The 226528-nt window shown below is 65.9% G+C and carries 213 protein-coding genes, 5 tRNA genes, 3 rRNA genes, 3 pseudogenes and 1 riboswitch (1 of these 225 running past the window's edge); of the genes and pseudogenes, 164 read left to right on the top strand and 60 right to left on the bottom strand.

The genetic code is table 11. The features are described from left to right. Positions 1-22: 22 nt before the first annotated feature. The 47 genes from WS92_RS27600 to dsbD all read left to right on the top strand — a co-directional run bounded on the left by WS92_RS27600 (position 23) and on the right by dsbD (position 37600). Positions 23-97, top strand: a tRNA-Thr gene (locus tag WS92_RS27600). Positions 98-159: 62 nt separating this feature from the next. Then, positions 160-1350 carry an elongation factor Tu gene (tuf, locus tag WS92_RS27595; protein ID WP_015601108.1) on the top strand — a complete coding sequence of 397 codons (1191 nt, stop codon included), beginning with the start codon at positions 160-162 and terminating at the stop codon, positions 1348-1350. A 59-nt stretch (positions 1351-1409) separates the two neighbouring features. Next, a tRNA-Trp gene (locus WS92_RS27590) sits at positions 1410-1485 on the top strand. Between the two features lie 42 nt (positions 1486-1527). Further along, positions 1528-1908, top strand: coding sequence for a preprotein translocase subunit SecE (gene secE / locus WS92_RS27585; RefSeq protein WP_043283414.1), 381 nt, complete (start codon positions 1528-1530; stop codon positions 1906-1908). Position 1909: 1 nt separating this feature from the next. Next, positions 1910-2467 carry a transcription termination/antitermination protein NusG gene (gene nusG, locus WS92_RS27580; RefSeq protein ID WP_004525645.1) on the top strand — a complete coding sequence of 186 codons (558 nt, stop codon included), beginning with the start codon at positions 1910-1912 and terminating at the stop codon, positions 2465-2467. Between the two features lie 145 nt (positions 2468-2612). Beyond that, positions 2613-3044, top strand: coding sequence for a 50S ribosomal protein L11 (rplK, locus tag WS92_RS27575; protein ID WP_004198368.1), 432 nt, complete (start codon positions 2613-2615; stop codon positions 3042-3044). Next, positions 3045-3743 carry a 50S ribosomal protein L1 gene (gene rplA / locus WS92_RS27570; protein ID WP_006029837.1) on the top strand — a complete coding sequence of 233 codons (699 nt, stop codon included), beginning with the start codon at positions 3045-3047 and terminating at the stop codon, positions 3741-3743. It begins immediately after the preceding gene. Positions 3744-4040: 297 nt separating this feature from the next. Further along, positions 4041-4538: a 50S ribosomal protein L10 gene (gene rplJ / locus WS92_RS27565; RefSeq protein WP_006400668.1), complete on the top strand. Its 498-nt coding sequence runs from the start codon at positions 4041-4043 to the stop codon at positions 4536-4538. Positions 4539-4601: 63 nt separating this feature from the next. Continuing rightward, positions 4602-4976 (top strand): 50S ribosomal protein L7/L12, encoded by a 375-nt coding sequence (gene rplL / locus WS92_RS27560; RefSeq protein ID WP_006029839.1) that lies wholly within the window; start codon positions 4602-4604, stop codon positions 4974-4976. 363 nt (positions 4977-5339) lie between these two features. Continuing rightward, entirely contained in the window at positions 5340-9446 is a 4107-nt protein-coding gene (gene rpoB / locus WS92_RS27555) for a DNA-directed RNA polymerase subunit beta (protein ID WP_006029840.1), read from the top strand. Between the two features lie 21 nt (positions 9447-9467). Continuing rightward, on the top strand, positions 9468-13706 hold the full coding sequence (gene rpoC, locus WS92_RS27550) for a DNA-directed RNA polymerase subunit beta' (RefSeq protein ID WP_009913853.1): 4239 nt from the start codon (positions 9468-9470) through the stop codon (positions 13704-13706). A 196-nt stretch (positions 13707-13902) separates the two neighbouring features. Then, positions 13903-15750: a DNA helicase RecQ gene (gene recQ / locus WS92_RS27545; RefSeq protein ID WP_006029842.1), complete on the top strand. Its 1848-nt coding sequence runs from the start codon at positions 13903-13905 to the stop codon at positions 15748-15750. Positions 15751-15965: 215 nt separating this feature from the next. Continuing rightward, positions 15966-16346: a 30S ribosomal protein S12 gene (rpsL, locus tag WS92_RS27540; protein WP_004521903.1), complete on the top strand. Its 381-nt coding sequence runs from the start codon at positions 15966-15968 to the stop codon at positions 16344-16346. A 170-nt stretch (positions 16347-16516) separates the two neighbouring features. Then, complete coding sequence (gene rpsG, locus WS92_RS27535) at positions 16517-16987, top strand: 30S ribosomal protein S7 (protein ID WP_004198359.1); 471 nt, start codon at positions 16517-16519, stop codon at positions 16985-16987. 121 nt (positions 16988-17108) lie between these two features. Then, positions 17109-19211, top strand: coding sequence for an elongation factor G (fusA, locus tag WS92_RS27530; RefSeq protein WP_006029844.1), 2103 nt, complete (start codon positions 17109-17111; stop codon positions 19209-19211). A gap of 41 nt (positions 19212-19252) precedes the next feature. After that, positions 19253-20443 carry an elongation factor Tu gene (gene tuf, locus WS92_RS27525; RefSeq protein WP_015601108.1) on the top strand — a complete coding sequence of 397 codons (1191 nt, stop codon included), beginning with the start codon at positions 19253-19255 and terminating at the stop codon, positions 20441-20443. A gap of 152 nt (positions 20444-20595) precedes the next feature. Next, positions 20596-20907, top strand: a complete 312-nt coding sequence (rpsJ, locus tag WS92_RS27520) for a 30S ribosomal protein S10 (protein WP_004199280.1) — start codon at positions 20596-20598, stop codon at positions 20905-20907. A 186-nt stretch (positions 20908-21093) separates the two neighbouring features. Then, positions 21094-21753: a 50S ribosomal protein L3 gene (gene rplC, locus WS92_RS27515; protein WP_009913851.1), complete on the top strand. Its 660-nt coding sequence runs from the start codon at positions 21094-21096 to the stop codon at positions 21751-21753. After that, positions 21753-22373 carry a 50S ribosomal protein L4 gene (gene rplD, locus WS92_RS27510; protein WP_006029285.1) on the top strand — a complete coding sequence of 207 codons (621 nt, stop codon included), beginning with the start codon at positions 21753-21755 and terminating at the stop codon, positions 22371-22373. The genes rplC and rplD overlap by 1 nt, the downstream gene beginning before the upstream one ends. Beyond that, the gene (gene rplW / locus WS92_RS27505; RefSeq protein ID WP_004199275.1) at positions 22370-22684 is read left to right on the top strand and encodes a 50S ribosomal protein L23; all 315 of its coding nucleotides are present in this window, start codon (positions 22370-22372) and stop codon (positions 22682-22684) included. The genes rplD and rplW overlap by 4 nt, the downstream gene beginning before the upstream one ends. A gap of 2 nt (positions 22685-22686) precedes the next feature. Further along, the gene (rplB, locus tag WS92_RS27500) at positions 22687-23514 is read left to right on the top strand and encodes a 50S ribosomal protein L2 (protein WP_009687195.1); all 828 of its coding nucleotides are present in this window, start codon (positions 22687-22689) and stop codon (positions 23512-23514) included. 10 nt (positions 23515-23524) lie between these two features. Next, entirely contained in the window at positions 23525-23800 is a 276-nt protein-coding gene (gene rpsS, locus WS92_RS27495) for a 30S ribosomal protein S19 (RefSeq protein ID WP_004199273.1), read from the top strand. A gap of 12 nt (positions 23801-23812) precedes the next feature. Continuing rightward, positions 23813-24142, top strand: coding sequence for a 50S ribosomal protein L22 (rplV, locus tag WS92_RS27490; protein WP_004199272.1), 330 nt, complete (start codon positions 23813-23815; stop codon positions 24140-24142). An 11-nt stretch (positions 24143-24153) separates the two neighbouring features. After that, positions 24154-24954 (top strand): 30S ribosomal protein S3, encoded by an 801-nt coding sequence (gene rpsC / locus WS92_RS27485; protein ID WP_009906433.1) that lies wholly within the window; start codon positions 24154-24156, stop codon positions 24952-24954. Between the two features lie 2 nt (positions 24955-24956). Further along, the gene (gene rplP, locus WS92_RS27480) at positions 24957-25373 is read left to right on the top strand and encodes a 50S ribosomal protein L16 (protein ID WP_006029288.1); all 417 of its coding nucleotides are present in this window, start codon (positions 24957-24959) and stop codon (positions 25371-25373) included. 9 nt (positions 25374-25382) lie between these two features. Continuing rightward, positions 25383-25577, top strand: a complete 195-nt coding sequence (gene rpmC, locus WS92_RS27475; RefSeq protein WP_004199856.1) for a 50S ribosomal protein L29 — start codon at positions 25383-25385, stop codon at positions 25575-25577. Beyond that, entirely contained in the window at positions 25574-25846 is a 273-nt protein-coding gene (gene rpsQ / locus WS92_RS27470) for a 30S ribosomal protein S17 (protein ID WP_004201274.1), read from the top strand. The genes rpmC and rpsQ overlap by 4 nt, the downstream gene beginning before the upstream one ends. 309 nt (positions 25847-26155) lie before the next feature. After that, a complete protein-coding gene (rplN, locus tag WS92_RS27465; RefSeq protein WP_004197951.1) occupies positions 26156-26524 on the top strand; it encodes a 50S ribosomal protein L14 in 369 nt (122 codons plus the stop codon). Between the two features lie 9 nt (positions 26525-26533). After that, positions 26534-26842, top strand: coding sequence for a 50S ribosomal protein L24 (gene rplX, locus WS92_RS27460; RefSeq protein ID WP_006029290.1), 309 nt, complete (start codon positions 26534-26536; stop codon positions 26840-26842). A 17-nt stretch (positions 26843-26859) separates the two neighbouring features. Then, entirely contained in the window at positions 26860-27399 is a 540-nt protein-coding gene (rplE, locus tag WS92_RS27455) for a 50S ribosomal protein L5 (RefSeq protein WP_006029291.1), read from the top strand. A gap of 7 nt (positions 27400-27406) precedes the next feature. Beyond that, positions 27407-27712 (top strand): 30S ribosomal protein S14, encoded by a 306-nt coding sequence (gene rpsN / locus WS92_RS27450; RefSeq protein WP_004197948.1) that lies wholly within the window; start codon positions 27407-27409, stop codon positions 27710-27712. A 14-nt stretch (positions 27713-27726) separates the two neighbouring features. Beyond that, a complete protein-coding gene (gene rpsH, locus WS92_RS27445) occupies positions 27727-28122 on the top strand; it encodes a 30S ribosomal protein S8 (RefSeq protein WP_004185153.1) in 396 nt (131 codons plus the stop codon). 18 nt (positions 28123-28140) lie between these two features. Further along, on the top strand, positions 28141-28671 hold the full coding sequence (gene rplF, locus WS92_RS27440; protein WP_006029292.1) for a 50S ribosomal protein L6: 531 nt from the start codon (positions 28141-28143) through the stop codon (positions 28669-28671). A gap of 12 nt (positions 28672-28683) precedes the next feature. Next, a complete protein-coding gene (gene rplR / locus WS92_RS27435) occupies positions 28684-29049 on the top strand; it encodes a 50S ribosomal protein L18 (RefSeq protein ID WP_004197946.1) in 366 nt (121 codons plus the stop codon). Positions 29050-29062: 13 nt separating this feature from the next. Next, on the top strand, positions 29063-29581 hold the full coding sequence (gene rpsE, locus WS92_RS27430) for a 30S ribosomal protein S5 (protein ID WP_004197945.1): 519 nt from the start codon (positions 29063-29065) through the stop codon (positions 29579-29581). A gap of 15 nt (positions 29582-29596) precedes the next feature. Further along, positions 29597-29779, top strand: coding sequence for a 50S ribosomal protein L30 (rpmD, locus tag WS92_RS27425; protein ID WP_004202755.1), 183 nt, complete (start codon positions 29597-29599; stop codon positions 29777-29779). 28 nt (positions 29780-29807) lie between these two features. Further along, on the top strand, positions 29808-30242 hold the full coding sequence (gene rplO, locus WS92_RS27420) for a 50S ribosomal protein L15 (protein WP_006029293.1): 435 nt from the start codon (positions 29808-29810) through the stop codon (positions 30240-30242). Between the two features lie 44 nt (positions 30243-30286). Next, a complete protein-coding gene (secY, locus tag WS92_RS27415; protein WP_006029294.1) occupies positions 30287-31633 on the top strand; it encodes a preprotein translocase subunit SecY in 1347 nt (448 codons plus the stop codon). Between the two features lie 9 nt (positions 31634-31642). Further along, the gene (infA, locus tag WS92_RS27410; protein ID WP_004521905.1) at positions 31643-31861 is read left to right on the top strand and encodes a translation initiation factor IF-1; all 219 of its coding nucleotides are present in this window, start codon (positions 31643-31645) and stop codon (positions 31859-31861) included. A 20-nt stretch (positions 31862-31881) separates the two neighbouring features. Continuing rightward, the gene (gene rpmJ, locus WS92_RS27405) at positions 31882-31998 is read left to right on the top strand and encodes a 50S ribosomal protein L36 (RefSeq protein ID WP_004199844.1); all 117 of its coding nucleotides are present in this window, start codon (positions 31882-31884) and stop codon (positions 31996-31998) included. Between the two features lie 38 nt (positions 31999-32036). Beyond that, on the top strand, positions 32037-32402 hold the full coding sequence (gene rpsM, locus WS92_RS27400; RefSeq protein ID WP_004197938.1) for a 30S ribosomal protein S13: 366 nt from the start codon (positions 32037-32039) through the stop codon (positions 32400-32402). 23 nt (positions 32403-32425) lie between these two features. Continuing rightward, the gene (gene rpsK, locus WS92_RS27395) at positions 32426-32827 is read left to right on the top strand and encodes a 30S ribosomal protein S11 (RefSeq protein WP_004197937.1); all 402 of its coding nucleotides are present in this window, start codon (positions 32426-32428) and stop codon (positions 32825-32827) included. A gap of 150 nt (positions 32828-32977) precedes the next feature. Next, complete coding sequence (gene rpsD / locus WS92_RS27390; protein WP_009913846.1) at positions 32978-33601, top strand: 30S ribosomal protein S4; 624 nt, start codon at positions 32978-32980, stop codon at positions 33599-33601. 127 nt (positions 33602-33728) lie between these two features. After that, a complete protein-coding gene (gene rpoA, locus WS92_RS27385) occupies positions 33729-34706 on the top strand; it encodes a DNA-directed RNA polymerase subunit alpha (protein WP_009888441.1) in 978 nt (325 codons plus the stop codon). A 140-nt stretch (positions 34707-34846) separates the two neighbouring features. After that, on the top strand, positions 34847-35242 hold the full coding sequence (gene rplQ / locus WS92_RS27380) for a 50S ribosomal protein L17 (protein WP_004197924.1): 396 nt from the start codon (positions 34847-34849) through the stop codon (positions 35240-35242). A 158-nt stretch (positions 35243-35400) separates the two neighbouring features. Further along, positions 35401-35727, top strand: a complete 327-nt coding sequence (gene cutA / locus WS92_RS27375) for a divalent-cation tolerance protein CutA (RefSeq protein ID WP_015600360.1) — start codon at positions 35401-35403, stop codon at positions 35725-35727. After that, positions 35720-37600 (top strand): protein-disulfide reductase DsbD, encoded by a 1881-nt coding sequence (gene dsbD, locus WS92_RS27370; RefSeq protein WP_059929088.1) that lies wholly within the window; start codon positions 35720-35722, stop codon positions 37598-37600. Before cutA ends, dsbD begins: the two co-directional genes overlap by 8 nt. A 166-nt stretch (positions 37601-37766) precedes the next feature. Here the strand turns inward: dsbD and hemB are convergent, their stop codons facing one another. Together hemB and yihA are read right to left on the bottom strand one after the other, a co-directional pair. Beyond that, a complete protein-coding gene (gene hemB, locus WS92_RS27365) occupies positions 37767-38765 on the bottom strand; it encodes a porphobilinogen synthase (RefSeq protein ID WP_009913842.1) in 999 nt (332 codons plus the stop codon). A gap of 275 nt (positions 38766-39040) precedes the next feature. Continuing rightward, positions 39041-39700: a ribosome biogenesis GTP-binding protein YihA/YsxC gene (gene yihA, locus WS92_RS27360; RefSeq protein WP_006029302.1), complete on the bottom strand. Its 660-nt coding sequence runs from the start codon at positions 39698-39700 to the stop codon at positions 39041-39043. Between the two features lie 220 nt (positions 39701-39920). Between yihA and WS92_RS27355 the strand changes: the two genes are divergently transcribed. The 5 genes from WS92_RS27355 to msrQ all read left to right on the top strand — a co-directional run bounded on the left by WS92_RS27355 (position 39921) and on the right by msrQ (position 45964). Next, positions 39921-40568, top strand: coding sequence for a c-type cytochrome (locus tag WS92_RS27355; protein WP_015602090.1), 648 nt, complete (start codon positions 39921-39923; stop codon positions 40566-40568). A gap of 128 nt (positions 40569-40696) precedes the next feature. Then, positions 40697-42877 (top strand): cytochrome c biogenesis protein ResB, encoded by a 2181-nt coding sequence (locus WS92_RS27350; protein WP_059929086.1) that lies wholly within the window; start codon positions 40697-40699, stop codon positions 42875-42877. A gap of 4 nt (positions 42878-42881) precedes the next feature. Beyond that, complete coding sequence (gene ccsB, locus WS92_RS27345) at positions 42882-44072, top strand: c-type cytochrome biogenesis protein CcsB (protein WP_059929085.1); 1191 nt, start codon at positions 42882-42884, stop codon at positions 44070-44072. Positions 44073-44236: 164 nt separating this feature from the next. Continuing rightward, positions 44237-45232, top strand: a complete 996-nt coding sequence (msrP, locus tag WS92_RS27340; RefSeq protein ID WP_009913838.1) for a protein-methionine-sulfoxide reductase catalytic subunit MsrP — start codon at positions 44237-44239, stop codon at positions 45230-45232. Between the two features lie 9 nt (positions 45233-45241). After that, positions 45242-45964 (top strand): protein-methionine-sulfoxide reductase heme-binding subunit MsrQ, encoded by a 723-nt coding sequence (gene msrQ, locus WS92_RS27335; protein WP_059929082.1) that lies wholly within the window; start codon positions 45242-45244, stop codon positions 45962-45964. 191 nt (positions 45965-46155) lie between these two features. Here msrQ and lysA read toward each other — a convergent pair whose 3' ends face one another. Both lysA and WS92_RS27325 read right to left on the bottom strand, forming a co-directional pair. Beyond that, positions 46156-47427 (bottom strand): diaminopimelate decarboxylase, encoded by a 1272-nt coding sequence (gene lysA, locus WS92_RS27330; protein WP_059929079.1) that lies wholly within the window; start codon positions 47425-47427, stop codon positions 46156-46158. A 10-nt stretch (positions 47428-47437) separates the two neighbouring features. After that, on the bottom strand, positions 47438-47722 hold the full coding sequence (locus WS92_RS27325; protein WP_009913837.1) for an LPS translocon maturation chaperone LptM: 285 nt from the start codon (positions 47720-47722) through the stop codon (positions 47438-47440). Between the two features lie 36 nt (positions 47723-47758). Between WS92_RS27325 and cyaY the strand changes: the two genes are divergently transcribed. Further along, on the top strand, positions 47759-48085 hold the full coding sequence (gene cyaY / locus WS92_RS27320; RefSeq protein ID WP_006029310.1) for an iron donor protein CyaY: 327 nt from the start codon (positions 47759-47761) through the stop codon (positions 48083-48085). A gap of 112 nt (positions 48086-48197) precedes the next feature. On the opposite strand, the gene WS92_RS27315 is transcribed toward cyaY, so the two are convergent. Continuing rightward, positions 48198-50582 (bottom strand): penicillin-binding protein 1A, encoded by a 2385-nt coding sequence (locus WS92_RS27315; protein WP_015600166.1) that lies wholly within the window; start codon positions 50580-50582, stop codon positions 48198-48200. A gap of 239 nt (positions 50583-50821) precedes the next feature. Between WS92_RS27315 and WS92_RS27310 the strand changes: the two genes are divergently transcribed. The 12 genes and pseudogenes from WS92_RS27310 to ugpQ all read left to right on the top strand — a co-directional run bounded on the left by WS92_RS27310 (position 50822) and on the right by ugpQ (position 63190). Beyond that, positions 50822-51769: a type IV pilus biogenesis protein PilM gene (locus WS92_RS27310; RefSeq protein WP_006029312.1), complete on the top strand. Its 948-nt coding sequence runs from the start codon at positions 50822-50824 to the stop codon at positions 51767-51769. Beyond that, positions 51766-52446: a hypothetical protein gene (locus WS92_RS27305; RefSeq protein ID WP_015601964.1), complete on the top strand. Its 681-nt coding sequence runs from the start codon at positions 51766-51768 to the stop codon at positions 52444-52446. The genes WS92_RS27310 and WS92_RS27305 overlap by 4 nt, the downstream gene beginning before the upstream one ends. Next, the gene (locus WS92_RS27300; protein WP_082252649.1) at positions 52443-53321 is read left to right on the top strand and encodes a hypothetical protein; all 879 of its coding nucleotides are present in this window, start codon (positions 52443-52445) and stop codon (positions 53319-53321) included. The genes WS92_RS27305 and WS92_RS27300 overlap by 4 nt, the downstream gene beginning before the upstream one ends. Continuing rightward, positions 53318-55039 (top strand): type IV pilus secretin PilQ, encoded by a 1722-nt coding sequence (gene pilQ / locus WS92_RS27295; protein ID WP_059929076.1) that lies wholly within the window; start codon positions 53318-53320, stop codon positions 55037-55039. Before WS92_RS27300 ends, pilQ begins: the two co-directional genes overlap by 4 nt. An 80-nt stretch (positions 55040-55119) precedes the next feature. Continuing rightward, the gene (locus tag WS92_RS27290) at positions 55120-55674 is read left to right on the top strand and encodes a shikimate kinase (protein ID WP_009913817.1); all 555 of its coding nucleotides are present in this window, start codon (positions 55120-55122) and stop codon (positions 55672-55674) included. Next, the gene (aroB, locus tag WS92_RS27285; RefSeq protein WP_059929073.1) at positions 55671-56750 is read left to right on the top strand and encodes a 3-dehydroquinate synthase; all 1080 of its coding nucleotides are present in this window, start codon (positions 55671-55673) and stop codon (positions 56748-56750) included. The genes WS92_RS27290 and aroB overlap by 4 nt, the downstream gene beginning before the upstream one ends. A gap of 141 nt (positions 56751-56891) precedes the next feature. After that, positions 56892-58031 (top strand): annotated as a pseudogene (locus WS92_RS27280) (deoxyguanosinetriphosphate triphosphohydrolase); the annotation flags it as partial. Between the two features lie 62 nt (positions 58032-58093). Further along, the gene (ugpB, locus tag WS92_RS27275; protein WP_006029319.1) at positions 58094-59419 is read left to right on the top strand and encodes a sn-glycerol-3-phosphate ABC transporter substrate-binding protein UgpB; all 1326 of its coding nucleotides are present in this window, start codon (positions 58094-58096) and stop codon (positions 59417-59419) included. Between the two features lie 129 nt (positions 59420-59548). Further along, positions 59549-60433 (top strand): sn-glycerol-3-phosphate ABC transporter permease UgpA, encoded by an 885-nt coding sequence (gene ugpA / locus WS92_RS27270; RefSeq protein WP_059929067.1) that lies wholly within the window; start codon positions 59549-59551, stop codon positions 60431-60433. After that, positions 60430-61275, top strand: a complete 846-nt coding sequence (ugpE, locus tag WS92_RS27265; protein WP_006029321.1) for a sn-glycerol-3-phosphate ABC transporter permease UgpE — start codon at positions 60430-60432, stop codon at positions 61273-61275. The genes ugpA and ugpE overlap by 4 nt, the downstream gene beginning before the upstream one ends. A gap of 25 nt (positions 61276-61300) precedes the next feature. Next, positions 61301-62383: a sn-glycerol-3-phosphate import ATP-binding protein UgpC gene (locus WS92_RS27260; RefSeq protein ID WP_015601095.1), complete on the top strand. Its 1083-nt coding sequence runs from the start codon at positions 61301-61303 to the stop codon at positions 62381-62383. Positions 62384-62428: 45 nt separating this feature from the next. Continuing rightward, complete coding sequence (gene ugpQ, locus WS92_RS27255) at positions 62429-63190, top strand: glycerophosphodiester phosphodiesterase (protein WP_015601435.1); 762 nt, start codon at positions 62429-62431, stop codon at positions 63188-63190. A 145-nt stretch (positions 63191-63335) separates the two neighbouring features. Here the strand turns inward: ugpQ and WS92_RS27250 are convergent, their stop codons facing one another. After that, on the bottom strand, positions 63336-64067 hold the full coding sequence (locus WS92_RS27250) for an OmpW/AlkL family protein (RefSeq protein ID WP_006029324.1): 732 nt from the start codon (positions 64065-64067) through the stop codon (positions 63336-63338). 191 nt (positions 64068-64258) lie between these two features. On the opposite strand from WS92_RS27250, the gene WS92_RS27245 reads away from it, so the two are divergent. From WS92_RS27245 to thpR, 5 genes are all read left to right on the top strand, one after another. Then, complete coding sequence (locus WS92_RS27245) at positions 64259-64972, top strand: transposase (protein WP_004196743.1); 714 nt, start codon at positions 64259-64261, stop codon at positions 64970-64972. A 291-nt stretch (positions 64973-65263) separates the two neighbouring features. Then, entirely contained in the window at positions 65264-69964 is a 4701-nt protein-coding gene (locus tag WS92_RS27240; protein WP_015601337.1) for a glutamate synthase-related protein, read from the top strand. A 94-nt stretch (positions 69965-70058) separates the two neighbouring features. Next, positions 70059-71525: a glutamate synthase subunit beta gene (locus WS92_RS27235; protein ID WP_059929064.1), complete on the top strand. Its 1467-nt coding sequence runs from the start codon at positions 70059-70061 to the stop codon at positions 71523-71525. 258 nt (positions 71526-71783) lie between these two features. After that, a complete protein-coding gene (locus WS92_RS27230; RefSeq protein WP_059929060.1) occupies positions 71784-73295 on the top strand; it encodes an alanine/glycine:cation symporter family protein in 1512 nt (503 codons plus the stop codon). Continuing rightward, positions 73292-73852, top strand: a complete 561-nt coding sequence (thpR, locus tag WS92_RS27225) for an RNA 2',3'-cyclic phosphodiesterase (protein ID WP_059929057.1) — start codon at positions 73292-73294, stop codon at positions 73850-73852. Before WS92_RS27230 ends, thpR begins: the two co-directional genes overlap by 4 nt. A gap of 128 nt (positions 73853-73980) precedes the next feature. Here the strand turns inward: thpR and WS92_RS27220 are convergent, their stop codons facing one another. The 4 genes from WS92_RS27220 to WS92_RS27205 form a co-directional block, all read right to left on the bottom strand. Then, the gene (locus WS92_RS27220; protein ID WP_059929054.1) at positions 73981-75306 is read right to left on the bottom strand and encodes a D-amino acid dehydrogenase; all 1326 of its coding nucleotides are present in this window, start codon (positions 75304-75306) and stop codon (positions 73981-73983) included. Positions 75307-75328: 22 nt separating this feature from the next. Then, positions 75329-76591: an MFS transporter gene (locus tag WS92_RS27215; protein WP_059929051.1), complete on the bottom strand. Its 1263-nt coding sequence runs from the start codon at positions 76589-76591 to the stop codon at positions 75329-75331. A gap of 238 nt (positions 76592-76829) precedes the next feature. Next, entirely contained in the window at positions 76830-77600 is a 771-nt protein-coding gene (locus WS92_RS27210; protein ID WP_059929049.1) for an SDR family NAD(P)-dependent oxidoreductase, read from the bottom strand. Beyond that, positions 77597-79363: an ABC transporter ATP-binding protein/permease gene (locus WS92_RS27205; RefSeq protein ID WP_015601742.1), complete on the bottom strand. Its 1767-nt coding sequence runs from the start codon at positions 79361-79363 to the stop codon at positions 77597-77599. The genes WS92_RS27210 and WS92_RS27205 overlap by 4 nt, the downstream gene beginning before the upstream one ends. A gap of 272 nt (positions 79364-79635) precedes the next feature. Further along, positions 79636-79769, top strand: a riboswitch (TPP riboswitch). Between the two features lie 225 nt (positions 79770-79994). On the opposite strand from WS92_RS27205, the gene WS92_RS27200 reads away from it, so the two are divergent. From WS92_RS27200 to tatC, 29 genes are all read left to right on the top strand, one after another. Further along, complete coding sequence (locus WS92_RS27200; protein ID WP_059929047.1) at positions 79995-81128, top strand: FAD-dependent oxidoreductase; 1134 nt, start codon at positions 79995-79997, stop codon at positions 81126-81128. A gap of 49 nt (positions 81129-81177) precedes the next feature. Beyond that, positions 81178-81375: a sulfur carrier protein ThiS gene (gene thiS / locus WS92_RS27195; protein WP_015601118.1), complete on the top strand. Its 198-nt coding sequence runs from the start codon at positions 81178-81180 to the stop codon at positions 81373-81375. Positions 81376-81426: 51 nt separating this feature from the next. After that, positions 81427-82242, top strand: coding sequence for a thiazole synthase (locus WS92_RS27190; protein WP_006029338.1), 816 nt, complete (start codon positions 81427-81429; stop codon positions 82240-82242). Next, a complete protein-coding gene (gene thiE / locus WS92_RS35295) occupies positions 82239-83339 on the top strand; it encodes a thiamine phosphate synthase (protein ID WP_141668091.1) in 1101 nt (366 codons plus the stop codon). Before WS92_RS27190 ends, thiE begins: the two co-directional genes overlap by 4 nt. Before the next feature lie 102 nt (positions 83340-83441). Next, positions 83442-84260: an ABC transporter ATP-binding protein gene (locus WS92_RS27180; protein WP_006029340.1), complete on the top strand. Its 819-nt coding sequence runs from the start codon at positions 83442-83444 to the stop codon at positions 84258-84260. Beyond that, entirely contained in the window at positions 84257-85024 is a 768-nt protein-coding gene (gene mlaE, locus WS92_RS27175; RefSeq protein ID WP_006029341.1) for a lipid asymmetry maintenance ABC transporter permease subunit MlaE, read from the top strand. Before WS92_RS27180 ends, mlaE begins: the two co-directional genes overlap by 4 nt. 12 nt (positions 85025-85036) lie before the next feature. Next, entirely contained in the window at positions 85037-85582 is a 546-nt protein-coding gene (mlaD, locus tag WS92_RS27170; protein ID WP_041861565.1) for an outer membrane lipid asymmetry maintenance protein MlaD, read from the top strand. A gap of 47 nt (positions 85583-85629) precedes the next feature. After that, complete coding sequence (locus WS92_RS27165; RefSeq protein WP_015601666.1) at positions 85630-86577, top strand: MlaA family lipoprotein; 948 nt, start codon at positions 85630-85632, stop codon at positions 86575-86577. A gap of 114 nt (positions 86578-86691) precedes the next feature. Beyond that, positions 86692-87324 carry an MlaC/ttg2D family ABC transporter substrate-binding protein gene (locus WS92_RS27160; RefSeq protein WP_015602206.1) on the top strand — a complete coding sequence of 211 codons (633 nt, stop codon included), beginning with the start codon at positions 86692-86694 and terminating at the stop codon, positions 87322-87324. Continuing rightward, a complete protein-coding gene (locus tag WS92_RS27155) occupies positions 87321-87590 on the top strand; it encodes an STAS domain-containing protein (protein ID WP_006029345.1) in 270 nt (89 codons plus the stop codon). The genes WS92_RS27160 and WS92_RS27155 overlap by 4 nt, the downstream gene beginning before the upstream one ends. A 301-nt stretch (positions 87591-87891) precedes the next feature. Next, on the top strand, positions 87892-88818 hold the full coding sequence (locus WS92_RS27150; RefSeq protein WP_015601785.1) for an ABC transporter ATP-binding protein: 927 nt from the start codon (positions 87892-87894) through the stop codon (positions 88816-88818). Further along, on the top strand, positions 88815-89570 hold the full coding sequence (locus tag WS92_RS27145; protein ID WP_006029347.1) for an ABC transporter permease: 756 nt from the start codon (positions 88815-88817) through the stop codon (positions 89568-89570). Before WS92_RS27150 ends, WS92_RS27145 begins: the two co-directional genes overlap by 4 nt. 72 nt (positions 89571-89642) lie before the next feature. After that, a complete protein-coding gene (locus tag WS92_RS27140; RefSeq protein WP_006029348.1) occupies positions 89643-89882 on the top strand; it encodes a BolA family protein in 240 nt (79 codons plus the stop codon). Positions 89883-89895: 13 nt separating this feature from the next. Next, positions 89896-91245 carry a UDP-N-acetylglucosamine 1-carboxyvinyltransferase gene (gene murA, locus WS92_RS27135; RefSeq protein ID WP_015602075.1) on the top strand — a complete coding sequence of 450 codons (1350 nt, stop codon included), beginning with the start codon at positions 89896-89898 and terminating at the stop codon, positions 91243-91245. Continuing rightward, on the top strand, positions 91242-91898 hold the full coding sequence (hisG, locus tag WS92_RS27130) for an ATP phosphoribosyltransferase (RefSeq protein ID WP_006029350.1): 657 nt from the start codon (positions 91242-91244) through the stop codon (positions 91896-91898). The genes murA and hisG overlap by 4 nt, the downstream gene beginning before the upstream one ends. A 40-nt stretch (positions 91899-91938) precedes the next feature. Next, positions 91939-93276 (top strand): histidinol dehydrogenase, encoded by a 1338-nt coding sequence (gene hisD, locus WS92_RS27125; protein WP_059929044.1) that lies wholly within the window; start codon positions 91939-91941, stop codon positions 93274-93276. Between the two features lie 152 nt (positions 93277-93428). After that, a complete protein-coding gene (hisC, locus tag WS92_RS27120) occupies positions 93429-94499 on the top strand; it encodes a histidinol-phosphate transaminase (protein ID WP_059929041.1) in 1071 nt (356 codons plus the stop codon). A gap of 64 nt (positions 94500-94563) precedes the next feature. Continuing rightward, positions 94564-95151, top strand: coding sequence for an imidazoleglycerol-phosphate dehydratase HisB (hisB, locus tag WS92_RS27115; protein WP_009913773.1), 588 nt, complete (start codon positions 94564-94566; stop codon positions 95149-95151). A gap of 66 nt (positions 95152-95217) precedes the next feature. Beyond that, positions 95218-95838: a YchE family NAAT transporter gene (locus WS92_RS27110; protein WP_006029354.1), complete on the top strand. Its 621-nt coding sequence runs from the start codon at positions 95218-95220 to the stop codon at positions 95836-95838. Continuing rightward, entirely contained in the window at positions 95835-96476 is a 642-nt protein-coding gene (gene hisH / locus WS92_RS27105; RefSeq protein ID WP_059929038.1) for an imidazole glycerol phosphate synthase subunit HisH, read from the top strand. The genes WS92_RS27110 and hisH overlap by 4 nt, the downstream gene beginning before the upstream one ends. Positions 96477-96642: 166 nt before the next feature. After that, positions 96643-97398: a 1-(5-phosphoribosyl)-5-[(5-phosphoribosylamino)methylideneamino]imidazole-4-carboxamide isomerase gene (gene hisA, locus WS92_RS27100; RefSeq protein ID WP_009888536.1), complete on the top strand. Its 756-nt coding sequence runs from the start codon at positions 96643-96645 to the stop codon at positions 97396-97398. Between the two features lie 82 nt (positions 97399-97480). Next, on the top strand, positions 97481-98254 hold the full coding sequence (gene hisF, locus WS92_RS27095; protein WP_059929094.1) for an imidazole glycerol phosphate synthase subunit HisF: 774 nt from the start codon (positions 97481-97483) through the stop codon (positions 98252-98254). Next, positions 98254-98667, top strand: a complete 414-nt coding sequence (gene hisI, locus WS92_RS27090) for a phosphoribosyl-AMP cyclohydrolase (protein WP_009913768.1) — start codon at positions 98254-98256, stop codon at positions 98665-98667. Before hisF ends, hisI begins: the two co-directional genes overlap by 1 nt. Beyond that, complete coding sequence (locus tag WS92_RS27085) at positions 98664-99032, top strand: phosphoribosyl-ATP diphosphatase (RefSeq protein WP_006029359.1); 369 nt, start codon at positions 98664-98666, stop codon at positions 99030-99032. Before hisI ends, WS92_RS27085 begins: the two co-directional genes overlap by 4 nt. A 52-nt stretch (positions 99033-99084) precedes the next feature. Beyond that, positions 99085-99474 (top strand): DUF4870 family protein, encoded by a 390-nt coding sequence (locus tag WS92_RS27080; protein ID WP_006029360.1) that lies wholly within the window; start codon positions 99085-99087, stop codon positions 99472-99474. A 28-nt stretch (positions 99475-99502) separates the two neighbouring features. After that, entirely contained in the window at positions 99503-99868 is a 366-nt protein-coding gene (locus WS92_RS27075) for a histidine triad nucleotide-binding protein (protein ID WP_015601620.1), read from the top strand. 87 nt (positions 99869-99955) lie between these two features. Beyond that, on the top strand, positions 99956-100189 hold the full coding sequence (tatA, locus tag WS92_RS27070; protein ID WP_009913767.1) for a Sec-independent protein translocase subunit TatA: 234 nt from the start codon (positions 99956-99958) through the stop codon (positions 100187-100189). Positions 100190-100215: 26 nt separating this feature from the next. Next, the gene (tatB, locus tag WS92_RS27065; RefSeq protein WP_059929035.1) at positions 100216-100743 is read left to right on the top strand and encodes a Sec-independent protein translocase protein TatB; all 528 of its coding nucleotides are present in this window, start codon (positions 100216-100218) and stop codon (positions 100741-100743) included. Positions 100744-100781: 38 nt separating this feature from the next. Continuing rightward, the gene (gene tatC / locus WS92_RS27060; protein ID WP_059929032.1) at positions 100782-101564 is read left to right on the top strand and encodes a twin-arginine translocase subunit TatC; all 783 of its coding nucleotides are present in this window, start codon (positions 100782-100784) and stop codon (positions 101562-101564) included. A gap of 62 nt (positions 101565-101626) precedes the next feature. Here the strand turns inward: tatC and WS92_RS27055 are convergent, their stop codons facing one another. Then, entirely contained in the window at positions 101627-102835 is a 1209-nt protein-coding gene (locus tag WS92_RS27055; RefSeq protein ID WP_009913766.1) for a Do family serine endopeptidase, read from the bottom strand. A 21-nt stretch (positions 102836-102856) separates the two neighbouring features. Here WS92_RS27055 and WS92_RS27050 point away from each other — a divergent pair, with 21 nt between their 5' ends. The 8 genes from WS92_RS27050 (at position 102857) to WS92_RS27015 (ending at position 108907) form a co-directional block, all read left to right on the top strand. Continuing rightward, positions 102857-103603 carry a Nif3-like dinuclear metal center hexameric protein gene (locus WS92_RS27050; RefSeq protein WP_009913764.1) on the top strand — a complete coding sequence of 249 codons (747 nt, stop codon included), beginning with the start codon at positions 102857-102859 and terminating at the stop codon, positions 103601-103603. 220 nt (positions 103604-103823) lie between these two features. Then, the gene (gene petA / locus WS92_RS27045) at positions 103824-104444 is read left to right on the top strand and encodes a ubiquinol-cytochrome c reductase iron-sulfur subunit (RefSeq protein ID WP_015601329.1); all 621 of its coding nucleotides are present in this window, start codon (positions 103824-103826) and stop codon (positions 104442-104444) included. Next, a complete protein-coding gene (locus WS92_RS27040; RefSeq protein WP_009913761.1) occupies positions 104445-105827 on the top strand; it encodes a cytochrome b in 1383 nt (460 codons plus the stop codon). It abuts the gene before it with no gap. 21 nt (positions 105828-105848) lie between these two features. Beyond that, on the top strand, positions 105849-106607 hold the full coding sequence (locus WS92_RS27035) for a cytochrome c1 (protein ID WP_015601600.1): 759 nt from the start codon (positions 105849-105851) through the stop codon (positions 106605-106607). Positions 106608-106699: 92 nt separating this feature from the next. Continuing rightward, positions 106700-107311 carry a glutathione S-transferase N-terminal domain-containing protein gene (locus tag WS92_RS27030; RefSeq protein WP_004185176.1) on the top strand — a complete coding sequence of 204 codons (612 nt, stop codon included), beginning with the start codon at positions 106700-106702 and terminating at the stop codon, positions 107309-107311. Between the two features lie 69 nt (positions 107312-107380). Further along, positions 107381-107884 carry a ClpXP protease specificity-enhancing factor gene (locus tag WS92_RS27025; RefSeq protein ID WP_015600083.1) on the top strand — a complete coding sequence of 168 codons (504 nt, stop codon included), beginning with the start codon at positions 107381-107383 and terminating at the stop codon, positions 107882-107884. A 20-nt stretch (positions 107885-107904) separates the two neighbouring features. After that, a tRNA-Thr gene (locus tag WS92_RS27020) sits at positions 107905-107980 on the top strand. Between the two features lie 141 nt (positions 107981-108121). Further along, positions 108122-108907 carry a type I restriction enzyme HsdR N-terminal domain-containing protein gene (locus WS92_RS27015; RefSeq protein WP_059929029.1) on the top strand — a complete coding sequence of 262 codons (786 nt, stop codon included), beginning with the start codon at positions 108122-108124 and terminating at the stop codon, positions 108905-108907. Here the strand turns inward: WS92_RS27015 and WS92_RS27010 are convergent. Further along, complete coding sequence (locus tag WS92_RS27010) at positions 108876-109991, bottom strand: ISAs1 family transposase (protein ID WP_059930687.1); 1116 nt, start codon at positions 109989-109991, stop codon at positions 108876-108878. The two genes, WS92_RS27015 and WS92_RS27010, sit on opposite strands and share 32 nt — an antisense overlap. A gap of 121 nt (positions 109992-110112) precedes the next feature. On the opposite strand from WS92_RS27010, the gene WS92_RS27005 reads away from it, so the two are divergent. Further along, positions 110113-111978, top strand: a complete 1866-nt coding sequence (locus WS92_RS27005; RefSeq protein ID WP_231755947.1) for an N-6 DNA methylase — start codon at positions 110113-110115, stop codon at positions 111976-111978. Between the two features lie 61 nt (positions 111979-112039). Continuing rightward, a pseudogene (locus WS92_RS33540) lies at positions 112040-112213 on the top strand (transposase); the annotation flags it as partial. 1125 nt (positions 112214-113338) lie between these two features. Here WS92_RS33540 and icmH read toward each other — a convergent pair. From icmH to tssJ, 3 genes are all read right to left on the bottom strand, one after another. Then, on the bottom strand, positions 113339-114124 hold the full coding sequence (gene icmH, locus WS92_RS27000) for a type IVB secretion system protein IcmH/DotU (RefSeq protein ID WP_006029380.1): 786 nt from the start codon (positions 114122-114124) through the stop codon (positions 113339-113341). Then, a complete protein-coding gene (gene tssK / locus WS92_RS26995; protein ID WP_006029381.1) occupies positions 114121-115467 on the bottom strand; it encodes a type VI secretion system baseplate subunit TssK in 1347 nt (448 codons plus the stop codon). Before tssK ends, icmH begins: the two co-directional genes overlap by 4 nt. Before the next feature lie 108 nt (positions 115468-115575). Beyond that, a complete protein-coding gene (tssJ, locus tag WS92_RS26990) occupies positions 115576-116190 on the bottom strand; it encodes a type VI secretion system lipoprotein TssJ (RefSeq protein ID WP_015600452.1) in 615 nt (204 codons plus the stop codon). Between tssJ and WS92_RS36000 the strand changes: the two genes are divergently transcribed. The 10 genes from WS92_RS36000 (at position 116179) to tssA (ending at position 127302) form a co-directional block, all read left to right on the top strand. After that, entirely contained in the window at positions 116179-116472 is a 294-nt protein-coding gene (locus WS92_RS36000) for a hypothetical protein (protein WP_156443002.1), read from the top strand. The two genes, tssJ and WS92_RS36000, sit on opposite strands and share 12 nt — an antisense overlap. 91 nt (positions 116473-116563) lie before the next feature. Beyond that, positions 116564-117229: a tetratricopeptide repeat protein gene (locus tag WS92_RS26985; RefSeq protein ID WP_059932536.1), complete on the top strand. Its 666-nt coding sequence runs from the start codon at positions 116564-116566 to the stop codon at positions 117227-117229. Positions 117230-117265: 36 nt separating this feature from the next. Continuing rightward, positions 117266-117784, top strand: coding sequence for a type VI secretion system contractile sheath small subunit (tssB, locus tag WS92_RS26980; RefSeq protein WP_006029385.1), 519 nt, complete (start codon positions 117266-117268; stop codon positions 117782-117784). 16 nt (positions 117785-117800) lie between these two features. Next, positions 117801-119291: a type VI secretion system contractile sheath large subunit gene (gene tssC / locus WS92_RS26975; RefSeq protein WP_006029386.1), complete on the top strand. Its 1491-nt coding sequence runs from the start codon at positions 117801-117803 to the stop codon at positions 119289-119291. A 72-nt stretch (positions 119292-119363) separates the two neighbouring features. Continuing rightward, a complete protein-coding gene (locus WS92_RS26970; protein WP_059932457.1) occupies positions 119364-119867 on the top strand; it encodes an Hcp family type VI secretion system effector in 504 nt (167 codons plus the stop codon). 51 nt (positions 119868-119918) lie between these two features. Further along, complete coding sequence (tssE, locus tag WS92_RS26965) at positions 119919-120401, top strand: type VI secretion system baseplate subunit TssE (RefSeq protein ID WP_006029388.1); 483 nt, start codon at positions 119919-119921, stop codon at positions 120399-120401. Between the two features lie 79 nt (positions 120402-120480). Next, on the top strand, positions 120481-122319 hold the full coding sequence (tssF, locus tag WS92_RS26960) for a type VI secretion system baseplate subunit TssF (RefSeq protein WP_059932459.1): 1839 nt from the start codon (positions 120481-120483) through the stop codon (positions 122317-122319). Beyond that, positions 122283-123383: a type VI secretion system baseplate subunit TssG gene (tssG, locus tag WS92_RS26955; protein ID WP_059932461.1), complete on the top strand. Its 1101-nt coding sequence runs from the start codon at positions 122283-122285 to the stop codon at positions 123381-123383. The genes tssF and tssG overlap by 37 nt, the downstream gene beginning before the upstream one ends. 33 nt (positions 123384-123416) lie before the next feature. Further along, positions 123417-126086, top strand: coding sequence for a type VI secretion system ATPase TssH (tssH, locus tag WS92_RS26950; RefSeq protein WP_059932463.1), 2670 nt, complete (start codon positions 123417-123419; stop codon positions 126084-126086). A gap of 85 nt (positions 126087-126171) precedes the next feature. Then, complete coding sequence (gene tssA / locus WS92_RS26945; RefSeq protein WP_006029392.1) at positions 126172-127302, top strand: type VI secretion system protein TssA; 1131 nt, start codon at positions 126172-126174, stop codon at positions 127300-127302. 178 nt (positions 127303-127480) lie between these two features. On the opposite strand, the gene WS92_RS26940 is transcribed toward tssA, so the two are convergent. From WS92_RS26940 to WS92_RS26925, 4 genes are all read right to left on the bottom strand, one after another. Continuing rightward, positions 127481-128422, bottom strand: a complete 942-nt coding sequence (locus WS92_RS26940) for an OmpA family protein (protein WP_059932465.1) — start codon at positions 128420-128422, stop codon at positions 127481-127483. Positions 128423-128426: 4 nt separating this feature from the next. Then, the gene (tagF, locus tag WS92_RS26935) at positions 128427-129416 is read right to left on the bottom strand and encodes a type VI secretion system-associated protein TagF (protein WP_006029394.1); all 990 of its coding nucleotides are present in this window, start codon (positions 129414-129416) and stop codon (positions 128427-128429) included. Then, the gene (tssM, locus tag WS92_RS26930) at positions 129413-133315 is read right to left on the bottom strand and encodes a type VI secretion system membrane subunit TssM (protein WP_059932467.1); all 3903 of its coding nucleotides are present in this window, start codon (positions 133313-133315) and stop codon (positions 129413-129415) included. Before tssM ends, tagF begins: the two co-directional genes overlap by 4 nt. A gap of 292 nt (positions 133316-133607) precedes the next feature. Continuing rightward, positions 133608-134459 (bottom strand): M15 family metallopeptidase, encoded by an 852-nt coding sequence (locus WS92_RS26925; protein WP_059932469.1) that lies wholly within the window; start codon positions 134457-134459, stop codon positions 133608-133610. Between the two features lie 125 nt (positions 134460-134584). Here WS92_RS26925 and WS92_RS26920 point away from each other — a divergent pair, with 125 nt between their 5' ends. Beyond that, positions 134585-135565 carry a hypothetical protein gene (locus tag WS92_RS26920; RefSeq protein WP_059932471.1) on the top strand — a complete coding sequence of 327 codons (981 nt, stop codon included), beginning with the start codon at positions 134585-134587 and terminating at the stop codon, positions 135563-135565. A 170-nt stretch (positions 135566-135735) separates the two neighbouring features. Here WS92_RS26920 and WS92_RS26915 read toward each other — a convergent pair whose 3' ends face one another. From WS92_RS26915 to WS92_RS26885, 8 genes are all read right to left on the bottom strand, one after another. Continuing rightward, entirely contained in the window at positions 135736-137184 is a 1449-nt protein-coding gene (locus tag WS92_RS26915) for a TolC family protein (protein ID WP_059932473.1), read from the bottom strand. Further along, entirely contained in the window at positions 137181-139388 is a 2208-nt protein-coding gene (locus WS92_RS26910; protein WP_059932475.1) for a peptidase domain-containing ABC transporter, read from the bottom strand. The genes WS92_RS26915 and WS92_RS26910 overlap by 4 nt, the downstream gene beginning before the upstream one ends. 14 nt (positions 139389-139402) lie before the next feature. After that, positions 139403-140671, bottom strand: a complete 1269-nt coding sequence (locus WS92_RS26905; RefSeq protein ID WP_006029400.1) for an HlyD family secretion protein — start codon at positions 140669-140671, stop codon at positions 139403-139405. A gap of 54 nt (positions 140672-140725) precedes the next feature. After that, positions 140726-141145 carry a hypothetical protein gene (locus WS92_RS35995; RefSeq protein WP_171845245.1) on the bottom strand — a complete coding sequence of 140 codons (420 nt, stop codon included), beginning with the start codon at positions 141143-141145 and terminating at the stop codon, positions 140726-140728. 159 nt (positions 141146-141304) lie between these two features. Continuing rightward, positions 141305-141535 carry a hypothetical protein gene (locus tag WS92_RS26900; RefSeq protein ID WP_006029401.1) on the bottom strand — a complete coding sequence of 77 codons (231 nt, stop codon included), beginning with the start codon at positions 141533-141535 and terminating at the stop codon, positions 141305-141307. A gap of 104 nt (positions 141536-141639) precedes the next feature. Beyond that, positions 141640-141876, bottom strand: coding sequence for a hypothetical protein (locus WS92_RS26895; RefSeq protein WP_009913733.1), 237 nt, complete (start codon positions 141874-141876; stop codon positions 141640-141642). Between the two features lie 244 nt (positions 141877-142120). Continuing rightward, positions 142121-142351, bottom strand: a complete 231-nt coding sequence (locus WS92_RS35990) for a hypothetical protein (RefSeq protein ID WP_059932478.1) — start codon at positions 142349-142351, stop codon at positions 142121-142123. 507 nt (positions 142352-142858) lie between these two features. Then, entirely contained in the window at positions 142859-145009 is a 2151-nt protein-coding gene (locus WS92_RS26885; protein WP_059932480.1) for a M1 family metallopeptidase, read from the bottom strand. A 603-nt stretch (positions 145010-145612) separates the two neighbouring features. Between WS92_RS26885 and WS92_RS26880 the strand changes: the two genes are divergently transcribed. From WS92_RS26880 to WS92_RS26865, 4 genes are all read left to right on the top strand, one after another. Continuing rightward, positions 145613-146119: an LEA/WHy family protein gene (locus WS92_RS26880; protein WP_043283301.1), complete on the top strand. Its 507-nt coding sequence runs from the start codon at positions 145613-145615 to the stop codon at positions 146117-146119. A 367-nt stretch (positions 146120-146486) separates the two neighbouring features. Then, the gene (locus tag WS92_RS26875) at positions 146487-147605 is read left to right on the top strand and encodes an acyltransferase family protein (RefSeq protein WP_059932483.1); all 1119 of its coding nucleotides are present in this window, start codon (positions 146487-146489) and stop codon (positions 147603-147605) included. A 196-nt stretch (positions 147606-147801) separates the two neighbouring features. Continuing rightward, on the top strand, positions 147802-148941 hold the full coding sequence (locus tag WS92_RS26870) for a methyltransferase (protein ID WP_059932485.1): 1140 nt from the start codon (positions 147802-147804) through the stop codon (positions 148939-148941). A 133-nt stretch (positions 148942-149074) separates the two neighbouring features. Next, positions 149075-149971, top strand: a complete 897-nt coding sequence (locus tag WS92_RS26865; RefSeq protein ID WP_059932487.1) for a class I SAM-dependent methyltransferase — start codon at positions 149075-149077, stop codon at positions 149969-149971. Between the two features lie 72 nt (positions 149972-150043). Here WS92_RS26865 and WS92_RS26860 read toward each other — a convergent pair whose 3' ends face one another. Then, entirely contained in the window at positions 150044-150649 is a 606-nt protein-coding gene (locus WS92_RS26860; RefSeq protein WP_059932489.1) for a DUF1415 domain-containing protein, read from the bottom strand. A gap of 53 nt (positions 150650-150702) precedes the next feature. Further along, positions 150703-151347 carry a TetR/AcrR family transcriptional regulator gene (locus WS92_RS26855; RefSeq protein ID WP_059932491.1) on the bottom strand — a complete coding sequence of 215 codons (645 nt, stop codon included), beginning with the start codon at positions 151345-151347 and terminating at the stop codon, positions 150703-150705. Positions 151348-151507: 160 nt separating this feature from the next. On the opposite strand from WS92_RS26855, the gene WS92_RS26850 reads away from it, so the two are divergent. The 3 genes from WS92_RS26850 (at position 151508) to WS92_RS26840 (ending at position 155146) form a co-directional block, all read left to right on the top strand. Continuing rightward, entirely contained in the window at positions 151508-152791 is a 1284-nt protein-coding gene (locus WS92_RS26850; RefSeq protein ID WP_059932493.1) for an MFS transporter, read from the top strand. A 176-nt stretch (positions 152792-152967) separates the two neighbouring features. Then, positions 152968-153573 carry a nitroreductase family protein gene (locus WS92_RS26845; protein ID WP_015601509.1) on the top strand — a complete coding sequence of 202 codons (606 nt, stop codon included), beginning with the start codon at positions 152968-152970 and terminating at the stop codon, positions 153571-153573. A gap of 313 nt (positions 153574-153886) precedes the next feature. Beyond that, a complete protein-coding gene (locus WS92_RS26840; protein WP_059932495.1) occupies positions 153887-155146 on the top strand; it encodes an Hsp70 family protein in 1260 nt (419 codons plus the stop codon). Positions 155147-155221: 75 nt separating this feature from the next. Here the strand turns inward: WS92_RS26840 and WS92_RS26835 are convergent, their stop codons facing one another. Continuing rightward, the gene (locus WS92_RS26835; RefSeq protein ID WP_006029415.1) at positions 155222-155425 is read right to left on the bottom strand and encodes a cold-shock protein; all 204 of its coding nucleotides are present in this window, start codon (positions 155423-155425) and stop codon (positions 155222-155224) included. A gap of 434 nt (positions 155426-155859) precedes the next feature. Here WS92_RS26835 and WS92_RS26830 point away from each other — a divergent pair, with 434 nt between their 5' ends. Continuing rightward, positions 155860-157461, top strand: a complete 1602-nt coding sequence (locus WS92_RS26830) for an APC family permease (protein WP_009913727.1) — start codon at positions 155860-155862, stop codon at positions 157459-157461. 112 nt (positions 157462-157573) lie between these two features. Here the strand turns inward: WS92_RS26830 and WS92_RS26825 are convergent, their stop codons facing one another. From WS92_RS26825 to hemA, 6 genes are all read right to left on the bottom strand, one after another. Next, the gene (locus WS92_RS26825) at positions 157574-158362 is read right to left on the bottom strand and encodes a DODA-type extradiol aromatic ring-opening family dioxygenase (protein ID WP_059932497.1); all 789 of its coding nucleotides are present in this window, start codon (positions 158360-158362) and stop codon (positions 157574-157576) included. 263 nt (positions 158363-158625) lie between these two features. After that, entirely contained in the window at positions 158626-159222 is a 597-nt protein-coding gene (locus tag WS92_RS26820; RefSeq protein WP_015601632.1) for a UbiX family flavin prenyltransferase, read from the bottom strand. A 13-nt stretch (positions 159223-159235) separates the two neighbouring features. Continuing rightward, a complete protein-coding gene (grxD, locus tag WS92_RS26815) occupies positions 159236-159544 on the bottom strand; it encodes a Grx4 family monothiol glutaredoxin (RefSeq protein ID WP_004186955.1) in 309 nt (102 codons plus the stop codon). Between the two features lie 78 nt (positions 159545-159622). Further along, on the bottom strand, positions 159623-160468 hold the full coding sequence (gene prmC, locus WS92_RS26810) for a peptide chain release factor N(5)-glutamine methyltransferase (protein ID WP_006029420.1): 846 nt from the start codon (positions 160466-160468) through the stop codon (positions 159623-159625). Next, positions 160465-161547, bottom strand: a complete 1083-nt coding sequence (gene prfA / locus WS92_RS26805) for a peptide chain release factor 1 (RefSeq protein ID WP_006029421.1) — start codon at positions 161545-161547, stop codon at positions 160465-160467. The genes prmC and prfA overlap by 4 nt, the downstream gene beginning before the upstream one ends. 68 nt (positions 161548-161615) lie before the next feature. Further along, entirely contained in the window at positions 161616-162905 is a 1290-nt protein-coding gene (gene hemA / locus WS92_RS26800) for a glutamyl-tRNA reductase (RefSeq protein WP_015602238.1), read from the bottom strand. A gap of 582 nt (positions 162906-163487) precedes the next feature. Between hemA and WS92_RS26790 the strand changes: the two genes are divergently transcribed. The 4 genes from WS92_RS26790 (at position 163488) to WS92_RS26775 (ending at position 166854) form a co-directional block, all read left to right on the top strand. Continuing rightward, positions 163488-163742 (top strand): hypothetical protein, encoded by a 255-nt coding sequence (locus WS92_RS26790; protein ID WP_059932500.1) that lies wholly within the window; start codon positions 163488-163490, stop codon positions 163740-163742. An 18-nt stretch (positions 163743-163760) separates the two neighbouring features. Further along, complete coding sequence (locus WS92_RS26785) at positions 163761-165575, top strand: aminopeptidase P family protein (protein WP_015600288.1); 1815 nt, start codon at positions 163761-163763, stop codon at positions 165573-165575. Between the two features lie 107 nt (positions 165576-165682). Continuing rightward, complete coding sequence (locus tag WS92_RS26780) at positions 165683-166234, top strand: isochorismatase family protein (RefSeq protein WP_059932502.1); 552 nt, start codon at positions 165683-165685, stop codon at positions 166232-166234. Further along, positions 166231-166854: an HAD family hydrolase gene (locus WS92_RS26775; RefSeq protein ID WP_059932504.1), complete on the top strand. Its 624-nt coding sequence runs from the start codon at positions 166231-166233 to the stop codon at positions 166852-166854. The genes WS92_RS26780 and WS92_RS26775 overlap by 4 nt, the downstream gene beginning before the upstream one ends. A 76-nt stretch (positions 166855-166930) precedes the next feature. Here the strand turns inward: WS92_RS26775 and ettA are convergent, their stop codons facing one another. Further along, on the bottom strand, positions 166931-168598 hold the full coding sequence (gene ettA, locus WS92_RS26770) for an energy-dependent translational throttle protein EttA (RefSeq protein WP_006029428.1): 1668 nt from the start codon (positions 168596-168598) through the stop codon (positions 166931-166933). Between the two features lie 334 nt (positions 168599-168932). Then, on the bottom strand, positions 168933-169235 hold the full coding sequence (locus tag WS92_RS26760; RefSeq protein ID WP_059932506.1) for a DUF3761 domain-containing protein: 303 nt from the start codon (positions 169233-169235) through the stop codon (positions 168933-168935). Positions 169236-169369: 134 nt separating this feature from the next. On the opposite strand from WS92_RS26760, the gene WS92_RS26755 reads away from it, so the two are divergent. Beyond that, a complete protein-coding gene (locus tag WS92_RS26755; RefSeq protein ID WP_059932508.1) occupies positions 169370-170353 on the top strand; it encodes a glycerophosphodiester phosphodiesterase family protein in 984 nt (327 codons plus the stop codon). Between the two features lie 124 nt (positions 170354-170477). After that, a complete protein-coding gene (locus tag WS92_RS26750; protein WP_059932510.1) occupies positions 170478-171755 on the top strand; it encodes an MFS transporter in 1278 nt (425 codons plus the stop codon). 82 nt (positions 171756-171837) lie between these two features. Here WS92_RS26750 and WS92_RS37310 read toward each other — a convergent pair. Next, a pseudogene (locus WS92_RS37310) lies at positions 171838-172161 on the bottom strand (hypothetical protein); the annotation flags it as partial. On the opposite strand from WS92_RS37310, the gene gabP reads away from it, so the two are divergent. Continuing rightward, complete coding sequence (gabP, locus tag WS92_RS26745; protein ID WP_009913713.1) at positions 172114-173517, top strand: GABA permease; 1404 nt, start codon at positions 172114-172116, stop codon at positions 173515-173517. The pseudogene WS92_RS37310 and the gene gabP sit on opposite strands and share 48 nt — an antisense overlap. Positions 173518-173603: 86 nt before the next feature. Here the strand turns inward: gabP and WS92_RS26740 are convergent, their stop codons facing one another. The 5 genes from WS92_RS26740 to WS92_RS35985 all read right to left on the bottom strand — a co-directional run bounded on the left by WS92_RS26740 (position 173604) and on the right by WS92_RS35985 (position 177464). Continuing rightward, entirely contained in the window at positions 173604-174437 is an 834-nt protein-coding gene (locus WS92_RS26740; RefSeq protein WP_059932512.1) for a helix-turn-helix domain-containing protein, read from the bottom strand. 13 nt (positions 174438-174450) lie between these two features. Next, the gene (locus tag WS92_RS26735) at positions 174451-174954 is read right to left on the bottom strand and encodes a NuoB/complex I 20 kDa subunit family protein (RefSeq protein ID WP_059932514.1); all 504 of its coding nucleotides are present in this window, start codon (positions 174952-174954) and stop codon (positions 174451-174453) included. 223 nt (positions 174955-175177) lie between these two features. Continuing rightward, the gene (gene ychF / locus WS92_RS26730) at positions 175178-176272 is read right to left on the bottom strand and encodes a redox-regulated ATPase YchF (protein ID WP_059932516.1); all 1095 of its coding nucleotides are present in this window, start codon (positions 176270-176272) and stop codon (positions 175178-175180) included. A gap of 224 nt (positions 176273-176496) precedes the next feature. Beyond that, complete coding sequence (locus WS92_RS26725; protein ID WP_004186799.1) at positions 176497-176862, bottom strand: hypothetical protein; 366 nt, start codon at positions 176860-176862, stop codon at positions 176497-176499. Positions 176863-177095: 233 nt separating this feature from the next. Continuing rightward, positions 177096-177464, bottom strand: a complete 369-nt coding sequence (locus tag WS92_RS35985; protein ID WP_171845217.1) for a hypothetical protein — start codon at positions 177462-177464, stop codon at positions 177096-177098. 52 nt (positions 177465-177516) lie between these two features. Here WS92_RS35985 and WS92_RS26715 point away from each other — a divergent pair, with 52 nt between their 5' ends. The 4 genes from WS92_RS26715 to WS92_RS26700 all read left to right on the top strand — a co-directional run bounded on the left by WS92_RS26715 (position 177517) and on the right by WS92_RS26700 (position 182199). Continuing rightward, positions 177517-178698: a UbiH/UbiF family hydroxylase gene (locus WS92_RS26715; RefSeq protein WP_059932538.1), complete on the top strand. Its 1182-nt coding sequence runs from the start codon at positions 177517-177519 to the stop codon at positions 178696-178698. Between the two features lie 100 nt (positions 178699-178798). Beyond that, complete coding sequence (locus WS92_RS26710) at positions 178799-179527, top strand: DsbC family protein (protein ID WP_009913704.1); 729 nt, start codon at positions 178799-178801, stop codon at positions 179525-179527. A gap of 109 nt (positions 179528-179636) precedes the next feature. Then, positions 179637-181466, top strand: coding sequence for a M61 family metallopeptidase (locus tag WS92_RS26705; protein WP_059932519.1), 1830 nt, complete (start codon positions 179637-179639; stop codon positions 181464-181466). A 136-nt stretch (positions 181467-181602) separates the two neighbouring features. Next, entirely contained in the window at positions 181603-182199 is a 597-nt protein-coding gene (locus WS92_RS26700; protein WP_059932521.1) for an FMN-dependent NADH-azoreductase, read from the top strand. Positions 182200-182383: 184 nt separating this feature from the next. On the opposite strand, the gene WS92_RS26695 is transcribed toward WS92_RS26700, so the two are convergent. The 9 genes from WS92_RS26695 to WS92_RS36835 form a co-directional block, all read right to left on the bottom strand. After that, positions 182384-183172 carry a uracil-DNA glycosylase gene (locus WS92_RS26695; protein WP_006029809.1) on the bottom strand — a complete coding sequence of 263 codons (789 nt, stop codon included), beginning with the start codon at positions 183170-183172 and terminating at the stop codon, positions 182384-182386. Positions 183173-183214: 42 nt separating this feature from the next. Then, positions 183215-183856, bottom strand: coding sequence for a CYTH domain-containing protein (locus WS92_RS26690; protein WP_059932522.1), 642 nt, complete (start codon positions 183854-183856; stop codon positions 183215-183217). Between the two features lie 10 nt (positions 183857-183866). Then, positions 183867-184652, bottom strand: coding sequence for an indole-3-glycerol phosphate synthase TrpC (gene trpC / locus WS92_RS26685; RefSeq protein ID WP_059932524.1), 786 nt, complete (start codon positions 184650-184652; stop codon positions 183867-183869). A gap of 56 nt (positions 184653-184708) precedes the next feature. Beyond that, positions 184709-185740 (bottom strand): anthranilate phosphoribosyltransferase, encoded by a 1032-nt coding sequence (gene trpD / locus WS92_RS26680; protein WP_015601532.1) that lies wholly within the window; start codon positions 185738-185740, stop codon positions 184709-184711. A gap of 17 nt (positions 185741-185757) precedes the next feature. Next, the gene (locus WS92_RS26675; protein WP_006029805.1) at positions 185758-186348 is read right to left on the bottom strand and encodes an aminodeoxychorismate/anthranilate synthase component II; all 591 of its coding nucleotides are present in this window, start codon (positions 186346-186348) and stop codon (positions 185758-185760) included. 13 nt (positions 186349-186361) lie between these two features. Further along, positions 186362-187855, bottom strand: coding sequence for an anthranilate synthase component I (trpE, locus tag WS92_RS26670; RefSeq protein WP_059932526.1), 1494 nt, complete (start codon positions 187853-187855; stop codon positions 186362-186364). Positions 187856-188220: 365 nt separating this feature from the next. Next, a complete protein-coding gene (locus WS92_RS26665) occupies positions 188221-188958 on the bottom strand; it encodes a phosphoglycolate phosphatase (RefSeq protein WP_059932528.1) in 738 nt (245 codons plus the stop codon). Then, positions 188955-189641, bottom strand: a complete 687-nt coding sequence (rpe, locus tag WS92_RS26660; RefSeq protein ID WP_015600957.1) for a ribulose-phosphate 3-epimerase — start codon at positions 189639-189641, stop codon at positions 188955-188957. The genes WS92_RS26665 and rpe overlap by 4 nt, the downstream gene beginning before the upstream one ends. A gap of 46 nt (positions 189642-189687) precedes the next feature. Next, entirely contained in the window at positions 189688-189897 is a 210-nt protein-coding gene (locus tag WS92_RS36835; protein ID WP_009913700.1) for a hypothetical protein, read from the bottom strand. On the opposite strand from WS92_RS36835, the gene apaG reads away from it, so the two are divergent. Continuing rightward, positions 189823-190197 (top strand): Co2+/Mg2+ efflux protein ApaG, encoded by a 375-nt coding sequence (gene apaG / locus WS92_RS26655; protein WP_006029800.1) that lies wholly within the window; start codon positions 189823-189825, stop codon positions 190195-190197. The genes WS92_RS36835 and apaG overlap by 75 nt on opposite strands. A 42-nt stretch (positions 190198-190239) precedes the next feature. Here the strand turns inward: apaG and WS92_RS36830 are convergent, their stop codons facing one another. Beyond that, positions 190240-190383, bottom strand: a complete 144-nt coding sequence (locus WS92_RS36830; RefSeq protein WP_009913697.1) for a hypothetical protein — start codon at positions 190381-190383, stop codon at positions 190240-190242. Positions 190384-190411: 28 nt separating this feature from the next. Here WS92_RS36830 and WS92_RS26650 point away from each other — a divergent pair, with 28 nt between their 5' ends. Further along, positions 190412-191530 carry a murein transglycosylase A gene (locus WS92_RS26650; RefSeq protein WP_009913696.1) on the top strand — a complete coding sequence of 373 codons (1119 nt, stop codon included), beginning with the start codon at positions 190412-190414 and terminating at the stop codon, positions 191528-191530. Between the two features lie 192 nt (positions 191531-191722). Here WS92_RS26650 and paaK read toward each other — a convergent pair whose 3' ends face one another. From paaK to paaN, 5 genes are all read right to left on the bottom strand, one after another. Beyond that, the gene (paaK, locus tag WS92_RS26645) at positions 191723-193021 is read right to left on the bottom strand and encodes a phenylacetate--CoA ligase PaaK (RefSeq protein ID WP_059932530.1); all 1299 of its coding nucleotides are present in this window, start codon (positions 193019-193021) and stop codon (positions 191723-191725) included. A gap of 37 nt (positions 193022-193058) precedes the next feature. Beyond that, positions 193059-193451, bottom strand: a complete 393-nt coding sequence (gene paaI, locus WS92_RS26640) for a hydroxyphenylacetyl-CoA thioesterase PaaI (RefSeq protein WP_015601919.1) — start codon at positions 193449-193451, stop codon at positions 193059-193061. 73 nt (positions 193452-193524) lie between these two features. After that, complete coding sequence (gene paaG, locus WS92_RS26635) at positions 193525-194316, bottom strand: 2-(1,2-epoxy-1,2-dihydrophenyl)acetyl-CoA isomerase PaaG (RefSeq protein WP_059932532.1); 792 nt, start codon at positions 194314-194316, stop codon at positions 193525-193527. A gap of 59 nt (positions 194317-194375) precedes the next feature. Further along, positions 194376-195578, bottom strand: a complete 1203-nt coding sequence (gene pcaF / locus WS92_RS26630) for a 3-oxoadipyl-CoA thiolase (protein ID WP_061083886.1) — start codon at positions 195576-195578, stop codon at positions 194376-194378. A gap of 88 nt (positions 195579-195666) precedes the next feature. Continuing rightward, complete coding sequence (gene paaN / locus WS92_RS26625) at positions 195667-197373, bottom strand: phenylacetic acid degradation protein PaaN (RefSeq protein WP_059934814.1); 1707 nt, start codon at positions 197371-197373, stop codon at positions 195667-195669. A gap of 130 nt (positions 197374-197503) precedes the next feature. Here paaN and WS92_RS26620 point away from each other — a divergent pair, with 130 nt between their 5' ends. From WS92_RS26620 to WS92_RS26575, 8 genes are all read left to right on the top strand, one after another. After that, complete coding sequence (locus tag WS92_RS26620; RefSeq protein WP_009913691.1) at positions 197504-198280, top strand: enoyl-CoA hydratase; 777 nt, start codon at positions 197504-197506, stop codon at positions 198278-198280. 596 nt (positions 198281-198876) lie between these two features. Then, a 16S ribosomal RNA gene (locus WS92_RS26610) occupies positions 198877-200407 on the top strand. A gap of 64 nt (positions 200408-200471) precedes the next feature. After that, positions 200472-200548, top strand: a tRNA-Ile gene (locus WS92_RS26605). A gap of 38 nt (positions 200549-200586) precedes the next feature. Next, a tRNA-Ala gene (locus WS92_RS26600) sits at positions 200587-200662 on the top strand. A 395-nt stretch (positions 200663-201057) separates the two neighbouring features. Continuing rightward, positions 201058-203937: ribosomal RNA gene (locus tag WS92_RS26595) — 23S ribosomal RNA — on the top strand. A gap of 180 nt (positions 203938-204117) precedes the next feature. Then, positions 204118-204230 (top strand): 5S ribosomal RNA (rrf, locus tag WS92_RS26585). The 16S, 23S and 5S rRNA genes sit together here with 2 tRNA genes alongside, the layout of an rRNA operon. A 201-nt stretch (positions 204231-204431) precedes the next feature. Further along, positions 204432-206507 (top strand): molybdopterin-containing oxidoreductase family protein, encoded by a 2076-nt coding sequence (locus WS92_RS26580; protein ID WP_059931123.1) that lies wholly within the window; start codon positions 204432-204434, stop codon positions 206505-206507. A gap of 139 nt (positions 206508-206646) precedes the next feature. Next, a complete protein-coding gene (locus WS92_RS26575) occupies positions 206647-208320 on the top strand; it encodes a long-chain fatty acid--CoA ligase (RefSeq protein ID WP_059931121.1) in 1674 nt (557 codons plus the stop codon). A 217-nt stretch (positions 208321-208537) separates the two neighbouring features. On the opposite strand, the gene WS92_RS26570 is transcribed toward WS92_RS26575, so the two are convergent. Continuing rightward, entirely contained in the window at positions 208538-209698 is a 1161-nt protein-coding gene (locus WS92_RS26570) for a porin (protein WP_006025139.1), read from the bottom strand. 280 nt (positions 209699-209978) lie between these two features. Here WS92_RS26570 and coq7 point away from each other — a divergent pair, with 280 nt between their 5' ends. The 15 genes from coq7 to ftsA all read left to right on the top strand — a co-directional run. Then, positions 209979-210605 (top strand): 2-polyprenyl-3-methyl-6-methoxy-1,4-benzoquinone monooxygenase, encoded by a 627-nt coding sequence (gene coq7, locus WS92_RS26565; protein WP_059931119.1) that lies wholly within the window; start codon positions 209979-209981, stop codon positions 210603-210605. 387 nt (positions 210606-210992) lie between these two features. Further along, positions 210993-211421, top strand: a complete 429-nt coding sequence (mraZ, locus tag WS92_RS26560; protein WP_006025141.1) for a division/cell wall cluster transcriptional repressor MraZ — start codon at positions 210993-210995, stop codon at positions 211419-211421. A gap of 23 nt (positions 211422-211444) precedes the next feature. Beyond that, on the top strand, positions 211445-212386 hold the full coding sequence (rsmH, locus tag WS92_RS26555; RefSeq protein ID WP_009913686.1) for a 16S rRNA (cytosine(1402)-N(4))-methyltransferase RsmH: 942 nt from the start codon (positions 211445-211447) through the stop codon (positions 212384-212386). Beyond that, entirely contained in the window at positions 212383-212712 is a 330-nt protein-coding gene (ftsL, locus tag WS92_RS26550; protein ID WP_006025143.1) for a cell division protein FtsL, read from the top strand. Before rsmH ends, ftsL begins: the two co-directional genes overlap by 4 nt. Continuing rightward, a complete protein-coding gene (locus WS92_RS26545) occupies positions 212709-214553 on the top strand; it encodes a peptidoglycan D,D-transpeptidase FtsI family protein (protein WP_006025144.1) in 1845 nt (614 codons plus the stop codon). The genes ftsL and WS92_RS26545 overlap by 4 nt, the downstream gene beginning before the upstream one ends. Further along, the gene (locus tag WS92_RS26540; RefSeq protein ID WP_059931117.1) at positions 214550-216094 is read left to right on the top strand and encodes a UDP-N-acetylmuramoyl-L-alanyl-D-glutamate--2,6-diaminopimelate ligase; all 1545 of its coding nucleotides are present in this window, start codon (positions 214550-214552) and stop codon (positions 216092-216094) included. Before WS92_RS26545 ends, WS92_RS26540 begins: the two co-directional genes overlap by 4 nt. After that, a complete protein-coding gene (gene murF / locus WS92_RS26535; RefSeq protein ID WP_059931115.1) occupies positions 216091-217497 on the top strand; it encodes a UDP-N-acetylmuramoyl-tripeptide--D-alanyl-D-alanine ligase in 1407 nt (468 codons plus the stop codon). The genes WS92_RS26540 and murF overlap by 4 nt, the downstream gene beginning before the upstream one ends. A gap of 14 nt (positions 217498-217511) precedes the next feature. Next, positions 217512-218681, top strand: a complete 1170-nt coding sequence (gene mraY, locus WS92_RS26530; protein WP_006025147.1) for a phospho-N-acetylmuramoyl-pentapeptide-transferase — start codon at positions 217512-217514, stop codon at positions 218679-218681. A gap of 25 nt (positions 218682-218706) precedes the next feature. Continuing rightward, complete coding sequence (gene murD, locus WS92_RS26525; protein WP_059931153.1) at positions 218707-220221, top strand: UDP-N-acetylmuramoyl-L-alanine--D-glutamate ligase; 1515 nt, start codon at positions 218707-218709, stop codon at positions 220219-220221. Then, the gene (gene ftsW, locus WS92_RS26520) at positions 220218-221510 is read left to right on the top strand and encodes a putative lipid II flippase FtsW (protein WP_006025149.1); all 1293 of its coding nucleotides are present in this window, start codon (positions 220218-220220) and stop codon (positions 221508-221510) included. The genes murD and ftsW overlap by 4 nt, the downstream gene beginning before the upstream one ends. Then, entirely contained in the window at positions 221507-222610 is a 1104-nt protein-coding gene (gene murG, locus WS92_RS26515) for an undecaprenyldiphospho-muramoylpentapeptide beta-N-acetylglucosaminyltransferase (RefSeq protein ID WP_015601247.1), read from the top strand. Before ftsW ends, murG begins: the two co-directional genes overlap by 4 nt. Further along, a complete protein-coding gene (gene murC / locus WS92_RS26510) occupies positions 222607-224004 on the top strand; it encodes a UDP-N-acetylmuramate--L-alanine ligase (RefSeq protein ID WP_059931113.1) in 1398 nt (465 codons plus the stop codon). Before murG ends, murC begins: the two co-directional genes overlap by 4 nt. Before the next feature lies 1 nt (position 224005). Beyond that, a complete protein-coding gene (locus WS92_RS26505) occupies positions 224006-224944 on the top strand; it encodes a D-alanine--D-alanine ligase (RefSeq protein ID WP_006025152.1) in 939 nt (312 codons plus the stop codon). Between the two features lie 20 nt (positions 224945-224964). Next, complete coding sequence (locus WS92_RS26500) at positions 224965-225717, top strand: cell division protein FtsQ/DivIB (protein WP_059931111.1); 753 nt, start codon at positions 224965-224967, stop codon at positions 225715-225717. A 26-nt stretch (positions 225718-225743) separates the two neighbouring features. Beyond that, a protein-coding gene (gene ftsA, locus WS92_RS26495) for a cell division protein FtsA (protein WP_006025154.1) crosses the window boundary here: on the top strand, positions 225744-226528 show its 5' portion. It continues 448 nt past the right edge of the window; only the first 785 of its 1233 coding nucleotides appear in the window; it begins with the start codon at positions 225744-225746; the stop codon falls past the right edge of the window.

Below are 226528 nucleotides of genomic sequence, written 5' to 3'. Positions count from 1 at the left end.
CCAGGCAGTTGAGGCATAAAGCGCCCATGTGGCTCAGTGGTAGAGCACTCCCTTGGTAAGGGAGAGGTCGGCAGTTCGATCCTGCCCATGGGCACCAGCAGGTAGTCAGTGTCTGTTTGCGCGCGGCGCAACATGTGAAATTCCTTTCGGGAGTTGAAAATGGCCAAGGAAAAGTTTGAGCGGACCAAGCCGCACGTGAACGTTGGTACGATTGGTCACGTTGACCACGGCAAGACGACGCTGACGGCAGCGATCGCGACGGTGCTGTCGGCGAAGTTCGGCGGCGAGGCGAAGAAGTACGACGAAATCGACGCGGCGCCGGAAGAAAAGGCGCGCGGCATCACGATCAACACGGCGCACATCGAGTACGAAACGGCGAACCGCCACTACGCGCACGTCGACTGCCCGGGCCACGCCGACTACGTGAAGAACATGATCACGGGCGCCGCGCAGATGGACGGCGCGATCCTGGTGTGCTCGGCCGCGGACGGCCCGATGCCGCAAACGCGTGAGCACATCCTGCTGGCGCGTCAGGTCGGCGTGCCGTACATCATCGTGTTCCTGAACAAGTGCGACATGGTGGACGACGCCGAGCTGCTCGAGCTGGTCGAAATGGAAGTGCGCGAACTGCTGTCGAAGTATGACTTCCCGGGCGACGACACGCCGATCATCAAGGGTTCGGCGAAGCTGGCGCTGGAAGGCGACAAGGGCGAGCTGGGCGAAGTGGCGATCATGAACCTGGCGGACGCGCTGGACACGTACATCCCGACGCCGGAGCGCGCGGTCGACGGTGCGTTCCTGATGCCGGTGGAAGACGTGTTCTCGATCTCGGGTCGCGGCACGGTGGTGACGGGGCGCGTCGAGCGTGGCGTGATCAAGGTCGGTGAGGAAATCGAAATCGTCGGCATCAAGCCGACGGCGAAGACGACCTGCACGGGCGTGGAAATGTTCCGCAAGCTGCTGGACCAGGGTCAGGCGGGCGACAACGTCGGTATCCTGCTGCGCGGCACGAAGCGCGAAGACGTGGAGCGCGGCCAGGTGCTGGCGAAGCCGGGTTCGATCACGCCGCACACGCACTTCACGGCTGAAGTGTACGTGCTGAGCAAGGACGAAGGCGGCCGTCACACGCCGTTCTTCAACAACTACCGTCCGCAGTTCTACTTCCGCACGACGGACGTGACGGGCTCGATCGAGCTGCCGAAGGACAAGGAAATGGTGATGCCGGGCGACAACGTGTCGATCACGGTGAAGCTGATTGCGCCGATCGCGATGGAAGAAGGTCTGCGCTTCGCCATCCGTGAAGGCGGCCGTACCGTCGGCGCCGGCGTCGTCGCCAAGATCATCGAGTAAGCCAGTTACTCGCTGATCGACAGTTTGGGGATCGGCGTTAGCCGATCCCAACATGGTCTAGGGGTATAGCTCAACTGGCAGAGCGTCGGTCTCCAAAACCGAAGGTTGGGGGTTCGATTCCCTCTGCCCCTGCCACATAAGCCACGTTCTTCTGCGTGGCGTTTGTTTTAGAGTGTTATGGCGAATCCTTCCGTCGAAACTGTTAATACCTCCGGCGATAAGCTGATGCTGGCCCTGGGTGTATTGTTGGTCTTGGCCGGATTTGCGGGCTTCTTCTTGCTCGGTGGCAAGGAGTGGTATATCCGCGGCGCTGCTTTGGCAGTGGGGGTGATCGCCGGTGTGGGCGTTGCGCTGGTGTCGCTTCCTGGCAAGGGCTTCATTGCTTTTGCGAAGGATTCGTATCGCGAGGTGCGCAAAGTCGTTTGGCCCACGCGCAAGGAAGCCACGCAAACCACGCTCGTCGTCTTCGGTTTTGTGCTGGTCATGGCGCTCTTTCTCTGGATAAGCGATAAATCCATCGAATGGGCGATTTTCTCGGTGATTCTGGGTTGGAAATGATATGAGCGATACTCCGGCATCCCCGAGCGGAAAGCGTTGGTACGTCGTGCACGCCTACTCCGGTATGGAGAAGAGCGTGCAACGTGCGCTTCAGGAGCGCATCGAGCGTGCCGGCATGCAGGACAAGTTCGGCCAGATCCTGGTTCCGACCGAGGAAGTGGTTGAAGTCAAGGGCGGTCACAAGGCAGTGACCGAGCGTCGTTTCTTTCCCGGCTATGTGCTGGTCGAAATGGAAATGACGGACGAAACGTGGCACCTCGTGAAAAACACCGCGAAGGTCACCGGTTTCGTCGGCGGGGCGCGCAATCGCCCGAGCCCGATTTCCCCGCGGGAAGTCGAAAAGATCATGTCGCAGATGCAGGAAGGCGTGGAGAAGCCGCGCCCGAAGACCCTGTTCGAAGTCGGCGAGATGGTGCGCGTGAAGGAAGGCCCGTTCACGGACTTCAACGGCACGGTCGAGGAAGTGAACTACGAAAAATCGAGAGTTCGCGTGTCGGTCACCATCTTTGGTCGCGCGACGCCGGTCGAATTGGAATTCGGCCAGGTCGAAAAGGTTTGAGCAAGTTCAGGTGGGCAGCTCCGGGAGCTGCCCACCTTCGCGCTTACGGCCCGCGTTAATTGGCCGTTGAGGAGCGCCAGTAGTCTCAGGACGAACCCGCGTTATCACTCACCGAACGCTTTCATGCGTTCCAACGAGGTTTCAAATGGCAAAGAAGATTGTCGGCTTTATCAAGCTGCAGATTCCTGCAGGTAAAGCCAACCCGTCGCCCCCCGTCGGTCCGGCGCTGGGCCAGCGCGGCCTGAACATCATGGAGTTCTGCAAGGCGTTCAACGCACAGACTCAAGGCATGGAGCCGGGCCTTCCGGTGCCGGTCGTCATCACGGCATACGCGGACAAGAGCTTCACGTTCGTGATGAAGACGCCGCCCGCGACGGTTCTGATCAAGAAGGCCGCGAAGGTCGACAAGGGCTCGAGCAAGCCCCACACCGACAAGGTCGGCAAGATCACCCGCGCACAAGCGGAAGAAATCGCGAAGACCAAGATGCCGGATCTTACGGCGGCTGATCTCGACGCGGCCGTTCGCACCATCGCTGGTAGCGCACGCTCGATGGGCATCACTGTGGAGGGCGTGTAAATGGCCAAGATCTCGAAGCGCCGTCAGGCATTTGCCGCTAAGGTCGATCGTCAGAAGCTGTATCCGATCGACGACGCACTCGCTCTCGTGAAGGAATGCGCGAGCGCGAAGTTCGACGAGTCGATCGACGTCGCAGTTCAACTCGGCATCGATGCGAAGAAGTCGGACCAGGTCGTTCGCGGTTCGGTCGTGCTGCCGGCCGGTACCGGCAAGTCGGTTCGTGTCGCCGTGTTCGCGCAAGGCGAGAAGGCCGAGCAAGCGCGCGCCGCAGGCGCCGAAGTGGTCGGCATGGAAGATCTCGCCGAGCAGATCAAGGCCGGTCAAATGGACTTCGACATCGTGATCGCTTCGCCGGACACGATGCGTATCGTCGGTACGCTCGGTCAGATCCTCGGCCCGCGCGGCCTGATGCCGAACCCGAAGGTCGGCACGGTCACGCCGGATGTCGCGACCGCGGTGAAGAACGCGAAGGCGGGTCAAGTGCAGTTCCGCGTCGACAAGGCCGGTATCATCCACGCGACGATCGGCCGTGCATCGTTCGAGCCGACCGCGCTGCGCACGAACCTGTCCGCGCTGATCGAAGCGCTGCAGAAGGCGAAGCCGGCAACGAGCAAGGGTGTGTACCTGCGCAAGATCGCGCTGTCGAGCACGATGGGCGTCGGCGTTCGCGTCGACCACGGCTCGCTGGCTGCGCAGTAAGCGAAGTATCCGGGCCGCTTCGGTGGGAAGCGGCCCAAAAGGGCTTTGGGCGGTCGTTCGAAGAAGCATCGTCGAATGGCCGGTTATCAAAGACCGTTGGTGGGAAAGCAGCAGTCGGGCGATCCCTTAATGCAAGCCAACGCAGATGGCGAACCCGAAAAAGTTTTGCAGTGGTGAAGCGGGAGATCGGCGAGCAATCGACGGTTTTCAGCGGAAATACTCCTAACGAGTCGGACGCCGTTGTTGAACGAGGTGCGTGACGCGTCATGCGAAGCGCATCGTTTCTGGAGGCTAACCGTGCCGCTTAATAGAGAAGACAAGCAAGCCGTCGTTGCTGAGGTCGCCGCGCAAGTCGCGAAGGCCCAGACCGTTGTGCTCGCTGAGTATCGTGGAATTGCGGTTGGCGATCTGACCACGCTGCGCGCGAAAGCGCGTGAGCAGAAGGTTTACCTGCGCGTTCTGAAGAACACGCTGGCGCGCCGCGCCGTCGAAGGTACGCCGTTTGCTCCGCTGGCAGAGCAGATGACTGGCCCCCTGATCTACGGCATCTCGGAAGATGCCATTGCTGCTGCAAAGGTCGTCAACGACTTCAGCAAGAGCAATGACAAGTTGGTCATCAAGGCTGGTTCGTTCGATGGCAAGGTGATGGACAAGGCTGGCGTGCAAGCGCTCGCCAGCATCCCGAGCCGCGAAGAACTGCTCTCGAAGCTGCTGTTCGTCATGCAGGCGCCTGTTTCGGGCTTCGCGCGCGCACTGGCTGCGCTCGCCGAGAAGAAGCAAGCGGAAGCTGCTTAAGCGAACGCACATCAGCGTCACTGATCGCTGGCTGTATCCGAATTCAATTTAGGAGTATTTCAAATGGCAATCGCAAAAGAAGACATCCTGGCAGCAGTCGAAGGGATGACCGTTCTGGAACTGAACGAGCTGGTCAAGGCGTTCGAAGAGAAGTTTGGCGTGTCGGCTGCTGCTGTTGCAGTCGCGGGCCCTGCAGCCGGCGGCGCCGCTGCTGCTGCTGAAGAGAAGACCGAGTTCACGGTCGTTCTGGCTGAAGCGGGCAGCAACAAGGTTTCGGTCATCAAGGCCGTTCGCGAAATCACGGGCCTGGGCCTGAAGGAAGCGAAGGACCTCGTCGACGGCGCACCGAAGCCCGTCAAGGAAGGCGTCGACAAGGCTTCTGCAGAAGAAGCCAAGAAGAAGCTGGAAGACGCGGGCGCGAAGGTCGAACTCAAGTAAGTTCACGCGCGCTGTGCGAAGGCTGGCGGTTTTTCACCGCCGGCCTTTTTGTGCTTTGTGGAGGCAGTGTTTTGACACTCTTTGAAGAGGTCGGACGAGCGCCCACAGAAGCCAAAGAAAACCGCCCATCCACCGACGATCGGCGATTCTCTTTGTCTTCTGAAGCGACTGCAGAAGGCAAGTTTGGTCGGGCAGCGGGCAACACAGGCATCCGCTGCCGTCAGCCAGCGGTTGGTAGCGGCCAACCACCAAGCTTCTCGGCTCGTGCCGTCGGACGGCCATCGGGTCTCAGTCGGTGAACACTCGGGTTTGACACGTCCAGGTATCCCGCCTCGATAGCGCCCGTCGTGATTCGGAGATCGTATGCAATATTCCTTCACCGAGAAGAAGCGTATTCGCAAGAGTTTCGCGAAGCGCTCCATCGTTCACCAAGTGCCTTTCCTGCTGGCCACCCAGCTTGAATCATTCAGCACATTTCTGCAAGCCGATGTGCTGCCCGCGCAACGCAAGTCCGAGGGGTTGCAGGCCGCCTTCACATCGGTGTTTCCCATCGTCTCGCATAACGGCTTCGCTCGTCTCGAGTTCGTGAGCTATGCGTTGTCGTCGCCGGCATTCAACATCAAGGAATGCCAGCAGCGCGGCCTGACCTATTGCTCGGCATTGCGCGCGAAGGTGCGCCTCGTGCTCCTCGACAAGGAGTCGCCGAACAAGCCCGTCGTCAAGGAAGTGAAGGAACAGGAAGTGTACATGGGCGAAATTCCGCTCATGACGCCGACCGGTTCGTTCGTCATCAACGGCACCGAGCGCGTGATCGTGTCGCAGTTGCACCGTTCGCCCGGCGTGTTCTTCGAGCACGACAAGGGCAAGACGCACAGCTCGGGCAAGCTGCTGTTCTCCGCGCGGATCATTCCGTACCGCGGTTCGTGGCTCGACTTCGAATTCGATCCGAAGGACGTGCTGTACTTCCGCGTCGACCGTCGTCGCAAGATGCCGGTCACGATCCTGCTGAAGGCGATCGGCCTCACGCCGGAGCTGATCCTCGCGAACTTCTTCGTCTTCGACAACTTCACGCTGATGGACGAAGGCGCGCAGATGGAGTTCGTGCCCGAGCGCCTGCGCGGTGAAGTGGCCCGCTTCGACATCACCGATCGCGAAGGCAAGGTCATCGTCCAGAAGGACAAGCGGATCAACGCGAAGCACATTCGCGATCTCGAAACCGCGAAGACCAAGTACATCTCGGTGCCCGAAGACTATCTGCTCGGCCGCGTGCTGGCGAAGAACGTCGTCGACGGCGACACGGGCGAAGTGATCGCGAACGCGAACGACGAGATCACGGAGGGCGTGCTCGAGAAGCTGCGCGAGGCGAAGATCAAGGAAATCCAGACGCTCTATACGAACGATCTGGACCAGGGGCCGTACATCTCGTCGACGCTGCGTGTCGACGAAACCGTCGACAGGACGGCCGCGCGCATCGCGATCTACCGGATGATGCGCCCGGGCGAGCCGCCGACGGAAGAAGCCGTCGAGGCGCTCTTCAACCGCCTGTTCTACAGTGAAGACGCGTACGATCTGTCGAAGGTCGGCCGCATGAAGTTCAACCGCCGCGTCGGCCGTGACGAAATCACCGGCCCGATGACGCTGCAGGACGACGACATCCTCGCGACGATCAAGATCCTCGTCGAGCTGCGCAACGGCAAGGGCGAAGTGGACGACATCGACCACCTCGGCAACCGGCGCGTGCGCTGCGTCGGCGAACTGGCGGAAAACCAGTTCCGCGCGGGCCTCGTGCGCGTCGAGCGCGCGGTGAAGGAGCGCCTCGGCCAGGCCGAAAGCGAAAACCTGATGCCGCACGACCTGATCAACTCGAAGCCGATTTCGTCGGCGATTCGCGAGTTCTTCGGTTCGTCGCAGTTGTCGCAGTTCATGGACCAGACCAACCCGCTGTCGGAAATCACGCACAAGCGCCGTGTTTCCGCACTGGGCCCGGGCGGTCTCACGCGCGAGCGCGCGGGCTTCGAAGTCCGCGACGTGCACCCGACCCACTACGGCCGCGTGTGCCCGATCGAAACGCCGGAAGGCCCGAACATCGGTCTCATCAACTCGCTCGCACTGTATGCGCACCTGAACGAATACGGCTTCCTCGAGACGCCGTACCGCAAGGTCGCCGACAGCAAGGTGACCGACCAGATCGATTATCTGTCGGCGATCGAGGAAGGCCGCTACATGATCGCGCAGGCGAACGCCGCGATCGGTGAAGACGGCACGCTCGTCGACGAACTGGTGTCGTCGCGTGAAGCCGGCGAAACGATGATGGTCACGCCGGACCGCATCCAGTACATGGACGTCGCGCCGTCGCAGATCGTGTCGGTTGCGGCCTCGCTGATCCCGTTCCTCGAGCACGACGATGCGAACCGTGCGCTGATGGGCTCGAACATGCAGCGTCAGGCCGTGCCGTGTCTGCGCCCGGAGAAGCCCGTCGTCGGCACCGGCATCGAGCGCACCGTGGCGGTCGACTCGGGCACGACGGTGCAGGCGCTGCGCGGCGGCGTCGTCGACTATGTCGACGCGGGCCGTATCGTCATTCGCGTGAACGATGACGAAGCGGCCGCGGGCGAAGTCGGCGTCGACATCTACAACCTGATCAAGTACACGCGTTCGAACCAGAACACGAACATCAACCAGCGTCCGATCGTGAAGATGGGCGACAAGGTCTCGCGCGGCGACGTGCTGGCCGACGGCGCGTCGACGGACCTGGGCGAGCTCGCGCTCGGCCAGAACATGCTGATCGCGTTCATGCCGTGGAACGGCTACAACTTCGAGGATTCGATCCTGATCTCGGAGCGTGTCGTCGCGGACGATCGCTACACGTCGATCCACATCGAAGAGCTGAACGTGGTTGCTCGCGATACGAAGCTCGGGCCGGAAGAAATCACGCGCGACATCTCGAACCTCGCGGAAGTCCAGCTCGGCCGTCTCGACGAATCGGGCATCGTGTACATCGGCGCGGAAGTCGAAGCGGGCGACGTGCTGGTCGGCAAGGTCACGCCGAAGGGCGAAACCCAGCTCACGCCGGAAGAGAAGCTGCTGCGCGCGATCTTCGGCGAGAAGGCGTCGGACGTGAAGGACACGTCGCTGCGCGTGCCGTCGGGTATGAGCGGCACGGTGATCGACGTCCAGGTCTTCACGCGTGAAGGCATCCAGCGCGACAAGCGCGCGCAACAGATCATCGACGACGAACTGAAGCGCTACCGTCTCGACCTGAACGACCAGCTCCGCATCGTCGAAGGCGACGCGTTCCAGCGTCTCGCGCGCATGCTCGTGGGCAAGGTCGCGAACGGCGGTCCGAAGAAGCTCGCGAAGGGCACGAAGATCGACCAGGCCTACCTGGAAGACCTCGACCACTATCACTGGTTCGACATCCGCCTGGCGGACGACGAAGCGGCTGCCCAGCTCGAAGCGATCAAGAACTCGATCGAAGAGAAGCGCCACCAGTTCGACCTCGCGTTCGAAGAGAAGCGCAAGAAGCTCACGCAAGGCGACGAACTGCCGCCGGGCGTGCTGAAGATGGTCAAGGTGTACCTCGCGGTGAAGCGCCGCCTGCAGCCCGGCGACAAGATGGCCGGCCGTCACGGTAACAAGGGCGTCGTGTCGAAGATCGTTCCGGTCGAAGACATGCCGTACATGGCCGACGGCCGTCCGGCCGACGTCGTGCTGAACCCGCTCGGCGTGCCGTCGCGGATGAACGTGGGTCAGGTTCTGGAAGTGCATCTCGGCTGGGCCGCGAAGGGCCTCGGCTGGCGTATCGGCGAAATGCTGCAACGTCAGGCGAAGATCGAGGAACTGCGCGTGTTCCTGACGAAGATCTACAACGAGTCGGGCCGCGCGGAAGATCTGGAAAGCTTCACCGACGACGAGATCCTCGAGCTCGCGAAGAACCTGCGCGAAGGCGTGCCGTTCGCGACGCCGGTGTTCGACGGTGCGACCGAGGAAGAAATGTCGAAGATGCTCGACCTCGCGTTCCCGGACGACATCGCCGAACAGCTCGACATGAACCCGTCGAAGAATCAGGTGCGCCTGTACGACGGCCGCACGGGCGAGCCGTTCGAGCGCCGCGTGACGCTCGGCTACATGCACTACCTGAAGCTGCACCACCTCGTCGACGACAAGATGCACGCGCGCTCGACGGGCCCGTACTCGCTCGTCACGCAGCAGCCGCTCGGCGGTAAGGCGCAGTTCGGCGGCCAGCGTTTCGGTGAAATGGAAGTGTGGGCGCTCGAAGCGTATGGCGCTTCGTACGTGCTGCAGGAAATGCTGACGGTGAAGTCGGACGACGTGACCGGCCGGACCAAGGTTTATGAAAACCTGGTCAAGGGCGACCATGTCATCGATGCCGGCATGCCCGAGTCGTTCAACGTGTTGGTGAAGGAAATCCGGTCGCTCGGTATCGACATCGACCTGGACCGGAACTAAAAGGACTACTGGAGAGAAGCGATGAAAGCTTTGCTCGATCTATTCAAGCAAGTCCAACAAGAAGAAATTTTTGACGCGATCAAGATCGGTCTGGCCTCGCCGGACAAGATCCGTTCGTGGTCGTTCGGCGAAGTGAAGAAGCCGGAGACGATCAACTACCGCACGTTCAAGCCCGAGCGCGACGGTCTGTTCTGCGCGAAGATCTTCGGCCCGACCAAGGACTACGAGTGCCTGTGCGGCAAGTACAAGCGCCTGAAGCATCGCGGCGTGATCTGCGAGAAGTGCGGCGTCGAAGTGACGCTCGCGAAGGTGCGTCGTGAGCGGATGGGCCACATCGAGCTCGCGTCGCCGGTCGCGCACATCTGGTTCCTGAAGTCGCTGCCGTCGCGTCTGGGCATGGTGCTCGACATGACGCTGCGCGACATCGAGCGCGTGCTGTACTTCGAAGCGTACGTGGTGATCGATCCGGGCATGACGCCGCTGAAGGCGCGTCAGATCATGACCGAAGAGGATTACTACAACAAGGTCGAGGAATACGGCGACGAATTCCGTGCCGAGATGGGCGCGGAAGGCGTGCGCGAGCTGCTGCGTTCGATCAACATCGACGAGCAGGTCGAGACGCTGCGCACCGAGCTGAAGAACACCGGCTCGGAAGCGAAAATCAAGAAGTACGCGAAGCGCCTGAAGGTGCTCGAGGCGTTCCAGCGCTCGGGCATCAAGCCCGACTGGATGATCCTCGAAGTGCTGCCGGTGCTGCCGCCGGAGCTGCGTCCGCTCGTGCCGCTCGACGGCGGCCGTTTCGCGACGTCGGATCTGAACGACCTGTACCGCCGCGTGATCAACCGGAACAATCGGCTGAAGCGTCTGCTCGAGCTGAAGGCGCCGGAAATCATCGTCCGCAACGAAAAGCGGATGCTGCAGGAAGCCGTCGACTCGCTGCTCGACAACGGCCGCCGCGGCAAGGCAATGACGGGCGCGAACAAGCGTCCGCTGAAGTCGCTCGCCGACATGATCAAGGGCAAGGGCGGCCGCTTCCGTCAGAACCTGCTCGGCAAGCGCGTCGACTATTCGGGCCGTTCGGTGATCGTGGTCGGCCCGACGCTGAAGCTGCACCAGTGCGGTCTGCCGAAGCTGATGGCGCTCGAACTGTTCAAGCCGTTCATCTTCAACAAGCTCGAAGTGATGGGCGTCGCGACGACCATCAAGGCGGCGAAGAAGGAGGTCGAGAACCAGACGCCGGTGGTGTGGGACATCCTCGAAGAGGTGATCCGCGAGCACCCGGTGATGCTGAACCGCGCGCCGACGCTGCACCGTCTCGGCATCCAGGCGTTCGAGCCCGTGCTGATCGAAGGCAAGGCGATCCAGTTGCACCCGCTCGTCTGCGCGGCGTTCAACGCCGACTTCGACGGTGACCAGATGGCCGTTCACGTGCCGCTGTCGCTCGAAGCGCAGATGGAAGCGCGCACGCTGATGCTCGCGTCGAACAACGTGCTGTTCCCGGCGAACGGCGATCCGTCGATCGTGCCGTCGCAGGATATCGTGCTGGGCCTGTACTACGCGACCCGCGAAGCGATCAACGGCAAGGGCGAAGGCCTCACGTTCACCGGCGTGTCGGAAGTGATCCGCGCGTACGAGAACAAGGAAGTCGAGCTCGCATCGCGCGTGAACGTGCGGATCACCGAAATGGTCCGCAACGAGGACACGTCCGAAGGCGCGCCGGAATTCGTGCCGAAGATCTCGCTGTACGCGACGACCGTCGGCCGCTCGATCCTGTCGGAAATCCTGCCGCCGGGCCTGCCGTTCTCGGTGCTGAACAAGCCGCTGAAGAAGAAGGAAATCTCGCGCCTGATCAACACCGCGTTCCGCAAGTGCGGCCTGCGCGCGACCGTCGTGTTCGCCGACCAGTTGATGCAGTCGGGCTTCCGTCTCGCGACGCGCGCCGGCATCTCGATCTGCGTCGACGACATGCTCGTGCCGACGCAGAAGGAACAGATCGTCGGCGACGCCGCGAAGAAGGTGAAGGAGTACGACCGCCAGTACATGTCGGGTCTCGTCACCGCGCAGGAACGCTACAACAACGTGGTCGACATCTGGTCGGCGACGTCGGAAGCGGTCGGCAAGGCGATGATGGAGCAACTGTCGACGGAGCCGGTGATCGATCGCGACGGCAACGAGACGCGCCAGGAATCGTTCAACTCGATCTACATGATGGCCGACTCGGGCGCCCGGGGCTCGGCGGTGCAGATTCGCCAGTTGGCCGGTATGCGCGGCCTGATGGCGAAGCCGGACGGCTCGATTATCGAGACGCCGATTACCGCGAACTTCCGCGAAGGCCTGAACGTGTTGCAGTACTTCATCTCGACCCACGGCGCGCGTAAGGGTCTGGCTGATACGGCACTGAAGACCGCGAACTCGGGTTATCTGACGCGTCGTCTCGTCGACGTCACGCAGGATCTGGTGGTGGTCGAGGACGATTGCGGCACGAGCAACGGCGTCGCGATGAAGGCGCTGGTCGAAGGCGGTGAAGTCGTCGAAGCGCTGCGCGACCGTATCCTCGGCCGCGTCGCGGTTGCGGACGTCGTGAATCCGGAAACGCAGGAAACGCTGTACGAATCGGGCACGCTGCTCGACGAAACGGCGGTCGAGGAAATCGAACGCCTCGGCATCGACGAAGTGCGCGTGCGCACGCCGCTGACCTGCGAAACGCGTTATGGCCTGTGCGCATCGTGCTACGGCCGCGACCTCGGCCGCGGCTCGCTCGTGAACGTCGGCGAAGCAGTCGGCGTGATCGCGGCGCAGTCGATCGGCGAACCGGGCACGCAGTTGACGATGCGTACGTTCCACATCGGTGGTGCGGCGTCGCGTGCGGCGGTGGCTTCGTCGGTCGAAGCGAAGAGCAACGGTATCGTGCGCTTCACGTCCACGATGCGCTACGTCACCAACGCGAAGGGCGAGCAGATCGTCATTTCCCGTTCGGGTGAAGCGATGATCACCGACGACATCGGCCGCGAGCGCGAGCGTCACAAGGTGCCGTACGGCGCGACGCTGCTCCAGCTCGACGGCGCAAGCATCAAGGCAGGCACGCAACTCGCCACGTGGGACCCGCTGACGCGCCCGATCATCACCGAGTACGGCGGTACGGTGAAGTTCGAGAACGTCGAGGAAGGCGTGACGGTCGCCAAGCAGATCGACGACGTGACCGGCCTGTCGACGCTCGTCGTGATCGACGTGAAGCGGCGCGGCTCGCAGGCGTCGAAGAGCGTTCGTCCGCAGGTGAAGCTGCTCGATGCGAACGGCGAGGAAGTGAAGATCCCCGGCACGGAGCACGCGGTGCAGATCGGCTTCCAGGTCGGCGCGCTGATCACCGTGAAGGACGGCCAGCAGGTGCAGGTGGGTGAAGTGCTCGCACGTATCCCGACCGAAGCGCAGAAGACGCGTGACATTACCGGCGGTCTGCCGCGGGTGGCGGAACTGTTCGAGGCGCGTTCGCCGAAGGATGCGGGCATTCTCGCGGAAGTCACCGGCACGACATCGTTCGGCAAGGACACGAAGGGCAAGCAGCGTCTCGTCATCACGGATCTCGAGGGCAACCAGCACGAGTTCCTGATCGCGAAGGAAAAGCAGGTGCTGGTCCACGATGCCCAGGTTGTCAACAAGGGCGAAATGATCGTGGACGGCCCGGCCGATCCGCACGACATCCTGCGTCTGCAGGGGATCGAGGCGCTGTCGCGCTATATCGTCGACGAAGTGCAGGACGTGTACCGTCTGCAGGGCGTGAAGATCAACGACAAGCACATCGAAGTGATCGTGCGTCAGATGCTGCGCCGCGTGCAGATCGTCGACAACGGCGACACGCGCTTCATTCCGGGCGAGCAGGTCGAGCGTTCGGATATGCTGGACGAGAACGACCGCATGATCGCGGAAGACAAGCGCCCGGCGACGTACGAGAACATCCTGCTGGGTATCACGAAGGCGTCGCTGTCGACCGATTCGTTCATCTCCGCGGCATCGTTCCAGGAAACGACCCGCGTGCTGACCGAGGCGGCGATCATGGGCAAGCGCGACGACCTGCGCGGCCTGAAGGAAAACGTGATCGTCGGCCGTCTGATCCCGGCCGGTACGGGTCTCGCGTTCCACAAGGCGCGCAAGGCGAAGGAGCAATCCGATCGCGAGCGCTTCGACCAGATCGCAGCGGAAGAAGCGTTCGAGTTCGGCACGCCGGGCACGCCCGCCGAAGAGCCGCAGCACCCGGCGGAGTAAGCGAAGCGGCGCGAGCCGCTTTGCCTGCCAGTCGATGACGCCGCCCGGTTTCGACCGGGCGGCTTTTTTTGTGCGCACCGCGCGGCCGCGAGCCGGCCGAACGGACAACGTGCGACCTTCGTCCACCTTTCGCGGCGGCGACGTTGGTAAAATTCCGCTCACCGGCTCTTTTCGCAGTCCATCCATCTCCAGATCCATGTCCCGCGCGCTCGAAATTCTCAACGAAGTCTTCGGCTATCCCGCCTTCCGAGGTCAACAGGGCGAGATCGTCGAGCACGTTGCGGCGGGCGGCGATTGTCTCGTGCTGATGCCCACGGGCGGCGGCAAGTCGCTCTGCTACCAGATCCCGGCGCTCGTGCGCAGCGAGGCGGGCCGCGGCGCGGGCATCGTCGTGTCGCCGCTCATCGCGCTGATGCAGGATCAGGTCGCCGCGCTGTCCGAAGTCGGCGTGCGCGCCGCGTATTTGAACTCGACGCTGTCGGGCGCCGAGGCGGCCGCGACCGAACGCGCGTTGCGCGACGGCGACATCGATCTGCTCTACGTCGCGCCCGAACGGCTGATGACGCCGCGCTTCCTCGATCTGCTCGAGCGCGCGCGCATCGGCCTCTTCGCGATCGACGAGGCGCACTGCGTGTCGCAGTGGGGGCACGATTTCCGGCCCGAGTACATCCAGTTGTCGGTGCTGCACGAGCGCTTCCCGGACGTGCCGCGAATCGCGCTGACCGCGACCGCCGACGCGATCACGCGCGACGAGATCGTCCATCGTCTCGCGCTCGACGACGCGCGAATTTTCGTGTCGAGCTTCGATCGGCCGAACATCCGCTACCGGATCGTCGAAAAGGACAACGCGCGCTCGCAATTGCTCGACTTCATTCGCGCGGAGCATACGAATGCGGACGGCACGACCGACGCGGGCGTCGTCTACTGCCTGTCGCGCCGCAAGGTCGAGGAGACGGCCGAATGGCTGAAGGCGCAAGGGGTTCGCGCGCTGCCGTATCACGCGGGAATGGAGTTCGAGATCCGGCAGAAGCACCAGGAGATGTTCCAGCGCGAAGAAGGGGTCGTGATGTGCGCGACGATCGCGTTCGGCATGGGCATCGACAAGCCGGACGTGCGCTTCGTCGCGCACCTGGATCTGCCGAAGAGCGTCGAAGGCTACTACCAGGAGACCGGGCGCGCGGGCCGCGACGGCCTGCCGGCGAACGCATGGATGGCGTACGGGCTCGGCGACGTCGTGCAGCAGCGCAAGATGATCGACGAATCGGAGGCCGACGACACGCACAAGCGAGTTCAGACGTCGAAGCTCGACGCGCTGCTCGGGCTGTGCGAGACGGCGTCGTGCCGCCGGGTGCGCCTCCTCGCGTATTTCGGCGAGACGAGCGGCCCGTGCGGCAATTGCGACACCTGCCTCGAGCCGCCGGCGACATGGGACGCGACGCGCGAGGCGCAGATGGCGCTGTCGTGCGTATTCCGCGCGCAGCGCGCGAGCGGCTTCAATTTCGGCGCGAGCCATCTGATCGAAGTGCTGCGCGGCGCGCGTACCGAGAAGGTCCAGCAGCGCGGCCACGATAGTCTCAGCACGTTCGGCATCGGTGCCGAATTGTCCGAAGCCGAATGGCGCGCGATCTTCCGGCAACTCGTCGCGTTCGGCTATCTGGCCGTCGACCACGGCGGCTTCGGCGCGCTCGTGCTGACGGAAGCGAGCAAGCCGGTGCTCAAGGGCGAGGAGAAGGTCACGCTGCGCCGCTACGTGAAGCCGGCGCGCACTCGACAGTCGTCCGGCCGTAGTGGCGCGCGCGTCGATCCGACGACCGGCATGAGCGCGCGTGAGCGCGCGTGCTGGGAGCGCCTGCGCGCGTGGCGCGCGGAAACGGCGAAGAGCGACGGCGTGCCCGCATACGTGATCTTCCACGACGCGACGCTCGCGGAGATCGCGCGCAACGCGCCGGAATCGATCGACGATCTGCGCCATATCCCCGGAATCGGCGCGCGCAAGCTCGATCGCTTCGGCGACGAGATTCTCGAGGTCGTCGAAGCGGCCTGACAGGGCCGCTCGCCTTCAGATTCTGGCACCAAAAATCACGCAAGCTGTTGACTCGCTTGGGATTTTTGGAATATCATGCCGGGTTCCGGTTCTTGGTGGGTTGGTTCCTGGGCGCAAGCCCGGGCGTCGCGCACGCGTTCCGGAGCGTCACGCACGTCGGATTTCGCTTTGCCCGAGTTCGGCGTGTCGATTTTGGTCAATTTCAGGAATAAACAATGCCAACCATCAATCAACTGGTTCGCAAAGGCCGTGCGTCGGAAACGACGAAGAGCAAGAGCCCGGCCTTGCAGGACTGCCCCCAGCGTCGCGGCGTGTGCACCCGTGTGTACACGACGACGCCGAAGAAGCCGAACTCGGCACTCCGTAAGGTTGCCAAGGTTCGTCTGACGAACGGCTTCGAAGTGATTTCGTACATCGGCGGTGAAGGCCACAACCTGCAGGAGCACTCGGTTGTGCTGATCCGCGGCGGCCGTGTGAAGGACTTGCCGGGTGTGCGTTACCACATGGTTCGCGGCTCGCTGGATACGCAGGGCGTCAAGGACCGTAAGCAGGCTCGCTCGAAGTACGGCGCGAAGCGTGCGAAGGCTGCGAAGTAAGCTGCCTCTGAATGGAGATCGCCTTCGGGCGGTTAAGGCGGTGGTGCCGGATTGCCGGTGCTGTCGAGTAAGTGGTCACCCGGCCAAGCTGGTTAGTCGAGCAGATGTGATCGGGTTAGTTGGTGGCCGCGGGGCTTTCGAGCTCCAACTGAACAGGTAAAGGAAGAATCATGCCGCGTCGTCGCGAAGTCCCCAAGCGGGAAGTGTTGCCGGATCCGAAGTACGGCAACGTGGATGTAGCCAAGTTCATGAACATGCTGATGCTGTCCGGCAAGAAGTCGGTGGCTGAGCGCATCGTTTATGGCGCATTCGAACAAATCCAGACCAAGGGTGGCAAGGACCCGCTGGAAGTGTTCACGGTCGCGCTCAACAACGTGAAGCCGGTGGTCGAAGTGAAGAGCCGTCGCGTTGGTGGTGCGAACTATCAGGTTCCGGTCGAAGTGCGCCCGTCGCGTCGTATGGCATTGGCGATGCGCTGGTTGCGCGAGGCTGCGAAGAAGCGTAGCGAGAAGTCGATGGCGCTTCGCCTTGCTGGTGAACTCTCCGAAGCGGCTGAAGGCCGCGGCGGCGCGATGAAGAAGCGCGACGAAGTTCACCGGATGGCGGAAGCCAACCGTGCGTTCTCGCACTTCCGTTTCTAAGCGCCAGGCTGGGCTTTAGCGGAAAAATTCCGGGCGGGTGCGCTTTTTCGAGCGCCTCGCCCGTTTGTGTTGAGGCGCGCTGCGACAAGGGTCGCATCGTGCCAACCAATAGAGGATCAAAGTGGCTCGTAAGACTCCTATCGAGCGCTACCGCAACATCGGTATTAGCGCTCACATCGACGCCGGCAAGACGACGACGACCGAGCGCATTCTGTTTTACACCGGCGTGAACCACAAGATCGGTGAAGTTCACGACGGCGCAGCGACGATGGACTGGATGGAGCAGGAACAGGAGCGTGGCATCACGATCACGTCCGCTGCTACCACGGCGTTCTGGAAGGGCATGGGCAACAACTACCCGGAACACCGCATCAACATCATCGACACCCCGGGCCACGTCGACTTCACGATCGAAGTCGAGCGCTCGATGCGCGTGCTCGACGGCGCGTGCATGGTGTACTGCGCGGTGGGCGGCGTGCAGCCGCAGTCGGAAACGGTGTGGCGTCAGGCGAACAAGTACAAGGTGCCGCGTCTCGCGTTCGTCAACAAGATGGACCGTACTGGCGCGAACTTCTTCAAGGTCTACGACCAGCTCAAGCTGCGTCTGAAGGCGAATCCTGTTCCGGTCGTGGTGCCGATCGGCGCGGAAGAGAACTTCAAGGGCGTCGTCGACCTGCTGAAGATGAAGGCGATCATTTGGGACGAAGCGTCGCAAGGCACGAAGTTCGACTACGTCGACATCCCGGCCGAGCTCGCCGACACCTGCCAGGAATGGCGTGAAAAGATGGTCGAAGCGGCGGCGGAAGCCAGCGAAGACCTGATGAACAAGTACCTGGAAGAAGGCGATCTGCCGGAAGCCGACATCGTCAAGGCGCTGCGCGACCGTACGATCGCGTGCGAAATCCAGCCGATGCTGTGCGGTACCGCGTTCAAGAACAAGGGCGTGCAGCGCATGCTCGACGCCGTGATCGACTTCCTGCCGTCGCCGGTCGATATCCCGCCCGTCAAGGGCGAGCTCGAAAGCGGCGAAGCGGCCGAGCGCCGTGCTTCCGACGAAGAAAAGTTCTCGTCGCTCGCGTTCAAGATCATGACCGACCCGTTCGTCGGCCAGTTGATCTTCTTCCGTGTGTATTCGGGCGTCGTGAATTCGGGCGACACGCTGCTGAACTCGACCAAGGGCAAGAAAGAGCGCCTCGGCCGTATTCTGCAGATGCATGCGAACCAGCGTGAAGAAATCAAGGAAGTTCGTGCGGGCGACATCGCCGCCGCGGTCGGCCTGAAGGAGGCGACCACGGGCGACACGCTGTGCGATCCGGCGCATCCGATCGTGCTTGAGCGCATGGTGTTCCCGGAGCCGGTGATCTCGCAGGCCGTCGAGCCGAAGACGAAGGCCGACCAGGAAAAGATGGGCCTCGCGCTGAACCGTCTCGCGCAGGAAGATCCGTCGTTCCGCGTGCAGACCGACGAAGAGTCGGGCCAGACGATCATTTCGGGCATGGGCGAGCTCCATCTCGAAATTCTGGTCGACCGGATGAAGCGTGAATTCGGCGTGGAAGCGACCGTCGGCAAGCCGCAGGTCGCGTACCGCGAAACGATCCGCTCGACGGCGAAGGACGTCGACGGCAAGTTCGTCAAGCAGTCGGGTGGTCGCGGCCAGTACGGCCATGCGGTCATCACGCTCGAGCCGAACGAGCAGGGCAAGGGCTACGAGTTCTTCGACGAGATCAAGGGCGGCGTGATTCCGCGCGAGTACATCCCGGCCGTCGACAAGGGCATCCAGGACACGCTGAAGGCGGGCGTGCTGGCGGGCTTCCCGGTCGTCGACGTGAAGGTTCACCTGACGTTCGGTTCGTACCACGACGTCGACTCGAACGAAAACGCGTTCCGCATGGCCGGTTCGATGGCGTTCAAGGAAGCGATGCGCCGTGCGAATCCGGTGGTGCTCGAGCCGATGATGGCGGTCGAAGTCGAAACGCCGGAAGACTACATGGGCAACGTGATGGGCGACCTGTCGGGCCGTCGCGGCATCGTTCAGGGCATGGAAGACATGGTCGGCGGTGGCAAGATCGTTCGCGCGGAAGTGCCGCTGTCGGAAATGTTCGGCTATTCGACGTCGCTGCGTTCGCTGACGCAAGGCCGTGCAACGTACACGATGGAGTTCAAGCACTACGCCGAAGCTCCGAAGAACGTTGCCGACGCGATCATCAGCGCGAAGTCGAAGTAAGCTGCATCTACCAACTGATTATTTTTTGAAAGAAGAGAATCATGGCAAAAGAGAAGTTTGAGCGGACCAAGCCGCACGTGAACGTTGGTACGATTGGTCACGTTGACCACGGCAAGACGACGCTGACGGCAGCGATCGCGACGGTGCTGTCGGCGAAGTTCGGCGGCGAGGCGAAGAAGTACGACGAAATCGACGCGGCGCCGGAAGAAAAGGCGCGCGGCATCACGATCAACACGGCGCACATCGAGTACGAAACGGCGAACCGCCACTACGCGCACGTCGACTGCCCGGGCCACGCCGACTACGTGAAGAACATGATCACGGGCGCCGCGCAGATGGACGGCGCGATCCTGGTGTGCTCGGCCGCGGACGGCCCGATGCCGCAAACGCGTGAGCACATCCTGCTGGCGCGTCAGGTCGGCGTGCCGTACATCATCGTGTTCCTGAACAAGTGCGACATGGTGGACGACGCCGAGCTGCTCGAGCTGGTCGAAATGGAAGTGCGCGAACTGCTGTCGAAGTATGACTTCCCGGGCGACGACACGCCGATCATCAAGGGTTCGGCGAAGCTGGCGCTGGAAGGCGACAAGGGCGAGCTGGGCGAAGTGGCGATCATGAACCTGGCGGACGCGCTGGACACGTACATCCCGACGCCGGAGCGCGCGGTCGACGGTGCGTTCCTGATGCCGGTGGAAGACGTGTTCTCGATCTCGGGTCGCGGCACGGTGGTGACGGGGCGCGTCGAGCGTGGCGTGATCAAGGTCGGTGAGGAAATCGAAATCGTCGGCATCAAGCCGACGGCGAAGACGACCTGCACGGGCGTGGAAATGTTCCGCAAGCTGCTGGACCAGGGTCAGGCGGGCGACAACGTCGGTATCCTGCTGCGCGGCACGAAGCGCGAAGACGTGGAGCGCGGCCAGGTGCTGGCGAAGCCGGGTTCGATCACGCCGCACACGCACTTCACGGCTGAAGTGTACGTGCTGAGCAAGGACGAAGGCGGCCGTCACACGCCGTTCTTCAACAACTACCGTCCGCAGTTCTACTTCCGCACGACGGACGTGACGGGCTCGATCGAGCTGCCGAAGGACAAGGAAATGGTGATGCCGGGCGACAACGTGTCGATCACGGTGAAGCTGATTGCGCCGATCGCGATGGAAGAAGGTCTGCGCTTCGCCATCCGTGAAGGCGGCCGTACCGTCGGCGCCGGCGTCGTCGCCAAGATCATCGAGTAATATCGACGGTCTCCGGATTCGTGTAGAATTTGTCATTTGGCAGTAGAAGTATCGATCGGGACCGGGTGCCTTGCTCTCCGCAGGCGCCCGGTCCCACGTTCTTTATCTGATCTGGCGGCGCAACACCGCCTCGCTCTTTTCAAGGAATTGTCATGCAGCAACAGAAAATCCGCATTCGCCTGAAGGCTTTCGACTATCGTCTGATCGATCAATCGGCTGCCGAAATCGTCGATACCGCGAAGCGGACTGGCGCAATCGTCCGTGGCCCGGTGCCGCTGCCGACGCGCATCCAGCGTTTTGACATCCTGCGTTCGCCGCACGTCAACAAGACGTCGCGCGACCAGCTCGAAATCCGCACCCACCAGCGCCTGATGGACATCGTCGATCCGACCGACAAGACGGTCGACGCGCTGATGAAGCTCGACCTGCCGGCCGGCGTCGACGTGGAAATCAAGCTGCAGTAAGGCTTCCAGCGCCGTCCGGCTTGCCGGGTGGCGCTAAGTCTTTGATTGCTTGCAGAAAACGAGGGGCCTCGCTATAATGTTAGGCTTTTCGCGTATTTGCGTAAAAAGCCGTCGGCCTGAGTCTCTTCAGGTTGCGGCGTTTTGTAAATTAGCCCCGACCAATCGCAGTCGGGAATGGAGAAAACGATGAGCCTTGGACTCGTAGGTCGCAAGGTTGGCATGACCCGTATCTTCACGGCGGAAGGGGATTCGATCCCCGTCACCGTGCTCGACGTGTCGGACAACCGCGTGACGCAGATCAAGACTGTTGAAACCGACGGCTACACGGCCGTGCAGGTTGCATTCGGCTCCCGCCGCGCATCGCGCGTGACGAAGCCGCTGGCAGGTCATCTCGCCAAAGCCGGTGTCCAGGCCGGTGAAATCCTCAAGGAATTCCGCATCGCAGCCGACAAGGCCGCCGAGTTGTCGAACGGCGCCGTGATCGGTCCGGATCTGTTCGAAGTGGGCCAGAAGGTCGACGTGCAAGGCGTGTCGATCGGTAAGGGCTACGCGGGCACGATCAAGCGCTACAACTTCGGTTCCGGCCGTGCGTCGCACGGTAACTCGCGCTCGCACAACGTGCCGGGCTCGATCGGTATGGCGCAGGATCCGGGTCGCGTGTTTCCGGGCAAGCGCATGACGGGTCACATGGGTGACGAGACGGTGACGGTTCAGAACCTCGAAATCGCTCGCATCGACGCCGACCGCAAGCTGCTGCTCGTCAAGGGCGCAGTTCCGGGTGCGAAGGGCGGCAAGGTTTTCGTGACGCCGGCCGTGAAGACGCGTGCCGTGAAGGGGGCGAAATAATGGAACTCAAGCTCCTGAATTCGAATGGTCAGGAAGGTGCGGTGGTCAATGCGTCGGACGTCGTGTTCGGCCGTGACTACAATGAAGCGCTGATCCACCAGGTCGTCGTTGCTTACCAGGCGAACGCTCGCCAGGGCAACCGCGCTCAGAAGGATCGCGAGCAAGTCAAGCACACGACGAAGAAGCCGTGGCGCCAGAAGGGTACGGGCCGCGCTCGTGCCGGTATGTCGTCGAGCCCGCTGTGGCGTGGCGGTGGTCGGATTTTCCCGAACTCGCCGGACGAAAACTTCTCGCACAAGGTCAACAAGAAGATGCATCGCGCAGGTCTCTGCTCGATCTTCTCGCAGTTGGCCCGCGAAGGCCGTCTGTCGGTCGTCGAGGACATCGTTCTCGAAGCGCCGAAGACCAAGCTGCTGGCCGACAAGTTCAAGGCCATGGGTCTCGAATCCGTGCTCGTCATCACCGACACGGTCGACGAAAACCTGTACCTCGCGTCGCGCAACCTGCCCCACGTGGCGGTTGTCGAGCCGCGCTACGCTGACCCGCTGTCGCTGATCTACTTCAAGAAAGTGCTGGTCACGAAGGCTGCGGTCGCCCAGATCGAGGAGTTGCTGTCATGAGCGAGATTCGCAAGAACGATCATCGTTTGATGCAGGTCCTGCTCGCACCGGTGATCTCCGAAAAGGCGACGCTGGTTGCCGACAAGAACGAGCAAGTCGTGTTCGAAGTCGCGCCGGATGCCACGAAGCAGGAAGTGAAGGCGGCTGTCGAGCTGCTGTTCAAGGTTGAAGTTGATTCCGTCAACGTGCTGGTCCAGAAGGGCAAGCAGAAGCGTTTCGGCCGTTCGATGGGCCGTCGCAAGGACGTGAAGAAGGCATATGTCTGCCTGAAGCCCGGCCAGGAAATCAACTTTGAAGCGGAGGCCAAGTAATCATGGCAATCGTCAAAGTCAAGCCGACGTCGCCGGGTCGCCGCGCGATGGTCAAGATCGTCAACAAGGACCTGCACAAGGGCAAGCCGCACGCCGCGCTGCTCGACACGCAGAGCTCCAAGGCCGGTCGCAACAACAACGGTCGCATCACGACGCGTCACCAGGGTGGCGGTCACAAGCAGCACTACCGCGTGATCGATTTCCGTCGCACGAAGGACGGCATTCCGGCGAAGGTCGAGCGTCTCGAGTACGACCCGAACCGCAGCGCGAACATCGCGCTGGTGCTGTACGCAGATGGCGAGCGCCGCTACATCATCGCGCCGAAGGGCGTGACGGTGGGCCAGCAGCTCATGTCGGGCTCGGAAGCGCCGATCCGCGCAGGCAACACGCTGCCGATCCGCAACATTCCGGTCGGCACGACGATCCACTGCATCGAAATGCTGCCGGGCAAGGGCGCGCAAATGGCGCGTTCGGCCGGTACGTCGGCAATGCTGCTGGCGCGCGAAGGCGTCTACGCGCAGGTTCGTCTGCGTTCGGGCGAAATCCGCCGCGTGCATATCGAGTGCCGCGCGACGATCGGCGAAGTCGGTAACGAAGAGCACAGCCTGCGCCAGATCGGCAAGGCCGGTGCGAACCGCTGGCGCGGTATCCGCCCGACGGTGCGTGGCGTCGCAATGAACCCGATCGACCACCCGCATGGTGGTGGTGAGGGCCGTACTGCTGCGGGCCGCGACCCGGTGAGCCCGTGGGGCACGCCGACGAAGGGCTTCCGTACGCGTCGCAACAAGCGCACGACGACGATGATCGTCCAGCGCCGTCACAAGCGTTAAGGAGTAGGCAATGGCACGTTCTGTTAAAAAAGGTCCGTTCTGCGACGCCCATTTGCTGAAGAAAGTTGAGGCGGCTGCAGCTTCGCGCGACAAGAAGCCGATCAAGACCTGGTCGCGTCGCTCGACGATCCTCCCGGATTTCATCGGTCTGACGATCGCTGTGCACAACGGCCGTCAACACGTTCCGGTGTACATCTCGGAAAACATGGTCGGCCACAAGCTTGGCGAGTTCGCACTGACCCGTACGTTCAAGGGTCACGCGGCCGACAAGAAGGCCAAGAAATAAGGGGCTATCAAGATGGAAGTGAAAGCAATTCATCGCGGTGCCCGCATCTCGGCGCAGAAGACGCGCCTTGTGGCTGACCAGATCCGCGGTTTGCCGGTCGACAAGGCGCTGAACGTTCTGACGTTCTCGCCGAAGAAGGCGGCTGGCATCGTGAAGAAGGTCGTGCTGTCGGCGATCGCGAATGCGGAGCACAACGAAGGCGCCGATATCGACGAGCTCAAGATCAAGAGCATCTACGTCGACAAGGCCGCGTCGCTCAAGCGTTTCACCGCGCGCGCGAAAGGCCGCGGCAACCGCATCGAGAAGCAATCCTGTCACATCACTGTGACGGTCGGGAATTAAGGAGCCATACGATGGGACAGAAAATTCATCCGACTGGCTTCCGCCTGGCTGTCAGCCGTAATTGGGCTTCGCGCTGGTACGCGAACAACAACAATTTCGCGGCGATGCTGCAGGAAGACATCGGTGTTCGTGAGTATCTGAAGAAGAAGCTGAAGAACGCTTCGGTCGGCCGCGTCGTCATCGAGCGTCCGGCGAAGAACGCACGCATCACGATTTTCAGCTCGCGTCCGGGCGTCGTCATCGGCAAGAAGGGCGAGGATATCGAGCTGCTGAAGACGGAACTGCAACGCCGCATGGGCGTGCCGGTTCACGTCAACATCGAAGAGATCCGCAAGCCGGAAACCGATGCGCAACTGATCGCCGATTCGATCACGCAGCAGCTCGAGCGCCGGATCATGTTCCGCCGCGCGATGAAGCGCGCGATGCAGAACGCGATGCGTCTGGGTGCCCAGGGCATCAAGATCATGAGCGCAGGCCGTCTGAACGGCATCGAAATCGCGCGTACCGAGTGGTACCGCGAAGGCCGCGTGCCGCTGCACACGCTGCGCGCCGACATCGATTACGCGACTTCGGAAGCGAAGACGACGTACGGTGTCATCGGCGTCAAGGTGTGGGTGTACAAGGGCGACACGCTCGGCCGCAACGATGCGCCGGTGGTCGAGGAAGTGACCGAAGACAAGCGTCCGCGTCGCAATGCGCGTCCGGGCGACCGTCGTCCGCGCCGTGACGGCGAAGGCGGCGCTCCGGGCGCTCGCCGTGGCGGTCCGCGCCGTGGCGCCGGCAAGCCGGAAGACGGCAAGACTGGAGAATAACGATGCTGCAACCGAAACGCAGGAAGTATCGCAAAGAGCAGAAGGGGCGTAACACCGGTATCGCCACGCGCGGCAACGCCGTGTCGTTCGGTGAGTTCGGCCTGAAGGCTGTCGGTCGCGGCCGTCTGACCGCGCGTCAGATCGAGGCGGCGCGTCGTGCGATGACGCGTCACATCAAGCGCGGCGGCCGCATCTGGATTCGCATCTTCCCGGACAAGCCGATTTCGCAGAAGCCGGCCGAAGTGCGGATGGGTAACGGTAAGGGTAACCCTGAGTACTACGTCGCCGAGATTCAGCCGGGCAAGATGCTGTATGAAATGGATGGCGTAACCGAAGAACTGGCGCGTGAGGCGTTCCGTCTGGCCGCAGCGAAGCTGCCGCTGAAGACGACGTTCATCGTGCGTCAGCTCGGCGCCTAAGGAGAAAACATGAAGGCTTCCGAACTTCTCCAGAAAGATCAGGCCGCGCTCAACAAGGAGCTGTCGGACCTGTTGAAGGCGCAATTCGGCCTGCGCATGCAACTCGCGACCCAGCAGCTCACGAACACGAGCCAGTTGAAGAAGGTTCGTCGCGATATCGCGCGTGTGCGGACCGTCCTGACTCAGAAGGCGAACCAGAAATGAACGATAGCGTGAAAACCTCGCTGAAGCGGACGCTCGTCGGTAAGGTCGTCAGCAACAAGATGGACAAGACCGTCACCGTGCTGGTCGAGCACCGCGTCAAGCACCCGATCTACGGCAAGTATGTCGTGCGTTCGAAGAAGTACCACGCGCACGATGAAGCGAACACCTACAACGAAGGCGATCTCGTCGAAATTCAGGAAACCCGTCCTGTTTCGAAGACGAAGGCCTGGGCGGTGTCGCGTCTCGTCGAGGCAGCCCGCGTGATCTAAGCGGGACCGGCAGTAAAAAGTGCTTCAGCAGGTGAAGTACTTGAAATCGCAAAGTTTTTGCTTGCGTGACCGGGATTGTTTGTTATAATCCCGGTCTTCCCTCTTTATGGGAGCCCCGTCGCGGGCGAAGTAACTGGTGGGGGAAGCGGACGGGCGTCAGGCCTGCTCCGAAGGATTCACCGATTTGCGATGGCGGGTTTCGTTAGCCGTCGCTGCTGTTCCAACCCAAGCAGCCGATTGGCTGACGGGACCAAGACTGACCGTATGCGCCATGGTGGCGTATCCGGATTAAGTTGGGAAAGACAAACCATGATCCAGACCGAATCTCGGCTTGAAGTGGCCGACAACACGGGTGCGCGTGAAGTCATGTGCATCAAGGTGCTCGGCGGCTCGAAGCGTCGTTATGCCAGCATTGGCGACATCATCAAGGTGAGCGTCAAAGAGGCAACGCCGCGCGGGCGCGTGAAGAAAGGCGAAATCTACAACGCCGTGGTGGTCCGCACCGCCAAGGGCGTTCGTCGTCAAGACGGCTCGCTGATCAAGTTCGACGGCAACGCCGCTGTGCTTTTGAATAACAAGCTCGAGCCGATCGGCACCCGTATCTTCGGGCCGGTCACGCGTGAGCTGCGTAGCGAACGATTCATGAAGATCGTGTCGCTGGCGCCGGAAGTGCTGTAAGGAGTCGCGATGAACAAGATTCGCAAGGGTGACGAAGTGATCGTCATCACCGGCAAGGACAAGGGCAAGCGCGGTGTCGTGCTGGCCGTGGGCGCCGAGCATGTGACGGTCGAGGGCATCAACCTCGTCAAGAAGCATGTGAAGCCGAACCCGATGAAGGGTACGACGGGCGGCGTGGAAGCGAAGACGATGCCGCTGCATATTTCGAACGTCGCACTGGTCGACGCGAACGGCAAGGCTTCGCGTGTTGGCATCAAGGTCGAGGATGGCAAGAAGGTTCGCTTCCTGAAGACGACCGGTGCCGTGCTGGGCGCCTGACGCTGCGGAGTAGAAAAATGGCACGTTTTCAAGAGTTTTACAAAGAGAAGGTTGTTCCCGGCCTGATCGAGAAGTTCGGCTACAAGTCGGTCATGGAAGTGCCGCGCATCACCAAGATCACCCTGAACATGGGTCTTGGCGAAGCGGTCGCCGACAAGAAGGTCATCGAGAACGCCGTCGGCGATCTGACGAAGATCGCGGGCCAGAAGCCCGTCGTGACGAAGGCTCGCAAGGCAATCGCGGGCTTCAAGATTCGCCAGGGCTATCCGATCGGCGCGATGGTCACGCTGCGCGGCCGTGCGATGTACGAATTCCTCGATCGTTTCGTGACGGTTGCCCTGCCCCGCGTGCGCGACTTCCGCGGCGTGTCGGGCCGTGCTTTCGACGGTCGCGGCAACTACAACATCGGTGTGAAAGAGCAGATCATTTTCCCCGAAATCGATTACGACAAGATCGACGCGCTGCGTGGGCTGAACATCAGCATCACGACGACTGCGAAGACCGACGACGAAGCGAAGGCTCTGCTCGCCAGCTTCAAGTTCCCGTTCAGAAACTGAGGTTACCGTGGCTAAACTGGCACTGATCGAACGTGAAAAGAAGCGCGCTCGCCTTGCGCAAAAGTACGCTCCGAAGCGTGCTGAACTGAAGGCGATCATCGACGACGCGAGCAAGTCCGACGAAGAGCGTTACGCCGCTCGCCTGGAACTGCAACAACTGCCCCGCAACGCGAACCCGACCCGCAAGCGTAACCGCTGCGCGATCACGGGCCGTCCGCGCGGCACGTTCCGCAAGTTCGGCCTCGCGCGCAACAAGATTCGTGAAATCGCATTCCGTGGCGAGATTCCTGGCCTGACCAAGGCGAGCTGGTAATAGGAGAAACATAAATGAGCATGAGTGATCCTATCGCCGATATGCTGACTCGCATCCGCAACGCGCAGATGGTCGAGAAGGTTTCGGTGTCGATGCCCTCGTCGAAGGTCAAGGTTGCGATCGCGCAGGTCCTGAAGGACGAAGGCTATATCGACGATTTCGCCGTGAAGGCGGATGGCGCGAAGGCCGAACTGAACATTGCGCTGAAGTACTACGCAGGCCGTCCGGTCATCGAGCGCCTCGAGCGCGTGTCGAAGCCGGGCCTGCGCGTGTACCGCGGCCGCAACGAGATTCCGCAGGTCATGAATGGCCTCGGTGTGGCTATCGTGTCGACGCCGAAGGGCGTGATGACCGACCGCAAGGCGCGCGCTACGGGCGTCGGCGGCGAAGTCATCTGCTACGTCGCTTAACCGAAAGGAGAGAGGAACATGTCTCGAGTAGGTAAGAGCCCGATCGCGCTGCAAGGCGCGGAAGTCAAGCTGGCCGACGGTGCGATCATCGTCAAGGGCCCGCTGGGCACCATCACGCAAGCGGTCAATCCGCTCGTGAACGTGGCGAACAACGACGGCACGCTGAATCTGTCGCCGGTCGACGACAGCCGCGAAGCAAATGCACTGTCGGGCACGATGCGCGCGATCATCGCGAATGCCGTGCACGGCGTGACCAAGGGTTTCGAGCGCAAGCTGACGCTGGTGGGCGTCGGTTATCGTGCGCAGGCGCAAGGCGACAAGCTGAACCTGTCGCTGGGTTTCTCGCACCCGGTGGTGCACCAGATGCCGGAAGGCATCAAGGCTGAAACCCCGACGCAAACCGAAATCGTGATCAAGGGGATCGACAAGCAGAAAGTCGGCCAAGTGGCTGCGGAAGTCCGCGGCTACCGTCCGCCCGAGCCTTACAAGGGCAAGGGCGTGCGCTATGCCGACGAGGTTGTGATCCTCAAAGAAACGAAGAAGAAGTAAGGGTGCGCAATCATGGATAAGACTCAATCTCGCCTGCGCCGCGCTCGCCAGACGCGTATCAAGATCGCCGAGTTGCAGGTCGCGCGTCTCGCCGTGCATCGCACGAACACGCACATCTACGCACAGGTGTTCTCGCCCTGCGGCACCAAGGTGCTGGCCAGCGCGTCGACGCTCGAAGCCGAAGTTCGTGCGCAGCTCGCCGACAAGTCGGGCAAGGGCGGCAACGTCGCCGCCGCCACGCTGATCGGCAAGCGTATCGCCGAGAAGGCCAAGGCCGCCGGCATCGAATCCGTCGCCTTCGACCGCTCGGGCTTCCGCTACCACGGCCGCGTGAAGGCGCTGGCCGAGGCAGCTCGCGAAGCTGGGCTCAAGTTCTAAGGAAGGAATCGTCATGGCAAAGATGCAAGCGAAAGTTCAGGCTGACGAGCGCGACGACGGCCTTCGCGAAAAAATGATTTCGGTCAATCGCGTGACCAAGGTCGTGAAGGGGGGCCGGATTCTCGGCTTCGCCGCGCTGACCGTGGTCGGCGATGGCGATGGCCGCGTCGGCATGGGCAAGGGCAAGGCGAAGGAAGTGCCCGTCGCTGTTCAGAAGGCGATGGAGCAGGCCCGCCGCAACATGTTCAAGGTGCCGCTGAAGAACGGTACGCTGCAGCACGAAGTGCACGGCAAGCACGGCGCATCGACGGTCCTCCTCGCTCCGGCGAAGGACGGTACCGGCGTGATCGCCGGCGGCCCGATGCGCGCGGTGTTTGACGTGATGGGCGTGCAGAACGTCGTCGCGAAGAGCCACGGCTCGACGAACCCGTACAACCTCGTTCGTGCGACGCTGGACGGCCTGCGCAAGCAGTCGACCCCGGCTGACATCGCGGCGAAGCGCGGCAAGTCCGTCGAAGAAATTTTGGGCTAAGCCCAGGTGGTCACCATGTCTGAAAAAACTGTCAAGGTTCAGCTCGTGAAGAGCCTGATTGGGACCCGCGAATCGCACCGCGCCACCGTGCGCGGTCTGGGTCTGCGCCGTCTCAACTCGGTCAGCGAGCTGCAGGATACGCCGGCGGTGCGCGGGATGATCAACAAGGTCTCGTACCTTGTCAAGGTCATCGGTTAAGCGGCCGACTACGGATCAAGGAGTTGATATGGAATTGAATAACCTGAAGCCGGCGGAAGGCGCGAAGCATGCGAAGCGTCGCGTTGGCCGCGGCATCGGTTCCGGCCTCGGTAAGACGGCCGGCCGTGGTCACAAGGGTCAGAAATCGCGTTCGGGCGGCTTCCACAAGGTCGGCTTCGAAGGCGGTCAGATGCCGCTGCAGCGTCGTCTGCCGAAGCGCGGCTTCACGTCGCTGACGAAGGAATTCGTCGGTGAAGTGCGCCTTGGCGACATCGAGAAGCTGCCGGTCGACGAAGTCGATCTGCTCGCTCTGAAGCAAGCCGGCCTCGTCGGCGAACTGACGAAGAGCGCGAAGATCATCGCGACGGGCGAGATCAAGCGCAAGATCGTCGTCAAGGGTCTCGGTGCGACGAAGGGTGCGCGCGCCGCGATCGAAGCGGCCGGCGGTTCGTTTGCCGAGTGACACGCAACGCGTGCCGTCACTAGCATTTGCATCGGAGAAGATACTTGGCTAACAGCCCGAGTCTCGCAAAACCCGGTCGAAGCACGGCGAAGTTCGGCGATCTGCGCCGGCGTGCAATGTTCTTGCTGCTGGCGCTGATCGTCTATCGCATCGGCGCGCACATCCCGGTGCCGGGCATCGACCCGGATCAACTGGCGAAGCTGTTCCAGAGCCAGGCGGGCGGCATCCTGGGCATGTTCAACATGTTCTCGGGTGGCGCGCTGTCGCGCTTCACGATCTTCGCGCTGGGGATCATGCCGTACATCTCGGCGTCGATCATCATGCAATTGATGGCGATCGTGTCGCCGCAGCTCGAGGCGCTGAAGAAGGAAGGGCAGGCCGGACAGCGGAAGATCACGCAGTACACGCGGTATTTCACCGTGGTGCTCGCGACGTTCCAGGCTTTCGGCATCGCGGCCGCGCTGGAGAACCAGCCGGGGCTCGTGACCGATCCGGGCGCGGTGTTCCGTCTGACGACGGTCGTCACGCTGGTGACGGGCACGATGTTCCTGATGTGGCTCGGCGAGCAGATCACCGAGCGCGGTCTCGGCAACGGCATTTCGATCATCATCTTCGGCGGGATCGCAGCAGGGTTCCCGAATGCCGTCGGTGGGCTGTTCGAACTGGTGCGCACGGGTTCGATGAGCATCATTTCGGCGATCATCATCGTCGTTCTGATTGCCGCGGTGACTTACCTGGTCGTGTTCATCGAACGCGGTCAGCGCAAGATCCTCGTGAACTACGCGAAGCGCCAGGTCGGCAACAAGATCTACGGCGGGCAGTCGTCCCACCTGCCGCTGAAGCTGAACATGTCGGGCGTGATTCCGCCGATCTTCGCATCGTCGATCATCCTGTTCCCGGCGACGATCCTGAGCTGGTTCAGCTCGGGCGAGCGCAAGGGATGGCTGTCCGACACGCTGCACAACGTCGCGGAAGCGCTGAAGCCGGGCCAGCCGGTCTATGTGCTGCTGTACACGCTGGCAATCGTGTTTTTCTGCTTCTTCTACACCGCGCTGGTGTTCAACAGCAGGGAAACCGCAGACAACCTGAAGAAGAGCGGCGCGTTCGTGCCGGGCATCCGTCCGGGCGACCAGACCGCGCGGTACATCGACCGGATCCTCACGCGTCTCACGCTGGCCGGTGCGGTCTACATCGTCTTCGTGTGTCTGCTGCCGGAGTTCCTGGTGCTGCGCTGGAACGTGCCGTTTTATTTTGGTGGAACGTCGCTGCTGATCATTGTCGTCGTCACGATGGACTTCATGGCGCAGGTGCAGTCGTACGTTATGTCGCAACAGTATGAGTCGCTGCTCAAGAAAGCCAATTTCAAGGGCGGCAACATCCCAATGCGTTAAAAAGGACTTATGGCCAAAGACGATGTAATCCAGATGCAGGGTGAGGTGATCGAAAACCTTCCGAATGCGACCTTCCGGGTGAAGCTGGAAAACGGCCATGTCGTATTGGGACATATCTCCGGAAAGATGCGGATGCACTACATCCGTATCCTTCCCGGCGACAAGGTGACGGTTGAATTGACGCCTTACGATCTGTCTCGTGCGCGGATCGTGTTCCGGGCGAAGTGATTTGGAAAAAGGGTAATATCATGAAAGTGATGGCATCGGTTAAGCGCATTTGCCGCAATTGCAAGATCATCAAGCGCAAAGGCGTGGTTCGCGTGATCTGCAGCTCGGATCCGCGTCACAAGCAGCGCCAAGGCTGACTGCGCGTTTGTTTGCGCTTTTTGTTTGAGGAAAAACAATGGCTCGTATCGCAGGGGTTAACATCCCGAATCACCAGCATACCGAAATCGGCCTGACGGCGATTTTCGGTATCGGCCGCACGCGCGCGCGCAGCATCTGCGTGGCATCCGGTGTGGCGTTTTCGAAGAAGGTCAAGGACCTGACCGACGCAGACCTCGAAAAGCTGCGTGAAGAAGTGGGCAAGTTTGTCGTCGAAGGCGATCTGCGCCGTGAAGTGACGATGAACATCAAGCGCCTGATGGATCTCGGCTGCTACCGCGGCGTCCGCCATCGCAAGGGTCTGCCCCTGCGCGGCCAGCGTACGCGTACGAACGCCCGTACCCGCAAGGGTCCGCGTCGTGCAGCGCAAGCGCTGAAGAAATAAGCTGACAGTTACAGGAAAACGTAATGGCTAAGGCTTCCAATACCGCGGCGCAACGCGTTCGCAAAAAGGTCAAGAAGAACGTCGCTGAAGGCGTGGTTCACGTTCATGCGTCGTTCAACAACACGATCATCACGATCACCGATCGCCAAGGCAATGCGCTGGCGTGGGCGACGTCGGGCGGCCAGGGCTTCAAGGGCTCGCGCAAGTCGACGCCGTTCGCCGCACAGGTGGCTGCCGAGTCGGCCGGCCGCGTCGCGATGGAATATGGCGTGAAGAATCTGGAAGTGCGGATCAAGGGTCCCGGCCCGGGCCGCGAGTCGGCAGTGCGCGCGCTGCACGGCCTCGGCATCAAGATCACGGCGATCTCCGACGTGACGCCGATCCCGCACAACGGCTGCCGTCCGCCGAAGCGTCGCCGCATCTAACGATGCGTTGGTGCCTTGCCTGTCGCCGCTTTGCGTCGACGGGCCGCGCTTTTTGTTGCGCATTTGATTGACTAAGCCCACCGTTCGCCCCAAAGGGTGCGGACTAGCGCGGATCTCGATCCGCGTGATCGATAGATAGAGGAATGCAACGTGGCACGTTATATCGGCCCTAAGGCCAAGCTGTCCCGCCGTGAAGGCACCGATCTGTTCCTGAAGAGCGCGCGCCGCTCGCTCGCCGACAAGTGCAAGCTCGACAGCAAGCCCGGTCAGCATGGCCGCATCTCGGGTGCGCGCACGTCGGACTACGGCACGCAATTGCGCGAAAAGCAGAAGGTCAAGCGCATTTACGGCGTGCTCGAACGTCAGTTCCGCCGCTACTTCGCCGAAGCCGACCGCCGCAAGGGCAACACGGGTGAAAACCTGCTGCAACTGCTCGAGTCGCGTCTCGACAACGTCGTATACCGCATGGGCTTCGGCTCGACCCGCGCTGAAGCGCGCCAGCTCGTGAGCCACAAGGCGATCACCGTCAACGGCATCGTCGCGAACATTCCGTCGCAGCAAGTGAAGGCCGGCGACGTGGTCTCGATCCGTGAAAAGGCGAAGAAGCAAGCGCGTATCGTCGAAGCGCTGTCGCTGGCTGAGCAAGGCGGCATGCCGAGCTGGGTTGCGGTCGATGCGAAGAAGTTCGAAGGCACGTTCAAGCAAATGCCGGAGCGCGCCGACATCGCGGGCGACATCAACGAAAGCCTGATCGTCGAATTGTATTCGCGTTAATCCGATTGATGGCCGAGGTAACCTGCTTATTGCGTCCCGCAAGGCAGGACCTCGGCTGTTCATTTTCAGGTTGTTACCGGTCAGCCTTATCGGTGTAACGAGCCGAGGGTATTGAAAAGGAAAACCTATGCAAACCAGTTTGTTGAAACCCAAGATCATCGCCGTGGAATCGCTGGGCGAGAACCACGCGAAGGTGGTCATGGAGCCGTTCGAACGCGGTTACGGCCACACCTTGGGCAATGCGCTTCGCCGTGTGCTGCTGTCGTCGATGGTCGGCTACGCGCCGACCGAAGTGACGATCGCCGGCGTCGTGCACGAATATTCGACGCTTGATGGTGTGCAAGAGGACGTCGTCAACCTGCTGCTGAACCTGAAGGGCGTGGTGTTCAAACTGCATAACCGCGACGAAGTCACGGTGACGCTGCGCAAGGAAGGCGAAGGCGTCGTGACGGCCGGCGATATCGAGCTGGCCCACGATTGCGAAGTCATCAACCCGAATCACGTGATCGCGCATCTGTCGAAGGGCGGCAAGCTCGACGTGCAGATCAAGGTCGAGAAGGGCCGCGGCTATGTGCCGGGCAACGTGCGCCGCTATGGCGACGAAACGGCGAAGATCATCGGCCGCATCGTCCTCGACGCATCGTTTTCGCCGGTTCGCCGCGTGAGCTATGCGGTCGAGAGCGCGCGTGTCGAACAGCGCACCGACCTCGACAAGCTCGTGATGAACATCGAAACGAGCGGCGTCATCACGCCGGAAGAAGCGATCCGCCAGTCGGCACGCATCCTCGTCGACCAGTTGTCCGTGTTCGCGGCGCTGGAAGGCACGGAAACGGCCGCGGAAGCGCCGTCGCGCGCGCCGCAGATCGATCCGATCCTGTTGCGCCCGGTCGACGACCTCGAGCTGACCGTCCGTTCGGCGAACTGCCTGAAGGCCGAGAACATCTACTACATCGGCGACCTGATCCAGCGCACGGAAAACGAGTTGCTGAAGACGCCGAACCTCGGCCGCAAGTCGCTCAACGAGATCAAGGAAGTGCTCGCTTCGCGCGGTCTCACGCTGGGCATGAAGCTCGAGAACTGGCCGCCGGCTGGCCTCGACAAGTAATCCCGGTTATTGCAGTAACTGGTCAAGATGCGGATTTTCCTTTAAAATCCGCATCTTGCTTTTTTCCGTACCGGCCCGTGCGCCTGCTCGTCTCGCGCGATAGAAGAGCTGGATCAAAACTTTGAATCAAGGAAACTGAAATGCGTCACCGTCATGGTCTGCGGAAACTGAACCGCACGAGCAGCCACCGTCTGGCTATGCTCCGCAACATGTCCAACTCGCTGATCGAGCACGAAGTCATCAAGACGACGCTGCCGAAGGCGAAGGAACTCCGTAAGGTCGTCGAGCCCCTCATCACGCTCGGCAAGAAGCCGTCGCTCGCGAACCGCCGCCTGGCGTTCAACCGCCTGCGCGATCGCGATTCCGTCGCGAAGCTGTTCGACGTCCTCGGCCCGCGCTTCGCGAACCGTCCGGGCGGCTACCTGCGCATCCTGAAGTTCGGTTTCCGCGTCGGCGACAACGCACCGATGGCGCTCGTCGAACTGCTCGACCGTCCGGAAGTCGAAGAGACCGAAAACGTCCAGGAAGCCGAATAAGCGTCTTCCCGCGCGTAGCACGAAGGGCCAAGCGATGCTTGGCCCTTTTTGTTTTTCGTTGATCGATTTCGTGCGTCGGATTGACGCGGATGCGCGAACCGCGCGCTTGCCCGACGTGCGATACGATATGACGTTTGAACGACGAGGCGGAGGCGCGAATGGTGATCGTGATGATGTTGACGACCGTGCCCGACGCCGCCGTCGCCCGCGCGCTCGCGGACGGCGCGCTGTCGGCCCGGCTCGCCGCGTGCGTATCCGAGCTCGGCGCGATCCGTTCGAGCTACCATTGGCAGGGCAAGGTCGAGACGGCCGACGAGATCCAGTTGTTGTTCAAGACGAGCGCGGTGCGCGCGCTGGAGCTCGAGCGGTACATCCAGTCGCACCATCCGTACGACGTCCCGGAGATCGTCTCGTGGCAGGCGACGGCGACCGCCGCATACGGCCATTGGGTCGCCACCGAAACTCAGCGTCTATTTCATGTTTAACCGTATTCCGCCTCACACGCAGTTCCTTCGCTTCCTGATCGCCGTCGCCGCGATGCTCGGCGCGCTGTTCGGCACGTCGTTCGCGGCGCGCGCGGCGGACGATTTCCTCGATCCCGCGGTCGCGTTCAAATTCAGCGCGAGCGAGGTGCCGGGCCAAGTCGACATCCATTTCAAGATCGCCGACGGCTATTACATGTATCGCGAGCGCTTCGCGTTTGCGGTGAAAAGCGGCTCGGCCACGCTCGGCGAGCCGCAGTTGCCGGCCGGGCACGTGAAGTTCGATCCGACGTTCCAGAAGAACGTCGAAACCTACCGCGGCGATCTGACGATCCACCTGCCGATCAAGCAGGCGTCGGGGCCGTTCGAGCTCGCGGTGACGTCGCAGGGCTGCGCGGACGAAGGGATCTGCTATCCGCCCGCCGAGCATGTCGCGCGAATCGACGGCGCGGCGCTCGGCGCAGCGGACGCGGCGCCCGTCGCGGCGGCCGCAGGCGCCGATTCGCCCGCGGCCGACGGCGGCAGTTGGTACGAACGCGTGACGAGCGCCGACTACGCGCGCTCGCTGCTCGAAGGCCACGGATTCCTGACGATCATCGCGCTCTATTTCGTGGCCGGCGTGGTGCTGAGCCTGTTGCCGTGCTCGTATCCGATGATCCCGATCCTGTCGGCGATCATCGTCGGCGAAGGCGCGCATGCGACGCGCGCGCGCGCGTTCGCGCTGTCGCTCACCTATGTGATCGGCATGGCGCTCGTTTATACGGCGCTCGGCGTCGCGGCCGCGCTCGTCGGGCAGAGCCTCGGCGCGTGGCTGCAGAATCCGTGGGTGCTCGGCGCGTTCGCGCTGCTGCTCACCGTGTTCGCGCTGCTGCTGATCGGCGGCATCGACATCGCGCTGCCGCAGCGCTGGCAGAGCGGCGCCGCACAGACGACCGGGCCCCGCAAGGGCGGACGCTTCGTGGCCGTCGCGACGATGGGCGCGCTGTCCGCGCTCGTCGTCGGCGCCTGCATGACCGCGCCGCTCTTTGCCGTCCTCGCGTTCATCGCACATACGGGCAACGCATTCCTCGGCGGCGCCGCGCTCTTCTCGATGGGAATCGGCCTCGGCGTGCCGCTTCTCGTCATCGGTATCGGTGCAGGCACGCTGCTGCCCCGCGCCGGCGCATGGATGGACGGCGTGAAGGTATTTTTCGGCGTCGTGTTGCTTGCCGCCGCGCTGTGGATCGTCTGGCCGGCGCTGAACGCCGCGTCGCAGCTCGGTCTGGGCGCGTTGTGGCTGCTGATCGCCGCCGCTGCGCTCGGGCTCTTCACGCCGCATTCGGGCTCGTCGTCGATCTGGCGCCGGCTCGGGCGCGGGCTCGGCGCCGCGCTCGCGATCTGGGCGGCGACGCTTCTCGTCGGTCTCGCGGCGGGCTCGACCGATCCGCTGCGCCCGCTTGCCGTGCTCGCGGCGCGCGCGGCGCCGAGCAACGGCGTCGCCAACGCCGGCGCGGCTGCGTATGAAGGGCCGGCGTTCGCGCCGGTGCGCTCGATAGCCGAGCTCGACGAGATCGTGAAGACGTCGACCCGGCCGGTGCTGCTCGACTTCTATGCGGACTGGTGCGTGAGCTGCAAGGAGATGGAGCATCTGACGTTCACCGACGCGCGCGTCGGCGCGCGGTTTTCGCAGATGCGCCTCGTGCGCGCGGACGTGACCGCGAACACGCCCGACGAGCAGGCGCTCCTGAAGCGTTTCGGCCTGTTTGGGCCGCCGGGCATCATCATGTTCGACTCGAACGGGCAGGAGCGCGGGCGCGTCGTCGGCTATCAGTCGGCCGATCGCTTCCTGCGCAGTCTCGATCGGATGTCGTTGCCGACCGCGTTGTCGGCGCCGTGACGGCGCGACGCGGACGCCGCCGATGCCGCGCGCGAACGTGCGGCGCGCGTTTGCGCGGCGGCGAATCGATTGAGCGCAAATAAAGACGGCGAGGCTTCGGGCCTCGCCGTTTTCGCTTTCACGTGCGGCGCGCCCCGCGATGCTCGCGGAACGTATGCCGGCGTGATTACTTCTGCGCGCGCAGCAATCGCGCCGCATCGAGCGCGAAGTACGTGAGAATGCCATCCGCGCCCGCGCGCTTGAACGCGAGCAGCGATTCGAGCACGACCTTGTCGTGATCGAGCCAGCCGTTCTGCGCGGCGGCCTTCAGCATCGCGTATTCGCCGCTGACCTGATAGACGTAGGTCGGGAAGCGGAATTCGTCCTTCACGCGGCGCACGATGTCGAGATACGGCATGCCGGGCTTCACCATCACCATGTCCGCGCCCTCGTCGATGTCGAGGCGCACTTCGCGCAACGCCTCATCGCTGTTCGAGGGATCCATCTGGTAGGTCATCTTGTTGCCCTTGCCGAGATTCGACGCGGAGCCGACCGCGTCGCGGAACGGGCCGTAGAACGCGGACGCATACTTCGCCGAGTACGCCATGATCCGCGTGTAGATGTGGCCTTCGCTCTCGAGCATCTCGCGCACCGCGCCGATGCGCCCGTCCATCATGTCTGACGGCGCGACGATGTCGACGCCCGCTTCCGCCTGCGCGCGCGCCTGCTCGACGAGGATCTCGACCGTCTCGTCGTTGAGCACGTAGCCGGCTTCGTCGAGCACGCCGTCCTGGCCGTGGCTCGTGTACGGATCGAGCGCGACGTCGGTCAGCACGCCGAGCTCGGGGAAGCGCTGCTTCAGCTCGCGCACCGCGCGCGGAATCAGCCCTTCGGGATTCGTCGCCTCGCGGCCGTCGGGCGTCTTCAGCGACGGCTCGATCGCCGGAAAGAGCGACAGGACCGGCACGCCGAGCTCGACACACTGCTCGGCGACGCCCATCAGCAGATCAACCGACACGCGCTCGACGCCCGGCATCGACGGCACCGGCTGGCGCACGTTCGTGCCTTCGACGACGAACACGGGATAGATCAGGTCGTTCGTGGTGAGGATATTTTCGCGCATCAGGCGGCGCGAGAAATCGTCGCGACGCATGCGGCGCGGGCGGTGCAGGGGATGGATGCTCATGGCGGAATGGCTGGGATTGGTGTCCGACGAAACCTTACAGTTCCCTTCGGTAAACTTTTGAGACAATGGTATATGATAGCGATCGAGCAAAGCGCACTGCGTAATGCTCCCCGCTTCTCCTCCCTGAGCGGGTGCCTGTCGTTTTTCGATTAGGCTGTTTAACCCGCCGTTGAACGGCGGGTTTTTTTATGGGCAGCCCGAATCGCGACGTCCGCATCCGTCAGGTGGGACGTGCAGCGCGCAGTTACGTCGTCACGCAGCACGCCGCGCGATCGTCATTCTGCTACAGCCTCGCGATCTTCGTCGGCGGCCGCGGGCCGCACCCAGCTCTCGATCAGCGCGTGCGCGTCGTCGAGGCCCGTGCGCTTGAGCGCCGAGAAAAGCTGCACGGTCAGCTTGCCGGCATAGCCGGCGTCCCGAAACGCGTCGAGGCTCTTTTGCGTCGCGCGCAGCGCGTTGATGCTCTCTTGGCGCGTCAATTTGTCGCACTTCGTCAGCAGCGAGTGAATCGGCTTGCCGGTCGGCGCGAACCATTCGATCATCCGCCGATCGAGCTCGGTGAGCGGCCGGCGGGCGTCCATCATCAGGATCATCCCGCAGAGCTGCGGGCGGGTCTGCAGGTACGTCGACAGCAGTTGCTCCCAGTGCGCCTTCGCGGCGCCGGGCACTTCCGCATAGCCGTAGCCCGGCAGGTCGACGAGGTGCGCGACGGGCTCCGCCGCCGGGCCGACCGAGAAATAATTGATGTGCTGCGTGCGCCCCGGCGTCTTCGACGCGAAAGCGAGCCGTTTCTGATTGCAAAGCACGTTGATCGCCGTCGATTTGCCGGCATTCGAGCGGCCTGCGAACGCGATTTCGGGCTGCACGGTCGGCGGCAGGTCGCGCAGATGGTTGACGGTCGTGAAGAAGCGGGCTTGATGGAGCAGGAAGGCCATGGGAGGGACAGGACGGCGACGGGCGGCGCAAGCCGCGCGGTGGAAGGCGGGGAGCCCCGAGGTAGCCCTGATGGGCATCAAGGCTTTCATCGGCGTATTGTACAATACGACGCATTTGCCGCAGGCGGTGGAGGCTTCGGAGCGCGCTTCTACGGTAGACTGGGCGCCGTCGTTTTTTGCAGAACCTCACTACTCCCACAAGACGAAACAAGGTGTGCGAATGAATCGACTGAGCAAGTCTTTGGTGGTGCTTCAGTTCGCGGTGGCAGGGCTCGTTGGTTTCATGGCGGAGGCAAAGGCGGCGGATGCGGCGAAGCCGGATCTCGACCGGGGCAAGGCAATCGCGGCGCAGGTATGCGCGGCATGCCACGGCGTCGACGGCAACAGCGTGACGGGTTCGTTCCCGAAGCTCGCCGGCCAGCACCCCGATTATCTCGTCAAGCAGTTGCACGATTTCAAGGCGCAGCCGGGCGCGAAGGGGCCGGTGCGCGTCAATTCCGTGATGGTCGGATTCGCGAGCGCACTGAACGATCAGGACGCGCGCAACGTCGCCGCCTATTACGGGTCGCAGTCGGCGAAGCCGGGCGCCGCGCGCAACGCGGCCACCGTGCCGGTTGGGCAGAAGATCTATCGCGGCGGCGTCGCCGAGAAGGGCGTGCCCGCCTGCGCGAGCTGCCACGGGCCGACGGGGCAGGGGATTCCGGTTCAGTATCCGCGGCTGTCGGGGCAATGGGCCGACTACACGGTCGCGCAGTTGACCGCATTCCAGCAGGGCACGCGCAGCAACGACGCGATGCATCAGATCGCGTTGCGGCTGACGGACAGCGAGGTCAAGGCCGTTGCCGATTACATCGCCGGCCTGCACTGAGCCGCGTCCGGTTCACGAGCCGGATGAACGAGCCGGCCGCCCGTGCGGCGGCCGCTAGAACAAGAAAAGGGTGGGGCGCCGTCGAAGAACGGCCGCCTTGCCCTTTTTTGCTGTGAGTTGGAGTTTGAATGAGCGTTACCACGTCGGGGTTGCAGTCGAGAGCGGGACAGTCCGCGGTCAGGCGCGCGGTCGAGCTGTTGAGCTCGATGCGTTTTGCGATCGCGCTGCTCGTCGTCCTGTCGATTGCGAGCATCATTGGCACGGTCCTCACGCAGGACGATCCGTACCCTAACTACGTCAATCAGTTCGGCCCGTTCTGGGCCGACATCTTCCGCTCGCTGAGCCTCTATACGGTCTACAGCGCGTGGTGGTTCATGCTGATCCTGATCTTCCTCGTCGTGTCGATCTCGCTGTGCGTGATCCGCAACGCGCCGAAGATGCTCGCCGATGCGAAGAGCTGGAAGGACAAGGTCCGCGAAGGCAGCCTGCGCGCGTTCCACCACAAGGCCGAGTTCGCGGTCGCGGGCGACCGCGCGCGCGCGACGCGGACCGTCGCGGCGTTCGTCGCGAAGGCGGGGTACCGGCACGTCGTGCGCGAAGCGGACGGCGCGACGCTCGTCGCCGCGAAGCGCGGCGCGATGACGAAGTTCGGCTACATCGCCGCGCACGTCGCGATCGTCGTGATCTGCGTGGGCGGCCTGCTCGACAGCAACCTGCCGATCAAATTCCAGATGTGGGCGCTCGGCAAGAGCCCCGTCAACACGAGCGCGACGATCAGCGAGATCGGGCCCGAGCATCGGCTGTCCGCGTCGAACCCGACGTTCCGCGGCTACGCATGGGTGCCGGAGGGCCAGTACGTGTCGACCGCGATCCTCAATCAGCCGACGGGCTCGCTGATCCAGGATCTGCCGTTCTCGATCCAGCTCGAGAAATTCATCGTCGACTATTACTCGACCGGCATGCCGAAGCTCTTCGCGAGCGACATCGTCGTCGTCGATCGCGAGACCGGCAAGCGGATTCCCGCGCGCGTCGAGGTCAACAGGCCGTTTACGTACAAGGGCGTGTCGATCTATCAGTCGAGCTTCCAGGATGGCGGCTCGCTGATGGAAATGACCGCGTATCCGATGACGGGCGCGAGCGCGGCGACCTTCCCGTTCAAGGGCACGATCGGCAATTCGGTGCCGCTCGCGGCGGCGGGCGCCGACGGCGAGACTGTCGAGTTCGCCGATTTCCGCGCGATCAACGTCGAGAACATCACCGACGCGAACGGCAAGACCGACGCGCGCGGCGTCGCGGCGAACCGTTCGATCAAGGAGATCTTCGACGAGCGGCTCGGCTCCGGCGCGAAGACGTCGAAGCCCGTCGAGCTGCACAACATCGGGCCGTCGGTCCAGTACAAGGTGCGCGGCAAGGACGGCCAGGCGCGCGAATTCAACAACTACATGCTGCCCGTCGACATGGGCGGCGAGCGCGTGTTCCTCGCCGGCGTGCGCGCGAGCCCGAACGATCCGTTCCGCTATCTGCGGATTCCGGCCGACAGCCGCGACACCGTCGGCGAATGGATGCGGCTGCGCGCGGCGCTCGAAGATCCGGCCGTGCGCGACGAGGCGGCGCGCCGCTTCGCGCAGCATTCGCTCGGCACGGGCGACGCCGCGCTGCGCGACCGGCTCGAGGACAGCGCGCGGCGCGTCCTGACCCTGTTCGCCGGCGCGGACGGCAGCATCGGCCGCGGCCCGGACGGCATTCCGATCGGCGGCTTCCAGGCGGTCGCGACGTTCATCGACCGCTCGGTGCCGAAGGACGAGAAGGAAAAGGCCGCCGCGCTGCTGCTGCGGATGCTCGAGGGTTCGATGTGGGAGGTCTGGCAGGTTGCGCGCGAGCGCGCGGGCGAGCCGCCCGTCGAGCAGGCGCAGGACACGGTGCGCTTCGTGCAGAACGCGATCAACGCGCTGTCGGACAGTTTCCTGTACGGCGCGCCCGTTTATCTGCAGCTTGATTCGTTCAGGCAGGTGCAGGCGTCGGTGTTCCAGTTGACGCGCGCGCCGGGCAAGAATCTGGTGTATCTTGGCAGCCTGCTGCTCGTCGCCGGCATCTTCGCGATGTTCTACGTGCGCGAGCGACGCCTCTGGTTCTGGCTCAAGGATACGGGCGTGGGCGTCAGCGTGCTGATGGCGATGTCCACCGCGCGCAAGACGTTCGACTTCGAAAAGGAATTCGTGCAGACGCGCGATGCGGCCGGGACCGCCCTCGGCGCGCCGCCTGTCTCCCGCGCGTCCGATGGCGCCGGCACCAAGGACTCGACTCGGTAACATCATGGATCTGACCCAAGTTTCGTTATCCCGCGCGCCGCGCGCCTCCGACGCGGCCGAGCCGCCGCGTTTCGACGACCGGCCGTTCCTGCGCCGCCTGTCGCTCGTCGACTGGCTGTTCGCGCTGGCGCTCGTGGCGGGCGCGGGCTTCGCGCTCGCGCAGTACCACGCGCACATGGACTACTACGACAAGGCCGTGCTGATCGGCACCGTGCCCGCGCTCGTCGTGCTCGGCTGGCGCTGGAAGCCCGCGCGGCTCTTGATGGCGGCGATCGCCGCGCTGTCGCTCTTGTCGCTGCAGCTCTATCACGGCGACCTCGCGCGCGCCGATTCGGCGTTCCTGCTCAAGTATTTCCTGTCGAGCCAGTCGGCGATCCTGTGGATGAGCGCGCTCTTCGTGCTCGCGACCCTTTTCTACTGGATCGGCATGCTGTCGCGCTCCGAGACGGGCGGCGCGATCGGCCAGCGGCTCACGTGGATCGCCGTGCTGATGGGCTTCACCGGGCTGATGGTGCGCTGGTACGAGTCGTATCTGATCGGCTCGGACGTCGGCCACATCCCGGTGTCGAACCTGTACGAAGTCTTCGTGCTGTTCAGCCTCATCACCGCGCTCCTCTATCTGTACTACGAAGGGCATTACGGCACGCGCGCGCTCGGCGCGTTCGTGCTGCTCGTGATCAGCGCGGCGGTCGGCTTCCTGATGTGGTATTCGATCGCGCGCGACGCGCAGCAGATCCAGCCGCTCGTGCCCGCGCTGCAGAGCTGGTGGATGAAGATCCACGTGCCCGCGAACTTCATCGGCTACGGGAGCTTCGCGCTGTCCGCGATGGTCGCGGTTGCGTATCTGGCGAAGGAGCGCGGCGTGCTCGCCGATCGCCTGCCGGCGCTTGAGGTGCTCGACGATTTGATGTACAAGTCGATCGCGGTCGGCTTCGCGTTCTTCACGATCGCGACGATCCTCGGCGCGCTGTGGGCGGCCGAGGCGTGGGGCGGCTACTGGAGCTGGGACCCGAAGGAAACCTGGGCGCTCATCGTGTGGCTGAACTACGCGGCGTGGCTGCACATGCGTCTGATGAAAGGGCTGCGCGGCACGGTTGCGGCGTGGTGGGCGCTGACGGGCCTTCTCGTCACGACGTTCGCGTTCCTCGGCGTCAACATGTTCCTGTCCGGCTTGCACAGTTACGGCAAGCTGTAAGATCCGCGTCGTTCGAACGACTAATAACCGCCGACGCACTGCGTGCCCGGCGGTTTTTTCTTGCGCGGGCCATTCGGCGCTACGCGGCCGAAACGGCCGGCGCGGAACGGAGTCCAAGGTTTGTCGGGACGTGAGCGTCCAGACTGGCAGAACGGAGCATCGACATGTTGATCAGGAAAACGCTGCGCGCGTCGCTTGCCGGCGACGACATCCCGCGCAGCGAAATCACGCCGCAAGCGGTGTTCGAGAACCGCCGCCGCATCCTGCAGGCGGCGGGCGCCGCCGCGGCGGGCGGGCTCGTCGGCGCGCACCGGCTCGCGCTTGCCGCCTACGCGTCGCCGGACGCGAAGGCGCGCAAGCTCGCCGCGCCGACCAATCCGAAGTTCGTCGTCCCCGAAAAGGTGACGTCGTTCAAGGACATCACGACCTACAACAACTTCTACGAATTCGGCACCGGCAAGGGCGATCCGTCGCGCAACGCCGGCACGCTGCGGCCGCATCCGTGGCGTGTGTCGGTCGAGGGCGAGATCAGGAATCCGAAGGTCTACGACATCGACGAGCTGTTGAGGCTCGCGCCGCTCGAAGAGCGCGTGTACCGGCTGCGCTGCGTCGAGGGCTGGTCGATGGTGATTCCGTGGATCGGCTTTCCGCTTGCGGAGCTCATCCGGCGCGTCGAGCCGACCGGCAACGCGAAATACGTGCAGTTCGTCACGCTCGCGGACCCGTCGCAAATGCCGGGGCTGTCCGCGCCGATCCTCGACTGGCCGTATTCTGAGGGCCTGCGGATGGACGAGGCGATGAATCCGCTGACGCTGCTCACGATGGGCGTCTACGGGCAGGTGCTGCCGAACCAGAATGGCGCGCCCGTGCGGGTGATCGTGCCGTGGAAGTACGGCTTCAAGAGCGCGAAGTCGATCGTGAAGATCCGCTTCGTCGACCGGCAGCCGCCGACGAGCTGGAACACGTACGCACCGAACGAATACGGCTTCTATTCGAACGTCAATCCGAACGTCGATCACCCTCGCTGGAGCCAGGCGACCGAGCGGCGCATCGGCGAGGACGGCTTCTTCACGCCGAAGCGCAAGACGCTGATGTTCAACGGCTACGGCGATTGGGTCGCGTCGATGTATCGCGGCATGGATCTGAAGAAATACTTTTGAGTGCGGCGAATGGAGAACGACATGCAACCCTCGACATTTGCCGGGACGACCGCGGGCGCCGGCGCGCGCGGCCGCGCGCCGCAACGGAACGCTGGCCGCGCGGGCGGCGCGCCGCGCTGGCTCGCGCCCGTGAAGATCGCCGTGTTCGTCGCGGCGCTGTATCCGCTCGCGCGCATCGTGTTCTTCGGCATGACGGACCAGCTCGGCGCGAATCCGATCGAATTCGTCACGCGCTCGACGGGACTCTGGACGCTCGTGTTCCTGTGCATCACGCTCGCCGTCACGCCGCTGCGCAGGCTGACGGGCATCAACGCGCTGCTGCGGCTGCGGCGCATGCTCGGGCTCTACGCGTTCTTCTACGCGGTGCTGCACTTCACGACCTACATCTGGTTCGACAAATGGTTCGACGTGATGGAGATCGCGAAGGACGTCGTGAAGCGTCCGTTCATCACGGTCGGCTTCGCCGCGTTCGTGCTGCTGATTCCGCTCGCCGCGACGTCGCCGCGCGCGATCGCGAGGCGGCTCGGCCGGCACTGGCAGACGCTGCACAAGGCGATCTATGCGATTGCGACGTTCGCCATCCTGCATTTCTGGTGGATGAAGGCGGGCAAGCACGATCTCGTGCTGCCGAAGCTGTATGGCGCGATCGTGCTCGTGCTGCTCGGCTGGCGCGCGCTCGTGTGGGCGCGGCAGCGCTGGGGCGGTGCGGGGGCGGGCGGGCACGCGTCGTAGCGCGAGTGTGTGGGGCGATCGCGCGGCGCGCGCGATCCGAACGACATGCCCGAGACTCGGGCCGTACCGGCCGCACGGGTCGTACTGCGCGACGGGCAAACAAAAAGGCGATGTCCGTTCGGACATCGCCTTTCTCGATCGGGGCTTGCCGACTTGCTGGTTCGCCGCGCAAGCGCGCCGTTTGCCTGCGATTACCGGCCGTCGGGCAGGACCGCTTCGCGTTCGAACAGGCTTTCGACCGTCTCGCGCGGCCGCACCAGATGCGCGTTCGCGCCGTCGACGATCACTTCCGCCGCGCGCGGCCGCGTATTGTAGTTCGAGCTCATCGTGAAGCCGTACGCGCCCGCCGAGCGGATCGCGAGCAGATCGCCCGGCGCGATCGCGAGCGAGCGCCCGCGCCCGAGCCAGTCGCCGCTCTCGCAGACGGGGCCGACGACGTCGTACACGGCGGCCGCGACGTCCGTGCGCGGCGTCACCGGCTCGATCGCGTGAAACGCCTGGTACATCGCGGGGCGCGCAAGGTCGTTCATCGCCGCGTCGACGATCGCGAAGTTCTTCTCTTCGCCCTGCTTCAGGAATTCGACGCGCGTGAGCAGAATGCCGGCGTTGCCCGTCAGCGAGCGGCCCGGCTCGAACCAGATTTCGCGATGGCCGTGGCCGCGCGCGTCGATGCGCTCGAGCACCGCGCGCACGTAAGCGCCGATGTCGGGCGGCGTTTCGTCGTCGTACGTGATGCCGAGCCCGCCGCCGACGTCGACGTGACCAATCTTCACGCCGTCCGCCTCGATCTGCTCGACGAGGTCGAGCAGCTTGTCGATCGCGTCGAGGTACGGGCTCAGCTCGGTGATCTGCGAGCCAATGTGGCAATCGATGCCGACGACTTCGAGGTTCGGCAGCGCGGCCGCCGCGCGGTACGTCGCGCGCGCGTCATCGAACGCGATGCCGAACTTGTTCGCCTTCAGCCCCGTCGAGATGTAAGGGTGCGTTTTCGGATCGACGTCCGGATTCACCCGCAGCGACACGGGCGCGCGCTTGCCGAGCGACGCCGCGACGGCGTTCAGCCGGTCGAGCTCCGGAATCGATTCGACGTTGAAGCACTTGACGCCTGCTTCGAGCGCGATGCGCATTTCGTCGGCGTTCTTGCCGACGCCCGAGAACACGACGTTCTGCGCACGGCCGCCTGCCGCGAGCACGCGTGCGAGCTCGCCGCCCGACACGATGTCGAAGCCCGCGCCGAGGCGCGCGAACACGTTCAGCACGCCGAGGTTGCTGTTCGCCTTCACGGCGACGTGAATCGACGCGCGGCGGCCGGCGCAGGCCTTCGCGTAGGCCTCGTAGGCCGCGGTGAGCGCGGCGCGCGAATAGACGAAAAGCGGGGTGCCGAAACGCTCGGCGAGGTCGGCGGCGGACACGCGCTCGGCGTGGAGCGTGCCGTCGACGTAGTCGAATGCAGCTTGAGTCATGCAGGATCGATCATTGGGCGGAGGAAGCGCCGGACGCAGCCGCCGCCTTCGGCGTGCGTTGCGTCGACAGGTCGGGCGACAGCGTGAGCGGCGCGCCGGCGGCGCCCGAGGCGCCGTCGTCGCGCGCCGAAGCCGTTTCCGCGTCGGGCGTCACGTCCGACGGCGGTGGCTGCGTCTGTTCAGTCGGCTTGGGCGGCAGCGGCGGCACGACCGGCATGTACAGCGGCCCGCGCTGGCCGCAGCCCGCGAGCGCCAAAGCCGCTACAATCGCGCTCATCTGCAAAACGATACGCATGACCGTCCCTAAACAATTGAATCGATAGAGTTTAGCATGTCCGATACCGATTACCTGACCCAGGCCGAAGCTGTGCTGGCGGCCGTCGAGCGCTCGGTCGACGCCGCCAACGACGGCGACGCCGACATCGATCTCGAGCGCAACGGCAGCGTGCTCACGCTCACGTTCGAGAACGGCTCGAAGATCATCGTGAACCTGCAGCCGCCGATGAAGGAAGTGTGGATCGCCGCGAAGGCGGGGGGGTTCCATTATCGGTTCGTCGACGGCGCATGGCGCGATACGCGCAGCGGCGAAGAGTTCTTCGCGGCGCTGACGGGCTACGCGACGCAGCAGGCGGGCATGCCGATCGCGTTCGGCGCGTGATGCGCGCTTCGGCGGCCGGCGAAGGCGCGCATCGCGCGCGAGCGCGGCCGAGTCGAGCAACCTATGACAAAAGCGGCCGGAAGGCCGCTTTTGTCTTTTACACGAACGACGCTCAGTTGCCGCCGCGGAACAGATTCATGATGTCCTGCTTTTCCTGCTCGTCGACGTGCCCGGGCACGGCGCTTGCGGAGGCGGGCGGCGCGGCCGGCAGGTTCACGCCGACTGCCGAGACGAAGCCGCGGCCCGGCGTGAACTGGTCGAAGTACAACTCGCCGCCGAGCGTGGTGACGCCGTCGGGCGCCGGCATCTTGTATTCCTGCACGTTCTTGAGCGCGGGCCCCATGTAGTCGATCCACACGGGCAGCGCGAGGCCGCCGCCGGTTTCTCGATCGCCGAGGCTGCGCGGGCTGTCGTAGCCGATCCACGCGATCGCCGCGAGCGTGTGCTGATAGCCGCCGAACCACGCGTCGCGCGAGTCGTTCGTCGTGCCGGTCTTGCCGGCGAGATCGGTGCGTTTCAGCACGTTCGAGCGCGCGCCCGTGCCGCGCTGCGCGACGCTCTGCAACAGGCTGTTCATCACATACGCGTTGCGCGCGTCGATCGCGCGCGGCGCGTTCTGCTCGGCGACGAGCGGCTGCGCGCGCGCGACGATGTTGCCGCTTGGATCGGTCACTTCGGCGATCAGATACGGATTGATCCGGTAGCCGCCGTTCGCGAACACCGAGAACGCGCCCGCCATCTGCAGCGGCGTGACGAGGCCCGCGCCGAGCGCCATCGGCAGATAGGCCGGATGGCGGTCCGCGTCGAAGCCGAAGCGCGTGATGTATTGCTGCGCGTATTTCGGGCCGATGTGGTTCAGGATGCGGATCGACACCAGGTTGCGCGAGCGCTGCAGCGCGACGCGCATCGACATCGGGCCCTCGAAGCCGCCGCCGTAGTTTTTCGGCTCCCATGGCTGGCCGCCCGTTTCGGCGGCGCTGAAGTAGAGCGGGCCGTCGTTGATGATCGTCGCGGGGCCGAGCCCCTTGTCGAGCGACGCCGAATAGATGAACGGCTTGAACGACGAGCCCGGCTGCCGCCACGCCTGTGTCACGTGGTTGAACTTGTTCTTGTTGAAATCGAAGCCGCCGATCAGCGAGCGGATCGCGCCGTCCTGCGGGACGATCGAAATGAACGCGCCTTCGATTTGCGGCAGTTGCCCGATCGCCCATGAGCCGTCATCGTTCCTGAACACGCGCACGATCGCGCCGGGGCGGATCCGCTTGTTCGGCTGCGCGTTCGCGGACAGCGAGCTCGCGGCGAACCGCAGATCGTCGCCGCTCACCGTCGCGTCGCTGCCGTTCGGGAACACGACGCGGATCTGGCGCGCGCTCGCTTCGGTGACGACGGCCGCGATCAGCTCGCCGTTGTCCGGATGGTCGACGAGCGCGTCGTCGATCGCCTGCTCGCGGTCGTCTTCGTTCGCGGGCAGTTCGATGAAACCTTCGGGGCCGCGATAGCCGTGGCGCCGGTCGTACGTCATCAGGCCCTTGCGCAGCGCGCGGTACGCGAGCGTCTGGTCCGCGGAATCGATTGTCGTGACGACGTTCAGCCCGCGCGTGTAAGCCTCGTCCTTGTACTGCGCATACATCATTTGCCGCACCATTTCGGCGACGTATTCCGCGTGCACGCTGTATTCGCGGCTCGGGCTCTTGACGACGAGCGGCTCGGCGAGCGCCTCGTCGTACTGCTCGCGCGTGATGAAGTTCAGCTCGAGCATACGCTGCAGGATATATTGCTGCCGGACCTTCGCGCGCTTCGGATTCGCGACCGGGTTGTACGCGGACGGCGCTTTCGGCAGCCCCGCGAGCATCGCGGCCTCGGCGAGCGTGATGTCCTTCAGATCCTTGTTGAAGTACGCATGCGCGGCGGCGGCGAAGCCGTAAGCGCGCTGACCCAGGTAGATCTGATTCATGTAGACCTCGAGAATCTGATCTTTCGTGAGCGCGCGCTCGATCCGGTACGCGAGCAGCATCTCGTAGATCTTGCGCGTGTACGTCTTCTCGCTCGACAGGAAGAAATTGCGCGCGACCTGCATCGTGATCGTGCTCGCGCCCTGAGTTGCGTGGCCGTTCGTCAGCGCGACGATGCCGGCGCGGATGATGCCCGTCAGGTCGACGCCGCCGTGTTCGTAGAAGCGCGCGTCCTCGATCGCGAGCACCGCTTTCTTCAGCGAATCGGGCACGTCCTGCAAGCGGACGATGTCCCGGCGTTCCTCGCCGAATTCGCCGATCAGCACGTGATCGGCCGTGTAGATGCGCAGCGGCACCTTCGGGCGGTAGTCGGTCAGCGCGTCGAGCGACGGCATGTTCGGCGACGCGACGACGAGCGCGTAGCCGAGCACGAGCCCGGCGCAGACTGCGAGCGCCACGCACACGCCCGCTACGCCGAGCACGAGCTTCTGCCACAGCGGGCGGCGGCGCGGCTCGGGCGGGGACGTAGGATTCGTAGATTGCATAGACACACCAGAAAAACAGTCCCGCGATTATAGCCGCCCGGTTTTGCCGGACTCCGGAAGGGTTCCGGGCGGGAACCGGCGCGTCCCGGCCGGGCGGCGCGCCGATGACTTACTGTAGCGCGCCGGCGGCCCGGCGGCGCACGCGTTGGCCGTTCGGCAGACTCCCGGCGCGCCGGCCGGCTTCGCAAAATGGGCTCCATATCGTGCCTCGACGGGAGGCGCGCTGATGGAGGACTGAGATGCAAGGACGTTCGTGGTGGTCGGTCGGCCGGCGCTTCGCGGCGGGGATCGACGTGAACCGGCGCGCGGTGCGGATCGCGGTGCTGAGCCGGCGCATCCGGGGCGGCACGGTCCGGCTCGAGGCGCTCGACGCGGAGCCTTTGCCGGCCGGCGCGTTCGACGAGCCGGCCGACGCCGACTGGGCAGCCGTGGCGGCCGCGATGACGGCGGCGCTTGGCCGCGCGCCGCAGGTGCGGCCGGCGGGGTTTGCGCGGTGGACGATGGCGGGCGTGATGGCGCTGCCGGAAGGCGCGTTCTCGACCGCGACGCTCGCGTGGCAGCGGGCGGACGCCGCGGCAGCCGTCGAGCCCGCGGTGCGAGCGGCGGCCGAGCGGCTGACCGGGCTCGCGCGGGATGCGCTCGCAGTCGACTGGTGCGTGAACGACGCGGGCGCTTCGCCGGAGGTTGCGTTTGCGACTGCGGCGCACGTGCATCTCGACGTGCGGATCGAGGCGGCTGCGGCGGCGGGCGTCGAACTCGTCGCAATCGACGGCGAGCCGCCCGCCGCCTTGCGGGCGATACGCCATGTCGCCGCGCGCGAGGTCGACGGCGGCGAGCCGTATCTCGGCGTCTGGATCGGCGAGAGCGGCGTGCACGGCTGGCTCGTGTCGGCCGATGCGGTTGCCGCGCAGATTCGCTATCCGGCGCCCGAGCACGCAGATCTTGCCGACGCGCTGCGCGAGCTTGCGCGGGCTGGCGCGCCGCGCTGCGCGTTCGTCGCGGGCGACCCGGAATGGTTGGGCGGCGCGCAGATTTCGCTTGCCGACGTCGGCGATCTTCTCGGCTGCATCGTATTGCCGTTCGAATGCGCGGCGTGCGGTCCGCTCGGCGCGGTCGACGACGGGTTCGCCCATTCGCCGGGTTTCGCGGTCGCGTTCGGGCTTGCGCTGCGCGGGGTGTTCGAATGACGCCCGGCGTCGCGAGCGGCGCGTCGCCGCGCGACGCGCGGCTCCTGCGCGCCTGGCTTGGCGGCTTCAATCTGTTGCCGTACCGCGCGCGCGACGCGCGCCGGGCGCGGCGGCGCGTCCTCGGCGAACTGGCGGCCGCCGCTTGCGCGGGGTTCGCGGGCGTCGCGCTTTGGCGTATCGGGCGCACGTTCGAGCGTGCGCGCTTCGATGCCCAGCGTGCGCTGATGGAGCGCCGGCTCGCCGCGTGGGCGCCGCAACTGAAAGCCGCGGAGCAGGCCGCGCGGCTGCGAGACGCCGAGCGCGAACGCGCGGCGCTGGCCGCCGAGCGCGCCGGGCCGCGCCAGCGGACAGTCGATCTGTTCGACGCACTGCGGCAACTGCGCTACGACGGCGTGCGGCTGCGGTCGATCCGCTGCGACGGGCGCGATGCGTTGCTCGAAGCGAGCGCGCTCGATCCGGCATCGGCCGAGCGATGGCTGCGCGATCTCGATGCCGCGCAGCGCGGCTGGACGATGGAGGTCGCGGGTTTGCAGGCCGCGCGGACTTCGTGGGGGCGAGAGGCGGGTGGCGGCCGGTCGCTCTCGTTCACGGTGCGGATTCGTTGGCCCGCCGGCGACCGGGGCCGCGTCGCGAGCGTGGCGGCGCGCGCGACGGCGGCTGTGCGGGAGGGCGCGTGAACATGTCGGTCGAACGAGTGGCAGGTTGGCGCGTGTGGGCACGATGGGCCGATTCGTGCCGCGCATCGGGCGCCGGCTGGCGAGCCGCGGCATGCGCGGCGCTCGCGTGCGGCGTGTTCGTCTGCGGCGTGTATGCGGGCCGCGACGCCGACTGGGGCGGCGTCGAGCGAAGCCGGACGGCGCTCGAAGCGGTCGCATCGCGCGAGGCGCGCGCGCGGCTGCTCCTTGCCGCGCCGTCCAGTCGGCCGGCGTCGCGGGCGGGCGCTGGACGCTCGCTGGCCGAGCGGCAGACGCCCTCCGATTTCGCGATGCGGCTTGCCGGCCACGCGGGCGCGAGCGGGCTGCGGGTGCGCAAGCTCGAACGGCTAGAAGGCGAACGCGCGGGCGAGCGGCGCGACGATGGCGCCGTCTACGCGTTCGCCTTCAGCGCGGAAGGCGACTTCGATGCGCTATGCCGCTTCCTGTCCGGGCTCGCTGCGTTGCCTGCGCTCGTGGTGCCGGCAACATCGAGCGTCAAGCGCGACGACGGCACGACCATGCTGGACGCCCGGCTCGACGTCTGGCCGGCGTTACCCGGAGGTGAGCCCGATGGGCGGCGGCGCGCCGACGGGCGCGAAGTGCCTGTCGCCGATCCCTTCTCCGCGATGCCGATGCTGGCAATCGACGATGCGGCCGACGCCGCGCGGCTCGTTGGCGTGATGCGCGACCGGCGCAGCGGGCTCGCGCTGTTCGAGCGCGGCAGCGATGCGTGGTCGGTTGCGCCGGGGCAGATGGTCGACGGCGCGCGCATCGCCCGAATCCGGGCGGGCGGCGTGACGCTCGCGACACATGGCGGCGGGCGTCGCCTGATGACCGTGGGCGGGGCGACAGGATGATGCGCGGATTCGTTCGATTCATGCTGGGCTGCGCGATCGCAGCGGCGGGCGAGGCGGTCGCGTCGCTGCCGCCGTTGCCCGCGGGCGCGCCCGCCGGTTGGTCGACGTCCGCTTCGGTCGGTGCGGCGGGGCGCGCGCCGTTGCCCGAGGCGGTTGCGTCGCGGTGGCGAATCGATTTCGAGCGTGGCTCGGTTGCCGGAGCGTCGCCGCCGGATGCGGGCGGCGACGGTGCACTGGCGGATGGATTCGCCGGCGACGCCGCGCACGAACGCCTGCCGGCAGCCGGGGCGGCGGAGCCGTCCGATTCGGCGTCGGCCGACGCCGGAACGTCGAGCGGAGCGGCATCGGCGCCGCTGCAAGCGGAGGATGCGGCACTGGAGGGGCCGCCCGTCCCGCTCTCGCCGGGGCAACGCATGAGCGACGAGCATCGTGCGCCGCGGCCGGATACTGAAGTCACGGCGGCCAACGCCAACGCCGGTGCCAAAACCGAGGCCGCAGCCGAATCCGGCGACGACCGCGCGATCTCCCTCAATCTGCAACAGGCGAGCCTCGCAGCGGTCTTCGATGCATTCGCTCGCTTCACCGGCCTCAATATAGTGGTCAGCGAGCGGGTGCGCGGCATGGTGTCGTTGCGTCTGAACAATGTGCCCTGGCGCAGTGCGTTCGATGCGCTGCTGGACGCCCACGGCCTCGCGATGGCGCGGCGCGGCAGCGTGATATGGGTCGCGCCCGTCGCGGAACTCGCCGAACGCGAGCGCCAGCGTTTCGATGCGCACGCGCGCGCCGCTCAGCTCGAGCCGCTCGCGAGCCGCAGCTTCGTGCTCCGCTACGCGCGCGCAGCCGACGTGCAGCGCCTGCTCGCAGGCTCGGCCGGCCAGCGGATCCTGTCGAAGCGCGGCTCGGTGCTCGCCGATCCTCGGACGAATCTGCTGTTCGTCACCGATCTGTCCGGGCGTCTCGAGCAGATCGCCGATCTGATCGGCAAGCTCGACACGCCGTCGCGGCAGGTGTTGATCGAAGCGCGGATCGTCGAGGGCGATCGCGGATTCTCGCGCAATCTCGGCGCGCGTCTCGCGCTGCGCGCGCCCGACGCGGGCGACCGCGCGACGGGCATCGTCGCGGGCCGCAACGGCACGCTGGCCGACCTCACCGCAAGGCCGATCGGCGGCTTCGACGCGGCGACGGCCGGTCTCACGCTGTTTGCCGCGCGTGCGAGCCGCTTGCTCGATGTCGAACTGAGCGCGCTCGAGGCTCAGGGCCGGGGCCAGATCGTATCGAGCCCGCGCGTCGTGACGGCCGACCGGACCAAGGCGATCGTCGAGCAGGGCGCCGAGCTGCCGTATCAGGCGAAGGTCGGCAACGGCGTATCGGGTGTCCAGTTCCGGCGCGCGACCTTGAAGCTCGAAGTCGAGCCGCAGATCACGCCCGACGGGCGCGTGATCCTCGATCTCGACATCGCGAAGGACAGCGTCGGCGAGGAAACCGCATCCGGCCCCGCGATCCATACGAAGCATGTGCAGACGCGCGTCGAGGTCGAAAACGGTGGAACGGTGTCGATCGGCGGGATTTTCGAGAGCGACGACCGCGACGATGTGACTCGGGTGCCGCTCTTGGGCAAAATACCGGTGTTGGGCGCGCTTTTCAGGCATCGTGCGCAGCGCGCGCAGCGCAGCGAGCTCGTCGTGTACATCACGCCGACCGTCGTGATCGGGCCCTGAACCCCGTGGGAGCCAGGCTCGACAAGGCGGGCGCTTTGCCAGTAAGCTGCGCGACACACTCATTGAAGCAGAGGAAGCCGTTGCAAGCGCGGGACCCACACGTGAACGTAATTTTCGTCGGGCTCATGGGGGCGGGTAAGACCACCGTGGGCCGGGCGGTCGCGCGCCGGCTCGACAGACCCTTCTTCGATTCGGATCACGAGATCGAGGCGCGCACCGGCGCGCGCATTCCGGTCATCTTCGAACTCGAGGGCGAGTCCGGCTTCCGCGACCGCGAGGCGCAGATGATCGCCGAGCTCACGCAACGCGAGAACGTCGTGCTCGCGACGGGCGGCGGCGCGATCCTGCGCCCCGAGAATCGCAAGCTGCTTCACGAACGCGGCCTTGTCGTCTATCTGCGCGCGAATCCGCACGATCTCTGGCTGCGCACCCGCAAGGACAAGAACCGCCCGTTGTTGCAAACCGACGATCCGAAAGCCAAGCTCGAGGCGCTGTACGACGCGCGCGATCCGCTCTACCGCGAATGCGCGCACTTCGTCATCGAAACCGGGCGGCCGTCCGTCAACGGGCTCGTCAACATGGTGCTGATGCAGCTCGAAATGGCGGGCATCGTCGCCAAGCCACTACAAGCATGATTACCGTCAATGTCGACCTGGGCGAGCGCGCCTATCCGATCCACATCGGCGCCGGTCTGATCGGCCGCACCGAGCTTTTCGCGCCGCACATTGCCGGCGCGTCCGTCACGATCGTCACGAACGCCACCGTCGATCCGCTCTACGGCGACACGCTGCGCGCGGCGCTCGCGCCGCTCGGCAAGCGCGTGTCGACCGTCGTCCTGCCCGACGGAGAAGCGTACAAGAATTGGGAAACCCTCAATCTGATCTTCGACGGCCTGCTCGAGCAGCACGCCGATCGCAAGACGACGCTCGTCGCGCTGGGCGGCGGCGTGATCGGCGACATGACGGGCTTCGCGGCCGCATGCTACATGCGCGGCGTGCCGTTCATCCAGGTGCCGACGACGCTCTTGTCGCAGGTCGATTCGTCGGTCGGTGGCAAGACGGGCATCAACCACCCGCTCGGCAAGAACATGATCGGCGCGTTCTATCAGCCGCAGGCGGTGATCGCCGACATCGCCGCGCTGTCGACGCTGCCCGATCGCGAGCTTGCCGCGGGCGTCGCCGAGATCATCAAGACGGGCGCGATCGCCGACGCCGCATTCTTCGACTGGATCGAAGCGAACGTCGGCGCGCTGAACCGCCGCGATCCCGATGCGCTCGCGCATGCAGTCAAGCGCTCGTGCGAGATCAAGGCGGGCGTCGTCGCGGCGGACGAGCGCGAGGGCGGCCTGCGCGCGATCCTCAATTTCGGCCATACGTTCGGGCACGCGATCGAGGCGGGGCTCGGCTACGGCGAGTGGCTGCACGGCGAGGCGGTCGGCTGCGGAATGGTGATGGCGGCCGATCTGTCGGTGCGCGTCGGCCATCTCGACGAAGCGTCGCGCGCGCGGCTGCGCCGCGTCGTCGAGGCCGCGCGCCTGCCGACGCGCGCGCCGGATCTCGGCGATGCGCGCTACGTCGAGCTGATGCGCGTCGACAAGAAGGCCGAGGCGGGCGCGATCAAGTTCATACTGCTCAAGCGCTTCGGCGAGACGATCATGACCCCGGCGCCGGACGACGCCGTCTTCGCGACACTGGCGGCAACTATCCGGTAAGCGCGATACGGGCCGATCCGGCGCAATTGACGTGGAGGACACGACACGGTGAGCGAAATACCCGGCGGCAGCATCCCGCATGAAACCCGCGACGCGCGACCCGCGCGCGCGGGCGGCGAGCAGGCGATCCCCGCCCCCGCGCCGACCACCGCCGCGCTCGAAGCGCATCTCGCGCCGTACGCGGCGCACGCGTCGCAATCGCGCGGCCGGCGCCATCCCGAGCCGCCGCCCGCGGCGCGCACCGAATTCCAGCGCGATCGCGACCGCATCGTGCATTCCACCGCATTCAGGCGCCTCGAATACAAGACGCAGGTCTTCGTGAACCACGAGGGCGACCTGTTCCGCACGCGTCTCACGCACAGCCTCGAAGTCGCGCAGATCGCCCGGTCCGTCGCGCGCAACCTGCGCCTGAACGAAGACCTCGTCGAAGCGATCTCGCTCGCGCACGATCTCGGCCATACGCCGTTCGGCCATGCGGGGCAGGATGCGCTCAACGCGTGCATGCGCGACTACGGCGGTTTCGAGCACAACCTGCAGAGCCTTGCCGTCGTCGACGAGCTCGAGGAGCATTACGGCGCGTTCAACGGGCTGAACCTCTGCTTCGAGACGCGCGAAGGCATCCTCAAGCACTGCTCGCGCGAGAACGCGCGCAAGCTCGGCGAGCTCGGCGAGCGATTCCTGCAGGGCCGCCAGCCGTCGCTCGAGGCGCAACTCGCGAACATCGCGGACGAAATCGCATACAACAATCACGACGTCGACGACGGCCTGCGCTCGGGCCTCATCACGATCGAGCAGCTCGCCGAGGTCGAGCTGTGGCAGCGCCATTACGAGGCCGCGCTCGCCGAGTATCCGCATCTCGAAGGTCGCCGTCTCGTGCACGAGACGGTGCGCCGGATCATCAACACGCTGATCGTCGATCTGATCGACGCGACGACGCGCAATCTCGCGCGCCACGCGCCGGCGTCGCTCGACGACGTGCGCGCGGCGCCGCCCCTCGTTGCGCATGGCGAGCCGATCGCCGCGCAGGCGGCGGCGCTCAAGCGCTTCCTGTTCAAGAACCTGTACCGCCACTACCGCGTGATGCGGATGGCGAGCAAGGCGCAGCGGGTCGTCGCCGGCCTCTTCAACGCGTTCACGAGCGACCCGCGCCTGCTGCCGCCCGACTATCAGGCGGCGGACGTCGCGCACCAGCCGCGCCTCGTCGCGCACTACATCGCCGGCATGACCGATCGCTTCGCACTGAAAGAGTATCAACGCTTGTTTGTCATGGACGAAAACTAGACTGTCCGGCTTGCCGCGTTCGGCGCGTGTTGCCCGGACCGAGGAGAAAAGGAGAGAGGTCGATGAAATACAAGACGCTGGTTCGCTCGCTCGCGTTCGGGGGCGCGCTTTGGTTCGGCGCGCAGCAGGCGGCGTGCGCCGCCACCGAGATCCAGTTCTGGCATGCGATGGAGGCGGCGCTCGGCGAGCGCGTGAACGAGATCGCCGCGCAGTTCAACGCGTCGCAAAGCGACTACAAGATCGTGCCGGTCTTCAAGGGCACCTACGACCAGGCGCTCGCGGCGGGCATCGCCGCGTACCGCAGCGGCGACGCGCCGGCGATCCTGCAGGTGTACGAAGTGGGCACGGCCACGATGATGCAGGCGAAGAAGGCGGTGCTGCCCGTGTCCGACGTGTTCCGCCAGGCGGGCGTGCCGCTCGACGAGAAGGCGTTCGTGCCGACGATCGCGAGCTACTACAGCGACGCGAAGACGGGCCGCCTCGTGTCGATGCCGTTCAATAGCTCGACGCCCGTGCTGTATTACAACAAGGACGCGTTCAGGAAGGCGGGCCTCGATCCGGACCAGCCGCCGAAGACGTGGGCCGACGTGAAGGCCGACGCGGAAAAGCTGAAGAAGGCGGGTTACGCGTGCGGCTACACGACGGGCTGGCAGGGCTGGATCCAGCTCGAGAACTACAGTGCGTGGCATGGCCTGCCGTTCGCGACGCGCAACAACGGCTTCGACGGCGCCGACGCGACGCTCGACTTCAACAAGCCGCAGCAGATCGCGCACATCCGGTTCCTGCAGGACATGGCGAAGGACGGCACGTTCACATATGTCGGCCGCAAGGACGAGGCGACCGCGAAGTTCTACAGCGGCGACTGCGCGATCATGACGACGTCGTCGGGCGCGCTCGCGACGATCCACAAGTATGCGAAGTTCGACTTCGGCACCGGGATGATGCCCTACGACGCGAGCGTGAAGGGCGCGCCGCAGAACGCGATCATCGGCGGCGCGAGCCTGTGGGTGCTCGCGGGCAAGGACCCGGGCACGTACAAGGGCGTCGCGAAGTTCCTCGCGTATCTGAGCTCGCCCGCGGTCGCCGCGAAGTGGCACGAGGACACGGGCTATCTGCCGGTGACGACGGCCGCGTACGATCTCGCGCGCGAGCAGGGCTTCTACGCGAAGCATCCGGGCACGGACACGGCGATCAGGCAAATGATGAACAAACCGCCGCTGCCGTACACGAAGGGGCTGCGGCTCGGCAACATGCCGCAGATCCGCACGATCGTCGACGAGGAGCTCGAGCAGGTGTGGGCGCAGAAGAAGACGCCGAAGGCGGCGCTCGATTCCGCCGCCGCGCGCGGCGACGAGTTGCTGCGCCGCTTCGAGAAGTCGGGCGGCTGAGCTTGCGCCACCGGCGCGCGTTCTCGCCGGCGCCGCCCGTTCGCTCGCGAAACCGCGCACGAGAACGGGTCGCGCCGGCAGCCGCGCCCGGTACATTCGTCTGACGTCCGTCCGTTCGGAATCCTGCCGATGACACCCCATCCCCGTTTCGGCGCGAGCGCGTTGCCGTACCTGCTCGTCGCGCCGCAGCTCGCGATCACCGCGATCTTCTTTCTCTGGCCGGCGGGCGTCGCGCTCTGGCAGTCGACGCAAATGCAGGACGCGTTCGGCACGTCGAGCGAGTTCGTCGGCTTCGCGAATTTCACGCGTCTGTTTGCCGATCCGCTCTACATCGATTCGTTCAGGACGACGCTCGTGTTCAGCGCGAGCGTGACCGCCTGCGGGCTCGCCGTGTCGCTGCTGCTCGCCGCGTGCGCCGACCGCGTGATCCGCGGCGCTCGCGCGTACCGCACGCTCCTCATCTGGCCTTACGCGGTCGCGCCGACGATCGCCGCGGTGCTGTGGGCGTTCCTGTTCAATCCGAGCATCGGCGTGATCACGTATGCGCTCGCGCGCTTCGGCATCGTCTGGAATCACGCGCTCAACGGCGGCGAGGCGCTGCTGCTCGTCGTGATCGCGTCGGTGTGGAAGCAGGTCAGCTACAACTTCCTGTTCTTTTACGCAGGACTGCAGGCGATTCCGCGTTCGCTGATCGAGGCGGCCGCGATCGACGGCGCGGGCCCCGTGCGACGCTTCTTTCACATCGCGCTGCCGCTTTTGTCACCGACGAGCTTCTTCCTGCTCGTCGTCAATCTCGTCTACGCGTTCTTCGACACGTTCCCGGTGATCGACGCCGCAACCGCGGGCGGCCCCGGCCAAAGCACGAAGACGCTGATCTACAAGATCTATGCGGAAGGCTTCCAGGGGCTCGACATCGGCAGTTCGGGCGCGCAATCGGTCGTGCTGATGGTGATCGTCGTCGCGCTGACGGTCGTCCAGTTCCGCTTCGTCGAGCGCAGGGTGCAATACGCATGATCGAGAATCGCAAGGGTTTCGACCTGTTCTGCCACGCGGTGCTGATCGCGGGCATCGCGGTCATCGTGTTTCCTGTGTACGTCGGCTTCTGCGCGGCGACGATGAACGCGCGCGAAGTGTTCACGGTGCCGCTGTCGCTCGTGCCGAGCACGCATCTCGTCGAGAACGTCGCCGCGATCTGGCGGCGCGGCAGCGGCGGGATGACGACGCCGTTCGGCACGCTGCTCGTCAACAGCATCGTGATGGCGCTCGTGATCGCGGCGGGCAAGATCGCGGTGTCGATCCTGTCCGCGTACGCGATCGTCTATTTCCGCTTTCCGTTGCGCAATACGGCGTTCTGGCTGATCTTCGTCACGCTGATGCTGCCCGTCGAGGTGCGGATCTTCCCGACCGTGCAGGTGGTGTCGACGCTGCATCTGACGAACAGCTACGCGGGCCTCACGCTGCCCCTCATCGCGTCGGCGACGGCGACCTTCCTGTTCCGGCAGTTCTTCATGACGCTGCCCGACGAGCTCGTCGACGCCGCGCGCATCGACGGCGCGGGGCCGCTGCGCTTCTTCTGGGACGTCGTGCTGCCGCTGTCGAAGACGAGCATCGCCGCGCTTTTCGTGATCACGTTCATCTACGGCTGGAACCAGTATCTTTGGCCGATCCTGATCACGACCGACGCGTCGCTGACGACGGCCGTGGTCGGCATCAAGTCGATGATCGCGAGCGGCGACGCCGCGACCGAGTGGCATCTCGTGATGGCGGCGACGCTCGTCGCGATGCTGCCGCCGCTCGTCGTCGTGCTCGCGATGCAGCGCTGGTTCGTGCGCGGTCTCGTCGATTCGGAAAAATGAAACGCAACCTGGAGGAAGTCCAAGCATGGCCGCGCTGAGCTTGAAGGGCGTCAGGAAAAGTTACGACGGCGCGCAGTACGTGCTGCACGGGATCGACGTCGACATCGCCGACGGCGAGTTCGTCGTGCTCGTCGGGCCGTCGGGCTGCGGGAAATCGACGCTGCTGCGGATGATCGCCGGCCTCGAGACGGTGACGGAAGGCGAGATCGCGATCGGCGGGCGGGTCGTCAACGCGCTCGAGCCGAAGGATCGCGACATTGCGATGGTGTTCCAGAACTACGCGCTGTATCCGCACATGACGGTCGCGCAGAACATGGGCTACGGGCTCAAGATCCGCGGCGTCGAACGCGCGCTGATCGACGCGCGCGTGCAGGCGGCCGCGCAGATCCTCGAGCTCGGGCCGCTCCTCGCGCGGCGCCCGCGCGAGCTGTCGGGCGGCCAGCGGCAGCGCGTCGCGATGGGGCGCGCGATCGTCCGCGAGCCGTCGGTGTTCCTGTTCGACGAGCCGCTGTCGAATCTCGACGCGAAGCTGCGCGTGCAGATGCGTCTCGAAATCCAGCGGCTGCACGCGCGCCTCGCGACGACGAGCGTCTACGTGACGCACGACCAGATCGAGGCGATGACGCTCGCGCAGCGCGTGATCGTGATGAATCGCGGCTATGCGGAGCAGATCGGCGCGCCCGTCGACGTGTATGAGAAACCGGCGACGACGTTCGTCGCGAGTTTCATCGGCTCGCCGGCGATGAACCTGCTGCACGGGCGGCTGTCGGAAGACGGCGCGACGTTTGACGTTGCCGACGGCCCCCGGCTGCCGGTCGCGGGCGCGGCGGGAGCGGGCCGCGAGATCGCGCCCGGGCGCGAATGGGTCCTCGGCGTGCGGCCCGAGCACATGACGCCGCAGCCCGGCGCGGCGCTCGCGACGCTCGCCGTCGATTCGTGCGAGCTGCTCGGTGCGGACAATCTCGCGCACGGCCGCTGGGGCGCGCGCGACGTCGCGGTGCGGTTGCCGCACGCGATGCGCCCGTCGCGCGGCGAGACGCTGCCCGTCGCGCTGCCCGCGCAGCATCTGCATTTCTTCGATCCGGCGACGGGCAAGCGCGCCGGCTGATTCGAATCCCCGAGCCCTCGGCTCACCGTTTCCGACGAGATTGCGATGACGATCCTGCGAACCTGGCCTTATCCGCGCGTGGTCGCGCACCGCGGCGGCGGCGCGCTGGCCCCCGAGAACACGCTCGCCGCGCTCGATGCGGGCGCGCGCTACGGGCACAAGATGGTCGAATTCGACGCGAAGCTGTCGGCGGACGGCGTCGCGTTCCTGCTGCACGACGACACGGTCGAGCGCACGTCGAACGGCGCGGGTGCCGCGTGCGACATGCGCTACGCGGCGCTCGCCGCGCTCGACGCCGGCGCGTGGTACGACGCGCGCTTCTCGGGCGAGCGGATGCCGACGCTCGCGCAGGCGGCGGCGCGCTGCCTCGCGCTCGGCCTCGCGGCGAACGTCGAGATCAAGCCGTGCCCGGAGCGCGACGAGGAAACGGGCCGCGTCGTCGCGGCTCAGGCGGCCGAGCTTTGGCGCGACGCCGCCGTGCCGCCGCTGTTGTCGTCGTTTTCGGCGGTGGCGCTCGGCGCGGCGCGCGAGGCAGCGCCGGCGCTGCCGCGCGGGGTGCTGTACGAGGAAATTCCGGCGGACTGGCTGGAGGAGACGCAGCGGCTCGGCTGTGTGTCGCTGCACGCGCATCACGCGCAATTCAACGAGGCGCTCGTGCGCGACGTGAAAGCGTCGGGGCTGCGCATTCTTGCGTACACGGTAAACGAACCCGCACGGGCGCGCGAGCTCGCGGATTGGGGCGTGGACCTCATTTGCACGGACCGGATCGACCTGATCGGCGCGGACTTCGCCGATCGGGAAGGATGAAACCGGCGTTTTGCGCGCCGCGCGCGAACGAAATCGCTCCGGCGAGAGCCCGCCGGAGCAGGAGGCGACAGCCACCTCGTAACCTCAAGAAAATTCCGCTACAAATTGCAGCGGAATTAACCATTCCCCAAATATTCGACTACGCTTAGAAACGGTAGCCGATGTTCAGGTAGGTCACGATCGGATTCAGCGTGATCTTCGCTTGCGAAGTCTGCGTGAGCGTGCCGATCAGCGTTGGGCGCTGCGTCGTCAGCGTGGCCGTCAGGCTGACGGGGATGTACGACACCGACAGCCCGCCGAACCAGTGATCGGTGAAGTTGTAAGTGAAGCCCGCGTTGATGACGGGCGCCCACTGATTGCTGGTCGTCACGCTTGTCGGGCCGCCGAGCGCGCCGCGCTCGAATGCGGTGTTCGTGATCTTCGCGCCGGTGAACCAGATGTACGAGGCGCCGATGCCGACGTAGGGCCGGAATTTCGCCTTCGCGTCATTGAAGTAGTACTTGAGGAGGAGCGCCGGGCTCCATTGGTAAGCATGACCGAGCACGCCGAACTGTTCGAGCGAGCCTTTGCCGTTCAGATTGAACCTTGGCGGGATCCCGGCGACCAATTCAGTGGCGATGTGATCCGTCAGGAAGTAGCCGGCGGCGAAGCCGATGGTGTCCGCATTGTCGATGCCCGCGCCCGTGTTGGGCACCTCATGATTGACCGGCGTGCCGCCCACGTTCATGACCTTGAGCGGATCGCTGCTGTCCTGTGGGGCGAGATGGAACCAGCCGTTCGTCACGTAGAAGCTGCCTGCGGATTGCGCGTGCGCTGCCGTTGCGGCTGCCGCGAAAGCGAGCGCAGCGGCCCCCGTAATGGCCATTTTTTGTTTCATCCTTAGTCTCCTCCGATTAAAGGCGTGCTCATTATGACTACGGCGTTTCAAACAGGACAGAGTTGTAAGCTAGAACGTTTTCCCTAGAATTCGCACGACCGTGCGTATTCCCGCGCCGCGGCGGGCTTTGGCGCGGATGCACTTGTACGGGCCTTCGGGTATTTCCTAACGCGATCAAACGGACATTCAGCATGGCACGGCTAGCACGACTTTACGTTCCCGATCAGCCGCAGCACGTGATTTTACGCGGCCTCGATCAGCAACCGGCGTTCGTCGACGACCAGGATTACGAACTATTCATCGACTGCCTGAAGGCGGCGGCGCGCGATCATCATCTGGCGGTGCATGCATACGTGCTGCTGCCGCGCCAGGTCCAGCTCCTCGTGACGCCGAGCGACGAGGCGAGCCTGCCGAAGGCGATGCAGGCCGTCGGCCGGCGCTACGTCGCGCATTTCAACCGGCGCTACTCGCGGCGCGGCACGCTGTGGGAAGGGCGTTATCGCGCGACCGTCATCGAGGGCGAGCGCTATTTCCTGCTCGCGAGCCGCGTCGTCGAGATGAGCCCCGTGCGCGCGCAGCTCGTGACGAGCGCGGACGCGTACCGCTGGTCGAGCTATCGGCACCACGTCGGCCTCACCGTCGACAGCCTGATCACCGACCACCCGCTCTACTGGGCGCTCGGCAACACGCCGTTCGAGCGGCAGCGCGCGTACAAGGAGCTGTGCGAGCAGCCGCTCGACGAGCGCCAGGCCGACCAGCTCCAGCAGGCGACGCTGAAGGGCTGGGTGCTGGGCGGCGAGACCTACCGCGAATGGGCGGCGCGCACGGCGAACCGGCGCGTGTCGCCGCTGCCGCGCGGGCGGCCCCGCAAGGTGCGCGAGAACACGCCGCCCATCCAGCAGTGAGCGCGCCGGCGGCGGACGCGAGGCGGCATCCGGGGATGCCGCTTGTTTTTGCTCCATTTTGATGCGGCCCCAATAAAAAGAAGTGATCGTGCACCAAGTTTGTAATTGGGGTTCGACCATTGGGATTTATTTGCTATTCCCTTGATTCGTCGCGTATATTCCGAATTCCGGCAGTCGCAGGCCCACCCGCTCCTGCCCGGCCGGCCACGTCGCGATCCACACGAAGGGGGACGACGGGCAACAAGCAAATGGTTTCAACGGCCGCGAGGCCCCCTTTCCGACGGTGTCCCCATGATCGACCACCAGCAGCCGAAGAGCGCGCTTCCCGCCGCGCAAGGTCTGTACGACCCGCAAAACGAGCACGACGCCTGCGGCGTCGGCTTCGTCGCTCACATCAAGGGCAAGAAGAGCCACGAAATCATCGAGCAGGGTCTGAAGATTCTCGAGAACCTCGATCACCGCGGCGCGGTCGGCGCCGATCCGCTGATGGGCGACGGCGCGGGCATCCTGATCCAGATTCCGGACGCGTTCTACCGCGAGGAGATGGCGAAGCAGGACGTGACGCTGCCGCCCGCCGGCGAATATGGGGTCGGGATGATCTTCCTGCCGAAGGAAAGCGCATCGCGGATCGCGTGCGAGCAGGAGCTCGAGCGCACGGTGAAGGCGGAAGGCCAGGTCGTGCTCGGCTGGCGCGACGTGCCGGTCGACCACGCGATGCCGATCTCCCCCACGGTGAAGGGGAGCGAGCCCGTGATCCGCCAGATCTTCATCGGCCGCGGCAAGGACGTGATGGTGACGGACGCGCTCGAGCGCAAGCTCTACGTGATCCGCAAGACGGCGAGCCACCGGATCCAGGCGCTCAAGCTCAAGCACGGCAAGGAATACTTCGTGCCGTCGATGTCGGCGCGCACGGTCGTCTACAAGGGCCTGCTGCTCGCGGGCCAGGTCGGCGTGTACTACCGCGATCTGCAGGACGAGCGCGTCGTGTCGGCGCTCGCGCTCGTGCACCAGCGCTTCTCGACGAACACGTTCCCCGCGTGGGAGCTCGCGCACCCGTACCGGATGATCGCGCACAACGGCGAAATCAACACGGTCAAGGGCAACGTCAACTGGCTGAACGCGCGCACCGGCGCGATCGCGTCGCACGTGCTCGGCGACGACCTGCCGAAGCTGTGGCCGCTGATCTATCCGGGCCAGTCCGATACCGCATCGTTCGACAACTGCCTCGAACTGCTCGTGATGGCGGGCTACCCGCTCGTGCACGCGGTGATGATGATGATTCCCGAAGCGTGGGAACAGCACACGCTGATGGACGACAACCGCCGCGCGTTCTACGAATACCACGCCGCGATGATGGAGCCGTGGGACGGCCCTGCCGCGATCGCGTTCACCGACGGCCGCCAGATCGGCGCGACGCTCGACCGCAACGGTCTGCGTCCGGCGCGCTACGTCATCACCGACGACGATCTCGTGATCATGGCGTCGGAAGCCGGCGTGCTGCCGATTCCCGAATCGAAGATCGTCAAGAAGTGGCGTCTGCAGCCGGGCAAGATGTTCCTGATCGACATGGAGCACGGCCGGATCATCGACGACAAGGAGCTGAAGGACAACCTCGCGAACGCGAAGCCGTACAAGAGCTGGATTGACGCGGTGCGCATCAAGCTCGACGAGATCGAGCCGGAGGACGAGGACGTCGCCGCCGAGCGCCGCTCGTCGGCCGTGCTGCTCGACCGCCAGCAGGCGTTCGGCTATACGCAGGAAGACCTGAAGTTCCTGATGGCGCCGATGGCGCAGCAGGGCGAGGAGGCGGTCGGCTCGATGGGCAACGATTCGCCGCTCGCCGTCATGTCGAACAAGAACAAGACGCTCTATCACTACTTCAAGCAACTGTTCGCGCAGGTCACGAACCCGCCGATCGACCCGATCCGCGAGAACATGGTGATGTCGCTCGTGTCGTTCATCGGCCCGAAGCCGAACCTGCTCGACACGAACAACATCAACCCGCCGATGCGCCTCGAAGTGTCGCAGCCCGTGCTCGACTTCAAGGACATCGCGAAGATCCGCTCGATCGATCGCTACACGGGCGGCAAGTTCAGCGCCTACGAGCTGAACATCTGCTATCCGGTCGCCTGGAACAAGGAAGGCATCGAGGCGCGCCTCGCTTCGCTGTGCGCGGAAGCCGTCGACGCGGTGAAGTCGGGCTACAACATCCTGATCGTGTCCGACCGCAAGACGGACGCCGAGAACGTCGCGATCCCGGCGCTCCTCGCGACGTCGGCGATCCACACGCACCTCGTGCAGCAGGGCCTGCGCACGAGCACGGGCCTCGTCGTCGAGACGGGCTCCGCGCGCGAGACGCACCACTTCGCGCTGCTCGCCGGCTACGGCGCGGAGGCCGTGCATCCGTACCTGGCGATGGAAACGCTCGCGAAGATGGCGCAGGGGCTGCCGGGCGACCTGTCGCCGGAGAAGGCGATCTACAACTTCACGAAGGCGGTCGGCAAGGGGCTGCAGAAGGTGATGTCGAAGATGGGCATCTCCACGTACATGTCGTACACCGGCGCGCAGATCTTCGAGGCGCTCGGCCTCGCGACCGATCTCGTCGAGAAGTACTTCAAGGGCACGGCGTCGAAGGTGGGCGGCATCGGCCTGTTCGAAGTGGCCGAGGAAGCGATCCGCCTGCACCGCGACGCGTTCGGCGACAACCCTGTCCTCGCCGACATGCTCGACGCGGGCGGCGAGTATGCGTTCCGCGTGCGTGGCGAAGACCATATGTGGACGCCCGATTCGATCGCGAAGCTGCAGCACGCGACGCGCGGCAACTCGTACCAGACGTACAAGGAATATGCGCACCTGATCAACGATCAGACGAAGCGCCACATGACGCTGCGCGGCCTGTTCGAATTCAAGGTCGATCCGATGAAGGCGATTCCGATCGACGAAGTCGAGCCGGCGAAGGAGATCGTCAAGCGCTTCGCGACGGGCGCGATGTCGCTCGGCTCGATCAGCACCGAGGCGCACACGACGCTCGCGATCGCGATGAACCGGATCGGCGGCAAGTCGAACACGGGCGAAGGCGGCGAGGACGAGAACCGCTATCGCAACGAGCTGCGCGGCATTCCGATCAAGGTCGGCGACACGCTGAAGTCGGTGATCGGCGACGAGATCGTGCGCGACATCCCGCTGAAGGAGGGCGATTCGCTGCGCTCGAAGATCAAGCAGGTCGCGTCGGGCCGCTTCGGCGTGACGGCCGAGTATCTCGCGTCGGCCGACCAGATCCAGATCAAGATGGCGCAGGGCGCGAAGCCGGGCGAAGGCGGCCAGTTGCCGGGCCACAAGGTGTCCGAATACATCGGCAAGCTGCGCTACTCGGTGCCGGGCGTTGGCCTCATCTCGCCGCCGCCGCACCACGATATCTACTCGATCGAGGATCTCGCGCAACTGATCCACGACCTGAAGAACGTCAATCCGGCCGCGAGCATCTCGGTGAAGCTCGTGTCGGAAGTGGGCGTCGGCACGGTCGCGGCGGGCGTCGCGAAGGCGAAGGCCGATCACGTCGTGATCGCGGGCCACGACGGCGGCACGGGCGCATCGCCGCTGTCGTCGGTCAAGCACGCGGGCACGCCGTGGGAGCTCGGCCTCGCCGAGACGCAGCAGACGCTCGTGCTGAACCGCCTGCGCGGGCGCATCCGCGTGCAGGCCGACGGCCAGATGAAGACGGGCCGCGACATCGTGATCGGCGCGCTGCTCGGCGCGGACGAATTCGGCTTCGCGACGGCGCCGCTCGTCGTCGAAGGCTGCATCATGATGCGCAAGTGCCATCTGAACACGTGCCCGGTCGGCGTCGCGACGCAGGACCCGGTGCTGCGCGCGAAGTTCTCGGGCCAGCCCGAGCACGTCGTCAACTACTTCTTCTTCGTCGCCGAGGAAGCGCGCGAGATCATGGCGCAGCTCGGCATCGCGAAGTTCGACGATCTCGTCGGCCGCGCCGATCTGCTCGACATGCGCCGCGGCGTCGCGCACTGGAAGGCGAAGGGCCTCGACTTCTCGCGCGTGTTCTACCAGCCGGAAGGCTGCGAGGGCATCGCGCACCGTCACGTCGAATCGCAGGAGCACGGCCTCGAGCGCGCGCTCGACCACGTGCTGATCGAGAAGGCGAAGGCCGCGATCGAGAGCGGCGAGCACGTGTCGTTCATCCAGCCGGTGCGCAACGTGAACCGCACGGTCGGCGCGATGCTCTCCGGCGCGATCGCGAAGAAGCACGGCCACGACGGCCTGGCCGACGACGCGGTCCACATCCAGTTGAAGGGCACGGCGGGCCAGAGCTTCGGCGCGTTCCTCGCGAAGGGCGTGACGCTCGACCTCGTCGGCGACGGCAACGACTACGTCGGCAAGGGCCTGTCGGGCGGCCGGATCATCATCCGCCCGACCAACGATTTCCGCGGCAAGTCCGAGGAGAACATCATCTGCGGCAACACGGTGATGTACGGCGCGCTCGAAGGCGAGGCGTTCTTCCGCGGCGTCGCGGGCGAGCGCTTCTGCGTGCGCAACTCGGGGGCGACGGCGGTCGTCGAGGGCACGGGCGATCACGGCTGCGAATACATGACGGGCGGCACGGTCGTCGTGCTCGGCGAGACGGGCCGCAACTTCGCGGCCGGCATGTCGGGCGGGCTCGCGTATGTGTACGACCCGGAAGGCACGTTCTCCGCGAAGTGCAACAAGTCGATGGTCGCGCTCGATCCTGTGCTGCAGCAGGCCGAGCAGGAGCGCACGGTCGATCCCGCGCTCTGGCATGGCGGCGCGACGGACGAAGCGCTGCTCAAGGGGCTCGTCGAGCGCCACTTCCAGTTCACCGGCTCGCCGCGCGCGAAGTCGCTGCTCGAGAACTGGGATGCGGCGCGCCGCCAGTTCGTGAAGGTGTTCCCGCACGAATACAAGCGCGCGCTCGGCGAAATCGGCGCGAAGAAAGCGGGCGAGGTGCTCGCCGCCTGACGCAACGCGGCTCGACGACATAGCGAACGCGCCCGTCCGACGCGGCGGGCGCGGGTCCCCCTTACCCGATTCAACAGATTCAGAAGAGAACCTCATGGGCAAGATCACCGGTTTTCTGGAGTACGAGCGCCGTCACGAGGCGTACGAAGCGCCGCTCACGCGCGTGAAGCACTACAAGGAATTCGTCGCGGCGTTGGCCGACGAGGACGCGAAGATCCAGGGCGCGCGCTGCATGGATTGCGGCATTCCGTTCTGCAACAACGGCTGTCCCGTCAACAACATCATTCCGGACTTCAACGATCTCGTGTATCGCCAGGACTGGCGGCAGGCGATCGACGTGCTGCACTCGACGAACAACTTCCCCGAGTTCACGGGCCGCATCTGCCCGGCGCCGTGCGAGGCGGCGTGCACGCTCGGGATCAACGACGATCCGGTCGGCATCAAGTCGATCGAGCACGCGATCATCGACAAGGCGTGGGCGCAAGGCTGGGTCGCGCCGCAGCCCGCCGCGCACAAGACGGGCAAGAAGGTCGCGGTGGTAGGCTCCGGCCCCGCGGGCCTCGCCGCCGCGCAGCAGCTCGCGCGCGCGGGCCACGACGTGACGGTGTTCGAGAAGAACGACCGGATCGGCGGCCTGCTGCGCTACGGGATTCCCGACTTCAAGCTCGAGAAGTGGCTGATCGACCGCCGGATGCGCCAGATGGAAGCGGAAGGCGTGACGTTCCGCACGAGCGTGTTCATCGGCCGCGATCCGCTGCCCGAGACGATCGGCAACATGGCGAAGGAGACGATTTCGCCCGAGACGCTGAAGGACGAATTCGACGCGGTCGTGATCGCGGGCGGCTCGGAGACGCCGCGCGATTTGCCGGTGCCGGGCCGCGAGCTCGCCGGCATCCATTTCGCGATGGAGTTCCTGCCGCAGCAGAACCGCGTGAACGCGGGCGACAAGGTGGCCGATCAACTGCTCGCGAAGGGCAAGCACGTCGTCGTGATCGGCGGCGGCGACACGGGCTCGGACTGCGTCGGCACGTCGAACCGTCACTGCGCGAAGCACGTCACGCAGTTCGAGCTGCTGCCGCAGCCGCCCGAGGCGGAGAACAAGCCGCTCGTGTGGCCGTACTGGCCGATCAGGCTGCGCACGTCGTCGTCGCATGAGGAAGGCTGCGAGCGCGACTGGGCGGTTGCGACGAAGCGTTTCGAAGGCAGGAACGGCAAGGTCGAGAAGCTGATCGCGGTGCGCGTCGCGTGGGTCGACGGCAAGATGCAGGAAGTGCCGGATTCGGAGTTCGAGATCAAGGCCGATCTCGTGCTGCTCGCGATGGGCTTCACGCAGCCGGCCGCGCCCGTGCTCGACGCGTTCGGCGTCGCGAAGGACGCGCGCGGCAACGCGCGTGCGGGCACCGAGGGCGATCGCGCGTACTACACGTCGGCCGACAAGGTGTTCGCGGCGGGCGACATGCGCCGCGGCCAGTCGCTTGTCGTCTGGGCGATCCGCGAAGGCCGCCAGTGCGCGCGCTCGGTCGACGCGTACCTGATGGGCAGCTCGGAGTTGCCGCGCTGAGCGGGCGGCATTCGCCAGAACGTCGTTTCGACGAACCGGGCGTCCTGCGGGCGCCCGGTTTTTTTGTGCGCGGACGCTTTGCCGCGACGCGCATCGCGAGCATCGTGCGGCACGCGTCGCCCTCGGCGGCATCCTTTCATTTTTCTCCCAAAAAATTTCATTTTGTAAGAATCGGTGCAACCTGTCATATCATGTCGGCCCTTGGCCGGCCGTGACCGGAATCAATACATAATTCGACCCTAAATCAGGAGATGATGGATGGAAGGCTTTGCGCACGCGATGATCGACGGGATCAACGCCATTCTCTGGAATTACGTGCTGATCGCGCTGCTGCTCGGCGCCGGCGCGTGGTTCACGCTGCGCTTCAGGATGATCCAGTTGCGCGCGCTGTTTCTCAGCATGCGCCTCGTCGGCAGCAAGGGCGAACCTGGCAGCATCTCGTCGTTCCAGGCGTTCGCGACCGGGCTCGCGAGTCGCGTCGGCACGGGCAACATCGCGGGCGTCGCGGTCGCGATGACGGTGGGCGGCCCAGGCGCGATCTTCTGGATGTGGGCGACGGCGCTCGTCGGGATGTCGTCCGCGTTCGTCGAGGCGACGCTCGCGCAAATCTTCAAGGTGTCGCATCATGACGGCACGTATCGCGGCGGTCCCGCGTACTACATCCAGATCGGGTTGCGCTCGCGCGGCTTCGGCGTGCTGTTCTCGCTGTCGCTGATCCTCGTGTTCGGCTTCGTGTTCAACGCGGTGCAGGCGAACGCGATCGCCGAGGCATTCAACACGTCGTTCGGCGTGAGCCGCGCCGCGGTCGGGTTCGCGCTCGTCGCGCTGACGGCGCCGATCATTTTCGGCGGGATTCGCCGGATCGCGCACGTCGCGCAGGTGATCGTGCCCGTGATGGCGATCGGCTATCTCGCGCTCGCGGGCTACGCGGTCGCGACGCACATCGCGCTCGTGCCGGACATGATCGCGCTGATCGTGAAGAGCGCGTTCGGCCTCGAGCAGGCGGCGGGCGGCCTGACCGGCTACGCGGTGAGCCAGGCGGTGTCGATCGGCGTGAAGCGGGGCCTGTTCTCGAACGAGGCCGGGATGGGCAGCGCGCCGAACGCGGCCGCGACCGCGAGCACGCGGCATCCGGTCACGCAGGGGCTGATCCAGATGCTCGGCGTGTTCGTCGACACGATCGTGATCTGCAGCGCGACCGCGTTCGTGATCCTGTTGTCGGGGCAGTACGAGCCGGGCACGTCGATGGAAGGCGCGGCGCTCACGCAGCGCGCGATTTCGAGCCACGTCGGCGACTGGGGAGGCATCTACATGGCGGTGGCGATCTTTTTCCTCGCGTTTTCTTCGGTGATCGGCAACTACGCGTATGCGGAAGGCAACGTCGGATTCGTCACGAGCCGGCGCGGCGCGCTCTTCGTGTTCCGGCTCGCGGTGCTCGGGATGGTGATGTTCGGCAGCGTCGGGCAACTGCCGCTCGTGTGGGCGATGGCCGATACCAGCATGGGGCTGATGGCGCTCATCAACCTGATCGCGATTCTGATGCTCGGCAAGTACGCGCTCGCCGCGTGGTGCGATTACCAGCGTCAGCGCGCGGCGGGCGTGGCCGATCCGGTGTTCACCCGCAGGACGATTCCCGCGCTCGCGAAGGTGCTCCCGGACGACGTGTGGGGCGAGCACGGGCCGCTGCCGCAAGGCGACAGGCTCGCGGCGGGGCGCGCTTCGGGCGTCGACGCGGCTCGGGCCGCGGGGACGGCCGGCTCCGCGCGATGACGATGGCGAGCGACCGGTTGCGCTGCTTCGTCGCGCTGACGCTCGATCGGGCGTCGCGCGACGCGCTTGCCGCGCTGCCCGTCGCCGCCGGCGCGCGGCGCACGCCGCGCGACCAACTGCACGTGACGATCGCGTTCCTCGGCGCGATCGAGCGGACGAAGAGCGCGCAGCTCGGCGCGCGCATCGCCGAGCTTGCGGCGGCCGGCGCGGTGCCGCCCGCCGATGTCGAGCGCGTCGTCTGCTGGCCGAGCACCGCGCATGCGCGGCTCGTCGTCGCGGAGCTCGCGCCGCAGCCGCCATTGCTTGCGCTCGGCGAGCGGGTGGGCGGCGCGCTGCGCGCGCTCGGCCTGCCGCCCGACAGCCGCGCGTTCAGGCCGCATGTGACGATCGCGCGGTTTCCTCGCGACGCGCATCGCGTGACGATCGACGGCGCGAACGGCGCCGAGCGCCGCACGCCGCTCGCGTTGCGGTTCGAAACGCTCACGCTCTACGAGAGCGTCCTCACGCGTATGGGCGCCGAGCATCGGGTGCTCGCGGCAGCGGCGCTGCCGAAGTAAGCGCCGCCCGAGCCACGCGGGCGGATTGCTTACTGCGTACGACGCGGCTGCGGCATCGTCGAGCCCGCGCATCGCGGCTTCATCGGCGGCCCATTCGGCGACACGCGCCCATCGCGCACGCCGTGCGCCTACCGCCCGCTGCCGTACCGCGCGAGCGTCAGTCCGTCGAGATCGATCTCCGGCTCGCGCCCGGCGACGAGATCCGCCACCACCTTCCCCGATCCCATCGACATCGCCCAACCGGTCGAGCCGTGGCCGACGTTCAGCCACAAGCCGTCGATGCCGGACGGGCCGAGCAGCGGCGCGCCGTCCGGCGTCATCGGCCGGCGGCCGACCCAGAACTGCGCGTCGGCGGCGCGCGCCGCATGCGGGAACCAGTCGTCGAGCACCTTCATCAGCGTGCGCAGCGCCTGCGCACGCAGCGTCGCGCGGCGGTCGCCGAGCTCGGCCGTGCCCGCGACGCGCAGCGTCGGCCCGAAGCGCGTGATCGCGGTCTTCAGCGATTCGTCCATCAAGGCGGCGCGCGGCGCTTTTTCGGCGTCGGCGATCGGCAGCGTCGCCGAATAGCCTTTGACCGGATAGAGCGGCACGCGTATGCCCATACGCGCGAGCAGCGCCGCGCTGTCGACGCCGAGCGCGACGACGATCGCGTCCGCCGCGAGCCGCTCTTCGTGCGGCTCTTTGTGCAGCTCTTCGTGCGCGCGCCGCCCCGGCTGCGGGGACGACGCGTCCGCGCGGGCGATCGTCACGCCGCACGCGCGAGCGCGCTCGATCTGCAGCGCGCGTACATCGGTGCCGAAGCGGAACCGCACGCCGTTCGCCTCGCAGATCGCGCGCAACTGGCGCGTGAAGCGCGCGCAGTCGCCCGCTTCGTCGTCGGGCAGATGGAGCCCGCCGACGGGCCGCACGTTCGCCCAGCGCAGGCCGGGCTCGATGCGCGCGCATTCGTCGGCGCTCACCTCGCGATGCGCGATTCCCGCGTCGCGCAGCACCGCGAGCGCGGGCTGCGCGAGCTCGACGTCGAACGCGCTGCGAAAGAGCTGCAGATAGCCCTGGCTCGCGCCATAGTCGAACGGGTGGCGGCTGCGGAACGCGTGCAGGCAACTGCGGCTGTAGTACGCGACGCGCTGCATCCGCTGCTTGTTCACGCGGAACCGCGCGAGCTCGCATTCGCGCAGCCAGCGCGCGATCCAGCGCCATTGCGCGGGGTCGAGCGTCGGCCGGAACACGAGCGGCGACGCCGGCTCGAACAGGTACTTGAGGATCTTCGCGGGCATGCCGGGCGCGGCCCACGGCGTCACGTAGCCGGGCGCGATGATGCCGGCGTTGCCGCGGCTCGTCGCGAGCGCGACGTCGGCCTCGCGTTCGATCACGGTGACGTCGAAGCCCGCCTCGCGCAGGTGGAACGCGGTGGCGACGCCGATCACGCCGGCGCCGAGAACGATCGTATGCATGTCGGTTCGAAGCGATGCGCGCTCAATGCGCGGCGCCGGCGTGCTCGACGAGCGACTTGCCCCTCGTCTCGGGCAGCGCGAGCGCCGCGACGATCACGAGCAGGTAGCCGCCGCCCGCGACGAGGCCGATCGCCTTCACGAGCGACATCGATTGCGACAGCGAGCCGACGAGAATCGGAAAGAACGAGCCGATCCCGCGGCCGAGGTTGTAGCAGAAGCCCTGGCCCGAGCCTCGGATCGCGCCCGGATACAGCTCCGACAAGTATGCGCCGATGCCCGCGAAGATGCCCTGCACGACGATGCCGAGCGGAAAGCCGAGCAGCAGCATCGCGGCATCGGTGATCGGCAGCATCGTGTACGCCATGCCGAGCGTGAACGAGCCGACCGCGAACAGCGCGAACGATGCGCGCCGCCCGATCCGGTCGGACAGGAGCGCGCCGACCAGATAGCCGCAGAACGAACCGGCGATCAGCACGATCAGATAGCCGCTCGTGTTGAATACGGATAGATGCCGGACCGTCTTCAGATAGGTCGGCAGCCAGGTCGTGATCGCGTAGTAGCCGCCGAGCATGCCGGTGCAGAGCGCGCTGCCGAAGAGCGTCGTCTTCAGGTGCGCGCGATCGAAGATCTGCAGGAAGTGCGCGCGGTCGACGCCGCGCTCGCGCGCGCGGCGGGCGGCGACGTAGATGTCGGGGTCGCTCACGTTGCGGCGGATGTAGAGAATCCACAGCGCGGGGACGATGCCGATCCAGAAGCACGCGCGCCACGCGTGCGGCTCGGGCAGCAGCGCGAAGAACGCCCAGTACAGCACGGCGGCCGCCGCCCAGCCGAACGACCAACTGCTCTGCACGGTGCCGACCGCCTTCGCGCGATGCTCGGGCGAGCGGATCGTCTCGGCCATCATGATCGTGACGACCGACCATTCGCCGCCGAAGCCGAAGCCTTGCAGCGTGCGCGTGGCGAGCAGTTGCCAGAACGAATGCGTGAAGCCGGACAGAAACGTGAACAGCGCGAACGTCGCGATCGTCCATTGCAGCACGCGCACGCGGCCGTAGCGGTCGGCGAGGATGCCGGCGAGCCAGCCGCCCACCGCGGACGAGATCAGCGAGCTCGTCGCGATCATGCCCGCTTCGCTTTTCGACATCCCCCACGCGGCGATCAGCGACGGAATCAGGAACGAGTAGATCATGAAGTCGAACGCGTCGACGGCATAGCCGCCGAAGCCCGCGTAGAGCGTGCGCCGCTCGCGCGCCGACAGCTCGTGAAACCACTGGAATGCCTGCATGCGCGCCGCTCCTCTCGCTTTCGTCGTCGTCGCGCGTTCGTCGCGCGCGATGCGGGCTATTGTACGAGCGCGGCGACGGCGGAAAAAAATGTGATCGGAGCGGCCGCGGCATCGGACGCGCGCCGCGCATCGCGATGCGGTTGCGGCGCGCGGTTGGGGACGCGTCGCGTGTGGAATGCCGAAGCCGAAGCGGCCGTACGAACCATTTCGTCAATCGGCCGGCGCGTTCGGCCGGGCGTCAACCGAGCGTCAGCCCGCCGTCGACGTGAATCACCTGCCCGGTGACGTGGCGCGCTTCGTCGGAGAGCAGAAACGCGATCAGCGCGGCAACGTCGTCCGGCTCCGCGATGCGGCCGAGCGGCGTCGCCTCGTTCGCGCGCCGCCACGCGGCCGCGTTTGCCTCGCTCGGCCCGCGGTCCTTGCGCGTGTAGCCGGGGGCGACCGCGTTGACCGTCACGTGCCGCGGCGCGAGCTCGGCGGCCGCCGTCTTCACGAGCGATTCGAGCGCGGCCTTCGCGGCGGCTGTCGCCGCGAACGGCATGTCGGCGCGATAGCGGTGCGCGACGAACGAGCTGACCGCGACGATCCGCGCGCGAGACGATCGAACGAGCGCCGGCCGCGCGGCGTCCACGAGCGCCGCGAACGCGCCCGGCATCGCCGCGAACGACGCGGCGAGCGCATCGGGCGCAAGGCCCGCGAGCGGCTGACGCACCGCGTAGCCCGCATTCGCGGCAACGTGATCGAGCGCGCCGAACGCGTCGAGCGTCGCGCCGACGAGCCGCGTAGCCGCGCCGGCACAGGCGAGATCCGCGGCGAACGTCGCGCATGCGGCGCCCGCCGCGCGGCATCGGTCGGCGACGGCGGCGAGCCGCTCGCGCGCGGCTTCGTCAGCGCCGCGCGCGTGCAGCATCAGCGCGACGCCGGGTGCGGCGAGCCTCGCTGCGAGCGCCGCGCCGATCCCCGAGCCCGCGCCCGTGATCAGCGCGACCCGCGCGTGCGCGGCGCTCATGCGGCCACGCGCGCTTCGTCGCGGCGCACGTCGAGCGTCTGCTGATGGAACGACGCGACCGATTCGCGATGCGCGATGCTGACGATCGCCGCCTTCGGCAGCCGTTCGTCGAAGAGCCGGTAGAGGCGCGCCTCGTTGTCCGCGTCGAGCGCGCTCGTCGCCTCGTCGAGGAACAGGTAGTCGGGCTTGTGCAGCAGCACGCGCGCGCCCGCGAGGCGCTGCTGCTCGCCGGGCGACAGGGTGCGCGTCCAGTGGCCCGTCTCGCCGAGCCGCTCGGCGTAGTCGGCGAGACCGCACGCGCGCAACGCGTCGCGGCATGCGTCGTCGCTGAACGCGTCGACGGCCGACGGATACGCGAGCGCCGCCTTCAGCGTGCCGATCGGCAAATAGCTCTGCTGCGGAACGAACATCATCCGCGCGGCGACGGGCGCGTCGATCGCGCCGTCGCCGAACGGCCAGAGGCCCGCGAGCGCGCGCATCAGCGTGCTCTTGCCGGAGCCGGACGGCCCGCGCACGAGCCAGCGCGAGCCGGGCTCGATCGCGACGTCGCCGATCGACGCGAGCGCCGCGCCGTTCGGCAGCGCGAGCTTCAGGCCCGACGTCGTGATCTGCTGCGCGTCGACGTAGTGCAGGTTGATGCCGCCGCGCTCGGTCGCGGGCGACATCGATTCCTTCAGATGCGACGCGCCCATCACGCGCTTGAACTCGCGCAGACGGTTGACGGTCGCGCGCCACTCGGCGAGCGTGCCGTAACTGTTGATGAACCACGAGAACGAATCGCTGACGGTGCCGAACGCGCGGCTGATCTGGATCAGCACGCCGAACGTGAACGCGCCCGCGAAGTAGCGCGGCGCGGCGACCGCGATCGGAAAGAGGCTCGCGAGCTGCGCATAGAAGTTCAGCACGAACGTGAGCCGCTTCGTGTAGCGCATCACGCGCCACCAGTTTTCGCGGATACGCTGGAACAGGTTCTGCTCGTGCGAGGTCTCGACGGGCTCGCCGTTGTAGAACGCGATCTGCTCGGCGTTCTCGCGGATGCGGATCAGGCTGAAGCGGAAGTCCGCCTCGACGCGCTGCTGCTGGTAGTTGATCGACACGAGCGGATGGCCGAAGCGGTGCATCACGTACGAGCCCGCGATCGCGTAGATCATCGCGACCCACACCATGTAGCCGGGGATCGTGATCGCGTGGCCGCCGAGCGAGATCGTCGCCGCGCCGGCGATCGACCAGAGGATCGTCGCGAACGAGATCAGCGTGACGACCGTCGACAGCAGGTCGAGCGACAGCGACAGCGTCGTCGACGCGAGCGACTGCAAGTCATCCGCGATCCGCTGGTCGGGGTTGTCGGCGAGCCGGTCGCGCTCGATCCGGTAGAAGTTGCGATCGCCGAGCCATTCGTTCAGGAAGCGCGTCGTGAGCCACTGCCGCCAGCGGAAGCCGAGCATCTGCCGCAGATACAGGCTGTACACCGCGAGGATGATGAACGCGAACGCGAGCACGGCGAACGTCATCAGCAGGCTCGGGAAGTCGCGCACGTCCTTCGATTGCAGCGCGTTGTAGAACGACGCGCTCCACGAGTTGATCCGCACGTTGATCCACACGAGCGTGAGGTTGATCGCGACGATCGTGACGAGCAGTCCCCACGCGACCTTCCATTCCTCGGAGACCCAGTAGGGCTTGATGAGGCTCCACGTGGAGACCGGGGATCGGGATTGCGTCGGGTCGTCCGGGACGAGGGCGAGGGCTTGCATCGATTGAGTCATGAGCTTCCTGATATGAGGCCGGCAACGCCGGGCCAACGCGCGCGCCGCGCCCGGCGCGTGCGTTCGGCGCCGCGCGCGGCATGCGTGCCGCGGATTCTGGCGAGCATGCCTTAAACGGCGCTTAACGCCGGAAACGGCACTGGCTCGGCGCGCGGCGACGATGTCGCCCATGCGCCGGTTCCAGCGGCATTGTGCCAGCGCCGCCGCGCGGCGGGCGAATTTGCCGCAGCGCGAGGTTTGCGGCCGTTTCCGCTTTTATGGTCTAATGACCGCCGACGAAACAGGGGTGCTTTGCTGCGCGCCCCGGCCTGCCGGATCGGCAGGGCCGGATGCGCGGCGAGGCTGAGAGAGACCCTTCGCACCCGATCCGGGTAATACCGGCGCGGGAAGTTTCCGATCCCGCCGGGCCATGCCCGCCGCCGCCGTTTCGGCGAGCCGCGCGCATCACGGTCCCGGCCGGCCTCAGTCGCCGGTTTCGTCCTTTTGAGTGCGCAACTTCGCGCGTGGCGGAAGGTATCGATGACCGTGCAATCTTCAGTTCTTTTGCGTCGCTGCGAGCCGTCGGCCGCGGCGGCTTCCCCGGCTCCCGCTGCGAGCCGCTCCCCGGTGACGAACACGGCGGACGGATGCGATGAACATGCGTGCGTCTGAACCCGATTTCGCGGTGCTGGGCGGCGGCCTCGTCGGCCGTCTGATCGCGTGGCGCCTCGCGGGCGCGGGGCACCGCGTGTCGCTCTACGAGCGCGGCGACGCGGCGGGCTCGGGCTCGGCCGCGTGGATCGCGGCCGCGATGCTCGCGCCGCTCGCCGAAGCCGCAAGCGCCGAGCGCTTCATCACCGATCTCGGCGTCGCGTCGCTCGATCGGTGGCCGGGCTGGCTCGCCGAGCTGCCGGAGCCCGTGTTCTTCCAGCGCAACGGCACGCTCGTCGTCTGGCACCACGCGGACCGGGCGGAAGCGCCGCTCTTCGAGCGCCGCGTGCGCGCGAATGCGAGCGCCGAGCTGCTCGACGGCGGCCTCGTCACGCTCGCGGGCGCGCAGGTCGACGCGGCCGAGCCGGCGCTCGCCGGACGCTTCGCGCACGGCCTGCTGCTGCCGCGCGAAGGCCAGCTCGACAACCGCCAGGTGCTGCACGCGCTCGCCGCGGGCCTCGCCGAGCGCGGCGTCGACGCGCACTGGAACGTCGCCGTCGCGCCCGACGCCGCGCCTGCCGCGCGCATCACGATCGACTGCCGCGGGCTCGGCGCGAAAGCGCAGATGCCGGCGCTGCGCGGGATCCGCGGCGAAGTCGCGCGCGTGCATGCGCCCGGCATCGGCTTGACGCGCCCGGTGCGGCTGCTGCATCCGCGCTATCCGCTCTACGTCGCGCCGAAGGAGAACGATCTTTACGTGATCGGCGCGACCGAGATCGAAGGCGAGGACATGTCGCCCGTCAGCGTGCGCTCCGCGCTCGAGCTGCTGAGCGCCGCGTTCTCGGTGCATCCGGCGTTCGGCGAAGCGCGTATTCTCGAACTCAATGCGCAGTGCCGGCCGACGCTGCCCGACCATCGTCCGGCGCTCGTCTGGGACGGCGGCGCGACGCTCGCGGTCAACGGCCTGTACCGGCACGGTTTCATGATCGCGCCGGAAATCGCCGATGCCGCGGCCCGCTTCGCGCAGGCGCTCGTCGAGCGCACCGTGAAGGACGCCGACACGTTCGCCGCGTGGCGGTGCGACGCGCGCTGGCCGGCGCTGCTGCAGCACCGGGCGGCGCACGCGAGCGCGTGAGCCGCCCGGCGATCCGGTCAAATCCGATCCATCGACATCGACAGCCATCATGGACATCCAGGTCAACCAACAGACGCTCTCGCTGCCCGACGGCGCGACGCTCGCCGACGCGCTCGCCGCATACGGCGCGCGTCCGCCGTTCGCGGTCGCGGTCAACGGCGCGTTCGTCGCGCGCACGCAGCATGCGGCGCGCGCACTCGCCGCGGGCGACAAGCTCGACATCGTGCATCCGGTCGCGGGCGGCTGACGCGCCGACGCGCGAGCATCGCCCCCGCCCCCGTTTCCACAGGATCTTCCGATGAAGCCTCTTTCTTCCGCCGATACGCTCACGCTGCACGGCCAAACCTTCGCGAGCCGCGTGCTGCTCGGCACGTCGCGCTATCCGTCGCTGCAATCGCTGTCCGATTCGATCGCGGCCGCGCGGCCGGGCATGGTGACGGTCGCGCTGCGGCGCCAGATGAACGCCGGCGGGGCCGAGGCCGGCTTCTTCGACCTGCTCAAGCGCCACGACGTGCCGCTGTTGCCGAACACGGCCGGCTGCCAGACGGTGGCCGAGGCGGTGACGACGGCGCAGATGGCGCGCGAGGTGTTCGGGACCGACTGGATCAAGCTCGAGCTGATCGGCGACGACTACACGTTGCAGCCGGACCCGATCGGCTTGATCGAGGCGGCGACGCTGCTCGTGAAGGACGGCTTCAAGGTGCTGCCGTACTGCACCGAGGATCTCGTGATGGGCCGGCGCCTGCTCGACGCCGGCTGCGAGGCGCTGATGCCGTGGGGCGCGCCGATCGGCACCGGCAAGGGCGTCGTGAACCCGTACGGGCTGCGCGTGCTGCGCGAGCGGCTGCCGGACGTGCCGCTCATCGTCGACGCGGGGCTCGGCGTGCCGTCGCATGCGTGCCAGGTGATGGAGTGGGGCTTCGACGGCGTGCTGCTGAACACGGCCGTGTCGCAGGCGACGCATCCGGAAATCATGGCGCGCGCGTTCGCGCGGGGCGTCGAGGCGGGGCGCGCGGCCTATCTCGCGGGGCCGATGGATGCGCGCGAGAGCGCGCATGCGAGCACGCCCGTCGTCGGCATGCCGTTCTGGCACCAGGACGGGAGCCACGCATGAGCGCCGCGCTGCCCGACGCGTTCTGGCCTCCCGCCGACGAGCTCACCGAAGCCGCCGAGCGGATTCGCGCGACGCTCGGCGTGTGGCCGCGGCCCGATGCGCGCACGCGAATCTGTCTCGCGCCGCCCGAGCATCCGCGTGCGGGCGACCTGTGGGTCGCGACCGCGGGCGAGGCCGGCGCGCACGCCGCGCACCTCGCGCGGCTGACCGCGGCGGGTGCGCAGGCGATCGTCATCGACGACGTGTCGGCGACGCTCCACACGGGCGCGGCGCGCCATGCGCTCGCCTCGCGCGCGCCGCTCGCCGACGACTGGATCGCGGCGCTCGCCGCCTTTCTCGATTGCGGCTTCGCCGCGCCCGACGCGCTCGTGCTCGCGCTCGCGTGGCGCGACGGCGACGAGGCGCGCGGCGACGATCCGTGGCCCGTCGAGCCGGCGCGCTTTCCGCGCGTGCTCGGCGTGCCCGCCGCGCCCGAGCCTGCGTTTGCGCCGTGCCCGCAGCGGCTCGGCCTGTATCCGGTGCTGCCGAGCGCCGAATGGGTCGAGCGCGTGCTCGACTGCGGCGTGCGGACCGTGCAGTTGCGCGTGAAGGACGCGTCGCCCGACGCGCTGCGCGCGGAGGTCGCGCGGGCCGTCGCCGCGGGCCGCCGCCATCCGGACGCGCGCGTGTTCATCAACGATCACTGGCGGCTCGCGCTCGACGCGGGCGCGTACGGCATCCACCTCGGCCAGGAGGATCTGGAGACCGCCGACCTTTGCGCGATCGCGCAGGCGGGCGTGCGGCTCGGCCTGTCGAGCCACGGCTACTACGAAATGCTCGTCGCGCTGCAATTGAAGCCGAGCTACCTCGCGCTCGGCCCGGTGTTCGCGACCGCGACGAAAGCGGTTGCCGCACCGCCGCAGGGCCTCGCGCGGCTCGCGCGCTACGCGCGCTTCGCGGGTCCGCAGGCGCCGCTCGTCGCGATCGGCGGAATCGCCGTGGACACGCTCGGCGCGGTGCTGGCGGCGGGCGTCGGCAGCGCCGCCGTCGTCAGTGCGATCACGGGCGCGGACGATTATCGGGCGGCGATTATTGCAATGCAGCAAAATTTCGCATGATAATTTGACAATCTCTGACTGGAGCGCGTGAGCGGCCTTGACGACATCATTCCGATGCAGGCCCTATAATTCGGCGTTCTGCGTATAAGGATTGTCAGCTCCGTGAGCTCCTCCTCCGAGTCCCTGCTAGAGCTTCGCGACGTCGATTTCGGCTACGGCGAGCGTCTCGTCCTGTCGAACCTGAACATGCGCTTCGCGCGCGGCCGGGTGGTCGCGGTGATGGGCGGTTCCGGCTGCGGCAAGACCACCGTGCTGCGCCTGATCGGCGGGCTCGTGCGCGCGCGCCGCGGCCAGGTGCTGTTCGACGGCGCCGACATCGGCGCGCAGACGCGCGACGGGCTGTACGCGCTGCGCCGCAAGATGGGCATGCTGTTCCAGTTCGGCGCGCTCTTCACCGACATGTCGGTGTTCGACAACGTCGCGTTCGCGCTGCGCGAGCATACCGACCTGCCCGAAGAGCTGATCCGCGATCTCGTGCTGATGAAGCTCAACGCGGTCGGCCTGCGCGGCGCGCGCGACCTGATGCCGTCCGAGGTGTCGGGCGGGATGGCGCGGCGCATCGCGCTCGCGCGCGCGATCGCGCTCGACCCGCAGCTCATCATGTACGACGAGCCGTTCGCGGGCCTCGACCCGATTTCGCTCGGCATCACCGCAAACCTGATCCGCACGCTGAACCACGCGCTCGGCGCGACGTCGATTCTCGTCACGCACGACGTGCCGGAATCGTTCGCGATCGCGGATTACGTGTACTTCCTGGCGAACGGCGGCGTGCTGGCCGAGGGCACGCCCGACGCGCTGCGCGCGTCGACCGATCCGAGCGTGCGCCAGTTCATCGACGGCGCGCCGGACGGCCCGTTCAAATTTCACTACATGAGCCAGCCGCTCGCGGCGGACTTCGGACTTGGCGGAGGGCGCAGATGATCAGCGCGATCGGGCGTTTCGTGATCGGCGGACTCGGGCGCACGGGCTATGCGACCCGGATGTTCTTGCGCGTCGTGCTCGAATTCTTTTCGCTGTTGCGGCGGCCGCGGCTCGTCACGAAGCAGATCCACTTCCTCGGCAATTATTCGTTCGTGATCATCGCCGTGTCGGGCCTGTTCGTCGGCTTCGTGCTCGGCCTGCAGGGCTACTACACGCTGAACCGCTACGGCTCCGAGCAGGCGTTGGGCCTGCTCGTCGCGCTGTCGCTCGTGCGCGAGCTCGGCCCCGTCGTGTCGGCGCTGCTGTTCGCGGGCCGCGCGGGCACGTCGCTCACAGCCGAGATCGGCCTGATGAAGGCGGGCGAGCAACTGACCGCGCTCGAGATGATGGCCGTCGATCCGCTGAAGAACGTGATCGCGCCGCGGATGTGGGCGGGCGTCATCGCGATGCCGCTGCTCGCGGCGATCTTCAGCGCGGTGGGCGTGCTCGGCGGCTACATCGTCGGCGTGCTGCTGATCGGCGTCGATCCCGGCGCGTTCTGGTCGCAGATGCAAGGCGGCGTCGAAGTGTGGGCCGACGTCGGCAACGGCGTGCTCAAGAGCGTCGTGTTCGGCTTCGCCGTCACGTTTATCGCACTGTTTCAGGGTTACGAAGCGAAGCCGACGCCCGAGGGCGTGTCGCACGCGACGACCAAGACTGTCGTGTACGCGTCGCTTGCCGTACTCGGCCTCGATTTCCTGCTGACCGCGTTGATGTTCAGCTAAGCCTTTTCTGGGATGACGATGAAAAAGATTGCTCTCGACTTCTGGGTCGGCCTCTTCGTGGTGCTGGGCTTTCTCGCGTTGCTGTTTCTCGCGCTGAAGGTCGGCAACATGAGCTCGCTGTCGTTTCAGCCGACTTACGCGGTGAAGATGAAGTTCGACAACATCGGCGGCCTGAAGCCGCGCGCGGCCGTCAAGAGCGCGGGCGTCGTGGTCGGGCGGGTGAAGACGATCGGCTTCGACACGAACACCTACCAGGCGCTCGTCACGATCGATCTCGACAAGCAATACCCGTTTCCGAAGGATTCGTCTGCGAAGATCCTGACGTCGGGCCTGCTCGGTGAGCAGTACATCGGCCTCGATCCGGGCGGCGACACGGAAATGCTGAAGGCGGGCGATACGATCACGATGACGCAGTCGGCGATCGTGCTCGAGAACCTGATCGGCCAGTTCCTGTACAGCAAGGCCGCGGACGCGGGCGGCGCGAAGCCGGCCGCCGCCGCATCGGGCGCGCCGGCGCCTGCGCCCGCGCCGGCGGCGTCGGGCGCGGCGGCACAGTGAACGCCGCGCAAGCGGCATACGAGAGCAGAAGCGAGGGGAAGAACATCATGCAGACGATCCGCATCAGCCGCGCGGTGCTGGCGATCTCGGCCGCCGCGGCATTGAGCGGTTGCGCGACGGTCCAGACGCCGACGAAGGGCGATCCGTTCGAAGGCTTCAACCGGACGATGTACACGTTCAACGACAAGGTCGACCAGTACGCGCTCAAGCCGGTCGCGCGCGGCTACCAGTGGGCGGTGCCGCAGCCGATGCGCGACAGCGTGACGAACTTCTTCTCGAACATCGGCGACGTCTACATCGCCGCGAACAACCTCGTGCAGTTGAAGATCGCCGACGGCGTCGGCGACATCATGCGCGTCGTGATCAACACGGTGTTCGGCGTGGGCGGCCTGTTCGACGTCGCGACGCTCGCGAAGCTGCCGAAGCACGCGAACGACTTCGGCGTGACGCTCGGCCACTACGGCGTGCCGAGTGGCCCGTACCTCGTGCTGCCGCTGCTCGGCCCGAGCACGGTGCGCGATACGGCGGGCCTCGCCGTCGACTACGCGGGCAACCCGCTCACCTACGTGCGGCCCGACAGCGTGAGCTGGGGCCTGTTCGGCCTGAACCTCGTGAACACACGCGCGAACCTGCTGGGCGCGGGCGACGTGCTCGAGGCGGCCGCGATCGACAAGTATTCGTTCGTGCGCAATGCGTACCTGCAGCGCCGCCAGGCGCTGATCGGCGGCAGCACGGGCGCGCAGTCGAACCTGCCGGATTACGGCAACGAAGCGCCGCCGCCGAATTACGAGATGCCGGAAGAGGGCGCCGCGGCGCCCGCGAGCGGCGCGGCCGCGGCATCGGCGGCCTCCGGCGCGGCGCCTGCCGCGGCGGGGTCGGGCACGCCGGCAACGGCCTCGGCGCCGAATCCGGGCAGCGCGACCAACGTGCCCGCGCAGCAGGTCGTGCCGCCGTCGCCGGGCGGCATTCGTCTGCCGAGCATCCGGCTGCACTGATCCGGCACTTACATCGGTTACAGCCGGAAACGATTCTGACGGCGGCCGGCGCGAACTTGCGCGGCGGCCGAGGGTTCCAAGTCTGGCATCGACTCACACAAGCAGGTCATACCTATGAAGAAACTGTTCCTGATCCCCGTTTTTGCCGCGCTGTTCTCGTTCGGCGCGGCCGTCGCGCATGCGGAAGTCGACCAGTCGAACCCGCAGGCGCTCATCAAGTCCGCGACGCAGCAGGTGCTCGATGAGGTGCGCGCGCAGACGATCAAGCAGGGCGACACCGCCCGCATCATGACGATCGTCAACAGGGACATCCTGCCGTACACCGATTTCCGCCGCACGACGCAGCTCGCGATGGGCCGCAACTGGCGCACCGCGACGCCCGCCCAGCAGCAGCAGGTGATCGAGCAGTTCAAGCAACTGCTGATCCGCACCTATTCGGGCGCGCTCGCGCAACTGAAGCCGGACCAGCAGATTCAGTACCCGCCGTTCCGCGCCGATGCGGACGCCACCGACGTCGTCGTGCGCACGGTCGCGATGAACAACGGCCAGCCGGTGCAGATCGACTACCGTCTGTACAAGACGACGCAGGGCTGGCGCGTCTATGACCTGAACGTGCTGGGCGCCTGGCTGATCCAGACCTACCAGCAGCAGTTCAGCGAGAAGATCCAGCAAAGCGGCGTCGACGGCCTGATCCAGTTCCTGACCGAGCGCAACCAGCAGCTTGCCTCGGGCAAGCAGGCATCGTGAGCCGCTTCGACTCCGGCGCGACGCTGACCCACGCGAGCGCGAAGGCCGCGCTCGCGCAAGGGCTCGCGCGCATCGACGCGGGCGCGACCGCCGTCGACTGCGGCGCGCTCGCGCAGTTCGATTCGTCGGCGCTCGCGGTGCTGCTCGCGTGGCAGCGCGCCGCGCGGGCGCGCGGGGTGACGCTCGACATCGTCAACCTGCCGCCGAAGCTCGCGAGCCTCGCGCAGGCGTACGGCGTCGATACGCTTCTCTCCGGGCGACATTGACGCCCGCGTCCGGGCTCGCCTGCGGCCGCCGCGCCGTTTGCGAGCCCGCTCCGTTCCGTTGATCGACAGGGCGCGCGCCCGCCGCCAGCCGGGCCGGGCGTGACCGATGCGCGCAAAGCGCGGCTCGACGCATTCGCGGCGCGCGTCGCGCGTCCGGGCGTCGACTCCGGGTTCCCCACGCCGGCCGGCCGGGCCGGTTTGCCCTATAATCAACCGTTTTGCGGGACTGCCGAACGGTCCCCATTTCCCCTTTCGCATCGAGCATAAAGAAGGCGCTGCGGCCGTCGTGCCGCGCTCAGTCATGTCAGCCATAGAAATCCGTCACGTCAAGAAGCGCTACAAGTCGCTTCAGGCGCTCAAGGGCGTCAGCCTGTCGGTCGAGGAAGGCGAGTTTTTCGGTCTGCTCGGCCCGAACGGCGCAGGCAAGACCACACTCATCAGCATTCTCGCCGGCCTCGCGCGCGCCGACGAAGGCACCATCGCGGTGCGCGGCCACGATGTCGTCAAGGATTTCCGGGCGGCGCGGCGCGCGCTCGGCGTCGTCCCGCAGGAACTCGTGTTCGATCCGTTCTTCACGGTGCGCGAGACGCTGCGCATCCAGTCCGGCTACTTCGGGCTGCACCGCAACGACGACTGGATCGACGAAGTGATGGCGAACCTCGATCTTACCGACAAGGCCGACGCGAACATGCGCGCGCTGTCGGGCGGGATGAAGCGGCGCGTGCTCGTCGCGCAGGCGCTCGTGCACCGGCCGCCCGTGATCGTGCTCGACGAGCCGACGGCGGGCGTCGACGTCGAACTGCGCCAGACGCTGTGGAAGTTCATCTCGCGACTCAACCGCGAAGGCCACACGATCGTGCTGACCACCCACTATCTCGAGGAAGCCGAATCGCTCTGCGACCGCATCGCGATGCTCCGGCGCGGCGAAGTCGTCGCGCTCGACCGCACGCGCACGCTGCTGCAGCGTTTCTCGGGGCTGCAACTGTTCGTGCGGCTGTCGCGCGGCGCGCTGCCCGCCGAGCTGCGCGCGCTCGAGGCCGAGCCCGCGCCCGCCGCGGCGCCCGAGCATCTGCTGCGGATCACCGATTACGACGAGGTCGAGCGGATTCTGTCGCTATGCCGCGCGGCCGGCTGCGGCTTCGACGAGATCGAGATCCGCAAGGCCGATCTGGAGGATGTGTTCGTGCAGGTGATGAACGGCGCCGATGTGATCGAGGGGTTGGCATGAGCGGGTTTCGCACGCTGTTCTACAAGGAAATCCTGCGGTTCTGGAAGGTGTCGTTCCAGACGGTGCTCGCGCCCGTCGTCACCGCGCTCCTCTATCTGACGATCTTCGGGCACGCGCTGACGGGCCGCGTCGACGTGTATCCGGGCGTCGAGTACGTGAGCTTCCTCGTGCCCGGCCTCGTGATGATGAGCGTGCTGCAGAACGCGTTCGCGAACAGCTCGTCGTCGCTGATCCAGTCGAAGATCACGGGCAATCTCGTGTTCATGCTGCTGCCGCCGCTGTCGCACGCGGACATCTTCGGCGCTTACGTGCTCGCGTCCGTCGTGCGCGGGCTCGCGGTCGGCGCGGGCGTGTTCGTCGTCACGATCTGGTTCATTCCGATGAGCTTCGCCGCGCCCGTCTACATCGTCGCGTTCGCGCTGTTCGGCTCGGCGATCCTCGGCACGCTCGGCCTGATCGCCGGGATCTGGGCCGAGAAGTTCGATCAGCTCGCCGCGTTCCAGAACTTCCTCATCATGCCGCTCACGTTCCTGTCGGGCGTGTTCTATTCGACGCATTCGCTGCCGCCCGTGTGGCGCGAGGTGTCGCGGCTCAACCCGTTCTTCTACATGATCGACGGCTTCCGCTACGGGTTCTTCGGCATTGCCGACGTGAATCCGCTCGCGAGCCTTTCGGTCGTCGCCGGCTTCTTCGTGCTGCTCGCGCTGATCGCGATGCGGCTCCTCGCCACCGGCTACAAACTGCGTCATTGATATGAAACGACGGCCGCGCGCCGCGTCGCCGCGCGCGCCGGGCGGCCCCGCGCGTACTGACAGGAGCATTTCATGTTGCCGACTCCCGAACTGGTCAAGCAATACATCGAGGCGGGCCTTGCCTGCACGCATCTGGAAGTCGAAGGCGACGGCCAGCATTTCTTCGCGACGATCGTGTCGCCCGCGTTCGAGGGCAAGCGGCCGATCCAGCGGCATCAGCTCGTCTACGCGGCGCTCGGCGATCGCATGAAGCAGGAAATCCACGCGCTCAGCATGAAGACGCTGACGCCCGCCGAATGGCAGAACGCATAAACGGAAACAGTCAGTGCAAGTCACCGTCAACGAACGCGACGCCGTCGAGCGCGTCGCCACGGCAACCCCGGCCGGCAATCGGGAAGCGCACGCGCATGGCACGGACAAGCTCGCGATCGACGGCGGCCGGCGCCTCGCCGGCGAGATCGCCGTGTCGGGCGCGAAGAACGCCGCGCTGCCGATCCTCTGCGCGGGCCTGCTGAGCGCCGAGCCCGTGCGCCTCGATAACGTGCCGAACCTGAAGGACGTGCGCACGACGCTCGCGCTGCTCGGCCAGATGGGCATGCGCGAGGAGACGGACGGCGCGCGCGTCGTGCTCGACGCATCGCGCGTCGACAATCCGGTTGCGCCGTACGAGCTCGTGAAGACGATGCGCGCGTCGATCCTCGTGCTCGGCCCGCTGCTCGCGCGCTTCGGCTACGCGAGGGTGTCGCTGCCGGGCGGCTGCGCGATCGGCGCGCGGCCCGTCGACCAGCACATCAAGGGCCTGCAGGCGATGGGCGCCGAGATCCACATCGAGCACGGCTACATCGAGGCGCGCGCGAAGCGCCTTGCGGGCGCGCGCATCGTCACCGACATGATCACCGTGACGGGCACCGAGAACCTGCTGATGGCGGCGACGCTCGCCGACGGCGAGACGGTGATCGAGAACGCCGCGCGCGAGCCGGAAGTGACGGACCTCGCGCATCTGCTCGTCGCGATGGGCGCGAAGATCGACGGCATCGGCACCGACCGGCTCGTGATCCAGGGCGTCGAGCGCCTGCACGGCGCGACGCACGCGGTGATTCCCGACCGGATCGAGGCGGGCACGTTCCTGTGCGCGGTCGCGGCGGCGGGCGGCGACGTGACGCTGACGGGCATGCGCGCGCACATCCTCGACGCGGTGATCGACAAGCTGCGCGAAGCAGGCGCGACGATCGACGAAGGCATCGACACGCTGCGCGTGCGGATGGACCGCCGGCCGAGCGCGGTCGCGATCCGCACGTCCGAATACCCGGCGTTTCCGACCGACATGCAGGCGCAGTTCATGGCGCTGAACGCGGTCGCGCAGGGCGCCGCGCACGTGACCGAGACGATCTTCGAGAACCGCTTCATGCACGTGCAGGAGCTGAACCGCCTCGGCGCGAACATCGCGGTCGACGGCAACACGGCGCTCGTCACAGGCGTGCCGACGCTCTCGGGCGCGAGCGTGATGGCGACCGACCTGCGCGCGTCGGCGAGCCTCGTGATCGCCGGCCTTTGCGCGGAAGGCGAGACGCTCGTCGACCGCATCTATCATTTGGACCGCGGCTACGACCGGATGGAGACGAAGCTGACGGCCGTCGGCGCGAACGTGCGCCGCATTTCAGGGAGCGAAGCATGACCGCACCGCTGACGCTGGCGTTGTCGAAAGGGCGTATCTTCGAGGAAACCGTGCCGCTCCTCGCGGCGGCGGGCGTGACGGTCGCCGAGGACCCGGAGACCTCGCGCAAGCTGATCCTGCCGACCACCGATCCGAACCTGCGCGTGATCGTCGTGCGCGCGACCGACGTGCCGACCTATGTCGAGTACGGCGCGGCCGATTTCGGCGTCGCCGGCAAGGACGTGCTGCTCGAGCACGGCGGCGGCGGGCTGTATCAGCCGATCGATCTGAACATTGCGCGCTGCCGGATGTCGGTCGCGGTGCCCGCGGGCTTCGATTACGCGAACGCGGTGCGCCAGGGCGCGCGGCTGCGCGTCGCGACGAAGTACGTCGAAACGGCGCGCGAGCACTTCGCCGCGAAGGGCGTGCACGTCGACCTGATCAAGCTGTACGGCTCGATGGAGCTTGCGCCGCTCGTCGGCCTGGCCGACGCGATCGTCGACCTCGTCAGCTCGGGCGGCACGCTGAAGGCGAACAATCTGGTCGAGGTCGAGGAGATCATGCCGATCTCGTCACGCCTCGTCGTGAACCAGGCCGCGCTGAAGCTGAAGCGCGCCGCGCTGAAGCCGTTCCTCGACGCGTTCGAACGCGCGTCGCAGCGTAGCGGCGCTTGACCCAGACGGTTTTCGGCGCATTACCGGAACGGATGACAGCATGGCTATCAAGATACGCAAACTCGATTCGGCAAGCGAAGGCTTCGCGGCCGAACTGCGCGCGGTGCTCGCGTTCGAGGCGAGCGAAGACGACGCGATCGAGCGCTCGGTCGCGCAGATTCTTGCGGACGTGAAGGCGCGCGGCGACGCCGCGGTGCTCGACTACACGAATCGCTTCGACCGGCTGAACGCGGCAAGCGTCGCGGCGCTCGAGCTGCCGCAGGGCGAGCTGGAAGCGGCGCTCGAGGGCCTCGAGCCGAAGCGTCGCGCGGCGCTCGAGGCGGCGGCCGCGCGCGTGCGCGGCTACCACGAGAAGCAGAAGATCGAGTGCGGCAGCCATAGCTGGCAGTACACCGAGGCCGACGGCACCGTGCTCGGCCAGAAGGTGACGCCGCTTGATCGCGTCGGCCTGTACGTGCCGGGCGGCAAGGCGGCGTATCCGTCGTCGGTGCTGATGAACGCGATTCCGGCGCGCGTCGCGGGCGTCGGCGAGATCGTGATGGTCGTGCCGACGCCGGACGGCGTGAAGAACGATCTCGTGCTCGCCGCGGCGCTGTTGGGCGGCGTCGATCGCGTGTTCACGATCGGCGGCGCGCAGGCGGTGGCCGCGCTCGCGTATGGCACGCAAACGGTGCCCGCCATCGACAAGATCTGCGGGCCGGGCAACGCGTATGTCGCATCGGCGAAGCGCCGCGTGTTCGGCACGGTCGGCATCGACATGATCGCCGGGCCGTCCGAGATCCTCGTGCTGTGCGACGGCACGACCGATCCGTCGTGGGTCGCGATGGACCTGTTCTCGCAGGCCGAGCACGACGAGCTCGCGCAATCGATCCTGCTGTGCCCGGACGACGCGTTCATCGAGCGCGTCGAGAGGGCGATCGACGAGCTGCTGCCGACGATGCCGCGCGAGGACGTGATCCGCGCATCGCTCGAAGGGCGCGGCGCGCTCGTCAAGGTGCGCGACATGGCCGAGGCGTGCAAGATCGCGAACGACATCGCGCCCGAGCACCTCGAGATCTCCGCGCTCGAGCCGCACCAATGGGGCAAGCAGATCCGCCACGCGGGCGCGATCTTCCTCGGCCGCTACACGAGCGAGAGCCTGGGCGACTACTGCGCGGGCCCGAATCACGTGCTGCCGACGTCGCGCACCGCGCGCTTCTCGTCGCCGCTCGGTGTGTACGATTTCTTCAAGCGCTCGAGCGTGATCGAGGTGAGCGCCGAAGGCGCGCACACGCTCGGCGAGATCGCGTCCGAGCTCGCGTACGGCGAGGGATTGCAGGCGCACGCGAAGAGCGCCGAGTATCGGATGAAAGGGGCGGGCGACCGCCAGAAAGGCTAACGGTAAGCCAGCGCGCAGGTTGCGCGAGACGAGACCAGCCCAAAAAGACGACAACCCGAGACTGCCTGGCGAGGCGGCTCGCGCGGCGCGACCGATGCGCCGCGCGAGCGCCTCGGCCAGGGCCATGCCGGCGCCCGCGCGCCGTTGCCGCCATGACTACGCCAGAAGACATCATCCGCCGCGACGTGCTCGCGATGACGAGCTACCCGGTGCCGGACGCGACGGGCTTCGTGAAGCTCGACGCGATGGAGAACCCGTATTCGCTGCCGGCGCCGCTCGCGGCCGAGCTCGGCGAGCGGCTCGCGCACGTCGCGCTGAACCGCTATCCGGCGCCGCGTCCCGCCGCGCTGATCGACCGGCTGCGCGCCGTGATGGGCGTGCCCACCGCATGCGACGTGCTGCTCGGCAACGGCTCGGACGAGATCATCAGCATGCTCGCGATGGCGTGCGCGAAGCCGGGCGCGAAGGTGCTCGCGCCGGTGCCGGGCTTCGTGATGTACGAGCTGTCGGCGAAGTTCGCGCAGCTCGAGTTCGTCGGCGTGCCGCTTCGCGCGGACCTGACGCTCGACGTCGACGCGATGCTCGCGGCGATCGCCGAGCACCGGCCTGCGCTCATCTATCTCGCATACCCGAACAACCCGACGGGCACGCTGTACCCGGACGAGGACATCGAGCGGATCGTCGCGGCGGCCAACACGAGCCTCGTCGTGATCGACGAGGCGTACCAGCCGTTCGCGCAGCGTAGCTGGCTGCCGCGCGCGGCGGAGTTCGACAACGTCGTCGTGATGCGCACGATGTCGAAGCTCGGCCTTGCGGGCATCCGCCTGGGCTATCTGGCCGGGCTGCCCGCGTGGCTCGCGCAGTTCGACAAGGTGCGCCCGCCGTACAACGTGAACGTGCTGACGCAGGCGGCGGCCGGGTTTCTGCTCGAGCGGCTCGACGTGCTCGACGCGCAGGCCGCGCAGCTACGCGACGCGCGCACCACGCTCGCGCACGCGATCGGCGCGCTGCCGGGCGCGACCGTGTTCCCGAGCGCGGGCAATTTCCTGCTCGTGCGGGTGCCGGACGCGGCCGCCGTGTTCGACATCCTTTTGACCGAGCGGGTATTGATCAAAAACGTGAGTAAAATGCACCCATTGCTCGCCAATTGCGTGCGCGTAACGGTTGGGTCTCCCGAAGAAAACGCGCGCCTGCTGGCCGCACTGAAGCTGGCGCTGCCCTGACGGGCCACGCCGGGGCGCTGTCTTTCCCGTCCCCCATTTACCTCAGTCAATGCAAGGAATCACCATGCGCGTGGCGGAAGTCGTTCGCAACACCAGCGAAACGCAGATCCGTGTGAAGCTCGACCTCGACGGCACCGGCAAGCAGAAGCTTGCGACGGGCGTCCCGTTCCTCGACCATATGCTCGATCAGATCGCGCGCCATGGTCTCGTCGATCTCGACATCGAAGCGCATGGCGATACGCACATCGACGACCACCATACGGTCGAGGACGTCGGCATCACGCTCGGCCAGGCCGTTGCAAAGGCAGTCGGGGACAAGAAGGGCATCCGCCGCTACGGCCATTCGTACGTGCCGCTGGACGAGGCGCTGTCGCGCGTCGTGATCGACTTCTCCGGGCGTCCGGGCCTCGAATTCCACGTGCCGTTCACGCGCGCGCGGATCGGCACGTTCGACGTCGACCTGTCGATCGAGTTCTTCCGCGGTTTCGTCAATCATGCGGGCGTGACGCTGCATATCGACAACCTGCGCGGCGTCAATGCGCACCATCAGCTCGAGACCGTGTTCAAGGCGTTCGGCCGCGCGCTCAGGATGGCGGTGGAGCTTGACGAGCGCGCGGCGGGGCAGATTCCGTCGACGAAGGGCAGCCTCTGATTTCCGGCCGGAGCCGAAACGACCTTATTGCGACCCCACTGGCCGCGGCGGCTGCGCCGGCTTGCGATGGATCTGCTCAAATCGTTCATTTCCCTGCTCGCGCTGATCAATCCGCTCGGCGCTGTGCCGTTTTTTCTGAGCCTCACCGCCCAGCAGGCGGAAGCCGAGCGGCGGCGCACGATCCGCATCGCGGCGGTCTCGGTGTTCTGCGTGATCGCGGTGACGACGCTGCTCGGCCAGCAGATCATCGATTTCTTTGGAATCTCGGTGGGCTCGCTCGAAGTCGGCGGCGGGATCATCATGCTGCTGATGGCGATCTCGATGCTGAACGCGCAGATCGGCAATACCCGGTCGACGCCCGAGGAGCGCGACGAGGCGGAGTCGAAGAACAGCGTGGCCGTCGTGCCGCTCGCGATTCCGCTCCTGACGGGGCCGGGCTCGATCAGCACGGCGATCGTCTACGCGGCGAACGCCCGGCACTGGTACGACCGGCTCGGGCTCGTCGCGATCGGCGCGGCGCTCGCGCTCATCTGTTTCTTTGCGATGCGGCTCGCCGAGCCGATCGCGCACTGGATCGGCCGCACCGGCATCAACATCGTCACGCGTCTGATGGGATTGATGCTGTCGGCGCTGGCGGTGGAATTCATCGTCGACGGACTGAAGGCATTGTTGCCTGCACTGACATGAAAACTTCGATTGCGATTGTGGATTATGGAATGGGCAACCTGCGCTCGGTCGCGCAGGCGCTCATGAAGGCGGAGCCCTCGGCCGACGTGAAGATCGTCGACAGGCCCGAAGCGATCCGCGCGGCGGACCGCGTGGTGCTGCCGGGCCAGGGCGCGATGCCCGACTGCATGCGGTGCCTCGGCGAGTCCGGGCTGCGGGAGGCGGTGGTCGAGGCGTCGCGCACGAAGCCGCTCCTCGGCGTGTGCGTCGGCGAGCAGATGCTGTTCGACTGGAGCGCCGAAGGCGACACGAAGGGCCTCGGCCTGCTGCCCGGCAAGGTGCTGCGGTTCGACCTCGAAGGCCGGCTGCAGGACGACGGCTCGCGCTTCAAGGTGCCGCAGATGGGCTGGAACCGGGTGCGTCAGACGCAGCCGCACCCGTTATGGGAAGGCGTGCCGGACGATGCGTATTTCTATTTCGTGCACAGCTATTACGTGGTGCCGGACAACCCGGCGCACACTGCGGGCGAAACCCGGTACGGCGACGTCTTCACGTCCGCAGTTGCGCGCGACAACCTCTTCGCGACCCAATTTCACCCGGAAAAGAGCGCCGAAGTGGGGCTGCGGCTGTACCGGAATTTTGTTCACTGGAACCCCTGAACGTGGCGCGAGAGCCACACCCGGCGCGCGCAAAACGCCCGCCGCACGGGCTTCGCGAGCGGATACGCAGAAAGAGTTGTACTAAACTAGCGAGACGGCATCGCGCCGGATGGGCCGGCGCACGCCTTTTGATCTCTTCATTTTTCCCTGACAACACCCGATTGCTATGCTGCTGATTCCGGCCATCGATCTTAAAGACGGTCAGTGTGTGCGCCTCAAACAAGGCGATATGGACCAGGCAACGATTTTTTCCGAGGATCCCGCGGCGATGGCCCGTAAATGGGTCGATCTCGGGGCGCGGCGCCTGCATCTCGTCGACCTGAACGGCGCGTTCGCCGGCAAGCCGAAGAATCTCGAGGCGATCGAGGCGATCCTCGGCGAAGTCGGCGACGAAATCCCCGTGCAGCTCGGCGGCGGCATCCGCAGCCTCGAGACGATCGAGAAGTATCTCGACGCGGGCCTGTCGTACGTGATCATCGGCACGGCGGCGGTGAAGGACCCGGGCTTCCTGCGCGACGCGTGCAGCGCGTTCGCGGGCAACATCATCGTCGGCCTCGACGCGAAGGACGGCAAGGTCGCCACCGACGGCTGGAGCAAGCTCACGGGCCACGAAGTGATCGATCTCGCGCAGAAGTTCGAGGACTACGGCGTCGAGTCGATCGTCTACACGGACATCGGCCGCGACGGGATGCTGCAGGGCATCAACATCGAGGCGACAGTGAAGCTCGCGCAGGCGGTCGGCATTCCGGTGATCGCGAGCGGCGGCCTGTCGAACATCGTCGACATCGAGAAGCTCTGCGAAGTGGAAGACGAGGGCATCGAAGGCGTGATCTGCGGCCGGGCGATCTACTCGGGCGACCTCGATTTCGCCGCCGCGCAAAAGCGCGCGGACGAACTGAACGGCGAGCTCGACGACGCCTGACGCGCCGTCTCGGCACGACGCCTTTTCGCCAAGCCGTCCGCTCCGCGCGGGCGGCATTACCCGCGGCATGCCGCGCAACATCATGGCTCTAGCTAAACGCATCATCCCCTGTCTCGACGTGACCGCCGGGCGCGTCGTCAAGGGCGTCAATTTCGTCGAACTGCGCGACGCGGGAGACCCTGTCGAGATCGCTCGGCGCTACGACGAACAAGGCGCCGACGAACTCACGTTCCTCGACATCACCGCGACGTCGGACGGCCGCGACCTGATCCTGCCGATCATCGAGGCGGTCGCGTCGCAGGTGTTCATTCCGCTCACGGTGGGCGGCGGCGTGCGCGCGGTCGAAGACGTGCGGCGCCTGCTGAACGCCGGCGCGGACAAGGTCAGCATGAACTCGTCGGCGGTCGCCAATCCGCAGCTCGTGCGCGACGCCGCGGACAAGTACGGCTCGCAGTGCATCGTCGTCGCGATCGACGCGAAGCGCGTGTCGGCCGACGGCGAGCCGCCGCGCTGGGAAGTCTTCACGCACGGCGGCCGCAAGGGCACGGGCCTCGACGCGGTCGAATGGGCGCGCAAGATGGCCGAGCTCGGCGCGGGCGAGGTCCTGCTGACGAGCATGGACCGCGACGGCACGAAGGCGGGCTTCGATCTCGCGCTCACGCGCGCGGTGTCGGACGCGGTGCCCGTGCCCGTGATCGCGTCGGGCGGCGTCGGCTCGCTCGAGCACCTCGCGGCCGGCATCACCGAAGGCCACGCGGACGCCGTGCTCGCCGCGAGCATCTTCCACTACGGCGAGCACACGGTCGGCGAGGCGAAGCGTTTCATGGCCGCGCGCGGCATTGCAGTGAGGTTGTGATGAACGAACGAGCGAAGCCGGGCGACTGGCTGGGCAAGGTCCGCTGGGACGCGAACGGCCTCGTGCCGGTGATCGCGCAGGACGCGGCGACGAACGACGTGCTGATGTTCGCGTGGATGAACCGCGATGCGCTGGCGAAGACGATCGAGCTGAAGCGCGCGGTGTACTACTCGCGCTCGCGGCAGCGCCTGTGGTTCAAGGGCGAGGAATCGGGCCACGTGCAGCACGTGCGCGAGGTGCGCCTCGACTGCGACGAGGACGTCGTACTGCTGAAGGTCGAGCAGGTCGAAGGCATCGCGTGCCACACGGGCCGGCGCTCGTGCTTTTTCCAGAAATTCGAGGGCACCGTCGACGACGGCGAATGGGTCGCGGTCGATCCGGTGCTCAAAGATCCCGAACATATCTACAAATGACGCAATCGACGATCGAAGACACGCTGCTGCGCCTGGCCGCCGTGATCGACAGCCGCAAGGGCGGCGATCCCGAGCAATCGTACGTGTCGCGCCTCTTTGACAAGGGCGACGACGCGGTCCTGAAGAAGATCGGCGAGGAAGCGACGGAAGTCGTGCTCGCCGCGAAGGACGTGCGCCAGGGCGGCGCGCCGTCCGCGCTCGTCGGCGAGGTTGCGGACCTGTGGTTCCACTGCCTCGTCGCGCTGTCGCATTTCGACCTGAGCCCCGCCGACGTGATCGCCGAGCTCGAACGCCGTGAAGGGATGTCGGGCATCGAGGAAAAGGCGCTGCGCAAGCGCCGCGAGCGCGAGGAAAACGGCGGGTGAGCCGATGCGGCCGCACGCCGCGCCAGATTTGTCATCAAAGGGGAATAGCATCATGCCGGAGTCGCCGAACCAATTTCCGCCGTCGTACCAGGGCGCGACCGAGAGCGAACGCCAGCAATCGTTGCGCACGCTGACGCACATCCTCTATCTGCTGTACGCGATTCACTGGCTGACGGGCGGCATCACGGGCATCGTCGCGATCATCATCAACTACGTGAAGCGCGACGATGCGGTCGGCACCGCGTATCAGGCGCATTTCGAATGGCAGATCCGCACGTTCTGGCGCGCGCTGATCGCGTATCTGATCGGCTTTGCGCTGCTGTTCGTCGGGATCGGCTTCATCGTGCTGGGCGCGGTGTGGATCTGGACGCTGTACCGTATCATCAAAGGCTGGCTGTACCTGAACGACAACAAGACGCTCGATCCGCAGGCGTGGTTCTGACGCCGCGGGGAACGCGTCGGGGAGCGCGATGAGTCACGACCCGAACTGCCTGTTCTGCAAGATCGCGGCAGGCGAGATTCCGAGCACGAAAGTGCACGAGGACGACGAGTTCGTCGCCTTCCGTGACATCCGGCCCGCGGCCGACACGCACGTGCTCGTGATACCGCGCAAGCATATGGCGACGCTGTCCGCCGTCACCGCGGACGACGCGCCGCTGCTTGGTAGAATGATGGTTCTCGTCGCGCGGCTCGCCGAGCAGTTGGGCTGCGCGTATACGGGCGGCGAAACCGGGTTCCGGACGGTGATCAATACCGGGCCGGGCGGCGGGCAGGAGGTCTATCACCTGCACGCGCATATTCTGGCCGGGCCGCGTCCGTGGCGCCGGATGGGATGAGATGGCGGGTGGCCCGTCATCCGAACGAAGCCGGCACGGGCCGGCGATTTGCGCCGCGAGACCGGCGAGGTTTAGGAGAGTTTCATCATGGGCGGATTGAGTATTTGGCACTGGCTGATCGTGTTGCTGATCGTCGCGCTGGTGTTCGGCACGAAGAAGCTGCGCAACATCGGCAACGATCTCGGCAGTGCGGTCAAGGGTTTCAAGGACGGCATGAAGGAGAGCGAAACGCCCGCCGACCCGCAGCAACTGCCGCGCTCGGGCTCGGTGAACGTCGACGCGAAGGATGCGGCGCGTTCGTCGGATTCGAACAAGGCGTGACGCGCGGAAACTGACGGAGCGTCGCGATGCTCGATCTCGGTCTTTCGAAGATGGCGCTGATCGGCGTCGTCGCGCTCGTCGTGCTCGGCCCCGAGCGGCTGCCGCGCGTCGCGCGCACGGCGGGCGCGCTGTTCGGGCGCGCGCAGCGCTACATCAACGACGTGAAGGCGGAAGTCTCGCGCGAGATCGAACTCGATGCGCTGCGCACGATGAAGAGCGATTTCGAGCAGGCCGCGCACAACGTCGAGAACACGATCCACGACAACCTGCGCGAGCACGAGCGCGATCTGAACGCCGCGTGGAATTCGGCGGTGTCGTCGGGCGATCCGGCTGCCGCCGACGCGTCCGGCGGCCTGGCCGCGGTGTCCGACGGAGCGTCGTGGCGCACTGTCGCCGCCGCGCCGGCGAAGCGCCGCAACTGGCGCGTGAAGAAGACGGCGACGCCCGTCTGGTACAAGCGCGCAACGTTGCGTCGCACGCAGGTGCAGTCGGGCGCCGCGCGTGTTGCGCGGCATCAGCAGTCGAGCCTGCGCCGTCCCGCGCGTTTCTTCTGATCGATGATTCGCGCTAGTCATTTCAACCGAGGGCCGGTGTGAGCGACCCCCAGCACAATCCGGACGAAGGTCCGGAAGAAACCTTCATCTCCCATCTCGTCGAACTGCGCGACCGCATCATCCGGGCGGGCGTGGCCGTGATCGTCGTGTTCCTCGGGCTCGTCTACTGGGCGCCCGACATCTTCCGGCTGCTCGCGCGGCCGCTGATGGAGAACCTGCCGAAGGGCGGCAAGATGATCGTGACCGACGTCACCGGCTCGTTCTTCGTGCCGATGAAGGTGACGATGCTCGTCGCGCTCGTGATCGCGCTGCCGGTCGTGCTGTACCAGATCTGGGCGTTCGTGGCTCCTGGGCTCTATCAGCACGAGAAGAAGCTCGTCCTGCCGCTCGTCGGCAGCAGCTATGTGCTGTTCCTCTGCGGGATGGCGTTCGCGTACTTCCTCGTGTTTCCGACGATCTTCCGCGTGATGGCGCACTACAACGCGCCGCTCGGCGCCGAGATGTCGACCGACATCGACAATTACCTGAGCTTCGTGCTCGGGATGTTCGTCGCGTTCGGCGTGACGTTCGAGGTGCCGATCGTCGTCGTGCTGCTTGTGCGGATGGGCGTGCTGACCGTGCGCAAGCTCAAGGAAATCCGGCCGTACGTGATCGTCGGCGCGTTCGTCGTCGCGGCCGTCGTGACGCCGCCCGACGTGTTCTCGCAACTGATGCTCGCGCTGCCGCTCGTGCTGCTGTACGAGGCCGGGATCATCGCGGCACGGCTTTTCGTGAAGCCGCCCGCGAAGGATGAGGACGAGAGCAAGGCCGCGGCGAACTGACGGGCGTCATTGGCGGGCGTCGGCGGGCGACCGGGATTGGTGCCTGCCGGTCTCGCCGGCGCTCACTCCTCCTCGTCGCTGTTCTGCTCGTCGAGCGCCTGCTTCGGTGGCGGCGGCCGCTTGCCGATCACGACCGTCACGTCGAGCTCCTTGCCCTTGCGCACGACGTGCACCTTCGCCGGCGTGCCGGGCTTGATCTGCGCGACGACGTTCAGCAGCTTCGTCGTGTCGGTGATTTCCTCGCCGTCGATCGACACGAGAATGTCGCCCGGCTTGATTCCCGCCTTGTCGGCCGGGCCGCCCTGCAGCACGCCCGCAACGATCGCGCCCGATTTTTGCGCGAGGCTGAATGATTCGGCGATCTCGGGCGTCACGTCCTGCGGCTCGACGCCGATCCAGCCGCGCGTGACGGTGCCCGTCGTGATGATGCTCTCGAGCACGTTGCGCGCGGTCGACACGGGAATCGCGAAGCCGATGCCGAGCGAGCCGCCCGAGCGCGAGTAGATCGCCGTGTTGATGCCGAGCAGGTTGCCGTTCACGTCGACGAGCGCGCCGCCCGAGTTGCCCGGGTTGATCGGCGCGTCGGTCTGGATGAAGTTCTCGAACGTGTTGATGCCGAGGTGGTTGCGCCCGAGCGCGCTGATGATCCCCATCGTGACCGTCTGGCCGACGCCGAACGGGTTGCCGATCGCGAGCACGACGTCGCCGATCCGCGCCTGGTCCGAGCGGCCGAGCGTGATCGTCGGCAGGTTCGTCATGTTGATCTTGAGCACCGCGAGATCGGTTTCCGGATCGCTGCCGATCACCTTCGCGGTGGCCGTGCGGCCGTCGGCGAGTGCGACTTCGATCTGGTCCGCGCCGTCGACGACGTGCTGGTTCGTTAGAATGTAACCCTCCGAGCTTACGATGACGCCCGACCCCAGGTTGGCCGCGGGCTCCTCCTGCTGCCGGCGCGCGTTGCGATCGCCGAAGAAATAGCGAAAGAGCGGATCCTTCGCGCGCGGATCGGGCGGCAACGAACCGTCCTTGCTGGAGAACACATTGACGACGGCGGGCATCGCCTTTTGCGCGGCGTCCGCATACGAGGATTGAGCAGGCGCGCCGCCGACGCCGGGCGCGACTTCCCGCAGCGCGACGATCGGCGCCGCGAGCTGTTTGCCGAGTTGGCCCTGCCGTTGGAGCCATTGCGGCTTGAGCGTCGCCACGATGAACATCAGTGCGAGCAGCACCGTCACCGCTTGGGCGAAGAACAGCCAGAAGCGTCTAAGCATTTGAAGATACTAGAGGTTTATATGGATCGGATCGAACTTGAATTGTACTTGAACAATACCCTCGAAATCGGGCGGTTCAAGGACTACAGCCCGAACGGCCTCCAGGTGGAGGGCCGTCGAAAGATTGAAAAAATCGCCACCGGCGTGACGGCTTCGCTCGCATTTCTCGATCGCGCCCTCGAATGGGGCGCGGACGCGGTGCTCGTCCATCACGGCTACTTCTGGCGCAACGAGGCGCCGCAAATCACGGGACGCAAGTACCAGCGCCTGAAGCGCCTGCTCGCGAACGACCTGAACCTGTTCGCGTTCCACTTGCCGCTCGACGCGCATCCCGAGCTCGGCAACAACGCGCAGCTCGGCGAGCGCCTCGGCCTCATCGGCGACGCGCATTTCGGCGACCAGGACCTCGGCTGGCTCGCGACGCTGTCGATGCCCGTCACGCTCGAGCACTTCGCCGCGAAGGTCGAGAATACGCTCGGCCGCACGCCGCTCGTGCTCGGCGATTCGGACCAGCAACTGCGCCGCGTCGCGTGGTGCACGGGCGGCGCGCAGAGCTACTTCGACGCGGCGATCGACGCGGGCGCCGACGTGTTCCTGACGGGCGAGGTGTCCGAGCACGTGACGCATGCGGCGGCCGAGAGCGGCGTTGCATTCGTTGCGGCGGGGCACCATGCAACCGAGCGTTTCGGCATCCAGGCGCTCGGTCAGCATTTATCGGAGCGTTTTGACCTCGAGCATATCTTTATCGATATTCATAACCCGGTTTAATCGAACAAATTGTCGCACTGCATCCTAAACAAAATGCGATGCGGCGTACATTTCGCAAATTATCGGAACGGGAATCTCGATAGCTCGGGGAAACCCTTGATTAATAATAGCTTCAGGAGGTATTTAACGTCCGGGTCTTGTAAATGCCGACTCCATTCGAGCAAACTAGCGGCGGTGTGAAATGTCGTGACGGATATCCAACTCGGAATTGGGGCGTGGGATGCGAGACAAAGAAGAGGAACACGTCGACAGCAGCCGCCGGACATGGCTGATTGCGACATCGGTTGCGGGCGGCGTCGGTGGCGTCGCAACCGTGATACCTTTCGCGGCGTCGTTGGCGCCGTCCACCAGGGCCAAGGCGGCCGGCGCGCCGGTCGAAGTCGACATCGGCGCGCTCAAGCCGGGCGAGATGCTCACGGTTCCCTGGCGCGGCAAGCCCGTGTGGGTGCTGAATCGCACCGATGCGATGCTCGCCGACGTCGTCAAGGCGGACAAGGAAGTCGCCGATCCGCTGTCGAAATCGACGTACTCGATGCCGTTGCCCGAGTATTGCGCGAACGAATACCGGTCGAGAGCCGACCACAAGAACATTCTCGTCGTGATGGCGGTGTGCACGCACCTCGGCTGCACGCCGAGCCAGCGCTTCACGCCGGGGCCGCAGCCGAACCTTCCCGACGATTGGCCGGGCGGCTTCCTGTGCCCGTGCCACGGCTCGACCTACGACCTCGCCGGACGGGTCTTCAAGAACAAGCCGGCCCCGCAGAATCTGGACGTTCCGCCTTACATGTTCACGTCGGCCACGACGATCGTGATCGGCAAGGACGAGAAAGGAGAAGCGTAAATGGCGACCGATAACAAAGAGATCTCCACAACAGGCTTGCTCGGCTGGGTCGACCGGCGCTTTCCCCTCACTTCCACCTGGAAGCAGCATCTTTCCGAGTACTACGCGCCGAAGAACTTCAACGCCTGGTATTTCTTCGGGTCGCTCGCGCTGCTCGTGCTCGTCAACCAGATCGTCACCGGCATCTTCCTGACGATGAACTACAAGCCCGATTCGGCGCTCGCGTTCGCGTCGGTCGAGTACATCATGCGCGAGGTGCCGTGGGGCTGGCTCATCCGCTACATGCACTCGACGGGCGCGTCGATGTTCTTCGTCGTCGTCTACCTTCACATGTTCCGCGGCCTGCTGTACGGCTCGTACCGCAAGCCGCGCGAGCTCGTGTGGATCTTCGGCTGCGCGATCTTCCTGTGCCTGATGGCCGAGGCGTTCTTCGGCTACCTGCTGCCGTGGGGCCAGATGTCGTTCTGGGGCGCGCAGGTGATCGTGAACCTTTTTTCGGCGATCCCGTTCATCGGCCCGGATCTGTCACTGTGGATTCGCGGCGACTACGTCGTGTCTGACGTCACGCTGAACCGCTTCTTCGCGTTCCACGTGATCGCGATTCCGCTCGTGCTGCTGCTGCTCGTCGTCGCGCACCTGATCGCGCTGCACGAAGTGGGGTCGAACAACCCGGACGGCATCGAGATCAAGGAGAAGAAGGACGAGAAGGGCGTGCCGCTCGACGGCATTCCGTTCCACCCGTACTACTCGGTGCACGACTTCTTCGGCGTCTGCGTGTTCCTGATGGTGTTCGCGCTGATCGTGTTCTTCATGCCGGAGATGGGCGGCTACTTCCTCGAAGCGAACAACTTCATCCCGGCGAACCCGCTGCAGACGCCGCCCGAGATCGCGCCCGTCTGGTACTTCACCGCGTTCTACGCGATGCTGCGCGCGACGACCGACCCGTTCAAGATCGTGCTGATGATCGTGATCGCGGCGCTCGGCCTCCTCGCGCTCGCGCGCGCGCGCGGCAAGTGGAAGATCGCGTTGCCCGTGCTCGCCGCGGCGCTCGTCGTTTTCATGTACTTCACCGAATCGAAGTTCTGGGGCGTCGTCGTGATGGGCGGGGCCGTCGTCACGCTGTTCTTCCTGCCGTGGCTCGACCGCAGCCCGGTGAAATCGATCCGCTACCGGCCGTTCTTCCACAAGGTGTTCTTCGGAATCTTCGTCATCGTGTTTTTGACGCTCGCGTTCCTCGGCACGCGACCGCCTTCGCCCGCCGCGACGCTGATCGCGCAGGTGTGCGCGCTCGTGTACTTCGCGTTCTTCCTCGGCATGCCGTTCTGGACGACGCTCGGCACCTTCAAGCAGCCGCCCGAACGCGTGCGGTTCAAATCCCATTGACGTGAGCGAGAGGGAATTCGTATGAAGAAATTGCTTTCGACGCTCGCAATGTTTATTGTGTCGGCATGTCTGCTGACGAGCGTATCCGTGCGGGCCGAAGAGGGGGAATTTCCGCTCGACCGGGCACCCGATAACACGGAGAATCTCGTCTCCTTGCAGCATGGCGCGCAATTGTTTGTAAACTATTGCCTGAATTGCCATAGTGCGAACCTGATGCGCTACAACCGGCTGACGGATCTCGGCATCCCGCAGAAGGAGATCGAGAAGAATCTCCTGTTCGCGACCGACAAGGTCGGCAACACGATGACCGTTGCGATGCGGCCGGAAGACGCGAAGACCTGGCTCGGCGTAGCGCCGCCGGATCTTTCCGTCGAAGCGCGCGCCCGCAGCCGTGATTGGCTCTACACGTATCTGCGCACTTTTTACCGCGACGATACGCGCCCGACGGGCTGGAACAACGCCGTGTTCCCGAACGTCGGCATGCCTCATGTGCTGTGGCAGCTTCAGGGGGAGCGCAATGCAAAATTCGAGGAAAAGACGGACGAGGAAACGGGCGAGAAAGTGCGCAAGCTCGTCGGGTTCCAGCAGGTGACGCCCGGGACGCTCGCGCCGGCGGATTACGATGCCGCCGTCGGCGATCTGGTCGCGTACCTGAACTGGATGTCCGAGCCGGCGCAGCAGACCCGCAAGCGCCTCGGCGTGTGGGTGCTGCTGTTCCTTGGTGTCCTGACGTTCCTCGCATGGCGGCTCAATGCCGCCTACTGGAAAGATATCAAGTAATCACGCCGAGACTGGCGTGGGGCCAGCGCAAGGAAGAGCCTGCAAGGGGTTTTTCCGCGCGCTGGCCCTCGGCTTTTTGAGGAAACGCAAACATGATGGTTCTGTATTCCGGCACGACTTGTCCGTTCTCCCAGCGTTGCCGGCTGGTGCTGTTCGAAAAGGGCATGGATTTCGAGATTCGCGACGTCGACCTGTTCAACAAACCGGAAGACATCGCGGTGATGAATCCGTACGGACAGGTGCCGATTCTCGTCGAACGCGATCTGATCCTGTACGAATCGAACATCATCAACGAGTATATCGACGAGCGCTTCCCGCACCCGCAACTGATGCCGGCCGACCCGGTGCAGCGCGCGCGCGCGCGCCTGTTCCTGCTCAACTTCGAGAAGGAACTGTTCGTGCACGTGAGCACGCTCGAGAACGAGAAAGGCAAGGCCGCCGAGAAGAGCCACGAGAAGGCGCGCCTCGCGATCCGCGATCGCCTGACGCAGCTCGCGCCGATCTTCCTGAAGAACAAATACATGCTTGGCGAGGAGTTCTCGATGCTCGACGTCGCGATCGCGCCGCTCCTGTGGCGTCTCGACCACTACGGGATCGAGCTGTCGAAGAACGCCGCGCCGCTGATGAAGTACGCAGAGCGGATTTTCAGCCGTCCTGCCTATATCGAAGCGCTGACGCCGTCCGAAAAGGTCATGCGTCGTTAAGCTGTATGTGACTGGGGAGCGGATGCGGCGGCATTGCGCTGCCGCGTCCGTTTTCGTTCGAGGATGGCGATGCAAGAGATTTCCACGAAGCCGTATTTGCTGCGCGCGCTGTACGAGTGGTGCACGGATAACGGGTATACGCCCCACATCGCGGTGCGGGTCGACAAGTCGACGCGCGTGCCGCGCCAGTTCGTGCGCGACGGCGAGATCGTGTTGAACATCAGCTTCGAGGCGACGAGCCAACTGCAGATGGGCAACGAATGGATCGAGTTCACCGCGCGGTTCTCGGGCAAGGCGCACAAGATCGAGGTGCCCGTCGCGAACGTGCTCGCGATCTACGCGCGCGAGAACGGGCAGGGGATGGCGTTTCAGGTCGATGTCGTCGCGGATTCCGGCGATGCCGAGGGCGGCGACGCGCTTGCTGCGGAGGAAGCGGGTGACGATGCCGGTGCTCACGTCGTTCCGGCCGAGGCGGTGCCCGAGGCCGGCGAACCGGCGGACGAACTGCCGAAGTCCGATGGTGACGGCGATGGAGCGAAAGGCAGCCGGCCTCGCCTCAAGATCGTGAAATGAGGTAGAATTTCCGGCTTAACGCCGGCTTAGCTCATCTGGTAGAGCAGTTGATTTGTAATCATCAGGTGGCGGGTTCGAGTCCTGCAGCCGGCACCAAACACTAAGCGGGTTCCACCGAGGAACCCGCTTTTTTTGTTCTACAAACTCGGCCGTATTCTACAATCAGCCGAGGTTGCTGGCGTGGGATGGCGGTCGATTTCCGGCCGCTGACCGGGCCGTGAGAGGGTTGATAGAAGAATGTCAAAGTCTGCCAACGAGACCGAAACAGTCATCAAGCGCATCCTACCCTATTTACAGCGTCGGGGCTATGAGATTGAGACAGATCTCCATTTCGAAACCGCTGCTTCCACACCGGAAAAATATGAAGCGGGCTTCGTTGACATCTTGGTCTGGCCGAACGACAAGACCTATCCGAAGGGCAAACCCGCTTTCCTGATCGAAGCGAAACGCATTGCTAAGAAGCTCTCGGAGCAAGACAAAAAGCAAGCGCTTTCTTACGCTCGAGCCGACGGCTACGACGTTCCGTTTGTGGTCGTCTGCAATGGCGCAGAGATTCGATCCTATAACGCGAAGACCGGCGAGCCGATTCAGTGGAACGGCAAACTTTCCTCGAAGATTCCGGCCAAGAGTCAGTTGAAGTCTGTGCTCAAGGACTTCAAGACGGATCCGGAGGCGGTTCGAATCGAACTTCCCGGGGAGGATGGTCCCCTTGACGGGTCATCCGCGCTACCTTTCCGCCCGAGCCTTCCGTTGCGGCAACTCAACGCCCTGTTCTCCAGGTGCCATGATGCTATTCGGAAGAATGAGAAAGACGAGAACCACATCTTCGACGATTTTTCCAAACTGTTGTTTCTCAAGCTGCTAGAGGAAAAGGCCGATACCGAGGAAGGGTTCAATTTGCCTTACAGCTACACCTTCCACGAACTCGCGGCGTTGCCCGACGTCAAGGCAGATCAGGTCCAGAACCAGGGCTTCCGCATGAAGAGGCATGTCAGGCAAGGCCGAGGATGGAGTCACGCATAGCGGTATCCCATGCGGCGAGGTTACGGATGTTCTTCAGGCTCACCTTCTTGGGCTGCCGACTCTGAGCCAGCCGGGCGAGATTGAGTGTGATCTTGCGCAGACTGGCCATGTTGCGGGCGGCCAGGGTGTCGCGGATCAGGCTGGCATCCTCGCCCCACGAGACATCGAGGACCCAGTGCAGTTGGTTTTCGATGCCCCAATGAGCACGGATGATCGGAGCCATCTCAGTTGCTTTCACCGCTTTCGAGCTGATGTAGTAACAGCGCTCGGTCGTCACTTTCTCGCCAATCTGGCGTGTGCGCTCAAGCATCACCAGCCGCTGGAGACCCGCCCAGTGCTGTCCTGTCCCGCTCAGCCACGCCACATCATCGCTGACCCGGCAAACCCGGGTCTCCAGCCGCCCGTGGCCTTTGTCATGTTCGGTGTGCTCCCAGTACGAGCTTTCGAGCTTGCCGTCCTGGGCAGCCGCAAACCACTGGCGCACGCCTTCGGCCAGTCGCGGCTGATTGTCCTTGACCGCCAGAACGTAGTCGGCCCCGGCCTCCACGATCGTGCGTGCGATCTCGTGCTGCGTGCCGATCGCGTCGATCGTTATCGTCGCGCCCTGCAAATCGAGCGCGGCCAGCAATTCCGGGATCGCCGTGATCTCATTGCTCTTATCGGCCGTGCTCACTTGCCCGAGGCTCAAGCCGTTGTTCGAGCACCATGCCGACACCAAATGCAGCGCCGCATGCGTGCCGCTACGGTTGCCGCGCACCGCCTTGCCGTCAATCGCCACATGCTGGCCAGCCAGCGCCGGACACAGTTGCCCGACCCAGTCGATGAAGCAGCGCTCAAACGCTTTCGCACTGAGCGCGCCGAATACCCGCCGGAACGTATCGGGCGACGGCACGCCGTTCTCATACGCCAGATGGCTACGCAGCCAAGCAAGCTGCGTGCGGCCCCACAGTGTCATCGTTTCCCAGTCCTCCACGCCGCACAGCACCGCGCACAGCGCCGCAAACAGGACTTCCTCCAGCGGATAACGGCAGGCGCGGCAGCGCGGGTCTCGCAGTTCGGCAAACGCGTCCATGATCGTTGGCATCTCTCGTCCGGCAAAAATCGAGAGTAAACCTGAGACGCCAAATGTTTACAACAACCTTTTCCGCTCTCAGCCTTGATTCATGGGGGCCTTCATGCGGAAGCCCTGGGTCCAGAACGCAATCATGGACATGATCAAAAAAATTCGGACCGACAAGTCGTACGGGGACGTACTGGCGAATCCGATCCACCTGAAAGTGGCGAAGACGTTTCTGTATCTGGTTCGCCAGCTCGCAGCGGTTTCGTTCACTGACAGCACGACGGACTCCAAGGGGGCTGCATTCGAGTACTTCGTTCGGGCGACCCTGAAGGGGAAGAAGCTTGGGCAATACTTTACGCCTAGGCCCCTGGTTCGCCTCATGTCGGCAATTGTGGGGCAAGAGAAAATCGTCAATGCACTGCTTTCGGGTGCGGCGGCCCCTAAGGTGCTGGACCCCGCGTGCGGCACCGGCGGCTTCTTGGTGTACCTCATGGGAGATAGCCTCAGGGTCGCGAACCAGAAGCTTGCTGACCGAGCGATTAATGCCGCTACCCATCGCGAACTCGTTCGGAAGATTCGTCAGCAGGTCTTTTTTGGTTCCGACGCGAACGAGGGCGTTGCATGTGCGGCGAAGATGAACATGATCGTCGCCGGCGACGGGCATTCAAATATTCAACCCGAGAACAGCTTGGCACGGACAGCCAAGAACTGGAACATTCAAGATTCCGATTGCGACTTCATCTTGACTAACCCGCCGTTCGGGACGTCTGAGAGCGGGGCCTTGTCTGATAAAGACATGGGGCAGTTCGAAGTCCAGACGACGAAGGGGCAACTCCTTTTCCTGCAGAAGATGGTGTTGTCTGCTCGTCGTGGCGGGGAGATCTGCACCGTCATTGATGAGGGGGTGCTCAATACGGATACGGCGGCACCGATACGCAAATGGCTCCTGAGCAAAGCGAAGCTTTTGGCAGTCGTGCGTTTGCCTGACGAGACATTCCGTCCGAACAAAATCAATGTTCGATCGAGCGTGCTTTACCTCCAGCGAATGACCGAAGAGGAAGAGGAAATCGCAGACGATATCAAGTATCCGGTTGCATTCTGCGATATAGAGACCTTCGGCATGGACGGGGCGGGGGATATTGCCCGCAACTTTGACTTGGATACTTTGATTGATTCGGTCGGAAAGAACATCTTGCGAATCGGGCGCACACGGAGCGGAAAGCATTGGTCAGTCTTCGATGTCGCCGTTTCGAGGATTCGGGACGATAAGGCATCCCGATTCGATGTGAAGTATTGGCGGCCGGGCGTAACCAATGCGATGAAAGAGATCGTTTCCGTCGGCGGGAAGACAATCAAAGAATTGAACACGATCCCGACCGCACGCGGGACGAGTCCCAGCGCCGATTCATACGTTGATGCGGCCGATGGCTACGCGTTGGTGATCAAGTCAGGTAGCAACATCTCGCGCTATGGCGAACTCATAGTCGATGGCGATTACATCGAGAAGAGCTTGTTTGACGAGTACGTTGAAAAGGCACATACGCAAGGCCGCAATTTCAACTTGGTCAGGCCGGGAGACGTACTCGTATCATCGACCGGTGACGGAACTCTCGGTAAGTGCTGTGTGTACCGACCTTCGACTGATCCAATCACTGGCGAAACCGTGCCCTACGCAGCAATAGCGGAAGGCCATGTGGCAATCATTCGTGTTGATCCTGACGTGATCTGGCCAGAGTACCTCTGTGACTATCTGAGAGTGGGTTTCGGGGCACAACAGATCGAGCGACTCTATACCGGCTCAACGGGGATGATCGAACTTACCCCCGCCGCGCTGGATGAAGTGGTAGTGAACTTGCTGTCGGGAATCGACGAGCAGAAGAAATACTCCGAGGCACTCCGGAAGGGCGAGGCACAAGCGCGCTCTACGTCGGAGCAAGCAGCGAGTGAAATGAGTGCTGCCCTCGACGCCTTCCGGAGCAGCACCAGCACTTTGTTGGAGCTGACCGCCTAACCCGGTCGTTCATCTGGTCGGACTAACACGACGACCTCGTTTGCGTACGTAATGCTCGGTCATACCCGGCATACACGAGGACGTGTGATACACAGCGATCGACATGACCACGGCCTACGAGCTGGAGATCAAGGCGCAGTGTCCGCAGGCCGAGGTGGCCTACGACCTGTTCCACGTCGTCGCCAAGTACGGGCGCGAGGTGATCGATCGGGTACGGGCGGATCAGGCCAATCAGTTCGCCATTCTGTTCGGCGAGCGATTCACCGCCGCCATCTGCTGAGATTTTTTTAACCGACCTCAGCACACAAGATTTCTGACACCTCCGGGATTGCCGCGCTGCAACTGTTCGCGCAGCGTCTGTGAGATTACTGGCACGGAATCCTCGCCTAGGTAGTGCGTCCTATAATCCAAAATCAGATCGAGCCAGAACGCGCGCTCGTCATCGGCGCTCAGCAAGGCGTCCGACGATTTCCTTCATTTGGGGCAAAAATGGACTTGTATTGCTTTGCATCGGCAACAGAGACGAATATTTGGGCTGGCATCGGCGCGGGACTTTGGGCGGTCGCTTCGTCTCCGAATGACGCTTTCATGCAGGGACGGCGAACTAAGGCAGCGAAAATGCAAATCGGCGCCCTCGGTCTTCTGTACTGCGCCCGCACCTCTTCGTTTACCACCCCCTTCGTCGTGTTATCGCAACCCGACCCGATCAACATTGTTACGGACGTCTGGCCCGAGGAATGGTGTCTCCCGTTTAAGATTCGCCCCTTGGGCAGCCCGGCCAAACAGATGGCGGGAGCTGCTGCAGCCAATCATTGGCCGGTATTGAAGACATCTACATCAAACACCACGGCAACGATGAACCTAACGGGGACGACGGTTTTCGTGCCGAAGCAGGTATCTGTAGATGATTGGGCTTTCATAATGCGAGATCTTGCTCTCTAAAGTGCCCCCCGCGCGCTGACGAACTCCGGATACGCTGAAAAACTCTCGAAACGCTGTCAAACGACGTTCTACAAACGCGCGAGTGCGCCCGCATTGGCAAGGCTTCGCGAGAGGATTTTTCATCGAGTTTGTAGACGAGATTTTCGTCCAAGTGCCTGTTTTTACTAGAAGGCGACGAAGCTTTGTAATCATCAGGTGGCGGGTTCGAGTCCTGCAGCCGGCACCAGTAGAATCAAGGGGTTACGTGAGTTTCGCGTAACCCCTTGTGAACATCCGACCTGAGTGGCATGCGCCGTTCGCGATGTCATGTCGATGGCACAACGGCGCGACGAAACGCGTACGTCGATCGCCGATTCCGTCGTTCGCCGGTGATTCTCGATGAACCACAAAAACCCGGCATCCACCGGGCTTCGCACACTCAAGGCAACGAAATCGTCAAATTGGCCGACTCCGGCCCAACCTTGATGACTTGCGAATAAGGCGCAAGGGCCCGCACGGTACTGTTTTTCAGATACGTATTGAGCCCGACGAACGCAAGCAATCCTACGAGCGCGAACACCGCCCCGATCGCCCACAGCGGCACTTCGCGCTTGAGCCGGTGCGCGATCTGATCCGGCAGCGGCCAATGCGGTGCGAATGGCGCGCGCTTGCCCTTCATGTTCGCGATCTCGTCGCCGAGCCGAGCGGTCAGATACGCAAGCTTCTCCGGCCCTTCGAGCAGATACTTGCCCTGGAAGCCGAGCAGCAGGCACATGTGGAACACCTCGAGCGACTGCAGTCGCGCCGCGCCCTGCGCACGGCATTCTTCGAGGTACTGATAGAACTTCTCGCCCGCGAGCTGTTCGCCGAACAGCACGAGCTGCAGCGGCCGGCGTTCCCAGTCCGCGCGAATCTTGAATTGCGATGACAGCACCGATTCGTCGATCGCCGCGCAAAACGCGAACTTCGCCGCATAGACATCCTCGGCGGCGATGTTGAGTTTCTTCGCGCCGCGCTCGAATTCGCTCAGGAATTCCTGAATGCGCGTGCCGAATTCCGACGCGTCGTTCGGCTCGCGGCCGTTCTTCAGCAGGAACAGCATGAAGAAGCCGTCGTACAGCAGATCGACGAGCGAGCGCGCCTGGAAGCCGGCGTCGGTCGACGACACCGTTTGCGGCGCTGGAGGCGGCGTGTTGCCGCCGAAGAGGGAGGGCGCGTAACTCATGACGTGACGGCGATCAGTTCGAATTTCAGATCATTGATTCCGGACGGCGCATAGATCATCGCCGACTGGGCCTGCAGCATCCGCTCATAGAGCGGGCTGCGCGCATCGAGTGCGAAATAGCATGCGCCGGGGCGCACGGGAATCGCGGGCGGCACCTGCGGCGTATACGCAAGGCGCACGCCCGGCATCGCGGACAGCACGAGCTTGTCGACGTCGTCCGGCGCGCCCACCTTGAAGCGCGCGGGCACGGCATCGACGAGCTCGACCGACGGCATGTCGGCCGATACCGCGAGATAGAACGCGGTCTTGTCGTCGATCTTGCCGGAATCGAGCCGCCCGACATGGAACGACGGCCGCACTTCCTCGAGCGTGATCGCGAAGTAGCGCGTCGAGATCACGGTTTCGAGCAGATCGCGCAGGATCGAGTCGAGACGCGCGAAGCCGGGGCCCGGATCGTCGTGCCGATACGCGGGCAGATCGGCGAGCACATAGCCCTTCGAGAACGTCATCAGTTGGCCGGCGAGGCGCAGCAGTTCCTGGAACAGCCGCTCCGGATGCAGCGCCGAATGCTGGTGCAGGTGCGCGAGCGCGGCGAACGCGGCGCTCGCCGTGTGCAGCAGCCAGAACGATGCGATGTCGCCCGAGCGGAATTCGATGATGTTCTTCGTCGGCTCGCGATGGAAGCCGTATAGCGCGTTCACCTTCGCTTGCAGCGCGTCGATCAGTTGCCGCAGGCGCTGATGCAGGATCGGCGACGCCTCGATCGCGAGGCACGGCGGCACGAAGTTGTCGTCGATCTCGAAGCCGGACGTCGCGGTGCGGCGCACGCGCACGAGCGGGATCGACAGCAGTTGGTCGCGCGGCTCGCCGTGCGCAATCAGCTTCACGTTCGTCTTCAGGAACGTGATGTCGGCTTCGGCGGCGTCGGTGAAGTGATCGGCGACGCGCGCCTGCTCGCTGACGAAGCGCGACACGAAGCCGGCGTCGCGGTTATCCGCGTAGTTCGAGCCGGCCTCGCGCAGCGGGTGCAATGCGAGGTAGAACGTGAATTCGTTGCTGCCTTCGGGCAGCGTGTCGAGCGCGATGGGCGGCGGCAATTCGTCGGCCTGCGGCGCGGAGTAGAGCGCGCCGTCCGGGAACACGAGCGACAGTTCGCTCGCGCGCAGCACGTTGCTGCCGAGCGCGTCGCGGTCGAACCGCACCGAGCGCACGCCCCAGTTGTACGGCTGGATCGCCTGAATCGATTCGAAGAGGCGCGCTTCGTGGTACGCGTCCTGCCGCTGAAAGTGCTGTGGCCTCAGAAAGAGGCCTTCCCCCCAGAGCACCTTGGCCGAATAACTCATGTCAAATCCGCTTAAATGTGATTGGGCCGTTGGTCGGTCAATTCGCGTCGCGATCTGCAAGCGAATCGTTAATCCTTGTTAAATGACTTTTTAGCGTCATCTCGAATTTCACCCGCAATTCACAGATGACAGCAAATCGAGCCGCTGCGCCGGCATGCCTTGCTGCGAAGGCAGGACGGTGCCGCCCGTCACGGTCATCGCGCAGTTGTGCAGGCCGATAATTATGCCGGATTTCTCGGACTTCGCAGGATCGAAAGTCAGCTTCCAGCGCTGTAGCGCCGGGTCGCGAAAAAGCGCGACGATGCCGAATGCCTGCGCTTCGCGCGACACCTTTTCGGTTGCGTTGTAGCGCTGTCCCGGAATCAGCGTGATTTCGCGCACGCTCAGCAGATCGGCGCCGAGCGCGGTCTTCTCTTTCGCCGGATCGGTGAAGCTGTCGAACGGCGCCTGCTGGAACGACGTCGGGTCTTTCAGTGCGTAGAGGCGCACGACGAGCGCGAGCGGACGGTTGTCGTTCGCGGCGTTGAGGTTCTGCGCCGCATAGAGCGTGAGGCCGAGATTGCGCGGCGGCTTCTGCGAATCGGGCACGTCGGGCTTGCCGACGCCCACCATCTGCAGCGCGGCGCTGCCCGCCGAACCGAGGAGCGGCACGGCGGCGGCGCAGCCGCCGAGCAGGATGCAGGCGGCGAGCGGCAGCGCGTAACGAGTCACATGCGGATTCATCGATTTTTCCGGGCGTGGCGCCCATTGCTCCCTGTCAAAACTATCAGTTACTTTGCCGATTTGGCAGCGCAAAAATGTCGTGGCTTCAAATACCGGATGGCTGCCGTCAATGCTGTCTTATTCGGAAAAATTTTCCGCCGATTGGGCGAAATCGAATTCTTTTGCGGCAATAATTGCAATGGGAACGGTACACGTGTGATCCCCGGAGTTTGCGCGACGCGTCAGGCGGCGCGCTGCACTGCTTTTAAAACGGCCGCTCTTCACGCGAAGATTGAATTATGAAAAATTGATCGGTACTATACCCGCGCGCTTGTGGCAAAGCAAAATCACGAATTCTCAACGATTTAAAACTCCCGCGCCGGGGATATAAATGATGAAAGACCGTCTCTTCGCAAAACTTTCTGGGGTAGTGCTGGCCTGCGGCATCATCGCCGGTTGCGCATCGCAGCCGACGCCGCCGACGGCCGAAGCGTTCAACAAGTCGTTGGCCGACGCCGACGCGGTGGCGAAGGCGGGCGATCAGGAGCGCGCAATCGGCCTTTACCAGCAACTCGCGAAGTCCGATCCGACGCGTGAGGAGCCCTGGGCCCGGATCGCGCAGATCCAGTTCCAGCAAGGTCACTACGGCCAGGCAATCGTCGCCGCGCAGGAAGCGTTGCAGCGCGACAAGACTGACCGTCAGGCGAAGAGCGTGCTCGCCGTCGCGGGCCTGCGCATCGCGACCGAATCGCTCGGCGAGCTGCGCCAGGATGCGTCGCTCGCCGGCGACGCGAAGTCCGACGCGCAAGCGCTCGCGAAGCAACTGCGCGACACGCTCGGCGAGGCCGCGCTGTTCCCGCCGGAGCAGCAGGCGACGAAGCCCGTCGTGAAGAAGCGCCGCATCGTCCGCCGCGCGAAGCCGGTGCACGAGGCCGCGCCCGCCGAGAACGCGACGGCGGCGGCCACGCCTGCCGCGCCGCCCGCCACCCCCGCGACGCCCGCCACCACGTCGGCGCCCGCGAAGGCGGCAGGCGGCGATCCGTTCAGCGCACTGCGTTAAGCCGCGCTCGATCCACACACTAACCGGGAGCCGTCGATGGCGAAGAAAGAAAGCATTCAAAAGCGCTTGCAGAAAGTGCGGCCGCCCCGCGTCCAACTGACGTACGAGGTCGAACGGGGCGATGCGATCGAGATCAAGGAACTGCCGTTCGTCGTCGGAGTCGTCGGCGATCTGGCGGGGCAATCGGAAGTCGAGCAGCCGAAGCTGCGCGATCGCAAGTTCGTCAACATCGACCGCGACAACTTCGACGACGTGATGAAGGCGATCGAGCCGCGCGCCACGTTCCAGGTGGAGAACCGCCTGAGCGAGGCGGGCGGCAAGTTCGCGGTCGATCTGAAGTTCCGCTCGATCAACGATTTCAATCCGGACGAGGTCGTCGGGCAGGTCGAGCCGTTGCGGCGCCTGCTCGAGGCGCGCTCGAAGCTCGCCGACCTGCGCAACAAGCTGGCCGGCAACGACAAGCTCGAAGACCTGCTGAGCGAAGTGCTGTCGAACACGCAGCAGCTCGAAGCGCTGAAGAAGAGCGCGGACGGCGGCGACAAGCAGGGCGAATGAGTAACGGGGTGGTGAAATGAACCAGCAAACGGCTGCGGCCCAATCGACCGGCGCTCAAGTCGGCGCGCAATCCTCGCTGCTCGACGAGATCGTCGAGAAGAGCAAGGTCGCTAAATCCGAATCCGAGCATGCGCGCGCGAAGGACCTGATCGGCGAACTCGTCCATCAGGTGCTCGACGGCACGGTGGTCGTGTCGGACAACCTGTCGGCGACGATCGACGCGCGCGTCGCGGAGCTCGACCGCCTGATTTCGTCGCAGCTCTCGGCCGTGATGCACGCGGCGGAGTTCCAGCGTCTCGAAAGCACGTGGCGCGGGCTCGACTATCTGGTGAAGGAAAGCAACACCGGTTCGACGATCAAGATCAAGGCGCTGCACGCGCCGAAGCGCGATCTCGTGCGCGACTTCAAGAACGCGACCGAGTTCGACCAGAGCGCGCTCTTCAAGAAGGTCTACGAAGAAGAGTTCGGCACGTTCGGCGGCTCGCCGTTCGGCGTGCTGGTGGGCGATTACGAGATCTCGCGCCAGCCGGAAGACCTGTACTTCGTCGAGCAGATGTCGCATGTCGCGGCGGCCGCGCACGCGCCGTTCGTCGCGTCGGCGGCGCCCGAGCTGCTCGGCCTCGAATCGTTCGCCGATCTGGGCAAGCCGCGCGATCTCGGCAAGGTGTTCGACACCGTCGAATATGCGAAGTGGAAGTCGTTCCGCGATTCCGAGGATTCGCGCTACGTCGGCCTCACGCTGCCGCGCTTCCTCGGCCGCCTGCCGTTCAATCCGAAGGACGGCGCGATCGCGGAGGGCTTCAACTTCGTCGAGGACGTCGACGGCACCGATCACGACAAGTACCTGTGGTGCAATGCGTCGTGGGCGTTCGCCGCGCGCCTGACGGCCGCGTTCGACGACTTCGGCTGGTGCGCGGCGATTCGCGGCGTCGAAGGCGGCGGCCTCGTCGAGGATCTGCCGACGCACACGTTCAAGACCGATGACGGCGAAATCGCGCTCAAGTGCCCGACCGAGATCGCGATCACCGACCGCCGCGAGAAGGAGCTGAGCGACCTCGGCTTCATCCCGCTCGTGCATTGCAAGAATTCCGATTACGCCGCGTTCTTCGCCGCGCAGTCGGTGCAGAAACCCAAGAAATACAGCACCGACAGCGCCAATGCGAACGCCGTCCTGTCCGCTCAACTGCAGTACATCTTCTCGGTATCGCGCATCGCGCATTACCTGAAGGCGATGATGCGCGACAAGATCGGCAGCTTCGCGTCCGCGCAGAACGTCGAAACGTTCCTCAATCGCTGGATCTCGCAGTACGTGCTGCTCGACGACGACGCGACCCAGGAACAGAAAGCGCAGTTCCCGCTGCGCGAGGCCTCCGTACAAGTGTCAGAGATTCCGGGCAAGCCGGGTGCGTATCGTTCGGTCGCGTTCTTGCGTCCGCACTTCCAGCTCGACGAGTTGTCGATTTCTCTGCGCCTTGTCGCTGATCTGCCCAAACCGGCAAATTCATGAGCGAGCTGAGATCGCCCGGGCGGGCCGCCCGGGTAGGACGTTAAAACCACCTCTTTGGGGAGTCGAAAGACCATGTTACACATGCATCTGAAGTTCGGTAATCCGGCCATCAAAGGCGAGTCCGCGGACAAGGACCACGCCGGCTGGATCGAACTGAAATCCTGGGATCACTCGATCGTTCAGCCGCGTTCGGCAACCGCGTCGACCGCAGGCGGCCATACGGCAACGCGTTGCGAACACGGCGACATGGTGTTCACGAAGGAAATCGATTCGTCGAGCCCGTTGCTGTATCAGCATGCGTCGGGCGGCACCACGTTCGACGAGGTGACGATCGATTTCCTGCGCGCCGACGGCGACGGCCAGCGCGTCAAGTATCTCGAGATCAAGCTGAAGTACGTGATCATCTCGAGCATCGCGCCGAGCGTGCAGAACGAAGGCCTGCCGATCGAGACCTTCTCGCTGAAGTACGCGGCGGTCCAGTGGAAGCAGACTCAGCAGAAGATCGGCGGCAACCAGGGCGGCAACACGCAGGGCGCCTGGAGCCTCACGAAGAACGACAAGACCTACGCGGTCTAAGTTCGACGCGGGAACGGGGCACGGTGCGTGCCCCGTTTTGCTTGGAGCCCGATGAAACGCTTCGAACCGAGCTTCCTCGACAAGCTGTTCGACGACGAACCGCATGTGCCGGCGCCAGCCGCGATGCGGCAATTGTCGCTGGAAGAGTTGAAGACCACTGTCGCGCGCGACGTCGAGGCGATCCTCAACACGCGCATCGCGCTGACCGAAGAAGATCTCGCCGCGCTGCCGGAATGCCGGCGCTCGGTGCTGACCTACGGGCTGAACGATTTCGCCGGCCTGAGCCTCGCGAGCCACTACGACCGCACGTTCATCTGCAAGTCGATTCAGCAGGCGATCGCGCGGCACGAGCCGAGGCTGCAGCAGGTGTCGGTGACGTTCGAGCTGAACGAGCAGTCGACGAGCGCGCTCTATTTCGCGATCCAGGCGCTGCTCGTCGTGCATCCCGCCGAGGAGCCGGTGACCTTCGATGCGATGCTGCAGCCGTCGACGTTGCAATATTCGGTGACGCGTTCGCGCGCCGCCAAGGTGTGAGCCGTAGCGCGTGAGCCGCCGGGCGCCGCGCGGCAACGAGAAGCCCGGCACGAGAGCATCAAGGTTTCGGGGATCGTCGATGGAAGAGTTGTTGCCGTATTACGAACGCGAACTGTCGTTTCTGCGGCGCTATTCGCCCGAATTCGCAAACCGATACCCGAAGATCGCCGCGCGTCTGTCGCAGGCGGGCGAGCATTGCGAGGATCCGCATGTCGAGCGAATGATCGAATCGTTCGCGCTGCTCGGCGCGCGGATCAACAAGAAGCTCGACGACGAGTATCCCGAATTCACCGAAGCGCTCGTCGAAGTCCTCTATCCGCATTATCTGCGGCCGTTCCCCTCATGCTCGATCGCGCAGTTCGGCGCGTCGCATGCGTTCGCCGAACTGACCGGGCCGCAGGTCGTCGAGCGCGGCACCGAGTTGAAGAGCCGCGCGATCCGCGGCGTGCAGTGCCGGTTCCGCACGGCGTACGACGTGACGCTCGCGCCGATCCGGCTTGCCGAGGCGCGCCACGGATCGATCGCCGCGGCGCCCGCCGCCGCCATGCTGCCCGGCAACGCGACGGGCGTGATCTCGATCGCGTTCGAATCGACGTCGCCGCAGCTCGACCTCGCGGCGCTGAAGCTCGGCAAGCTGCGCGCGCATCTGCACGGCGAGCAGTCGTTCGTCGCCGCGCTGACCGATTGCCTGTTCGCGCACACGCTTGCTTGCTATGTCGAACCCGATCGCAGCGGCCGCTGGATCGCGCTCGGCAAGACGCCGTTCGAACACGCGGGATTCGACGAGGCCGACGCGCTGATCGACTATCCGGCCCGCTCGCACCCGGCCTATCGGCTGCTGACCGAATACTTCGCATTCCCGGACAAATTCAACTTCGTCGACTTCGACCTGAGCGCGCTCACGCAGCGCGCCGGGCGTTGCCGGCAACTGACGCTGCATATCGCGCTGCGCGACGTGCGCAGCGATTCGCACGTCGCGCGGCTGCTCGACTTGCTGAGTGCGAGCCACTTCCGGCTTTTCTGCACGCCGGTCGTCAACCTGTTCCGCCAGCACGGCGAGCCGATCCGGATCGACCATCGGGCGGTATCGTATCCGGTGATCGGCGACGCGCGCCGCGCGTTCGCGTACGAGGTGTATTCGATCGATTCGGTGCACCTCGTGCGGCAGCGCGCGGATCGCGAAACGGTCGTGGAATTCCGGCCGTTCTATTCGTTGCATCACGGCGAGACGGGGCAGGCCGGCCACTACTGGTTCGCGCGCCGCAACGACGACGTCGCGCGCAAGAGCCCCGGTTACGAAACCGAGATTTCGGTCGTCGACGTCGATTTCGAGCCGGGCGCGCCGCAAACCGACACGCTGAGCCTCGACCTCACCTGCACGAACCGCGACTTGCCGGCCGCGCTCGCGACGGGGCTCGACGGCGGCGATCTGTTCATCGAAGGCGATGCTCAGCGCGGCCCGATCGCACTGCTGCGCCGGCCCACGCCGAGCGCGCGCTTCGAGCGCGGCCACGCCGCGCACTGGCGACTCGTGTCGCATCTCGCGCTCAATCACGTGTCGCTTGCCGAAGAAGGGCTCGCCGCGCTGAAGGAGGTGCTCGTGCTGTACGATCTGAGACGCTCCGCGGTGTCGACGCGCCACATCGACGGAATCGTCGGCATCGAGCAGAGGAGCGCCGTGCAGTGGCTGCCGGGCAAGCCGTTTGCGACGTTCGTGCGCGGCGTCGAGATCCGGCTCGCGATCGACGACGAGCATTTCGTCGGCTCGAGCCTCGCGACCTTCGTGCGGATGATCGACGCCTTCTTCGGGCTGTACGTGCACCTCAACAGCTTTGTTCAACTGATCGTCGTGTCCAGGCGCACCGGCGAGGAGATCATGCGATGCAAACCGCGCAGCGGCGAATCGATCCTGGCGTAGTCGAGCGGCTGCTCGACGAGCCGCATCGCTTCGAATTCTTCCAGGCGGTGCGGCTGCTCGAGACCTGGTTCGCGAAGCGCCATCCGCAGCGCCATGCGGCAAGACGGCCGGGCGAGATCGTCGCGCGGCGGATCGGCTTTCGCAATACGCTGTCGCTCGGCTTTCCGCCGAGCGAGATCGAGCGCGCGCAGTCGTACGACGAAGCGGGCGACGCGCTGAAGGACGATTCGCAGCGCAACGCGGCGGTGGAGGCGGGCGCGCTGTCGCGCGTGGAGCTCACGCCGGCGTTCTTCGGGCTGCTGGGCGGCCAGGGCGCGCTGCCGCTGCACTACACCGAGCAGATCATCGCGCGCGAGCAGTTGAAGCGCGATCACGCCGCGCGCGCGTTCTTCGACGTCTTCTCGAACCGCGCGACCGCGCTGTTCTACTCGGCGTGGAAGAAGTACCGGCTGCCGCTGCATTACGAGCTCGACCGCGACGAGCGCTATCTGCCGCTCTTGCTCGCGCTCGCGGGCGTGTCGAACGACGATGCGCGCTCGACCGTGCAGCAGGGCCGCGGCGTGCTGCTCGACGAAGCGATCGCCGGCTACGCGCTCGCCGCGCGGCATCGGCCGGTATCGGCCGCGTATCTGCAGCGCACGCTGTCCGAGTATTTTTGCGTGCCGATCCGCATCGAGCAGTTCGTCGGCAAGTGGTACGACGTGCCGTCCGATCAACTGAGCGTGCTCGGCGACGTGAACGTGACGCTCGGCGCGACGGCGCTCGTCGGCGAACGCGTGTGGCAGCGCGACATGCGCGCGCGGCTCGTCGTCGGCCCGCTGTCGAAGCGCGACTACGAAGCGTTCCTGCCCGGCGAGGAGCGCGCGATCGCGCTCGAGCGGATGCTGACGCTGCTCGCCGGCGTGACGCTCGAATACGAGGTGTCGCTCGTGCTGCGCCGCACGGAAGTCGGCGCGAGCGTCCTCGGCGCGGGCGCGCGGCTCGGCTGGGATGCGTTCCTCTGCACGCGCGAAGCCGAGCGCGATCGCGCCGACGCGCGCTACGAGCTGCACGTCATTCATTGATAACAACGATCGAACCTGAGTGGACCGTAACCGATGAGCACGCCCCTGAAGACCCTGATCGCGAAACTGAATCCGGTGTGCCGGAAGGCCGCCGAGCGCGCCGCCAGCCACTGCTTCGCACGCGGTCACTACGAAGTGGATCTCGAACACCTGTTTCTCGCGCTGCTCGACGAATCGACCGGCGACGTGCCCCTCGTGCTGCGCGCGAGCGGCGTCGATCCGCACGCGCTGCGCGCGGATCTCGAACGCGAGCTCGAAGGACTGAAGACGGGCAACACGCGCACGCCAGTGTTCTCGGTGCATCTGACCGAGCTGTTCGAGCAGGCGTGGCTCATCGCGTCGCTCGATTCGCAGATCGGCCGGATTCGCTCGGGCCATCTGCTGCTTGCGCTGCTGACGGGGCCGGATCTCGCGCAGTTCGCGCAGCGGATGTCGTCGCAGTTCGCGCGCGTGCGCGTCGACGATCTGAAGCACAAGTTCGACGAGATCGCCGCGGGCTCGGCCGAAGCCGAGCCGCGGCAGGCCGATGCCGACGGGGCGGCGCCGGACGGTGCGGCCGCGTCGGGCGGCGCGCCGCGCGGCCCGTCGAAGACGCCGGCGCTCGACACGTACACGACGAACCTCACGCAGCGCGCGCGCGAAGGCAGGATCGACCCGGTGATCGGCCGCGACGCGGAGATTCGCCAGGCAATCGACATCCTGATGCGCCGCCGGCAGAACAATCCGATCATGACGGGCGAGGCGGGCGTCGGCAAGACGGCCGTCGTCGAAGGGCTCGCGCTGCGGATCGCGGCCGACGACGTGCCGCCGCCGCTTCGCGGCGTCGCGCTGCACGTGCTCGACATGGGCCTCCTGCAGGCGGGCGCGAGCGTGAAGGGCGAGTTCGAGAATCGCCTGAAGAGCGTGATCGACGAAGTGAAGAAGAGCGCGCATCCGATCATTCTCTTCATCGACGAAGCGCACACGATCATCGGCGCGGGCGGGCAGGCGGGCCAGAACGACGCGGCGAACCTGCTGAAGCCGGCGCTCGCGCGCGGCGAGCTGCGCACGATCGCGGCGACGACGTGGAGCGAATACAAGAAGTACTTCGAGAAGGACGCGGCGCTCGCGCGGCGCTTCCAGGTTGTGAAGATCGAGGAGCCGAGCGAGCCGCTCGCCGCCGCGATGCTGCGCGGGATGGCGGGGCTGATGGAGCAGCACTTCAGCGTGCGGATTCTCGACGACGCGATCACCGAGGCGGTGCGGCTGTCGCATCGCTACATCAGCGGCCGCCAACTGCCGGACAAGGCGATCAGCGTGCTCGACACCGCGTGCGCGAAGGTCGCGCTCGCGCACAGCGCGACGCCTGCCGCGATCGACGATGCGAAAAAGCGCATTGAGCGGATCGACGCGGAGATCGCGGCGCTCGAGCGTGAGGCCGCGAGCGGCGCCGTGCACGATGAGCGCCTCGCCGAGTTGCGCGACGCGCGCGAAGCCGATCTGAAGGCGCTTGCCGACGACGAGGCGCGCTACGAAGAGGAGCGCGCGCTCGTGACCGAAATCGGCGCGCTGCGCGCCGAGCTCGACGCCGCGCGCGAGCCGTCTGCCGACGGACGGCCGGCCGACGTCGACGCGACGCGCGCGAAGCTCGCCGAGCGTGTCGGCGCATTGCGCGCGCTGCAGGGCAACCGGCCGATGGTGCCGCTGCAGGTCGACGGCCATGTCGTCGCGGAAATCGTCGCGTCGTGGACGGGCATTCCGCTCGGCCGGATGGTGAAGGACGAGATCGAGACCGTGCTCAATCTGCGCGAGCTGCTCGGCGCGCGCGTGATCGGCCAGGACCACGCGCTCGATGCGATCGCGCAGCGCGTGCGCACCGCGACCGCGAACCTCGAGGACCCGAACAAGCCGCGCGGCGTGTTCATGTTCGTCGGGCCGTCGGGCGTCGGCAAGACCGAGACCGCGCTCGCGCTCGCCGACGTGCTGTACGGCGGCGAACGCAAGATGATCACGATCAACATGAGCGAGTATCAGGAGGCGCACAGCGTGTCGGGCCTGAAGGGCTCGCCGCCCGGCTACGTCGGCTACGGCGAGGGCGGCGTGCTGACGGAAGCGGTGCGCCGCAATCCGTATTCGGTCGTGCTACTCGACGAAGTCGAGAAGGCGCATCCGGACGTGCTCGAGATGTTCTTCCAGGTGTTCGACAAGGGCGCGATGGACGACGCCGAAGGCCGCGAGATCGACTTCCGCAATACGCTGATCATCCTGACGTCGAACGTCGGCTCGTCGGCGGTGATGCAGGTGTGCCTGAACAAGGCGCCGGAAGAGCTGCCCGACGCCGAGACGCTCGCCGAGACGCTGCGCCCGCAGCTCTACAAGACCTTCAAGCCCGCGTTCCTCGGCCGGATGAAGGTGATTCCGTACTATCCGATCTCCGACGACGTGCTCGCCGAGATCATCGAGCTGAAGCTCGAACGGATTCGCCGCCGGATCGAAGCGAACCACAAGGCCGCGTTCGAATGGGACGAGTCGCTCGTCGACGCCGTGCTCGCGCGCTGCACCGAAGTCGATTCGGGCGCGCGCAACGTCGATCACATCCTGAACGGCACGCTGCTGCCGGAGATCGCCGAGCACGTGCTGTCGCGCATCGCCGACGGCGCGGCGATCGCGCGGATCGCCGCGCGCGCGGCCGAGACGGGCGAGTTCGAGTACACGGTCGAGTAAGGCCGGCGCGCGGCGCGCGCGTCACGCGCCGCGCGTGTCTTCACGCAACGATGGACGCCGCAACGCACTGACATAGCATTCGACCATGCCGATCAACCTCTCCGAGCTGCTGACGCCGATCAGCGAAGCGTCGCCGTGCGGCGACGATCTCCTCTTCTCCGCCGAATTCGACGCGATCCAGCACGCGCGCAAGTTCGACGATCCGTCGCTCGACCAGGGCGAATGGATCACCGACATCAAGGAAGCGGACTGGAGCTTCGTCGTCGAGCAATCGAGCGCGCTGTTGCGCGAGCGCACCAAGGATCTGCGGCTCGCGGTGTGGCTGACCGAGGCGCTCGCGCTCGAGGATGGCATCGGCGGGCTCACGCAGGGCTACGCACTGCTCACGAGCCTTTGCCGGCAATTCTGGGATCACGTGCACCCGCTGCCCGACGGCGACGACGCCGAGTACCGGCTCGGCAACATCGCGTGGCTCGCCGGGCGCACGGTCGAGCTGCTGCGCGCGGTGCCGCTCACCGACGGCGCGTCGAACGCGTTCAGCGAGCTCGACTGGGACGTCGCGCAACACGTCGCGCAGGCGATCCGGCGCGATCCCGAGCAGGCGAGCGAGATCGCGCGCGGCAAGCCGTCGGTCGAGCAGATCGAGGCGTCGAAGCGGATGACGTCCGTCGCGTTCTATGCGCGGCTGCTCGGCGAGCTGAAAACGTTCCAGGCGGCGCTCGACGCGCTCGAGCAGGAACTCGGCCAGCGCGCGGGCGACGCGGCGCCGAGCTTTCGGCAGGCGCGCGACGCGTACGACACCGTCTACCGGCTCGCCGAGCGCTTCGCGAAGGAGCAGGGCTACTCGGCCGACGCGCAGCCGCAGGCCGTCGCGCCGAATGCGCCGGGCGCGTCGCAAGAGCGCGCGGAGCCGAGCTTCAAGACGCCGCTTCATTCGGAGGACCCCGTGCAGAGACACGCACACGCGCCGTCCGCGCCCGCGCCGCTCGTGATCGCCGGCATCCAGAATCGTGCGCAGGCGGTCGAGCAGTTGCGCGCGGTCGCGAAGTATTTCCGCGGGACCGAGCCGCACAGCCCCGTCGCGTACCTCGCCGACAAGGCGGCCGAGTGGGCGGACATGCCGCTGCATCAATGGCTCGCGTCGGTCGTCAAGGACGACGGCTCGCTCGCGCATATCCGCGAGCTGCTCGGCCTGAAGCCGGACGACAACGCGTGAGCGCAGGCCGGTCCGCGTCGGCCGGCCGCGAAAAAAAAGCGACGGAGAGGTCCCGAGGGATCATCCGTCGCTTTCTTGTATTTTCTTTTTGTATTTCCGTATCGACGATGCGCCGATGACGGCGATGGCATCGATATCGCGGATGTCGTCGATGTGGGGCGTGCGGGCGGCGCGCCGCTTACTGCCCCGCGCGGAATTCGATCCGGCGGTTGCGCGCGCGCCCGTCGGCCGAGTCGTTCGACGCGATCGGCTGGTCGGGGCCGACGCCCGTCGTCGTCAGTTGCTGCGACGCGATGCCCTTCGCCACCAGATAGCCCTTCACCGCATCCGCGCGCGCCTGGCTGAGCGCGATGTTCGACGTGCGATTGCCCGAATTGTCGGTGTGGCCGATGATCTCGACCGTCCGGTTCGACATCTTCGCGAGCGCGGCCGCCATCTGGTCGAGAATCGCGCGGCCTTGCGGCGTGAGCGTCGCGCTGCCGGTCTCGAACTCGATCGTGCGGTTCGCGAGCGTCTGGTCGAGGAGACCCTGCTCGGACGCGCTCACGCGCAACCCGTTCTTGATCGTGTAGGTCGGGTTCAGCGCGTTCGCCATGTCGCTCGCGAGCTGCTGCCGCTGCGCTTCGTTGCGCACTTCGCCCTTCACGTCGATCTGCGTGCCGTCGATCTTCAACTGTCCCTTGCTGATCTGCTTCAGTTGCGGGCCGATCAGCTTCTGGACGTTCGCTGACCAGTTCGGCGGCGTCGCGACGTCGCCGACTTCGATCTGGTCGACGACGTTCGCGGCGCCGTACGTGTCGCGCAGGCGCTGCAGCACGGCGGCCTTCGTCGCTTCGTCGGCGACCTTGCCGCCGGCGACGACCTGGCCCGGCGTCGCATTCGCCGGCGGCGGCGACGCCACGGCCGCGCCCGCGTGCGCGGCCGCGCCGTTTGCCACCGCGGCGGGCGCGGCGAGCGGCGTCGCTTTCACGGGCACGCCGCCCGCGTCGATCGGCGTGACGGTTGCGGGGCCGACGTTGTCGGCGCGCGCGGCGCCGCCCGGCGTGCCGCCGAGCGCGAGCGCGGCGAGCACGAGCGCGAAACGGGAAGCGGGGCGGGAGGAGAGGCGCGGCTTCGTCATCGCATCACGCTCCGGCGAATGCTTCGCGGAACGTGTCGATGCACACGCGCAGCGACAGTTGCGGTTGATCGAGATAACTGACGAGCTTGCTGATCCCATGGTCGTTTTGCGCATGTGCGTCGATCCATTCCGGATCGTCGATGTCGATGTTGTGTTCGGCGTAAGTCTGGGGATCGACCACGCTGTGCAGGGTCTTCGCGGACGCGCCGTTGAAGCCGATGATGAGCCGCTCGCGCTCGGCGATCGTGCCGATGAAGATCGCGAGCTCGAAGTCGGCGCGCGACACGAACGGCGCGACGAGCTCGAGCCAGAACGCGGCGACGAGGCTCCGGTAGAACGGATCGGTCGGCAGCGGCAGCGTGAGCCCGCGCTCGATGTGCGACGTGCCGCTTTGCATCACCGGGCGCAGCAGCGAGCCGAGCGCGAGCATCGCGCCGCGCAGCTTCACCGGATGGCCGCTCGCGAGCAGCATCTGCTCGAGGCCGAAGAGGGTCTGGTGCTCGATGAAATCGTTGAACGTGCCGTCGTGCGCGCTGCCCGGGCCGCCCGTGTCGATCGGCACCTGCGTGTCGCCGAGCGCCTGCAGCGCGCCGGGCGGCTCCTGCGGGCCGAGGAGCGACTGCATCTGCGCGGCGGCGCGCGACCAGAGCCGCGCGAACGCGAGCGGGCTGCGCGCAAGGAACGTGAGCGGCCGCTCGACTTCGAGCGCCGTCGCGGCGAGGAACGGGAAGCGCCGGTTCGATGCGTCGTGGCTCGCGATCATGTGGCCCGCGATCGCGAGCCGGCTCTTCGAGCCGAGAAACGCGAAGTGCATCGGCTTCGCGCTTTCGTAGACGATCTTCCAGCGCGGGTCGTCGGCGAGGAGCTCCATCGCGCGCGCGATCCAGTGGTCGAGCGTCTGCAGCAACTGCGGGTTGTGCGCGCTCTTCACGAAGTCGCCGCGCGACGGGATCTTGCCGAAGTAGGCGATCTGGGCCTGGACCGTTTGCGTCATTGCGCCCCCTGTGCGTTCGATGCGGAAGCCGTCGCGACGGCGGCCTGCGGGGCCGCGGCCGCGGTGCCCGAGCCGGGCTGCGCCGTTGCATTGGCCGCGCCGCCCGCGCTCGCGTCGGCGACCGACGACGGCAGGCGCAGGCCGCGCAGGCTCTGCTGCTGCGGCTGATCGCCGCCGCCGCCCGTCGGTTGCGACGTGCTGATGATGCGCATCGTCACCGACACGCTGACGTTGCCTTGCGTCCACGTCAGATCGAACGTGCCGTCCGGACGGCGCTTGCGCTGCGCCGAGTTGATCAGTTTCTCGAGGCCGTAGCGGCCCGGCTCGTTGACGAGCTGCACCGTGCGGCCGTCGAATGTCGTCGCGGACAGCGTCGCGCCGGGCGAGCCCTGCGGGTTCGGCCACACGAAGTTCATCCATTGCGGCGGCGTGTTGCGGTAGCGCAGTTGCTGGCCGTCGATCGCGATCGTGTACTCGGTCGTGCCGCTGCTAGGCTGCGGCAACACCTGGAACACGGTCTGCGGCTCGGACGACGCGCCGGCGCCCGTCGCCGCGCCGCCCGCGAGCGGCGCGATCCAGCGCGCGAAGCCGCTCGTGAAGTCCGGCGTGAGCACGAGGCCCATGTCTCCCCAGGTGCGCGCGGACAGCGTGTCGCCGCGGCGCACCGCGAGCGGCCCGAGCGTCGTGCCGACGAACTTCGCGATCGAGCCGTCGGGGCCGAACACCTGCGCGATCTCGCCCGCGCCCGCTTCCACCTTCGCGCCCGCCGCAAACGGATACTTGTTCGCAAGCGAGTTCTGGAACGGCTGGTACACCTGCGCGTTCCACACCTTGTTCACCTCGACGCTCGCCGGCTGGATCACGACCGCGAACGCCTGCATCAGCGGCCGCACGAGGAGCGGACGCAGCGCCTTGCGTTGCGAATCGGTCAGGCCCGTCAGCATCTGCTCGTCGACGAACTTCAGCGAATCGGCGAGCTCCGAGCCGTTGCCGTCGAGCGTCTGCTGCATCAACTGACGCGCGCCGGGGCCGGGGTCGCCCTGGTTCTTGATCACGTTGAAGCGCGTGCGGGCCTTCGACAGCGTGTCCATGTAGCCCTTGAGCATCGACGTGCCGTCGCGCGTCGCGACGATCCGGCCGAGCCCGATGAACTCCTGGCCGATCGGGCCCATCGGCACGTCGGCGGGATTGCCGTTGATGTCGACGTTCGCCGCGATCTGGCCGCCCGGCTGGCGCGTGAACCACCGCTTGACCCAGTTCACGACGCCCGTCTGCGCCTTCTTGATCGTCGCGTTCGCGAGCGACGGGTTGTCCCACGACGTCTGGTCGTACGCGGTCTCGAGCACCTTGCGGATCGGCGAATCCTGCGGGTCGCCGAGCTTGTTCATCGCGTCGACCGCCTGCGTGAAGTTGCCGAAGCCCTGCACCGCGATGCCCTGCATGAACTTCTGCCAGTGCTGCGCGTATTCGGTCTTGTACATCGCGACGAGCGTCTTCTGGATCTGCTCGGGGCTGCCCTCGAGCGTCAGGTCGTCGGCCGATGCGGTGTTCAGCACCCAGTCCTTCGCCTGCAGCTCCTTCGTCGCGGCGTCGCGGATCGCCGGCTGCACGTACTGGAACCACGCCTCGCGCGTGAACGTGCCGGGGATCGCGTAGCTGCCCGCGACGAGGCCCGTATTGCCTTCGCCGACGATGCGCGCGATCGTCATCGGCGCGAAGCGGGTCGACGCGCGCGCCTTGATCTCTTCATACACGCGCTGGCGGGCCGGCATTCCGCGCACGACGTGGCGCAGGTTCTCGCGGGTCTGGTCGACGAGCGCGAGATTCGCCTCGATCATCGGCCAGTCGTTGTCGGACACGCGCGACAGGTAGAACGTGATCATCCGCTCCGCGCTCTTGATCATCTCGTCGCGCGGCATGTTGCCGCGATTCGTCTCGAGCCAGCCGCGCCAGAAGCGCGCGACCTGGTCGGTCAGGTGCGCCTGTTCGACGTGCCGCTTGTCGGACAGCATCAGGTAGGTCTTCAGCGCGTTGTACGCGTCCTCGACGTTGGTCGGCGACGCGTCGTTATAGAGGCCGCCCTGCTGCTGGCCCTGTGCGGCGGCGGGGGAAGGGGCCGCGCCCGGCGCCGCGGGATTCGTCGACACCGGCATCGGGCCCGCCGGCGTCGCGCCCGATTCGGGCGCGCGCGTCATCGGCGCGAGCTGGTCCGGATGCGCGTTCACGTCCTTCAGGAACGACGCGAGATTGTCCGACACGGGGGCGAGCAGGATCTGCCGCACGCCGTTGTAGTATTCGGTCAACAGATGCTGCTCGAGCCGATTGCCCTGATACAGGCCGAGCGACACGGACAGCGGCTTGTCGCGGCGGAACTGCTCGAGCTGCTCGATCCGGTCCTCGAGGATGTCCATCGCCTGCAGGCGCGACTGCAGGTCGTTGCGGTTCTGCTGCAGACGGGTCACGTTGTCGAGGTCGGCCTGCACGTTCGAGACGAGCTGCTGGTTGCCGATCGTCGACCAGGTCCAGCCGCCGAGCGCGAGCGCGAGTGCCGCGACGAAGCCGAAGAACGTCGCGTAGCGCATGCGCGTCTTCGTCGGGCTCGCGAACTGGCGCACCGTCTGGCGGTCCGCGAAGATCACCTTCGAGAACAGGTCGCGCAGGAAGAAGCCGTTCTTCGAGAACGCGCTGTGCGGTTTCGGCAGGCTTTGCGAATCGAGGCCGAAGCGATTCGCGATCCGCTGCGCGGCCGCGCTGTTCGTTTCGCCTTCCTGCAGCGCGCTCGTGAAGTAGAAACCGCGGAAGATTGGCTTGTACTGGAACGGGTTGTCCTCGAACAGCGTCGCGAGGAACGAGCGCAGCGCGGGCTTGATCGTCGAGAATTCGAGCGGGAAGCTCAGTTGGCCGGGCGAAAGCTTGTTGCCGCGGCTGATCGACAGTTGCGCGACGCTGATTTCCTTCAGCCCGTCGTACAGTTCTTCGAAGCGCTGATCGAACAGCGCGACGACGTCGCGCTTCTCGTCTGGCTCGTACGGCAGCGTCGCGCCCCACACGCGGTCGTATTCCTGGCGATCGTTGCTGCTGAAGAATTCGGTGAAGCCCGTGATCAGATCGGCTTTCGTGAACATCACGTAGACGGGCGCGAACACTTCGAGCTTCTCGGTGAGCTCCTGCACGCGCTGGCGCAGGTTCTTCGCGAGATTGATCGCGAATTCGGGGCGGTTGCCCGTCAGCTCGGCGATGCTCGCCGTCACGATGATCCCGTTGATCGGCGCCTTCGGGCGATGGCGCTTGAGCAGATCGAGGAAGCCGAGCCATTCGCTGCGATCTTCCTCGTGCACCGAATAGCGGCCCGCGGTGTCGAGCAGGATGCCTTCCGTCGTGAAGAACCAGTCGCAGTTGCGCGTGCCGCCGATGCCGTGGATCACCGCGCTGTTCTTGTCCGCGAACGGAAACTGCAGCCCCGAGTTGATGACGGCGCTGCTCTTGCCCGCGGCCGGGTTGCCGATCACGATGTACCACGGCAGTTCGTACAGCGCGGAGCCGCCCGACACCTGGCCGATCTTCGAAGTCTTGATCGTCTTCACCGTGTCGGCGAGGCGGGTGCGCAGCACGTCGAGGTCCGCCCGCTTCGCGGGTTCGGCCACGGCGGCGGATACCTTGCCGGTTTCGGCCTGCTGCTCGAGGATGTCGCCGAGCTGGCGGTTCGCGCGGCGCACGCGCCAGCGGCGCCAGAGCTTCGTCGCGAGCCAGAGCGCGAGCGCGGCGGCGAGCGCGACGGCCGCCCATACGAGGCCGATCTGTAGCGCATCGGCCGCGATGAACAAAACCGCCGCGAGCGCGGCGAAGCCGACGATCGTGAGCGTGCGAGGGTGAGTCAACACGTTGAGGAAGCGTTGCATAGGACGTTCAGGTTCCGGTGCGATTCAGATTCGATTCAGCGATGGGGTGACGGCGCGAAACGTGTGCGCCGCGCGATGGGCGCGCATCGACAAGCGTGACGGCGTCGGGTGACGTCATGTTGTCGCGACTGCGTCTGGAGAGAAGAAGGGCCGCCGTAGCGGGACGTGCGACGGCATGCTCGCGCGCGGTGCGCCCATCGAGCGTCGCGCGTCGATCGAATGAATGCCGGATTGTGATCCCGTCGCGATGTCTGGTAGCCCCATGCCGCCCTCATTATTTACTGCTCGTCCTTCATCGAGCGGACGAGCGCCCGAGCTTGAAGCCGGGCTTATGGTATTCGACGTGTCCGAGGTCCATCATTTTCCATCGGCCACCCCAGGTCAAGCCGACCTCTTCGGCGACTTGTCCGTACAACTGATAGCCTCGCATGGCCCACGGATCTTTTTCCGAGATGACGAGCTTGCCGTCGCGCAGGAACGCGTTGTCAGCCGCCAGTCCGTATTGGTGATAACTCTGAAACGCCGCCGCATTGGTGACGTTGCCGCCCATTTGCGCCAATCGGTTTTGCCGCTCGGGGCTGCGGTAGCCTTCGAGCAGCGCCATTTCATAGCCGTGCTGCTCGCGCATGATCTTGTAGACGAGCAGCAGGCGCGTTCTGAAATCGGTGTCGAGCAAGTTCCAATCGCGGCTTGCGTCCTTCAGCGCGGGCCTGACCTGCTCGACCTCGCGGGTGGCGAAGACTTCGGGCGGCAGCGGCAGCGGCGGAACGAGCTGCTCGCCTTTTAAAAGCGCGGCGATTTTCTCGTCCGGGACGCGCAATGTATCGTCGTATTGGAATAGTTGCCGACCGCGCAACGCGATAGCAATCAATGGAGGCGTCGCAAGAATACCTGTCGTGGTCGCAATCAGCAAGCGCCGCCGCACTAGTAAATTTTGCATGCCGCTTAAAGTCGAGCGCGACATTTTTGCCGATTGCGCGAGACGCTCGCGCGCACGGGCCGCGCGATCGGATGCGCGCCGGCTGATTCGGCCATGAAATTGGGCGACCGAATCGAATACCGTCGCGCGCACTGCCGGCAATAACAGCAGCGCCGCAGCGAGGACGGCGACGGCGAAATAGGCGACTAGAACGACGGCGATCAAAGAAAACCCCGGAATATGGAATCGATTGTAATTTGCAATGCTTGATCTTAGAATCAGGCCTGCTTCCGCGTAGGCCGGGACAATATTATTGCGGCGAATTAAACCAGGATTCAACGAGACACTGAATGAGCGCGCCGGACGATTCGAATTCGAAAGCCCCGCCTAGCCTGCTTTCTTCCGATGCCGGCAAAGAGAGCGGCGCGAACAACTCGCGTATTCTCGCGAATCTTGAAGGCCGCGTCTCCCCCCAGACCGAAAACGCGCCGCGTTCGCGCAAAGGGCCGATCGCGCTTGTCGCGCTCGCCGTCGTCGCGGTAGCCGGGTGGGGCGCATGGCGATTGCAGCAGCCTTCCGCTGAATCGGCCGAAGTCGCGTCGGCGTCGGCGCCCGCCGTCGCGGCGGCGGGCGCGAGCCACGCCGTGCCGGCGAGCGCGGCGCAGGTTGCGCAGGCATCGGCGCCGCAGCCTGCGACGATCGTCAATGACGACAACGTCGCGAGCGATGCGAAGCCGGCCGCTGCCGCTTCGGCGGGCGGCGAGAGCCGCCTGTCGCGCGCGCTCGCGAACGGGGCGTCCGACGTGTCGACGACCGGGGCCGTCGCGGGCGCGACGGCGGCCGCGGCTGCGGTTGCAGCAGCGAAGCCGGCGAAACGCGGGGAGAAGAGCGCCGCCGCGAAACAGGACAAGCAGGACGCGGTGCACGCGAAGGCGGAGGCCGCGGTGCGCAAGCGCCACGAAAAGACCCAGACCGCGGAAGCCGCGCAAGCGAGAAAGCCGCGCCGCGAGGCCGCTGCGAAGAAGAACGGGAAGGACGATCCCGACGCCGATCTGCTCGCCGCGCTCGTCGCGCGCACGAAGCCGGCCGACGCGGCGAAGTCCGCCGATGCGGCGAAGTCGAGCGCGAACGCGACGCCGAAGAAGGCGGCGGCGGCAACCGCAACCGCAACCGCAACCGCATCGGCCGATGCATCGCTTGCTGCGCGCGTGAAGGAGTGCAGCGAGCGTGGTTTCTTCGAGGATCAACTGTGCCGCTGGCGCGTGTGTGAAAACCACTGGGGCAAAGATCCGGCGTGCCCGACTTCCGCGACGCAGAACCGCCAGCCGTGACGTGATGCGCGTGACGCGAACGCGTCGCGCTTTCGGTCGGCATCTCTCGCCGGCCTTTCAATCTTGCGATTTTCCGCGCCGATGTCGAATCGCGGCGCGCGTCTCGGCATCCGGCAGTTGCTTCGTCATTCCGGGCGTGAACGCGACGCCGCCGCTGCATTCACGTTCTTTCAATGCGCGGACCACAGGCCGATGCTGCCGAGGCTCGCCGCGAGCTTGAGCCGCGCAGTCCGCCATTTCGATATCGCCTGCACGCGTTGCTTCTGCGCGTCGGCGAGCGCCGTCTGCGCATTGAGCAGCTCCGTGAACGTGCCGACGCCCGCCTTGTAGCGGCCACGGGCGATGTCGAGCGAGCGCTGCGCGTCGCCGAGCAGGTCCTTCGAGTTGTCGAGATTTGCGGTGTCGGTCTGCAGGCTCTGGTAGCTCTTCCATACGTCGAGCGATACGTTCAACTCGGTGTTCCGCACATCGGCTTCCTGCGCGTCGGCCTGCGCCTGCGCGGCCGCGACGCGGTAGCCCGACGCGAAGCCCTCGAAGAGCGGAATCGTCACCTGCACGCCGATCATGCTGCCGTGGCTTGCCGTGGTCTGGAGGCCGGGCTGTTGCTGATAGGAGGGACTGTTGCGGCTGAGGCTGCCGGTCAACGAGATGGTCGGGCGGCCCTGCGCGCGCACCGCGTCGATGTTCGCGCGCGCCGCGTCGAGCTTCGCGCGCGCGGCGACGAGCTTCGGATGCTGCCGCTTCGCTTCGTCGATCAATTGCGCGACGCCTTCCGCGAATTCGTTGCGGTCGACGGGCGGCTCGGCGGTCGCGATCTGCAGCGGCGTGTTCGCGTCGAGCCCCATTGCGGCCGCGAGCGCGCCCGTCGCGTTTCGCACGTCGCCCTCGGCGCTCACGCGGTCGAGCACCGCGCGGCGGTAGCTCGTCTGCGCCTGTAGCCGATCGCTCAGTGTGCCGGCGCCGGCGTCGTGCTTCGCCTTCGCCGCGGTGAGGCTGTCCTGCGCGACGCGTTCGGTCGTGCGTGCCGCGTCGACGGCCGCCTGCGCGTCGCGCAAGTTGTAATACGCTTGCGCGGCGTTGAAGAGGATCGTCTGCAACGTGTCGTCCTGCGTCGCGTTGGCGGCGGCGAGGAGTTCGCGCGCCTGCCTGAGCGCCGCGCTGCGCTTGCCGAAATCGAACAGCACCCAGCTCAGGTTCAGCGCGCCATAGCGGCTCGTCTGAATCTGCGATTGATCCACCGATGCCGATTCGATGCCGTTACTGACTTCGTAGGTAGTCGTTTGCCAATTGCGCTGGATGCCGCCTGTGGCATTCAGCGTCGGCAGATAGGCGGCTTCTTTCACGCCGACCTGCGCCGCCTGCGCGCGTGCGTCCGCCCACGCGCGCCGCGCCTGCGGGTTCGCGCAGATCGCCTGCAGGATCGCGTCTTCGAGCTCGATCGGACGGCTCGCCGCTTCGGGCTGGCATGTCGCGTTCTTCAGCAGAGGTGCGGCGGGCGAAGCGGACACATTCTTTCGGGTTCCGTAAATATCGAGCCATTGCGCGTGCGCCGCATGCGACGCGAAGAGCGCGAGCGCGCCGACCATGACGAGAGTGCGTGCTGGCTTCATCGCGATCATCGCCCCGTGATCGGTTGCGTCGCAGCCGGCGTGGGAGCGGCGGCCGGAGCGGGCGTCGCGGCCGGCCTCGGCGCTGCGGCGAGCGCGGCCGTCGGCTTGTCGAGCGCGACCTTGCCCGCGTCGAGCATGATCACCCGAGACGCGGACGCGATCGTCTCCGGCCGGTGCGCGACGATCACGCGCGTCATCTTCAGCGCGCCGACCGCGGCGTTCACCTGCCGCTCGCGCTGCAGATCGAGGTGGCTCGTCGCTTCGTCGAGCACGAGGATCTTCGGCCGCTTGTAGAGCGCACGCGCGAGCAGCACGCGCTGCTTCTGCCCGCCCGACAGCACCGTGCCCATGTCGCCGACGAGCGTGTTGTAGCCCATCGGCATCGCGACGATGTCCGCGTGCACGGCCGCGAGCTGCGCGCATTCGGCGATCCACTTCGGATCGGCGTCCGGATCGAAGAAGCTGATGTTGTCGGCGATCGAGCCCGCGAACAGCACGTCGTCCTGCAGCACGGTGCCGACGAGCGAGCGCAGCCGTTCGAGCCCGAGGCGCTCGACGTCGACGCCGCCGATCCTGATCTTGCCGCCCGTCGGCTCGAGGATGCCGAGCAGCACGTTGACGAGCGTCGTCTTGCCGCAGCCCGACGCGCCGATCAGCGCGACCGACTCGCCAGGCTCGATCTTCAGCGATACGCCGTCGAGCACGGCCGGCTCGCCTTCGGCGTAGCGGAACATGAGGTTGTCGGCTTCGATGCTCGCGGAAAGATTCTCCGCTTCGCCCGGCACGTGGCGCACGCCCGCGTCGGATTCGCCCTTTGCGAACACGATGTCGGAGAGCCGCTCGCCCTGAAGCTGCAGCATCTTCACTTCGAAGAACTTGTCGATCAGGCTGCCGACGCGGCTGTCGAACTGCCCCTTGTACGCGTTGAACGCCATCAGCACGCCGACCGTGAATTCGCCGTCCATCACGAGCCGCGCGCCAAGCCAGATGATGACGAGCCCTTCGAGGCCGAACAGCAGGCCGTTCAATTGCTGATACAGCAGTTGCAGCTTCTGCGCGTGAAGACCCGCGTTGATCTGCTCGACGAGCAGCGTGAGCCAGCTCGAACGGCGCTCGGTCTGGCGATTGAACAGCTTGATCGTCTTCACGCCGCGCACCGTTTCGAGGAAGTGGCTCTGCTGCTTCGCGGTGTGAATGATCTGGTCTTCCGTCGCGCGGCGCAGCGGCCGGTACCAGAGCCAGCGCAGCAGCGCGTACAGCGCCATCGTGCCGAGCGCGACGAACGCGAGCGTGCGGCTGTAGACGAACATCATCGCGAGCGTGACGATCGTCATCAGGCCGTCGATCACCGCGGACAGGAACGATGTCGTCATCGTCTGCTGGATCGTGTCGATCGAGCCGAAGCGCGACACGACGTCGCCGAGATGGCGGCGCTCGAAATATTGAACCGGCAGATTCAGCAGGTGCGTGAACACGTTCGCGCGCCACTGCACGTTGAGCGTCGTGCCGAGATACATCAGCGCCCACGCCCGGATCGCGCTCGTCGCCTGTTGCATCAGCAGCAACAGGCCGAAGCCGAGCGCGAGCACGGTCAGCAGGTCGCGATCGGCGCTGACGATCACTTCGTCGATCACCCATTGCAGGAAGAACGGCGAGACGAGCGTGAACACTTCGAGCGCGATCGCGAGCACGAGGATCTGGCCGAGCGAGCGCGACAGCCCGGACACGGGGCCGAGCAACTGGCGCAGCTTCACGGCGGGCGCAGCCTCGCGCGGCTTGAAGCTGCCCGTCGGCCACAGCTCGAGCGCGACGCCCGTGAACGAGCGCGACGCTTCGTCGAACGACAGCTTGCGCACGCCCTGCGCCGGATCGTGAATGATCACGTGCTTGCCGCTGATCTCCTTCAGCACGACGAAATGGTTGAAGTTCCAGTGCAGCATGCAGGGCACGCGCAACTGGCCGAGCTGGTCGAGATCGAGCTTCAGCGCGCGCGTGCCGAGGTCGAGGCGCTGCGCGATGTCGATCACGCGGCCGAGGCCCGCGCCCTTCAGCGACACGGGGAAGCGCGCGCGCATCGTTGCGAGGTCGATGTGATGGCCGTGAAAGCCGGCAACCATCGCGAGACAGGCGAGGCCGCATTCGGCCGCTTCGGTCTGCAAGATCATCGGCAGCTTGCTGCCGATGCCGAACGAGAGACGATCGAGGAGTGACATAGGCTTGGAGCGCGTCAGAGTTTGCCCGTCAGGCTGTAAAGAGGTTCGAGCACCCATTCGTACAGGCGGCGGCGTTCCTGCAGGACGTCGGCCTGCAGCGCCATGCCGGCCTGCAGCGGCTGCGCCCGGCCATATGCCATCACGCTTTGCGACTTCAGCGCGACCGTGATCCGGTAGTACGTGCCGCTCGCCGTCTGCGCGGCGGGCCCGCCGCTCGTCGCGAGCTCGGCCGCCGACAGCGCGGTGCGCGCGATCGACACGACGCTCGCTTCGTACTGGCCGAACTTCTGATACGGATACGCCTGATAGCGCACGAGCACGCGATCGCCGACGTGCACGAAGCCGACCGCCGCACTGGGCACGAACAGATACGCCTGCCAGTGCGCGCCCGTCGGCACGATGCTCGCGAGCGGATGCGACGTGTCGGCCGTCTGGCCCGGCTCGGCGATCACCGCTGTCGCGGTGCCCGTTTCCGGTGCGGTGACGACGAACTCGCGCTTCGCTTCGCTTTCGATCAGCGTGCGATCGACGTCGATCACGCTGCGGTCGATCTGCGACAACTGGTTCTGCTGCTTGAGCGACAGCCCCGACAGATCGTTGAGTGCCTCCTTCAGCGCCTGCGACGCGCTCGCGCGGTCGCGCATCAGGCTGTTCAGCTTCGAGCGCTGATCGAGCAGATCGGCCTGGCGCTGTTGCGCCTGATCCTTCGAGATGTAGTCCTGAGCGAGCAGGCCGGCGTAGCGCGACGCGGCGTCGGCCGCGATCGACGTGCGCGTGCGTTGCGCGGCGATCTGATCGTCGATGCCCGCGAGTTCCGCGCGCAGGCTCGCGATCTTCGATTGCAGCGTGTCGCGCTCGTCCTGTTGCAGGCGACGGGTCTTGTCGAGTTCCTGCTGCAGCGATGTCTTGCGTTGCTGCGCCTGCTCGATGAGCGCGGCCTGCGTCTGTCCCGCGGCCGCGCTCTGCAGGTCGGTCGATACGGTATAGAGCACCTGTCCTCGCGTCACGTGCTGCCCTTCGACGACGTTCTTCTTCAGCACGACGCCCGTCTGCTGCGCATAGACCTTGACGAGGCCCGTGTCCGGCGTGAGCACGCCGTCGACCGTCGTGCGCCGCGTATAGGTGCCGAACGTGAAGAGCAGGATCACGCCGAGCGCCATGCTCGCGGCCGCGCTCGCAAGCACGGCGAACGTCACGGGGCGGATCAGCACGATCTCGCCGAGCGTCTGCGTGCGCTGCGCTTCCTGGGCGGCCGTGCGAAAGAGTGGAGTGTTGGGCGTCATGGAGGACTGCCGAAAGTAACGTGTAGATCGTCGCGAAGCGGGGTCGCGCCGTGCTCAGGCCGTTCGCGCGCCGCGGCCGGCGGGTGCGCGCGCCGCGTCGATGGGGCGCGCGCTGCGCGCTGTGACTTCGATTCGTGCTCGAGTCGATTCGTGCATGTCTGGCTCGTCATGGATGTCGTGACGATGTCCCGGCGAACGGAGCCGCGATGCGCAGGCGGCGTTCGGCGTTTCATCGACGAATCGTCCGCGGCGGCCACTCGCTGAAAAGCGCGGCAGCCCTGGCCTCGGATGCGGACGATTCGAATTCGTTGGCGTCGCATCAGAAGGTATCGGAGCCTGGTCGAACAGGAAAGCGCGTTGGTCTACGTTTTGACGATATTTGAAATCTTTCCCCCAGCGCGCCGGACGATTCGAGCGGAAAGCGATCGGCTTGGGGATGTCGGGCGCGGTGTCCGCGGGCTGCGGATCGCGCATGCGCCGGATATGGCGTGTGGCGGCGCAGGCAAGGTGAAATCGTTCGGCATGCGTGCCCGGAGACGGGGCCGGGCACGCACTCAGCATGACTAACTAAGCTGTCGACGCCGGAGGATCGTTCGGCGCGTCGGCTGCGATAGTCGTCGCGTGGCGACGCGATCAGTTGCCCGTCAGCACGCCCTGGATGATGCCGACCGTGCTGGTCAGCGCGCCGGCGATGCCGTCGACCGTGTGCGTCAGGATCGCGCCTGCGCTGTCGGTCAGGTTCGCGCCGAAATTGTAGGCCGATTGGCCGAGCAGCAGCACTTCGTTGCCGATCGCGCCAACCAGGTTGGTCAGGAGCGAAGCGCCGCCGACCATGGCGATTTCTTGTTGATTGAGTTCTTGCATAGTGAATCTCCGAATGATGTGCAGGTGGCTGGAAAATCCATCGAGCGGCCGAGACAAGAAGAGAGGGATCTGCCGGCGCTCAATCGATCATCGATGTGATGGTGTTACGCCTTCGGGCCCGTGATGATGCTCGCGAGGTTGCCGAGCGTGCCGCCGACCAGCGTTTCGCCGATCTGGACCACGCCCGTCGCGAAGCCGACGAGGTCGCCCGTCAGGTTCGCGCCGAGGTCGTACAGCGCGCCGCCGTAAGCACCGATCAGGCCCGTGAGGCCGCCGATCAGGCCGCCGCCCACCGTTGCGCCGCCGACGAGATCGATCTCTTGTTGGTTGAGCTCTTGCATTGCCTTTCTCCAAGTAATTGCCAGATGGCCCATCTGGCGGGGCAGATCTGCGACGCCGTTCACGCAGCGCTGCAAATCAATCCGGTCTTCGGTCATCGCTCGTCGCGGTGAGCGGATCGATGCGCGGCGCGCCGATCCGTCCGCGACGCCCGATGACCGTGTCGTCCTTGCGCTCGGCGCATCGTCGATTCGGATCGCGATGCGCCGGATGCGTGATCCACGCTGTGTTCCTCTGCCTTCGTCGTCAATCGGCCCCCCGAACTTGCTCTTGGATGAATAGCAACGTTCGTTCGTCGTCGGGCATCGCGATTCGATCGTCGACGAACGGCGCCGAGCCGCAGGCAACGGGCGTCGACCGGTTGCGGCGCGCCTGCCGTGCGGCGCGTCGCGCGATCGAGCGAATGCGATTGCGCGGGTTCAGCGAATTCACTAAGACGCGGCGGCATGTTTCGATGCTCGCGTTGTCGTGACGCAATTATCGAAGGTCGGTTTGAACTGTTAAGTTCGGTAGCGTACTCATCAACGAGGTGCAGTTCGTCCGTTTAATCGGCGTTTAAAGCGCGCCTGAAAAACACGATGAAATGCTTATAAAGATCGAATGATTCGAGATCAGGCGGGGCGGGTTGCGGACGAGATCGAGAAGCCGTTTGCGCCACGCCGGAAGTGTGGTTGGCGAGCAGGCGGTGGACCGATTGGATTTGCTTTTCGTCCAGGAAATTGTCAAATGCTTTAAAGATTCGACGCGCCGAATGAGGGTATTGTGTACGCCCGATTACCGATTATTTGAAATGACCGAGTACGGACATCGTTTCGAGGCGTCGTTTGAACGTCGATTTCGACGGGACAGCGAAGATAAAAACGGGCCTCCGATCGGAGGCCCGCATGATTTGCTTCGCATCGCGAATCATAGCCTTGCCGTTTCTCCGCCGCCGCCGCGTGCACGCCGCGGCGGCGGAGTCGAGCGGCGACGTTCGCGAACCGCTTATTCCGTCCGCTGTTGCCGCGGCGTGAACTCACCCTGGTAACGCAGTTGCGGGCGTTCCTTCGGCGTCTCAAGGATCGACGGCACCTGACGCAGCTTCATCGCGGCCGGCGAATTGATCGACGAGATGCTCGTCTCGCGGGAAGGCGGCGCGAGATTCGACGCGACGAGCAGCGCGGCCTCGCTCTTCAGGTTCAGCAGCAGCACCGGGTCCGTCGACGCATTGATCTGCGTGAGGAGCGCGCTCCACGCGGCATCGCTGTAGTTCGTCACGTAGTAGTCGAACCCGCTCGGATTCGCGACGACGGCCGAGCAGCCGTCGAGGCGGATCTGTGTCTGCGTATCCTTCAGCGCGAGCGTCTTGCGATTGACGAGGCCGTCGCCGAACGCGAGCGTGACGGGGATCGTCCACTGCGCGCCCGGATACTTGTTCTTGTTCGGGAACGGCGACTGCTTGAGCGTCACGACATTCTGGTTCTTCGTCAGATCGCATTGCGTGTCGAGCGTCAGCAGCGGCACGCCCGTCTGGCGCACGAAGCTGTCGCCGATCGGGCCGACCTGCTGGCCGCTCGCGGCGGAGAGCGCATCCCACAGACGCTTCGGCGTGCCGTTTCCGAACGCATAGTCGTTCAGGTACTGCTGGAGGCCCTTGCGCAGCGTCTGTTCGCCGAGATAGCCCTCGAGCATCTTCAGCACCATGCCGCCCTTGTTATAGACGAAGGAACTCGCGCTCACGACGAAGTCGTTCGACGCCCAGCCGTTGAAGTTCGGCTGAATCGGGAACGCGTCCGCGCTGATGTCCTTGTTGATCACGCGATACTTGGACCTGACGTGATCGAGCCAGTTGAACTCGTCCGGGAAGAACTGGATCGTCGTCTTCGTTTCGAAGAAGCGCGCGAACGATTCGTTCAGCCAAACGTCGTCCCACCAGTCGGTCGTCACGAGATCGCCGAACCATTGGTGCGCGACTTCGTGCGTGAGCACCTGGTTGCCGTAGCGCGACATCGGCTTGCCCGGTTCGGGCAGGATGTCGTCGGCGAACTCGAGAATCGAGCCCCAGTTCTCCATGCCGCCGAAGTTCAGGCCCTTCTGGTCCTTGAACGCGTCGTTCGCGGCGACCGTGTCGAACTTCTTGAGCGGCAGCGTAATGCCGGTGTAGCGATAGTAGTAATCGAGCGCCTGCTTGGTGCGCTGCATCGCGGGGCGTGCCCATTCGCGCATGCCGGGCGGCGTGAAGATGCGCAGATGCAGGCCGCGGCCGTCCGGCAGCGGGCTCGAGAAGTCGTCTTCGAGCACGTCGAACAGGCCGCCGCCGAAGAACAGCAGATACGACGGCATCGGCGGCGTCTTCTCGAACGACACCAGCTTGTAGCCGCCGCCGACGTTCGCCGACGGCAATTCGGCCGCATTCGACACGACGCGCCATGCCTGCGGCACTTCGGCCGTCACTTCATAGGTCGGCCGGAACGCGGGCTCGTCCCAGCCCGGGAACCATTGACGCGACAGGTTCGTTTCGCCCTGCGTGAGGATCGCGCCGCTCGTCGTGCCGTCGGTGCTCTTCAGGTCGACGCGGAAGATTCCTTCGGCCGCCGAGCAGCCCGGATACGGATCGTTGCCGCAACTGCCGCCCGTGTGATTGACGGGGTCGTCGTATGACTTGAAGTTGATGATCCCTTGCCACTCCATATGCAGCGAATAGTTGCCCGGGGCGATCTGGCCGCTCGCGGGACGCAACTGATAGAAGTCGCCCTTGTCCTGCGGCGTCGCGACCAACTGCACGTTGCCGGGCTGCAGCGTGGTCTTGCCGTTCGTGAACTGGATCCGGTGGCCCGCGACGACGATCGCGTTGACGGGCTTGAGCACCTTGATCTCGACATCCGCGCGGCCGCTGAATTGATTCAGGTCCGCGTTCGGGCGGAACCAGAGCTTGTAGTTGACGGGCACGACGGTGTCGGGCATTTCGACGGGCTTCGTGCTCTTGTCGACCGCGTTGGCGGGCGCGGCTGCGTTGCCGTTCGCGCCGTTCGACGGGCTGTGCGCGGCGCCGAGCGACACGGCCGAGCCGGTGCCGCCGTCGTCGCCGCCGCAGGCGGCGAGCGCGAGCGCGCCGAGCAGGGACAGATATCGCAATCTACGATTGTTTATCCACATACTGAACCTCGAATTGAAAAGAAATCGTCCGGTCCTGCATGAATTCGACGGGCAATAGTTCGCCTCCGCCGTCAATCGACAGCGAAATGAATTACCCCGGTTATATTTGAAAAGACTGCAGGATTCTTACGTGAAGTTAATCATGATTGGGTGCCCCCTTTTGATTCTGGTTTGTGAATGATGGCCGGTGCGGCGGAACGCGCGCCCGGCGGCCTTCGTCGCCTGTACAATCCCATGTGGCGTGGCGAAGGCCATCCGCCCCTCTCCAGGCGGAACGTCAGCTTCGTCAAGCTGCTTTAAGGAATGTCAGGCAATTCGAAAGATGGCTCAATATACTTGATGGATTAACGTAAAGGAATCAAAAAAAATTTGATGAGAGGCGGCTTTTCGATTTCTTCCTCCAATTTCATTTTCGGAATGTTTAATCCGCGAATGGTGCTAATTGAATGTTCGTAGTGCGCGCACGGGGCATGCGGGAAGTCGCTCGGCGAACTACGAAAGGTGGGAGTTGCGTGCCGGGCGGCACGCGGGCGGTTCCGCGGACGTCGTGCGGGCGCTGGTTAAAATGGCGGCTCCCGCGCCCTGTTTCGAGGATCGTCGTCGATGCATGTCTGGTACCGCTCCCGCTCGTTCGCTGGACTATTGTTTGCCACGCTCGCCGCGCTGCTCGCGCTTGGCGGATGCGCGGCGCTGACCGCGCATGATCCCGTGCGCGTGAGCGTCGTCGGTATCGAGCCGCTCGTCGGGCAGGGGCTCGAAATGCGCTTCGACGTGAAGCTGCGGCTGCAGAATCCGAACGACGCGCAGATCGACTACGACGGCGTCGCGCTCGATCTCGAACTGAACGGCCGGCCGTTCGCGAGCGGCGTGAGCGACGCGCGGGGCACGGTGCCGCGCTTCGGCGAACAGGTGCTGAGCGTACCGGTCACGGTCTCCGCGTTCTCGGCCGCGCGGCAGGCGTTCGGGCTCGCGGACGTGACGGCATCCGGCAAGCTGCCCTACGTGCTGCGCGGCAAGCTCGCGGGCGGAATGTTCGGCAGCGTGCGCTTCACCGATTCGGGCACGCTCAGTCTGCCGGCGTCGTCGGGCGGGTATGGCGGTGGCGATTGAGCGAGCGTGACGCGAGATTCGCGGACGACCGCGCCTTTCGGCAGTCGTGATTCGCTGACGAGCGGAGGAGCGTGCGCCGAGGCGCGCGCATGGCGATGCGTATCTCGCGCGCGACGCGGTTCGTCATGCGGGCATGCGTCTGCGCCTTCTGCGCCGAGCGGAGCGTTTACCGGGCCGCACGCGACGTCGCCCGGCTGATCGATCCCGCTGGTCGCGCGCCGCTGCGTGCGGTGCCGCACGGAAAGCGCGCGCGCCGCGCGGTACGGTGTGGTGACGAGGCGGCGATGCCGCTCGGCGCGCACGCATGCGTCGAGTCTGCGCGCGTCGCCGTTTCGCGCGCAGCGCCAGCCGTACGATCGATCCAGCCATGTCCGATTCCACCAGCCCGAGCCGTTTCGCGCACGTCGATGCAATGCGCGCCGTCGCCGTGCTGTTCGTCATGTGGACGCACTACGCGGAGCTGTTCGACAGGCTCGCAGCCTCGCAGCACGTGCTGGACGCGGTGCAGCGCTCGGTGAATTTCGGGCGCATCGGCGTCGTCATCTTCTTTTGCATCAGCGGGATGCTGATTCCGACCAGCCTGCGCGGCGCGCCTTCGCAGGGCACGCGCCGCTTCGTCGTGCGCCGTTTCTTTCGGCTCTATCCGGCATTCTGGCTGTCGCTGCCGCTCGGCTATCTCGTGTACTGGCTATTGTTCGGGCTGCGAATGGACGCGTCCGGCCTGCTCGCGAACGTGACGATGATCCCGACTGCGTTCGGCCGCGATCCGGTGATGGGGCACTACTGGACGCTCGAAACGGAGCTGTACTTCTACGTGCTGTGCGTGCTGCTGTTTCGCGCCGGCGCGCTGCATCGCATGCGCGACCTGTGCGCCGTTTGCGGGGGGCTGTGCGTGCTCTTCGTCGTCACGTCGGCGCTCAAGATCGTTCCGGCGAGCGCGCTCGGCCAGTACAAGGGGATGCTCTATCACCTCGCAATCATGTTCTGGGGCGCGTGCTTCAGGCAAGCGTACGAGACGCCGTCGCAGACGTTCGAATGGATGCGCGGCCGCCGGCCGCTCACGTATCGCGCGGCGACCGTCGCGCTCGCGCTCTTCATCGTCGCGATCTCGCTGTTGATGGCGGCGGCGAACTGGCGGCACGGCGACTTCGTGCATATGTCGGCGTCGTTCGGCTACGTGTTCGGCATCGCGATTTTCGTTGCGCTAGCAACTGTATTGAAGATTCGGCTGAGGCTCTTCGCGTGGCTCGGCGAGATCAGCTACTCGATCTATCTGCTGCACGGCATTCCGCTGTATCTGTTGCTGTGGGCGTGCGAACGATACGGGATCACGGACCTGCCGCTTAGCTTCTACATGGCGTTGCCGGTCCTGCCGGCGATCGCGCTGTCGTGGGCGAGCCATCGGCTCTTCGAAGCGCCGTTCGTGCGCTTCGCGCATGCGTTGACGCCGAAGCGCCGCACCGGGGCCGCGCCGGCGAAGGTCTGACGAAAGCGGGCGCTGCGGGCGGCATGTGCGGCGCGGCGCTCGACGAGCGGCGATCGATGTGGCGACCTTGGCCGCGCAAAAAACCGCACGTCGCCAGCGCGCGCCCGGCGTTTTTTTGCCGGCCGGCGCAAAGCGCGGTACTGTGTCGTCCGCGGCGCGTCGCGCCGCCCGTCGACTCAACGATTCCCGATTCCTCGTGACTGCCTTTCCCGAATTTCATTGGACCGACGCCGACGGCGTCGAGCACGTAGTCCGCTGGCGCTCGGAAGCCGGCTCGCCGCCGCCGCGCCGCGCGGTCGTGGCCAACGACCGCACGACGGCCGACGTCGCGTATCGCCTCGCGTGCGAAGGCACGGCGCTCGTCTGGCAAGGCGATTTCCAGAACGCGCGCCAACTGCTGCAGGCGCTCGCGCGCCGCGTCGAGCGCAAGCCCAAGAAGGTCAACAAGCCCGCCGCGACGCCCGTCGACGCGTTCAACCTCCACCGGATGGCGCAGGCGCAGCGCGCCCGCACGCTCGGCATGCTGCTGATTCCGCTCGAAGCTGATTATTCGATCGCGCTGCGCCGCGCGCCGGATCTGCGCGCCGCGTGCGAGGAGGCGTACGGCGCGGGCGGCGAGCGCTCGATCGCGTCGCTGCGCGAGCTGCTCGGCATCGTCGGCGCGCACGAATGGCGCAAGAAGGGGGTGCCGATCGCCGCGCTCGGCGGTGAGCGGATTCATCCGCACTACGGCGTGTTCTCGCCCGTGCGCGGCGAGTACGTCGAGCTCGTCGCGCGCGCGCCGCTGCCGTCGACGTCGCTTGCGTTCGATATCGGCGCCGGCACCGGCGTGCTGGCGGCGGTGCTCGCGTCGCGCGGCGTCGAGCGCGTCGTCGCGACCGATCAGGACAAGCGCGCGCTCGCGTGCGCGGCTCGGAACGTCGCGCGGCTCGGCTACGCATCGCGGGTCGAGGTCGTCGAAGCCGATCTGTTTCCCGACGGGCGCGCGCCGCTCGTCGTCTGCAATCCGCCGTGGGTGCCCGCGCGGCCCAGCTCGCCGCTCGAATATGCGGTCTATGATCCGGACAGCCGGATGCTGAAGGGCTTTCTCGCCGGGCTCGTCGCGCATCTCGCGCCGGGCGGCGAAGGCTGGCTGATCCTGTCGGACTTCGCCGAGCATCTCGGCCTGCGCACGCGCGAGGAATTGCTCGGCTGGATCGAGGCGGCGGGCCTCGTCGTCGTCGGTCGCGACGACGTGAAGCCCATGCATCCGAAGGCGTCGGACCCCACGGACCCGCTGCATCGCGCGCGCGCGGCGGAGACGACGTCGCTCTGGCGGCTCGCCGCCCGCAACTAGCGGGCCGCGCGCCGCACGCTCGCCGGGGCGGCCCGGATGGTTTTCGGTAAACTGTGACGCTTCCATGCACGCCTTGACGCCGCCCACCGCCGCCCGACCCCCGGTCCGGGCGGCCGCGCCGGCCCGCTTCCCGATGTCGACCAAGACCTACGAAATCCGCCCGAACCAGTCGATCGAACTGCTGAAGGAACTGCACATCCTGACGCGCGACGGCAAGATGAACCAGGACAGCCGCCGCAAGCTGAAGCAGGTGTATCACCTGTTCCAGTTCATCGAGCCGCTGCTCGCGGACGTCGCGCGGGAAAAGGGCGGCGTGACGCTCGTCGATCACGGCGCGGGCAAGTCGTATCTCGGCTTCATCCTGTACGACCTGTTCTTCAAGGAGCGTCCGCACGCCGGCTCGCACATCTACGGTATCGAAACGCGCGAGGAGCTCGTCGCGCGCTCGACCGAGCTGGCCGCGCGGCTCGGCTTCGGCGGGATGTCGTTCCTGAATCTGTCGGTGGCCGATTCGATCGCGTCGCCGAAATTGCCGGAAACGGTCGATGTCGTCACTGCGCTGCATGCGTGCGACACCGCGACCGACGACGCGATCCGCTTCGCGCTCGCGAAGCGCGCGCGGCACATCGTGCTCGTGCCGTGCTGCCAGGCGGAAGTCGCGGGCGTGCTGCGCAGGAACAAGGGGAAGTCGCTCGCGAGCGCGCTGGGCGAAGTGTGGCGGCATCCGTTGCACACGCGCGAGTTCGGCAGCCAGATCACGAACGTGCTGCGCTGCCTGCAGCTCGAGGCGCACGGCTATCAGGTGAGCGTGACCGAGCTCGTCGGCTGGGAGCATTCGATGAAGAACGAACTCATCATCGCGCAATACAAGAACCTGCCGCGACGCAAGCCGAATGAGCGGCTCGGCGAGATCCTCGACATGTTCGGGCTCGCGGAGCTGCGCGAGCGCTTCTTCGTGCCCGATGCGCGGACGGCGGGCGATGCGCACGCCGAGCCGGCCGCGGCGGATTCCGGGCAGCCGCGTGCGTGATCTCCGGCGCGTGACGCGCCATTCGCTGCGCGCGAAGCGAAAGCGTTCGGCGGCGTGCCTTCGCGCTGTGCGCTACCGCGCTTCTTCCTTGCCTTCGTTCTTGTCTTCGCTTTCGCCTTCGCCGGGCTGCGCCATCCAGTCGCGCCAGCCCGCGTGGCCGAGGCGGCGCATCGTCGCCTGATTGCGTTCGTAGATGTCGGCCGCGTCCGGGAACGCGTCGGCGGCGCGCTCGATGCTCGCCTCGCGCAGCAAGTGCAGGATCGGATACGGCGCGCGGTTCGTGTAGTTCTCGATGTCGTCGGGCTCGGTGCCGTCGAACCGATAGTGCGGATGGAAGCTCGCGATCTGCAGCGTGCCGTCGAGGCGCAACTGTTGCAGAAGGCGATCGGCGAACCACAGCGCGTCGTTGTAGTCGAGGAAATCGTCGAACGTGTTCGGAAAGATCAGGAGCGTCGTGTCGATTTCGTCGGGATCGGCGGCGTCGAGGCGGCGCAGCTCGCTTTCGAGATCCGTCAGCGCCGCTTCGAGCGACGTCGCGTGGCTGATCGCGTAGCGGATCTGCCGCTTCACGTGGACGCTTTTCGCAAACGGGCACAGATTGAGCCCGATCACCGCGCGCGTCAGCCAGTGGCGGGTGGCGGCGAGGATGTCGGCGTCGGGCGGAGAGACTTCGGTCATGGCGGAAACGGCGTGGCGATCAAGCCGCGATTGTAGCGGGCCGGGGCGGCGCGTCACGCGCACGCCGCGTCGATCAACTGCCGCGCGACACCCGGCGCGCCGCCTATCGGGGACGCGCCCGGCCGGTACGTCTGGCTCGCCGCGTAAATGCCCTCGATCAGCAGCGCGAGCGCGCCGGCGAGCGCCCGCGGCTCGCGCGCGCGCGCCGCTTCCGACAGCGCGACGAGCCGCGCCATCAGCCGATCCTTGTTGTCGGCGACCGCGCGCCGCGCCGGATGATCGAGATCCGGAAATTCGGTCGCGACGTTGACGAACGGACAGCCTCGGTAGCCCGGCTGCGACGCGCGCTGCGCGAGGTCGTCGAAATACTGGACGAGCTGCGCCTTCGGATCGCCCGGATGCTTGGCGACGCTCGTGTCGAGGCGCTCGAAGAAGCATGCGTCCATTCGATCGAGGTATGCGAGCACGAGTTCGTCCTTCGACGCGAACTGTCGGTAAAGGCTCATCTTGTTGACGCCCGCGCGCTCGACGACCGCATCGACGCCTACCGCGCGAACGCCTTCCTGATAGAACAGCTCCTCAGCGGCGCGGAGCAGGTGCTGCTGCGCCTGCGCGCCCGCGACCTGGGTGCCGCGCGTGCGGCGGCCGGCCGGTTGGGCGGCGCTCTTGGCGGCAGTTTTGGCGACGATGGTGGCCATGTTCGATCCCGACTGCGAAATTGAATGCTTGACATGTTACCGAGCAGTCACTAGGATCGCAACCAATTGTGACTGATCGGTAACAATGATCGGCGCATCTTCCCCCTCAACCACCGGCGCGCCGACGGGCTCGGCGCGGCCGGCGTCAGGAGTGAAACGAATGAACTGGGCGGCAAAGCGGATAGGCGGGCGTTTCCATTACGGCTGGCTCGCGGCGGCAGTGGTGTTCCTGATTCTTCTCGCGGCGGCGGGCACGCGCGCGACGCCGAGCGTGCTGATGGTGCCGCTCGAGCACGAGTTCGGCTGGAGCCGCGCGTCGATCTCGCTCGCGATCTCGGTGAACATCGCGCTCTACGGGCTGACCGGACCGTTCGCGGCCGCGGCGATGCAGCGCTTCGGCGTGCGGCCGACGATTCTCGCCGCGCTCGTGGTGATGGGCGCGGGCGTCGCATTGTCGTCGATGATGACGGCGACGTGGCAGATGGTGCTCGTCTGGGGCGTGATGGTGGGCGGCGCGACGGGCGTGGCGGCGCTCACGCTGTCGGCGACGTTCGTCGCGCGCTGGTTCGTCGCGCGGCGCGGCCTCGTGATGGGGCTGCTGACCGCGAGCTCCGCGACGGGCCAGCTCGTGTTCCTGCCGATGCTCGCGGCGATTGCGCAACACCACGGATGGCGGCCCGTCGTGCTGACGGTGGCGGCGGCGGTGGCGATCGCGGTGCCGCTCGTCGCGCTGCTGCTGCCGGAGCGGCCGTCCGACGTGGGGCTGCGCCCGTACGGCGAGCCCGCGAACGCGCCGCGCGCGGACGACGGCGCGAAGCGCAACCCGATCGCGGTCGCGTTCGGCACGCTCGCGACCGCGTCGAAGACGCGGGACTTCTGGCTGCTGTTCTTCAGCTTCTTCATTTGCGGCGCGAGCACGAACGGCTACGTCGGCACGCACCTGATCGCGATGTGCGGCGACTACGGGATGACGGAAGTGCAGGGCGCGTCGCTGCTCGCGGCGATGGGCGTGTTCGACCTGGTCGGCACGACGATGTCCGGCTGGCTGTCCGACCGCTACGACAGCCGCGTGCTGCTGTTCTGGTATTACGGGCTGCGCGGGCTGTCGCTGATCTATCTGCCGCACGCGTTCGGCATCGATTTCTTCGGGCTGCCGCTCTTCGCGGTGTTCTACGGGCTCGACTGGATCGCGACCGTGCCGCCCACCGTGCGCCTCGCGACCGACGTGTACGGCAAGGACGCGGCGCCCGTCGTGTTCGGCTGGATCGTCGCGGGCCACCAGCTCGGCGCGGCGTTCGCGGCGCTCGGCGCCGGCATGCTGCGCGCGAGCCTCGGCACGTATACGGTCGCGTCGATGATCTCGGGCGGGCTGTGCGTCGTCGGCGCGCTGATCGTGTTGCGGATCAATCGCGGGGCGGCGCGGGTATCGGCGAGCGCCGCGTGATCGGCGCGGCCGCGCTGCGCCCGGAGCGCGGGCGGGCGAGCCGCGCCCGGCCTCCCTTTGCGCAAACGCCGATTTGCATTTGCGCGTCCGGTCCGGCAAGTTTGCCGACAAGCGGTTATGCTGGCGTATCTGTTCCGGGCGACCGAGCCCTTTTTTAAAAATTGGTGAGGAAACGCATGTCCGTCAAACCCGCTCCCACTTCTGTTTCGATTCATGAACTGATCGCCGGCCGCTGGAGTCCGCGCGCGTATTCGAGCGAGCCCGTCAGCGCCGAGCATCTGCATGCGGTGCTCGAAGCGGCGCGCTGGGCGCCGTCCGCATACAACGCGCAGCCGTGGCGCTTCATCGTGTTCGACCGCAGCAAGGACGAGGTCGCGTTCAAGCGCGCGTTCTCGACGCTCGTGCCGTTCAACCAGGGCTGGAACGCGCCCGCGCCCGTGCTGATCGCCGTGACCGCGCACACGCTCACGTCGAAGGGCGAGCCGAGTCCGACGGCGCTCTACGACGCCGGCGCGGCTGCGATGTCGCTCGTGCTGCAGGCGCACGCGCTCGGTCTTGCCGCGCACCAGATGAGCGGCTTCGACGTGAAGGCGTTCCGCGACGCATTCGCGATTCCCGCCGACGTCGAGCCGCTCGCGATCATCTCGGTTGGCCACTACGGCGACGCCGACAAGCTCGAGCCGGTGCTGCGCGAGCGCGAACGCGCGCCGCGCACCCGCCATCCGATCGGCGAGGTCGTCTACGCGGATGCGTGGCAAAAGCCGTTCTCGTCGGTGGCTTGACGTAACGAAACGCATGTCCGGCGCGCGCGGCGCGTTGCCGATGGGGGGCGATTGCGTCGATCGCGGCCCTCGGTGACGAGCGCGTCGGGCCGCCGCGCGGCTTCCAAAGCCGATACGCGGCGGAGCCTTCCCGCCCCTTCGATCCTTCCCCGCCGCGCCCGTCCGCACCGCCCTGCGCCGTCCCGCCTGCGTCGGCCGTTCACCCACGCCCCGAGCCTCGCCCGCATCCGTTCGCGCCCCGGTTGTGACGCGCGGCGGTTTCGTGATAAAAAGCCGGTCCTTCCGTTTCCCACCGCTGTCCGGCGGCCCGCCCATGACTTATTGCGCGATCGACTTCGGCACGTCCAATTCCGCAGTCGCGCTGCCGCGCGGCGGCGCGACCGGGATGCGGCTCGCTCCCGTCGAGGGCGAGCATCTGACGCTGCCCACCGCCATCTTCTTCAATACCGACGAAGGGGCCCGCGAGTACGGCCGCGCGGCGCTCGCGTCGTACATCGACGGTTTCGACGGCCGCCTGATGCGCTCGATGAAGAGCATCCTCGGCTCGCCGCTCGCGGAAACGACGACCGATCTCGGCGACGGCTCCGCGATCGCGTACACCGACGTGATCGCGCTGTTCCTGATGCATCTGAAGCAGAAGGCCGAGGCGTGCGCGGGCGGCGCGATCGGCCGCGCGGTGCTCGGCCGCCCGGTGTTTTTCGTCGACGACGATCCGCGCGCCGACCGCCTCGCGCAGCAGCAGCTCGAGGCGGCCGCGCACGCGGTCGGGCTGGCCGACGTGCAGTTCCAGTACGAGCCGATCGCGGCCGCATTCGATTACGAATCGCGGCAGGACGCCGAGCGGCTCGTGCTCGTCGCGGACATCGGCGGCGGCACGTCGGACTTCTCGCTCGTGCGGGTCGGCCCCGAGCGGATGCGCCGGCTCGAGCGCAAGGGCGACGTGCTCGCGCATCACGGCGTGCACATCGCGGGCACCGATTATGACCGGCGTGTCGAGCTGTCGGCGGTGCTGTCCGCGTTCGGCTACCGCGCGCTCGATCCGGAGGGCCGCGAGCTGCCGAACCGGGTCTATTTCGATCTCGCGACCTGGCACCTGATCAATACCGTCTACACGCCGAAGCGCATCGGCGAGCTCAAGCTGATGAAGCACCTGTACGCGGACGCACGCCATTTCGATCGCCTGCTGCGCGTCGTCGTGCAGCGGCTCGGCCACGCGCTCGCCGCGCGCGCGGAGGAGGCGAAGATCGGCGTGTCGGCGGGCGGCGAGACGATGATCGATCTGAACGATGTCGAGGAGGATCTGCTGATCGCGTTCGACGCGGATCAACTGATCGATGCGAGCCGCGACGAGACGGCGCGGATCGTCGATGCCGCCCGCGAGACGGTGCGGCTCGCGGGGATCGCGCCGCCCGACGTCGGCGCGCTGTATTTCACGGGTGGCTCGACGGGGCTCGCGTTCCTGTCGGGCGCGCTCGCGGCGGCGTTCCCGGATGCGCAGCCGGTGTACGGCGATCGCCTTGCGAGCGTCGCGACGGGCCTCGGCATTCATGCGCAGCGCGTGTACGGCGGCTGACGCGTCGCGCGCCGGACAAAACAAAGCCCCGCCGAAGCGGGGCTTTTCACTGTGCTGCGAAATCTCGCGCTGCGCTTACAGCGGCTTGATGTTCGCTGCCTGCAGGCCCTTCGGGCCGGTCTTCACTTCGAACTCGACCTTCTGGTTCTCTTGCAGCGTCTTGAAGCCGTCGACGCGGATTTCAGAGAAGTGCGCGAAGAGATCTTCGCCACCGCCTTCCGGCGTGATGAAACCAAAACCCTTGGCGTCGTTGAACCACTTGACGGTACCGATTGCCATAACTTGTTCCTAAAAATGTAAAACAGGGCCAAAGCCCGGGGAGCGCATGAAAATCAAGGAAGGGGGTAATGGGACCAACCGGAGTACCGTTGATGGGCGAACTACGAAAGAACCTATTCACTCGCCGCTTGAAATCCTGCCAGACCGTTTATACGACTATTCGATTCGACGGTCAATCGTCTTCGATCATGTCTCAGGGTTTTTCTTAGATAACCCAACATTAGAGCTTACAAAGCTTGCTAATGTCACGGATTTTTTGTAGGGGATGATCGAATTTTGCGTTCATTGCCCGGTGCAACCGTTAAACTACGCGCCGCGCGCGGATGGGTTGCTCCCGATCGGGCAACCTGTCCCCCCAAGAATGCATGCGCGGTGCCGTCCGGCTCGATCCCGGGCGGCGTGCCGACCTTGCTTGTTGAGACATAGGAGAGGTTGTGAAGAGTTCTATTCAACGGAACATCGGTCCGTTCGCCTTGATGCTGACAGGGCTGGGTTCGATCATAGGATCGGGCTGGCTGTTCGGCGCATGGAAGGCCGCCAAGATCGCCGGGCCCGCCGCCATCTGCGCGTGGATCATCGGCGCGGTCGTGATTCTCGCCATTGCGCTCACGTACGCCGAGCTCGGCGCGATGTTCCCCGAATCGGGCGGCATGGTGCGCTATGCGCGCTACTCGCACGGCTCGCTCGTCGGCTTCATCAGCGCGTGGGCGAACTGGATCGCGATCGTCTCGGTGATTCCGATCGAGGCCGAGGCGTCGATCCAGTACATGAGCACGTGGCCCTATGCGTGGGCGCACGCGCTCTTCGTCAACGGCGAGCTCACGACACCGGGGCTGCTGCTGTCCGCCGTCCTCGTCGTCATCTACTTCCTGCTCAATTACTGGGGCGTGAAGCTCTTCGCGCGTGCGAACACCGCGATCACGATCTTCAAGTTCCTGATTCCCGGCCTCACGATCGCGGGCCTGCTGCTGTCGAGCTTCCACGGCGAGAACCTCGGCACGGCGGGCGGTTCGGCGAGCTTCGCGCCGTACGGCTGGTCGGCCGTGCTGACGGCGGTCGCGACGAGCGGCATCGTGTTCGCGTTCAACGGCTTCCAGAGCCCCGTGAACCTCGCCGGCGAAGCGCGCAACCCGTCGCGCAGCGTGCCGTTCGCGGTGATCTCGTCGATCCTGATCGCGCTCGTGATCTACGTGCTGCTGCAAGTGGCGTACATCGGCGCGGTGAACCCGGTCGACGTCGCGAAGGGCTGGACGCATTTCAACTTCGCGTCGCCGTTCGCGGAGCTCGCGATCGCGCTGAACCTGAACTGGCTCGCGATCCTGCTGTACGTCGACGCGTTCGTGAGCCCGAGCGGCACCGGCACGACCTACATGGCGACGACGACCCGCATGATCTACGCGATGGAACGCAACAACACGATGCCGAAGATCTTCGGCAGCGTGCATCCGCTGTACGGCGTGCCGCGTCCCGCGATGTGGTTCAACCTGATCGTGTCGTTCGTCTTCCTGTTCTTCTTCCGCGGCTGGAGCTCGCTCGCGGCGGTGATCTCGGTCGCGACCGTGATTTCGTACCTGACGGGCCCGATCAGCCTGATGGCGCTGCGCCGCGCGGCGACGGACCTCGAGCGTCCGCTGTCGATTCCGTGCATGAAGCTGATCGCGCCGTTCGCGTTCGTCTGCGCGTCGCTGATCCTGTACTGGGCGAAGTGGCCGCTGACGGGGGAGATCATCCTGCTGATGATCGTCGCGCTGCCCGTCTACTTCTATTATCAGGGCAAGGCCGGCTGGCAGGGCTGGGGCCGCGACCTGAAGGCCGCGTGGTGGCTCGTCGCGTACCTGCCGACGATGGCCGTGCTGTCGCTCATCGGCAGCAAGGAGTTCGGCGGCCACGGCATGCTGCCTTACGGCTGGGACATGCTGGTCGTCGCGGCGATCGCGCTCGTGTTCTATTACTGGGGCGTGAGCACCGGCTATCGCACCGAGTATCTCGACGAGCGCGAGTCGCGCGACGAGATCCTCGAAGGAGTCGGCGCGTAATCGCGCGAACCGTCGCCCGCGATCGCCGGCGGCGGAGGCCGAATCTTCCGAACGAAGCCCGCCCGGGATGTCCCGGGCGGGCTTCGTCGTTTTGGGACGACTCTCGCGCCTGTCAGGCCGCCGAGTCGAACACGTAGTTCGTCATCGCGAGCACGCGCTGATACGTGCCGAGCGACTGGACCCTCAGCCGATAGTCGTCGTCCGCCGCGCCGAGCGCCGCGAACACAGGCAACAGGTGCTCGTCGGTCGGATGCATCAGCGCCGCGTGCGGCGCCTGGCGGCGGTAGTCGAGGAGCGCGTCGACGTCGCGTGCGGCGAGCTTTTCCTCGAACCAGCCGGTGAATTCGGCGACGCGCGGGTCCGCGTCCCCGGGCGCGGCCGAGAAATCCGCCGCGCGCAGGTTGTGCGTGATCTGGCCCGAGCCGATCACCATCACGCCGTCGTCGCGCAGCGGCCGCAGCGCGCGGCCGACGCGAAAGTGGTGCGCGGCATCGGCGCGTGGCTGGATCGACAACTGCGCGACGGGCACGTCGGCGTGCGGGAACATCAGCAGCATCGGCACCCATGCGCCGTGGTCGAGGCCGTGCGGCGTGGCGGCGGTCTCGATGCCCGCGTCGCCCAGCAGCGCAGCCGCGCGGGCCGCGACGTCGGGCGCGCCGGGCGCCGGATAGCGGATTTCATAGAGCGCGCGCGGAAAGCCGTAGAAATCGTGGATCGTCTCGGGCCGCTCGGCGGTGCTGACGGCGGGCTGCTGCGTGAGCCAGTGCGCGGACAACATCAGCACCGCGCGCGGGCGCGGCAGTTCGCCGCCGAGCGCGGTGAACGCGCCGGACGGCAGCGCCGGGTCGATCGGCAGCGTCGGCGCGCCGTGCGACAGATAAAGGGACGGAAGGCGGTTCATGATGATCGGGACTGCTGCGAAATGATATTGCCTACGACTATAGGCTCGCACCGATCATTGATAAATGCGAAAAATGGATTTGATTGTATCTCTTTTGTTGTTAATCGTGCGACCGCAGCGGTGCGGTTCCCGATTCCTTGCCGCGGCGCGACGTAGCGAGGCGCGGCTGCGCAGGAACGAAGACCACGGACAGAACGGATGGAGTCGGCGAGCAAGCCGACGCGGAACGGAAACGCCGCCGTCCCGGCCGGGACGCGACGGCGTCAGCCGTGCTCGCGCAGCCCCTGCCAGGGCGCGGTGAGCGGCGCGCCGAGCGCGAACATGTCGAGCACGCGCGCGACCGTATGGTCGACCATCTCGTCGATCGTCTTCGGCATCGCGTAGAACGCGGGCAGCGGCGGGAAGATCACGCCGCCCATCTCGGTGACGGCCGTCATGTTGCGCAGATGCGCGAGGTTGAACGGCGTTTCGCGCACGAGCAGCACGAGCCGGCGGCGCTCCTTCAGCACGACGTCGGCGGCGCGGGTGATGAGGTTGTCGGACAGCCCGTGCGCGATGCTCGCGAGCGTCCTCATCGAGCACGGCGCGACGATCATGCCGTCGGTCGCGAACGAGCCGGACGCGATGCTCGCGCCGACGTCGCGCACCGAATGGACGACGTCGGCGCGCGCCAGCACGTCGTCCTTCGGCAACTGCAGTTCGTGCTGGATGTTGAGCCAGCCGGCGCTCGAGATCAGCAGGTGCGTTTCGACGCCGCCCGAGGCGCGCAGCATGTCGAGCATGCGCACGCCGTAGATCGCGCCGGTGGCGCCCGTGATCGCGACGATCAGGCGCCGCGGCGGCGCCGGGCGGGGCTCCATCGGAGGGGCGCGATCAGGCGGTGAAGAGCTGCTGCAGCTCGCCCGACTGGTACATCTCCATCATGATGTCCGAGCCGCCGACGAATTCGCCCTTCACGTAAAGCTGCGGGATCGTCGGCCAGTTCGAGAATTCCTTGATGCCCTGGCGGATCTCCTCGTCTTCGAGGACGTTGACCGTCTTGAACTGGTCGACGCCGCACGCCTTCAGCACCTGGACGGCGCGGCCCGAGAAGCCGCACATCGGGAATTGCGCGGTGCCTTTCATGAAGAGCACGACCGGGTTTTCGTCGACGATTTGCTTGATGCGTTGTTGGGTGTCCATGACTGACCTTGCTGTAGCTGGGCGTGAATGAGAAATGATACTGGATTTCCCCTGGGCTGGCGGGCGCCGGGCGCCGCGTCAGCCGGGCAGGCGGCCGCCCGTCGCGCGCTCGATCGACGCGAGATCCGCGAGCGATTCGACGTCGGCGAAGCCCGCCGCGCCGAGGAGCGCGCGCACCGCGGCGGCCTGATCGTAACCGTGTTCGATCCACAGCGCGCCGCCCGGCGCGACGAACGCATGCGCGCCTGCAACGATCGCGCGGATCGCGGCGAGCCCGTCGCGCTCGTCGGTGAGCGCGCCGCGCGGCTCGAAGCGCAGGTCGCCCTCGGCGAGGTGCGGATCGTGCCGCGCGATGTACGGCGGGTTGCTGACGACGACGTGAAAGCGCAGGCCGGGATCGAGCGCCGCGTACCAGTCGCTTTCGAGAAACCGCAGCGGGCCGCCCGGGCGCGCCGGATCGAGCAGCTTGCGCGCGTTGCGGCGCGCGACGTCGAGCGCGGTGGCTGACCGGTCGAGCGCCCACACGCGCGCGTCGGGCCGCCCGGACGCGATCGACACCGCGATCGCGCCGCTGCCCGTGCCGAGATCGAGCACGCACGGCGACGCGATGCCGTCGATCGCGTCGAGCGCCGTCTCGACGAGCAGCTCCGTTTCCGGGCGCGGGATCAGCACGTCCGGCGTGACGTCGAATTCGAGGCCGAAGAACTCGCGCGCGCCGGTGAGCTGCGCGATGGGCTCGCCCGCCGCGCGGCGCGCTTCGAGCGCCAGATAGCGCTCGATCGCCGCCGCGTCGAGCGGCTCGTCGGCGCGCGTGATGAGCTGCGTGCGGGTCCAGCCGAGCGCGTGCGCGAGCAGGACCCGCGCGTCGAGCGCATCGAGCGGCGACGCGCGCAGCAGCTCGGCGGCGGTGGCGGGCGTCGTCATTCGGCGTCGCCGAGCGACGCGAGCAGCTCGGCCTGATGCTCGCTGACGAGCGCGGCGATCAACTCGTCGAGGTCGCCGTCCATGATCTGCTCGAGCTTGTACAGCGTCAGGTTGATCCGATGATCGGTCATCCGGCCCTGCGGGAAGTTGTACGTGCGAATCCGCTCGGAGCGGTCGCCCGAGCCGATCAGGCTCTTGCGCGTGGCCGCTTCCTTCGCGTGCTGCTCGTGATACTGCTTGTCCTTGATCCGCGCGGCGAGCACCTTCAGCGCGCGATCCTTGTTCTTGTGCTGCGAGCGGTCGTCCTGGCACTCGACGACGATCCCCGTCGGAATGTGCGTGACGCGCACCGCCGAATCGGTCTTGTTGATGTGCTGGCCGCCCGCGCCCGACGCGCGGAACGTGTCGATCCGCAGATCGGCCGGATTGATCTCGACTTCGCCGATCTCGTCGGCCTCGGGCATCACCGCGACCGTGCACGCGGACGTGTGGATGCGGCCCTGCGTTTCGGTCGCGGGCACGCGCTGCACGCGGTGGCCGCCCGATTCGAACTTCAGGCGCGAGTACGCGCCATAGCCCGCGATCCGCACGATCACTTCCTTGTAGCCGCCGAGGTCCGACGGGCTCTCCGACATCATCTCGACCTGCCAGCGCTGCCGCTCCGCGTAGCGCAGGTACATCCGCAGCAGGTCGCCCGCGAAGAGGGCCGATTCGTCGCCGCCCGTGCCCGCGCGGATTTCGACGAAGATGTTGCGCTCGTCGTTCGGGTCCTTCGGCAGCAGCATCGTCTGCAGCTCGGCCGCGAGGCGGCTCATCCGGTCGCGCGCGCCGCGCAGCTCGTCCTCGGCGAAGTCGCGCATCGAGGCGTCGGCGAGCAGTTCCTGCGCGGCGAGCTCGTCGGCGCGCGCCTGGCGCCACTGCGCGTAATGCTCGACGACAGGGCCGATCTCCGCGTGCTCGCGCGTCAGCTTGCGATACTGGTCGAGGTCCGCGGTGACGTTCTCGCGGCTCAACAGGTCGTTCAGTTCGGCCAGCCGGGTTGTGAGCTGGTCGAGCTTGCTTTGCATGCTCGTCTTCATGGTGCGGAGCGATGCTCCCAGGGAGGAATTCGAAAAGGGGAAGGAGGGGACGGGCAGGCCGGGCGCCGCTAACGGTCCGACGAGCGCGGCGCGTGCTGGTAGAAGCCGCGCATCAGCTCGATCAGCGAATCGCGGTCGGCGCCGTTCGCGCGGTTGAGCGCGCTCGTCGGGCCGTGAATCAGCTTGTTGGTGAGCGCCTGCGACAGCGCGTCGAGCACGGCGGCCGGATCGTCGCCGCGCGCGAGCATCTTGTGCGCGCGCTCGACTTCCGCGCGGCGCAGCGCGTCGGCTTGCGTGTGCATGTGGCGGATCACGGGCACGATGCTGCGCGCGTCGAGCCACTGCATGAAGTTCTGCACGCGCGTCTCGATGATCGCCTCGGCCTGCGCGACCGCGGCCTGCCGCGACGCGTTGCCTTCGCGCACGATCGCGCCGAGATCGTCGACGGTATAGAGGAACACGTCCTTCAGCTTGCCGACTTCGGGCTCGATGTCGCGCGGCACCGCGAGGTCGACCATGAAGATCGGCCGGTGGCGGCGCGCCTTCACCGCGCGCTCGACGGCGCCGAGGCCGATGATCGGCAGCGTCGACGCCGTGCACGACACGATGATGTCGAACTCGTGCATCCGCGCGGGCAGATCGGCGAGCGGCATCGCGCGGCCGCCGAAGCGCTCGGCGAGCTTCGCGCCGCGCTCGGCGGTGCGGTTCGCGACGACGAGCTCGCGCGGGCCTTGCGCGGCGAAGTGCGTCGCACAGAGCTCGATCATCTCGCCCGCGCCGATGAACAGCACGCGCTGCTGCGCGACCTGCTCGAAGATCCGCTGCGCGAGCCGCACGGCCGCGGCCGCCATCGACACCGACTGCGCGCCGATCTCGGTCGTGCCGCGCACTTCCTTCGCGACCGCGAACGTGCGCTGGAACAACTGGTTCAGGTAGGTGCCGAGCGAGCCTGCCTCGGACGCGGTGCGCACCGCGTTCTTCATCTGGCCGAGGATCTGCGTTTCGCCGAGCACCATCGAATCGAGCCCGGACGCGACGCGAAACGCGTGTCGCACCGCCTCGGATTGCGGCAGCGCGTACACGTGCGGCGCGAGCTCGTCGGCGGGAATCCGGTGATAGTCGGACATCCAGCGGATCGCCGCGTCGCGCGCCGCGCGATCGTTGGTCGCGCAGTACAGCTCGGTGCGGTTGCAGGTCGAGAGGATCGCCGCCTCGGGCGCGTTCGGCGCCGGATGGCCGAGCAGGACGCTCTTGAACGTCGAGAGTGCGGGCTTGATCTGTTCGAGCGGAAACGCCACGCGTTCGCGCAAGGCGACAGGCGCAGTGTGGTGGTTGATTCCGATCGTGAGGAGCTGCATGTCCAAGAGGCTATCGTTTAGTCCCATATTATAGCGTTTCGACGACAAATCGATGGTCGGCGCATATCGCGGCCCGTTCGCGGCCCGTCCACGCGATCCGTGCGGCCGCGCGCCGCCTCCGCACCCGCACGCGGGCCCGGCGGGCCGCGTCGGCCGCGCTCGGCAAGGGCGCCGCGCGGGGGCGAAGCCGCTCGCCGTCGCGGCGGGCCGTCCGCCAGGCGCGACGCCATGCCGCGCCTTTTTGAAAATCGACCCCCAAACGGTGCGAAAATGATGGCCCGCGCGATGGCTCGCGATATGCGGGCGATACGCGGGCGATACGCGGGCGCGGCGTCGAACGGGCGGCTCGGCGCGCCGGCGCGTCGATGCGGCCGCAACGAGCGGTGCCGCGGCCGTACCGGATCGCACCGGACGTTGCGCCGTCGGTGCATCATGCGTCGATCGGCGGTTTGCGTGGCCGGAACCCGTCCTGCGAGCCGACGCGCCCGCGCGGCCAGCCGCGTCGCGCGGCGTCGATGATATGGAGGACGTCGCACGCCGTTCGCGCCGACGGGGCGAGTCCGACAGCGAAAGAGGCGTGGAATGAACTGGTTTGGAATCGTCGTGCTGGGCTTTGCCGTCGGCCTGCTCGGCTGGGCGCTCAATCCGCTGCGGCGGCTGAGCCGCGCGTCGCTGTGGCTCGCGGTCGCGGCGGGCGTGCTCGGCGCCGCGGCCGCAAAGATGGCAGGCAATGTCGCAGGACTCTTTTACGATGGCGAGACGCTCGAATGGCCGGTCTGCACTGCCGCCGCGCTTTTCGCCGTTGCCGTGACGGTGGGCCTGTCGGCCCGCCGCTGAACGTTTGCAGGTGAAATCATGAATGCCCGACTTCCCGATCCGTCGCCCGTGCCGGCGCGTCTTGCCCTGTTGCGCGGCGCGATGGCGCGCGAGGATCTGACCGCCTACGTGGTGCCGTCCGCCGATCCCCATTTGTCCGAATATTTGCCCGAGCGCTGGCAGGCGCGTCAATGGCTGTCGGGCTTCACCGGCTCGGTCGGCACGCTCGTCGTGACCGCCGATTTCGCGGGCCTCTGGGTCGACAGCCGCTACTGGGTGCAGGCCGAGGCGCAGCTCGCGGGCACGGGTGTCGCACTGATGAAGATGGCGGGCGGCCAGCAGACGCAGCCGCACGTCGAATGGCTCGCCGAGCACGTGCCCGAGGGCACGACGGTCGGCGTGGACGGCGCGGTGCTCGGCGTCGCGGCGGCGCGCGCGCTGACGTCGGCGCTCACGCCGCGCGGCATCGTGCTGCGCACCGATCTCGACCTGCTCGACGCGATCTGGCCGCAGCGCCCGTCGCTGCCCGACGACGCGGTGTTCGAGCACGCGGCGCCGCAGGCCGACACGGCACGCGCGGGCAAGCTCGCGCAGGTGCGCCGCGCGATGCAGGAGCAGGGCGCGCAGTGGCACTTCGTGTCGACGCTCGACGATCTCGCGTGGCTCTTCAACCTGCGCGGCGCCGACGTCAACTACAACCCGGTGTTCGTCGCGCATGCGCTCGTCGGCCTCGAGCGCGCGACGCTGTTCGTCGCCGACGGCAAGGTGTCGGCCGAGCTTGCGACGTCGCTCGCGCGGGACGGCGTCGACGTGAAGCCGTATGACGCCGCGGCCGCGGCGCTCGCCGCGCTGCCCGAGGGCGCGGGGCTGCTGATCGATCCGCGCCGCGTGACGTACGGGCTGCTGCAGGCGGTGCCGCAGCAGGTGCGCGTGATCGAGGCGGTGAATCCGTCGACGTTCGCGAAGTCGCGCAAGACGCCCGCCGAGATCGAGCACGTGCGCGCGACGATGGAGCACGACGGCGCGGCGCTCGCCGAATTCTTCGCATGGTTCGAGCGCGCGCTCGGCCGCGAGACGATCACCGAGCTGACGATCGACGAGCAGCTCACGGCCGCGCGCGCGCGCCGGCCGGGCTACGTGTCGCCGAGCTTCGCGACGATCGCGGGCTTCAACGCGAACGGCGCGATGCCGCACTATCGCGCGACGCGCGCCGCGCACGCGACGATCGAAGGCGACGGCCTGCTGCTCGTCGATTCGGGCGGCCAGTATCTGAGCGGGACGACCGACATCACGCGCGTCGTGCCGGTCGGCGCGATCGGCGACGCGCATCGGCGTGATTTCACGATCGTGCTGAAGGCGATGATGGCGCTGTCGCGCGCGCGCTTTCCGCGCGGCATCCGCTCGCCGATGCTCGATGCGATCGCGCGCGCGCCGATGTGGGCGGCCGGGCTCGACTACGGGCACGGCACGGGGCACGGCGTCGGCTATTTCCTGAACGTCCACGAGGGGCCGCAGGTGATCTCGCACTATGCGTCCGCCGAGCCGTACACGGCGATGGAAGAGGGGATGATCACGTCGATCGAGCCGGGCGTGTACCGGCCAGGCAAGTGGGGCGTGCGGATCGAGAATCTCGTCGTGAACCGCGCGGCGGGCCGGACCGAGTTCGGCGACTTCCTCGAATTCGAGACGCTGACGCTCTGCCCGATCGACACGCGCTGCGTGCTGCCCGCGCTCCTCGACGACGGCGAGCGCGCGTGGCTGAACGCGTATCATGCGACGGTGCGCGAGCGGGTCGGCAAGCACGTGTCGGGCGACGCGAAGGCGTGGCTCGACGCGCGCACGCAGCCGATCTGACGGGCGCGCGGCCGCCGACGCCGCCCGACGCCGGTCCGCCGGCGACGGCGCGACAGCGGCGCGGCAGGCGGGACGAATGATCGAGCGATAAAAACGGAGGGCGACGCATGGCGAAGGCGGCGGTGATCGTGGTGGACATGCAGCGCGGGCTGTTGCAGCGGGCGAAGCCCGCGTATCGGCTGGACGAGGTCGTCGCGGGCATCAACCGGCTGACGGCGGCGGCGCGCGCGGCGGGCGCGCCCGTGTGCTTCGTGCAGCACGACGGCGGCGCGGACGACGACGTCGTGCCCGGCACGCCCGGCTGGCAACTGCAGGCGGATCTCGTGTGCGCGGGTGCCGACTGGCGAATCCGCAAGCGCGAGAGCGACGCTTTCCACGACACGCCGCTTGCCGCGCAGCTCGGCGCGCACGGCGTCGACGCGGTCGTGATCTGCGGCTACGCGTCGGAGTTCTGCGTCGATTCGGCGGCGCGCCGCGCGGCGCTCCTCGGCTACCGGACGACGGTCGTCTCCGACCTGCATACGACGAACGACCGCGCGCACCTGAGCGCGGCACAAGTCGTCGCGCATCACAATTTCATCTGGAACAACTGTTCGTTTTCGGGCAACGGCGTCGCGCCGCGGCCGCTCGACGACGTGCTCGCCACGGAGTTCGCATGACCATCAAGGCAGTCGTGTTCGATTTCGGCGGCGTGCTGATCGACTGGAGTCCCGAGTATCTGTACAGGCAACTGATTCCCGATGAAGCCGAGCGGCGCTGGTTCCTCACGCACGTGTGCGGGACGGACTGGGTGGTCAGGCAGGACGGCGGCCAGACGATCGAGGCGGGAACCGACGAGCGCGTCGCGCAGTTCCCCGAGCACGAAGCGCTGATCCGTGCGTTCTACGCGCGCTGGCACGAGATGATCGGCGGCGAGCTCGCGGGCGGCGCTGCGCTCGTCGACAGGCTCGACGCGCACGGCGTGCCGCTCTTCGGGCTCACGAACTGGTCCGCGCAGACGTTTCCGTATGCGTGGGAGAACTTTCCGGTGCTGCGGCGCTTCAAGGACATCGTCGTGTCCGGCCGCGTGAAGCTCGTGAAGCCCGATCCGGCGATCTACCGCGAGATGCACGCGCGGATCGTGCCGCACGTGCCGGGCGTCGCGCCGCACGAGCTCGTCTTCATCGACGACAACGCGACGAACGCCGCGGCCGCGACCGCGCTCGGCTGGCACGGGATTCACCACACGAGCGCCGAAGCGACTCAGGCGCGGCTGCGCGAGCTGGGCGTGCCCGGCTGACGACGCGGCGAAGCGTCGGCGCGTCGGCGCGGGACGGCTGCGCGGCGGACTTGGCGCGCGCGCCGCGCGCCGGCCGTTAGCGGCTGATCGGCTTGTAGCGCAGACGCTTCGGCTTCGCCGCTTCCTCGCCGAGGCGCGCGCGCTTGTCGGCTTCGTACTCCTGGTAGTTGCCGTCGAAGAACACGACCTGCGAATCGCCTTCGAACGCGAGGATGTGCGTCGCGATCCGGTCGAGGAACCAGCGGTCGTGCGAGATCACCATCACCGAGCCCGCGAATTCGAGCAGCGCGTCTTCGAGCGCGCGCAGCGTCTCGACGTCGAGATCGTTCGACGGCTCGTCGAGCAGCAGCATGTTGCCGCCCGCGATCAGCGTCTTCGCGAGATGCAGCCGGCCGCGCTCGCCGCCCGACAGGTTGCCGACGTTCTTCTGCTGATCGCCGCCCTTGAAGTTGAAGCGGCCGATGTACGCGCGCGACGGCGTTTCGTACTTGCCGACCGTCAGCACGTCCGCGCCGCCGGAGATTTCCTCGAACACGGTCTTGCTGCCGTCGAGCGCGTCGCGGCTCTGGTCGACGTACGCGAGCTTCACCGTCGGGCCCTGCACGATCTCGCCCGAATCCGGCTGCTCCTTGCCCGTGAGCATCCGGAACAGCGTCGACTTGCCCGCGCCGTTCGGCCCGATGATGCCGACGATTGCACCCGCCGGAATCTTGAAGCTCAGGTTGTCGATCAAGAGGCGATCGCCGTACGCCTTGCTGACGTTCTTGAACTCGACCACTTCATTGCCGAGACGGTCGCCGACCGGGATGAAGATTTCCTGCGTCTCGTTGCGCTTCTGATATTCCTGGCTGCTCAGCTCCTCGAAGCGCGCGATACGCGCCTTCGACTTCGCCTGGCGGCCCTTCGGGTTCTGGCGCACCCACTCCAGTTCCTTCTTGATCGCCTTCTGGCGCGCCGATTCCGCCGCTTCTTCCTGCTTCAGGCGATCTTCCTTCTGGTCGAGCCAACTGCTGTAGTTGCCCTTCCACGGAATGCCGTGGCCGCGGTCGAGCTCGAGAATCCATTCGGCCGCGTTGTCGAGGAAGTAGCGATCGTGCGTGACCGCGACGACGGTGCCCGGGAAGCGCGTCAGGAACTGCTCGAGCCATTCGACCGATTCGGCGTCGAGGTGGTTGGTCGGCTCGTCGAGCAGCAGCATGTCGGGCTTTTCGAGCAGCAGCTTGCACAGCGCGACACGGCGCTTCTCGCCGCCCGACAGGTGCTCGATCTTCGCGTCCCACGGCGGCAGGCGCAGCGCGTCGGCGGCCACTTCGAGCTGCTGCTCGGGGCTGCCGCCGTCGCTCGCGGCGAGGATCGCCTCGTATTTCGCCTGCTCGGCGGCGAGCGCGTCGAAATCGGCGTCCGGCTCCGCGTATGCCGCGTAGATTTCGTCGAGCTTCCTGTGCGCCTGGAACAGGTCGCCGAGCCCTTCCTCGACGGCTTCGCGCACCGTCTTCTGCGGATCGAGCTGCGGCTCCTGCGGCAGGTAGCCGATGTTCAGGTTCGGCATCGGCGTGGCTTCGCCTTCGATGTCCTTGTCGACGCCCGCCATGATCTTGATCAGCGTCGACTTGCCCGAGCCGTTCAGACCGAGCACGCCGATCTTCGCGCCGGGGAAGAACGACAGCGAGATGTCCTTCAGGATCTGGCGCTTGGGCGGCACGATCTTGCCGACCCGGTTCATCGTGAAAACGTATTGGGCCATCTGCGTGATTGAAAGAGTGGAAATTCACGCGGCCGCGCGCCGGCTGGGCTGGCGGCGGCGACGTGCGGATTCGGTTCGTGGAAGCGGCCGCGGCGCATCGTCCCGACGCCGGCGGCGGTGCCGCGGTTGCGCGGCGCAAACTGACATTGTACTCGGCGCGCCGCGGGCTGGCTGCGCCGGCGTCGGGACGACGCGCCGCGGCCGCGTCGATATCGATACGATGTCGGCCGTCGTCGGATTCGGCGTTGCATCGAACGCGCACCGGCGGGAGCGATGCCGATCCGGCGGAGCTTGCTCCGCTTCGCGGCGGCGTCGGCCGGGTCGCCGCCGCCGGCTAGCGCCACGCGGCGACGCCGCCGTGCCCCGAGCACGTGCCGCGCCGATGCCGGCTGAAGCTGTACGCGCCGTCGCGGCAGCGGGCCGTCGCGCCTTCGGGGACGCGGCCCGATTTCGAATGCGCCGGCGCGTGCACGGTCTCTCCGTCGCGGTTGTGGTACGTATCGTGGCGGTCGAGGTCGGCTTCGCCGCCGCCGGCGGGCGCGCCCGGCGAGTAGGCGAATGCGGGGGCGAGCGGCAGCGCCGCGATCGCGAGCGCGACGGCAATGCGCCGCGCCGCTCGATGCAGCGAAATGTGCATGGTCTCTCTCGTTTGTCGTGGTCGATGGGCCAGGCGGCCCGACGGCATCTTAACTGCGGCGAAGCGCTGAAGAAAATCCGCCGCGCATCGTCAAACCAGGAGATGGAGTGTATTTCGACGGAGGAACGAAACAGATGAATCGACTGATCGACATCATCGGACGGCGGGCGGCACTCGCGGGCGTCGCGCTCGGGCTGGCCGCCTGTGCGGGCGGCGGCCCGGTTGGCGAAGCGCCGGCGACGCTGCCGCGCATCGTCGCGCATCGCGGCGGCGCGGCCGACGCGCCGGAGAACACGCTCGACGCGATTCGCGCGGCGATCGCCAATCGCGCGGACGCGATCTGGCTGACCGTTCAACTGAGCCGCGACGGCGTCCCGGTGCTGTACCGGCCCGCCGATCTGTCGGCGCTCACGCAGTCGAGCGGCCCGGTTGCCGGCTACACGGCCGCGCAGCTCGCGCGGATGAACGCCGGCTGGCATTTCCGCGACGCGAGCGGGCAGTATCCGTATCGCACGCGCGCCGCCGGCATCCCGACGCTGCGCGACGCGCTGCGCGCGATTCCGCCCGCGATGCCGATCGTGCTCGACATGAAGGCGGTGCCCGCCGCGCCGCAGGCGAAGGCCGTCGCGGACGTGCTGACGAGCGAGGCCGCATGGCCGCGCATGACGATCTATTCGACCGACGCCGCTTATCAGGCCGCGTTCGCGCCGTATCCGCACGCGCGGCTCTTCGAATCGCGCGATGCGACGCGCGGGCGGCTCGTGAACGTGCTGCTCGGCGGCGCGTGCGAACGCGCGCCCGATGCGCCTAATGCGTCCTATGCGCCCGTATGGGCCGGCTTCGAAATGCATCGGAACTTGACGGTGAGCGAGCGCTTCACGCTAGGCGAAGGCGTATCGAGCGTGACGGCGACGCTGTGGACGCCCGCGACCGTCGCGTGCTTCAGGCGGCGTGCGAACGTGCGAATCCTCGCGATCGCGGTGAACGACGCCGACGATTACCGCGCGGCCGCGTGCCTCGGGCTCGACGCGGTGCTCGCGGATTCTCCGCGCAAGATGGCGGAAGTCGAGGCGGCGCTGCGCGCGCGGCCGTTGCGGTGCGACGCGGCGGCGCGATAGGCGGGCTGGTTGCCGAGCGATCGCGCGGTTCGTCATCATTTCACACGCGTAGTTCAACTATATCCGGGAGACGAGCCGCAGGGCTCGACGCAGTGCCGGAACGGACCTGAGAGGACCCATCGTGATGAACCGCCCGCGCGCTTCGCGCGTCTTCTACGGCTGGTATGTGGTCGCCGCCGCCTTCGCCGTGACGTTCGTCGGCTTCGGCAGCGCATACACGTTCAGCGCGTTCGTCGAGCCTTTGCAGCGCGAATTCGCCGCTTCGCGCGGCGCGATCGCGCTCGTATTCTCGCTCGCCGGTTTTCTGTATTTCGGCTTCGGCGTCGTGAGCGGTCCGCTCGCGGATCGCTTCGGCTCGCGGCGGCTCGCGGTCGCCGGCATGCTGCTGACCGCGGCGGGGCTCGCCGCCGCAGGCGCCGCGCGCACGCTGCTTCAGGTCTACGTCGCGTATGGGCTCGGCGTCGGCTTCGGCGTCGGCTGCGCGTACGTGCCCGCCGTCGGCGCCGTGCAGCGCTGGTTCGTGCGCCGGCGCGGCTTCGCTTCGGGGCTCGCGGTGGCGGGAATCGGCGTCGGCACGCTCGCGATGCCGCCGCTCGCGTCCGCGCTGATCGCGCACGTCGGTTGGCGCGGCGCGTATTTCGCGCTCGCGGCGCTCGCGGCCGCATTCGGCGCGGGAATGGCGCTGCTGATCGAGAGCGATCCGCGCGGGCGCGGACTGCGGCCCGACGGCGATCCCGTTTCCGATGCGGCCGCGCCGGCGGCCGGGGTGACGGCTGCGCGCACGGTGCGGGCGTCGATGCCGGCCGGTGCGACGGTCGGAGAAGCGATCCGGTCGCGCGCGTTCGCGAGCCTTTATGCGGCGTGCCTCGTCTGCTCGTTCGGCGTGTTCGTGCCGTTCGTGCATCTCGTTCCGTACGCGGTCGATCACGGCGTGAAGCCCGCGGCGGCCGTGCTGTTGCTCGGCGCGATCGGCGTCGGCAGCACGGCGGGCCGGTTCTTCCTCGGCGGCCTGGCCGACCGGCTCGGCCGCCGCGCGTCGCTGCTCGCGATGTTCGCCGGCATGGCGATCGCGCTCGTCGGGTGGGCGGGCGCGCGGGATTTCGCGGCGCTCGCCGCGTTCGCGCTCGTGTTCGGCGTGTTCTACGGCGGCTGGGTCGCGGTGCTGCCCGCCGTCGTGATGGACAGCTTCGGCGGGCGCAACGTGAGCGGGATCATCGGCGTGCTCTACACGAGCGTCGCGTTCGGCACGCTGATCGGTCCCGCCGCCGCGGGTTTCGTCTACGACGCGGGCGGCGGCTACCTGGTGCCGATTCTCGCGAGCGCCGCGGCGAATGCGATCGCGTTCGCGATCGTCGCGGTCACGGGGCGCACGCCGGCGCTCGTTCGCGCGCCGGGCGAATAGGCGGGCCGCGCGACCGCGCCGAACAGGCCGCGCGCCGCGCCGCACGTTCGCCGATCCGGCAAGTGGTTCCATTGAAAATCGCGAATTGGTTCTTAGTCGCGAACCGTTTGATGCTTACACTGCTTCGCTTCGAAGGCGGCCGGTCACGATGCCGACGACAGGCGCGCCGCCATGCGCGGCGCATGGCGAACGCAGTCTCGCAGATCTCGCGTGGCGCGCTTGTCCGGATGGCCGCAGGCATGACGTCCGGCTGACGCGCGCCGCCCGTCGCGCCGTGCACGGTTCGATAACAACAAAGCCCCCGCGCCGCCTTCACGCGATGCCCGGTCACACCGGAACCGTTTTTTTGGAGGGAGACATGAAAGAAAGTCAGACAGGCCTCGGAACCGGCCTGAAGCAGCGTCACGTCACGATGCTGTCGATCGCGGGCGTGATCGGCGCCGGGTTGTTCGTCGGTTCGGGGCATGCGATCGCGGAGGCCGGGCCGGCCGCGCTGATCGCGTACGCGATCGCGGGGCTGCTCGTCGTGCTCGTGATGCGGATGCTCGGCGAGATGGCGGTGGCGCAGCCGGACAGCGGTTCGTTCTCGACCTATGCCGATCGCGCGATCGGCCATTGGGCGGGCTTCACGATCGGCTGGCTCTACTGGTGGTTCTGGGTGCTCGTGATCCCGATCGAGGCGACGGCCGCCGCGACGATCCTCAATGCGTGGTTTCCCGGCGTCGCGACGTGGATCTTCGCGCTCGGCATCACGTCGGTGCTCACTGTCACGAATCTTTTCTCGGTCAAGAATTACGGCGAATTCGAATTCTGGTTCGCGCTCATCAAGGTGGTCGCGATCGTCGTGTTCCTCGCGATCGGCGGCGCGGCGATCGCCGGCCTGCTGCCGGGCTCGAACGTGTCGGGCGCGGCGCGCCTCGTGAATGCGGGCGGCTTCATGCCGAACGGTGTCGGCGCGGTGCTCGCCGCGATGCTGACGACGATGTTCTCGTTCCTCGGCACCGAGATCGTCACGATCGCCGCGGCCGAATCCGAGCACCCGGAGCGCCAGATCGTCCGCGCGACGAACTCGGTGATCTGGCGGATCTCGCTGTTCTATCTCGGCTCGATCTTCGTCGTCGCGGCGATCGTGCCGTGGAACGACGCGCTCCTGCCCACGCACGGCTCGTATCAGCGCGCGATGGAGCTGATCGGCGTGCCGCACGCGAAGGCGATCATCGACGTGATCGTGCTGGTGTCGGTCGCGAGCTGCCTGAATTCGGCGCTCTATACGGCGTCGCGGATGATCTTCTCGCTGTCGACGCGCGGCGACGCGCCCGCGCGCTTGCGCCGTACCGACGCAAGCGGCACGCCGCGCGCGGCCGTGCTCGCGTCGACCGCGTTCGGCTTCATCACGGTGATCGCGAATTATGTGATGCCCGAACAGGTATTCGGCTTCCTGCTCGCGACATCGGGCGCGATCGCGCTGCTCGTCTATCTCGTGATCGCGATCTCGCAACTGCGGATGCGCTCGACGCTCGATGCGACGGGCGAGCGCCTGCCGCTGCGGATGTGGTGCTTCCCGTGGCTCACGTGGGCGGTGATCCTGTTCATCTGCGGCGTGCTCGTCGTGATGCTGCTGCGCGAGGATCACCGGATGGAGGTCGGCGCGACCGCGGTGCTCGCGCTCGCCGTCGTCGCCGCGTCGCGGATGAACCGGCGCGCGCGCGGCGGCGACGAGCCGACGCCCGCCGCCTCGCAGGTGTCCGCGAATCTGCGGTGACGCAACGCCGGCACGCGGGCGCTTCGGCCCGAAGGACGGCATCGAGCGGTGTGCGGCGATACCGGCTGCGGTCCGCCGAATGCGCGTCACGCGTCGAGCAGAATCCGCTTGTCCGCGTGCTCGTAGCGATACATCGCCATCGACGCTTGTGGCGCGTCGCGTACCGCGGCGGCGAGCTGTACGGGCGCCATGCCCGCGTAGCGCCGGAAGTGGCGCGTCATTTGCGCGTGGTCGTAATAGCCGCAGTCGATCGCCATGCCGCTCAGCGCGGGCAGCGAGAAATCGGCGGCGATCAGGCGCGACAGCGTGCGCGCGTAGCGCAGCAGCGAGCGCATGTCGCGTTGCGACGCGCCGAACGTGTCGACGAACAGGCGCTCGAGCTGGCGCGGGCCGCGGCCGAGCTGCGCGGCGAGCGCGTCGCGCGGCGCGTCCACGCATGCCGGCGGCAGCCGGATGCCGCCGCCGCCGCGTTCTTCGGCAACATGCGCCTGCATCGTCAGCCAGTCTTCCAGCGCCGCGACCGCACGGTCGAGCGTCGGCGCGCGGCGCACACTGTCGACGAGCGCGCGCACCGCCGCGCGGGCAAACACGGCTTCGAGCGGCGATCCGTCGTCGTATGCGGCGGTCGCGCCGCGCGGCATCACGCGCCGGATCTGCCCCGGCCGGAACACGACGCTCACGTAAGTCGTTCCCGGCAGCAGCGTTGCCCAGACCGCGCTGCGCTGCGGGCGGCACATCAGCGTCTCCGTATGCGCGACGCCGCCCGGATGCACGCTCGCGCCGCTCGCGAACACCGTGATCGACGCGCTCGGCGTGGCCGGATACAGCATCGGGCCCGCGCGCGCGACTTCCACGAAATAGCAGTTCACGATGTCGCGCAGGCGTGGGTGAGGTGCGTGGAGTCGTCGATAGGCGGGCATGGATCGTCGTCGGTCAGGATCGCGCGAACAGTTTAGGCCGGCTGTGCGTGCTGCGCTCGGCGACTTTGCGCTGCAGTTGCATCAGGCCGTAGACGAGCGCCTCGGCGGTCGGCGGACAGCCGGGCACGTAGATGTCGACGGGCACGATGCGGTCGCAGCCGCGCACGACCGAATAGCTGTAGTGGTAATAGCCGCCGCCGTTCGCGCACGAGCCCATCGACACGACGTAGCGCGGCTCGGCCATCTGGTCGTAGACGCGGCGCATCGCGGGCGCCATCTTGTTGGTCAGTGTGCCGGCGACGATCATCAGGTCGCACTGGCGCGGCGACGCGCGCGGGATCATCCCGAAGCGGTCCATGTCGTAGCGCGCGCCCGCCGCGTGCATCATCTCGACCGCGCAGCATGCGAGGCCGAACGTCATGTACCAGAGACTGTTCTTCTGCGCGACGGCCATCGCGGCGTCGAGCGTCGTGACGATGAAGCCGTCTTTTTCGAGAGTGAAGGGATGGTTCGCCATGCCGAGTGGAGTCGAAGAGCCGGTGTCGAACGCAGACTCTATACGCGCTTGCGTCGGGTGGCTTGTACGAATGCGACGCGCGGCGGCGGCGGGCCAGCGGGCATGATATGCCCGGGCGGCGGTTGAAATGCGGCGAAGAGGACGAACGGCTCGGGAGGAACGGCCCGGCGGGCGCGGGCGGCGGGCGATTGCATCCGCTGCCCGCGCCGCCGGGCGCTGCGGCTCAGACGTTGAACAGGAAGTTCATCACGTCGCCGTCGTGCACGACGTATTCCTTGCCTTCCGCGCGCATCTTGCCCGCTTCCTTCGCGCCTTGCTCGCCCTTGTACGAGATGAAGTCTTCGTACGCGATCGTCTGCGCGCGAATGAAGCCGCGCTCGAAATCCGTGTGGATCACGCCCGCCGCTTGCGGCGCGGTGTCGCCGATGTGGATCGTCCACGCGCGCACTTCCTTCACGCCCGCGGTGAAGTACGTCTGCAGCCCGAGCAGCTTGAAGCCCGCGCGGATCACGCGGTCGAGGCCCGGTTCGTCCATGCCCATGTCGGCGAGGAACGCTTCCTTGTCGGCATCGTCGAGGTCGGCGATTTCCGCCTCGATCGCCGCGCACACCGCGACCACCGGCGACTTCTCGCTTTCCGCGTACTTGCGCACCGCGTCGAGGTGCGGATTGTTCTCGAAGCCGTCTTCCTTCACGTTCGCGACGTACATTGCCGGCTTCGCGGTGATCAGGCAGAACGGCTTGAGGAGCGCCTGTTCGTCGTCGGACAGATCGAGGCTGCGCACGGCCTTGCCCTGATCGAGGCGCGCGCGCGCCTTCTCGAGCACCGCGACGAGCTTCGCCGCTTCCTTGTCGTTGCCCGATTTCGCCGCCTTCGAATAGCGGGCGAGCGCCTTCTCGACGGTGCCGAGGTCGGCGAGCGCGAGTTCGGTGTTGATGACTTCGATGTCGTCGAGCGGGCTCACCTTGCCGGCGACGTGGATGACGTTCTCGTCCTCGAAGCAGCGCACGACGTGGGTGATCGCGTCGGTTTCGCGGATGTTCGCGAGGAACTGGTTGCCGAGGCCTTCGCCCTTGCTCGCGCCGGCGACGAGGCCCGCGATGTCGACGAACTCGACGACGGCCGGCACGACGCGCTCGGGCTTGATGATTTCGGAGAGCGCCTTCAGACGCGCGTCGGGCACTTCGACGACGCCGACGTTCGGCTCGATCGTGCAGAACGGATAATTCTCGGCTGCGATGCCGGCCTTCGTCAGCGCGTTGAACAGGGTGGACTTGCCGACGTTGGGCAAGCCGACGATGCCGCATTTGAGGCTCATGGGTTCCTTCGGGATTCAATGGGTTACGGCTGGTCCGCGAGCCGTGTCGAGTGCGCCGGTGAAGCCGCGCGCGGCCGTCGCTGGACGAAATCCGGGGGCGGGACAAAGGCCCGGATCGGGCGTCGCCCGACGATTTTGCACGAGCTTCGTCCACGAAAGCATGAATTGTAGCGCGTTCGGGGGCGCGATTCGGACGGACGCGGGACTGCCCGCCGTCGGCCGAGCTAGTCGGCGATCCGCCGATCGGCGAGCGCCGCGCGGCAGTCGTCGAGCACGAGTTGCGCGAGGCGGGCTTCGTAGTTCAGATCGTCGGTGTCGATGATTTCCTCTACCGCATCGCGCGCCCACGGCGCGTTGACGAAGTCCGCGTGCTTTTTCGCGATGTCGAGCGCGATGAGCGACAGCTTCGCGAGCGTCAGCCAATCGGCCTCGCGCGCATGCCGATCGAGCCATTTGTGCGCGGACTGGACCTGAAAGGCCGCACCGGGCCAGCTCTCGTTCAGGTAAAAGGCGCCGAGATTTCCGACGACGAGCCAGCAGAGCAGCTCCACTCGGTCCTGTTGATTGAGATGGTGGCGCAGGTCGCTCATGGCCGTGCTCACGAAGGTGGTTGAGACCTGTTTCTTCGACGCTCGCGGAAGGGGCGTGTCGTCATTGAAACGATAGCACGCGATGAGCGGAATCAGCCAAGCGTTCAGTGGGATGGAACGCACTTGGGGCCGGGCGCCGCCGATCGCGCGGGGCGGGACCGGCGACGCGAGCCGCGAGCGACGAGCCGCCGATTCGCGGCCGGCGCCGATCGGCGCATCGCATCAATACCGGATCAATACCGGTAGTAGTAGTCGCGATGATGATAGTAGTCGCCTTCCGGCACCACGATGCATCCTGTGAGCACGCTGCCCAGCACGATCGCGAGGGCGGCGAAAGCCGCGATCCGTTTCATCGACATCTCCTGTGGTTGCGTCGGCTCACTGTAGCGGCCGTGCGCATGACAAGCGGTGTGCGTTTGTAAGGAAACGTGTGGTGCGTAATGCGCGGTGCCGAACGCGTGCCGCGGCGCTCGCGCACCGGTTACATCGCCGCGGACGGGCGGCGCGACCGGCGCGCCGCGCGGCATTCGTCCTTGCGTGAAAACCCGCATCGGACGGCCGCCGCGAAACCGGCCCGGCGCATGCGTCGCCGCGTCGCGCACCCTGATTTACCGCAAATTCCCCGAGCGAAGCGGCATGCCCCTCCCGGCTATAATTCCCGCCATGACTGCCTATCACCAGACCTTCGACGTCGCCGTCGTCGGCGGCGGCCTCGTCGGCAAGACGGCCGCGCTCGCGCTGACTCAGGCCGGCCACAAGACCGCGCTGCTCGCGCAGCCGGCCGTCCCGCGTCCTGCCGATCTTGCATTCGACTCCCGCATCTACGCGCTGTCCGCGAGCTCGCAGGCGCTGCTCGAGCGGCTGCGCGTGTGGCAGGCGCTCGACCACGGCCGGCTCGCGCCCGTCTACGACATGCGCGTCTATGGCGACGCGCACGCCGAGCTGCACTTCTCCGCGTTCCAGGCGGCGGTGTCGCAGCTCGCGTGGATCGGCGAATCGTCGCTGATCGAATGCGCGCTCGACGCCGCGCTGCGCTTCCAGCCGAACCTCACGTGGTTCGACGCGAGCGCGCAGGGCCTCGACGTGAAGCCGGACGCCGCGACGCTCGCGCTCGCGAACGGCGACGTGATCGAATGCGATCTCGTCGTCGGCGCGGACGGCGCGCATTCGTGGGTGCGCTCGCAGATCGGCTCGAAGGTCGAGCGGCGCGATTACCGGCAGACGGGTGTCGTCGCGAACTTCAAGGCGGCGCAGCCGCATCGCGAGACCGCGTATCAATGGTTCCGCGACGGCGAGATCATCGCGCTGCTGCCGCTGCCGGACGGCCACGTGTCGCTCGTCTGGTCCGCGCACACCGCGCACGCCGACGAACTGCTCGCGCTCGATCCGGCGCAACTCGCGGCCGAGGTCGAGCGCGTGACGATGAACCGCCTCGGCGCGCTCGAGTGCGTGACGCCCGCGCAGGGCTTCCCGCTCGCGCTGCAGACGGTCGACCGGCTGATCGCGCCGCGCGTCGCGCTCGTCGGCGACGCCGCGCATCTGATTCACCCGCTCGCGGGCCAGGGGATGAACCTCGGGCTGCGCGACGTCGCCGCGCTCGCCGATACCCTCGCGAACCGCGAAGCGTTCCGCGATCTCGGCGACACCGTGCTGCTGCGCCGCTACGAGCGCGCGCGGCGCGAGGACATCCGCGCGCTGATGATCGCGACCGACGGCCTGCAGCGGCTCTTCTCGCTGCCGGGCGCGCTCGCGCGCGTCGTGCGCAACGCGGGGATGGCGCTCGTCGGCGCGCAGCCGCTCGTCAAGCGCTGGCTGGTTGCGTCGGCGCTCGGCTGATGGCGCCGCGAACCTTCGTGCGGCGCGGCGGTCGGACACTGCCCGGCCACAGTCAGTCGTACACTGTGACGATGCACGCACGCTTTGAAGGATGATTTGCATGAAAAAAACGATTCGTATCGCCACGCTGGCGCTCGCCGCCGCGACGGCGACGCTCGGCTGCACCGCGCAGGCCGACCAGTCCACCGACAAGCTGAAGGCCGCGCTGCAATCGCGCCTCGGCGCCGACGCCCCGATCAAGAGCGTGACGAAGTCGCCGATCGAGGGTTTGTACGAGGTCAATCTCGGCTCGCAGATCGTCTATAGCGACGCGTCGGGCAATTACGTGCTGCTCGGCGAGCTCGTCAACACGAAGACGCACAAGAACCTGACGGCCGAGCGTCTCGCCGAGATCAACAAGATCGATTTCGCGAGCCTGCCGCTTTCGAACGCGATCAAGGTCGTGAAGGGCAACGGCGCGCGCAGGATCGCGGTGTTCTCCGATCCGAACTGCCCGTACTGCAAGAAGCTCGAGACGACGCTGCAATCGGTCGACAACGTGACCGTCTACACGTTCCTGTATCCGGTGCTGTCGTCCGATTCGACGGCGAAGTCGAAGTCGATCTGGTGCGCGAGCGACCGCGTGAAGAGCTGGCAGGCATGGATGCTCGAGCATCGCGCGCCCGCGGCCGCGGCGAACTGCGACACGACCGCGCTCGACAAGAATCTCGCGCTCGGCCGCGGCATGAACGTGACGGGCACGCCGACCGTGTTCCTCGCCGACGGTACGCGCCTGCCGGGCGCCGTGTCCGCCGACGAACTGAATCAGGCGCTCGCCAGCGTCAAGTGACGCGGCTTCCCTGCATCGCGAAAGAGGCGCCGGCGTGTAGCCGGCGCCTCTTTTCGTATCCGTTTTCGTTCCTGTTCCCGTTTCTCCCTCGCACCAACCGATTCCGACGATGAAGCCGATTCGCTACACGATCGTTCCGAAAGATCCCGCCGCGCACCTGTTCGAAGTGACGCTCACGCTCGCCGACCCGGATCCGGCGGGCCAGCGCTTTTCGCTGCCCGTATGGATTCCGGGCAGCTACATGGTGCGCGAGTTCGCGCGCAACATCGTGACGCTGCGCGCGTTCAACGACGCGGGCCGCAAGCTGCGGATCGGCAAGCTCGACAAGCAGACCTGGCAGGCCGCGCCGGCGCCCGGGCCGATCACGCTGCGCTACGACGTCTACGCGTGGGACCTGTCGGTGCGCGCCTCGCATCTGGACGACACGGGCGGCTTCTTCAACGGCACGAGCGTGTTTCTCGCGCCGCTCGGGCACGAGGGCGTGCCATGCGAGGTGACGATCGAGCGCCCGGCGGGCGACGCGTACCGGCGCTGGCGGGTCGCGACCGCGCTGCCGGAGGCGCGCGGCACGAAGCGCTACGGCTTCGGCGCTTACCGCGCGCAGAACTACGACGAGCTGATCGACCATCCGGTCACGCTCGGCGAATTCGCGCTCGCGTCGTTCGACGCGCACGGCGTGCCGCACGACATCGCGATCGCGGGCCGCGTGACCGGGCTCGATCTCGAACGGCTCGCGGCCGACCTGAAGCGCGTGTGCGAAGCGCAGATCGCGCTGTTCGAGCCGAAGACGAAGCGCGCGCCGATGCCGCGCTACGTGTTCATGACGCAGGCCGTCAGCGACGGCTACGGCGGGCTCGAGCACCGCGCGTCGACGGCGCTCGTCTGCAATCGCGCGGATCTGCCGGTGAAGGGGTGCGCGGAGCAGACGGAAGGCTATCGGACGTATCTCGGCCTGTGCAGCCACGAGTACTTCCACACGTGGAACGTGAAGCGGATCAAGCCGGCCGCGTTCGCTCCGTACGACCTGTCGCGGGAGAACTACACGTCGCTGCTGTGGCTCTTCGAGGGCTTCACGTCGTACTACGATGACCTGATGCTCGTGCGCAGCGGCCTCATCTCGCAGGACGACTATTTCGCGCTCGTCGGCCGCACGATCGCCGGCGTGCAGCGCGGCGCCGGCCGGCTCAAGCAGAGCGTCGCCGAAAGCTCGTTCGACGCATGGATCAAGTATTACCGGCAGGACGAGAACGCGACGAACGCGGTCGTCAGCTATTACACGAAGGGCTCGCTCGTCGCGCTCGCGTTCGATCTGGCAATCCGCGCGCAGACCCGCCACCACAAGTCGCTCGACGACGTGATGCGGCTTCTGTGGCAGCGCTTCGGGCGCGACTTCTATCACGGCAAGCCGCACGGCGTCGGCGAGGACGACGTGAAGGCGCTGATCGCCGAGGCGACGGGCGTCGATCTCGGCCGCCTCTTCGACGACGCGGTGGCCGGCACGCGCGAGCTGCCGCTCGCCGAGCTCTTCGAGCCGTTCGGCGTGACGCTCGCGCCGGACACGGATGCGAACGGCCCGGCCGATGCGCCCCCGAAGCCGACGCTCGGCGCGCGCACCCGGGGCGGCGCGGAATGCACGCTCGCGGCCGTCTACGAAGGCGGCGCCGCGCACCGGGCGGGGCTGTCCGCGGGCGACGCGCTCGTCGCGATCGACGGGTTGCGCGTGACGGGCTCGAACCTCGACGCGCTGCTCGCGCGCTACCGGGCCGGCGACAAGGTCGAAATCCACGCGTTCCGGCGCGACGAGCTGCGCGTCGCGCAACTCAAGCTCGACGGCCCGGACGTCGCGCGCTACAAGCTGACCGCACAGCCGAAACCCGCGGCGGCGCGCGCCCACCGCGGCGCGTGGCTCGGGCTGCCGGCGGCGCGCGGCGGTCGTTAATCGCGCCGAACCGGGTGCGGATTGTTTCGCTATTGCAACAATCCGTCACCCGGCCGCCGCTTTTTCGCGGCGGCGACGATCCGCACAATGGCGTCACTCGCGCTGCACTTGGCGCAAACCAAACCCGGAGCCCGACATGACGACCATTCTCCAGATCAATTCCGCCGCCCGCTCGCAAGGCGCCCAGTCGACGATGCTCGCCGACGAACTGACGGCCAAGCTGCAACAAGCCAACCCCGGCGCGACCGTCAAGGTTCGCAGCCTGCTCGCCGACGCGCTGCCGCACCTCGACGACGCGGTGCTGGGCGCGTTCTTCACGCCGGCCGACCAGCGCAGCGCCGAGCAGAACGCGATCGTTGCGAAGAGCGACACGCTGATCGACGAACTGCGCTCGGCCGACGTGATCGTGATCGGCGCGCCGATGTACAACTTCGGCGTGTCGTCGCAACTGAAGACGTACTTCGACTGGATCGCCCGCGCGGGCGTCACGTTCCGCTACACGGCGCAAGGTCCGGAAGGGCTGATCAAGGGCAAGAAGGTGTACGTGGTGTCGGCGCGCGGCGGCAAGCACGTGGGCATGCCGACCGACAGCCAGACGCCGTTCCTGAAGACGTTCCTCGGCTTCATCGGCATGACCGACGTGACGTTCGTCTACGCGGAAGGCCTCGCGCTCGGGCCGGATGCGGCGAACGAAGCGCTCGCGAACGCTCGCGAGGCGATCGCGGCGGTTTGAGCGTCATTGCGCGACAGCCTGAAAAAAACTGAAAAAAGCGCCGCGGACCGGAAGGTTCGCGGCGTTTTTATTTGTGCCTGCGATGCGCCGGATATCGGCCGGGGCGCGTGAGCTCGACGGACGTTCGTCGCGCGGCGTGAACGGGATCGCGCACGGCGCCGCGCGCGCCCGCCGCGCACGGGCGTCAAGCGAGCGTCTCGGCCTCGTCGGGCAGCCGCCAGTCGATCGGCGCGCGCCCGTGCTGCACGAGGTAGTCGTTCGCGAGCGCGAAATGACGGCAGCCGAGGAAGCCGCGATGCGCGGACAGCGGCGACGGATGCGGCGCTTCGAGCACGCAATGCTCGCGCGGATCGAACAGCGCGCGCTTCGCCTGCGCGTGCGCGCCCCACAGCATGAACACGAGGTGACGGTGGCGCGTCGCGAGTTCGTGGATCAGCGTATCGGTGCATTTCTCCCAGCCGCGCTTCGCGTGACTCGCGGCCGACGAGCGCTCGACCGTCAGCACCGTGTTGAGGAGCAGCACGCCCTGGCGCGCCCACGTGTCCAGACAGCCGTGGCGGGGCGGCTCGTAGCCGAAGTCGGCCGAGATTTCCTTGAAGATGTTGCGCAGCGACGGCGGCGGCCGCACGCCGGGCGGCACCGAGAACGCGAGCCCGTGCGCCTGCGGGATGCCGCGATCCTCGCCGTGATACGGGTCCTGGCCGAGAATCACGACCTTCACGTCGTCCGGGTGCGTGAGCCGCAGCGCGCGGAACACGTCGGCCGGATAAATCGCCTTGCCGGCCGCGCGCTCGCCGTCGACGAAACGGCAGAGCGGCGCATACGCGTCGCTCGCGACGAACGGCTCGACGATCGCGCGCCAGTCGGGCGGCAGCGCATCGAATTGCGATTCGAGGGTGGTCGTGGATGCGCCGCCTTTGGTGGCGGGCGGCGCGGGTGGAGCGTGATCGTCGAACAGCGAGGGTTGTTGCATCGGGCGAGACGAAGAGGGCTTGGTCATGCGGAAAAAGATCGGTCAGTCGGCGCGCAGGTCGCCGCCGCGCAGCCGATAGCCGCGCTGCGCCTTGCTCAGGTTGTCCGGCGCGATGCCCGGCAGCGCCGCGGCGACTTCGCCGGCGAGCGTCGCGAGTGCGCTCGCGTCTCCGTTGACGAGTTCGAGCTCGATCTCGCAGATCGGCTCGCGGCGCACGTCGCCGTCCACTTGCGCGACGACTTCGCCGCGATCGAGCGCCGCCTCGATCGTCGCGCCCGCGTGCTCGATGCGCCACAGCGTGCGCGAGAAGTCGGTGCGAAAGAGCGCGATGAGCTCCGGCGCGGCGGCGCGCAGCGCGTCGGCGGCGCTCGGCACGTCGCATGCGGCGCAGAGCGCGTCGATCTCGAGCGCCTCGCCCGCGACGGGCATCTCCCACTCATGGCGGCGATGCAGCCCGCGTTCGGCCACGCCGGCCGTCTTGAACGTCTGCAGCCAGCCCTGCGGCGCATACCGCAGCCGCAGCGCGCTCTTCGCGCGCGCGAGCGCGAGCGTCGGCGTGTCGAAGTAGACATTCACGAGCGTGATCTCGCGGCCGTTGGCGCCGGCGCGGGCATCGAGAAAGCGCCGCGCCGCGTCGACTTGCGCGGCGGGCAGCGCGAGCTTGATTTCCTGTTCGATCGCCATCGCGCGCTGCTCAGAAAAACATCCGCGCGAGTTCCGCGCCCGGATTCTCGGCGCGCATGAACGCTTCGCCGACGAGGAAGGTATGCACGCCCGCCGCTTCCATCCGCTCGACGTCCGCGCGCGACAGGATGCCCGACTCGGTGACGACGATCCGGTCGTCCGGAATCGCGTCGAGCATGCCGAGCGTCGTGTCGATCGTCGTCTCGAACGTGCGCAGGTTGCGGTTGTTGATGCCGACGAGCGGCGTGTTCAGCTCGAGCGCCGCGTTCAGCTCGTCGCGGTTGTGCACCTCGACGAGCACCGCGAGCCCGAGCGAATGCGCGTACGCCTCGAGATCCTGCATCAGCGGCGTATCGAGCGCGGCGGCGATCAGCAGGATCGCGTCCGCGCCCATCGCGCGCGCTTCGAGCACCTGATACGCGTCGACGATGAAGTCCTTGCGCAGCACGGGCAGGCTGCACGCGGCGCGCGCCTCTTCGAGATAGCGCGCGCTGCCCTGGAAGAACTGCTCGTCGGTCAGCACCGACAGGCACGCGGCGCCGTGCTCCGCGTATGAGCGGGCGATGTTGGCCGGTACGAAGTGCTCGCGCAGCACGCCCTTCGACGGGCTCGCCTTCTTCACCTCGGCGATGACGGCGGCGCGTCCGGCCGCGTGCTTGCTGCGCAGTGCGCCAACGAAGTCGCGCGAATCGCGCGCCGACGCCTGCAGTTTCAGTTCTTCGAGCGGCGCGCTCTTGAGCGCGGCGGCGATCTCTTCGCGCTTGACGGCGATGATTTTGTCGAGGATGTCGCTCATGGGTGTCCTGCGTGCTGGATTCGGTTTCGGATTCGGTCAAGGCGCGAGGCGCCGGATCAGCGCTTGAACTGCTGCGTGAAGCGCACGAGCTCGTCGACCTTCTCGCGGGCGCGGCCGCTCGCGATCGCTTCGCGCGCGAGCTGGATGCCGTCGGCGATCGAGCCCGCGACGTTCGCCGAATAGAGCGCGGTGCCCGCGTTCAGCGTGACGATCTCGCGCGCGACGCCCGGCTTGTTGCCGAGCGCTTCGAGCAGCATCACGCGGGATTCGTCGGCGTTCTCGACCTTCAGCGTGCGGTTCGACACCATCTGCATCCCGAAGTCCTCCGGATGGATTTCGTACTCGCGCACTTCGCCGTCGCGCAGCTCGCCGACGAGCGTCGCCGCGCCGAGCGACACCTCGTCCATCCCGTCCTTGCCGTAGACGACCAGCACGTGCCGCGCGCCGAGCCGCTGCATCACGCGCACCTGGATGCCGACGAGATCCGGGTGGAACACGCCCATCAACTGGTTCGGCGCGTCGGCCGGGTTGGTGAGCGGCCCGAGGATGTTGAAGATCGTCCGCACGCCGAGCTCGCGGCGCACGGGCGCGATGTTGCGCATCGCCGGATGATGGTTCGGCGCGAACATGAAGCCCATCCCCGTTGCGGCGATCGACGCGGCCACCTGATCGGGCTGCAGGTCGATGTTCACGCCGAGCGCCTCGAGCACGTCGGCGCTGCCGGACTTGCTCGACACGCCGCGGTTGCCGTGCTTCGCGACCTTCGCGCCCGCCGCCGCCGCGACGAACATCGTCGCGGTCGAGATGTTGAACGTGTGCGAGCCGTCGCCGCCCGTGCCGACGATGTCGACGAAATTCGCGTTGTCCTCCACCTCGACGTGGCGCGCGAACTCGCGCATCACCGTCGCGGCGGCGGCGATCTCGCCGATCGTCTCCTTCTTCACGCGCAGGCCGGTGATGATCGCGGCCGCCATCACGGGCGACATGTCGCCGCGCATGATGAGCCGCATCAGGTGCAGCATTTCGTCGTGGAAGATCTCGCGGTGCTCGATCGTGCGCTGCAGCGCTTCCTGGGGAGTGATCGTCATGATTCGGTCCGCCGTCGTCAGGCTGAATGAGCGGCCGCTTGCCGCGCTTCCTTGAGGAAATTCTCGAGGAGCGCGTGGCCGTGCTCCGACAGGATCGATTCCGGGTGGAACTGGACGCCTTCGATGGGCAGCGTCTTGTGGCGCACGCCCATGATCTCGCCGTCGTCGGTCCACGCCGAGATCTCCAGGCAATCGGGCAGCGATTCGCGCTCGACCGCAAGCGAATGATAGCGTGTCACGTCGAAATGCTTCGGCAGATCGGCGAACACGCCGCGGCAGTCGGTCTCGATCCGGCTTACCTTGCCGTGCATGATGGTCTTCGCGCGCACGACGCGGCCGCCGAACGCCTCGCCGATCGCCTGATGGCCGAGGCACACGCCGAGGATCGGCTTCTTGCCGGCGAACTTGCGCAGTACGTCGAGCGTGATCCCCGCGTGCTGCGGATTGCTCGGGCCGGGCGACAGGCAGATCGTGTCGGGATTCAGGCGCGCGATTTCGTCGAGCGTGATCTCGTCGTTGCGATAGGTGCGCACGTCCTCGCCGAGCTCGCCGAAGTACTGGACCAGGTTGTAGGTGAACGAATCGTAGTTGTCGATCATGAGCAGCATGGTCAGTCTCCGGTCAGAAATCGGAATCGAGGCCGTCTTGCACCTGTTCGGCCGCGCGCAGCACCGCGCGCGCCTTGTTCTCGGTTTCCTGCCATTCGGATTCGGGCACCGAGTCGGCAACGACGCCCGCCGCCGCCTGCACGTACAGATTGCCGTTGTGGATGAGGCCCGTGCGGATCGCGATCGCGAGATCCATCTCGCCCGAGAACGACAGATAGCCGACCGCGCCGCCGTAGAGCCCGCGCTTCACCGGCTCGAGCTCGTCGATCAGCTCCATCGCGCGCACCTTCGGCGCGCCGGACAGCGTGCCGGCCGGGAACGTCGCGCGCAGCACGTCGTAGTTCGTCATGCCGGGCTTCAGCTTGCCTTCGACCGAGCTCACGATGTGCTGCACGTGCGAGTATTTCTCGATCACCATCTTGTCGGTCACTTGAACCGAGCCGATTTCCGCGATGCGGCCGACGTCGTTGCGCGCGAGGTCGATCAGCATCACGTGCTCGGCGATTTCCTTCGGATCGCTGAGCAGCTCGGTCGCGAGCTCGGCGTCGCGCTCGGGCGTGTTGCCGCGCGGCCGCGTGCCGGCGAGCGGGCGGATCGTCACGATCTGGTCGCCGCCGCGCTTCTCCTGGCGCACGAGGATCTCCGGCGACGCGCCGACGACGTGGAAGTCGCCGAGGTTGTAGTAATACATGTACGGCGACGGATTCAGCGAGCGCAGCGCGCGGTACAGCGACAGCGGGTTGTCGCGATACGGCTTCGTGAGGCGCTGGCCGACCTGGATCTGCATCAGCTCGCCCGCCGCGATGTATTCCTTCGCCTGGCGCACGGCGGCCAGATAATCTTCCTTCTTGAACTCCCGATAGATCTCGGTGCGCACGCTCGCCGACGTGACGGGCGGCACGACGCTCGCGCGCAGCCGGTGCTTGAGCTCGCGCAGCCGCTGCCTGGCCTTCGTGTATGCCTCGGGCTTCGTCGGATCGGCGTAGACGATCAGGTAGAGCTTGCCGGCGAGATTGTCGATGACGGCGACTTCCTCGGTCAGCAGCAACTGGATGTCGGGCAGGCCGAGATCGTCGCGCGGCGCAGTGTGCGCGAGCTTTTTCTCGATGTAGCGCACCGCGTCGTAGCCGAAGTAGCCGGCGAGGCCGCCGCAGAAGCGCGGCAGGCCGGGGCGCTGCGCGACCTTGAAGCGGCTCTGGAACTTCGCGATGAATGCGAACGGGTCGCCGTCGTGGGTCTCGACGACCTGGCCGTCCGTCACGATCTCCGACGCGCCGTTCTTCGTGCGCACGAGCGTGTGCGCGGGCAGGCCGATGAACGAGTAGCGCCCGAAGCGCTCGCCGCCCACGACCGATTCGAGCAGGAACGAGTTGGCGCCGCCGCGTTCGGGCTGCGCGAGCTTCAGATACAGCGAAAGCGGCGTTTCGAGGTCGGCCAGCGCTTCGGCGATGAGCGGAATGCGGTTGTAGCCCTCGTTGGCGAGCGATTGGAATTCGAGTTCGGTCATGTTCCGGTCCTGTCGTCGGGACGATCGGCGCGGCGCGCCGGGGATCGCGTGGCGCTGCGCTCGCGCCCGGAGCACGGCCCCTCGTGGGGCGGATCGGACGAACCGGCGGATGCTGTGCCTGGCGATCGTGCGTCGCGCGCCGGCAGGCAGGCAGCCCGAACGCGAAGCGTTCGACAGCGGCAGGGCCGACGGGTTGGACGACGATCGGGGGCGCGGACGCGCAGCGAAACAAAAAACGGGGCTGAAGACGAGCTTCAGCGTACCTCATCGAGGTTGGCGCGACCAGCGACGCCAGGGCCAGGCTCCCCGGTCGATGCTGCTCAGACTCCGTTTTTTGTTTAGAAACATGCGGATGGAAGAAAAAGTCAGGTGGCTGATCTTGCCGCTGAGTTCGCCGAATTGTGCGCGGCGATGAGCTGCGCGGCAGCGAGAAGCGAATCGACTATACCATCCGATTCGATCGTTTGTATAGCGTTGCCGTGGTTATAGCCGTACGGCACCGTCAGCGTCGCCATCCCGGCCGCGCGGCCCGCGAGCGCGTCGTTCTCCGAATCGCCGATCGCGACCGTCGCGCGCGGCGCGACGCCGAGCGCGTCGCACGCGGCGAGCATCGGCGCCGGATCGGGCTTCTTGCGCGGCACGCTATCGCCACCGAACACCGTGAGGAAGTAGCCGGCGAGTTCGTACTGCGCGAGCAGCTCGACCGCGAACCGGTGCGGCTTGTTCGTCACGCATGCGAGCTTGACGCCCGCATCGCGCATCGCCCGCAAGCCTGCGTCGACGTCCGGGTAGAGCCGCGTGTGGCGGCCGTTGATCTTCGCGTATTCGGCTTGATAGAGCGCGAGCGCCTCGTCGAAGCGCGCGTTCGCGTCGTCTGTGGAAAAACGCGGCGTCAGCACGCACCGGATCAGGTTCTCCGAGCCCTTGCCGACGTAGCGCATCACCTCCTCGCGCGTCGTTTCCTGCGCGTCGAGCTGCGCGAGCATCGCGTTCAGGCCGGCCGCGAAATCGTCTGCGGTATCGACCATCGTGCCGTCGAGGTCGATGAGCGCCGCTTCGATGCGCGGCGCGTCGATGAGGGGCGACGTCGGCACCGTGCTCACGCGCGCTCGACGGCTGCGAGCGCGTCGCGCATCTCGCCGATCACCTGGCGATAGTCGGGCTTGCCGAAGATCGCCGAGCCCGCGACGAACGTGTCCGCGCCCGCTGCCGCGATCTCCGCGATGTTGTCGGCCTTCACGCCGCCGTCGATCTCCAGATGGATCTCGCGGCCGGTGCGCGCGGCATGCGCGTCGATGCGCGCGCGGGCGTCGCGCAGCTTGTTGAGTGCCTCGGGAATGAACGACTGGCCGCCGAAGCCTGGATTCACCGACATGATCAGCACGAGGTCGACGCGGTCCATCACGTGGTCGAGGTAGTTGAGCGGCGTCGCCGGATTGAACACGAGGCCCGCCTTGCAGCCGTGATCGCGGATCAGGCCGAGCGTGCGGTCGATGTGGTCCGACGCTTCCGGATGGAAGCTGATCAGGTTCGCGCCCGCCTTCGCGAAATCCGGCACGATCCGGTCGACCGGGCGCACCATCAGATGCACGTCGATCGGCACTTGCACGTGCGGACGGATCGCCTCGCAGACGAGCGGGCCGATCGTCAGGTTCGGCACGTAGTGGTTGTCCATCACGTCGAAGTGGATCCAGTCGGCGCCGGCGGCGACGACGTTGCGGACTTCTTCGCCGAGCCGCGCGAAGTCGGCCGACAGAATGCTGGGGGCGATGCGGAATTGCGTCATGAGCGGAAAGTGCGTGGGGAGCGGTGCGATACGGAAAAACGTCATTCTACCGCCGCGGCGCGCGGCGCCCGGTTGCGGGCCGGGGCCTCATCAAGCAGAATGCCGAACCAAAGCGGCGCGTCGGCCGCGCGGGGCGGGCGCCTCGGCAGCGGCTGCGGCGGGCGACCTCGACGGGACCACCATGAGCCAGTATCGATTCAGCGTGTCGGTGAAGACCAGCTATCTGCCGGAACAATCCGACCCCGAACGCCGTCAATACGCATTCGCGTACACGCTGACGATCCGCAATACGGGCCAGGTCGCGGCGCAATTGATCGCCCGGCACTGGATCATCACGGACAGCGAGAGCCAGGTTCAGGAGGTGAAGGGGCTCGGCGTCGTCGGCCACCAGCCGCTGCTGCAGCCGGGCGAGCAGTTCGAGTACACGAGTTGGGCCGTGATCGCGACGCCTGTCGGCACGATGCGCGGCGCGTATTTTTGCGTCGCGGAGGACGGCGAGCGCTTCGAGGCGCCCGTCGACGAATTCGCGCTGCACATGCCGCGCACGCTGCATTGAGCGCGCGGCGCGGCCGGGTCGCGGAAGATTGGGGCGCTGCTGTCAGCGCTGGGGCTTGTCGTGCCGGCTGGACGGCTTCTTCTTGCCTGAAGCCGTCCAGACGACGATGAAGATGAGTAGGGCGAGCGCCAGCAACGCTTCCAGCGCAAAGATGAGCATCGGGTATTGGTCGAGCAGATCGGACATGGCGGTTTCCATCAACAACAGACATTGTATGGGTTTTGGCCGGCGGCTTGCCGGGTGGGCGGCCGCCGCCGCGGTGGCGGCGCTTCTTGCCGCATGCGGCGGCACGCCGGTGCGGCAGGCGTCGCGGCCCACGGGTGCCGCGATCGTACCAGGGCAGATCGCGGCTGCGCGGCTCACGCCCGTCGCGTGGCAGCAGGTGCCCGGCTGGCAGGACGATAGCCTGATCGGCGCGACGATCGCGCTGCGCCAGAATTGTGCGCGCCTCGCGCGGCAGGCGAACTGGCAGCGCGCGTGCGCGGCCGCCTTGCGGCTCGACGATCTCGACGTCGGCAGCGCCCGCACTTTCTTCGAGACGTACTTCACGCCATTCCAGTTCGCGAACAACGACGGCACGCTCGACGGCCTCGTGACCGGCTATTACGAGCCGCTGCTGCACGGCTCGCGGGTGCGGCGCGGTCCGTATCAGTACGCGCTCTACCGCTGGCCCGCCGGCTACCGCGCGGGCGCGTCGATGCCGGCGCGCGGGCAGCTCATGCGCTCGGGCGCGCTGAACGGCAACGAGCTCGTCTGGGTCGACGATCCGATCGAGGCGTTCTTCCTGCAGGTGCAGGGCTCGGGCCGCGTCGTCCTCGACGACGGCGCAGTGATGCGGGTCGGCTACGGCGGCACGAACAACCAGCCGTACCGCTCGATCGGCAAGTGGCTGCTCGATCATGGCGAACTCGGCGCCGGGCAGGCGACGATGCAAGGAATCAAGGCGTGGGCGCGCGCAAATCCGTCGCGGGTCGATGCGCTGCTCGACACGAATCCGCGATTCGTGTTTTTCCGCGAGATGCCGTCCCAGGAGGACGTGCCGCACGGCGGAGCGGACGGCCCGGTCGGCGCGCTCGGCGTGCCGCTCACGCCGGAGCGCTCGATCGCGGTCGATCCGTCGTCGATCCCGCTCGGCACGCCGGTGTTCCTGCAGACGACGCGTCCGATGACGAATGCGCCGCTCAATCGCCTCGTGTTCGCGCAGGACGTCGGGACGGCGATCAAGGGCGGCGTGCGGGCAGACTACTTCTGGGGGCTCGGCGACGATGCGGGCGACCAGGCCGGCCGGATGAAGCAGACCGGACGGATGTGGCTGCTCTTCCCGAATTCATGATCGGCTCGTGAGTGTGTGCGTGCGCGCGCCGGGCGCGTGAGCGTGACGGCGTGACCGCCTTGAGCATTGCAGCGTTGGGTCGGCGGCAGATTGCGCGCCGCGTTCGTCCGCATGCCGGGCGGTGCGCTTTGTTTGCGGGTGATCGGCGGTGGGGCGGGGCGCGTACCGCCGTCCGCCGCTATGCGCGAAGTGTCACGGGCGTCGCTTGTCGACGATTCGCCTCGCCTTGCCAACCGAGCGCTCGATGCCGTTGACGGGCAACACGTTGATGATCGCCGTCACGCCGATCAGCGACTTGATGTCGTGAGCGAGCCCGCGGCGTGCGGCGTCGATCGCGGCCGCATCCGGCGCTGTCTCCGGGCAGGGCTCGACGTTGAGCGTCAGCACGTCGAGCGGCCCGTCCTTCGTCAGGACGACCTGATAGTGCGGCGCGAGCGCACGCTGCTTGAGCAATTGCTCTTCGAGCTGGGTCGGAAACACGTTCACGCCGCGCACGATCATCATGTCGTCCGAACGGCCGGTGATCTTTTCCATCCGGCGCATCGTGCGCGCGGTGCCGGGCAGCAGGCGCGTGAGGTCGCGGGTCCGATAACGGACGATCGGCATTGCCTCCTTCGTGAGCGACGTGAACACGAGCTCGCCGAACTCGCCGTCCGGCAGCACTTTGCCGGTGTCGGGATCGATGATTTCGGGGTAGAAGTGATCTTCCCAGATCGTCGGGCCGTCCTTCGTTTCGACACACTCCGACGCGACGCCCGGGCCGATCACTTCGGAGAGCCCGTAGATATCGACGGCGTCGATGCCCATGCGCTTCTCGATCGCGACGCGCATGTCGTTGGTCCACGGTTCCGCGCCGAAGATGCCGATCCGCAGCGAGCACTGGGCGGGATCAAGGTGTTGGCGCTCCATCTCGTCGGCGATCGACAACATGTAGCTGGGTGTCACCATGATGATGTCGGGCTGGAAGTCCTGGATCAGTTGCACCTGCTTTTCGGTCTGGCCGCCACCGAACGGAATCACCGTCAGCCCGGCCCGCTCCGCGCCGTAATGCGCGCCGAGACCGCCCGTGAAGAGGCCGTAGCCGTAGCTCACGTGGACCTTGTCGCCTGGCCGCGCGCCCGCCGCGCGGATCGAGCGGGCGACGAGACTGGCCCACGTGTCGATGTCTTGCGCCGTGTAGCCGACCACGGTCGGCTTGCCCGTCGTGCCCGACGAAGCATGGATGCGCGAGATGCGCTCCTGCGGCACGGCGAACATGCCGAACGGATAGTTGTCGCGCAGGTCGTTCTTCGTCGTGAACGGAAAGCGGCTCAGATCCGCGAGCGTTTTCAGATCGGTCGGATGCACGCCCGCCTCGTCGAACTTGCGCCGATAGACGGGCGAATTCTCGTATGCGTGCGCGAGTGACCATTTCAGGCGGTCGAGCTGAAGCGCGAGCAGTTCGTCGCGGCTCGCCCGTTCGATCGGTTCGAGCGGAAGCGAGGTTGCCATGATGTCTCCAATATATTTATGTGAGCGTACGTGGACGCTAACGGTCTACAGGGATCACCGTCCCTTTGATTTGGGTCGATTTGCCGCGGAACATCGCGACGGTTTCTCCTGTCCGGTTCGTTACGCGGATATCGTAGATGCCGTGCCGGCCGTTCAGCGTCTGCTCCGTCGCTTCCGCGGTGAGCACGTCGCCGCCTGCCACCGGCTGCAGGAATTCGATCGAGCAGCCGGCTGCGACCGTGTTGACGTTGTACGAGTTGCACGCGAACGCGAACGTCGAATCCGCGAGCGTGAAGATGAGTCCGCCGTGGCAGATCTGGTGGCCGTTCAGGAAATCGGTGCGCACCGGCATGCGCGTGCGCGCGTAGCCCGGCCGCACTTCGAGCAGCTCGATGCCGAGGCCGCGGCTGCAGGCGTCCGCGGCGTACATTGCATTGGCGGTTGCGCGGGCGAGCGCTTCGGCGGAGCGTTCGGCGGCTGCCGTTGGGGAGCGTTCGGCCATCTCAGCGTCCTTCGAAGCGCGGGGCGCGCTTTTCGATGAACGCGCGCACGCCTTCCGCGTAGTCGTACGATTGCCCGAGCTCGCGCTGAAAATCGCGTTCAAGATCGAGCTGCTGGTCGAGCGTATTGGTGACGCCCGCCCGCATCGCTTGCTTGATTGCCGCGATCGCGCGCGTCGGCTGCTGCGCGAGTTGTCGGGCGAGCTGCAAGGCGGTATCCGTGAGTTCGGCATCGTCGACGACGCGCCACACGAGCCCCCAACGCTCGGCCTGTTCGGCGCCGAGTTTGTCGCCCGTGAGCGCGAGGCCGAGCGCGCGGGCGAAGCCTACGCGCTGCGGCAGGAACCACGTGCCGCCGGAGTCCGGGACGAGGCCGATCTTCACGAACGACTGAATGAAACTGCTCGATTTCGCCGCGATGACGAGATCGCAGGCGAACGCGAGATTGGCGCCCGCACCCGCCGCGGTGCCGTTTACGGCAGCGATGACGGGCAGCGGCAGCGCTTGCAGGCGGCGAATGAGCGGATTGAAATGCGCGTCGATCATGTCGCCGAGATCGGTCATCTCCCCCGGCGTGAAATCGAGGTCGGCAAGATCCTGGCCCGCGCAGAAGCCGCGTCCCGCGCCGGCGAGAATCAATGCGCGCGCGTTGGCGGCCTGCACGTCGTCGAGCGCCGATTGCAACTCGCGATGCATGTCGCGCGTGAAGCTGTTGAGCTTGTCGGGGCGGTCGAGCGTGATCGTCGCTATCCGCGCCGCGGGATCGATTTCGATGCGAATCGCTTGGTAGGACATCGGCTGTCTCCTTATATCTTCGAAATCAACGGGATGCGTCCTTCGCCTGCTGGCCAGCCTTATACGCGTTCGATCGCGATCGCGATGCCTTGCCCGACGCCGATGCACATCGTGCAGAGCGCGAAGCGGCCGCCCGTGCGATGCAGTTGATACGTCGCGGTCGTCACGAGCCGCGCGCCCGACGCGCCGAGCGGATGCCCGAGCGCGATCGCGCCGCCGTTCGGATTCACGCGCGGATCGTCGTCCGCGACGCCCAGCAGCCGCAGCACCGCCAGCCCTTGCGAGGCGAACGCCTCGTTCAGCTCGATCACGTCGAACTGCGCAAGCGTCATCCCGAGCCGCGCGAGCAGCTTCTGCGTCGCCGGCGCCGGGCCGATCCCCATCACCCGCGGCTCGACGCCCGCCGTCGCGATCCCCAGCACGCGCGCGCGCGGCGCGAGGCCGTGACGCCGCGCGGCCGCCTCGCTCGCGACGAGCAGCGCGCATGCGCCGTCGTTCACGCCCGACGCGTTGCCCGCCGTCACCGTGCCGTCCGCCCGCACGACGCCCTTGAGCTTCGCGAGCGCGTCGAGCGTCGTCTCGCGCGGATGCTCGTCGCGCGCCACGACGAGCGGCTCGCCCTTCTTCTGCGCGATCGTCACCGGCACGATCTCCTGCGCGAGCGTGCCGTCGGCCTGCGCGCGCGCCGCCTTCTGCTGGCTGCGCAGCGCGAACGCGTCCTGGTCGGCGCGGCTCACGCGGTAGTCGGCCGCGACGTGCTCGGCCGTCTCCGGCATCGAATCGACGCCGTACCGCTGTTTCATCAGCGGATTGACGAAGCGCCAGCCGATCGTCGTATCGAAGATCTCGGCCTGCCGCGAGAACGCGCTCGTCGCCTTGCCCATGACGAACGGCGCGCGGCTCATGCTCTCGACGCCGCCCGCGATCATCAGGTCCGCCTCGCCCGCCTTGATCGCGCGCGCGGCGATGCCGATCGCGTCCATCCCGGAGCCGCAGAGGCGGTTGACCGTCGCGCCGGGCACGGCGTGAGGCAGGCCGGCGAGCAGCAGCGACATGCGCGCGACGTTGCGGTTGTCCTCGCCGGCCTGGTTCGCGCAGCCGTAGACGACATCGTCGACGGCGGCCCAGTCGACGTCGCGGTTGCGCTCGACGAGCGCCTTGAGCGGCACCGCGCCGAGATCGTCGGCCCGCACCGGGGCCAGCGCGCCGCCGTAGCGGCCGATGGGCGTGCGGATTGCGTCACACAGGAATGCTTCGGTCATGTCGAATTCCGGCAAAGGTGAACCCGCGAGCGGGCGGGTTCATTCATGGTAGTGAACGATCTCGTGATCGGCAGCTCGGCCGAACGGGCTATGCTGTTTGGCCAGCTTCCGCAGGAACGGCCCTCGGCGCAACATGGTGCCTGCTCTGCACGACGCGGAAGCGGTTCGCGACGAACGCGGCGTCGGCGAGCGACGCGTTCGCGGCCGGATTGGCGCCCGTGCCGTGGAAGTCGGAGAACGCCGCCGATTGATTGACGAACACGCCGCCCGTCAGATTGATCGACAGCGCGACGCCGCCGCGTACCGCCGCTTCGTGCGCCGCTTCGACGACGGCGTCGTCCGTGCTATAGACGGACAGCGTGAGCGCGCCGTGCTCGGCCGCGATCGAGCCGGCGAGATCGAGCGATTGCGCGGTCGAATCGGTCGCGATGACGAACGAGATCGGACCGAACCATTCCTGCGTGTACTTTGCGCGATCCGCGACGTCGAGCTGCAGCACGAGCGGCGTGCGCACGCGTGCATCCTTGAATGCCGGATGCTCGAGGGCCTGGCTGTCGGCGAGAATGCGGCCGAGCTTGCGCGCGTCGTCGATGCGAGCCGCGACGCCTTCGTTCTGAAGTGTGCCGATGAGATCGACCGACCGTGCCGGGTCGCCCGTCAGCTTCTGCACGGCGCCGGCGATGGCCTGCGCGACGTCGTCGAAGCCGACGTGCCCTTCCGCGGTGCGGATGCCGTTGCGTGGGACATAGATGTTTTGCGGTGCGGTGCACATCTGGCCGGAGTAGAGCGCGAGCGAGAACGCGATGTTCTTGACGGCGGCTTTCAGATCGTCGACGGAATCGATCACGATCTGGTTGACGCCCGCCTTCTCCGTATACACCTGCGCTTGATGCGCGTTGCGTTCGAGCCAGGTGCCGTTTTGCGAGCTGCCGGTGAAATCGATCAGCTTGATTTCCGGACGGCGCGCGAGCTCCTGGACGAGCGCACCGTCGTTCCCTTCGGTCGCGAGCAGCGTGACGACGTTCGGATCGAAGCCCGCTTCGCGCAGCACGTCGCGCGCGATGCGCACGGTGATCGCGAGCGGCAGGATCGCGCCCGGATGCGGCTTGACGATGACCGTGTTGCCGGTCGCGAGATCGGCGAACAGGCCCGGATAGCCGTTCCAGGTCGGAAACGTGCAGCAACCGAGCACGAGCCCCGCGCCGCGCGGCACGATCATGTAGCGCTTGTGCATCGCGAGCGGCGGGTTCTTGCCCTGCGGCTTTTCCCAGTGCGCGTTGGCGGGGATGCGCTGCAGTTCCTGCCATGCGTAGGCGACGGCTTCGAGCGCGCGGTCCTGCGCATGCGGCCCGCCCGCCTGGAACGCCATCATGAACGCCTGTCCGGTGGTGTGCATCACGCTGTACGCGATTTCGAAGCTCGCACGATTCAGCCGGGCGAGGATTTCGAGGCACACGCCAGCCCAGGCGGACGGCCCGGCCTTGCGCCACGCGCTCTGTGCCTGCGCGGCGGCGGCGATCAGTTCGTCGGGCGACGATTTCGGGTAGCGAATGCCGAGCGCGAAACCGTATGGCGAGCGCTCGGCGCCGACCGTTCCGCCCGAGGCGGGCTGATCGAGTTCGAAAGGTTTGTCGAGTCGGGCTTTGAATGCTGCTTCGCCGTCTGCGTTGGCGCTTTCCCCGTACACTTTGGGGCTCGGCATCTCGGCGAACGGGCTCCAGTAGCCGCGCGTTTCGATCGTGGAGAGCGCGTGCTTCAGCGTGTCTTCATGCTTCGTGAACAGAGGATGGGTCATGGCGGCAGGCTTGGTGAACGTTGAGGAAGGCGGAGGTTATTAATTAACCGACCGGTTGGTCGGAAAATGTTAGCATCAAATCGTCCGTGCGTGTGCGGCATTTCATGTTTCATTGATCGAGGAGAAGCAGATGGCTTACGAAAACATCCTGGTGGAGACGCGAGGCCGGGTGGGGCTGATTACGCTGAACCGTCCGAAGGCGCTGAACGCGCTGAACGACGCGCTGATGGATGAACTTGGCTTGGCGCTCAAGGCATTCGAGGCGGACGAGGACATCGGCGCGATCGTGCTGACGGGCAGTGAGAAGGCGTTCGCAGCCGGCGCCGACATTGGGATGATGGCGACCTATTCGTATATGGATGTTTTCAAGGGCGACTACATCACGCGCAACTGGGAGACGGTGCGTCAGATCCGCAAGCCGATCATTGCTGCGGTGGCGGGTTTCGCGTTGGGCGGCGGCTGCGAGCTCGCGATGATGTGCGACATCATTTTTGCGGCCGATACGGCGAAGTTCGGCCAGCCCGAAATCAAGCTCGGCGTGTTGCCGGGGGCGGGCGGCACGCAGCGTTTGCCGCGCGCGGTGTCGAAGGCGAAGGCGATGGACATGTGCTTGACCGCTCGCTTCATGGATGCGGAGGAGGCTGAGCGTGCGGGTTTGGTGTCGCGGATATTGCCGGCGGACAAACTGCTGGACGAGGCGATTGCCGCGGCGGCGACGATCGCCGAGTTCTCGCTGCCTGCCGTGATGATGGTGAAGGAGGCGGTGAACCGCGCGTACGAGACGACCTTGTCCGAGGGCGTGCACTTCGAGCGCCGCTTGTTCCATTCGGCGTTTGCAACCGAAGATCAGAAGGAAGGGATGGCGGCGTTTGTCGAGAAGCGCAAGCCCGTCTTCAAGCACCGCTGAACACGGAAGAGCAAAGTGCCGCGCGCTTTCTATGTTTCTTGGCGTGCGGCGCGTGTCTGATAAAGGTGATTGCGTCTCTCGAGTTTTGGGCCTGTTGCGTGCCCGAACTCGAGTCACAAAAATTTTCTCTCAAAAAGAGCTTGCGCGAGGGAGGGGATGTGTCTAGAATCACGCCTCTTTCGCGCTGCGGCGAACGCGGCGCGAAGGGGGGAGTGGGAAGTCTTGAGCTCGGGCAGTACGGTCGACCGCGAGGACGAACGGGAGCGCGAGACGGCGATGACGAGGTTTCGGTGGCGCGGAGGTAAAAAAGTTGTTGACGCGCTGCGAATAAGTGATCATAATCTCATTTCTCTGCTGCTGACAACGCAGCGCTGCTGAGAAGACGGTGGCAAGTAGTGAAATCTTCTCGCAGATATGCTCTTTAACAATGAACAGCCGATAAGTGTGGGCGCTTGATGTGGCGGACGATCTTCGGATCGCGAGCAAAAGTATCAAGAGTCTCACACTAAAGTAAGTCAGGTTTGTGAAGCAATTCACGACCTGTCAGCTTTGAGTGAGCGACCGGTTGGAAACAACCGAAAACAGTAACGGGCATTGAACTGAAGAGTTTGATCCTGGCTCAGATTGAACGCTGGCGGCATGCCTTACACATGCAAGTCGAACGGCAGCGCGGACTTCGGTCTGGCGGCGAGTGGCGAACGGGTGAGTAATACATCGGAACATGTCCTGTAGTGGGGGATAGCCCGGCGAAAGCCGGATTAATACCGCATACGATCTGAGGATGAAAGCGGGGGACCTTCGGGCCTCGCGCTATAGGGTTGGCCGATGGCTGATTAGCTAGTTGGTGGGGTAAAGGCCTACCAAGGCGACGATCAGTAGCTGGTCTGAGAGGACGACCAGCCACACTGGGACTGAGACACGGCCCAGACTCCTACGGGAGGCAGCAGTGGGGAATTTTGGACAATGGGCGCAAGCCTGATCCAGCAATGCCGCGTGTGTGAAGAAGGCCTTCGGGTTGTAAAGCACTTTTGTCCGGAAAGAAATCATTCTGGCGAATAACCGGGGTGGATGACGGTACCGGAAGAATAAGCACCGGCTAACTACGTGCCAGCAGCCGCGGTAATACGTAGGGTGCGAGCGTTAATCGGAATTACTGGGCGTAAAGCGTGCGCAGGCGGTTCGCTAAGACCGATGTGAAATCCCCGGGCTCAACCTGGGAACTGCATTGGTGACTGGCGGGCTAGAGTATGGCAGAGGGGGGTAGAATTCCACGTGTAGCAGTGAAATGCGTAGAGATGTGGAGGAATACCGATGGCGAAGGCAGCCCCCTGGGCCAATACTGACGCTCATGCACGAAAGCGTGGGGAGCAAACAGGATTAGATACCCTGGTAGTCCACGCCCTAAACGATGTCAACTAGTTGTTGGGGATTCATTTCCTTAGTAACGTAGCTAACGCGTGAAGTTGACCGCCTGGGGAGTACGGTCGCAAGATTAAAACTCAAAGGAATTGACGGGGACCCGCACAAGCGGTGGATGATGTGGATTAATTCGATGCAACGCGAAAAACCTTACCTACCCTTGACATGGTCGGAATCCTGCTGAGAGGCGGGAGTGCTCGAAAGAGAACCGGCGCACAGGTGCTGCATGGCTGTCGTCAGCTCGTGTCGTGAGATGTTGGGTTAAGTCCCGCAACGAGCGCAACCCTTGTCCTTAGTTGCTACGCAAGAGCACTCTAAGGAGACTGCCGGTGACAAACCGGAGGAAGGTGGGGATGACGTCAAGTCCTCATGGCCCTTATGGGTAGGGCTTCACACGTCATACAATGGTCGGAACAGAGGGTCGCCAACCCGCGAGGGGGAGCCAATCCCAGAAAACCGATCGTAGTCCGGATTGCACTCTGCAACTCGAGTGCATGAAGCTGGAATCGCTAGTAATCGCGGATCAGCATGCCGCGGTGAATACGTTCCCGGGTCTTGTACACACCGCCCGTCACACCATGGGAGTGGGTTTTACCAGAAGTGGCTAGTCTAACCGCAAGGAGGACGGTCACCACGGTAGGATTCATGACTGGGGTGAAGTCGTAACAAGGTAGCCGTATCGGAAGGTGCGGCTGGATCACCTCCTTTCTCGAGCTTAAATCCGCGAAGTTGAGCGCTCACGCTTATCGGCTGTAAATCAGGACAGACTCAGGGGTCTGTAGCTCAGTCGGTTAGAGCACCGTCTTGATAAGGCGGGGGTCGTTGGTTCGAATCCAACCAGACCCACCAATTGTCTGGCGAGAAGGGAACCTGAGTGTCTCTGTACGGGGGGCATAGCTCAGCTGGGAGAGCACCTGCTTTGCAAGCAGGGGGTCGTCGGTTCGATCCCGTCTGCCTCCACCACAATCTTCAATGGCAAGCGTTCGACTTGAGTCGAATCTTTGTCCTTGGCGATTGAGCCAGTCAGAGTGATGCAGGCAACTGTATCGGCTGTCGTTCTTTAACAATCTGGAAGAAGTAAGTAATTTGGATAGCGGAAGCGTCTTTGAGATGGACGTGGAAGTTATCCGGGTTGTGATTGTATCGATGTATCTCAAGATGATTCGAACTTCATGTTCGGCTCCCTACGGGAGTGGGACCAGAGTAAGCGCTAAAGCGCTAACACTGGTCGACATCAAATTGGAATACGGCACAACGCGAGAACTCAACCTGTAGCGGCTGTCATCCCCATTCGGGGATGGGGCCATCGTAAGTGCTAAAGCGCTAACGATGGCCGACATGAGACAGACTCGTTATAGGGTCAAGCGAACAAGTGCATGTGGTGGATGCCTTGGCGATCACAGGCGATGAAGGACGCGGTAGCCTGCGAAAAGCTACGGGGAGCTGGCAAACGAGCTTTGATCCGTAGATGTCCGAATGGGGAAACCCACTCCTTTTGGAGTATCCATGACTGAATACATAGGTCATGTGAGGCGAACGCGGTGAACTGAAACATCTAAGTAACCGCAGGAAAAGAAATCAACCGAGATTCCCAAAGTAGTGGCGAGCGAAATGGGAAGAGCCTGTACTCTTTATTTGTATTGTTAGCCGAACGCTCTGGAAAGTGCGGCCATAGCAGGTGATAGCCCTGTAGGCGAAAACAGTATGAAAGAACTAGGTGTACGACAAGTAGGGCGGGACACGTGAAATCCTGTCTGAAGATGGGGGGACCATCCTCCAAGGCTAAATACTCGTGATCGACCGATAGTGAACCAGTACCGTGAGGGAAAGGCGAAAAGAACCCCGGGAGGGGAGTGAAATAGATCCTGAAACCGCATGCATACAAACAGTCGGAGCCTCTTCGGGGGTGACGGCGTACCTTTTGTATAATGGGTCAGCGACTTACGTTCAGTAGCAAGCTTAACCGAATAGGGCAGGCGTAGCGAAAGCGAGTCCGAATAGGGCGTTCAGTTGCTGGGCGTAGACCCGAAACCAGGTGATCTATCCATGGCCAGGATGAAGGTGCGGTAACACGTACTGGAGGTCCGAACCCACTAACGTTGAAAAGTTAGGGGATGAGCTGTGGATAGGGGTGAAAGGCTAAACAAACCTGGAAATAGCTGGTTCTCTCCGAAAACTATTTAGGTAGTGCCTCGTGTCTCACCTTCGGGGGTAGAGCACTGTCATGGTTGGGGGGTCTATTGCAGATTACCCCGCCATAGCAAACTCCGAATACCGAAGAGTGCAATCACGGGAGACAGACATCGGGTGCTAACGTCCGGTGTCAAGAGGGAAACAACCCAGACCGCCAGCTAAGGTCCCCAAATATGGCTAAGTGGGAAACGAAGTGGGAAGGCTAAAACAGTCAGGAGGTTGGCTTAGAAGCAGCCACCCTTTAAAGAAAGCGTAATAGCTCACTGATCGAGTCGTCCTGCGCGGAAGATGTAACGGGGCTAAGCCATATACCGAAGCTGCGGATGCGTGCTTGCACGCATGGTAGGAGAGCGTTCCGTAAGCCTGCGAAGGTGCACTGTAAGGTGTGCTGGAGGTATCGGAAGTGCGAATGCTGACATGAGTAGCGATAAAGGGGGTGAAAGGCCCCCTCGCCGTAAGCCCAAGGTTTCCTACGCAACGTTCATCGGCGTAGGGTGAGTCGGCCCCTAAGGCGAGGCAGAAATGCGTAGCTGATGGGAAGCAGGTCAATATTCCTGCACCGTCGTTAGATGCGATGGGGGGACGGATCGCGGAAGGTTGTCCGGGTGTTGGAAGTCCCGGTCGCTGCATTGGAGAAGGCGCTTAGGCAAATCCGGGCGCAGGATTCAAGGGTGTGGCGCGAGCTCCTTCGGGAGCGAAGCAATTGGAAGTGGTTCCAAGAAAAGCCTCTAAGCTTCAGTCTAACGATGACCGTACCGCAAACCGACACAGGTGGGCGAGATGAGTATTCTAAGGCGCTTGAGAGAACTCGGGAGAAGGAACTCGGCAAATTGGTACCGTAACTTCGGGATAAGGTACGCCCTGGTAGCTTGATGCGCCTGCGCGCAGAGGGTGAAGGGGTTGCAATAAACTGGTGGCTGCGACTGTTTAATAAAAACACAGCACTCTGCAAACACGAAAGTGGACGTATAGGGTGTGACGCCTGCCCGGTGCCGGAAGATTAAATGATGGGGTGCAAGCTCTTGATTGAAGTCCCGGTAAACGGCGGCCGTAACTATAACGGTCCTAAGGTAGCGAAATTCCTTGTCGGGTAAGTTCCGACCTGCACGAATGGCGTAACGATGGCCACACTGTCTCCTCCCGAGACTCAGCGAAGTTGAAGTGTTTGTGATGATGCAATCTACCCGCGGCTAGACGGAAAGACCCCATGAACCTTTACTGTAGCTTTGCATTGGACTTTGAACCGATCTGTGTAGGATAGGTGGGAGGCTATGAAACCGGAACGCTAGTTTCGGTGGAGCCGTCCTTGAAATACCACCCTGGTTTGTTTGAGGTTCTAACCTTGGCCCGTGATCCGGGTCGGGGACAGTGCATGGTAGGCAGTTTGACTGGGGCGGTCTCCTCCCAAAGCGTAACGGAGGAGTACGAAGGTACGCTAGGTACGGTCGGAAATCGTGCTGATAGTGCAATGGCATAAGCGTGCTTAACTGCGAGACCGACAAGTCGAGCAGGTGCGAAAGCAGGTCATAGTGATCCGGTGGTTCTGTATGGAAGGGCCATCGCTCAACGGATAAAAGGTACTCTGGGGATAACAGGCTGATACCGCCCAAGAGTTCATATCGACGGCGGTGTTTGGCACCTCGATGTCGGCTCATCTCATCCTGGGGCTGTAGCCGGTCCCAAGGGTATGGCTGTTCGCCATTTAAAGAGGTACGTGAGCTGGGTTTAAAACGTCGTGAGACAGTTTGGTCCCTATCTGCCGTGGGCGTTGGAAGTTTGAAGGGGGCTGCTCCTAGTACGAGAGGACCGGAGTGGACGAACCTCTGGTGTACCGGTTGTGACGCCAGTCGCATCGCCGGGTAGCTATGTTCGGAAGAGATAACCGCTGAAAGCATCTAAGCGGGAAACTCGCCTTAAGATGAGACTTCCCCGGGGACTTGATCCCCTTGAAGGGTCGTTCGAGACCAGGACGTTGATAGGTCGGGTGTGTAAGCGCAGTAATGCGTTCAGCTAACCGATACTAATTGCCCGTAAGGCTTGATCCTATAACAAGTCTGTCTCGATAGCCGTTAGCGCTTCAGCGCTTACGGATATCGAGCGTCGAGTGCAAACTCGACGTACAGCGGTTGAAGTACCGCGTATGTGTGAGATACAACCTCACAACCCAAAATTACTGCTTCTTCCAAGATTGGTTGCGCTGCGAAGCAACGCAACAACCCTCTTTGCCTGATGACCATAGCGAGTCGGTCCCACCCCTTCCCATCCCGAACAGGACCGTGAAACGACTCCACGCCGATGATAGTGCGGATCCCCGTGTGAAAGTAGGTAATCGTCAGGCTCCTCCTCTTGAAACCCCCGTCCCTCACAGGCGGGGGTTTCGCCTTTTACCCCCCGCCTCAATAAAAACAACGCGCGCAATCGCTCTCTCATGGATGGCGCGTAGCAAGCGCGACCGCTCCGCCGCCTTCGTTCCGACTCGAAACTTTCCGTATCTGCCAAGCGGTAAAATCGCCGAATCGATAAAAAACGGCGTACAAACATGACTCCCCCTGCACAATTCGCCCGCGCAGTTTGTCCGCACGATTGTCCCGATACGTGCGCAATTCGCGTCACGGTCGAAAACGGCAGAGCCATCAAGGTCGCTGGCGACCCCGATCATCCGCCGACTCAAGGCGTGCTTTGTACCAAGGTGAGCAGATACGCGGATCGCGTGCATCACCCGGAGCGGCTCACGGTGCCGCTCAAGCGAGTCGGCAGGAAAGGGGAAGGCCGATTCGAGCCGATCAGTTGGGACGAGGCGAACAGAGTGGTGGCGGAGCGCCTATTGGAAGTTGCTCGTCGGGCGCCGGAAGCCATCATTCCCTACAGCTATGCCGGAACGATGGGGCTCATTCAGGGCGAGAGCATCGCCCAACGCTTCTTCAACAAGCTCGGCGCATCGCGCCTTGAAAGAACGATCTGCTCGGCGGCCGGCGCGGCAGGGCTGCGCTACACGTACGGCGCCAACGTCGGGATGCACTTCGAATTCTTCGAGGAAAGCGAACTGATCCTGATCTGGGGCGCGAATCCGATTGCCTCCAATCTGCATTTCTGGACGCGCGCTCAAGAAGCGAAGCGTCGCGGCGCGCGCCTGATCGCGATCGATCCGTATCGATCGCTGACAGCGGAAAAATGCCATCAGCACATCGCGCTGAAGCCGGGCACGGACGGCGCGTTTGCGCTCGGCATCATGCACGTATTAATCGACGAAGACCTCGTCGATCAGGACTACATCCGCGCCTACACGCTCGGCTTCGACGCGCTGAAAGCGCGCGCACTGAGTTATCCGCCTGAGCGGGTGGCCGAAATCTGCGGCGTAACGGTTGCGGAAATCGTAGAGCTGGCGTGCCTCTACGGACGCACGCGAAAGGCTTCGATCCGCCTCAATTACGGCATGCAGCGCGTGCGCGGCGGCGGCAACGCCGTCCGCGCGATTGCCTGTCTGCCGGCGCTCACGGGCGCATGGCGCGACCGCGCCGGCGGCTTGCTCTTGTCGTCGTCCGAGTGGGCGCCCGTCGACGCCGCCGCCATTGGCCGTCCTGATCTGCTGCCGGGCTGGCCGAGCAAGCTGCCGCGTTCGATCAACATGAATGCAATTGGCGACGCGTTGCTGCATCCTGGCGATCGGGAATTCGGGCCGAAGATCGAAGCGATCGTCGTATACAACTCGAATCCGGTTGCGGTCGCACCCGATTCGGCGAAGGTCGCGGCCGGCTTCGAGCGAGAGGACCTGTTCACGGTCGTTCTCGAGCATTTCAAGACAGATACCGCCGATTACGCCGATATTCTGCTGCCCGCGACGACGCAGCTCGAGCATCTCGACGTCCATAAATCGTACGGACATACCTACGTGATGGCGAATCTGCCGTCGATTGCGCCGGTCGGCGAGGCTCGGCCGAACACCGAAATTTTCCGCGGCATTGCGCGCGACATGGGGCTCGATGAGCCGGCGCTGTACGACGATGACGAAACGCTCGCTCGCGCGTCGTTGCGCTGGCACGATGTGTCGCTGCAAAGCGACTGGGACACGCTCAAACAGGCGGGCTGGCTCAAGTTGAAACTTGCCGACGCGCCGTTCGCGAACGGCGGCTTTCGGACGCCGTCCGGAAAGTGCGAGTTCTACAGCGAACGCCTCGTCGACATGGGGCTCGATCCATTGCCGGACTACCTGCCGCCGCACGAGTCGACGGACGGCTCGCCAGAACTGGCCGCCCGCTATCCGCTCGCGATGATCTCGCCGCCCGCCCGCCATTTCCTGAACAGTACGTTCGTCAACGTCGCGAGCCTGCGCACGGCGGAGGGAGAGCCGCACCTCGACATTCATCCGGCCGATGCCGCGCGACGCGACATCGCCGACGGCGACGCAGTGCGCATCTTCAACGATCGCGGTTCGCTCCGGGCAAAGGCCCGCGTGACTGATCGCGCGCGCGAGGGGCTCGTCGTCGGCCTGTCGATCTGGTGGAAAAAGCTTACGCCGGACGGGCGCAACGCGAACGAGGTGACGAGCCAGGCCCTGACTGATCTTGGGCGCGGCGCAACCTTCTACGACTGCCTGGTCGAGGTCGAACGGGGATGACGCAATTCGACGACGTCCCTCACGGCATCGTTACGCAAAGTGGAAAGGAGTGTCTAACACGGTTGTCTGGACCGGGCCGACCCGTTACGATGCCAATTTTTAGCACGACCATTCGAAAATCAGTGAGGAGACGCGCCGCATGGATAAAATTTGGCTGAAATCGTACCCGCCCGGTGTCCCGGCTGAAATCGACGCGTCCCAGTATTCGTCCGTTCCCGATCTGCTCGAAGAGAGCTTCGGCCTTTATCGGGATCGGCAGGCGTTCATCTGCATGGGCAAGGCGATCACGTACGGCGAGCTGGACACGCTCTCGCGCAAGCTCGGCGCGTGGCTGCAGTCCCGCGGCCTGCCGCGCGGCGCGCGGGTTGCGATCATGATGCCGAACGTGCTTCAGTATCCGGTGACGATCGCCGCCGTGCTGCGCGCGGGCTACACGGTCGTCAACGTCAATCCGCTCTACACGCCGCGCGAGCTCGAGCATCAACTGAAGGACAGCGGCGCCGAGGCGATCGTGATCCTCGAGAATTTCGCGACGACGCTGCAGTCGGTGATCGCGAAGACGTCGGTCAAGCATGTCGTCGTCGCCGCGATGGGCGATCTGCTCGGCCTGAAGGGCATCCTCGTCAACTATGTCGTGCGTCGCGTGAAGAAGATGGTGCCGGCGTGGAGCCTGCCTTCGTACACGCGCTTCAACGCGGCGCTCGCCGCGGGCGGCCGGCAGACGCTCAAGCCGGCAAAGCCCGCGCCCGACGATGTCGCCTTCCTCCAGTACACGGGCGGCACGACGGGCGTCGCGAAGGGCGCGACGCTGCTTCATCGCAACATCGTGTCGAACGTGCTTCAGGCGCAGGCCTGGCACGAGCCGGCGTACTCGAAGCGCCCGGAAGTGAAGCAGTTCATCACCGTGATCGCGTTGCCGCTCTACCACGTGTTCGCGTTGACCGTCTGCGGGCTGCTGACGCTGCGCACGGGCGGCACGGGGATCCTGATTCCGAATCCGCGCGACATCGCCGGCATGATCAAGGAGCTGAAGGGCTACCCGATCATCACGATTCCGGCCGTCAACACGCTCTACAACGCGCTGCTCAACCATCCGGACTTCGATCAGCTCGACTTCTCGAAGCTCGCGGTCGCGAACGGCGGCGGGATGGCGATCCAGGAAAGCGTCGCGAAGCGCTGGTACGACAAGACGAAGACGCCGATCGTCGAGGGCTACGGCTTGTCGGAGACGTCGCCCGTCGCCACTTGCAATCCGGTCACGGCGACCGACTATAGCGGCACGATCGGCCTGCCGCTGCCGTCGACCGAGATCGCAATCCGCGACGACGTGGGCGACGACGTGCCGCTCGGCCAGCCGGGCGAGATCTGCATTCGTGGCCCGCAGGTGATGGCGGGCTACTGGAACCGCCCGGACGAAACCGAGAAGGTCATGATGCCGGACGGCTTCTTCAAGACGGGTGACGTCGGTGTGATGGACGCGCGCGGCTACGTGAAAATCGTCGACCGGAAGAAGGACATGATTCTCGTGTCGGGCTTCAACGTCTACCCGAACGAGGTCGAGGATGTCGTCGCGTCGCACCCGGGCGTGTTCGAAGTCGCGGCGGTCGGCGTGCCCGACGAGCATTCGGGCGAGGCGGTGAAGCTCTTCGTCGTCAGGAAGGACCCGGCGCTCACCGACAAGGACCTGATCGCGTACTGCAAGGACCGGCTCACCGGCTACAAGCGGCCGAAGTACGTCGAATTCCGCGCCGATCTACCGAAGACCAACGTCGGCAAGATCTTGCGGCGCGAGTTGCGCGACGGCAAGGCGTAACGAGCGCGGCCGTCGCCGTTGTTTCGGGCGGGCTTCGTCGTCTGGCTCGAAGCGGCGGGCGCTCGATGCGGGCGCGACCGCTCGCTGGCCGCGATCCGGATCGTTCTTGTCCGAAAGGGCCGCCGGCTCCGTGCCGAGCCGCTCTTTCCCGCAGTCGAGGCGATAAAAAAGGCGCCCGAGGGCGCCTTTCAAGTGACTGCCGAGTGTTACCTGCTTATTAGAACTTGTGGCGGATGCCGATGCGCGCCGCGAACTGGTTGCGGTTCGACGACGGCGTCAGGCCGTTGATCGCGGCGGTCGCCGGGCCGACCGTGTTGCCGTCGGCTTCGATTACGTTGCCCGAAGCGTGCTGGTACACGCCGATCGCGTAGACATCGGTGCGCTTCGACAGGAAGTAGTCGACGCCGACCGAGCCCTGGTGATACTTGGCCGCGGACGAGCCGGCGATCTTGCTGCCTTGCGTGTAGTCATACGCCACGCCGGCGAGCAGCGTCGGGGTCAACTGATACTTGAAGTTGATTTCCGCGTTGTTGAACGTCGCGGTCTGGTTCGGGAACACCGTGCTCGCGAAGTTCATGAACTTGATGTTCGAGTACGTGGCGCCGATCGTCGCCGCGCCGAACGAATAGGCGCCGCCCGCACCGATCACCTGGTACGTGTGGGCCGACGCGTAGCCTGCATAGACCGGGGTCGTCACGGCAGCCGGCGTGCTCGACGTCGTGTTGTTGCCGAACAGGCCACCCGCGGTCGACGGCGTGCGCGCATTCAGGTAGCCGACGCCCAGCACGAGCGGGCCGTTCGTGTAGCCTGCGCCGAGCGACCAGGTCTGGTTGCGGCTGAAGTCGCCGGCAACGCCGCCGAAGCTGTACAGGCCGCCGAACGTGAAGCCGCCGTAGTTCGCGCTCGTGAACTTGACTGCGTTGTTTACGCGATACGCGTTGTTGAAGTTGTCGAGATCGCCCGGGTGGGCGGCGATGTAGCCGCCCCACTGGTCGCCCACTTCCAGCGGGCCGACGAAGTCGACGACGGAGTCGTACTGACGGCCGAGCGTGACGGTGCCGAAGCCGCTCGACAGGCCGACGTACGCCTGACGGCCGAATTCGAGGCCGCCCTGGTTCAGTTTGCCCGAGTTCACGTCGAAGCCGTTTTCGAGGACGAACAGAGCCTTCAGGCCGCCGCCCAGGTCTTCCGTGCCGCGCAGACCCCAGCGGCTACCCTGCATGACGCCGCTCGACAGGTTGTACAGGTGCTTGCCGCCTGCGTTGGTGTTGATGTTGAAGCCTTCGTCGATAATGCCGTACAGCGTCACGCTGCTTTGCGCGTGAGCCGCGCCAGCAAACGCGCTCAGCGCGACGAGCGCGAGAAGCGACTTTTTCATTAAAAGATCTCCAAGGATGACAAATTTATTGTGGCGGGCCGATGATTGTTTTTGATGGCGATACCCGCGTGAACTTCGAATGAAGCCGCTCGTAATGTAGCAAAAGGACTTTTTGGGACAAAGAGAAAGAGCGATACGCGCGTCTCCCATGTTTCCTTTATGCAACAATGGTTAAAATCACGGGTTAACCGCTATTTTCGAGCGCTACCGTCGTAGGTAGCCGCAATAAAATTGTTACGAATTCCTTACTGCGTGCAAGGTGCCCGCACGGAGAAACGCGATGGTGTTTGACGAGTTGATCACTGAATTTGACCGGGGGCTACGCTCGATCACGGGCGTGAGCCGGATGAGCCGCCCGGTGCCCGTGCCCGCCGCCGCGGCGCCTGCCGAGCTTTCCGCCGCCGAGCGCAAGCATGCGGCCGGGCTGATGCGGGTGAATCACGTCGGCGAAGTCTGCGCGCAGGCGCTCTATCAGGCGCAGAAGCTCACGACGTCTTCGGCCGGGCTGAAGGAGATGTTCGAGCATGCGGCGCGCGAGGAGGAGGACCATCTCGCGTGGACCGCGCATCGTCTGAAGGATCTCGATTCGCGGCCGAGCCTGCTCAATCCGCTGTGGTATGCGGGCGCGCTCGCGATCGGCGTCGTTGCCGGACGTCTCGGCGACAAGGTGAGCCTGGGCTTCATGGCCGAGACGGAGCGGCAGGTCGAAAGTCACCTCGACAGCCATCTGTCGGAGTTGCCGGCCGCCGACGTCGAGTCGCGCGCGATCGTCGAGCAGATGCGCGCCGACGAGGTCAAGCACGGCAAGACGGCGACCGACGCGGGCGGCATCGAACTGCCGATGCCGGCGCGCATGCTGATGCGCGCCGCGTCCAAAGTCATGACAAGCACTGCATACTATTTGTGAGACATGCGCCGGGACGGCCGCATTCGCGGCGTCCCGGCTGACGACGGAAACCCGCTTCTCTCCCCGCGCTTTCCCCCCCTCCGAAATGCCTGCCGCCGCGCCTACCTGGGGCGCGCTTTTCATGTACCACTTTCACAAGATGCACTAGCTCATTCATTTATAACGTTTTTTGCTATGAGGGTCAGCTTGAGGAGGCGAGCGTAAGTCCTTGTTCTAACTAACAAAATTCGTCAAAAAAACGGCCGGCTCCCTTGACCGCCCATAGGCGTTCCTCTAAAGTGGGAGACAGTGTGAGAAAGTGTATTTTTGTGTGATTTGCCGGGCTTTTCCGGCTAGATTCTCAGCATTGTGCGGGTACTTCGGTGCCCTGATCGGGAGAGCGGAAAAGTGTTCCAAGGGGCGTCGGCGCTGACGCTCGATGCGAAAGGACGGATGTCGGTGCCGTCCCGCTATCGCGAAGCGCTGCAAGGACAGGCAGAAGGACGGGTGACTGTGACCAAGCACCCGGACGGCTGCCTGTTGCTGTTTCCGCGCCCCGAGTGGGAGGTGTTCCGCACGAAGATCGCCGCGTTGCCGATGGATGCGCATTGGTGGCGCCGCATTTTTCTCGGCAACGCGATGGACGTCGATCTCGACGGCGCGGGCCGGATTCTGGTGTCTCCCGAGCTGCGAATGGCAGCCGGGCTGGAAAAGGAAGTCATGTTGCTGGGAATGGGAAGTCACTTCGAGCTGTGGGACGCGCAGACCTACACCGCGAAGGAGCAGGCGGCGATGGCGCAGGGCATGCCCGAGGCGCTGAAGAATTTCACGTTCTGATTGCGGTGAGGAAGACGCCCGCGATGGGAAACGAATTGCAGCATCGCACGGTGCTGTTGGATGAAGCGGTCGATGCGCTCGTGACGCGGCCCGACGGCGTGTACGTCGACGGCACGTTCGGGCGTGGCGGTCATAGCCGCGCGGTGCTCGCGCGCTTGAGCGAGGCTGGGCGCCTGATCGCGTTCGACAAGGATCCGCGCGCGATCGAGACGGCGAAGGGCATCGCGGATGCGCGGTTCGAGATCGTCCACGACAGCTTCGCGGCGATGAAAGGCGCACTCGACGCGCGCGGGGTGGCACGGGTGTCGGGCGTGCTGCTGGATCTGGGCGTGTCGTCGCCGCAGGTGGACGATCCGGCGCGCGGCTTCAGCTTTCGCGCGAACGGGCCGCTCGACATGCGGATGGACCCGACGCGCGGCGAATCGGCGGCCGAGTGGCTCGCCCGGGCGTCGGTGCAGGAATTGACGGAGGTGATACGAGATTATGGGGAAGAACGGTTTGCTTTTCAGATTGCAAAGGCGATTGTTGCTCGCCGGGCGGAGTCCGACCGTCTCGGGCCTCTCGACAGCACGGGCGAGCTTGCCCAAATCGTGGGTCACGTCGTCAAGACCCGTGAGAAGGGCAAGGATCCGGCAACCCGCACCTTTCAAGCTATACGGATTCACGTCAATCAAGAGCTTGCGGACCTGCAAGTCGTTCTAGAGGCAGCACTGTCGTCGTTGGAGCAAGGGGGCCGGCTGGTGGTCATCAGCTTTCATTCGCTCGAGGACCGGATCGTCAAGCGATTCCTGCAGACGCACGCAAGCGCGCCTGCGGTCGACCGCCGCCTGCCGATCCGCGCGGTCGACCTGCCCAGCCCGCCGCTCAAGCTGCTCGGCCGCATGTTCCCGAGCGACGCGGAAGTCGCGGCCAATCCGCGTGCCCGTTCGGCGGTGATGCGCATCGCGGAGCGCATCGCGCCATGAGCCGCCTCAATATCTTCCTGCTGATCATCGTGATGGGATGCGCGCTGTCGGTCGTCAATTCGACGAACCAGCAGCGGCAGATCTTCATTCAATTGCAGCGCGCGCAATCGCAGGAGCATCAGCTCCAGCAGGACTATGCGCAGCTTCAGTATCAGCAGAGCGCGCTGTCGAAGACGTCGCGCATCGAGCAGCTCGCGACGAGCTCGATGAAGATGCAGTCGATCACGACGGGGCGCACGCAATACCTGACGCTTTCGCCCGGCGCGGCGAAGGCGGTCGACGCGCCGCTGCCGGCGTCCGCCGCGCCGAAGGGAGGCGTGCGATGAAGCCCGCTTCGAAGCGCACGCAAGGCGTGAAGTTCGCATCGAGCCCGGTGCTGTCGGTCCATCTGCCGATGTGGCGCTCGAAGCTCGTCGTGTTCATGCTGTTCATCGCGTTCGTCGCGCTCGCGATGCGCGCGTTCTGGATTCAGGGCCCCGGCAACGCGTTCTATCAGAAGCAGGGTGAAAGCCGCTATCAGCGCACGCTCGAGTTGCCGGCGACGCGCGGCAAGATTCTCGACCGTAACGGTCTCGTGCTCGCGACGAGCCTGCCCGTGCGCGCGATCTGGGCGATTCCGGCCGACGTGCCCGACGACCTCGGCGCGGACAAGCTCGACGCGCTCGGCAAGCTGCTCGGGATGACGACGAAGGAGCTGAAGGCGAAGCTGTCGGAGGACAAGACGTTCGTCTACGTGAAGCGCCAGGTGCCGCTCGACGTCGCCGAACAGGTCGCGAAGCTCGACATTCCCGGCGTCTATCAGCGCGGCGAATACAAGCGCTTCTACCCGGAAGGCGAGATCACCGCGCACCTGATCGGCTTCACGAACGTCGAGGACGAGGGGCAGGAGGGCGTCGAGCTCGCCGACCAGAAGCTGCTCGTCGGCACGCCGGGCAGCCGCCACGTGATCAAGGATCGCGTCGGGCACATCGTCGAGGACGTCGACGCGCAGTTGCCGCCGCACAACGGCACCGACGTCGACCTGTCGATCGACAGCAAGATCCAGTACATCACGTATACGAATCTGAAGGCGGCCGTCGAGAAATTCCACGCGAAGGCGGGCGCGGCGATGGTGATCGACGTGCAGACGGGCGAGGTGCTGTCGCTCGTCAATTATCCGACGTACAACCCGAACGACCGCTCGCACCTGACGGGCGAGCAGTTGCGCAACCGCGTGCTGACCGACGTGTTCGAGCCGGGCTCGATCATGAAGCCGTTTACGGTGTCGCTCGCACTCGATCTGCATCGCGTGACGCCGAACACGCTCGTCGAGACGGGCAACGGCCATTTCGTGCTCGACGGCGCGCCGATCACCGACGATTCGGGCTTCGGCACGCTGACCGTCGGCGGCGTGATCCAGAAATCGAGCAACATCGGCGCGACGAAGATCGCGATGACGATGAAGCCCGAGGAAATGTGGAATATGTATACAGGCATCGGGCTCGGGCAGGCGCCGAAGGTCGGGTTTCCCGGCGCGGCGGCGGGCCGGCTGCGCCCGTGGAAGAACTGGCGGCGCATCGAGCAGGCGACGATGTCGTACGGCTACGGCCTGTCGGTGTCGCTGTTCCAGCTCGCGCGCGCGTACACCGCGATCGCGCACGACGGCGAGCTGATGCCCGTCACGATCTTCAAGACGAACGACGCGCAGCCCGCGACCGGCCCGCGCGTCTTCGCGCCGACGACGGCCCGCGAAGTGCGCGCGATGCTCGAATCCGTCGTGTCGCCGCAGGGCACGTCGCCGAACGCGGCGGTGCCCGGCTATCGCGTCGGCGGCAAGAGCGGCACCGCTTACAAGCAGGTCGGCCGCGGCTATGATCACAAGAAGTATCGCGCGTCGTTCGTCGGGATGGCGCCGATGCCGAATCCGCGCATCGTCGTCGCCGTGTCGGTCGACGAGCCCACGACGGGCGGCCACTTCGGCGGCCAGGTGTCAGGCCCCGTGTTCTCCGCGATCGTCGGCGATACGCTGCGCGCGCTGAACGTGCCGCCCAACATGCCGGTCAAGCAGCTCGTCGTGTCGGACGATACGGCGAACGCCGCCGCCCCGCAGAAGCTGGCCGCGAATGCGCCGGCGAAACACATGATCGTGTCGAGCACGACACACAACCGTCCTGGAGTAGTTCGATGAGCGCCGCGCGCAGTTCTCATCCGGCGCACCAACAGATCGCAGCCGCGCTCGCGTGGCTGCGCGCGCATGCCGCATCCGGCGCGCAATTGCACGCCGACACGCGCAGCCTGCGAGCGGGCGACGTGTTCGTCGCCTATGCGGTGGACGGCGCGGACAATCGTCCGTTCATTGCCGACGCGCTCGCGCGCGGCGCGGCAGCCGTGCTGTACCAGCCCGAGGGCTTCCCGGCCGGCGGCCTCGACCCCGCGACGTCGCTTGCCGTGCCCGCGCTCGACGCGCTCGCGGGCGACATCGCGAGCGGCTGGTACGGCGATCCGAGCGACGCGATGTTCGCGGTCGGCGTGACCGGCACGAATGGCAAGACGTCATGCACGCAATGGATCGCGGCCGCGCTCACCGCACTGCGCGAGCCGTGCGCGGTGATCGGTACGCTCGGTAGCGGGTTGCCCGGTCAACTGGTTCACACGGGCTTCACGACGCCCGACGCGCCGCAACTGCAGCGCAGCCTCGCGCAGTTGCGCGGCGCGGGCGCGCAGGCGGTCGCGATGGAGGTGTCGTCGCACGCGCTGCATCAGGGGCGCGTGAACGGCACCGCGTTCGACGTCGCGGTGTTCACGAACCTCACGCAGGATCACCTCGATTACCACCGCACGTTCGATGCCTACGAGGCGGCGAAGGCGAAGCTCTTCGCCTGGCGCGGGCTGCGCTGCGCGATCGTCAATCGCGACGATCCGGTCGGCCGCCGTCTGCTCGCGAATCTCGCCGGCCGCGTGCGGACGATCGCGTACGGCATCGACGCGCGGCGGCAAGCAGCGGACGCCGATCGCGAACTCGTCGCGACGAACGTCCGCGCGACCGCGACGGGTACCGCGTTTCGTCTGACTTCGCCGTGGGGCGAAGCGGATGTCGAAGTCGGCACGCTCGGCACGTTCAACGTGAGCAATCTGCTCGCGGTGCTCGGCACGCTGCTCGCGGCCGACGTGCCGTTCGACGCGGCGCTCGCCGAAATCGAGAAGCTCGAATCGGTCAACGGCCGGATGCAGCGGCTGGGCGGCCGGCTGCAGAACGACGAGCCGCTCGTCGTCGTCGATTACGCGCACACGCCGGACGCGCTCGAGAAGACGCTCGACGCGCTGCGCCCGATCGCGCAGGCGCGCGGCGGCGAACTCGTCTGCATGTTCGGCTGCGGCGGCGACCGCGATGCGACCAAGCGCCCGCTGATGGGCGCGATCGCCGAGCGGCTCGCGGACAAGGTCGTCGTGACGAGCGACAACCCGCGCAGCGAGGACCCGCAGAAGATCATCGACCATATCGTCGCCGGCATGCGGGACGCCGCGAACGCGCGCCGCGTCGAGGACCGCGCGAGCGCGATCCTGCAGGCGGTGCGCGGCGCCGCGCGCGAGGACGTCGTGCTGCTCGCCGGCAAGGGGCACGAGTCGACGCAGGAAATCATGGGCAAGAAGCGCGCGTTCTCTGATCAGGACCACGCGCGCCTCGCGCTCGCCGCGCGCACGACACAGACACGCGGAGGCGGCGAATGACGATGCTGACCTTGCGCGAAGCCGCCGCGATGATCCCTGGCGCGACCGTGCTCGGCGATGAGCGCGCGTCGTTCGAGCGGGTGTCGACGGATAGCCGTTCGGCGGGCCCGGGCGATCTGTTCGTCGCGCTGAAGGGCGAGCGCTTCGACGCGCACGACTTCGTCGGCGACGTCGCCGAGCGCGGCGCAAGCGCCGCGATCGTGTCGCGCAGCCCGGCCGAGTGGAATCTGCCCGCGCTGAAGGTCGCGGATACGCGCGCCGCGCTTGGCGCGCTCGCGCATGGCTGGCGGATGCGCTTTTCGATGCCGATGGTCGCGGTGACGGGCAGCAACGGCAAGACGACCGTGAAGGAAATGATCGCGTCGATCTTCGCGGCGGCGGTCGGCGAGCCCGCGCGCCTTGCGACCGCGGGCAACTTCAACAACGACGTCGGCCTGCCGCTCACGCTGCTGCGCCTCACCGCCGCGCACCGGCTCGCGGTCATCGAGCTCGGGATGAATCATCCAGGCGAGACCGACACGCTCGCGAAAATCGCCGCGCCGACGGTTGCGCTCGTCAACAACGCGCAGCGCGAGCATCAGGAATTCATGGCGACGGTCGAGGCGGTCGCGCTCGAGCACGCGGCCGTCATCCACGCGCTCGGGCCGGACGGCGTCGCGGTGTTTCCGGCCGACGATGAGTACGCGGGCATCTGGCGCGTCGCGGCGACCGGCAACCGGATCGTCGATTTCGCGCTGCACGGCGCCGGCAGCGACGCGCCCGCCGCGGTGACGGGCGCGCTCGACGGCAGCAGGCTCGCGATCGAGACGCCCGCCGGCCGCATCGACGTGCGGCTCAACGCGCTCGGCGAGCACAACGCGCGCAACGCGCTCGCCGCGACGGCGGCCGCGCTCGCGGCCGGCGTGCCGCTCGCGGCGGTCAAGGCGGGGCTCGAGGCGTTCGCGCCGGTGAAGGGGCGGCTGCAGGTGGCGCGCGCGGCGCTCGGTTCGCTCGCGGGCGCGACGATGATCGACGACACCTACAACGCGAACCCCGATTCGATGCGCGCCGCGATCGACGTGCTCGCCGCGCAATCGGCGCCGCGCGTGCTCGTGATCGGCGAGATGGGCGAGGTCGGCGACGAAGGTCCGGCGTTCCATCGCGAGATCGGCGCGTACGCGCGCGAGCGCGGGATCGACGCGTTGTTCGCGCTCGGCGCGGCGACGCTGCCCGCGTGCGAAGCGTACGGCGCGGCCGCGCGGCATTTCGACGACGCGGCGGCGCTCGTCGCCGCGCTCGTCGCCGCGAACTTCGGCGCGCGCGCGACGCTGCTCGTGAAGGGCTCGCGGTTCATGAAGATGGAGCGCGTGGTCGACGCGCTCGCGAACGAAACCGCGTCGGGCGCTGCGCCCGGCGCACACTGAGGAAGGAAGTAAGCATGCTGCTGGCGCTGGCGCAATGGCTGCAAGGTGACGCAAGCTTTTTGCGCTTGTTCACGTACCTGACGTTCCGGGCGGTGATGGCCACCATCACGGCGCTCGTGATCGGTCTCGTCTGCGGTCCGTGGGTGATTCGCAAGCTCACGCAGATGAAGGTCGGTCAGGCGGTGCGCAAGGACGGCCCGCAGACGCATCTCGTGAAATCGGGCACGCCGACGATGGGCGGCGTGCTGATTCTGATCGGCATCGCGGTCGCGACGCTGCTCTGGGGCGATCTGACGAACCGCTTCATCTGGATCGTGATGCTCGTCACGTTCGGCTTCGGCGTGATCGGCTGGGTCGACGATTATCGCAAGGTCGTCTACAAGGACCCGCGCGGCATGTCGTCGCGCGAAAAGTATTTCTGGCAATCGGTGATCGGCCTGTTCGCGGCCGTCTATCTCGCGTTCAGCGTGTCCGAGGCGAGCAACGTCCGCGTGTTCGACCTGTTCATGGCCTGGGTGCGAAGCGGCCTGTCGATGGGGCTGCCCGCGCGCGCGGACCTGATGCTGCCGTTCCTGAAGTCGATCAGCTATCCGCTCGGCGTCTGGGGCTTCATCGCGCTCACGTATTTCGTGATCGTCGGCGCGAGCAACGCGGTGAACCTGACCGACGGCCTCGACGGCCTCGTGATCATGCCGGTCGTGCTCGTCGGCGCGTCGCTCGGCGTGTTCGCGTACGTGATGGGCAGCGCGGTCTATTCGAAATATCTGCTGTTTCCGCATATTCCGGGCGCGGGCGAGCTGCTGATCTTCTGCTCGGCGATGGGCGGCGCGGGGCTCGCGTTCCTCTGGTACAACACGCACCCGGCGCAGGTGTTCATGGGCGACGTCGGCGCGCTCGCGCTGGGCGGCGCGCTCGGCACCGTCGCGGTGATCGTGCGGCAGGAAATCGTGCTGTTCATCATGGGCGGCATCTTCGTCGCGGAAACGTTGTCGGTGATGCTGCAAGTCACGTGGTTCAAGTACACGAAAAAGCGTTACGGCGAAGGGCGGCGCATCTTCAAGATGGCGCCGCTGCATCACCATTTCGAATTGTCGGGCTGGAAGGAAACGCAGGTGGTGGTGCGTTTCTGGATCATCACGTTGATGCTGTGCCTGTTCGGTTTGTCCACCCTCAAGCTGCGGTAAAGGGAAGGTAAGGATGTTTGGCGAGATGTTCGGAGATCGGCAGCGGCCGATGGTGCTCGTGCTGGGGCTCGGCGAATCGGGCCTCGCGATCGCGCGGTGGTGCGCGAGGCACGGGTGCCGGCTGCGCGTCGCCGATACGCGCGAGACGCCGCCCAACCTTGCCGCGTTGACGGCGGCGGGCATTGACGCCGAATTCGTCGGCGGCGCGTTTTCGCCGGCGCTCATCGACGGCGGGATCGAGCTTGTCGCGCTGAGCCCCGGTCTGTCGCCGCTCGCGGAAGATCTCGCGCCGCTCGTCGCCGCCGCGCGCGCGCGGGGCATTCCCGTGTGGGGCGAGCTCGAGTTCTTCGCGCAGGCGCTCGCGACGCTCGGCGCGAACGGCTACGCGCCGAAGGTGATCGCGATCACCGGCACGAACGGCAAGACGACGACGACGAGCCTCGCGGGGCTCTTGTGCGAGCGCGCGGGCAGAAAGGTCGCGGTCGCGGGCAACATCAGCCCGTCGATGCTCGACAGGCTGACCGAGGCGATCGACGCGGCCGCGCTGCCGGACGTGTGGGTGCTCGAGCTGTCGAGCTTCCAGCTCGACACCGCGCACACGTTCGCGCCCGACGCGGCGACGATCCTCAACATCACGCAGGACCATCTCGACTGGCACGGCGGCTTCGCCGCGTACGCGGCCGCGAAGGGCCGGATCTTCGGGCCGCGCACCGTGCGCGTGCTCAACCGCGACGATGCCGAGGTGATGAAGTTCGCGCCGCCCGCCGCGGCCGCCGACGCGCCGCGCGCGATCACGTTCGGCCTGAACGAGCCGAGCGCCGATGGCGATTACGGCCTGCTGCGCGAAAACGGCATTGCATGGCTCGTCGAGGCGGTCGATCGCGACGCGGCCGATGCGCCCGCCACGCCGTCGCGCCGCCGCAAGCGGGAAGCGGCGCATTCGCCCGACATCGCGCTCAAGCGCCTGATGCCCGCCGACGCGTTGCGCATCCGCGGGCTGCACAACGCGGCGAACGCGCTCGCGGCCTACGCGCTTGCGCGCGCAATTGACCTGCCGGCCGCGCCGCTGTTGCACGGCCTGCGCGAATACCGAGGCGAGCCGCACCGCGTCGAGGTGATCGCGACGCTCGACGGCGTCGATTATGTGGACGACAGCAAGGGCACGAACGTTGGCGCGACGGTGGCGGCGCTCGACGGGCTCGCGCAGCGCGCGGTGCTGATCGCGGGCGGCGACGGCAAGGGCCAGGATTTCGAGCCGCTCGCGGCGCCCGTCGCGCGCTGGTGCCGCGCGGTGATGCTGATCGGCCGCGACGCGCCCGCGCTTCGCGAAGCGCTCGCCGACACGGGCGTGCCGCTTGCCGATCACGCGACGCTCGAAGCCGCGGTGCGCGCGGCGAGCGCGCTCGCGCAGCCGGGCGACGCGGTGCTGCTGTCGCCCGCATGCGCGAGCCTCGACATGTTCCGCAATTACGCACATCGGGCCGACGTGTTCCACAGCGCGGTCGAAGACATCGCTTTGGAAAAAGGAACGACGCTATGAGCTGGTCCGATCGCCTCGTTTCCCGCTTCAACGGCGCCCGTGACGCGGGCGGCGGCGCCGCGCCGCGCACCGCCGCGCGGGCGGCCTCGGGCGCGCGCGCCACGGCGGGCGGCCTCGCGAGCGTCGTCAACGGCGCGCGTCCGACCCGCTCGCGGATGCTCGACTTCGACTACTCGCTGCTGTGGGTGTCGATCGCGCTCCTCGGGCTCGGCGTCGTGATGGTGTACTCGGCGTCGATCGCGATGCCGGATTCGCCGAAATACGCGTCGTATCACGATTACGCGTTCCTGCTGCGCCACTGCGTGTCGCTCGTCGTCGCGTTCGTCGCGGCGGTGATCACGTTCCGCGTGCCGGTGTCGACGTGGGACAAGTACGCGCCGCATCTCTTCCTGATCGCGCTCGTCGGCCTCGTGATCGTGCTGATCCCGCACGTCGGCAAGGGCGTGAACGGCGCGCGCCGCTGGATTCCGCTCGGCATCACGAACATGCAGCCGTCGGAAATCATGAAGCTCGCGGTGACGATCTACGCGGCGAACTACACGGTCCGCAAGCAGGAGTACATGCAGAGCTTCGCGAAGGGCTTTTTGCCGATGGCGTGCGCGGTCGGCTTGGTCGGCGCGCTGCTGCTGCTCGAGCCGGACATGGGCGCGTTCATGGTGATCGCCGCGATCGCGATGGGCGTGCTGTTCCTCGGCGGCGTGAACGGCAAGCTGTTCGGCGGTCTTGTCGCGACGGCGGTCGGTACCTTCACGATGCTCGTGTGGCTGTCGCCGTGGCGGCGCGAGCGGATCTTCGCGTATCTCGATCCGTGGGACGAGCGCTACGCGCAGGGCAAGGCGTACCAGCTCACGCACTCGCTGATCGCGTTCGGGCGCGGCGAGTGGTTCGGCGTCGGCCTGGGCGGCAGCGTCGAAAAGCTCAACTACCTGCCGGAAGCGCATACCGACTTCATTCTCGCCGTGATCGGCGAGGAGCTCGGCTTCGTCGGCGTGCTCGTCGTGATCCTGCTGTTCTACTGGATCGTGCGCCGCGCGTTCGAGATCGGCCGCCAGGCGCTCGCGCTCGACCGCACGTTCGCGGGGCTGATGGCGAAGGGCGTCGGCATCTGGTTCGGCGCGCAGGCGTTCATCAACATGGGCGTGAACCTCGGCCTTCTGCCGACCAAGGGCCTCACGCTGCCGCTCGTGAGCTACGGCGGCTCGGGCATTCTGCTGAACTGCGTGGCGCTCGCGGTGCTCTTGCGCGTCGATTACGAGAACCGGGTGCTGATGCGGGGAGGGAAGGTATGACCTCGACGCAGCGCACGCTGATGGTGACGGCGGGCGGCACCGGGGGGCACGTGTTCCCCGGGCTCGCGGTCGCGCACCGGATGGAGGCGCAGGGCTGGCGCGTCGTGTGGCTTGGCAATCCGGCCGGCATGGAAGCGACGCTCGTGCCGAAGCACGGGATTCCGATGGAATACGTGCGCTTCGGCGGGCTGCGCGGCAAGGGCCTGAAGACGAAGCTCGCGCTGCCGTTCAATCTGCTGCGCGCGTGCGCGCAGAGCCTGCGCGCGCTGCGCCGCGTGAAGCCCGACGTCGTGCTCGGCATGGGCGGCTACATCACGTTTCCGGCCGGCCTCGTGACCGTGCTGACGGGCCGCCCGCTCGTGCTGCACGAGCAGAACTCGATCGCCGGCCTGACGAACAAGGTGCTCGCGAAGCTCGCGAAACGCGTGCTCGTCGCGTTCCCGGGCGCGCTGCCGAACGCCGAATGGACGGGCAATCCGATTCGCGCGGAACTTGCGCGCACGGAACCGCCCCAAGCACGCTATGCGGCGCGCAGCGGGAAGCTGAAGCTGCTCGTCGTCGGCGGCAGTCTCGGCGCGGCCGCGCTGAACGAAGTCGTGCCGCGCGCGCTTGCGCGCCTTGCGCCTGACGAGCGGCCGCAGGTCGTGCATCAGGCGGGCGCGAAGCACATCGATACGCTCAAGGAGAACTACGAAGCCGCGGGCCTTTCCTGCGGCAGCGACGTCGCGCTCGTGCCGTTCATCGACGACATGGCGTCCGCGTATGCGAACGCGGATCTCGTGATCTGCCGCTCGGGCGCGATGACGGTCGCGGAGATCGCGGCGGTCGGGGTTGCGGCGCTGTTCGTGCCGTTCCCGCACGCGGTCGACGATCATCAGACGACCAACGCCGAGTTCCTTGCCGGGCAAGGCGCGGCGGTGCTCGTGCAACAACGCGACCTGTCGGCCGAGCTGCTCGCCGACTGGCTGCGCGGCCAGTCGCGGGAATCGCTCGCGGCGATGGCCGAACGTTCGCGCTCGCTCGCGAAGCCGGACGCCACCGACGAAGTCGCGCGCGTGTGCGCAGCGGTGGCGGGCGCGAACCTGGAAGGAAAGCAATGAAACACATCGTCAAACACATTCATTTCGTCGGGATCGGCGGCGTGGGCATGAGCGGCATCGCCGAAGTGCTCGTGAACCTGGGCTACAAGGTGAGCGGCTCCGATCTCGCGCGCAACGCGGTGACCGAGCGCCTCGAGGCGCTCGGCGCGCGCGTGTCGATCGGCCACGATGCGGCGAACATCGAAGGCGCGAACGCGGTGGTCGTGTCGACCGCGGTGCGCTCGGACAACCCGGAAGTGCTCGCCGCGCGCCGCCTGCGCGTGCCGATCGTGCCGCGCGCGGTGATGCTCGCGGAGCTGATGCGCCTGAAGCAGGGGATCGCGATCGCCGGCACGCACGGCAAGACGACGACGACGAGCCTCGTCGCGAGCGTGCTCGCCGCGGGCGGGCTCGATCCGACGTTCGTGATCGGCGGGCGCCTCACGAGCGCCGGCGCGAACGCGCGGCTCGGCACGGGCGACTTCATCGTCGCGGAAGCCGACGAGTCGGACGCGTCGTTCCTGAACCTGTATCCGGTGATCGAGGTCATCACGAACATCGACGCCGATCACATGGACACCTACGGCCACGACTTCGCGCGGCTCAAGCAGGCGTTCATCGAATTCACGCAGCGGCTGCCGTTCTACGGCAGCGCAGTGGTGTGCATCGACGACGCGAACGTGCGGCAGATCGTGCCGCTGATCTCGAAGCCCGTCGTGCGCTACGGCTTCTCCGCGGACGCGCAGGTGCGCGCGGAGAACGTCGAGGCGCGCGACGGCCGGATGCATTTCACGGTGCTGCGCGACGGGCGCGAGCCGCTGCCCGTCGTCCTGAACCTGCCCGGCCTGCACAACGTGCAGAACGCGCTCGCCGCGATCGCGATCGCGACCGATCTCGACGTCGCCGACGCGGCGATCCAGCAGGCGCTCGCGGAATTCAACGGCGTCGGCCGGCGCTTCCAGCGCTACGGCGAGATTCCGGTCGCGGGCGGCGGCGCGTACACGCTGATCGACGACTACGGCCATCACCCGGTCGAGATGGCGGCGACGATCGCGGCGGCGCGCGGCGCGTTCCCGGGCCGCCGGCTCGTGCTGGCGTTCCAGCCGCACCGCTACACGCGCACGCGCGACTGCTTCGACGATTTCGTCAACGTGCTGTCGACGGTCGACGCGCTCGTCCTGACCGAGGTGTACGCGGCGGGCGAGGCGCCGATTTCGACCGCGAACGGCGATGCGCTGTCGCGCGCGCTGCGCGCGGCGGGCAAGGTCGAGCCGATGTTCGTCGCGGCGGTCGACGAGGTGCCGGACGCGCTCGCGAAGCTCGCGCGCGCCGGCGACGTGGTGATCACGATGGGCGCGGGCTCGATCGGCGGGGTGCCGGGCAAGCTCGCGCAGGACACGCAACAGAAGGGATGACATGAGCGGGATCGATCCGAAACGTTTCGGCAAGGTGGCGGTGCTGCTCGGCGGGGAATCCTCCGAGCGCGAGGTATCGCTGAACTCCGGCCGGCTGGTGCTGCAGGGCCTGCGCGACGCGGGCATCGATGCGCATCCGTTCGATCCGGCGCAGCGGCCGCTCGCGGCGCTCAAGGACGAAGGCTTCGTGCGCGCGTTCAACGCGCTGCACGGCGGCTACGGCGAGAACGGCCAGATCCAGGGCGCGCTCGATTTCTACGGCATCCGCTACACGGGCAGCGGCGTGCTCGGCTCGGCGCTCGGGCTCGACAAGTTCCGCACGAAGCTCGTCTGGCAGCAGACGGGCGTGCCGACGCCGCCGTTCGAGACGGTCATGCGCGGCGACGACTACGCGGCGCGCGCGCAGGACATCGTCGCGAAGCTCGGCGTGCCGCTCTTCGTGAAGCCGGCGAGCGAGGGATCGAGCGTCGCGGTCGAGAAGGTGAAAAGCGCCGATGCGTTGCCCGCCGCACTGGAAGAGGCGGCGAAGCACGACAAGATCGTGATCGTCGAGAAGAGCATCGAGGGCGGCGGCGAGTACACCGCGTGCATCGCCGGGGATCTCGATCTGCCGCTCATCAAGATCGTGCCCGCGGGCGAGTTCTACGACTATCACGCGAAATACGTCGCGAACGACACGCAGTACCTGATTCCGTGCGGCCTCGACGCGGCAAGGGAAGCAGAATTCAAGCGCGTCGCGCGCCGCGCGTTCGACGTGCTCGGCTGCGCGGACTGGGGCCGCGCGGATTTCATGCTCGACGCCGCCGGCAACCCTTATTTCCTCGAAGTGAACACCGCGCCGGGGATGACCGATCACTCGCTGCCGCCGAAGGCGGCGCGCGCGGTCGGCATCAGTTATTCGGAGCTGGTGGTGAAAGTGCTGTCGCTCACGCTCGATTGATGCAGGACCGGACCTGAACCATGTGGAATAACGTTCGCCAGCTCAACCTTGCCGCCAGCGCGTTGTACGCGCTGCTGCTGCTCGTGTTGGCGGCGGCCGGCTGCTACTGGCTGATCCAGCGCCCGGCGTTCGCGCTGCGCGAAATCCGGATCGACGGCGACACCGAGCACATCAACGCGCCGACCGTGCGCGCGGGCGTCGTCGGGCGGCTGAAGGGCAACTTCTTCACGGTCGATCTCGATCTCGCGCGCGTCGCGTTCGAGCAGATGCCGTGGGTGCGCCACGCGAGCGTGCGCCGGGTGTGGCCGAACGCGCTCGCCGTGACGCTCGAGGAGTACAGGCCGCTCGGGACGTGGGGCAACGATCAGCTCGTGAGCGTCGACGGCGAGCTCTTCACGGCGAACCAGGGCGAGCTCGACGCGGAGCTGCCGTCGTTCGACGGCCCCGAGGGCAGCGCGAAGGAAGTCGTCGCGCGCTATCGCGACTTCGCGAAATGGTTTGCGCCGATCCACGCGAGCCCGGAGGAAGTGACGCTGTCGCCGCGCTACGCATGGACGGTGAAGCTGTCGAACGGCATGCAGGTCGAGCTCGGCCGCGAGCGCAACAGCGACACGCTGCCCGACCGGATCCAGCGCCTCGTCGCCGCGTGGCCCTCGGTCACGCAGCGCTGGGGCGGCGACATCGAGTACGCGGATCTTCGCTATCCGAACGGATTCGCGATCCGCGCGGCGGGCATGCGGTTCCTGGCCGACACCGACAAGGGCAAGAAGTAACACGACATCACACGCAAGAGCACTCTATGAGCAAAGACTACAAGGATCTGCTGGTTGCCCTCGACATCGGCACGTCGAAGGTGGTGGCCGTCGTCGCCGAGCTGAAGGGCGAGGGCCACTATGAGGTCATCGGCCTCGGCCAGAGCGAGTCGAAGGGGCTGAAGAAGGGCGTGGTGGTGAACATCGAGGCCACCGTCCAATCGATCCAGCGCGCGCTCGAGGAAGCCGAGCTGATGGCCGACTGCAAGATCACCAACGTCTTCACCGGCATCGCCGGCAGTCACATCCGCAGCTTCAACTCGAGCGGGATGGTTGCGATCAAGGAGAAGGAGGTCACGCAGACCGACGTCGCGCGCGTGATCGAAACCGCGAAGGCGATCAACATCCCGACCGACCAGCAGGTGCTGCACATCCTCACGCAGGAATTCATCATCGACGGCCAGGAGGACGTGCGTGAGCCGATCGGCATGAGCGGCATCCGCCTCGAGGTGAAGGTGCACATCGTGACGGGCGCGGTGAGCGCCGCGCAGAACATCGTCAAGTGCGTGCGCCGCTGCGGGCTCGAAGTGAACGACCTGATCCTGCAGCCGCTCGCGTCGTCGCTCGCGGTGCTGACGGAAGACGAGAAGGACTTGGGCGTCGTGCTCGTCGACATCGGCGGCGGCACGACCGACATCGCGATCTTCGCCGAAGGCGCGATTCGCCACACGGCGGTGATTCCGATCGCGGGCGACCAGATCACGAGCGACATCGCGATGGCGCTGCGCACGCCGACACCCGACGCCGAAGACATCAAGGTCGGCTACGGGAT

The organism is Burkholderia sp. MSMB1588 (assembly GCF_001546925.1).
In the GTDB taxonomy this organism is placed as follows: domain Bacteria; phylum Pseudomonadota; class Gammaproteobacteria; order Burkholderiales; family Burkholderiaceae; genus Burkholderia; species Burkholderia humptydooensis.
Note: the sequence above shows the minus strand (reverse complement) of the source record. Positions and strands in the feature narration are given on the sequence as shown.

Excerpts from the sequence above, each read along its gene's own strand:
- WS92_RS27220 (WP_059929054.1), bottom strand. The coding sequence starts at position 75,306 with ATGCATACGATCGTTCTCGGCGCCGGCGTGATCGGCGTCGCCACCGCG.
- WS92_RS26700 (WP_059932521.1), top strand. The coding sequence starts at position 181,603 with ATGACGACCATTCTCCAGATCAATTCCGCCGCCCGCTCGCAAGGCGCC.
- WS92_RS26760 (WP_059932506.1), bottom strand. The coding sequence starts at position 169,235 with ATGCACATTTCGCTGCATCGAGCGGCGCGGCGCATTGCCGTCGCGCTC.
- WS92_RS26920 (WP_059932471.1), top strand. The coding sequence starts at position 134,585 with ATGAGCGCGCCGGACGATTCGAATTCGAAAGCCCCGCCTAGCCTGCTT.
- WS92_RS27075 (WP_015601620.1), top strand. The coding sequence starts at position 99,503 with ATGAGTCACGACCCGAACTGCCTGTTCTGCAAGATCGCGGCAGGCGAG.
- WS92_RS26885 (WP_059932480.1), bottom strand. The coding sequence starts at position 145,009 with ATGTGGATAAACAATCGTAGATTGCGATATCTGTCCCTGCTCGGCGCG.
- tssM (WP_059932467.1), bottom strand. The coding sequence starts at position 133,315 with ATGCAACGCTTCCTCAACGTGTTGACTCACCCTCGCACGCTCACGATC.
- thiS (WP_015601118.1), top strand. The coding sequence starts at position 81,178 with ATGGACATCCAGGTCAACCAACAGACGCTCTCGCTGCCCGACGGCGCG.
- WS92_RS26940 (WP_059932465.1), bottom strand. The coding sequence starts at position 128,422 with ATGACGAAGCCGCGCCTCTCCTCCCGCCCCGCTTCCCGTTTCGCGCTC.
- rpsE (WP_004197945.1), top strand. The coding sequence starts at position 29,063 with ATGGCAAAGATGCAAGCGAAAGTTCAGGCTGACGAGCGCGACGACGGC.
- WS92_RS27110 (WP_006029354.1), top strand. The coding sequence starts at position 95,218 with ATGGATCTGCTCAAATCGTTCATTTCCCTGCTCGCGCTGATCAATCCG.
- pilQ (WP_059929076.1), top strand. The coding sequence starts at position 53,318 with ATGATGCGCGGATTCGTTCGATTCATGCTGGGCTGCGCGATCGCAGCG.
- WS92_RS26860 (WP_059932489.1), bottom strand. The coding sequence starts at position 150,649 with ATGACCGAAGTCTCTCCGCCCGACGCCGACATCCTCGCCGCCACCCGC.
- thpR (WP_059929057.1), top strand. The coding sequence starts at position 73,292 with ATGACGATGGCGAGCGACCGGTTGCGCTGCTTCGTCGCGCTGACGCTC.
- WS92_RS27245 (WP_004196743.1), top strand. The coding sequence starts at position 64,259 with ATGGCACGGCTAGCACGACTTTACGTTCCCGATCAGCCGCAGCACGTG.
- WS92_RS27030 (WP_004185176.1), top strand. The coding sequence starts at position 106,700 with ATGATGGTTCTGTATTCCGGCACGACTTGTCCGTTCTCCCAGCGTTGC.
- WS92_RS26840 (WP_059932495.1), top strand. The coding sequence starts at position 153,887 with ATGACTTATTGCGCGATCGACTTCGGCACGTCCAATTCCGCAGTCGCG.
- icmH (WP_006029380.1), bottom strand. The coding sequence starts at position 114,124 with ATGAGTTACGCGCCCTCCCTCTTCGGCGGCAACACGCCGCCTCCAGCG.
- trpC (WP_059932524.1), bottom strand. The coding sequence starts at position 184,652 with ATGAGCGACATCCTCGACAAAATCATCGCCGTCAAGCGCGAAGAGATC.
- rplB (WP_009687195.1), top strand. The coding sequence starts at position 22,687 with ATGGCAATCGTCAAAGTCAAGCCGACGTCGCCGGGTCGCCGCGCGATG.
- WS92_RS27355 (WP_015602090.1), top strand. The coding sequence starts at position 39,921 with ATGAATCGACTGAGCAAGTCTTTGGTGGTGCTTCAGTTCGCGGTGGCA.
- grxD (WP_004186955.1), bottom strand. The coding sequence starts at position 159,544 with ATGGACACCCAACAACGCATCAAGCAAATCGTCGACGAAAACCCGGTC.
- infA (WP_004521905.1), top strand. The coding sequence starts at position 31,643 with ATGGCCAAAGACGATGTAATCCAGATGCAGGGTGAGGTGATCGAAAAC.
- rplK (WP_004198368.1), top strand. The coding sequence starts at position 2,613 with ATGGCAAAGAAGATTGTCGGCTTTATCAAGCTGCAGATTCCTGCAGGT.
- rpmJ (WP_004199844.1), top strand. The coding sequence starts at position 31,882 with ATGAAAGTGATGGCATCGGTTAAGCGCATTTGCCGCAATTGCAAGATC.
- ftsW (WP_006025149.1), top strand. The coding sequence starts at position 220,218 with ATGAGCTGGTCCGATCGCCTCGTTTCCCGCTTCAACGGCGCCCGTGAC.
- WS92_RS26780 (WP_059932502.1), top strand. The coding sequence starts at position 165,683 with ATGGCGAAGGCGGCGGTGATCGTGGTGGACATGCAGCGCGGGCTGTTG.
- WS92_RS26905 (WP_006029400.1), bottom strand. The coding sequence starts at position 140,671 with ATGACGCCCAACACTCCACTCTTTCGCACGGCCGCCCAGGAAGCGCAG.
- WS92_RS26500 (WP_059931111.1), top strand. The coding sequence starts at position 224,965 with ATGTGGAATAACGTTCGCCAGCTCAACCTTGCCGCCAGCGCGTTGTAC.
- WS92_RS27250 (WP_006029324.1), bottom strand. The coding sequence starts at position 64,067 with ATGAAACAAAAAATGGCCATTACGGGGGCCGCTGCGCTCGCTTTCGCG.
- WS92_RS27215 (WP_059929051.1), bottom strand. The coding sequence starts at position 76,591 with ATGCAGGCATTCCAGTGGTTTCACGAGCTGTCGGCGCGCGAGCGGCGC.
- rpoC (WP_009913853.1), top strand. The coding sequence starts at position 9,468 with ATGAAAGCTTTGCTCGATCTATTCAAGCAAGTCCAACAAGAAGAAATT.
- rpsH (WP_004185153.1), top strand. The coding sequence starts at position 27,727 with ATGAGCATGAGTGATCCTATCGCCGATATGCTGACTCGCATCCGCAAC.
- ugpB (WP_006029319.1), top strand. The coding sequence starts at position 58,094 with ATGAAATACAAGACGCTGGTTCGCTCGCTCGCGTTCGGGGGCGCGCTT.
- rplO (WP_006029293.1), top strand. The coding sequence starts at position 29,808 with ATGGAATTGAATAACCTGAAGCCGGCGGAAGGCGCGAAGCATGCGAAG.
- WS92_RS26900 (WP_006029401.1), bottom strand. The coding sequence starts at position 141,535 with ATGCAAGAACTCAATCAACAAGAAATCGCCATGGTCGGCGGCGCTTCG.
- WS92_RS26790 (WP_059932500.1), top strand. The coding sequence starts at position 163,488 with ATGAACTGGTTTGGAATCGTCGTGCTGGGCTTTGCCGTCGGCCTGCTC.
- WS92_RS26850 (WP_059932493.1), top strand. The coding sequence starts at position 151,508 with ATGAACTGGGCGGCAAAGCGGATAGGCGGGCGTTTCCATTACGGCTGG.
- paaN (WP_059934814.1), bottom strand. The coding sequence starts at position 197,373 with ATGACCCATCCTCTGTTCACGAAGCATGAAGACACGCTGAAGCACGCG.
- WS92_RS27140 (WP_006029348.1), top strand. The coding sequence starts at position 89,643 with ATGTTGCCGACTCCCGAACTGGTCAAGCAATACATCGAGGCGGGCCTT.
- rpoB (WP_006029840.1), top strand. The coding sequence starts at position 5,340 with ATGCAATATTCCTTCACCGAGAAGAAGCGTATTCGCAAGAGTTTCGCG.
- tssB (WP_006029385.1), top strand. The coding sequence starts at position 117,266 with ATGGCGAAGAAAGAAAGCATTCAAAAGCGCTTGCAGAAAGTGCGGCCG.
- WS92_RS27190 (WP_006029338.1), top strand. The coding sequence starts at position 81,427 with ATGAAGCCTCTTTCTTCCGCCGATACGCTCACGCTGCACGGCCAAACC.
- thiE (WP_141668091.1), top strand. The coding sequence starts at position 82,239 with ATGAGCGCCGCGCTGCCCGACGCGTTCTGGCCTCCCGCCGACGAGCTC.
- rpsM (WP_004197938.1), top strand. The coding sequence starts at position 32,037 with ATGGCTCGTATCGCAGGGGTTAACATCCCGAATCACCAGCATACCGAA.
- WS92_RS26785 (WP_015600288.1), top strand. The coding sequence starts at position 163,761 with ATGAATGCCCGACTTCCCGATCCGTCGCCCGTGCCGGCGCGTCTTGCC.
- WS92_RS26820 (WP_015601632.1), bottom strand. The coding sequence starts at position 159,222 with ATGGAGCCCCGCCCGGCGCCGCCGCGGCGCCTGATCGTCGCGATCACG.
- hisD (WP_059929044.1), top strand. The coding sequence starts at position 91,939 with ATGGCTATCAAGATACGCAAACTCGATTCGGCAAGCGAAGGCTTCGCG.
- rpsG (WP_004198359.1), top strand. The coding sequence starts at position 16,517 with ATGCCGCGTCGTCGCGAAGTCCCCAAGCGGGAAGTGTTGCCGGATCCG.
- WS92_RS26650 (WP_009913696.1), top strand. The coding sequence starts at position 190,412 with ATGGGTTTTGGCCGGCGGCTTGCCGGGTGGGCGGCCGCCGCCGCGGTG.
- WS92_RS26710 (WP_009913704.1), top strand. The coding sequence starts at position 178,799 with ATGAAAAAAACGATTCGTATCGCCACGCTGGCGCTCGCCGCCGCGACG.
- WS92_RS26970 (WP_059932457.1), top strand. The coding sequence starts at position 119,364 with ATGTTACACATGCATCTGAAGTTCGGTAATCCGGCCATCAAAGGCGAG.
- tssC (WP_006029386.1), top strand. The coding sequence starts at position 117,801 with ATGAACCAGCAAACGGCTGCGGCCCAATCGACCGGCGCTCAAGTCGGC.
- gabP (WP_009913713.1), top strand. The coding sequence starts at position 172,114 with ATGAAAGAAAGTCAGACAGGCCTCGGAACCGGCCTGAAGCAGCGTCAC.
- WS92_RS27315 (WP_015600166.1), bottom strand. The coding sequence starts at position 50,582 with ATGCAATCTACGAATCCTACGTCCCCGCCCGAGCCGCGCCGCCGCCCG.
- hemA (WP_015602238.1), bottom strand. The coding sequence starts at position 162,905 with ATGCAGCTCCTCACGATCGGAATCAACCACCACACTGCGCCTGTCGCC.
- ugpA (WP_059929067.1), top strand. The coding sequence starts at position 59,549 with ATGACACCCCATCCCCGTTTCGGCGCGAGCGCGTTGCCGTACCTGCTC.
- WS92_RS26540 (WP_059931117.1), top strand. The coding sequence starts at position 214,550 with ATGAGCGCCGCGCGCAGTTCTCATCCGGCGCACCAACAGATCGCAGCC.
- prmC (WP_006029420.1), bottom strand. The coding sequence starts at position 160,468 with ATGACGACGCCCGCCACCGCCGCCGAGCTGCTGCGCGCGTCGCCGCTC.
- coq7 (WP_059931119.1), top strand. The coding sequence starts at position 209,979 with ATGGTGTTTGACGAGTTGATCACTGAATTTGACCGGGGGCTACGCTCG.
- WS92_RS26985 (WP_059932536.1), top strand. The coding sequence starts at position 116,564 with ATGAAAGACCGTCTCTTCGCAAAACTTTCTGGGGTAGTGCTGGCCTGC.
- WS92_RS36000 (WP_156443002.1), top strand. The coding sequence starts at position 116,179 with ATGCGGATTCATCGATTTTTCCGGGCGTGGCGCCCATTGCTCCCTGTC.
- WS92_RS26845 (WP_015601509.1), top strand. The coding sequence starts at position 152,968 with ATGTCCGTCAAACCCGCTCCCACTTCTGTTTCGATTCATGAACTGATC.
- WS92_RS26705 (WP_059932519.1), top strand. The coding sequence starts at position 179,637 with ATGAAGCCGATTCGCTACACGATCGTTCCGAAAGATCCCGCCGCGCAC.
- WS92_RS26750 (WP_059932510.1), top strand. The coding sequence starts at position 170,478 with ATGAACCGCCCGCGCGCTTCGCGCGTCTTCTACGGCTGGTATGTGGTC.
- tuf (WP_015601108.1), top strand. The coding sequence starts at position 19,253 with ATGGCAAAAGAGAAGTTTGAGCGGACCAAGCCGCACGTGAACGTTGGT.
- WS92_RS27055 (WP_009913766.1), bottom strand. The coding sequence starts at position 102,835 with ATGCTTAGACGCTTCTGGCTGTTCTTCGCCCAAGCGGTGACGGTGCTG.
- ettA (WP_006029428.1), bottom strand. The coding sequence starts at position 168,598 with ATGGCCCAATACGTTTTCACGATGAACCGGGTCGGCAAGATCGTGCCG.
- apaG (WP_006029800.1), top strand. The coding sequence starts at position 189,823 with ATGAGCCAGTATCGATTCAGCGTGTCGGTGAAGACCAGCTATCTGCCG.
- rpsS (WP_004199273.1), top strand. The coding sequence starts at position 23,525 with ATGGCACGTTCTGTTAAAAAAGGTCCGTTCTGCGACGCCCATTTGCTG.
- lysA (WP_059929079.1), bottom strand. The coding sequence starts at position 47,427 with ATGACTCAAGCTGCATTCGACTACGTCGACGGCACGCTCCACGCCGAG.
- WS92_RS27230 (WP_059929060.1), top strand. The coding sequence starts at position 71,784 with ATGGAAGGCTTTGCGCACGCGATGATCGACGGGATCAACGCCATTCTC.
- mraY (WP_006025147.1), top strand. The coding sequence starts at position 217,512 with ATGCTGCTGGCGCTGGCGCAATGGCTGCAAGGTGACGCAAGCTTTTTG.
- hisC (WP_059929041.1), top strand. The coding sequence starts at position 93,429 with ATGACTACGCCAGAAGACATCATCCGCCGCGACGTGCTCGCGATGACG.
- WS92_RS27035 (WP_015601600.1), top strand. The coding sequence starts at position 105,849 with ATGAAGAAATTGCTTTCGACGCTCGCAATGTTTATTGTGTCGGCATGT.
- ugpQ (WP_015601435.1), top strand. The coding sequence starts at position 62,429 with ATGACGATCCTGCGAACCTGGCCTTATCCGCGCGTGGTCGCGCACCGC.
- WS92_RS27165 (WP_015601666.1), top strand. The coding sequence starts at position 85,630 with ATGCAGACGATCCGCATCAGCCGCGCGGTGCTGGCGATCTCGGCCGCC.
- WS92_RS27050 (WP_009913764.1), top strand. The coding sequence starts at position 102,857 with ATGGATCGGATCGAACTTGAATTGTACTTGAACAATACCCTCGAAATC.
- tuf (WP_015601108.1), top strand. The coding sequence starts at position 160 with ATGGCCAAGGAAAAGTTTGAGCGGACCAAGCCGCACGTGAACGTTGGT.
- msrQ (WP_059929082.1), top strand. The coding sequence starts at position 45,242 with ATGGAGAACGACATGCAACCCTCGACATTTGCCGGGACGACCGCGGGC.
- pcaF (WP_061083886.1), bottom strand. The coding sequence starts at position 195,578 with ATGACCGAAGCATTCCTGTGTGACGCAATCCGCACGCCCATCGGCCGC.
- hisI (WP_009913768.1), top strand. The coding sequence starts at position 98,254 with ATGAACGAACGAGCGAAGCCGGGCGACTGGCTGGGCAAGGTCCGCTGG.
- murF (WP_059931115.1), top strand. The coding sequence starts at position 216,091 with ATGACGATGCTGACCTTGCGCGAAGCCGCCGCGATGATCCCTGGCGCG.
- mlaD (WP_041861565.1), top strand. The coding sequence starts at position 85,037 with ATGACGATGAAAAAGATTGCTCTCGACTTCTGGGTCGGCCTCTTCGTG.
- rplD (WP_006029285.1), top strand. The coding sequence starts at position 21,753 with ATGGAACTCAAGCTCCTGAATTCGAATGGTCAGGAAGGTGCGGTGGTC.
- WS92_RS26575 (WP_059931121.1), top strand. The coding sequence starts at position 206,647 with ATGGATAAAATTTGGCTGAAATCGTACCCGCCCGGTGTCCCGGCTGAA.
- WS92_RS27145 (WP_006029347.1), top strand. The coding sequence starts at position 88,815 with ATGAGCGGGTTTCGCACGCTGTTCTACAAGGAAATCCTGCGGTTCTGG.
- rpe (WP_015600957.1), bottom strand. The coding sequence starts at position 189,641 with ATGACGCAATTCCGCATCGCCCCCAGCATTCTGTCGGCCGACTTCGCG.
- tssE (WP_006029388.1), top strand. The coding sequence starts at position 119,919 with ATGAAACGCTTCGAACCGAGCTTCCTCGACAAGCTGTTCGACGACGAA.
- nusG (WP_004525645.1), top strand. The coding sequence starts at position 1,910 with ATGAGCGATACTCCGGCATCCCCGAGCGGAAAGCGTTGGTACGTCGTG.
- WS92_RS26740 (WP_059932512.1), bottom strand. The coding sequence starts at position 174,437 with ATGCCCGCCTATCGACGACTCCACGCACCTCACCCACGCCTGCGCGAC.
- hisH (WP_059929038.1), top strand. The coding sequence starts at position 95,835 with ATGAAAACTTCGATTGCGATTGTGGATTATGGAATGGGCAACCTGCGC.
- rpsJ (WP_004199280.1), top strand. The coding sequence starts at position 20,596 with ATGCAGCAACAGAAAATCCGCATTCGCCTGAAGGCTTTCGACTATCGT.
- rplP (WP_006029288.1), top strand. The coding sequence starts at position 24,957 with ATGCTGCAACCGAAACGCAGGAAGTATCGCAAAGAGCAGAAGGGGCGT.
- rplE (WP_006029291.1), top strand. The coding sequence starts at position 26,860 with ATGGCACGTTTTCAAGAGTTTTACAAAGAGAAGGTTGTTCCCGGCCTG.
- WS92_RS27025 (WP_015600083.1), top strand. The coding sequence starts at position 107,381 with ATGCAAGAGATTTCCACGAAGCCGTATTTGCTGCGCGCGCTGTACGAG.
- WS92_RS26865 (WP_059932487.1), top strand. The coding sequence starts at position 149,075 with ATGTCGACCAAGACCTACGAAATCCGCCCGAACCAGTCGATCGAACTG.
- tatB (WP_059929035.1), top strand. The coding sequence starts at position 100,216 with ATGCTCGATCTCGGTCTTTCGAAGATGGCGCTGATCGGCGTCGTCGCG.
- rpsQ (WP_004201274.1), top strand. The coding sequence starts at position 25,574 with ATGAACGATAGCGTGAAAACCTCGCTGAAGCGGACGCTCGTCGGTAAG.
- WS92_RS27160 (WP_015602206.1), top strand. The coding sequence starts at position 86,692 with ATGAAGAAACTGTTCCTGATCCCCGTTTTTGCCGCGCTGTTCTCGTTC.
- rplQ (WP_004197924.1), top strand. The coding sequence starts at position 34,847 with ATGCGTCACCGTCATGGTCTGCGGAAACTGAACCGCACGAGCAGCCAC.
- rpmC (WP_004199856.1), top strand. The coding sequence starts at position 25,383 with ATGAAGGCTTCCGAACTTCTCCAGAAAGATCAGGCCGCGCTCAACAAG.
- WS92_RS26690 (WP_059932522.1), bottom strand. The coding sequence starts at position 183,856 with ATGGCGATCGAACAGGAAATCAAGCTCGCGCTGCCCGCCGCGCAAGTC.
- paaG (WP_059932532.1), bottom strand. The coding sequence starts at position 194,316 with ATGTCCTACCAAGCGATTCGCATCGAAATCGATCCCGCGGCGCGGATA.
- tssG (WP_059932461.1), top strand. The coding sequence starts at position 122,283 with ATGCAAACCGCGCAGCGGCGAATCGATCCTGGCGTAGTCGAGCGGCTG.
- WS92_RS27350 (WP_059929086.1), top strand. The coding sequence starts at position 40,697 with ATGAGCGTTACCACGTCGGGGTTGCAGTCGAGAGCGGGACAGTCCGCG.
- rplF (WP_006029292.1), top strand. The coding sequence starts at position 28,141 with ATGTCTCGAGTAGGTAAGAGCCCGATCGCGCTGCAAGGCGCGGAAGTC.
- ccsB (WP_059929085.1), top strand. The coding sequence starts at position 42,882 with ATGGATCTGACCCAAGTTTCGTTATCCCGCGCGCCGCGCGCCTCCGAC.
- cutA (WP_015600360.1), top strand. The coding sequence starts at position 35,401 with ATGGTGATCGTGATGATGTTGACGACCGTGCCCGACGCCGCCGTCGCC.
- WS92_RS27305 (WP_015601964.1), top strand. The coding sequence starts at position 51,766 with ATGACGCCCGGCGTCGCGAGCGGCGCGTCGCCGCGCGACGCGCGGCTC.
- tssF (WP_059932459.1), top strand. The coding sequence starts at position 120,481 with ATGGAAGAGTTGTTGCCGTATTACGAACGCGAACTGTCGTTTCTGCGG.
- rpsK (WP_004197937.1), top strand. The coding sequence starts at position 32,426 with ATGGCTAAGGCTTCCAATACCGCGGCGCAACGCGTTCGCAAAAAGGTC.
- WS92_RS36830 (WP_009913697.1), bottom strand. The coding sequence starts at position 190,383 with ATGTCCGATCTGCTCGACCAATACCCGATGCTCATCTTTGCGCTGGAA.
- hisG (WP_006029350.1), top strand. The coding sequence starts at position 91,242 with ATGACCGCACCGCTGACGCTGGCGTTGTCGAAAGGGCGTATCTTCGAG.
- msrP (WP_009913838.1), top strand. The coding sequence starts at position 44,237 with ATGTTGATCAGGAAAACGCTGCGCGCGTCGCTTGCCGGCGACGACATC.
- WS92_RS27080 (WP_006029360.1), top strand. The coding sequence starts at position 99,085 with ATGCCGGAGTCGCCGAACCAATTTCCGCCGTCGTACCAGGGCGCGACC.
- tssJ (WP_015600452.1), bottom strand. The coding sequence starts at position 116,190 with ATGAATCCGCATGTGACTCGTTACGCGCTGCCGCTCGCCGCCTGCATC.
- ugpE (WP_006029321.1), top strand. The coding sequence starts at position 60,430 with ATGATCGAGAATCGCAAGGGTTTCGACCTGTTCTGCCACGCGGTGCTG.
- hisB (WP_009913773.1), top strand. The coding sequence starts at position 94,564 with ATGCGCGTGGCGGAAGTCGTTCGCAACACCAGCGAAACGCAGATCCGT.
- rsmH (WP_009913686.1), top strand. The coding sequence starts at position 211,445 with ATGGGAAACGAATTGCAGCATCGCACGGTGCTGTTGGATGAAGCGGTC.
- WS92_RS26835 (WP_006029415.1), bottom strand. The coding sequence starts at position 155,425 with ATGGCAATCGGTACCGTCAAGTGGTTCAACGACGCCAAGGGTTTTGGT.
- WS92_RS26735 (WP_059932514.1), bottom strand. The coding sequence starts at position 174,954 with ATGGCGAACCATCCCTTCACTCTCGAAAAAGACGGCTTCATCGTCACG.
- ftsL (WP_006025143.1), top strand. The coding sequence starts at position 212,383 with ATGAGCCGCCTCAATATCTTCCTGCTGATCATCGTGATGGGATGCGCG.
- rpsC (WP_009906433.1), top strand. The coding sequence starts at position 24,154 with ATGGGACAGAAAATTCATCCGACTGGCTTCCGCCTGGCTGTCAGCCGT.
- WS92_RS26825 (WP_059932497.1), bottom strand. The coding sequence starts at position 158,362 with ATGAACCGCCTTCCGTCCCTTTATCTGTCGCACGGCGCGCCGACGCTG.
- WS92_RS27235 (WP_059929064.1), top strand. The coding sequence starts at position 70,059 with ATGGGCAAGATCACCGGTTTTCTGGAGTACGAGCGCCGTCACGAGGCG.
- WS92_RS26775 (WP_059932504.1), top strand. The coding sequence starts at position 166,231 with ATGACCATCAAGGCAGTCGTGTTCGATTTCGGCGGCGTGCTGATCGAC.
- WS92_RS27010 (WP_059930687.1), bottom strand. The coding sequence starts at position 109,991 with ATGCCAACGATCATGGACGCGTTTGCCGAACTGCGAGACCCGCGCTGC.
- WS92_RS27005 (WP_231755947.1), top strand. The coding sequence starts at position 110,113 with ATGGACATGATCAAAAAAATTCGGACCGACAAGTCGTACGGGGACGTA.
- yihA (WP_006029302.1), bottom strand. The coding sequence starts at position 39,700 with ATGGCCTTCCTGCTCCATCAAGCCCGCTTCTTCACGACCGTCAACCAT.
- cyaY (WP_006029310.1), top strand. The coding sequence starts at position 47,759 with ATGTCCGATACCGATTACCTGACCCAGGCCGAAGCTGTGCTGGCGGCC.
- WS92_RS27310 (WP_006029312.1), top strand. The coding sequence starts at position 50,822 with ATGCAAGGACGTTCGTGGTGGTCGGTCGGCCGGCGCTTCGCGGCGGGG.
- tagF (WP_006029394.1), bottom strand. The coding sequence starts at position 129,416 with ATGACGCAAACGGTCCAGGCCCAGATCGCCTACTTCGGCAAGATCCCG.
- WS92_RS26675 (WP_006029805.1), bottom strand. The coding sequence starts at position 186,348 with ATGCTGCTCATGATCGACAACTACGATTCGTTCACCTACAACCTGGTC.
- WS92_RS27205 (WP_015601742.1), bottom strand. The coding sequence starts at position 79,363 with ATGACTCAATCGATGCAAGCCCTCGCCCTCGTCCCGGACGACCCGACG.
- tatA (WP_009913767.1), top strand. The coding sequence starts at position 99,956 with ATGGGCGGATTGAGTATTTGGCACTGGCTGATCGTGTTGCTGATCGTC.
- rplC (WP_009913851.1), top strand. The coding sequence starts at position 21,094 with ATGAGCCTTGGACTCGTAGGTCGCAAGGTTGGCATGACCCGTATCTTC.
- WS92_RS26620 (WP_009913691.1), top strand. The coding sequence starts at position 197,504 with ATGGCTTACGAAAACATCCTGGTGGAGACGCGAGGCCGGGTGGGGCTG.
- WS92_RS26915 (WP_059932473.1), bottom strand. The coding sequence starts at position 137,184 with ATGATCGCGATGAAGCCAGCACGCACTCTCGTCATGGTCGGCGCGCTC.
- tssA (WP_006029392.1), top strand. The coding sequence starts at position 126,172 with ATGCCGATCAACCTCTCCGAGCTGCTGACGCCGATCAGCGAAGCGTCG.
- paaK (WP_059932530.1), bottom strand. The coding sequence starts at position 193,021 with ATGGCAACCTCGCTTCCGCTCGAACCGATCGAACGGGCGAGCCGCGAC.
- trpD (WP_015601532.1), bottom strand. The coding sequence starts at position 185,740 with ATGACGATCACTCCCCAGGAAGCGCTGCAGCGCACGATCGAGCACCGC.
- WS92_RS26895 (WP_009913733.1), bottom strand. The coding sequence starts at position 141,876 with ATGCAAGAGCTCAACCAACAAGAGATCGATCTCGTCGGCGGCGCAACG.
- WS92_RS26910 (WP_059932475.1), bottom strand. The coding sequence starts at position 139,388 with ATGTCACTCCTCGATCGTCTCTCGTTCGGCATCGGCAGCAAGCTGCCG.
- WS92_RS27240 (WP_015601337.1), top strand. The coding sequence starts at position 65,264 with ATGATCGACCACCAGCAGCCGAAGAGCGCGCTTCCCGCCGCGCAAGGT.
- WS92_RS27325 (WP_009913837.1), bottom strand. The coding sequence starts at position 47,722 with ATGCGTATCGTTTTGCAGATGAGCGCGATTGTAGCGGCTTTGGCGCTC.
- rpmD (WP_004202755.1), top strand. The coding sequence starts at position 29,597 with ATGTCTGAAAAAACTGTCAAGGTTCAGCTCGTGAAGAGCCTGATTGGG.
- murC (WP_059931113.1), top strand. The coding sequence starts at position 222,607 with ATGAAACACATCGTCAAACACATTCATTTCGTCGGGATCGGCGGCGTG.
- recQ (WP_006029842.1), top strand. The coding sequence starts at position 13,903 with ATGTCCCGCGCGCTCGAAATTCTCAACGAAGTCTTCGGCTATCCCGCC.
- WS92_RS27085 (WP_006029359.1), top strand. The coding sequence starts at position 98,664 with ATGACGCAATCGACGATCGAAGACACGCTGCTGCGCCTGGCCGCCGTG.
- WS92_RS26580 (WP_059931123.1), top strand. The coding sequence starts at position 204,432 with ATGACTCCCCCTGCACAATTCGCCCGCGCAGTTTGTCCGCACGATTGT.
- rplN (WP_004197951.1), top strand. The coding sequence starts at position 26,156 with ATGATCCAGACCGAATCTCGGCTTGAAGTGGCCGACAACACGGGTGCG.
- WS92_RS26570 (WP_006025139.1), bottom strand. The coding sequence starts at position 209,698 with ATGAAAAAGTCGCTTCTCGCGCTCGTCGCGCTGAGCGCGTTTGCTGGC.
- secE (WP_043283414.1), top strand. The coding sequence starts at position 1,528 with ATGGCGAATCCTTCCGTCGAAACTGTTAATACCTCCGGCGATAAGCTG.
- petA (WP_015601329.1), top strand. The coding sequence starts at position 103,824 with ATGCGAGACAAAGAAGAGGAACACGTCGACAGCAGCCGCCGGACATGG.
- rpsL (WP_004521903.1), top strand. The coding sequence starts at position 15,966 with ATGCCAACCATCAATCAACTGGTTCGCAAAGGCCGTGCGTCGGAAACG.
- WS92_RS26505 (WP_006025152.1), top strand. The coding sequence starts at position 224,006 with ATGAGCGGGATCGATCCGAAACGTTTCGGCAAGGTGGCGGTGCTGCTC.
- WS92_RS26875 (WP_059932483.1), top strand. The coding sequence starts at position 146,487 with ATGTCCGATTCCACCAGCCCGAGCCGTTTCGCGCACGTCGATGCAATG.
- aroB (WP_059929073.1), top strand. The coding sequence starts at position 55,671 with ATGATTACCGTCAATGTCGACCTGGGCGAGCGCGCCTATCCGATCCAC.
- WS92_RS27150 (WP_015601785.1), top strand. The coding sequence starts at position 87,892 with ATGTCAGCCATAGAAATCCGTCACGTCAAGAAGCGCTACAAGTCGCTT.
- WS92_RS26755 (WP_059932508.1), top strand. The coding sequence starts at position 169,370 with ATGAATCGACTGATCGACATCATCGGACGGCGGGCGGCACTCGCGGGC.
- trpE (WP_059932526.1), bottom strand. The coding sequence starts at position 187,855 with ATGACCGAACTCGAATTCCAATCGCTCGCCAACGAGGGCTACAACCGC.
- WS92_RS27200 (WP_059929047.1), top strand. The coding sequence starts at position 79,995 with ATGAACATGCGTGCGTCTGAACCCGATTTCGCGGTGCTGGGCGGCGGC.
- WS92_RS26695 (WP_006029809.1), bottom strand. The coding sequence starts at position 183,172 with ATGCAACAACCCTCGCTGTTCGACGATCACGCTCCACCCGCGCCGCCC.
- WS92_RS27210 (WP_059929049.1), bottom strand. The coding sequence starts at position 77,600 with ATGAGCGCCGCGCACGCGCGGGTCGCGCTGATCACGGGCGCGGGCTCG.
- ychF (WP_059932516.1), bottom strand. The coding sequence starts at position 176,272 with ATGAGCCTCAAATGCGGCATCGTCGGCTTGCCCAACGTCGGCAAGTCC.
- paaI (WP_015601919.1), bottom strand. The coding sequence starts at position 193,451 with ATGTACGCCGCGGACGCCTGCAGCCGCGGCCTCGGCATCGAGCTGCTC.
- rpoA (WP_009888441.1), top strand. The coding sequence starts at position 33,729 with ATGCAAACCAGTTTGTTGAAACCCAAGATCATCGCCGTGGAATCGCTG.
- hisF (WP_059929094.1), top strand. The coding sequence starts at position 97,481 with ATGGCTCTAGCTAAACGCATCATCCCCTGTCTCGACGTGACCGCCGGG.
- WS92_RS27260 (WP_015601095.1), top strand. The coding sequence starts at position 61,301 with ATGGCCGCGCTGAGCTTGAAGGGCGTCAGGAAAAGTTACGACGGCGCG.
- WS92_RS26855 (WP_059932491.1), bottom strand. The coding sequence starts at position 151,347 with ATGGCCACCATCGTCGCCAAAACTGCCGCCAAGAGCGCCGCCCAACCG.
- WS92_RS26725 (WP_004186799.1), bottom strand. The coding sequence starts at position 176,862 with ATGAGCGACCTGCGCCACCATCTCAATCAACAGGACCGAGTGGAGCTG.
- WS92_RS35995 (WP_171845245.1), bottom strand. The coding sequence starts at position 141,145 with ATGCGCGATCCGCAGCCCGCGGACACCGCGCCCGACATCCCCAAGCCG.
- prfA (WP_006029421.1), bottom strand. The coding sequence starts at position 161,547 with ATGAAGACGAGCATGCAAAGCAAGCTCGACCAGCTCACAACCCGGCTG.
- murG (WP_015601247.1), top strand. The coding sequence starts at position 221,507 with ATGACCTCGACGCAGCGCACGCTGATGGTGACGGCGGGCGGCACCGGG.
- rplL (WP_006029839.1), top strand. The coding sequence starts at position 4,602 with ATGGCAATCGCAAAAGAAGACATCCTGGCAGCAGTCGAAGGGATGACC.
- hisA (WP_009888536.1), top strand. The coding sequence starts at position 96,643 with ATGCTGCTGATTCCGGCCATCGATCTTAAAGACGGTCAGTGTGTGCGC.
- murD (WP_059931153.1), top strand. The coding sequence starts at position 218,707 with ATGTTCGGAGATCGGCAGCGGCCGATGGTGCTCGTGCTGGGGCTCGGC.
- rplW (WP_004199275.1), top strand. The coding sequence starts at position 22,370 with ATGAGCGAGATTCGCAAGAACGATCATCGTTTGATGCAGGTCCTGCTC.
- tssH (WP_059932463.1), top strand. The coding sequence starts at position 123,417 with ATGAGCACGCCCCTGAAGACCCTGATCGCGAAACTGAATCCGGTGTGC.
- WS92_RS27015 (WP_059929029.1), top strand. The coding sequence starts at position 108,122 with ATGTCAAAGTCTGCCAACGAGACCGAAACAGTCATCAAGCGCATCCTA.
- tssK (WP_006029381.1), bottom strand. The coding sequence starts at position 115,467 with ATGAGTTATTCGGCCAAGGTGCTCTGGGGGGAAGGCCTCTTTCTGAGG.
- mlaE (WP_006029341.1), top strand. The coding sequence starts at position 84,257 with ATGATCAGCGCGATCGGGCGTTTCGTGATCGGCGGACTCGGGCGCACG.
- WS92_RS26880 (WP_043283301.1), top strand. The coding sequence starts at position 145,613 with ATGCATGTCTGGTACCGCTCCCGCTCGTTCGCTGGACTATTGTTTGCC.
- hemB (WP_009913842.1), bottom strand. The coding sequence starts at position 38,765 with ATGAGCATCCATCCCCTGCACCGCCCGCGCCGCATGCGTCGCGACGAT.
- rplR (WP_004197946.1), top strand. The coding sequence starts at position 28,684 with ATGGATAAGACTCAATCTCGCCTGCGCCGCGCTCGCCAGACGCGTATC.
- rplA (WP_006029837.1), top strand. The coding sequence starts at position 3,045 with ATGGCCAAGATCTCGAAGCGCCGTCAGGCATTTGCCGCTAAGGTCGAT.
- WS92_RS26545 (WP_006025144.1), top strand. The coding sequence starts at position 212,709 with ATGAAGCCCGCTTCGAAGCGCACGCAAGGCGTGAAGTTCGCATCGAGC.
- rplV (WP_004199272.1), top strand. The coding sequence starts at position 23,813 with ATGGAAGTGAAAGCAATTCATCGCGGTGCCCGCATCTCGGCGCAGAAG.
- WS92_RS27040 (WP_009913761.1), top strand. The coding sequence starts at position 104,445 with ATGGCGACCGATAACAAAGAGATCTCCACAACAGGCTTGCTCGGCTGG.
- rplX (WP_006029290.1), top strand. The coding sequence starts at position 26,534 with ATGAACAAGATTCGCAAGGGTGACGAAGTGATCGTCATCACCGGCAAG.
- dsbD (WP_059929088.1), top strand. The coding sequence starts at position 35,720 with ATGTTTAACCGTATTCCGCCTCACACGCAGTTCCTTCGCTTCCTGATC.